This window comes from Mesorhizobium sp. USDA 3734, assembly GCF_056279665.1.
Window position 1 is genome coordinate 6,914,707 of sequence record NZ_JBWCCW010000001.1, and the last position, 224,933, is coordinate 7,139,639.

At 63.8% G+C, this 224,933-nt stretch carries 218 protein-coding genes, 1 tRNA gene and 8 pseudogenes (2 of these 227 only partly in view); 130 read left to right on the forward strand and 97 right to left on the reverse strand.

Annotated elements, in window-relative coordinates; genetic code table 11:
- Positions 1-216 carry the end of a low molecular weight protein-tyrosine-phosphatase gene (locus ACZ89F_RS33095; protein WP_476097447.1) on the forward strand. It extends 303 nt beyond the left edge of the window, so 216 of the gene's 519 nt are visible here — the last part of the coding sequence; its start codon lies beyond the left edge, outside the window; the stop codon is at positions 214-216.
- Here ACZ89F_RS33095 and thpR read toward each other — a convergent pair.
- Together thpR and ACZ89F_RS33105 are read right to left on the reverse strand one after the other, a co-directional pair.
- On the reverse strand, positions 120-716 hold the full coding sequence (thpR, locus tag ACZ89F_RS33100) for an RNA 2',3'-cyclic phosphodiesterase (protein WP_476096428.1): 597 nt from the start codon (positions 714-716) through the stop codon (positions 120-122). The two genes, ACZ89F_RS33095 and thpR, sit on opposite strands and share 97 nt — an antisense overlap.
- A 128-nt stretch (positions 717-844) precedes the next feature.
- Positions 845-1,489 (reverse strand): arylesterase, encoded by a 645-nt coding sequence (locus tag ACZ89F_RS33105; RefSeq protein WP_476096430.1) that lies wholly within the window; start codon positions 1,487-1,489, stop codon positions 845-847.
- 85 nt (positions 1,490-1,574) lie between these two features.
- On the opposite strand from ACZ89F_RS33105, the gene ACZ89F_RS33110 reads away from it, so the two are divergent.
- The 4 genes from ACZ89F_RS33110 (at position 1,575) to ACZ89F_RS33125 (ending at position 6,511) form a co-directional block, all read left to right on the forward strand.
- Positions 1,575-2,270, forward strand: coding sequence for an ABC transporter ATP-binding protein (locus ACZ89F_RS33110; protein WP_476096431.1), 696 nt, complete (start codon positions 1,575-1,577; stop codon positions 2,268-2,270).
- On the forward strand, positions 2,270-4,819 hold the full coding sequence (locus tag ACZ89F_RS33115; protein ID WP_476096433.1) for an ABC transporter permease: 2,550 nt from the start codon (positions 2,270-2,272) through the stop codon (positions 4,817-4,819). The genes ACZ89F_RS33110 and ACZ89F_RS33115 overlap by 1 nt, the downstream gene beginning before the upstream one ends.
- A 239-nt stretch (positions 4,820-5,058) precedes the next feature.
- Complete coding sequence (locus ACZ89F_RS33120; RefSeq protein WP_476096435.1) at positions 5,059-5,838, forward strand: Bax inhibitor-1/YccA family protein; 780 nt, start codon at positions 5,059-5,061, stop codon at positions 5,836-5,838.
- Between the two features lie 106 nt (positions 5,839-5,944).
- Entirely contained in the window at positions 5,945-6,511 is a 567-nt protein-coding gene (locus ACZ89F_RS33125; RefSeq protein ID WP_476096437.1) for an N-acetyltransferase family protein, read from the forward strand.
- Positions 6,512-6,633: 122 nt separating this feature from the next.
- On the opposite strand, the gene ACZ89F_RS33130 is transcribed toward ACZ89F_RS33125, so the two are convergent.
- The 3 genes from ACZ89F_RS33130 to ACZ89F_RS33140 all read right to left on the reverse strand — a co-directional run bounded on the left by ACZ89F_RS33130 (position 6,634) and on the right by ACZ89F_RS33140 (position 8,655).
- A complete protein-coding gene (locus tag ACZ89F_RS33130; RefSeq protein ID WP_476096439.1) occupies positions 6,634-7,020 on the reverse strand; it encodes a DUF2794 domain-containing protein in 387 nt (128 codons plus the stop codon).
- A 609-nt stretch (positions 7,021-7,629) separates the two neighbouring features.
- Positions 7,630-8,394, reverse strand: coding sequence for a DUF1223 domain-containing protein (locus tag ACZ89F_RS33135; protein WP_476096440.1), 765 nt, complete (start codon positions 8,392-8,394; stop codon positions 7,630-7,632).
- A gap of 63 nt (positions 8,395-8,457) precedes the next feature.
- Complete coding sequence (locus tag ACZ89F_RS33140; protein ID WP_476096441.1) at positions 8,458-8,655, reverse strand: hypothetical protein; 198 nt, start codon at positions 8,653-8,655, stop codon at positions 8,458-8,460.
- Between the two features lie 5 nt (positions 8,656-8,660).
- On the opposite strand from ACZ89F_RS33140, the gene ACZ89F_RS33145 reads away from it, so the two are divergent.
- Positions 8,661-9,332 (forward strand): ceramidase domain-containing protein, encoded by a 672-nt coding sequence (locus ACZ89F_RS33145; protein WP_476096442.1) that lies wholly within the window; start codon positions 8,661-8,663, stop codon positions 9,330-9,332.
- 64 nt (positions 9,333-9,396) lie between these two features.
- Here the strand turns inward: ACZ89F_RS33145 and acnA are convergent, their stop codons facing one another.
- Complete coding sequence (gene acnA / locus ACZ89F_RS33150) at positions 9,397-12,087, reverse strand: aconitate hydratase AcnA (protein ID WP_476096444.1); 2,691 nt, start codon at positions 12,085-12,087, stop codon at positions 9,397-9,399.
- Positions 12,088-12,368: 281 nt separating this feature from the next.
- Between acnA and ccmA the strand changes: the two genes are divergently transcribed.
- The 4 genes from ccmA to ACZ89F_RS33170 all read left to right on the forward strand — a co-directional run bounded on the left by ccmA (position 12,369) and on the right by ACZ89F_RS33170 (position 14,577).
- Positions 12,369-12,998: a heme ABC exporter ATP-binding protein CcmA gene (gene ccmA, locus ACZ89F_RS33155; RefSeq protein WP_476096446.1), complete on the forward strand. Its 630-nt coding sequence runs from the start codon at positions 12,369-12,371 to the stop codon at positions 12,996-12,998.
- Positions 12,998-13,663, forward strand: coding sequence for a heme exporter protein CcmB (gene ccmB / locus ACZ89F_RS33160; protein ID WP_476096448.1), 666 nt, complete (start codon positions 12,998-13,000; stop codon positions 13,661-13,663). Before ccmA ends, ccmB begins: the two co-directional genes overlap by 1 nt.
- 171 nt (positions 13,664-13,834) lie before the next feature.
- Positions 13,835-14,002 (forward strand): heme exporter protein CcmD, encoded by a 168-nt coding sequence (ccmD, locus tag ACZ89F_RS33165; protein WP_476096450.1) that lies wholly within the window; start codon positions 13,835-13,837, stop codon positions 14,000-14,002.
- Positions 13,999-14,577 carry a DsbE family thiol:disulfide interchange protein gene (locus tag ACZ89F_RS33170; RefSeq protein ID WP_476096451.1) on the forward strand — a complete coding sequence of 193 codons (579 nt, stop codon included), beginning with the start codon at positions 13,999-14,001 and terminating at the stop codon, positions 14,575-14,577. Before ccmD ends, ACZ89F_RS33170 begins: the two co-directional genes overlap by 4 nt.
- 258 nt (positions 14,578-14,835) lie before the next feature.
- Here ACZ89F_RS33170 and ACZ89F_RS33175 read toward each other — a convergent pair whose 3' ends face one another.
- Positions 14,836-15,003: a hypothetical protein gene (locus ACZ89F_RS33175; RefSeq protein WP_081738754.1), complete on the reverse strand. Its 168-nt coding sequence runs from the start codon at positions 15,001-15,003 to the stop codon at positions 14,836-14,838.
- A 277-nt stretch (positions 15,004-15,280) separates the two neighbouring features.
- Between ACZ89F_RS33175 and ACZ89F_RS33180 the strand changes: the two genes are divergently transcribed.
- Both ACZ89F_RS33180 and ACZ89F_RS33185 read left to right on the forward strand, forming a co-directional pair.
- Complete coding sequence (locus ACZ89F_RS33180) at positions 15,281-16,201, forward strand: SMP-30/gluconolactonase/LRE family protein (protein ID WP_476096452.1); 921 nt, start codon at positions 15,281-15,283, stop codon at positions 16,199-16,201.
- A gap of 75 nt (positions 16,202-16,276) precedes the next feature.
- Positions 16,277-16,483 (forward strand): tautomerase family protein, encoded by a 207-nt coding sequence (locus ACZ89F_RS33185; protein WP_476096454.1) that lies wholly within the window; start codon positions 16,277-16,279, stop codon positions 16,481-16,483.
- 24 nt (positions 16,484-16,507) lie between these two features.
- On the opposite strand, the gene ACZ89F_RS33190 is transcribed toward ACZ89F_RS33185, so the two are convergent.
- The 9 genes from ACZ89F_RS33190 to ACZ89F_RS33230 form a co-directional block, all read right to left on the reverse strand.
- Positions 16,508-17,038 carry an NADPH-dependent FMN reductase gene (locus ACZ89F_RS33190; protein ID WP_476096456.1) on the reverse strand — a complete coding sequence of 177 codons (531 nt, stop codon included), beginning with the start codon at positions 17,036-17,038 and terminating at the stop codon, positions 16,508-16,510.
- 39 nt (positions 17,039-17,077) lie between these two features.
- Positions 17,078-17,698, reverse strand: coding sequence for a pyridoxamine 5'-phosphate oxidase family protein (locus ACZ89F_RS33195; RefSeq protein ID WP_476096458.1), 621 nt, complete (start codon positions 17,696-17,698; stop codon positions 17,078-17,080).
- Positions 17,699-17,791: 93 nt separating this feature from the next.
- Positions 17,792-18,466, reverse strand: a complete 675-nt coding sequence (locus tag ACZ89F_RS33200; protein ID WP_476096459.1) for a septation protein A — start codon at positions 18,464-18,466, stop codon at positions 17,792-17,794.
- A 61-nt stretch (positions 18,467-18,527) separates the two neighbouring features.
- The gene (gene ftsY / locus ACZ89F_RS33205; protein WP_476096461.1) at positions 18,528-20,450 is read right to left on the reverse strand and encodes a signal recognition particle-docking protein FtsY; all 1,923 of its coding nucleotides are present in this window, start codon (positions 20,448-20,450) and stop codon (positions 18,528-18,530) included.
- A gap of 12 nt (positions 20,451-20,462) precedes the next feature.
- Positions 20,463-21,776: a tRNA (N(6)-L-threonylcarbamoyladenosine(37)-C(2))-methylthiotransferase MtaB gene (gene mtaB, locus ACZ89F_RS33210; RefSeq protein ID WP_476096463.1), complete on the reverse strand. Its 1,314-nt coding sequence runs from the start codon at positions 21,774-21,776 to the stop codon at positions 20,463-20,465.
- On the reverse strand, positions 21,776-22,660 hold the full coding sequence (gene dapF, locus ACZ89F_RS33215) for a diaminopimelate epimerase (RefSeq protein WP_476096465.1): 885 nt from the start codon (positions 22,658-22,660) through the stop codon (positions 21,776-21,778). The genes mtaB and dapF overlap by 1 nt, the downstream gene beginning before the upstream one ends.
- Positions 22,661-22,755: 95 nt before the next feature.
- Complete coding sequence (locus tag ACZ89F_RS33220) at positions 22,756-22,917, reverse strand: DUF1328 family protein (protein WP_082525393.1); 162 nt, start codon at positions 22,915-22,917, stop codon at positions 22,756-22,758.
- A 98-nt stretch (positions 22,918-23,015) separates the two neighbouring features.
- Positions 23,016-23,582: a hypothetical protein gene (locus ACZ89F_RS33225; protein ID WP_476096467.1), complete on the reverse strand. Its 567-nt coding sequence runs from the start codon at positions 23,580-23,582 to the stop codon at positions 23,016-23,018.
- 71 nt (positions 23,583-23,653) lie between these two features.
- Complete coding sequence (locus ACZ89F_RS33230) at positions 23,654-24,673, reverse strand: MBL fold metallo-hydrolase (protein ID WP_476096469.1); 1,020 nt, start codon at positions 24,671-24,673, stop codon at positions 23,654-23,656.
- A gap of 281 nt (positions 24,674-24,954) precedes the next feature.
- On the opposite strand from ACZ89F_RS33230, the gene ACZ89F_RS33235 reads away from it, so the two are divergent.
- The 12 genes from ACZ89F_RS33235 (at position 24,955) to lpdA (ending at position 38,652) form a co-directional block, all read left to right on the forward strand.
- On the forward strand, positions 24,955-25,494 hold the full coding sequence (locus ACZ89F_RS33235; RefSeq protein ID WP_476096471.1) for a protease inhibitor Inh/omp19 family protein: 540 nt from the start codon (positions 24,955-24,957) through the stop codon (positions 25,492-25,494).
- Between the two features lie 81 nt (positions 25,495-25,575).
- Entirely contained in the window at positions 25,576-26,775 is a 1,200-nt protein-coding gene (zapE, locus tag ACZ89F_RS33240) for a cell division protein ZapE (RefSeq protein WP_476096473.1), read from the forward strand.
- A 478-nt stretch (positions 26,776-27,253) separates the two neighbouring features.
- Positions 27,254-28,222, forward strand: coding sequence for a malate dehydrogenase (mdh, locus tag ACZ89F_RS33245; protein WP_476096475.1), 969 nt, complete (start codon positions 27,254-27,256; stop codon positions 28,220-28,222).
- Positions 28,223-28,238: 16 nt separating this feature from the next.
- The gene (sucC, locus tag ACZ89F_RS33250; RefSeq protein ID WP_476096477.1) at positions 28,239-29,432 is read left to right on the forward strand and encodes an ADP-forming succinate--CoA ligase subunit beta; all 1,194 of its coding nucleotides are present in this window, start codon (positions 28,239-28,241) and stop codon (positions 29,430-29,432) included.
- Between the two features lie 4 nt (positions 29,433-29,436).
- Entirely contained in the window at positions 29,437-29,808 is a 372-nt protein-coding gene (locus ACZ89F_RS33255; RefSeq protein ID WP_057145194.1) for a cupin domain-containing protein, read from the forward strand.
- Between the two features lie 50 nt (positions 29,809-29,858).
- Positions 29,859-30,761, forward strand: a complete 903-nt coding sequence (gene sucD, locus ACZ89F_RS33260; RefSeq protein ID WP_476096479.1) for a succinate--CoA ligase subunit alpha — start codon at positions 29,859-29,861, stop codon at positions 30,759-30,761.
- A 143-nt stretch (positions 30,762-30,904) separates the two neighbouring features.
- Positions 30,905-33,892, forward strand: coding sequence for a 2-oxoglutarate dehydrogenase E1 component (locus ACZ89F_RS33265; RefSeq protein ID WP_476096480.1), 2,988 nt, complete (start codon positions 30,905-30,907; stop codon positions 33,890-33,892).
- A 49-nt stretch (positions 33,893-33,941) separates the two neighbouring features.
- Positions 33,942-35,222, forward strand: coding sequence for a 2-oxoglutarate dehydrogenase complex dihydrolipoyllysine-residue succinyltransferase (gene odhB, locus ACZ89F_RS33270; RefSeq protein WP_476096481.1), 1,281 nt, complete (start codon positions 33,942-33,944; stop codon positions 35,220-35,222).
- A 16-nt stretch (positions 35,223-35,238) separates the two neighbouring features.
- The gene (locus ACZ89F_RS33275; RefSeq protein ID WP_476096483.1) at positions 35,239-35,961 is read left to right on the forward strand and encodes a DUF4241 domain-containing protein; all 723 of its coding nucleotides are present in this window, start codon (positions 35,239-35,241) and stop codon (positions 35,959-35,961) included.
- A gap of 20 nt (positions 35,962-35,981) precedes the next feature.
- Positions 35,982-36,470 carry a hypothetical protein gene (locus ACZ89F_RS33280; RefSeq protein ID WP_476096485.1) on the forward strand — a complete coding sequence of 163 codons (489 nt, stop codon included), beginning with the start codon at positions 35,982-35,984 and terminating at the stop codon, positions 36,468-36,470.
- A complete protein-coding gene (locus tag ACZ89F_RS33285; protein ID WP_476096487.1) occupies positions 36,467-37,222 on the forward strand; it encodes an SDR family oxidoreductase in 756 nt (251 codons plus the stop codon). Before ACZ89F_RS33280 ends, ACZ89F_RS33285 begins: the two co-directional genes overlap by 4 nt.
- Positions 37,223-37,245: 23 nt before the next feature.
- Positions 37,246-38,652 (forward strand): dihydrolipoyl dehydrogenase, encoded by a 1,407-nt coding sequence (gene lpdA, locus ACZ89F_RS33290; protein ID WP_476096489.1) that lies wholly within the window; start codon positions 37,246-37,248, stop codon positions 38,650-38,652.
- Between the two features lie 6 nt (positions 38,653-38,658).
- Here lpdA and ACZ89F_RS33295 read toward each other — a convergent pair.
- Together ACZ89F_RS33295 and ACZ89F_RS33300 are read right to left on the reverse strand one after the other, a co-directional pair.
- Positions 38,659-39,607, reverse strand: a protein-coding gene (locus ACZ89F_RS33295; RefSeq protein WP_476090555.1) for an IS630 family transposase whose coding sequence is annotated in 2 segments (ribosomal slippage) — positions 38,659-39,270 and positions 39,272-39,607 — 948 coding nt in all. Because the reading frame shifts where the segments join, the coding sequence is not laid out codon by codon here.
- A gap of 445 nt (positions 39,608-40,052) precedes the next feature.
- On the reverse strand, positions 40,053-40,394 hold the full coding sequence (locus ACZ89F_RS33300; RefSeq protein ID WP_476096491.1) for a hypothetical protein: 342 nt from the start codon (positions 40,392-40,394) through the stop codon (positions 40,053-40,055).
- 194 nt (positions 40,395-40,588) lie between these two features.
- Here ACZ89F_RS33300 and ACZ89F_RS33305 point away from each other — a divergent pair, with 194 nt between their 5' ends.
- The gene (locus tag ACZ89F_RS33305) at positions 40,589-41,065 is read left to right on the forward strand and encodes a DUF2867 domain-containing protein (protein ID WP_476096493.1); all 477 of its coding nucleotides are present in this window, start codon (positions 40,589-40,591) and stop codon (positions 41,063-41,065) included.
- An 11-nt stretch (positions 41,066-41,076) separates the two neighbouring features.
- On the opposite strand, the pseudogene ACZ89F_RS33310 reads toward ACZ89F_RS33305, so the two are convergent.
- Positions 41,077-42,148 (reverse strand): annotated as a pseudogene (locus ACZ89F_RS33310) (TraB/GumN family protein).
- 62 nt (positions 42,149-42,210) lie between these two features.
- Positions 42,211-43,149: a tyrosine recombinase XerC gene (locus ACZ89F_RS33315; RefSeq protein ID WP_476096495.1), complete on the reverse strand. Its 939-nt coding sequence runs from the start codon at positions 43,147-43,149 to the stop codon at positions 42,211-42,213.
- A gap of 129 nt (positions 43,150-43,278) precedes the next feature.
- Between ACZ89F_RS33315 and rimM the strand changes: the two genes are divergently transcribed.
- Positions 43,279-43,878: a ribosome maturation factor RimM gene (gene rimM / locus ACZ89F_RS33320; RefSeq protein WP_056585762.1), complete on the forward strand. Its 600-nt coding sequence runs from the start codon at positions 43,279-43,281 to the stop codon at positions 43,876-43,878.
- Positions 43,875-44,576, forward strand: coding sequence for a tRNA (guanosine(37)-N1)-methyltransferase TrmD (trmD, locus tag ACZ89F_RS33325; RefSeq protein WP_476096497.1), 702 nt, complete (start codon positions 43,875-43,877; stop codon positions 44,574-44,576). Before rimM ends, trmD begins: the two co-directional genes overlap by 4 nt.
- Here trmD and ACZ89F_RS33330 read toward each other — a convergent pair.
- Positions 44,558-45,310 (reverse strand): sulfite exporter TauE/SafE family protein, encoded by a 753-nt coding sequence (locus ACZ89F_RS33330; protein ID WP_476096499.1) that lies wholly within the window; start codon positions 45,308-45,310, stop codon positions 44,558-44,560. The two genes, trmD and ACZ89F_RS33330, sit on opposite strands and share 19 nt — an antisense overlap.
- Positions 45,311-45,639: 329 nt before the next feature.
- On the opposite strand from ACZ89F_RS33330, the gene rplS reads away from it, so the two are divergent.
- From rplS to ACZ89F_RS33380, 10 genes are all read left to right on the forward strand, one after another.
- The gene (rplS, locus tag ACZ89F_RS33335) at positions 45,640-46,188 is read left to right on the forward strand and encodes a 50S ribosomal protein L19 (protein WP_109663826.1); all 549 of its coding nucleotides are present in this window, start codon (positions 45,640-45,642) and stop codon (positions 46,186-46,188) included.
- A 140-nt stretch (positions 46,189-46,328) separates the two neighbouring features.
- Entirely contained in the window at positions 46,329-46,763 is a 435-nt protein-coding gene (locus ACZ89F_RS33340) for an organic hydroperoxide resistance protein (protein ID WP_476096500.1), read from the forward strand.
- A complete protein-coding gene (locus tag ACZ89F_RS33345) occupies positions 46,760-47,257 on the forward strand; it encodes a MarR family winged helix-turn-helix transcriptional regulator (RefSeq protein ID WP_476096501.1) in 498 nt (165 codons plus the stop codon). Before ACZ89F_RS33340 ends, ACZ89F_RS33345 begins: the two co-directional genes overlap by 4 nt.
- A gap of 175 nt (positions 47,258-47,432) precedes the next feature.
- The gene (locus ACZ89F_RS33350; RefSeq protein ID WP_476096502.1) at positions 47,433-48,230 is read left to right on the forward strand and encodes a transporter substrate-binding domain-containing protein; all 798 of its coding nucleotides are present in this window, start codon (positions 47,433-47,435) and stop codon (positions 48,228-48,230) included.
- Positions 48,231-48,331: 101 nt separating this feature from the next.
- Positions 48,332-49,144 carry an amino acid ABC transporter permease gene (locus ACZ89F_RS33355; RefSeq protein ID WP_476096503.1) on the forward strand — a complete coding sequence of 271 codons (813 nt, stop codon included), beginning with the start codon at positions 48,332-48,334 and terminating at the stop codon, positions 49,142-49,144.
- A gap of 53 nt (positions 49,145-49,197) precedes the next feature.
- On the forward strand, positions 49,198-49,833 hold the full coding sequence (locus tag ACZ89F_RS33360) for a class I SAM-dependent DNA methyltransferase (protein ID WP_476096504.1): 636 nt from the start codon (positions 49,198-49,200) through the stop codon (positions 49,831-49,833).
- A gap of 68 nt (positions 49,834-49,901) precedes the next feature.
- The gene (locus ACZ89F_RS33365; RefSeq protein ID WP_476097488.1) at positions 49,902-50,081 is read left to right on the forward strand and encodes a hypothetical protein; all 180 of its coding nucleotides are present in this window, start codon (positions 49,902-49,904) and stop codon (positions 50,079-50,081) included.
- An 80-nt stretch (positions 50,082-50,161) separates the two neighbouring features.
- Positions 50,162-51,571, forward strand: coding sequence for a 3-isopropylmalate dehydratase large subunit (leuC, locus tag ACZ89F_RS33370; protein WP_476096505.1), 1,410 nt, complete (start codon positions 50,162-50,164; stop codon positions 51,569-51,571).
- Between the two features lie 161 nt (positions 51,572-51,732).
- Positions 51,733-52,929, forward strand: a complete 1,197-nt coding sequence (locus ACZ89F_RS33375) for a GGDEF domain-containing protein (protein ID WP_476096506.1) — start codon at positions 51,733-51,735, stop codon at positions 52,927-52,929.
- A gap of 76 nt (positions 52,930-53,005) precedes the next feature.
- Positions 53,006-54,223 (forward strand): GGDEF domain-containing protein, encoded by a 1,218-nt coding sequence (locus tag ACZ89F_RS33380; RefSeq protein WP_476096507.1) that lies wholly within the window; start codon positions 53,006-53,008, stop codon positions 54,221-54,223.
- Positions 54,224-54,285: 62 nt separating this feature from the next.
- On the opposite strand, the gene ACZ89F_RS33385 is transcribed toward ACZ89F_RS33380, so the two are convergent.
- Positions 54,286-54,648: a hypothetical protein gene (locus ACZ89F_RS33385; RefSeq protein WP_476096508.1), complete on the reverse strand. Its 363-nt coding sequence runs from the start codon at positions 54,646-54,648 to the stop codon at positions 54,286-54,288.
- A 262-nt stretch (positions 54,649-54,910) separates the two neighbouring features.
- On the opposite strand from ACZ89F_RS33385, the gene ACZ89F_RS33390 reads away from it, so the two are divergent.
- From ACZ89F_RS33390 to ACZ89F_RS33420, 7 genes and pseudogenes are all read left to right on the forward strand, one after another.
- Entirely contained in the window at positions 54,911-55,336 is a 426-nt protein-coding gene (locus tag ACZ89F_RS33390; protein WP_476096509.1) for a hypothetical protein, read from the forward strand.
- A 259-nt stretch (positions 55,337-55,595) separates the two neighbouring features.
- Positions 55,596-56,016 (forward strand): annotated as a pseudogene (gene sdhC / locus ACZ89F_RS33395) (succinate dehydrogenase, cytochrome b556 subunit).
- A 2-nt stretch (positions 56,017-56,018) separates the two neighbouring features.
- Entirely contained in the window at positions 56,019-56,414 is a 396-nt protein-coding gene (gene sdhD, locus ACZ89F_RS33400) for a succinate dehydrogenase, hydrophobic membrane anchor protein (RefSeq protein ID WP_476096510.1), read from the forward strand.
- A 1-nt stretch (position 56,415) separates the two neighbouring features.
- Positions 56,416-58,251 (forward strand): succinate dehydrogenase flavoprotein subunit, encoded by a 1,836-nt coding sequence (sdhA, locus tag ACZ89F_RS33405; RefSeq protein ID WP_476096511.1) that lies wholly within the window; start codon positions 56,416-56,418, stop codon positions 58,249-58,251.
- A 2-nt stretch (positions 58,252-58,253) separates the two neighbouring features.
- Positions 58,254-58,694, forward strand: a complete 441-nt coding sequence (locus ACZ89F_RS33410; RefSeq protein ID WP_476096512.1) for a DUF3052 family protein — start codon at positions 58,254-58,256, stop codon at positions 58,692-58,694.
- Entirely contained in the window at positions 58,694-59,473 is a 780-nt protein-coding gene (locus ACZ89F_RS33415) for a succinate dehydrogenase iron-sulfur subunit (protein WP_109663877.1), read from the forward strand. The genes ACZ89F_RS33410 and ACZ89F_RS33415 overlap by 1 nt, the downstream gene beginning before the upstream one ends.
- A 285-nt stretch (positions 59,474-59,758) precedes the next feature.
- Entirely contained in the window at positions 59,759-60,388 is a 630-nt protein-coding gene (locus ACZ89F_RS33420) for a YceH family protein (RefSeq protein WP_476096513.1), read from the forward strand.
- A 55-nt stretch (positions 60,389-60,443) separates the two neighbouring features.
- Here ACZ89F_RS33420 and ACZ89F_RS33425 read toward each other — a convergent pair whose 3' ends face one another.
- A complete protein-coding gene (locus ACZ89F_RS33425; protein WP_183447204.1) occupies positions 60,444-60,869 on the reverse strand; it encodes an OsmC family protein in 426 nt (141 codons plus the stop codon).
- Between the two features lie 155 nt (positions 60,870-61,024).
- Between ACZ89F_RS33425 and ACZ89F_RS33430 the strand changes: the two genes are divergently transcribed.
- The 3 genes from ACZ89F_RS33430 (at position 61,025) to ACZ89F_RS33440 (ending at position 62,339) form a co-directional block, all read left to right on the forward strand.
- Positions 61,025-61,300 (forward strand): hypothetical protein, encoded by a 276-nt coding sequence (locus ACZ89F_RS33430; RefSeq protein WP_476096514.1) that lies wholly within the window; start codon positions 61,025-61,027, stop codon positions 61,298-61,300.
- 3 nt (positions 61,301-61,303) lie between these two features.
- Positions 61,304-61,660 (forward strand): YciI family protein, encoded by a 357-nt coding sequence (locus tag ACZ89F_RS33435; protein ID WP_476096515.1) that lies wholly within the window; start codon positions 61,304-61,306, stop codon positions 61,658-61,660.
- Positions 61,661-61,811: 151 nt separating this feature from the next.
- The gene (locus ACZ89F_RS33440; protein WP_476096516.1) at positions 61,812-62,339 is read left to right on the forward strand and encodes a hypothetical protein; all 528 of its coding nucleotides are present in this window, start codon (positions 61,812-61,814) and stop codon (positions 62,337-62,339) included.
- Between the two features lie 10 nt (positions 62,340-62,349).
- Here the strand turns inward: ACZ89F_RS33440 and ACZ89F_RS33445 are convergent, their stop codons facing one another.
- On the reverse strand, positions 62,350-63,609 hold the full coding sequence (locus ACZ89F_RS33445; RefSeq protein WP_476097448.1) for a ubiquinone biosynthesis hydroxylase: 1,260 nt from the start codon (positions 63,607-63,609) through the stop codon (positions 62,350-62,352).
- A gap of 99 nt (positions 63,610-63,708) precedes the next feature.
- Here ACZ89F_RS33445 and tesB point away from each other — a divergent pair, with 99 nt between their 5' ends.
- From tesB to ACZ89F_RS33465, 4 genes and pseudogenes are all read left to right on the forward strand, one after another.
- Complete coding sequence (tesB, locus tag ACZ89F_RS33450) at positions 63,709-64,584, forward strand: acyl-CoA thioesterase II (protein ID WP_476096517.1); 876 nt, start codon at positions 63,709-63,711, stop codon at positions 64,582-64,584.
- 217 nt (positions 64,585-64,801) lie between these two features.
- Positions 64,802-65,140: a P-II family nitrogen regulator gene (locus tag ACZ89F_RS33455; RefSeq protein ID WP_013528889.1), complete on the forward strand. Its 339-nt coding sequence runs from the start codon at positions 64,802-64,804 to the stop codon at positions 65,138-65,140.
- Between the two features lie 31 nt (positions 65,141-65,171).
- Positions 65,172-66,528, forward strand: a pseudogene (locus tag ACZ89F_RS33460) (ammonium transporter).
- A gap of 329 nt (positions 66,529-66,857) precedes the next feature.
- The gene (locus ACZ89F_RS33465) at positions 66,858-67,133 is read left to right on the forward strand and encodes a hypothetical protein (RefSeq protein WP_476096518.1); all 276 of its coding nucleotides are present in this window, start codon (positions 66,858-66,860) and stop codon (positions 67,131-67,133) included.
- A 90-nt stretch (positions 67,134-67,223) separates the two neighbouring features.
- On the opposite strand, the gene ACZ89F_RS33470 is transcribed toward ACZ89F_RS33465, so the two are convergent.
- Entirely contained in the window at positions 67,224-67,595 is a 372-nt protein-coding gene (locus tag ACZ89F_RS33470; protein WP_476096519.1) for a hypothetical protein, read from the reverse strand.
- 201 nt (positions 67,596-67,796) lie between these two features.
- Here ACZ89F_RS33470 and ACZ89F_RS33475 point away from each other — a divergent pair, with 201 nt between their 5' ends.
- From ACZ89F_RS33475 to ACZ89F_RS33485, 3 genes are all read left to right on the forward strand, one after another.
- Complete coding sequence (locus tag ACZ89F_RS33475) at positions 67,797-70,460, forward strand: DNA translocase FtsK (protein ID WP_476096520.1); 2,664 nt, start codon at positions 67,797-67,799, stop codon at positions 70,458-70,460.
- A gap of 152 nt (positions 70,461-70,612) precedes the next feature.
- On the forward strand, positions 70,613-71,296 hold the full coding sequence (locus tag ACZ89F_RS33480; RefSeq protein ID WP_136618089.1) for an outer-membrane lipoprotein carrier protein LolA: 684 nt from the start codon (positions 70,613-70,615) through the stop codon (positions 71,294-71,296).
- A gap of 168 nt (positions 71,297-71,464) precedes the next feature.
- Positions 71,465-72,271 (forward strand): exodeoxyribonuclease III, encoded by an 807-nt coding sequence (locus ACZ89F_RS33485; protein ID WP_476096521.1) that lies wholly within the window; start codon positions 71,465-71,467, stop codon positions 72,269-72,271.
- 56 nt (positions 72,272-72,327) lie between these two features.
- On the opposite strand, the gene ACZ89F_RS33490 is transcribed toward ACZ89F_RS33485, so the two are convergent.
- The 4 genes from ACZ89F_RS33490 to ACZ89F_RS33505 all read right to left on the reverse strand — a co-directional run bounded on the left by ACZ89F_RS33490 (position 72,328) and on the right by ACZ89F_RS33505 (position 75,298).
- A complete protein-coding gene (locus ACZ89F_RS33490) occupies positions 72,328-73,458 on the reverse strand; it encodes a glycosyltransferase family 9 protein (protein ID WP_476096522.1) in 1,131 nt (376 codons plus the stop codon).
- Between the two features lie 61 nt (positions 73,459-73,519).
- Positions 73,520-74,032: a GNAT family N-acetyltransferase gene (locus ACZ89F_RS33495; RefSeq protein WP_476096523.1), complete on the reverse strand. Its 513-nt coding sequence runs from the start codon at positions 74,030-74,032 to the stop codon at positions 73,520-73,522.
- 7 nt (positions 74,033-74,039) lie between these two features.
- Positions 74,040-74,495 carry a Crp/Fnr family transcriptional regulator gene (locus ACZ89F_RS33500; RefSeq protein ID WP_476096524.1) on the reverse strand — a complete coding sequence of 152 codons (456 nt, stop codon included), beginning with the start codon at positions 74,493-74,495 and terminating at the stop codon, positions 74,040-74,042.
- A 119-nt stretch (positions 74,496-74,614) separates the two neighbouring features.
- Entirely contained in the window at positions 74,615-75,298 is a 684-nt protein-coding gene (locus tag ACZ89F_RS33505; protein WP_013528898.1) for a response regulator transcription factor, read from the reverse strand.
- Between the two features lie 144 nt (positions 75,299-75,442).
- Between ACZ89F_RS33505 and ACZ89F_RS33510 the strand changes: the two genes are divergently transcribed.
- Positions 75,443-75,979: a L,D-transpeptidase family protein gene (locus ACZ89F_RS33510; protein ID WP_476097449.1), complete on the forward strand. Its 537-nt coding sequence runs from the start codon at positions 75,443-75,445 to the stop codon at positions 75,977-75,979.
- A gap of 190 nt (positions 75,980-76,169) precedes the next feature.
- Here the strand turns inward: ACZ89F_RS33510 and ACZ89F_RS33515 are convergent, their stop codons facing one another.
- Positions 76,170-76,427, reverse strand: coding sequence for a hypothetical protein (locus ACZ89F_RS33515; RefSeq protein ID WP_476096525.1), 258 nt, complete (start codon positions 76,425-76,427; stop codon positions 76,170-76,172).
- A gap of 130 nt (positions 76,428-76,557) precedes the next feature.
- Here ACZ89F_RS33515 and gcvA point away from each other — a divergent pair, with 130 nt between their 5' ends.
- Positions 76,558-77,493 (forward strand): transcriptional regulator GcvA, encoded by a 936-nt coding sequence (gcvA, locus tag ACZ89F_RS33520; RefSeq protein ID WP_476096526.1) that lies wholly within the window; start codon positions 76,558-76,560, stop codon positions 77,491-77,493.
- Positions 77,494-77,671: 178 nt separating this feature from the next.
- Here the strand turns inward: gcvA and ACZ89F_RS33525 are convergent, their stop codons facing one another.
- Genes ACZ89F_RS33525 through tsaD form a run of 6 tightly spaced genes read right to left on the reverse strand, consistent with a single transcriptional unit; the run spans position 77,672 to position 81,699 of the window.
- Positions 77,672-78,088, reverse strand: a complete 417-nt coding sequence (locus ACZ89F_RS33525; protein ID WP_476096527.1) for a DUF1761 domain-containing protein — start codon at positions 78,086-78,088, stop codon at positions 77,672-77,674.
- Positions 78,089-78,137: 49 nt separating this feature from the next.
- Complete coding sequence (locus ACZ89F_RS33530) at positions 78,138-78,836, reverse strand: class I SAM-dependent methyltransferase (RefSeq protein WP_476096528.1); 699 nt, start codon at positions 78,834-78,836, stop codon at positions 78,138-78,140.
- Complete coding sequence (locus ACZ89F_RS33535) at positions 78,791-79,216, reverse strand: EVE domain-containing protein (RefSeq protein WP_476096529.1); 426 nt, start codon at positions 79,214-79,216, stop codon at positions 78,791-78,793. The genes ACZ89F_RS33530 and ACZ89F_RS33535 overlap by 46 nt, the downstream gene beginning before the upstream one ends.
- Positions 79,217-79,257: 41 nt before the next feature.
- Complete coding sequence (locus ACZ89F_RS33540) at positions 79,258-79,554, reverse strand: YciI-like protein (RefSeq protein ID WP_476096530.1); 297 nt, start codon at positions 79,552-79,554, stop codon at positions 79,258-79,260.
- A 46-nt stretch (positions 79,555-79,600) separates the two neighbouring features.
- Entirely contained in the window at positions 79,601-80,617 is a 1,017-nt protein-coding gene (locus ACZ89F_RS33545) for an NAD(P)H-dependent glycerol-3-phosphate dehydrogenase (RefSeq protein WP_476096531.1), read from the reverse strand.
- Positions 80,614-81,699, reverse strand: coding sequence for a tRNA (adenosine(37)-N6)-threonylcarbamoyltransferase complex transferase subunit TsaD (gene tsaD / locus ACZ89F_RS33550; protein WP_476097450.1), 1,086 nt, complete (start codon positions 81,697-81,699; stop codon positions 80,614-80,616). The genes ACZ89F_RS33545 and tsaD overlap by 4 nt, the downstream gene beginning before the upstream one ends.
- 157 nt (positions 81,700-81,856) lie before the next feature.
- On the opposite strand from tsaD, the gene hemC reads away from it, so the two are divergent.
- The 6 genes from hemC to ACZ89F_RS33580 all read left to right on the forward strand — a co-directional run bounded on the left by hemC (position 81,857) and on the right by ACZ89F_RS33580 (position 87,959).
- The gene (hemC, locus tag ACZ89F_RS33555; RefSeq protein WP_476096532.1) at positions 81,857-82,783 is read left to right on the forward strand and encodes a hydroxymethylbilane synthase; all 927 of its coding nucleotides are present in this window, start codon (positions 81,857-81,859) and stop codon (positions 82,781-82,783) included.
- A gap of 1 nt (position 82,784) precedes the next feature.
- Positions 82,785-83,501 (forward strand): uroporphyrinogen-III synthase, encoded by a 717-nt coding sequence (locus ACZ89F_RS33560; RefSeq protein WP_476096533.1) that lies wholly within the window; start codon positions 82,785-82,787, stop codon positions 83,499-83,501.
- A 110-nt stretch (positions 83,502-83,611) separates the two neighbouring features.
- The gene (locus tag ACZ89F_RS33565; protein ID WP_476096534.1) at positions 83,612-85,096 is read left to right on the forward strand and encodes a COG4223 family protein; all 1,485 of its coding nucleotides are present in this window, start codon (positions 83,612-83,614) and stop codon (positions 85,094-85,096) included.
- Between the two features lie 10 nt (positions 85,097-85,106).
- Positions 85,107-86,708: a heme biosynthesis HemY N-terminal domain-containing protein gene (locus ACZ89F_RS33570; RefSeq protein ID WP_476096535.1), complete on the forward strand. Its 1,602-nt coding sequence runs from the start codon at positions 85,107-85,109 to the stop codon at positions 86,706-86,708.
- Between the two features lie 36 nt (positions 86,709-86,744).
- Complete coding sequence (locus ACZ89F_RS33575; RefSeq protein WP_476096536.1) at positions 86,745-87,224, forward strand: tellurite resistance TerB family protein; 480 nt, start codon at positions 86,745-86,747, stop codon at positions 87,222-87,224.
- An 18-nt stretch (positions 87,225-87,242) separates the two neighbouring features.
- Positions 87,243-87,959: a glutamine amidotransferase gene (locus ACZ89F_RS33580; RefSeq protein ID WP_476096537.1), complete on the forward strand. Its 717-nt coding sequence runs from the start codon at positions 87,243-87,245 to the stop codon at positions 87,957-87,959.
- On the opposite strand, the gene ACZ89F_RS33585 is transcribed toward ACZ89F_RS33580, so the two are convergent.
- The 8 genes from ACZ89F_RS33585 to ACZ89F_RS33620 all read right to left on the reverse strand — a co-directional run bounded on the left by ACZ89F_RS33585 (position 87,956) and on the right by ACZ89F_RS33620 (position 97,219).
- The gene (locus tag ACZ89F_RS33585; protein WP_476096538.1) at positions 87,956-88,264 is read right to left on the reverse strand and encodes an NIPSNAP family protein; all 309 of its coding nucleotides are present in this window, start codon (positions 88,262-88,264) and stop codon (positions 87,956-87,958) included. The two genes, ACZ89F_RS33580 and ACZ89F_RS33585, sit on opposite strands and share 4 nt — an antisense overlap.
- A 47-nt stretch (positions 88,265-88,311) precedes the next feature.
- Complete coding sequence (locus ACZ89F_RS33590; RefSeq protein ID WP_476096539.1) at positions 88,312-89,550, reverse strand: MFS transporter; 1,239 nt, start codon at positions 89,548-89,550, stop codon at positions 88,312-88,314.
- Between the two features lie 162 nt (positions 89,551-89,712).
- A complete protein-coding gene (locus ACZ89F_RS33595; protein ID WP_476096540.1) occupies positions 89,713-90,813 on the reverse strand; it encodes an aminotransferase class I/II-fold pyridoxal phosphate-dependent enzyme in 1,101 nt (366 codons plus the stop codon).
- 113 nt (positions 90,814-90,926) lie between these two features.
- The gene (locus ACZ89F_RS33600) at positions 90,927-91,388 is read right to left on the reverse strand and encodes a Ros/MucR family transcriptional regulator (protein WP_476096541.1); all 462 of its coding nucleotides are present in this window, start codon (positions 91,386-91,388) and stop codon (positions 90,927-90,929) included.
- Between the two features lie 216 nt (positions 91,389-91,604).
- A complete protein-coding gene (locus tag ACZ89F_RS33605) occupies positions 91,605-92,324 on the reverse strand; it encodes an ROK family protein (protein ID WP_476097451.1) in 720 nt (239 codons plus the stop codon).
- Positions 92,325-92,335: 11 nt separating this feature from the next.
- Positions 92,336-93,712 (reverse strand): glucose-6-phosphate dehydrogenase, encoded by a 1,377-nt coding sequence (gene zwf, locus ACZ89F_RS33610; protein WP_476096542.1) that lies wholly within the window; start codon positions 93,710-93,712, stop codon positions 92,336-92,338.
- A 22-nt stretch (positions 93,713-93,734) separates the two neighbouring features.
- Entirely contained in the window at positions 93,735-94,748 is a 1,014-nt protein-coding gene (gene gnd, locus ACZ89F_RS33615; protein WP_476096543.1) for a phosphogluconate dehydrogenase (NAD(+)-dependent, decarboxylating), read from the reverse strand.
- Between the two features lie 35 nt (positions 94,749-94,783).
- Positions 94,784-97,219, reverse strand: coding sequence for a glucan 1,4-alpha-glucosidase (locus ACZ89F_RS33620; protein WP_476096544.1), 2,436 nt, complete (start codon positions 97,217-97,219; stop codon positions 94,784-94,786).
- A 155-nt stretch (positions 97,220-97,374) separates the two neighbouring features.
- On the opposite strand from ACZ89F_RS33620, the gene ACZ89F_RS33625 reads away from it, so the two are divergent.
- From ACZ89F_RS33625 to ACZ89F_RS33660, 8 genes and pseudogenes are all read left to right on the forward strand, one after another.
- Positions 97,375-98,661 (forward strand): sensor histidine kinase, encoded by a 1,287-nt coding sequence (locus ACZ89F_RS33625; RefSeq protein WP_476096545.1) that lies wholly within the window; start codon positions 97,375-97,377, stop codon positions 98,659-98,661.
- Positions 98,661-99,395: a response regulator gene (locus ACZ89F_RS33630; RefSeq protein WP_476096546.1), complete on the forward strand. Its 735-nt coding sequence runs from the start codon at positions 98,661-98,663 to the stop codon at positions 99,393-99,395. The genes ACZ89F_RS33625 and ACZ89F_RS33630 overlap by 1 nt, the downstream gene beginning before the upstream one ends.
- A 161-nt stretch (positions 99,396-99,556) precedes the next feature.
- Positions 99,557-100,447 (forward strand): SMP-30/gluconolactonase/LRE family protein, encoded by an 891-nt coding sequence (locus ACZ89F_RS33635; protein ID WP_476096547.1) that lies wholly within the window; start codon positions 99,557-99,559, stop codon positions 100,445-100,447.
- 94 nt (positions 100,448-100,541) lie between these two features.
- Positions 100,542-101,555, forward strand: coding sequence for an ABC transporter substrate-binding protein (locus ACZ89F_RS33640; RefSeq protein ID WP_136618037.1), 1,014 nt, complete (start codon positions 100,542-100,544; stop codon positions 101,553-101,555).
- Positions 101,556-101,604: 49 nt separating this feature from the next.
- Positions 101,605-103,074, forward strand: coding sequence for an ATP-binding cassette domain-containing protein (locus tag ACZ89F_RS33645; protein ID WP_476096548.1), 1,470 nt, complete (start codon positions 101,605-101,607; stop codon positions 103,072-103,074).
- A 1-nt stretch (position 103,075) separates the two neighbouring features.
- Positions 103,076-104,056, forward strand: a complete 981-nt coding sequence (locus tag ACZ89F_RS33650; protein ID WP_476096549.1) for an ABC transporter permease — start codon at positions 103,076-103,078, stop codon at positions 104,054-104,056.
- A gap of 3 nt (positions 104,057-104,059) precedes the next feature.
- A pseudogene (locus ACZ89F_RS33655) lies at positions 104,060-105,008 on the forward strand (ABC transporter permease).
- A 136-nt stretch (positions 105,009-105,144) separates the two neighbouring features.
- Positions 105,145-107,211, forward strand: coding sequence for a 3-hydroxyacyl-CoA dehydrogenase NAD-binding domain-containing protein (locus tag ACZ89F_RS33660; protein ID WP_476096550.1), 2,067 nt, complete (start codon positions 105,145-105,147; stop codon positions 107,209-107,211).
- Positions 107,212-107,214: 3 nt separating this feature from the next.
- On the opposite strand, the gene ACZ89F_RS33665 is transcribed toward ACZ89F_RS33660, so the two are convergent.
- Complete coding sequence (locus tag ACZ89F_RS33665) at positions 107,215-107,328, reverse strand: LuxR C-terminal-related transcriptional regulator (protein WP_476096551.1); 114 nt, start codon at positions 107,326-107,328, stop codon at positions 107,215-107,217.
- A 25-nt stretch (positions 107,329-107,353) separates the two neighbouring features.
- Between ACZ89F_RS33665 and ACZ89F_RS33670 the strand changes: the two are divergent.
- Positions 107,354-107,458, forward strand: a pseudogene (locus ACZ89F_RS33670) (SDR family oxidoreductase); the annotation flags it as partial.
- Positions 107,459-107,741: 283 nt separating this feature from the next.
- On the forward strand, positions 107,742-108,473 hold the full coding sequence (locus ACZ89F_RS33675) for a hypothetical protein (protein WP_476096552.1): 732 nt from the start codon (positions 107,742-107,744) through the stop codon (positions 108,471-108,473).
- 70 nt (positions 108,474-108,543) lie between these two features.
- Here ACZ89F_RS33675 and ACZ89F_RS33680 read toward each other — a convergent pair whose 3' ends face one another.
- On the reverse strand, positions 108,544-109,440 hold the full coding sequence (locus ACZ89F_RS33680; RefSeq protein ID WP_476096553.1) for a LysR family transcriptional regulator: 897 nt from the start codon (positions 109,438-109,440) through the stop codon (positions 108,544-108,546).
- A 104-nt stretch (positions 109,441-109,544) separates the two neighbouring features.
- Here ACZ89F_RS33680 and bla point away from each other — a divergent pair, with 104 nt between their 5' ends.
- A complete protein-coding gene (bla, locus tag ACZ89F_RS33685) occupies positions 109,545-110,438 on the forward strand; it encodes a class A beta-lactamase (protein ID WP_476096554.1) in 894 nt (297 codons plus the stop codon).
- Positions 110,439-110,472: 34 nt separating this feature from the next.
- On the opposite strand, the gene ACZ89F_RS33690 is transcribed toward bla, so the two are convergent.
- The 9 genes and pseudogenes from ACZ89F_RS33690 to ACZ89F_RS33730 form a co-directional block, all read right to left on the reverse strand.
- Positions 110,473-111,981, reverse strand: coding sequence for an aldehyde dehydrogenase family protein (locus ACZ89F_RS33690; protein WP_476096555.1), 1,509 nt, complete (start codon positions 111,979-111,981; stop codon positions 110,473-110,475).
- A 20-nt stretch (positions 111,982-112,001) separates the two neighbouring features.
- Positions 112,002-112,348, reverse strand: a pseudogene (locus tag ACZ89F_RS33695) (cupin domain-containing protein).
- A gap of 22 nt (positions 112,349-112,370) precedes the next feature.
- Positions 112,371-112,712, reverse strand: a complete 342-nt coding sequence (locus ACZ89F_RS33700; protein ID WP_476096556.1) for a cupin domain-containing protein — start codon at positions 112,710-112,712, stop codon at positions 112,371-112,373.
- A gap of 75 nt (positions 112,713-112,787) precedes the next feature.
- Entirely contained in the window at positions 112,788-113,138 is a 351-nt protein-coding gene (locus tag ACZ89F_RS33705) for a cupin domain-containing protein (protein ID WP_476096557.1), read from the reverse strand.
- A 223-nt stretch (positions 113,139-113,361) separates the two neighbouring features.
- Complete coding sequence (locus ACZ89F_RS33710; RefSeq protein ID WP_476096558.1) at positions 113,362-114,636, reverse strand: glycosyltransferase; 1,275 nt, start codon at positions 114,634-114,636, stop codon at positions 113,362-113,364.
- Positions 114,637-114,649: 13 nt separating this feature from the next.
- Positions 114,650-115,723, reverse strand: coding sequence for an ABC transporter ATP-binding protein (locus ACZ89F_RS33715; protein ID WP_476096559.1), 1,074 nt, complete (start codon positions 115,721-115,723; stop codon positions 114,650-114,652).
- The gene (locus ACZ89F_RS33720) at positions 115,720-116,514 is read right to left on the reverse strand and encodes an ABC transporter permease (RefSeq protein ID WP_476096560.1); all 795 of its coding nucleotides are present in this window, start codon (positions 116,512-116,514) and stop codon (positions 115,720-115,722) included. The genes ACZ89F_RS33715 and ACZ89F_RS33720 overlap by 4 nt, the downstream gene beginning before the upstream one ends.
- A complete protein-coding gene (locus ACZ89F_RS33725; protein WP_476097452.1) occupies positions 116,507-117,349 on the reverse strand; it encodes an ABC transporter permease in 843 nt (280 codons plus the stop codon). The genes ACZ89F_RS33720 and ACZ89F_RS33725 overlap by 8 nt, the downstream gene beginning before the upstream one ends.
- A 98-nt stretch (positions 117,350-117,447) precedes the next feature.
- On the reverse strand, positions 117,448-118,512 hold the full coding sequence (locus tag ACZ89F_RS33730) for a polyamine ABC transporter substrate-binding protein (protein WP_476096561.1): 1,065 nt from the start codon (positions 118,510-118,512) through the stop codon (positions 117,448-117,450).
- Between the two features lie 241 nt (positions 118,513-118,753).
- On the opposite strand from ACZ89F_RS33730, the gene ACZ89F_RS33735 reads away from it, so the two are divergent.
- Genes ACZ89F_RS33735 through ACZ89F_RS33750 form a run of 4 tightly spaced genes read left to right on the forward strand, consistent with a single transcriptional unit; the run spans position 118,754 to position 123,678 of the window.
- Positions 118,754-119,692, forward strand: coding sequence for a GntR family transcriptional regulator (locus ACZ89F_RS33735; protein ID WP_476096562.1), 939 nt, complete (start codon positions 118,754-118,756; stop codon positions 119,690-119,692).
- A gap of 10 nt (positions 119,693-119,702) precedes the next feature.
- On the forward strand, positions 119,703-120,986 hold the full coding sequence (locus ACZ89F_RS33740; protein ID WP_476096563.1) for a nucleotide disphospho-sugar-binding domain-containing protein: 1,284 nt from the start codon (positions 119,703-119,705) through the stop codon (positions 120,984-120,986).
- A gap of 5 nt (positions 120,987-120,991) precedes the next feature.
- The gene (locus ACZ89F_RS33745; RefSeq protein WP_476096564.1) at positions 120,992-122,374 is read left to right on the forward strand and encodes a glutamine synthetase family protein; all 1,383 of its coding nucleotides are present in this window, start codon (positions 120,992-120,994) and stop codon (positions 122,372-122,374) included.
- A 2-nt stretch (positions 122,375-122,376) separates the two neighbouring features.
- Complete coding sequence (locus ACZ89F_RS33750) at positions 122,377-123,678, forward strand: NAD(P)/FAD-dependent oxidoreductase (protein ID WP_476096565.1); 1,302 nt, start codon at positions 122,377-122,379, stop codon at positions 123,676-123,678.
- 250 nt (positions 123,679-123,928) lie between these two features.
- Here ACZ89F_RS33750 and ACZ89F_RS33755 read toward each other — a convergent pair whose 3' ends face one another.
- On the reverse strand, positions 123,929-124,699 hold the full coding sequence (locus tag ACZ89F_RS33755) for an IclR family transcriptional regulator domain-containing protein (RefSeq protein WP_476096566.1): 771 nt from the start codon (positions 124,697-124,699) through the stop codon (positions 123,929-123,931).
- Between the two features lie 121 nt (positions 124,700-124,820).
- On the opposite strand from ACZ89F_RS33755, the gene ACZ89F_RS33760 reads away from it, so the two are divergent.
- The 7 genes from ACZ89F_RS33760 to ACZ89F_RS33790 all read left to right on the forward strand — a co-directional run bounded on the left by ACZ89F_RS33760 (position 124,821) and on the right by ACZ89F_RS33790 (position 132,649).
- Entirely contained in the window at positions 124,821-125,678 is an 858-nt protein-coding gene (locus ACZ89F_RS33760; RefSeq protein ID WP_476096567.1) for a CoA transferase subunit A, read from the forward strand.
- Positions 125,675-126,472, forward strand: a complete 798-nt coding sequence (locus tag ACZ89F_RS33765) for a CoA-transferase subunit beta (RefSeq protein ID WP_476096568.1) — start codon at positions 125,675-125,677, stop codon at positions 126,470-126,472. The genes ACZ89F_RS33760 and ACZ89F_RS33765 overlap by 4 nt, the downstream gene beginning before the upstream one ends.
- A gap of 1 nt (position 126,473) precedes the next feature.
- Positions 126,474-127,679 (forward strand): 3-oxoadipyl-CoA thiolase, encoded by a 1,206-nt coding sequence (gene pcaF / locus ACZ89F_RS33770; RefSeq protein ID WP_476096569.1) that lies wholly within the window; start codon positions 126,474-126,476, stop codon positions 127,677-127,679.
- A gap of 250 nt (positions 127,680-127,929) precedes the next feature.
- Positions 127,930-128,961: a BMP family protein gene (locus tag ACZ89F_RS33775; RefSeq protein WP_476096570.1), complete on the forward strand. Its 1,032-nt coding sequence runs from the start codon at positions 127,930-127,932 to the stop codon at positions 128,959-128,961.
- Between the two features lie 180 nt (positions 128,962-129,141).
- On the forward strand, positions 129,142-130,653 hold the full coding sequence (locus ACZ89F_RS33780; protein WP_476097453.1) for an ABC transporter ATP-binding protein: 1,512 nt from the start codon (positions 129,142-129,144) through the stop codon (positions 130,651-130,653).
- Positions 130,653-131,708, forward strand: coding sequence for an ABC transporter permease (locus ACZ89F_RS33785; RefSeq protein ID WP_476096571.1), 1,056 nt, complete (start codon positions 130,653-130,655; stop codon positions 131,706-131,708). Before ACZ89F_RS33780 ends, ACZ89F_RS33785 begins: the two co-directional genes overlap by 1 nt.
- Positions 131,705-132,649 carry an ABC transporter permease gene (locus ACZ89F_RS33790; protein WP_476096572.1) on the forward strand — a complete coding sequence of 315 codons (945 nt, stop codon included), beginning with the start codon at positions 131,705-131,707 and terminating at the stop codon, positions 132,647-132,649. Before ACZ89F_RS33785 ends, ACZ89F_RS33790 begins: the two co-directional genes overlap by 4 nt.
- Before the next feature lie 100 nt (positions 132,650-132,749).
- Here ACZ89F_RS33790 and ACZ89F_RS33795 read toward each other — a convergent pair whose 3' ends face one another.
- Entirely contained in the window at positions 132,750-133,517 is a 768-nt protein-coding gene (locus ACZ89F_RS33795) for an SDR family NAD(P)-dependent oxidoreductase (protein WP_476096573.1), read from the reverse strand.
- A gap of 288 nt (positions 133,518-133,805) precedes the next feature.
- Here ACZ89F_RS33795 and ACZ89F_RS33800 point away from each other — a divergent pair, with 288 nt between their 5' ends.
- Together ACZ89F_RS33800 and ACZ89F_RS33805 are read left to right on the forward strand one after the other, a co-directional pair.
- On the forward strand, positions 133,806-133,961 hold the full coding sequence (locus tag ACZ89F_RS33800; RefSeq protein WP_111548454.1) for a hypothetical protein: 156 nt from the start codon (positions 133,806-133,808) through the stop codon (positions 133,959-133,961).
- 110 nt (positions 133,962-134,071) lie between these two features.
- Complete coding sequence (locus ACZ89F_RS33805) at positions 134,072-135,013, forward strand: LLM class flavin-dependent oxidoreductase (protein WP_476096574.1); 942 nt, start codon at positions 134,072-134,074, stop codon at positions 135,011-135,013.
- A gap of 7 nt (positions 135,014-135,020) precedes the next feature.
- Here the strand turns inward: ACZ89F_RS33805 and ACZ89F_RS33810 are convergent, their stop codons facing one another.
- Positions 135,021-135,707: a cysteine hydrolase family protein gene (locus tag ACZ89F_RS33810; RefSeq protein WP_476096575.1), complete on the reverse strand. Its 687-nt coding sequence runs from the start codon at positions 135,705-135,707 to the stop codon at positions 135,021-135,023.
- Between the two features lie 343 nt (positions 135,708-136,050).
- On the opposite strand from ACZ89F_RS33810, the gene ACZ89F_RS33815 reads away from it, so the two are divergent.
- From ACZ89F_RS33815 to ACZ89F_RS33830, 4 genes are all read left to right on the forward strand, one after another.
- On the forward strand, positions 136,051-136,848 hold the full coding sequence (locus tag ACZ89F_RS33815; RefSeq protein ID WP_476096576.1) for an ATP-binding cassette domain-containing protein: 798 nt from the start codon (positions 136,051-136,053) through the stop codon (positions 136,846-136,848).
- A 152-nt stretch (positions 136,849-137,000) separates the two neighbouring features.
- Positions 137,001-137,951 carry a tonB-system energizer ExbB gene (gene exbB / locus ACZ89F_RS33820; RefSeq protein ID WP_476096577.1) on the forward strand — a complete coding sequence of 317 codons (951 nt, stop codon included), beginning with the start codon at positions 137,001-137,003 and terminating at the stop codon, positions 137,949-137,951.
- Between the two features lie 4 nt (positions 137,952-137,955).
- The gene (gene exbD / locus ACZ89F_RS33825; protein WP_476096578.1) at positions 137,956-138,423 is read left to right on the forward strand and encodes a TonB system transport protein ExbD; all 468 of its coding nucleotides are present in this window, start codon (positions 137,956-137,958) and stop codon (positions 138,421-138,423) included.
- Positions 138,420-139,364 (forward strand): TonB family protein, encoded by a 945-nt coding sequence (locus tag ACZ89F_RS33830; protein WP_476096579.1) that lies wholly within the window; start codon positions 138,420-138,422, stop codon positions 139,362-139,364. Before exbD ends, ACZ89F_RS33830 begins: the two co-directional genes overlap by 4 nt.
- 58 nt (positions 139,365-139,422) lie before the next feature.
- Here the strand turns inward: ACZ89F_RS33830 and ACZ89F_RS33835 are convergent, their stop codons facing one another.
- The 6 genes from ACZ89F_RS33835 to ACZ89F_RS33860 all read right to left on the reverse strand — a co-directional run bounded on the left by ACZ89F_RS33835 (position 139,423) and on the right by ACZ89F_RS33860 (position 143,072).
- Positions 139,423-139,743: a hypothetical protein gene (locus ACZ89F_RS33835; RefSeq protein ID WP_476096580.1), complete on the reverse strand. Its 321-nt coding sequence runs from the start codon at positions 139,741-139,743 to the stop codon at positions 139,423-139,425.
- A 98-nt stretch (positions 139,744-139,841) separates the two neighbouring features.
- Entirely contained in the window at positions 139,842-140,102 is a 261-nt protein-coding gene (locus ACZ89F_RS33840; RefSeq protein WP_476096581.1) for a hypothetical protein, read from the reverse strand.
- A gap of 4 nt (positions 140,103-140,106) precedes the next feature.
- Positions 140,107-140,361, reverse strand: a complete 255-nt coding sequence (locus ACZ89F_RS33845; RefSeq protein WP_476096582.1) for a hypothetical protein — start codon at positions 140,359-140,361, stop codon at positions 140,107-140,109.
- Between the two features lie 57 nt (positions 140,362-140,418).
- Positions 140,419-141,477 carry a SagB/ThcOx family dehydrogenase gene (locus ACZ89F_RS33850; RefSeq protein WP_476096583.1) on the reverse strand — a complete coding sequence of 353 codons (1,059 nt, stop codon included), beginning with the start codon at positions 141,475-141,477 and terminating at the stop codon, positions 140,419-140,421.
- A 433-nt stretch (positions 141,478-141,910) separates the two neighbouring features.
- Positions 141,911-142,660, reverse strand: coding sequence for an XRE family transcriptional regulator (locus ACZ89F_RS33855; RefSeq protein ID WP_476096584.1), 750 nt, complete (start codon positions 142,658-142,660; stop codon positions 141,911-141,913).
- A gap of 336 nt (positions 142,661-142,996) precedes the next feature.
- A tRNA-Ala gene (locus tag ACZ89F_RS33860) sits at positions 142,997-143,072 on the reverse strand.
- Between the two features lie 160 nt (positions 143,073-143,232).
- Between ACZ89F_RS33860 and ACZ89F_RS33865 the strand changes: the two genes are divergently transcribed.
- Together ACZ89F_RS33865 and ACZ89F_RS33870 are read left to right on the forward strand one after the other, a co-directional pair.
- Positions 143,233-143,523: a YggT family protein gene (locus ACZ89F_RS33865; RefSeq protein WP_476096585.1), complete on the forward strand. Its 291-nt coding sequence runs from the start codon at positions 143,233-143,235 to the stop codon at positions 143,521-143,523.
- A 12-nt stretch (positions 143,524-143,535) separates the two neighbouring features.
- The gene (locus tag ACZ89F_RS33870) at positions 143,536-143,853 is read left to right on the forward strand and encodes a DUF167 family protein (RefSeq protein ID WP_476096586.1); all 318 of its coding nucleotides are present in this window, start codon (positions 143,536-143,538) and stop codon (positions 143,851-143,853) included.
- A gap of 18 nt (positions 143,854-143,871) precedes the next feature.
- On the opposite strand, the gene ACZ89F_RS33875 is transcribed toward ACZ89F_RS33870, so the two are convergent.
- From ACZ89F_RS33875 to ACZ89F_RS33885, 3 genes are read right to left on the reverse strand one after another with little or no spacing between them, the layout of a single operon-like run.
- Positions 143,872-144,753 (reverse strand): MurR/RpiR family transcriptional regulator, encoded by an 882-nt coding sequence (locus ACZ89F_RS33875; RefSeq protein WP_476096587.1) that lies wholly within the window; start codon positions 144,751-144,753, stop codon positions 143,872-143,874.
- 10 nt (positions 144,754-144,763) lie between these two features.
- Positions 144,764-145,831, reverse strand: coding sequence for an ABC transporter ATP-binding protein (locus ACZ89F_RS33880; RefSeq protein ID WP_476096588.1), 1,068 nt, complete (start codon positions 145,829-145,831; stop codon positions 144,764-144,766).
- 2 nt (positions 145,832-145,833) lie between these two features.
- Entirely contained in the window at positions 145,834-146,622 is a 789-nt protein-coding gene (locus tag ACZ89F_RS33885) for an SDR family oxidoreductase (protein ID WP_476096589.1), read from the reverse strand.
- Between the two features lie 181 nt (positions 146,623-146,803).
- Between ACZ89F_RS33885 and ACZ89F_RS33890 the strand changes: the two genes are divergently transcribed.
- The 4 genes from ACZ89F_RS33890 (at position 146,804) to ACZ89F_RS33905 (ending at position 151,850) form a co-directional block, all read left to right on the forward strand.
- The gene (locus ACZ89F_RS33890; protein WP_476096590.1) at positions 146,804-148,036 is read left to right on the forward strand and encodes an ABC transporter substrate-binding protein; all 1,233 of its coding nucleotides are present in this window, start codon (positions 146,804-146,806) and stop codon (positions 148,034-148,036) included.
- A 496-nt stretch (positions 148,037-148,532) separates the two neighbouring features.
- Positions 148,533-149,402 carry a carbohydrate ABC transporter permease gene (locus ACZ89F_RS33895; RefSeq protein WP_352555517.1) on the forward strand — a complete coding sequence of 290 codons (870 nt, stop codon included), beginning with the start codon at positions 148,533-148,535 and terminating at the stop codon, positions 149,400-149,402.
- Positions 149,399-150,223, forward strand: coding sequence for a carbohydrate ABC transporter permease (locus ACZ89F_RS33900; RefSeq protein WP_013528984.1), 825 nt, complete (start codon positions 149,399-149,401; stop codon positions 150,221-150,223). The genes ACZ89F_RS33895 and ACZ89F_RS33900 overlap by 4 nt, the downstream gene beginning before the upstream one ends.
- A gap of 154 nt (positions 150,224-150,377) precedes the next feature.
- Positions 150,378-151,850, forward strand: coding sequence for a M81 family metallopeptidase (locus ACZ89F_RS33905; RefSeq protein WP_476096591.1), 1,473 nt, complete (start codon positions 150,378-150,380; stop codon positions 151,848-151,850).
- Between the two features lie 162 nt (positions 151,851-152,012).
- Here ACZ89F_RS33905 and ACZ89F_RS33910 read toward each other — a convergent pair whose 3' ends face one another.
- From ACZ89F_RS33910 to ACZ89F_RS33935, 6 genes are all read right to left on the reverse strand, one after another.
- Complete coding sequence (locus tag ACZ89F_RS33910) at positions 152,013-154,067, reverse strand: M3 family metallopeptidase (protein WP_476096592.1); 2,055 nt, start codon at positions 154,065-154,067, stop codon at positions 152,013-152,015.
- A gap of 94 nt (positions 154,068-154,161) precedes the next feature.
- Positions 154,162-154,596 (reverse strand): nuclear transport factor 2 family protein, encoded by a 435-nt coding sequence (locus ACZ89F_RS33915; protein ID WP_476096593.1) that lies wholly within the window; start codon positions 154,594-154,596, stop codon positions 154,162-154,164.
- A complete protein-coding gene (locus ACZ89F_RS33920) occupies positions 154,593-155,237 on the reverse strand; it encodes a carbonic anhydrase (protein ID WP_476096594.1) in 645 nt (214 codons plus the stop codon). The genes ACZ89F_RS33915 and ACZ89F_RS33920 overlap by 4 nt, the downstream gene beginning before the upstream one ends.
- Before the next feature lie 148 nt (positions 155,238-155,385).
- Positions 155,386-156,156, reverse strand: a complete 771-nt coding sequence (locus ACZ89F_RS33925) for a DUF429 domain-containing protein (protein ID WP_476096595.1) — start codon at positions 156,154-156,156, stop codon at positions 155,386-155,388.
- Complete coding sequence (pdxY, locus tag ACZ89F_RS33930; protein ID WP_476096596.1) at positions 156,153-157,037, reverse strand: pyridoxal kinase PdxY; 885 nt, start codon at positions 157,035-157,037, stop codon at positions 156,153-156,155. Before pdxY ends, ACZ89F_RS33925 begins: the two co-directional genes overlap by 4 nt.
- Positions 157,038-157,050: 13 nt before the next feature.
- Complete coding sequence (locus ACZ89F_RS33935) at positions 157,051-157,302, reverse strand: hypothetical protein (protein WP_109665384.1); 252 nt, start codon at positions 157,300-157,302, stop codon at positions 157,051-157,053.
- A gap of 162 nt (positions 157,303-157,464) precedes the next feature.
- Between ACZ89F_RS33935 and ACZ89F_RS33940 the strand changes: the two genes are divergently transcribed.
- The 6 genes from ACZ89F_RS33940 to ppa all read left to right on the forward strand — a co-directional run bounded on the left by ACZ89F_RS33940 (position 157,465) and on the right by ppa (position 161,755).
- Entirely contained in the window at positions 157,465-158,103 is a 639-nt protein-coding gene (locus tag ACZ89F_RS33940; RefSeq protein ID WP_476096597.1) for a LemA family protein, read from the forward strand.
- Between the two features lie 51 nt (positions 158,104-158,154).
- A complete protein-coding gene (locus ACZ89F_RS33945) occupies positions 158,155-158,952 on the forward strand; it encodes a TPM domain-containing protein (RefSeq protein ID WP_476097454.1) in 798 nt (265 codons plus the stop codon).
- Between the two features lie 4 nt (positions 158,953-158,956).
- Positions 158,957-159,838, forward strand: coding sequence for a TPM domain-containing protein (locus ACZ89F_RS33950; protein WP_476096598.1), 882 nt, complete (start codon positions 158,957-158,959; stop codon positions 159,836-159,838).
- A gap of 8 nt (positions 159,839-159,846) precedes the next feature.
- Entirely contained in the window at positions 159,847-160,485 is a 639-nt protein-coding gene (locus ACZ89F_RS33955; protein ID WP_476096599.1) for a TPM domain-containing protein, read from the forward strand.
- A gap of 118 nt (positions 160,486-160,603) precedes the next feature.
- Positions 160,604-161,110, forward strand: a complete 507-nt coding sequence (locus tag ACZ89F_RS33960) for a GNAT family N-acetyltransferase (protein ID WP_056586049.1) — start codon at positions 160,604-160,606, stop codon at positions 161,108-161,110.
- A gap of 111 nt (positions 161,111-161,221) precedes the next feature.
- A complete protein-coding gene (ppa, locus tag ACZ89F_RS33965) occupies positions 161,222-161,755 on the forward strand; it encodes an inorganic diphosphatase (protein ID WP_195177685.1) in 534 nt (177 codons plus the stop codon).
- Positions 161,756-161,764: 9 nt separating this feature from the next.
- Here ppa and ACZ89F_RS33970 read toward each other — a convergent pair whose 3' ends face one another.
- Together ACZ89F_RS33970 and ACZ89F_RS33975 are read right to left on the reverse strand one after the other, a co-directional pair.
- Positions 161,765-162,358 (reverse strand): hypothetical protein, encoded by a 594-nt coding sequence (locus ACZ89F_RS33970; protein ID WP_476096600.1) that lies wholly within the window; start codon positions 162,356-162,358, stop codon positions 161,765-161,767.
- A gap of 43 nt (positions 162,359-162,401) precedes the next feature.
- Positions 162,402-163,019: a TetR/AcrR family transcriptional regulator gene (locus tag ACZ89F_RS33975; RefSeq protein WP_476096601.1), complete on the reverse strand. Its 618-nt coding sequence runs from the start codon at positions 163,017-163,019 to the stop codon at positions 162,402-162,404.
- A gap of 73 nt (positions 163,020-163,092) precedes the next feature.
- On the opposite strand from ACZ89F_RS33975, the gene ACZ89F_RS33980 reads away from it, so the two are divergent.
- A complete protein-coding gene (locus ACZ89F_RS33980; RefSeq protein ID WP_476096602.1) occupies positions 163,093-164,376 on the forward strand; it encodes an MFS transporter in 1,284 nt (427 codons plus the stop codon).
- A 97-nt stretch (positions 164,377-164,473) separates the two neighbouring features.
- Positions 164,474-166,048: an alkaline phosphatase D family protein gene (locus ACZ89F_RS33985; protein WP_476096603.1), complete on the forward strand. Its 1,575-nt coding sequence runs from the start codon at positions 164,474-164,476 to the stop codon at positions 166,046-166,048.
- 90 nt (positions 166,049-166,138) lie between these two features.
- Here ACZ89F_RS33985 and ACZ89F_RS33990 read toward each other — a convergent pair whose 3' ends face one another.
- Both ACZ89F_RS33990 and ACZ89F_RS33995 read right to left on the reverse strand, forming a co-directional pair.
- On the reverse strand, positions 166,139-166,420 hold the full coding sequence (locus ACZ89F_RS33990) for a hypothetical protein (RefSeq protein ID WP_476096604.1): 282 nt from the start codon (positions 166,418-166,420) through the stop codon (positions 166,139-166,141).
- Between the two features lie 50 nt (positions 166,421-166,470).
- Positions 166,471-166,695: a hypothetical protein gene (locus ACZ89F_RS33995; protein ID WP_476097489.1), complete on the reverse strand. Its 225-nt coding sequence runs from the start codon at positions 166,693-166,695 to the stop codon at positions 166,471-166,473.
- On the opposite strand from ACZ89F_RS33995, the gene typA reads away from it, so the two are divergent.
- The gene (gene typA / locus ACZ89F_RS34000; RefSeq protein ID WP_476096605.1) at positions 166,618-168,447 is read left to right on the forward strand and encodes a translational GTPase TypA; all 1,830 of its coding nucleotides are present in this window, start codon (positions 166,618-166,620) and stop codon (positions 168,445-168,447) included. The genes ACZ89F_RS33995 and typA overlap by 78 nt on opposite strands.
- A 60-nt stretch (positions 168,448-168,507) precedes the next feature.
- On the opposite strand, the gene ACZ89F_RS34005 is transcribed toward typA, so the two are convergent.
- Entirely contained in the window at positions 168,508-169,134 is a 627-nt protein-coding gene (locus tag ACZ89F_RS34005; RefSeq protein WP_476096606.1) for a DUF1062 domain-containing protein, read from the reverse strand.
- A 408-nt stretch (positions 169,135-169,542) separates the two neighbouring features.
- Between ACZ89F_RS34005 and ACZ89F_RS34010 the strand changes: the two genes are divergently transcribed.
- Positions 169,543-170,157 carry a LysE family translocator gene (locus tag ACZ89F_RS34010; protein WP_476096607.1) on the forward strand — a complete coding sequence of 205 codons (615 nt, stop codon included), beginning with the start codon at positions 169,543-169,545 and terminating at the stop codon, positions 170,155-170,157.
- A 9-nt stretch (positions 170,158-170,166) separates the two neighbouring features.
- Here ACZ89F_RS34010 and ACZ89F_RS34015 read toward each other — a convergent pair whose 3' ends face one another.
- Together ACZ89F_RS34015 and ACZ89F_RS34020 are read right to left on the reverse strand one after the other, a co-directional pair.
- A complete protein-coding gene (locus ACZ89F_RS34015) occupies positions 170,167-170,493 on the reverse strand; it encodes a YciI family protein (RefSeq protein WP_476096608.1) in 327 nt (108 codons plus the stop codon).
- 137 nt (positions 170,494-170,630) lie between these two features.
- Positions 170,631-171,194, reverse strand: a complete 564-nt coding sequence (locus ACZ89F_RS34020; RefSeq protein WP_476096609.1) for a peroxidase-related enzyme — start codon at positions 171,192-171,194, stop codon at positions 170,631-170,633.
- Positions 171,195-171,330: 136 nt separating this feature from the next.
- Here ACZ89F_RS34020 and ACZ89F_RS34025 point away from each other — a divergent pair, with 136 nt between their 5' ends.
- A complete protein-coding gene (locus tag ACZ89F_RS34025) occupies positions 171,331-176,145 on the forward strand; it encodes an NAD-glutamate dehydrogenase (RefSeq protein ID WP_476096610.1) in 4,815 nt (1,604 codons plus the stop codon).
- A 141-nt stretch (positions 176,146-176,286) separates the two neighbouring features.
- Here the strand turns inward: ACZ89F_RS34025 and ACZ89F_RS34030 are convergent, their stop codons facing one another.
- Entirely contained in the window at positions 176,287-178,431 is a 2,145-nt protein-coding gene (locus ACZ89F_RS34030) for a TonB-dependent siderophore receptor (protein ID WP_476096611.1), read from the reverse strand.
- Positions 178,432-178,774: 343 nt separating this feature from the next.
- Here ACZ89F_RS34030 and ACZ89F_RS34035 point away from each other — a divergent pair, with 343 nt between their 5' ends.
- On the forward strand, positions 178,775-180,151 hold the full coding sequence (locus ACZ89F_RS34035) for an MFS transporter (RefSeq protein WP_476096612.1): 1,377 nt from the start codon (positions 178,775-178,777) through the stop codon (positions 180,149-180,151).
- A gap of 163 nt (positions 180,152-180,314) precedes the next feature.
- Here the strand turns inward: ACZ89F_RS34035 and purH are convergent, their stop codons facing one another.
- The 4 genes from purH to htpX all read right to left on the reverse strand — a co-directional run bounded on the left by purH (position 180,315) and on the right by htpX (position 186,486).
- Positions 180,315-181,931 (reverse strand): bifunctional phosphoribosylaminoimidazolecarboxamide formyltransferase/IMP cyclohydrolase, encoded by a 1,617-nt coding sequence (purH, locus tag ACZ89F_RS34040; RefSeq protein ID WP_476096613.1) that lies wholly within the window; start codon positions 181,929-181,931, stop codon positions 180,315-180,317.
- Positions 181,932-182,119: 188 nt separating this feature from the next.
- Entirely contained in the window at positions 182,120-183,844 is a 1,725-nt protein-coding gene (locus ACZ89F_RS34045) for a heparinase II/III family protein (RefSeq protein WP_476096614.1), read from the reverse strand.
- 246 nt (positions 183,845-184,090) lie between these two features.
- Positions 184,091-185,473 (reverse strand): RsmB/NOP family class I SAM-dependent RNA methyltransferase, encoded by a 1,383-nt coding sequence (locus tag ACZ89F_RS34050; RefSeq protein WP_476096615.1) that lies wholly within the window; start codon positions 185,471-185,473, stop codon positions 184,091-184,093.
- Positions 185,470-186,486 (reverse strand): zinc metalloprotease HtpX, encoded by a 1,017-nt coding sequence (gene htpX, locus ACZ89F_RS34055; RefSeq protein WP_476096616.1) that lies wholly within the window; start codon positions 186,484-186,486, stop codon positions 185,470-185,472. The genes ACZ89F_RS34050 and htpX overlap by 4 nt, the downstream gene beginning before the upstream one ends.
- A gap of 105 nt (positions 186,487-186,591) precedes the next feature.
- Here htpX and ACZ89F_RS34060 point away from each other — a divergent pair, with 105 nt between their 5' ends.
- Positions 186,592-186,813, forward strand: coding sequence for a DUF1674 domain-containing protein (locus ACZ89F_RS34060; protein WP_476096617.1), 222 nt, complete (start codon positions 186,592-186,594; stop codon positions 186,811-186,813).
- Positions 186,814-186,967: 154 nt separating this feature from the next.
- Here the strand turns inward: ACZ89F_RS34060 and ACZ89F_RS34065 are convergent, their stop codons facing one another.
- Positions 186,968-187,633, reverse strand: coding sequence for an HAD-IA family hydrolase (locus ACZ89F_RS34065; RefSeq protein WP_476096618.1), 666 nt, complete (start codon positions 187,631-187,633; stop codon positions 186,968-186,970).
- A 166-nt stretch (positions 187,634-187,799) separates the two neighbouring features.
- On the opposite strand from ACZ89F_RS34065, the gene ACZ89F_RS34070 reads away from it, so the two are divergent.
- The 3 genes from ACZ89F_RS34070 (at position 187,800) to ACZ89F_RS34080 (ending at position 192,078) form a co-directional block, all read left to right on the forward strand.
- A complete protein-coding gene (locus tag ACZ89F_RS34070; protein WP_476096619.1) occupies positions 187,800-188,669 on the forward strand; it encodes a transglutaminase-like domain-containing protein in 870 nt (289 codons plus the stop codon).
- Positions 188,670-188,962: 293 nt separating this feature from the next.
- On the forward strand, positions 188,963-190,441 hold the full coding sequence (locus ACZ89F_RS34075) for a TadE/TadG family type IV pilus assembly protein (protein ID WP_476096620.1): 1,479 nt from the start codon (positions 188,963-188,965) through the stop codon (positions 190,439-190,441).
- A 368-nt stretch (positions 190,442-190,809) separates the two neighbouring features.
- Positions 190,810-192,078 (forward strand): class I SAM-dependent methyltransferase, encoded by a 1,269-nt coding sequence (locus tag ACZ89F_RS34080; protein ID WP_476096621.1) that lies wholly within the window; start codon positions 190,810-190,812, stop codon positions 192,076-192,078.
- Here ACZ89F_RS34080 and ACZ89F_RS34085 read toward each other — a convergent pair whose 3' ends face one another.
- Positions 192,079-192,828: an MOSC domain-containing protein gene (locus ACZ89F_RS34085; protein ID WP_476096622.1), complete on the reverse strand. Its 750-nt coding sequence runs from the start codon at positions 192,826-192,828 to the stop codon at positions 192,079-192,081.
- Complete coding sequence (gene acs, locus ACZ89F_RS34090) at positions 192,828-194,783, reverse strand: acetate--CoA ligase (protein ID WP_476096623.1); 1,956 nt, start codon at positions 194,781-194,783, stop codon at positions 192,828-192,830. The genes ACZ89F_RS34085 and acs overlap by 1 nt, the downstream gene beginning before the upstream one ends.
- 317 nt (positions 194,784-195,100) lie before the next feature.
- Here acs and ACZ89F_RS34095 point away from each other — a divergent pair, with 317 nt between their 5' ends.
- Entirely contained in the window at positions 195,101-195,373 is a 273-nt protein-coding gene (locus tag ACZ89F_RS34095) for an usg protein (protein WP_109664371.1), read from the forward strand.
- 304 nt (positions 195,374-195,677) lie between these two features.
- Here the strand turns inward: ACZ89F_RS34095 and ACZ89F_RS34100 are convergent, their stop codons facing one another.
- Together ACZ89F_RS34100 and ACZ89F_RS34105 are read right to left on the reverse strand one after the other, a co-directional pair.
- Positions 195,678-196,712, reverse strand: coding sequence for an aldo/keto reductase (locus ACZ89F_RS34100; RefSeq protein WP_476096624.1), 1,035 nt, complete (start codon positions 196,710-196,712; stop codon positions 195,678-195,680).
- A gap of 57 nt (positions 196,713-196,769) precedes the next feature.
- The gene (locus ACZ89F_RS34105; RefSeq protein WP_476096625.1) at positions 196,770-197,951 is read right to left on the reverse strand and encodes an MFS transporter; all 1,182 of its coding nucleotides are present in this window, start codon (positions 197,949-197,951) and stop codon (positions 196,770-196,772) included.
- Between the two features lie 119 nt (positions 197,952-198,070).
- Here ACZ89F_RS34105 and ACZ89F_RS34110 point away from each other — a divergent pair, with 119 nt between their 5' ends.
- The gene (locus tag ACZ89F_RS34110; protein ID WP_476096626.1) at positions 198,071-198,979 is read left to right on the forward strand and encodes a LysR family transcriptional regulator; all 909 of its coding nucleotides are present in this window, start codon (positions 198,071-198,073) and stop codon (positions 198,977-198,979) included.
- 44 nt (positions 198,980-199,023) lie between these two features.
- Here ACZ89F_RS34110 and ACZ89F_RS34115 read toward each other — a convergent pair whose 3' ends face one another.
- Both ACZ89F_RS34115 and ACZ89F_RS34120 read right to left on the reverse strand, forming a co-directional pair.
- Positions 199,024-200,073, reverse strand: coding sequence for an aldo/keto reductase (locus ACZ89F_RS34115; RefSeq protein ID WP_476096627.1), 1,050 nt, complete (start codon positions 200,071-200,073; stop codon positions 199,024-199,026).
- 111 nt (positions 200,074-200,184) lie between these two features.
- Positions 200,185-200,847, reverse strand: a complete 663-nt coding sequence (locus tag ACZ89F_RS34120) for a YggS family pyridoxal phosphate-dependent enzyme (RefSeq protein ID WP_476096628.1) — start codon at positions 200,845-200,847, stop codon at positions 200,185-200,187.
- 155 nt (positions 200,848-201,002) lie between these two features.
- Between ACZ89F_RS34120 and leuS the strand changes: the two genes are divergently transcribed.
- The 3 genes from leuS to ACZ89F_RS34135 all read left to right on the forward strand — a co-directional run bounded on the left by leuS (position 201,003) and on the right by ACZ89F_RS34135 (position 207,199).
- A complete protein-coding gene (leuS, locus tag ACZ89F_RS34125) occupies positions 201,003-203,642 on the forward strand; it encodes a leucine--tRNA ligase (protein ID WP_476096629.1) in 2,640 nt (879 codons plus the stop codon).
- Positions 203,629-204,210 carry an LPS assembly lipoprotein LptE gene (locus ACZ89F_RS34130; protein ID WP_476096630.1) on the forward strand — a complete coding sequence of 194 codons (582 nt, stop codon included), beginning with the start codon at positions 203,629-203,631 and terminating at the stop codon, positions 204,208-204,210. Before leuS ends, ACZ89F_RS34130 begins: the two co-directional genes overlap by 14 nt.
- A gap of 289 nt (positions 204,211-204,499) precedes the next feature.
- The gene (locus ACZ89F_RS34135; protein ID WP_476096631.1) at positions 204,500-207,199 is read left to right on the forward strand and encodes a DNA translocase FtsK; all 2,700 of its coding nucleotides are present in this window, start codon (positions 204,500-204,502) and stop codon (positions 207,197-207,199) included.
- 90 nt (positions 207,200-207,289) lie between these two features.
- Here ACZ89F_RS34135 and fsa read toward each other — a convergent pair whose 3' ends face one another.
- Entirely contained in the window at positions 207,290-207,946 is a 657-nt protein-coding gene (gene fsa / locus ACZ89F_RS34140; RefSeq protein ID WP_476096632.1) for a fructose-6-phosphate aldolase, read from the reverse strand.
- A 90-nt stretch (positions 207,947-208,036) separates the two neighbouring features.
- Here fsa and ACZ89F_RS34145 point away from each other — a divergent pair, with 90 nt between their 5' ends.
- Positions 208,037-210,220 carry a primosomal protein N' gene (locus ACZ89F_RS34145; protein WP_476096633.1) on the forward strand — a complete coding sequence of 728 codons (2,184 nt, stop codon included), beginning with the start codon at positions 208,037-208,039 and terminating at the stop codon, positions 210,218-210,220.
- A gap of 48 nt (positions 210,221-210,268) precedes the next feature.
- On the opposite strand, the gene ACZ89F_RS34150 is transcribed toward ACZ89F_RS34145, so the two are convergent.
- Positions 210,269-210,514: a type II toxin-antitoxin system Phd/YefM family antitoxin gene (locus ACZ89F_RS34150; RefSeq protein ID WP_476096634.1), complete on the reverse strand. Its 246-nt coding sequence runs from the start codon at positions 210,512-210,514 to the stop codon at positions 210,269-210,271.
- Positions 210,515-210,581: 67 nt separating this feature from the next.
- Here ACZ89F_RS34150 and ACZ89F_RS34155 point away from each other — a divergent pair, with 67 nt between their 5' ends.
- From ACZ89F_RS34155 to ACZ89F_RS34185, 7 genes are all read left to right on the forward strand, one after another.
- The gene (locus ACZ89F_RS34155; protein WP_476096635.1) at positions 210,582-211,277 is read left to right on the forward strand and encodes an aspartate/glutamate racemase family protein; all 696 of its coding nucleotides are present in this window, start codon (positions 210,582-210,584) and stop codon (positions 211,275-211,277) included.
- Between the two features lie 95 nt (positions 211,278-211,372).
- On the forward strand, positions 211,373-211,768 hold the full coding sequence (locus ACZ89F_RS34160) for an AGROH133_08824 family phage infection protein (RefSeq protein WP_109664413.1): 396 nt from the start codon (positions 211,373-211,375) through the stop codon (positions 211,766-211,768).
- A 246-nt stretch (positions 211,769-212,014) separates the two neighbouring features.
- A complete protein-coding gene (locus ACZ89F_RS34165) occupies positions 212,015-212,575 on the forward strand; it encodes a F0F1 ATP synthase subunit delta (RefSeq protein WP_056586145.1) in 561 nt (186 codons plus the stop codon).
- A complete protein-coding gene (gene atpA, locus ACZ89F_RS34170; protein ID WP_023811756.1) occupies positions 212,575-214,104 on the forward strand; it encodes a F0F1 ATP synthase subunit alpha in 1,530 nt (509 codons plus the stop codon). The genes ACZ89F_RS34165 and atpA overlap by 1 nt, the downstream gene beginning before the upstream one ends.
- 31 nt (positions 214,105-214,135) lie before the next feature.
- The gene (locus tag ACZ89F_RS34175) at positions 214,136-215,020 is read left to right on the forward strand and encodes a F0F1 ATP synthase subunit gamma (RefSeq protein WP_476096636.1); all 885 of its coding nucleotides are present in this window, start codon (positions 214,136-214,138) and stop codon (positions 215,018-215,020) included.
- A 70-nt stretch (positions 215,021-215,090) separates the two neighbouring features.
- The gene (atpD, locus tag ACZ89F_RS34180) at positions 215,091-216,683 is read left to right on the forward strand and encodes a F0F1 ATP synthase subunit beta (protein ID WP_476096637.1); all 1,593 of its coding nucleotides are present in this window, start codon (positions 215,091-215,093) and stop codon (positions 216,681-216,683) included.
- A gap of 101 nt (positions 216,684-216,784) precedes the next feature.
- Positions 216,785-217,192 carry a F0F1 ATP synthase subunit epsilon gene (locus ACZ89F_RS34185; protein WP_476096638.1) on the forward strand — a complete coding sequence of 136 codons (408 nt, stop codon included), beginning with the start codon at positions 216,785-216,787 and terminating at the stop codon, positions 217,190-217,192.
- Between the two features lie 60 nt (positions 217,193-217,252).
- Here ACZ89F_RS34185 and ACZ89F_RS34190 read toward each other — a convergent pair whose 3' ends face one another.
- A complete protein-coding gene (locus ACZ89F_RS34190; RefSeq protein ID WP_476096639.1) occupies positions 217,253-218,746 on the reverse strand; it encodes a mannitol dehydrogenase family protein in 1,494 nt (497 codons plus the stop codon).
- Positions 218,747-218,914: 168 nt separating this feature from the next.
- Here ACZ89F_RS34190 and uxaC point away from each other — a divergent pair, with 168 nt between their 5' ends.
- Positions 218,915-220,324 carry a glucuronate isomerase gene (gene uxaC, locus ACZ89F_RS34195; protein WP_476096640.1) on the forward strand — a complete coding sequence of 470 codons (1,410 nt, stop codon included), beginning with the start codon at positions 218,915-218,917 and terminating at the stop codon, positions 220,322-220,324.
- Positions 220,325-220,376: 52 nt separating this feature from the next.
- Complete coding sequence (locus ACZ89F_RS34200) at positions 220,377-220,712, forward strand: cupin domain-containing protein (protein ID WP_476096641.1); 336 nt, start codon at positions 220,377-220,379, stop codon at positions 220,710-220,712.
- Positions 220,713-220,918: 206 nt separating this feature from the next.
- On the opposite strand, the gene ACZ89F_RS34205 is transcribed toward ACZ89F_RS34200, so the two are convergent.
- Complete coding sequence (locus tag ACZ89F_RS34205; RefSeq protein ID WP_476096642.1) at positions 220,919-221,371, reverse strand: cupin domain-containing protein; 453 nt, start codon at positions 221,369-221,371, stop codon at positions 220,919-220,921.
- 143 nt (positions 221,372-221,514) lie between these two features.
- Here ACZ89F_RS34205 and ACZ89F_RS34210 point away from each other — a divergent pair, with 143 nt between their 5' ends.
- Together ACZ89F_RS34210 and ACZ89F_RS34215 are read left to right on the forward strand one after the other, a co-directional pair.
- The gene (locus ACZ89F_RS34210; protein WP_476096643.1) at positions 221,515-222,576 is read left to right on the forward strand and encodes an AraC family transcriptional regulator; all 1,062 of its coding nucleotides are present in this window, start codon (positions 221,515-221,517) and stop codon (positions 222,574-222,576) included.
- Positions 222,555-222,716, forward strand: a pseudogene (locus tag ACZ89F_RS34215) (cupin domain-containing protein); the annotation flags it as partial. The gene ACZ89F_RS34210 and the pseudogene ACZ89F_RS34215, both read left to right, overlap by 22 nt.
- Positions 222,717-222,886: 170 nt before the next feature.
- On the opposite strand, the pseudogene ACZ89F_RS34220 reads toward ACZ89F_RS34215, so the two are convergent.
- A pseudogene (locus ACZ89F_RS34220) lies at positions 222,887-224,309 on the reverse strand (coniferyl aldehyde dehydrogenase).
- Between the two features lie 219 nt (positions 224,310-224,528).
- On the opposite strand from ACZ89F_RS34220, the gene recQ reads away from it, so the two are divergent.
- Positions 224,529-224,933, forward strand: the beginning of a protein-coding gene (gene recQ, locus ACZ89F_RS34225; protein WP_476096644.1) for a DNA helicase RecQ. Its footprint extends 1,434 nt past the window's final position; only the first 405 of its 1,839 coding nucleotides appear in the window; the start codon lies at positions 224,529-224,531; its stop codon lies off the right edge, out of view.

Genomic DNA, 224,933 nt, shown 5'->3' on the forward strand with positions numbered 1-224,933 from the left:
AAAGCGCTGGCGCCAGCAGCCATGCGTGACCGGGTGCACCTGTTCCTGGAATTCGCGCACGGCAAGGCAGATGACGTGCCGGACCCCTATTATGACGGAGCGGAAGCCTTCGCTTCGGTCTACCGCATGATCCGCGAGGCGTCGGAGGCGCTGGCGACAAGGCTGGAGGCACGGGCGTCCGTGCCCGACAGCGGCCAGGCTTCCTCGACGATGTAGGGGCCGCCGCCGACCGAATCGCGCGACGACATCAACACGAAACGGCCGATGCGAAACGGCAGCGTCGAGAAATTGCCACGTGCCGACAGATATTGGGCGACGTCCAGCGGGGTCGAATTGCGTAGCCTTGCAAGTGTGACATGCGGCATGAACTTGCGCGGGTCGGCGGGGATGCCGAGCCGCTGGCAGATGCGGTCGATCTCGCCCTGAAGGGCGGCAAGATCTGATGAGGCGGAAGCGCCTGCCCATACGGCGTGCGGCTTCTTCTGGCCGAAAGCACCGACGCCGGACAGCGCCAGCGAGAAGGAGGGGCGATGGACCCGGTCGAGTGCGTTGGCGATCTCGTCGGCGACATGGCCCGGGACGTCGCCGATGAAACGCAGCGTCAGATGATAGTTTTCGACGTCGATCCAGCGGGCGCCTGGCAGGCCGCCCCGCAGCAGGGACAGCGAAAGGGCGGCGTCACGCGGTATTTCGAGGGCGGTGAAAAGACGCGGCATGAAGAGCCTCCCTTCCTCGAATCGAACTGTACCCATAGCGAATCATCGATAATCAAACGGGGCAAGAGGTTTGTTGGTCACAGTCCTTGTTAAAAAGCTTCCCCAACGGAAACAGCTCCAGTCCCGCCTTAAGAACCGCCCGGCACCGCCGCGATGGCCTTCTCGACGGTGGGCAGGATGCGTTCGACCATCTGGTCGACGCCCTGCGGGCTCGGATGCAGGCCGTCCTCGAGCTGCATGCCGGGCTGGCCGGCGACGCCGTCGAGAAAGAACGGGTAGAGCGCAACGCCATATTTGCCGGCCAGGTCCGGAAAGATGGCGTCGAAGGCGCCCTGGTAGTCGGCGCCGAGATTGGGCGCGGCGCGCATGCCGGCCAAAAGCACGGCAATCTTGCGCTCCTTCAGTCTGCCCAGCATCTCGTCGAGGTTCTTTTTGGTGATGTCGGGCGAGACGCCGCGCAGCATGTCGTTGGCGCCGAGCTCGAGGATGACCAGTTGCGTGCCGTCCGGCACCGACCAGTCGAGCCGCGCCAGACCGCCGCTCGTCGTGTCGCCGGAAACACCGGCATTGGCGACCGTCACATCATGGCCTTTGGCGCGAAGGGCGGCCTGCAACCTGTCGGTAAAGCCCTGGTCCGGCCCAAGGCCATAGCCCGCCGTCAGGCTGTCGCCGAAGCCGACGATCTTGAACGGCTCGGCACCCGCCGACGACATGGCGCCGCAAGTGGCGAGGAAAACCATGAAGCCTGCGGCAATCAGGCGTTTGAAAGACATGCGGCAGGCCCCATATACCCCGAGGAATTCATCCGACGGCATCCGGCAAGCAGAGCCCTCATCCTTCATATAGGACGCTTTCATTTTGACAGAAGCCGTCATTGCGCTGAAAGACGTATCCCTGACCCTCGGCGAAGGAGCTTCCTCCGTCCATGTGCTGAAGAGCGTCAGCCTCGATGTGGCGGCTGGCGAGGCGACCGGCATCGTCGGGCCCTCGGGCTCCGGCAAGTCGACATTGCTTATGGTCCTGGCAGGGCTGGAAAGGGTCGATTCGGGTACGGTCCGAATCGCCGGCGAGCTGCTAAACGGCAAAAGCGAAGACCAGATTGCCTCGTTTCGGGGCCGAAACATTGGCATCGTGTTCCAGTCCTTTCATCTCATCCCCAACATGACGGCGCTCGAAAATGTCGCGGTGCCGCTGGAGCTGGCCGGCCACGCAGATCCGTTTTCGGTGGCGGCGCGCGAGCTGGCGGCGGTTGGCCTCAGCGACCGCGTCACCCACTATCCCGGCGAATTGTCGGGCGGCGAACAGCAGCGCGTGGCGATCGCCCGGGCGCTGGCGCCGTCGCCGCGCATTCTGATCGCCGACGAGCCGACCGGCAATCTCGACCAGGCGACCGGGCGGCAGGTCGCCGACCTTTTGTTTGCCAAGGCGGCCGAGCGCGGCATGACGCTGGTGCTGGTCACCCATGATCCGGCCCTTGCGGCACGCTGTTCGCGCCAGGTTTCGATGCGGTCGGGACGGATCGAAGCGCCGGCGCCCGTCAAGGTGACGGCCTGATGCCATTGTCGCAGACGCTGAAGCTTGCGGTCCGCTTTTCGCTGCGCGAGATGCGCGGCGGCTTGTCCGGCTTCCTCATCTTCCTCGCCTGCATCGCGCTCGGCGTCGCGGCCATCGGCGGCGTCAACTCGGTGGCGCGTTCGATCACCGCCGGTGTCGCCAATCAGGGCCAGACGCTGCTTGGCGGCGATCTTCGCTTCCAGATCAACCAGCGTGACGCCAGCCAGGCCGAAAGGGGTTTCTTTGATGGGCTGGGCGAGATTTCCAGAACCGCCAGCATGCGTTCGATGGCGCGTCTCGCCGACGGAACCGACCAGGCGCTGGTCGAGGCCAAGGCGGTCGACCATGTCTATCCGCTCTATGGCGCGCTGGAGACCGAGCCGGCACTGTCGAAGCAGGAACTGTTTGGCGAAGAGTTCGGCGTCTTCGGTGCGGCAGCGCCCGATCTGCTGTTCGAGCGGCTGCATCTCAAGCTCGGCGACCGGCTGAAGCTCGGCACCGCCACCTTCGAACTGCGCGCCAGGCTGATGACCGAACCGGACGCCGTGTCCGACGGTTTCGGCTTCGCGCCAAGGCTGATGATCTCGACCGAAGGGTTGGCGGCCACCGGGCTGGTCCAGCCGGGCAGCCTGGTCGAAAATGCCTACAAGATCCGGCTGCCGGCAGACGCCGACGAGGCGCGGCTCAAGGCCATCCAGGATCAGGCGGCCAAGGATTTTCCCGAGGCCGGCTGGTCGATCCGCACGCGCAGCAATGCGGCTCCGGCGCTGTCGTCCAACATCGAACGCTTCTCGCAGTTCCTGACCCTGGTCGGGCTGACGGCGCTGGTGGTCGGCGGCGTCGGCGTCGCCAATGCGGTGCGCGCCTATCTCGACGGCAAGCGCGGCGTCATCGCCACCTTCAAGAGCCTGGGCGCTTCGGGCGGCTTCGTCTTTGCCGTCTATCTCGTACAGATCCTGATCATTGCCGCCCTCGGCATCGTGCTTGGCCTGGTGATGGGCGCGCTGATGCCGTTCGCTGCGAGTGCCGCACTTCAGTCCGTTATTCCGGTGCCGGCGGCAGGCGGTTTCTATCCCGGCGCGCTCGGCATGGCGGCGCTGTTCGGCCTGCTGGTGACGCTGGCCTTCGCGCTGCTGCCGCTCGGCCGCGCCCGTGACGTACCGGCCACCGCGCTGTTTCGCGAGATGGGGCTGGAAGGCCGCGGCTTCCCGCGTCCCGTCTATGTCGCGGCGGCTGTCGGCATCGCGCTCCTGCTGGCGGCGCTGGCCATTCTGTTCTCGGGCGACCAGCGCATCGCCTCGATCTTCGTCGGCGCCACCATCTTCGCCTTCCTGGTGCTGCGCCTGGTCGGCGCGCTGGTGCAATGGGTGGCCAGGAAGAGCCCGCGTGTGCGCTTCGTGGCGCTGCGGCTCGCTGTCGGCAACATCCATCGGCCAGGCGCGCTGACGCCATCGGTGGTGTTGTCGCTGGGGCTCGGGCTGACGCTGCTGGTGACGCTGGCGCTGATCGACGGCAATCTGCGACGCCAGATCTCCGGCAGCCTGCCGGAGCGGGCGCCGAACTTCTTCTTCGTCGACATCCAGAGCAGCGATGTCGCTCCCTTCTCGGCGCTGATCGGCAAGGAGGCACCGCAGGGAGCGCTGGTCAAGGTGCCGATGCTGCGCGGCCGGGTGATGGCGCTGAACGGGGTCGATGTCGACAAGGTGAAGGTGCCGGCGGAAGGCGCCTGGGTGCTGAAGGGCGATCGCGGCCTGACCTATGACGCCAGGCAGCCGGAGAACGCGACGCTGACCGAGGGCAACTGGTGGCCGGAGAAATATAGCGGCGAGCCGCTGGTCTCGTTTTCGGCGCAAGAAGGCAAGGAGATCGGGCTGAAGCTCGGCGACACCATCACCGTCAATGTGCTCGGCCGCAATGTCACGGCCAGGATCGCCAATTTCCGTCAGGTCGAATGGGAGACGATGGGCATCAATTTCGTCATGGTGTTCTCGCCCAACACATTCGCAGGCGCCCCGCATGGCTGGATGGCGACGCTGACCGAAAAGAATGCCTCGACGGCGGACGATGCCCGCATCCTCAACGCCGTCACCCGTGCCTTCCCGGCGGTGACGTCGGTCCGGGTCAAGGATGCGCTCGATGTGGTCAACCGGCTGGTCGGGCAGCTCGGCACGGCGATCCGGGGGGCGGCCGGCGTGGCGCTGATCGCTTCTGTGCTGGTGCTGGCCGGCGCGCTTGCCGCCGGCAACCGGGCACGGATCCATGATGCGGTGGTGCTGAAGACGCTTGGCGCGACGCGCAGGACGCTGATCGCGGCCTTCTCGCTCGAATACATGCTGATCGGGCTCGCCACCGCGATCTTCGCGCTGGCGGCAGGCAGTGCCGCTGCCTGGTTCGTCGTCGCGCGCATCATGACATTGCCGTCGCATTTCATGCCCGAGGTGGCGGTGGCGACCATTCTGTTCTCACTGGTGATCACGGTCGGCATTGGTCTCGCCGGCACCTGGCGGGTGCTCGGCCAGAAGGCGGCACCCGTGCTGCGCAACCTGTAATCTCAGGTCCGCAACGGTCGTCCCGGATCTTGGCTCGGATTAAATCTTGGTAAGAATGCCGTCGGGAAAGCCGAGGAATCGGCACTTCGTTGTCTCACGAACCGTTACATCCGGTTACGGTCTTGTTCTTGACGCGAATAACCATCATATTTCGCCACAGGCATGCTGGAGCCCTGCCAGCGGCGCCTGGGTCCGGAAAGACCTGACACCGGACGGGGCAGAAGCAATAGAGGACTACAATGGCTGATCCCATTCGCAACTACCAGACGCGCGCCGTGCCCGGCGTCAGCGTCGGTGCTGACATCGATCAGGGCCTGCGCGCCTACATGATCAAGGTTTACAATCTGATGGGGCTTGGCCTCCTCATCACCGGTCTTGCCGCTGTCGGCACGATCATGCTGGCCACCACCACCGATCCGGCTTCGGCTGTCGCGACGCTGCCAAGCGGCGAGATGCTGACCTCCTTCGGCTACGCGATCTTCGGCTCGCCGCTGCGCTGGGTGGTGATGCTGGCGCCGCTGGCCGCCGTGTTCTTCCTGTCGTTCAGGATTCAGTCGATGAGCGTCGCTGCCGCGCAGACCACGTTCTGGGTCTACGCCGGTCTCGTCGGCCTGTCGCTGTCGTCGATCTTCCTGGTCTACACCACGGCAAGCATCTCGCAGACCTTCTTTGCCACCGCTGCCGCTTTCGGCGCGCTGTCGCTGTTCGGTTACACAACCAAGCGCGACCTGACGGCGATGGGTTCGTTCCTGATCATGGGCGTGTTCGGCATCATCATCGCGTCGGTGATCAACATCTTCCTGCAGTCGTCGGCGCTGTCTTTCGCAGTCTCGGCGATCGGTGTGCTGGTCTTCGCCGGCCTTACCGCCTATGACACGCAGAAGATCAAGGAGATGTATTTCGATGGCGACGCTTCGGATGTCGCCGGCCGCAAGGCGATCATGGGTGCCCTGAGGCTCTATCTCGACTTCATCAACCTGTTCATGTTCCTGCTGCAGTTCATGGGCGACCGTCGCTAAGGCGGCATTGGACCATCAACTTCCGAAAGGGCGGCCCAACGGCCGCCCTTTCCTTTTGTGCCGGGCTTTGCTGTTATTGCATGCAAGGAAATGGCATGCATAAATTATGAGCAATCTTACAATTCGACCCGCGACAGCGGCCGACCTCGACCGGATCACGGACATCTATGCCGACGCGGTGGTCCAAGGCACGGCGAGCTACGAACTGGACCCGCCCAGCCGCGCGGAGATGGGCGTCCGTTTCGACAGTTTGATGGCCGGCGGATTTCCTTATCTGGTGGCGCAGAAGGATGGCGCCGTCCTCGGCTACGCCTATGCCGGTGCCTTCCGGCCGCGCCCGGCCTACCGCTTCATCGTCGAGGATTCGGTCTATGTCGCGCCCTTGGCCAAGGGCCAGGGCGTTGGCTTGTTGCTGATGCAGCAGCTGATCGAGGCGTTGCGGGCCGCGGGTTTCCGCCAGGTCATCGCGGTGATCGGCGATGGCCGTCCCGATAGCGCCTCGGTGCGATTGCACGAAAAGCTCGGCTTTCGCCATTCAGGCCGCCTGGAAGGCTCCGGCTACAAGCACGGGCGCTGGCTGGACACGGTGTTCATGCAGCTGTCGCTGAATGGCGGGGCATCGGCGCCGCCCGATCCGGCCTCTCTGCCGGAGCGGAGATTTCGCGGGACCTAAGAGGAATTGGGGAAATGAGGAATTGAAGAACTGACGGCTACACTAGGCGCGGAGCCGTTTTCTTCAACTCTTCAATTCCTCAACTCTCCATTTCTTCAATTCCCCAATTCCAATTTTCCCGCTCAGGCCTCGACCAGCTTCAACTTGCTGTCGAAGATCCCAAGCACGCGGCCAAGTTCCTGGCCGCGCTTCAAGATGCGGCCGCCGGCGGCAATGACGGCAAAGGCGCCCTGCTTGCGGGCCAGTTTCGGATCCTTGACGATCTGGAACAGCGGCACTTCGCTGGCCCGGCGGAACACGGAAAACACAGCGCGGTCCGTGAGATGATCGATGGCGTAGTCGCGCCATTCATTGGCGGCGACCATGCGTCCGTAGAGCCTGAGGATCTGATCCAGCTCGCGCCGGTCGAATCGCACCGGCTGATCAAGGCGCTCGCGTCGCGCCTCGTGCAGCGGGATCAATATTGCGGATGCGTCCCCATCCCCCATCCCGCCGCTGTCATCGGTCATGCCTCGATCCTTCAAAATGAATCTTTGCCAACCAAAGTTGGCGTGTTCGCGGCTGAATTGCAAGACCCGGCGAAGCACGGCGGCGCCGCGCTGTTTCCGCCACGTCCAGTCACTTTTATGAAACGCCGTGTTGGAATTGGTGATGCTTCGCCACATTTCTGCCTTTTTTTATCCGCGCTCATGCCCCAATGTCCGACGAATTTACCGGCGTTGCCTGAGACGGTTCGGTCCGGCACCGGCTCGTAAACCCCAAGCCCCCCGCCCACGGGTCTGCGTCGGATCGAACCAACCTCGGCTCTTCCTTGGAAGAACCGGGTGCGACGATCCCAAAACCTAAATGACCGACGTCAGAAGCAAGCTGACGTCGGTTTTTTCATGTCTGGTGAGTCGAGTGCGGTTTTTTAGCGAGCGTCGCGTCCCCCTCACCCGGATTGCCAACCGAATTGCGAAGGGGCAATTCGGGACAATCCGACCTCTCCCCGAGGGGAGAGGAGATCGCGGCGGCGCCTTACCTCTTCTCCCCTCGGGGAGAAGGTGGCCGCGAAGCGGCCGGATGAGGGGCCTCTCCCATCCGCGGTCCTAGCGAAGATGGGGGGACGCTGACGCCCGTTACGGCTTGTGAATGAACGCGGCGCCCAGAATGGGACCTGGCATGCCGTCCTTGCCGACCGACTGCAGCAGCACGGCGCAGCCGCCCTTCTTGGCAATCTCGCTCATCGGCAGTTCGTAGCGCTGCGCCTTGCCGTGCCACATGCCGGCGGTCTGGATGCCGGTGACCGCATTCCAGTAGGTCATCTTGCGGCCGGTATTCTCGCCCTCACCGATCTTGACCGTCTGCGGTGGGTCGAAATAGACGATGACGACATGGGCGTCACTGGGACCGCTACCGGCATCGCCGGCGTCGATCATCACCCGGTCGCTGGTGCGGCTGACCTTGATGGCGACGCGCATGCCTTCGCCATTCTTGGCCATGCGGGCGAGCGCGCCATCGACCTCGCCGCGGCTGGCGCCGTTGACGTGGACGCGGCCGTTGATGACGGCCTGCGGCGTATAGACGGAGCGGCTGCCGAAGGCGCGCATATAGTCATATTGCCGCTCGGTGTTCTCCTTGCGGCTCAGCGTGTCCTGCCAGCCGAGATAGTCCCAGTAGTCGACATGGTAGGCGAGCGCGACGATGTCTTCCTTGGCGACAAGTTCGGCGAACAACGCATCGGCCGGCGGACAGGAATTGCAGCCCTGGCTGGTGAACAGCTCGACCACGCCCAATGGTCTTTCGAGCTGGGGCTTGTCGGACTCGCCGGCGGCGCCGGCAGACGCCGAGAAGGCCAGCGCACAGGCTGCTAGCCACAATGATTTACGCGAGGCCATGGCCATTCCGATTCCCGCCGGTGGTGCCGGCTTTATCTTGATTGCTAAAATATGTGGCAGAAGCGGAAGTCAACGGGAAGTCACGTTGCGGTGAAATTTTGCCAGTGCAGCCGACAGCAACGGCGCGATAGGGCGGTTCACCATTTCACCGAAACGCTCTATCTCGTTGGCTTGACGCAATTGCCAAGGGAAAGCGCTATGCGCTTTTCCTGGAATTGCTCTAGGAGAAGGCTTGCGCTTCAGGATAGAAACCGATTCGGGCAGCAATCACGATGTGGCAAACTCTTTTGGCGCCGGTCGACCTCTATTGCGAGCGGACCGGGCCGGAATTCTGGTCCGAGCCGGTCAACGCCCTGACGAACCTCGCCTTCATCGCCGCCGGCCTGTGGGGCGTGCGCGAGGTGCGAAGGCTGGGCACCGGCACCTTCGCCGAAGTGCTGGCCTGGTGGGTGGTGGCGATCGGCGTCGGCTCGACGCTCTTCCACACGTTTGCCACCAAGGGCACGGTCTGGGCCGACGTGCTGCCGATCGCCGGCTTCACGCTGGCCTACACGCTGTTCAACCTGCGCCGCTTTCTCGGCATGCCATGGGGCAAGTCCATCGCCGTCTTCCTTGCCTTCTATGTGATTGCCGGAGCGATAACCCTGGCCGTGCCGGACTGGCTGCGCCAGGCGTCGAACGGCACGACGGGTTATCTGCCGCCGTTCCTGGCGCTTGCCTTCTTCGGCGCGCTGGTGGCGGCCAGCGGCAATCGCGCCGGCTGGTACAATCTGGCGGGATCGGCGATCTTCGTCGTCTCCGTCATCTGCCGGATGATCGATCCGCTGGTCTGCGGCAGCTTTCCGCTCGGCACGCACTTCCTCTGGCACATCTTCAACGGCCTGATGCTCGGCGTGCTTCTGGCGGCAGCGGCGCGGTATGGAGCGCCGAAGACAGGGCAGTAGGGCAGTAGGGCAGTAGGGCAGTAGGGTGCTCTATTCCCTACTCCCTTACTGCCTTATTCCCTTACTACGCAGCCAGATCGCGCAGCACGTATTGCAGGATGCCGCCGTTCTTGAAGTAGTCGAGCTCGTCCAGCGTATCGATGCGGCAGATGATCGGCACGTTCTTCACCGTGCCGTCGCCATAGGTGACCTTGGCGATCATCGTCTGGCGCGGCTTGATGGTGCTCAGTCCGTCGATCTCGACCAGCTCGTCGCCCTTGAGATTGAGCGAGGCCCAGGAGGTGCCGTCCTCGAAGACGAAGGGGATGACGCCCATGCCGACCAGGTTCGAGCGGTGGATGCGCTCGAAGGACTGGGCGATGACCGCGCGGACTCCAAGCAGGTTGGTTCCCTTGGCCGCCCAGTCGCGCGACGAGCCGTTGCCGTATTCGACACCGGCGAAGATGACCAGCGGCACGCCTTCCTTCTTGTATTCCATCGCGGCGTCGTAGATCGATTCCTCTTCCTTCGACGGGTAGTGGATGGTGTAGCCACCCTCGCGGCCGTTCTCGCCCAGCATGTGGTTGCGGATGCGGATGTTGGCGAAGGTGCCGCGCATCATGACCTCGTGATTGCCGCGCCGCGTGCCGTACTGGTTGAAGTCGGCGACGCCGACGCCGTGGTCGGTGAGGTATTTTCCGGCCGGTGAGGCCGCCTTGATCGATCCCGCCGGCGAGATGTGGTCGGTGGTGATCTTGTCGCCGAACAGGCCAAGCACGCGGGCGCCCTTGATATCGCCGATCTTGCCGAAACCAGCGGTCATGCCGGCGAAATAGGGCGGGTTCTGCACATAGGTCGAATTGTCGTCCCAGGCATAGGTCTGGCCTTCCGGTGCCTGGACCTTCTGCCAGTGTTCGTCACCCTTGAAGACGTCGGCATATTTGCGGGCGAACAGCTCGCGGGTGACGTTCTTCTCGATGAACTCCTGGATCTCGGCCGAGCTTGGCCAGATATCCTTGAGGTAGACCGGATTGCCGTTCTTGTCCTCGCCGAGCGGCTCTGTCGTGAGGTCCTTGGTGACGGTGCCGGCCAGCGCATGCGCAACGACCAGCGGCGGCGAGGCCAGATAGTTCGCCTGCACGTCGGGCGAGACGCGGCCTTCGAAGTTGCGGTTGCCGGAGAGCACCGCGGCAGCGATCAGGCCCTTGTCGTTGATGGTCTTGGAGATCGGCGCCGGCAGCGGGCCGGAATTGCCGATGCAGGTGGTGCAGCCGAAGCCGACCAGGTTGAAGCCGATCTGGTCGAGTTCCTTCTGCAGGCCGGATTTTTCGAGATATTCGGCCACCACCTGGCTGCCCGGTGCCAGCGAGGTCTTCACCCATGGCTTCTGCTTCAAACCGAGGCGGTTGGCGTTGCGGGCCAGGAGGCCGGCGCCGATCAGCACGCTCGGGTTCGAGGTGTTGGTGCAGGAGGTGATGGCGGCAATGACGACATCGCCATGACCGAGATCATGGTCGGTGCCTTCGACGGGGTAGCGCTTGTGGATCTCGGCGGCCTTCTTGTATTCGGTCTCCATCGCCTTGGCGAAGCCTTCCGGAATGCCTTCGAGCGCAACGCGGCCTTCGGGCCGCTTGGGGCCGGCCATCGACGGCACGACGGAGCCAAGTTCCAGCTCGAGCAGGTCGGTGAAGACAGGGTCGGCCGAGCCGGTGTCGCGCCACAGGCCTTGCGCCTTGGCATAGGCCTCGACCAGTGCGATGCGGTCCTCGCTGCGACCGGACATTGTGAGGTAGCGGATGGTTTCGTTGTCGACCGGGAAGAAGCCGCAGGTGGCGCCATATTCGGGCGCCATGTTGCCGATGGTGGCGCGGTCGGCCAGCGTCATGTTGGAGAGACCCGGCCCGAAGAACTCGACGAACTTGCCGACGACGCCCTTCTTGCGCAGCATCTGGGTGACGGTGAGCACGAGGTCGGTGGCGGTGACGCCTTCCTTGAGCTTGCCGGTCAGGCGGAAGCCTATGACTTCCGGCAAAAGCATGGAGACGGGCTGGCCGAGCATGGCCGCCTCGGCCTCGATGCCGCCGACGCCCCAGCCGAGCACGCCAAGGCCGTTGATCATGGTGGTGTGCGAATCGGTGCCGACGCAGGTGTCGGGATAGGCGGTGGTTTCGCCGTCCTCTGTGTTGGTCCACACCACCTGGCCGAGATATTCGAGGTTGACCTGGTGGCAGATGCCGGTGCCGGGCGGCACGACGCGGAAATTGCGGAACGCCTGCTGGCCCCATTTCAGGAATTTGTAGCGTTCCTCATTGCGCTCATATTCGAGCTCGACATTGCGGGCGAAGGCCATCGGCGTGCCGAATTCATCGACGATGACGGAATGGTCGATGACGAGGTCGACCGGCACCAGCGGGTTGATCTTCTGCGGATCGCCACCGAGCGAGGCCATGGCGTCGCGCATGGCGGCAAGGTCGACCACGGCCGGAACGCCGGTGAAATCCTGCATCAGTACGCGGGCCGGGCGATACGCGATCTCGACGCCGGCGGTGCCCTTGTCGGTCAGCCAGCCGGCCACCGCCTGGATCGATTCCTTGGTGACGGAGCGGCCGTCCTCGTTGCGCAGCAGGTTCTCCAGCAGCACCTTCATCGAATAGGGCAGCTGGGCGATGCCGGTCAGGCCGTTCTTCTCGGCCTCGATGAGGTCGAAATAGACATACTCGGTGCCGCTTGCGGTCAGCGTGCGGCGGCAATTGAAACTGTCGAGGGATTTTGACACGTGCGATCCTTGTCTGTTCAGCCTGAAAGGGAACGGACGCCGATGGCATGCAATCACGCGCAAAGGTGCGGGTACGGCCATTTCCGCTGTCCGTTCCCAAGCAACCCGAGCCGTTCAAGGCGGCGCGTGCGCTGGTTCGGCGCTAATTCTGTTCCCGTGCCGACCGCTGGCACGGATGCACCGCATATAGAGAATTTTCTGGAATAGTTCTAGACAGTTGGAAAGCAAATTTGTGCGATGCGGCAGCTGCCGCGACACATGGTTTTCAGGGCAGGCTAGGGATGCGGCTGATCGCCGAAAATCTGGGCGGCGAACGCGGCGGCGACACGGTGTTTTCCGGCATCGGTTTTGCCCTGGAAGACGGTCAGGCGCTTGTCGTCACCGGGCCGAACGGATCAGGCAAGTCGACTTTGCTGCGGGTCATCGCCGGGCTGTTGCCGGTGGCGGAAGGCCGCGTGAGGATCGAAGGTGGCGGCGAAGCGTTTCCGTCTGTTGCCTCGGCCTGTCATTACCTTGGCCACCAGAACGCAATGAAGCCGGCGCTCAGCGTGGCGGAGAACCTGCGCTTCTGGCGCGACTTCAACGGCGATGGGCAGCTCGGCCTCGAAGAGGCGCTGGAGACGGTCGGACTGGGCGGCATCGGCCACCTGCCGTTCGGCTATCTGTCGACCGGGCAGCGGCGGCGGTCAGCGATCGCCAAGCTTTTGGTCAGCCACCGGCCATTGTGGCTGCTCGACGAGCCGACGGCGGGGCTGGACAAGGCTTCGGAAGGGCGGTTCGCGGGGTTGATGACGAGACATTGCGCGGATGGCGGGATGATCGTTGCGGCGACGCATCTGCCGCTTGGGTTGGACGGCGCTGCGGAATTGGTGATGGGGGAACTCCTGCCTCAACAAGGGACCGCATCCTAATGTGGGCGCTCTTCCTGCGCGACATCCGCCTCAACATCCGTGCCGGCGGCGGCGCGCTGACCGGCGTTATTTTCTTCCTCGCCGTCATCGCCACCATCCCGTTCGGGGTCGGGCCGGATCTCAAGCTGCTTGCCCGCATCGGGCCGGCGATCCTGTGGATCGGTGCGCTGCTGGCCTGCCTGCTCGGGCTCGACCGGTTGTTCCAGGCCGACCGCGAGGACGGCTCTCTCGATCTGCTGGTGCTCGGCAATGACCGCCATATGCTGGCGCTGACGGTGCTGACGAAATGCCTGGCGCATTGGGCGGGCAGCGTGCTGCCGCTGGTCATCGCGGCTCCCTTGCTCGGCCTGTTCATGAACATGGAGCCGCTCGGCATCGGCGCCACGGCGCTGACCCTTCTGGTCGGCACGCCGGCCATCACCTTCATCGGTGCCGCCGGTGCCGCGGTGGCGGTGGCGTTGCCGCGTGGCGGGCTGCTGATCTCGGTGCTGGTGCTGCCGCTGACCATCCCGGTGCTGATCTTCGGCGTTTCGGCGAGCTATGGCGCGACGGCCAATCCCGATCCGTTTCTGCAGCCCTTCCTCATTCTTGCCGCGCTGACCTTGTTTCTTAGCGTGCTGGGTCCGGTCTCGGCGGCGCTGGCGCTGCGCCATGGCACGGATTGAGTCAGGCGTGGTTTGCGCGACATCAAGGGCGGCAGCGCCGCGACCGCATAAGTTCGGAAGCCGCGGCGCGGCAGCCGATTGCGAAGCCGCCAGCACGCCGTTAAGGGAAAGCATGATCGAGCGAGGCGGAAGGATCCGGTTGGGAAGAAGGATGTCGATGGAGCGGCAGGCATGAGCGCGCATGCACTTTACGTCACCGCCGCCTATGGCATCACCGCCGTGGTGCTGATCGGGCTGATCGGCTGGATTCTGATAGACCAGCGGGCGCGCAAGCGCGAACTCGCCGAACTGGAGGCAGCCGGCGTGCGGCGTCGATCCGACAAGGCCACCAAGCCATGAGCACCGAAACGGAAACGCCGACGCCACGTCGCCGCCTGATCGTACTTTTGCCCCTGTTGATCTTCCTCGGCCTGGCCGGACTGTTCCTGTCGCAGCTGTTGTCGGGGCGCGATGTTTCGGAAGTGCCGTCGGCCCTGATCGGCCTGCCGGCGCCGCAGACCAACCTGCCGGCGCTGGAGGGCATCAATCTGCCCGGGCTCGATTCGAAATCCTTTACCGGCAAGGTCACGCTGGTCAACGTCTTCGCATCGTGGTGCGCGCCATGCCGCGAAGAGCACCCGGTGCTTTTGGCGCTGTCGCAGGACAAGCGCTTCGCCATGGCGGCGCTGAATTACAAGGACCGGCCGGAAAATGCCCGCCGGTTCCTCGGCGATCTCGGCAATCCGTTCCAGGCGATAGGCGTCGACGAAGCTGGCCGCACGGCGATCGACTGGGGCGTCTACGGCGTGCCGGAAACCTTCGTCATCGGCAAGGACGGCAGGATCGCCTATAAGCACGTCGGTCCGCTGACGCCCGAGATGGCGAGGGATCTCTTACTGCCACAGATAGACAAGGCGCTGGCGGTGCCGGGTTAGGCGGTCACTCGCTTTCGTAATCCTAGGGCGAAGTAAGGAGCGGAGCGACGCGGCGAAGACCTAGGATCCATGCCGCGACATTCACCAGGAAATGCGGCGGTCCGAAACGCGCGCTTGTTCGCGCGAAATCCCGGATCATCGCAAAACAAATTCTGCACCGCCGTGGTGCTCGAAAATCACGGCATGGATCCTTGGGTCTTCGCTCCGCTTCGCGTCGCTACGCCCAAGGATGACGAACGTGATGGGCTGACCGAATGCTCAGCCGTAGATCTGCTTGTGGACCTGGTAGAGCATTTCCGAGCGGTCGGCGCGCATGTCGGCCAGATCGCGGCTGGAAAAGCTGTCGATTTCGGCGACAAGGCGGTTGTAGTGCTTGCGCTTGGCAATGCTGTTGCGAGCGCGGGTCATGAGACTGTCGAGGATCATAGCAAGGTTCCTTTTTGGCGCCGCATTTCGGCGGCCGTTTCTTCCTCCCTTGATCGATACGAAGCATGACATAGTAATGGTGCGTTGCAAAAAGAAGATGTTGCAATGCACCATTGCGCCCAGCGCATAGCCGGTTAATGCGGCGTTGACGTCATGCGCAGAGCTGGCAAGCGATCTGTCTTGGCCGCGCTTTTTGTATGACACTGTGCGTACGCACATTGCCTTCTGTCCCGCGGGCTGGCTTGATCCGCTGTCACGTGATGCCGGGAGGAAAAGCATGGCGGCCGCAGACTATTATGAAATTCTCGATCCACGCTTCGCGCGCCTGTTCAACGGCAACGCGCAGGTCGAGAAGCTGTTCACCGGATGCCAGTGGGCGGAAGGACCGGCCTGGTTTGCCGCCGGCCGCTATGTCGTCTGGTCCGATATCCCCAACAACCGCATGCTGCGCTACGACGAGACCGACGGCAATGTCAGCGTCTTCCGTCAGCCATCCGGCAACTCGAACGGCAACACTGTCGACCGGCAGGGCCGACTGATCACCTGCGAGCATTCCGGCCGCCGCGTCAGCCGCACCGAATTCGACGGCTCGGTCACCACCATCGCCGCCAAATGGAAGGGCAAGCGGCTGAACTCACCCAACGACGCGGTGGTGAAGTCGGATGGCTCGATCTGGTTCACCGATCCGAGCTACGGCATCGATACCGACTATGAAGGCGACAAGGCCGAGAGCGAGATCGGCGCCTGCCATGTCTATCGGGTCGATCCCGGCACCGGCGAGGTCGAAGCTGTCATTACCGACATGGTCAGGCCCAACGGGCTCGCCTTCTCGCTCGACGAGAGCAAGCTCTATGTCGTCGACACTGGCCGCACGCATGGCGCGCAGAATCCGGCGCATATGCGGGTGTTCAATGTCGGCAAGGGCGGCAAGAAGGTTTCTGGCGAAAAAATCTTCGCCGAGTGCACGGCGGGCCTGTTCGACGGCTTCCGGCTCGACGAGGACGGACGCATCTGGACCAGTGCGGCCGACGGCATCCATTGCTACGATCCGGACGGCACGCTGATCGGCAAGGTCAAGGTGCCGGAAGTCACCGCCAATTGCGTGTTCGGCGGCAACAAGCTGAATTGCCTCTACATCGCCGGCACCACGTCGCTCTACATGGTGCGGCTGATGGTCAACGGCGCCAAGACTTATTGAGACCAGTGCATTGGCGGTTGCTTCGACAGTTTCGTCGAAGCGGGTCGCGAGCACGAACATCCCCGGGAGGACATCATGCCATTCGTCAACATCCGCATCGTCAAGGAAGTGATATCAGCCGATCCGGCGGGCAAGAAGGCGGATATCGCCAAAAAGGTCACGGCGGCCATCATGGACGCCACCGGCCTCGGCAATGACGATGTCTGGGTGGTCTTCGAGGAGGTCAACGCCCGCGACTGGTATGTCGGCAAGACCGATGTCGAGACGCTGCGCAAGGGGTAGGGCGGAGGCGTGGCGGACCGCCGCTCAACGCGAACAGATGAAATCGGTGAAGGCCGAGAGGGCGTTGCGTATCGCCAGCACGTTCACCGCCTCCGCCAGGATGCGTTCCACCTCCGGCGGCTTCTTGCCGAGCAGGGCAATCTCCAGCACATCGTCGCAAAGCGCGAACGACATCGTCCGCATGATCTCGGCCAGAGCGGCGCGGGCAAACAGCGAGCGCGGCGAGGCGTGCACCAGCATGGCGGGCTTCTCGACAGCGGCGTCGCGTGAGACCAGCCAGTCGAGGGCGTTCTTCAGCCCGCCCGGCACGCCATGGGCATATTCCGGACAGGAGATGACAACGCCGTCGGCTTGAGTGACGGCATCGATCAATTCGAACGCTGCTCGCGGCGTCCGCTCGCCCTCGTCGTCGGGATTGAAGATCGGCAGACGGCCGAGCCCGTCATAGACGGTGACGCGGCAGCCGGGCGGCGCGTTGCGCGCCAGTGCGGCGACCAGCGCCGAATTGGTGGAGGCCGCGCGCAGGCTGCCGGAAATGGCAAGAATGTTCAGCAAGGTGTGGAACCGGTCAGGGCGAATCGTGGTCCCGAAAGCCTACCACATCGTCTGCTTGTAGCTGTCGTCCAGCCAGCGGTCGGTCGCCTCGGCCGAATCGGCCAGCGCCAGCTGGTCACGCAGGATCTGGCCGAGCGTCGGCAACGTCGCGCGGTCGTACCAGGTTTCCGGCTTCCACAGATCCGAACGCATGAAGGCCTTGGCGCAATGCATGTAGGTGGCCTTGACGGTGACCACGATAACGCTTTGCGGTTCCTTGCCGTCGACGGCAAGCCGTTCGCGCAAGGCGGCGTCGACGGTGATGCGGGCCTCGCCGTTGACGCGCAGCGTCTCGTTCATGCCTGGAATGAGGAAGAGCAGTCCGACCGAGGGATTGACGAGGATGTTCTCCAGCGTGTCGAGCCGGTTGTTTCCGGGCCGGTCGGGGATGGCGATGGTGGTGTCGTCGAGCACGGCGGCGAAGCCCGGTTTGTCGCCCTTCGGCGTCACGTCGGCATTGCCGGCGCCATCGGACGAGCCGATCAGCACGAACGGGCTCTTGCCGATGAAGGAGCGGCAATGGCCGTCGAGCACCTTCAATTCCTTGCGGATCGAGCCGTCGGTCGGCCGTGGCGTCTTGTAGATCGTCCTCAGCTCGTCGCGCGTGGTGACGAATTCCATGGCCCTCTCCCTCTTTGTTTTGACGCAATTCCCTAGGGAAAGCGCTACGCGCTTTTCCCGGGGAAACCGCTTCACACTTTTCCTGGAATTGCTCTATTTACCGGCCTTCTCTTCTTTCGCGGTCTTGTCCTCGAGAGAATGACGCAGGATCAGCGGCATCTGGCTGAAGGTGAACAGAAGCGTGATCGGCATGATGCCCCAGACCTTGAAGGTAACCCAGGCGTCGGTGGAAAAATTCCGCCACACCACTTCATTGGCAAGGGCCAGGAGCAGGAAGAACAGGCCCCAGCGGAAGGTCAGCTTGCGCCAGCCCTCGGCGTCGAGGCTGAAGGCTGAATCGAAGACATAGCCAAGCAGCGACTTGCCGAAGTAGAGGCCGCCGAGCAGCACGCCGCCAAACAGCGTGTTGACGATGGTCGGCTTCATCTTGATGAAGATGTCGTCCTGCAGATAGAGCGTCAGCGCGCCGAAGATGAAGACGACGACGCCGGACACCATCGGCATGATCGGCAAGGTGCGCATCAAAAGCCATGAGGCGATCAGCGCGATGGCTGTGGCGGCCATGAACAGGCCGGTGGCGACGAAGATCGGGCCGCCGAATTCGGCCAAAGCAGGGAATTTCCGCACCAGCCATTCGCCGCGCGCATTGGCGAAGAAGAACACCATCAACGGCCCCAGCTCCAGCACCAGCTTGAGCAGCGGATTGACGCCTTCCTTCTTCTGTTTTTGCGGGTCCGACGGATCGCGTTCGAGAATGGGTGGGTTCATGGAATCTCTTTCTTGCGCATGATCCGATCCAAAAAGTCTGCAGCTTTTTGGGACATGCTTGTTAAGCCACTCCAGCGATCGCCCTGGCGAATTCGCTTGCCGAGAAGGGTTCGAGGTCGTCGACCTGTTCGCCGACGCCGATGAAATAGACCGGCAGTTTGTGCTTTGCCGCGATCGCCACCAGAATACCGCCGCGTGCCGTGCCGTCCAGCTTGGTCATCACCAGGCCGTTGACGCCGGCAATGTTGCGGAAGATTTCGACCTGGTTGAGCGCGTTCTGGCCGGTGGTGGCATCGACCGTCTGCAGCACGGTATGCGGCGCTTCCGGGTCGAGCTTGCCGAGCACGCGGACGATCTTTTCGAGCTCGGCCATCAGTTCGGTCTTGTTTTGCAGGCGGCCGGCGGTGTCGATGATCAGCACGTCCGAGCCGGCTTCCCTGGCCTTCTCGAAGGCATCGTAGGCCAGCCCTGCGGCATCGGCGCCGATCTTGGAGGCGATGACCGGCGATTTCGTCCGCTCGCCCCAGATCTTCAACTGCTCGATCGCGGCAGCGCGGAACGTGTCGCCGGCGGCGAGCATCACCGACAGGCCGCCATCGGTTAGCTTGGCTGCCAGCTTGCCGATGGTCGTGGTCTTGCCGGTGCCATTGACGCCGACCACCAGGATGACATGCGGCTTGTGCGAGAGATCGAGCTCCAGCGGCATGGCGACGTGGGTCAGCACCTTTTCCACCTCGGCCGCCATGATGGCGCGAACCTCGGTGTCCGAGACATCCTTGCCGTAGCGGCTGGCGGCCAGCGCATCGGTGACGCGCAAGGCGGTTTCCATGCCGAGATCGGCACGGATCAGCACATCCTCCAGATCCTGCAGCGTCTCTTCGTCCAGCTTGCGCTTGGTGAAGACGCCGGCAATGTTGCCGGTCAGTTCCTTGGACGAGCGGGCAAGCCCATCCTTCATGCGCTGGAACCATGAACGCCTCGGCGCCGGCTCCGGCGCCTTCTGCGGCTCGGCCTTCTGCTCGACCTTCTTGGTGACGGTCACCTTGCCGGGCGCTGGAACAGGTTTTGGAGCAGGTTGCGGAATGGCCTGCGGTTCGGGCGCGATTTCGGCAATGACCGGCTGTGCTTCAACAGGCGACGACTGGCGAATGGGCACCTGGATTTCGGCAGGCGGGGCTTCGGGCGACGTGCGCTCTACCTCCCCCTCGATGGGGGAGGTCCCGAGCGTAGCTCGGGGGTGGGGGTGACTGGCGCCGGCGCTGTCACCCCACCCCGCCGCTTCGCGTCGACCCTCCCCATCGAGGGGAGGGTGGGGCGTCGGCGCTGAAACTTCTTCCTTCTCCCCGTCACTATACGGGGAGAAGGTGCCGGCAGGCGGATGAGGGGCGGCGTCGACCTCTGAAGACGGCTGAAGAGGGGACGGCGCCGGTGTCGGCACCTCGATCGGCGCTGGTGTTTCTACCGGAACCTCGGCAGGCGTCGGCACTTCGACCGGTGCCGGCTCCGGCTGCTTTTCCGGGCGTGACGGGACGATCTCCGGCTCGGCCGGTACGGGTGGTGGTACCTCTTGCGGTTGCGGCTCAGGAACAGCGGGAGGTGTTGGGATCTCCCCGGGCACCGGCGGCTCAGCAGGCGTCTCGGGTGCCGGTTCCTCTTTCGGCGCAGGCTCCGGTAGCGGTTCCGGTTCCGACGGAACAGTCGGCTCAGGCGTTGGCGGAATTGTCGGAGCCGGCTCGGGCTCCGGTTTCTCGACAGGCGCCGGTTGAGGCGCAGGAACCACCTCCGGCTCGACCGTCGGCGTCGTTTCCGCCTCGGGCCGCGGCTCGTCGCGCTTCAAGAACTCCGGAACGACCTGCTCGGCCGCCGGCTTCAGCGCATCGAGTGCCTCCCATTTGATCGGCGGGAGCGGGGCGGTCTCGTCGACCCGCTCCTCGACCACCTCTTTCTTGCCGAACGAAAATATCTTCTTGAAAAAACCAGCCATGCTTTGCGTTTCTCAGGCGGCGCGGACGGCGAGCGGCGCCGCGATCAGCCGGGCGCCGTCATGGCCGGTGATGTCAGCCTGGACGATCTCGCCCGGTGCGCCCGTGCCGAGTGCGGCAAGCGTAAAACCCTCGGTGCGGCCAAGGCCGTCGCGTTCGATCAGGATCGACTGACGCGTACCAGTGAGCGACGACAGATGCCTGATATACGCAGCCTCGCCGGCGACGCGCAGCCGGGCGGCGCGTTGCTTGACCACCTCGCGGCGCAGCTGCGGCATGCGCGCGGCGGGTGTGCCTTCGCGGGGGCTGAACGGGAAGACGTGGAGATGGGTCAGGCCACACTCCTCGACGATTTTCTCCGAGTTCTCGAACATCTCGTCGGTTTCGGTCGGGAAGCCGGCGATGATATCGGCGCCGAAGACGATGCCGGGGCGCAGCTTGCGCACATCCTCGCAGAAGCGGATTGACTGGTCGCGCAGATGGCGGCGCTTCATCCGCTTCAGGATCATGTCGTCGCCCGACTGCAGCGACAGATGCAGATGCGGCATCAGCCGCGGCTCGGTGGCAATCGTGTCGAGCAGATCGTCGTCGGCCTCGATCGAATCGATGGAGGACAGCCGCAGGCGCTTCACATCGGGCACTTGCTTGAGGATGGTCTTCACCAGCTTGCCGAGTTTCGGGGCGCCCGGCAGGTCGGCGCCGAAACTGGTCATGTCGACGCCGGTCAGCACGATCTCGGCATAGCCGTTTCCGGCGAGCCGCTTGACCTGCTCGACGACGGCGCCCATCGGCACCGAACGCGAATTGCCGCGGCCGTAAGGAATGATGCAGAAGGTGCAGCGGTGGTCGCAGCCATTTTGCACCTGGACGAAGGCGCGTGCCCGGCCCTCGATGGCGTCGACCATGTGGCCTGCGGTTTCGCGCACCGAAAAGATGTCGTTGACGCGCGCCTTCTCGGTGTCGTTGATGCCGAAATCCGGCAGCGCGCGATAGGAATTGGCCTTGAGCTTCTCCTCATTGCCAAGCACGAGATCGACCTCGTCCATGGCGGCGAATTTTTCGGGCTCGGTCTGCGCGGCGCAGCCGGTGACGATGATGCGCGCCTGTGGGTTGTCCCGGCGCGCCTTGCGGATCGCCTGTTTGGCCTGGCGCACCGCCTCGCCGGTGACAGCGCAGGTGTTGAAGATCACGGCGCCGCCTTCCAGCTCGCCGAGACCGGCGGTTTCAGCCTCGCGCCGCATCACCTCGGACTCATAGGTGTTCAGCCGGCAGCCGAAGGTCACCACATCGATGCCCCTGGACACCGGGCTCTTGGACAGAGCGGACATCAGGCCGCGCTTTCGGTGTCGCGGGCCCATGTTCCGGTCGACGGATCGAAGCTGCCGGAAAATTCCCATTCGGCGGCACCGGTGAGGATGACGTGGTCGTCGTCGCGCCATTCGACATGCAGCGTGCCGCCGCCTGGGGTCAGCAGATTGACGCTGCGGCCGGTCCGGTTGGTGCGGGCCGCGGCAACAACGGCGGCGCAGGAGGCCGAGCCGCACGCCTTGGTCAGGCCGGCGCCGCGCTCCCAGGTGCGGATGACCATGGTCTGCGGCGAGGTGACCTGAGCGATAGTTATGTTGGCGCGCTCGGGGAACATCGGGTGGTTCTCGAGCAGCGGGCCGAAGCGGTCGAGCTCATAGGACCAGACGTCGTTGTCGACCCAGAAGATGGCGTGCGGATTGCCCATCGAGACGACGGAGGGCGAGTGCAGCACCGGTGCGTCGATCGGGCCGATCTGCAGCTCGATCATGCGGGTGTCGCGGAATTCCTCGGCCAGCGGAATGTCCTGCCAGCCGAAACGCGGCGTGCCCATGTCGACCGAGATCGACCCGTCGGCATGTTCGCGCGCGTTGAGGATGCCGGCAACGGTCTCGAAGGTGAAGGTCTTCTGGCCGGTCTCGGCGGCGAGCGCCTGGACGACACAGCGCATGCCGTTGCCGCAGGCCTGCGCGCCGGTTCCGTCGGAATTCAAGATGTCGATGAAAAAGGCGGTGCCCGGCGTCCTGGCGTCGTGGATCGCCATGATCTGATCGAAGCGGGTCGCGGCATCGGCGTTCAGCGCAATGGCGGCGGCAGCGGTCACCCGATCGGCACGGCTGCGCATGTCGGCAACGATGATCTCGTTGCCGATGCCGTTCATCTTGGCGAAAGGGGCAGTGCTGGCCATTGCTCCGAAAATTCCGTGTCCGTTTGGCGCTATATGGCGGAAACGGGCAGGAATTACCAGTGCGCAGCCGCTTGGTCACGGCGAAGGCGCCGGACTTACGTGACGGCGAAGATGCCAAGCACCACCAGCAGGAAGATGACCAGAACAATGCCGATGAGGATGCGCGCGCCGGTGGCGGCGGCACCGGCCAGCGCCGGCATGCCCAGCAGGCTCGCCGCGGCGGCGACGATCAGGAGAATGATGATCCATTTGAGCATGGAATGCCTCGCAAACCGACCGATTTTCAAACCGCATGAAAACGCGTCGGCCGCGTTTGGGTTCCGTCGGCCGCGAGGTCGATGCTCGTCGCCAGGATCTAGCCGGCGATCTCGATATCGGTGGTGAAGGGCGCCGTCTTGTTCGAATTCTCGTCATGCATGAGGAAGTCGCAGCGGTATTTGCCGGGCGGCAAGCCGTCGAGGGAGAGATCCAGCTTGAAGAACAGTTCGCGGTTGTGCGAGCGGGAGGCGACCTGAACACGGCCGACCTTCTCGCTCGTGCCGAGCGTCTCGCCGGCCGCGGAAACCACCGTGATGTCGACGGAAAGCGCGATCATGCTGTTGCCGAGGCCGTCCGAGCCGTAGCCATAGCCAATGGGTTCCATGTACAGCACGATCTTCTCGCCGGGCTTGTAGATGTGATTGGCACGCTCGCTGTAGATGCCGAAACCGCTTGCGGTATCGACCTGTTTGACGTTCTGGACGGCCAGCGGCATCGCTTGCCAAAAGGCTTCCTCGGCGCTGCGGAATTTGTCCAGCGCGCCGGCGCCGTCACCCGATTGCAGCAGCTTTTCGGCTTCCGCGGCGCGGTCGCTGATTTCGCCTGCTAAAGCGCACGGCGTCGAAATCGCCAACGCCATCAGAACTGCCATGATCGATTTCATCTGAATTCCCCTTTTCCTGTCGGGCGGACCATCTGCGAAAATGACCGGGCCGTAAATGGCCGATGCAGACGTCAGCCGCGCCCGATCTCGGGCACGGTCCAGACCTCGCCGGGCCGCAAGGCGCGAAAGCGCTCGCGCGGGACACCTTGATCCTCGAGCACCTCGGTCAATTTCCGCGCCGGCTCGTCGATCGGTTCGTCGGTGAGCTGGAAGGTGCCCCAGTGGCAGCCCGCGGCGAAAGCGGCGTTGCACAGCGTCATGCCTTGCACGGCTTCCCCAGGGTTTTGGTGCTGCGGCGCCATGAACCAGCGCGGTTCATAGGCGCCGATCGGCAGGATGGCGAAGCGGAAACCGCCATGTTTTTCGGCCATCAGTCGGTAGTTGATGCCATCGTGGAAGCCGGTGTCACCGGCGAAATAGAGCTTGCTATCAGGCGTTTCGATGACGAAGCCAGCCCACAGCGCCATGCGCCGGTCGCGGGCACCACGCGCCGACCAGTGATGCACCGGCTCGACATGGAGGGCGACTCCATTGCCGACTTCGACCCTGTCGCCCCAGTCATGCGCCGACAGCCGCATGCCGGGCGCGGCGGCTTCGATGATGGCGTCGTTGCCAAGCGGGGTGAGCACCAGCGGATCGTGGCCGGCCTTCAGCCGCTTCAGCGTGGCGAGGTCGAGATGGTCGTAGTGGTTGTGGTTGACCAGCACGAGGTCGATCGGCGGCAGGTCGGCGAAGGCGATGCCTGGTGGATTGATGCGTCTTGGCCCCGTGAAGGAAAGCGGCGACGCGCGCAGCGACCACACTGGGTCGGTGAGGATGTTCAGACCGGCCGTCTGGATCAGCAAGGTGGAATGGCCGACCATGGTCACTTCCAGCGCGGCGCCTTCGATCTTCGCGGCCGGCTTTGCCTGCGGAAAGGGGCTTGGATTGGTCGCCGGCCATTTCGAGCGCTTGCCATTCAACTGCCATTTCAGCAGGTCGGCGAAACTGCCGGGCGGCTGGCCGTCGGGATTGAAGAACAATGTGCCGTCGAAATGGTCGCTGGGCGGGCCGCTGTAGTAGCGATTGGCGGCTCTCTTTCTCGCGGCCAATTTTGCGGCTCCAGCAGGGTTTCGTCTCCCTGACATAGGGGCTGCGCCGGCGCACACAAGCTTCTGACCGCCGAATGCCAGGGCAGCAATCGTGCCGACTGGGGTCGAGGACGACGCGCGACGAGCGGCCCATGCCATCGCCATTGCGATAAATTTGCAACAAATCTTGCCGCAAACCGTATTTTAACCATATCGGGTTGAAATTTCGCCACCTTCTCCATCTTGGTGGAGGTGAGATTGTGCGGACGGCTTCCCCCCAGCCGGATCCGACGGAGGTTGGAATGACTTTTTCGAAAACCGGTCTGGTGGCCGTATCGCTGGCCGCGCTCGTTGCGAGCGGCTGTTCGACCTCACGTTTCTCGTCGATGGATGATCAGCAGCCTGCACCGCTGGAGGCCGCGCCCGCCGGTAAGGTGACCGGCAACCAGCTGCCGCCGCCGGCCTCGCCCGGCACCACCGACCCGTCGCAATTCCCAACCGCTCCGGCGAACACGCAGGTCGCCTCGCTGCCGCCGGACGGCGCGGCGCCGGCCGGTGCGTCGGACGTGACCGCCGCCAGCGTCGCCGGTGTCTGGAACGTCAGCGTCGCCGGCCAGAGCTGCAAGGTGGCGACGCCGCAGACCAAATTCGGCGCCGGCTTCCGCGCCGGGCCGCTGCATTGCCCGGCCCCGATCGACGGCATCAAGTCGTGGAATGTCGCCGGCAAGCAGTTGACGCTCTATGACGAGAGTGGCGGCGCGCTGGCGCGGCTCTATTCCTCGGGCGGCTCGAAATTCGACGGCCAGACTTCCAACGGCCAGCCGATTTCGCTTACAAGGTAGGCTAGTCCTTCCGAATGCACGTCGCGCAGAAGTGGCCCCGGTTTCGGGAAGCGGCATGCATGAAAACAAATGACGTGACCGATGCATCTGCGTGACGGCCTCCAGACCCATGCGACCGTCAGGCAGCGCTACGACCATCTGGTGGAAACCGGTGCGATCGAACGCGATCCGGCACAGGAGCAGATCGCGGCTGCGCTCGATCGGCTGATCGATGAGATCTCGGCCAAGCGGCTGGCGCACAAGTCGAGTGCGCTGGGCTGGCTGTTTGCCCGCAAGCGCGAGAGGCATGAGGCCGTCAAGGGCCTTTACATCCATGGCGGCGTCGGCCGTGGCAAGACCATGTTGATGGACATGTTCTTCGACTTGCTGCCGGTGCGGCGCAAGCGCCGCGTCCACTTCAACGACTTCATGGCCGATGTGCAGGACCGTATCCAGAAGCACCGGCTGGCGCGCAAGAATGGCGACGTCAGGGAAGACGATCCGATCCCGCCGGTGGCCAAGGCGCTTGGTGAGCAGGCCTGGGTGCTGTGCTTCGACGAATTCTCGGTCACCGACATTGCCGACGCGATGATCCTGTCCAGATTGTTTTCGGCGCTGTTTGCCAGCGGCGTGGTGCTGGTCGCCACCTCGAACGTGGCGCCGGAAAATCTTTACAGCGACGGGCTGAACCGCCAGCTTTTCCTGCCGTTCATCGGCATTCTGGAGCGGCATGCACAGGTGTTGGCGCTCGATGCCGACAAGGACTACCGGTTGGAAAAGCTCGCCCGGACACCGGTCTATCTCACGCCGGCCGATGCGGCGGCCGACCGGGTGCTCGACGAGGCCTGGCAAGCCATGACGCGCGGGACGCCACAGGCGCAGACGTCGCTGGCGCTCAAAGGCCGGCAGGTGGTCGTGCCGCGTGCGGCGGGCGATGCGGCGCGGTTCTCCTTTGCCGATCTCTGCGAAAAGCCGCTCGGCGCCCGCGATTTCCTGGCGATCGCCGGGCGCTTTTCGACCGTCTTCATCGACCACGTCCCGGTGCTTGGCGAAGGCAAGCGCAACGAGGCCAAGCGCTTTATCCTTCTGATCGACACGCTCTACGACCATCATGTGCGGCTGGTGATGAGTGCCGAAGCGCCGCCACCGCAGCTTTATGTGGCCAAGCGCGGCGTCGAGGTCTTCGAGTTCGAGCGCACGGCATCGCGGCTGATCGAGATGCAAAGCCGCGACTGGCTGGAGGATTGGACGGAGCGGCAGAAGGTGAAGGCGGCGCCGGAAGCCCAGCAGGCGCAGGCTTAGGCTCGGAGACGTAGGTTCCCCTCTTGCATCGTTGACGGTTGGCGAAACCGGCGCGACGATCGATCTCCCCCCTCGAGGGGGAGATGGCCGGCAGGCCAGAGGGGGTTGGTTCGACCGGGCGCGGCACAGATGGCGCCAGCGCTTCACGCGCGGCGACCCCCTCTGTCGCCTTTGGCGACATCTCCCCCTCAAGGGGGGAGATTTGGTGCGGCATCACAAGGGCGTCATCACCCGGGTCTAGCCTTACGATCTCCATCCTCATTGTGTAGATTCCCGCAAGTCGGCTTACAAACTTTGACGTTTACGTAAATCCCAATCACTCTAACCGATTGAAAATGCTGGCCCGGAAATAATCGTTTGAATTTATCCCGCACCAAGGCTATTGGGTGCGGCGAAAATTCGCGGTTTCCCCGCAGCATTCCGGCCTCTTCCTCGACGCCGCATGGCGCCGTTACTGACAAAGGGAAAACATCCTCACATGGCACGCAACAAGATAGCGCTCATCGGCTCTGGCATGATCGGCGGCACGCTCGCCCACATGATCGGCCTCAAGGATCTCGGCGACGTGGTGCTGTTCGATATTGCCGAGGGCATCCCGCAGGGCAAGGGGCTCGATATCGCGCAGTCGTCACCGGTCGATGGCTTCGACTCCAGGCTCACCGGCATCAACGACTATGCCGGCATCGAGGGTGCCGATGTCTGCATCGTCACCGCCGGCGTGCCGCGCAAGCCGGGCATGAGCCGCGACGATCTCTTGGGCATCAACCTCAAGGTCATGGAACAGGTCGGCGCCGGCCTGAAGAAATACGCGCCGAAGGCCTTCGTCATCTGCATCACCAACCCGCTCGACGCCATGGTGTGGGCGCTGCAGAAGTTTTCCGGCCTGCCCAAGAGCCATGTCGTCGGCATGGCCGGGGTGCTCGACAGCGCGCGCTTCCGCTATTTCCTGGCCGAGGAATTCAAGGTCTCGGTCGAGGACGTCACCGCCTTCGTGCTCGGCGGCCACGGCGATTCCATGGTGCCGATGATCCGCTATTCGACGGTGTCAGGCATTCCGCTGCCCGACCTCATCAAGATGGGCTGGACCTCGAAGGAGAAGCTCGACCAGATCGTGCAGCGCACTCGCGACGGCGGCGCCGAGATCGTAGGCCTGCTCAAGACCGGCTCGGCCTACTATGCGCCGGCCGCCTCGGCGATCTCGATGGCCGAAGCCTATCTCAAGGACAAGAAGCGCGTGCTGCCGTGCGCGGCGTATCTCTCCGGCCAGTATGGCGTCAAGAACACCTATGTCGGCGTTCCCGTGGTGATCGGCGCCGGCGGCGTCGAGCGCATCATCGAGATCGACCTCAACAAGAGCGAGCAGAAGATGTTCGACAGTTCGGTGGCGACGGTGCAGGGCCTGACCGAGGCCTGCGTCAAGATCGCGCCGCAACTCGCCTCGAAGTGAACCGGAGCAAATCCAGATGAACATCCATGAGTATCAGGGCAAGGCGCTGCTGAAGTCTTTCGGCGCGCCGGTGGCCGAAGGTGTGCCGGTGTTCAAGGCTGATGAGGCGGAAGCCGCTGCCAAGGCGCTGCCGGGTCCGCTCTATGTGGTGAAGAGCCAGATCCATGCCGGCGGCCGCGGCAAGGGCAAATTCAAGGAGCTTGGCCCGGACGCCAAGGGCGGCGTGCGGCTGGCCAAGTCGGTGGCCGATGTCGTCGCCAACGCCAACGAGATGCTGGGCAACACGCTGGTGACCAAGCAGACCGGCCCGGCCGGCAAGCAGGTCAACCGCCTCTACATCGAGGACGGCGCCGACATCGAACGTGAGCTCTATCTGTCGATCCTGGTCGACCGTTCGGTCGGCCGCATCGCCTTCGTCGTCTCGACCGAGGGTGGCATGGACATCGAGGCGGTCGCTCATGACACGCCGGAAAAGATCGTCACTGTCGCCATCGACCCGGAAAAAGGCGTCACGGCAGCCGATCTGAAGGCGCTCAACGGCGCGCTGAAGCTCGACGGCGACGCGGCCAAGGATGGCAATACGCTGTTTCCGATCCTCTACAAGGCCTTCGTCGAGAAGGACATGAGCCTGCTCGAGGTCAACCCGCTGATCGTCATGAAGAACGGCCGGCTGCGCGTGCTCGACGCAAAAGTGTCGTTCGACAACAACGCGCTGTTCCGTCACCCCGATGTGCTCGAACTGCGCGACACCACGGAAGAGGACGAGAAGGAGATCGAGGCGTCGAAATACGATCTCGCCTATGTCGCCCTCGACGGCAATATCGGCTGCATGGTCAATGGCGCCGGCCTTGCCATGGCGACGATGGACATCATCAAGCTCTATGGCGCCGAGCCCGCCAACTTCCTCGATGTCGGCGGCGGTGCATCCAAGGAGAAGGTGACGGCAGCGTTCAAGATCATCACCAGGGATCCAGCCGTCAAAGGCATCCTGATCAACATCTTCGGCGGCATCATGAAGTGCGACATCATCGCCGAGGGCGTCATTGCCGCGGTCAAGGAAGTCGGGCTGGAAGTGCCGCTGGTGGTGCGTCTGGAAGGCACCAATGCTGAGCTCGGCAAGAAGATCATCAACGACAGCGGGTTGAACGTCGTGTCGGCCGATGATCTCGACGACGCGGCCAAGAAGATCGTGGCGGCGGTGAAGGGCTGATCTGGTGCCTCCGCACAAGATAAACCTGGTCGAGGCGGCGGATCAAAAGATCAAGAAGGTCTTCGATCCGCACATTGCCGGCGACGTCAACGAGTCTCAGGTCAAGATCGCCAAATTCGGCGACGTCTTCGACTGGCACGCGCATGATAATGAGGACGAAGCCTTCCTCGTGCTGCGCGGCCGTATCGCCATCGATTTTCGCGACGGCACGGTGGAGCTCTCCAGCGGCGAGTTCATCGTCGTGCCGCGCGCCGTCGAGCATCGCCCGCGCTCGCTCAGCGAAGAACCTGTCGTGCTGATGTTCGAGCCGGCGACGACGCTCAACACCGGCAACGCCAAGAGCGACCTCACGGTCGCCGATCTGAAGCGGCTCTGACCGTGACCGCGCAGCCTTCCTCGATCAACAGTTTTTAGAAAAGGGCTCCCATGTCCATTCTCGTCGACAAGAACACCAAGGTGCTGGTGCAGGGCCTGACCGGCAAGACCGGCACGTTCCATACCGAGCAGGCGCTGGCCTATCACGGCACGAAAATGGTCGGCGGCATCCATCCCAAGAAGGGTGGTGAGACGTGGACCGGCTCGAAGGGCGAGAACCTGCCGATCTTCGCCACGGTCGCCGAGGGCAAGGAAAAGACCGGCGCCAACGCGTCCGTCGTCTATGTGCCGCCGGCGGGCGCCGCCGAAGCCATCCTCGAAGCGATCGAGGCCGAGATCCCGCTGATCATCTGCATCACCGAAGGCATACCGGTGATGGACATGATCAAGGTCAAGGCCAGGCTCGACCGCTCGACCTCGCGGCTGATCGGGCCGAACTGCCCGGGCGTGCTTACCCCCAATGAATGCAAGATCGGCATCATGCCCGGAAACATCTTCCGCAAGGGCTCGGTCGGCGTTGTTTCGCGCTCGGGAACACTTACCTATGAGGCTGTGTTCCAGACCACCAATGTCGGCCTCGGCCAGACCACCGCCGTCGGCATTGGCGGCGATCCCGTCAAGGGCACCGAGTTCATCGACGTGCTCGAGATGTTCCTTGCCGACGACGAGACCAAGTCGATCATCATGATCGGCGAGATCGGCGGTTCGGCCGAAGAAGACGCCGCGCAGTTCCTCAAGGACGAAGCCAAGCGTGGCCGCAAGAAGCCGATGGCCGGCTTCATCGCCGGGCGCACGGCGCCGGCCGGCCGCACCATGGGTCATGCGGGCGCGGTCATCTCCGGCGGCAAGGGCGGCGCCGAAGACAAGATCGCGGCGATGGAATCGGCCGGTATCAAGGTATCGCCCTCGCCGGCAAGGCTGGGCACGACCCTGGTCGAGGCGATCAAGGGTTAAGGCAGTAAGGGAATAAGGCAGTATGGCAGTAGGGGAATAGGAAGAACGGGACGAGCGGCGCCAACCGGCTGCTTTCCCTACTGCCTTACTCCCCTACTGCCCTACTCCAAAACAGGAGACGGAGCCGGGCTCCGCGGACAAAAATGGCAAGACAAGATCAGGCCAACGACCAGTTTTCACTCACCTCTTTCCTCTATGGCGGCAATGCCGATTACATCGACGCGCTCTACGCCGCCTATGAGGACGATCCTGCCTCGGTCAATCCCGAATGGCAGGAGTTCTTCGCCGGGCTGAAGGACGATGCCGGCGATGTGCGCAAGAACGCCAAGGGCGCCTCATGGGCAAAGCCCTCCTGGCCGCTGCAGGCCAATGGCGAACTGGTGTCGGCGCTCGACGGCAATTGGGGCATCGTCGAGAAGCATCTGGAAAAGAAGGTCAAGGACAAGGCGGTCACCAACGGCATCGTCCTTTCCGACGCCGACGTGCATCAGGCGACGCGCGATTCCGTGCGCGCCATCATGATGATCCGCGCCTATCGCATGCGCGGCCATCTGCATGCCAATCTCGACCCGCTCGGCATCGCCAAGCCGCTCGAGGACTACAACGAGCTGTCGCCGGAGAACTACGGCTTCACCGAAGCCGATTACGACCGTCCGATCTTCCTCGACAATGTGCTCGGGCTCGAATTCGGCAGCATCCGGCAGATGCTGGAAATCCTGACGCGCACCTATTGCTCGACGCTCGGCGTCGAGTTCATGCATATTTCCGATCCCGAGGAAAAGGCCTGGATCCAGGCGCGCATCGAGGGCGCCGACAAGGAGATCACCTTCACCGCCACCGGCAAGAAGGCGATCCTGCAGAAGCTGGTCGAGGCCGAAGGCTTCGAGCAGTTCATCGACGTCAAGTACAAGGGCACCAAGCGCTTCGGCCTCGATGGCAGTGAAGCGCTGATCCCGGCGCTGGAGCAGATCGTCAAGCGCGGCGGCCAGCTCGGCATGAAGGAGATCGTGCTCGGCATGGCGCATCGCGGCCGGCTGAACGTGCTCTCCCAGGTGATGGCCAAGCCGCACCGCGCCATCTTCCACGAGTTCAAGGGCGGCTCGGCGGCACCCGACGAGGTCGAGGGCTCGGGCGACGTCAAGTACCATCTCGGCGCTTCGTCGGACCGCGAGTTCGACGGCAACAAGGTGCATCTGTCGCTGACCGCCAATCCCTCGCATCTGGAGATCGTCGATCCGGTGGTGATGGGCAAGGCGCGCGCCAAGCAGGATTATCTGTTCGGCCGCAGCCGCGAGGAAATCGTGCCGCTGGAAGAGCGCGCCAAGGTGTTGCCGCTGCTCTTGCATGGCGACGCCGCCTTCGCCGGCCAGGGCGTGATTGCCGAAATCCTCGGCCTGTCCGGCCTGCGCGGCCACCGCGTCGCCGGCACGCTGCATTTCATCATCAACAACCAGATCGGCTTCACCACCAATCCGCGCTTCTCGCGCTCGTCGCCCTATCCGTCCGACGTCGCCAAGATGATCGAAGCGCCGATCTTCCACGTCAATGGCGACGACCCGGAAGCCGTGGTGCACGCCACCAAGGTGGCGATCGAATTCCGCATGAAGTTCCACAAGCCGGTTGTGGTCGACATGTTCTGCTACCGCCGCTTCGGCCACAATGAGGGCGACGAACCGGCCTTCACCCAGCCGATCATGTATCGCAACATCCGCACCCACAAGACGACGGTGCAGATCTATGCCGACCGCCTGATTGCCGAGGGGCACATCACCCAGGCCGAGTTCGACAAGCTCAAGGCCGACTGGCGGGCGCATCTGGAATCCGAGTGGGAGGTCGGCCAGCACTACAAGCCCAACAAGGCCGATTGGCTCGACGGCGCTTGGTCGGGCCTGCGCACGGCCGACAACCAGGACGAACAGCGGCGCGGCAAGACCGCCGTGCCGGTCAAGACGCTGAAGGAAATCGGCAAGAAGCTGACCGAGGTGCCGAAGGATTTCGAGGCGCACAAGACGATCATCCGCTTCCTCGAGAACCGCCGCCAGGCGATCGAGTCCGGCGAAGGCATCGACTGGTCGACGGCCGAGGCGCTGGCCTTCGGTGCCATCCTGCTCGACGGCAATCCGATCCGCCTGTCGGGGCAGGATTCCGAACGCGGCACCTTCTCGCAGCGCCATTCCGTGCTCTACGACCAGCGCGACGAGACCCGCTACATCCCGCTCAACAATCTGTCTGCCGCTCAAGCGGGCTACGAAGTCATCAACTCGATGCTGTCGGAAGAGGCGGTGCTCGGTTTCGAATATGGCTACAGTCTTGCCGAGCCGAAGGCGCTGACGCTGTGGGAAGCGCAGTTCGGCGACTTCGCCAACGGCGCCCAAGTGGTGTTCGACCAGTTCATCTCTAGCGGCGAACGCAAGTGGCTCAGAATGTCGGGCCTCGTGTGTCTGTTGCCGCATGGCTATGAAGGCCAGGGTCCGGAACATTCCTCGGCCCGGCTCGAACGCTTCCTGCAGCTTTGCGCCGAAGACAACATGCAAGTGGCCAACTGCACGACGCCGGCAAACTACTTCCACATCCTGCGCCGGCAGCTGAAGCGCGACTTCCGCAAGCCGCTGATCCTGATGACGCCGAAGTCGCTGCTGCGCCACAAGCGGGCGGTGTCGACGCTGCCGGAAATTTCGGGCGAAAGCTCGTTCCACCGGCTGCTTTGGGACGACGCGCAACTGCTCTCCGGCCAGGCGATCAAGCTCACCAAGGATTCGAAGATCCGCCGCGTCGTGCTGTGTTCGGGCAAGGTCTATTATGACCTCTATGAGGAGCGCGAGAAGCGCGGCATCAATGACATCTATCTGCTGCGCGTCGAACAGCTCTATCCGTTCCCGGCCAAGGCGCTGATCACCGAGCTGTCGCGTTTCCGCAATGCCGAGATGGTCTGGTGCCAGGAGGAGCCCAAGAACATGGGCGCCTGGTCGTTCATCGACCCCTATCTGGAATGGGTGCTGGCGCATATCGACGCCAAGCATCAACGGGTGCGCTACACCGGCCGTCCGGCTGCCGCTTCGCCGGCGACCGGACTGATGTCCAAACACCTTGCCCAGCTCGCCGCCTTGCTCGAAGACGCGCTCGGCGAATAGAACAGATCCGGACTGACAAAACAGAACCGAAAGAAAACGGACAGGCACAATGGCTACCGAAATCCGCGTTCCCACTCTCGGCGAATCCGTCACCGAAGCGACCATCGGCAAATGGTTCAAGAAGGTTGGCGACGCGATCGCCGTCGACGAGCCGCTGGTCGAACTCGAGACCGACAAGGTGACGGTGGAAGTGCCCGCCGCCGCCGCCGGGACGCTGAGCGAAATCACCGTCAAGGAAGGCGAGACTGTCGGCGTCGGCGCTTTGCTGGGGTCGATTTCGGCAGCTGGCGCGGCCGCCGCTCCCGCGACCAAGCCGCAAGCGGTATCGCAGGCTTCGTCGCCGGATGCGGCATCGACTGGCAAGCAGGCCGCGGCCGAGACCGCCAAGATCGCCGGCGATGCCGGCGCGGTCGAGCCGCGCAGCATGCCGCCGGCGCCTGCCGCCGCCAAACTGATCGCCGAAAACAATCTCTCGGTCGACCAGCTCTCGGGTTCCGGCAAGCGTGGCCAGGTGCTGAAGGGCGACGTGCTCGACGCCATCTCCAAGGGCGCGCCGTCGCAGCCGGCCGAGACGCCCAAGGCCGCACCGGCCCCGATCACTGTCCGTGCGCCATCCTCGGGCGACGATGCCTCGCGCGAAGAGCGCGTGCGCATGACCAAATTGCGCCAGACCATCGCGCGCCGCCTCAAGGAAGCGCAGTCGACCGCAGCCATGCTGACCACCTTCAACGAGGTCGACATGTCAGCGGTGATGGCGCTCAGGACCAAGTACAAGGACGTGTTCGAGAAGAAGCACGGCGTGAAGCTCGGCTTCATGGGCTTCTTCACCAAGGCCGTCACCCACGCCTTGAAGGAAATCCCCTCGGTCAACGCCGAGATCGACGCCACCGACATCATCTTCAAGAACTACGCCCATATCGGCGTCGCCGTCGGCACCGAAAAGGGCCTCGTCGTGCCGGTCGTGCGCAATGCCGACCAGATGTCGATCGCCGAGATCGAGAAGGACATCGGCCGGCTGGGCATCGCCGCGCGCGACGGCAAGCTGTCGGTTGCCGACATGCAAGGCGGCACGTTCACGATTTCCAACGGCGGCGTTTACGGGTCGCTGATGTCGACGCCGATCCTCAACGCGCCGCAGTCGGGCATCCTGGGCATGCACAAGATCCAGGACCGGCCTGTCGTGGTCGGCGGCCAGATCGTGATCCGGCCGATGATGTATCTGGCGCTCAGCTACGATCACCGCATCGTCGACGGCAAGGAAGCGGTGACTTTCCTGGTGCGCGTCAAGGAAAGCCTGGAGGATCCGGAACGGCTGGTGCTCGATTTGTGATCGGAGCTGATCCGCAATGAGCGGCTGGCTGGAACGGTTTGAGTTCAGGCTGGGCCGCCTGCTGCGGGTTTTTCGGCGAGCGGCCTCGACTGCTATTGCTTCGCCGGCGACATCGACTGAATGGGATTCGGCGCCGGCGAGCAGCAATCTCGGTGTATTCGCCCTCAGCGAAGCCGAGATGGCGGAACGGAAAATCATCGTCACCGCGATTGGTGAACTTGAGCTCCCGACTGGCGAAATTGTCGCTTGCGATCCACTGATTACCGGGCTGGAACGGCCTGTGTTTATCCGGAAGGTCAGGCCGGGACGTTACCCGATCACGCTGTTTGAGGCGCAAGGCCGTGTTGCAGCAGCGGTGTTGCGGTTTGGCCCTGGCTTGCCGGTGCGGTGGGAATTGGCCGCCTTCGCCCGCGACAGCGGTACGTCGTCCTGGAAGTCTGGATTTATTGTCGATGACGCTGTTGCTTCGTTCATGGACAAGTCGGTTCTCACTCTGATGTCCGATCAGGAGGAGCTCGACGGCTATCTTGCTGACGTTGCATGCTCGTTCGACAGGTTCCGCATCGATAATCCGCTTGATGGAAATCCGCTTAATATAGCCATGTTCGACACTGGCTTGGGTGATGGGATTTATTATTCCTTCTGGGGACTGGACGCGGCCGGCGAGCCGCTGGTCTTGATGACCGATTTCGAGGTGCTCGAGAACGCCGATGGCCGAGAAGGTGATCGGGCTAACTGATGACAAATGTCGCTTCTCCCATGATCGGATTTATCGCTGGGTCGATGTTTTTTCTCGTAGCGGGTTCGGTCGCGAGAGCCGCATGTCCGATCGAGCTAGCCGTGTATGGCGACGCCCAGAGCGGCGCCGAGATCGATTTTACCCCGACCGGCACCTCGGCGACCGTCACCAACACCTTCCGCATGATCCTCGACAACAATGTGGTGCTCAACGGCATCGTCATGTGGAACGAGGGCGTGTCGCGGCCGAACGGCGCGCTGATGCACAAATGCCCGGAGGGCGACGTCACCGGCGAGGAGCTTGCCGCCTGTACGCCCTGGCATGGCGTCATCTACACGGCGGATGACAAGGGCAGCATCGGACTGCTGCCGGCCGAAGGCGTCGAAGCGCCGAAGACGCTGATCCTGCCGGACCTTGGGCCGTCGCTGCGGCAGTCCAGCGCCTATGGCGGCAGCGGGTTTTCGAAAGTGCCGTGGGATGTGTTTGCGTTGAAGGGATGCCAGGAATGAGCGCGACGCAAAAGGTGCTGCTGGTCACCGGTGGCAGCCGCGGCATCGGCGCCGCGATCTGTCGGCTCGGCTCGAAGGCCGGCTACCGACTGGGGATCAACTACGCTGCGAATCAGGACGCCGCCAACGCGCTGGTCGACGAGATCAAGGCTGCCGGCGGCGAGGCTTTTGCCGTCAAGGGCGATGTCGGCAGCGAGGCCGAAATCGTGGCCATGTTCGAGGCTGTCGACCGCGCCTATGGCCGGCTCGATGCCTTCGTCAACAATGCCGGCATCGTCGACGTCAAGGCGCGCGTCGACGAGATGGATGTCGCGCGGCTGGAGCGCATGATGCGCGTCAATGTCGTCGGCTCGTTCCTCTGCGCCCGCGAGGCGGTCAAGCGCATGTCGACCCGTCATGGCGGGTCGGGCGGATCCATCGTCAACATCTCGTCGGCGGCAGCGACACTGGGCTCGCCAGGCGAATATGTCGACTATGCCGCCTCCAAGGGCGCCATCGACACCTTCACCATCGGGCTCGCCCGCGAAGTGGCGCTGGAGGGCATCCGCGTCAATGCGGTGCGGCCGGGCCTCATCGACACCGAAATTCATGCCTCCGGCGGGCAACCAGACAGGATAGAGCGGTTCCGCGACATACTGCCGATGAAAAGAGCCGGCACGGCTGATGAAGTCGCGGGCGCGGTTCTCTATCTTCTATCCGACGCCGCGTCCTATACGACAGGCGCGATCCTGAATGTAAGCGGCGGCCGCTGAGCGCCAAGCAAAGGGAAACAAACATGGCTTATGACGTCGTTATCATCGGATCGGGGCCGGGCGGCTATGTCTGCGCCATCAAGGCGGCGCAGCTCGGGCTCAAGGTTGCGGTGGTCGAGAAGGACGCGACCTTCGGCGGCACCTGCCTCAACATCGGCTGTATTCCGTCCAAGGCGCTGCTCCATGCCTCCGAAATGTTCGCCGAGGCCGGCCATTCCTTCGATACGCTCGGCGTTGAGATACCGGCGCCGAAGCTGAACCTGAAGAAGATGATGGCGCACAAGGATGCAACGGTGTCGTCGAACGTCAACGGCGTCGCCTTCCTGTTCAAGAAGAACAAGATCGACGCGTTCCGCGGCACCGGCAAGGTGATCGCCGCCGGCAAGGTCTCGGTCACCTCTGAGGACGGCAAGGTCGAGGAGATCGAGACCAGGAACATCGTCATCGCCACCGGCTCGGATGTCGCCGGCATTCCCGGCGTCAAGGTCGATATCGACGAGAAGGTGATCGTGTCGTCGACCGGCGCATTGTCGCTGGACAAGGTACCTGGCCATCTGGTGGTGGTCGGCGGCGGTGTCATCGGGCTCGAGCTCGGCTCGGTGTGGGCGCGGCTCGGCGCCAAGGTCACCGTGGTCGAATTCCTTGACACCATCCTCGGCGGCATGGACGGCGAGGTCTCCAAGCAGTTCCAGCGGCTTTTGTCGAAACAGGGTTTCGAGTTCAAGCTCGGTGCCAAGGTCACCGGCGTCGCCAAGGCGAAGAAGGGTGCGACAGTCACCTTCGAGCCGGTCAAGGGCGGCGCCGCCGAGACCATCGAGGCCGATGCCGTGCTGATCGCCACCGGCCGCCGCGCCTATGCGGACAGTCTTGGCCTGAAGGAAGCCGGCGTAGAGGTCGACGAGCGCGGCCGCGTCAAGACCGATGGCCATCTCAGGACCAATGTCCCCGGCATCTACGCCATCGGTGATGTCATCGCCGGGCCGATGCTGGCGCACAAGGCCGAGGACGAGGGCGTGGCGGTGGCGGAAACCATTGCCGGCCAGGCCGGCCATGTGAATTACGAGGTCATTCCCAGCGTCGTCTACACCAGCCCGGAAATCGCCTCGGTCGGCAAGACCGAGGAAGAGCTGAAGAAGGCCGGCATCGACTACAAGGTCGGGAAATTCCCGTTCAGCGCCAATGGCCGGGCGCGCGCCATGCTGCACACGGACGGTTTCGTGAAGATCCTCGCCGACAAGACGAGCGACCGTGTGCTCGGCGTGCATATCGTCGGCTTCGGCGCCGGCGAGATGATCCACGAGGCAGCGGTGCTGATGGAGTTCGGCGGCTCGTCCGAGGACCTCGCCCGCACCTGCCACGCGCATCCGACGATGTCGGAAGCGGTGAAGGAGGCGGCGCTGGCCACGTTCTTCAAGCCGATCCACATTTAGAGCGTTTCACGTTTTGACGGAAGCGTATCCCGCATTTACGAAGTAGTTCTTGCATTCGGCTGCCTCGATGGTTTCGACGAGGTGGCCGATGTGGCGCCAAGTTTCCTCGACAGTGCGTTTCTGAGCCTGGCGCATCCAGTGTTTGATCTTGGCGAAGGCCTGCTCAATCGGATTGAGGTCCGGAGAGTAAGGCGGCAGGTACCAAAGCCTGGCGCCGGCAGCCTTGATCATCTGCCTGATGGCGGCCGACTTATGGCTTCCCAGATTGTCCATGACGACGATATCGCCGGGCTTCAGCACGGTGATGAGCTGTTGCTCGACATAGGCCCGGAAGCATTGGCCGTTGATCGGTCCGTCGAAGACGCAAGGTGCCGCGAGCCGATCCCAGCGCAGCGCGCCAAGGAAGGTCAACGTGCGCCAATGGCCGTGCGGAGCCAATCCGCGCAGCCGCTTGCCCTTCGGCCCCCAACCGCGCAGCGGAGCCATGTTGGTCTTGATCCAGGTCTCATCGATGAAGACCAGGCACTGTGGATCGAGACCCGCCTGCCAGGACCGCCATCGCTGACGCCTGCGGGCAATATCAGCGCGGGCCTGCTCAAGGCCGAACAGTGTTTTTTTTGAAGCTCAGGCCCTCGCGGCGCAGGAACATCCAGATCGTATTGTGCGAGACCTTGACCCCGCGCGCTTCCAACTCGTCTTTCAGCCTATGCAAACTCAGCTCAGAGGTCTGATTGATCCGCTCCACGATGAAGGCCCGATGCGGCTCAAGAATGCGCTTGCGATGTCCGCCCATCTTGCCCGGCGCCACCGAGCCGGTCGCTCGATAACGCTGCGACCACTTCACGACAGAGGAAACTGCAACGCCAAAGCGCGATGCCACGGTACGGCAATTCTCGCCTGCGCCAACTGCTTCAACAACACGCTCACGAAGATCGTTTGAAAGCGCTCGCGTCATTAGATGCTGGCCTCCAACCCAGCCTGCATCTTGAATCACAAACAGCCTGATTTGGGAATCCTACGATTCTCTCAAAGTAGGAAACGCTCTAGAGGCGCTCATCGGGTCGACGCTTCGCTCGCTCCTGTTCCGTCACGCGAAGAATACCTCCAGCGTCGCGCTGCCCCTCATTGCCCTGCCGGGCATTTCTCCCCGTACAGAGACGGGAGAAAGAAGCTCGCATCGAGGCTTTGCCAGTTGCCCAGCGTAGCAGAAAGAGCGCCGAGGTTGCGGCCAGCCCCCTTCTCCCCGCGTTCTACGGGGAGAAGATGCCGGCAGGCAGATGAGGGGCGGCGCCAGCGTCGACAGTGCGGCGCTCGCAACATCGGCACCTGGTCAAGGATCATCGCCCAAAAACAAAACGGCCCGCTTTTCAGCGGGCCGTTCGTATTTGATATCGAGCCGATCAGTTGGCCGGTGCAGGTGCTGGCGCAGGCGCTGGGGCCGGTGCAGGTGCAGGTGCCGGGGCCGGCGCCGGTTCTGCAGGTGCCGGAGCAGGTGCAGGCGCTGGTTCGGCCGGCTTCATCGGTTCTGCCGGTGCGGGCGCGGGGGCCGGTGTGCTGGCCGCCGGCGGCTCGGCTGGTGCCGGATGCTCACCACTTCTTCCGAAAACATAATACGCGACAACCGCCAGAATAACGACGACCAGCGCAATCAGCCAGCCACTACCGCCACCGCCGCTCTGCTTGATGGTGGTGTTGGTGGTGTTGGGATTGAACGGATCGTTTGGATTCGGTGCGTTCGCCATAAAAGTGTCCTCCGTGGATGAAAAATATCAATCAACACCATTCAACGCGCAATCATTGAACTGGTTTCACGCTAGGGTTGGAAAACGCCAAAAACAAGGAAAATCCTGCCTTTCCGCAGCTTGAATGGCGTCGTTTCGCCACGCAGCGCGCCAGGCACGCGCCTGCTATGGTCGATTCAGAGGATTTTGCCGTGATGAACTCCACAGCGCAGATTGTCCCTAACCCTCACGACGCTCTTGCCGGCGCCCAGTTCGCCGACCGCTATGTGCTGGTCACCGAAGGTCTTTCATTGACCGCTCTCGGCGCCGCCGAACGGGCTTTGGGGCAAACGCCGCGCTGGGTCGGCAGGCTCATGGCGCTGCGCAATCTTGCCGTCAGGCCGTTCCGGCTGAAGACGGGCCTGGAACCTGCCGTGTTGCCGGCTGGACGGATCGGGATATTTCCGCTCATCAGCCAGTTTCCCGGCAAGGTCGTGCTTGGCCTGGACGACCGGCATCTCGATTTCCGGCTCCTGGTCGAAGTCAGGGATCTCGGCATGGGCCGGCAGGAAGTGGCCGCGTCGACGATCGTCAAGACGCACAATTGGCTCGGGCGCGCCTATCTCGCGATCATCATGCCCTTTCACCGGATCGTCGTTCCGGCGATGCTGGCTCAGATCCTGGCGAAGTAAAGCTAGTAAAGCTAAAGTCCGACAGGCGTGACGGTATAGCCGGCCTTGCGGAAATCCTCGACCAGGCCTTCGGGGCCGGGAAGGTGGAGGGCGCCCGACCGCCATGAAGGCATTGCCCCTGGCAAGGATCGGCCCGGCATGCTCGACCATCACCTTGTTGCGGCTGGTGATCATGGTTTCCTCGAACGCCGCATAGCCCGCGGGGTCGTCCTGCTGGTCAGGCATCGCCGCACGAAACAGCGGCCAGAACATGCCGGTGTCGCCGCGCTGGTAGAGCACGATCATGGTTTCGTTGATGTCGTTGATCTTGTCGCCGAGCTTCAGCGTGTCGACGAGACCCTTCATGTGAAAGGCAAGCGGCAGCGAGGCCATGGCGCGCAGCTGGCTTTCAGCCGTCTCCAATCCCTCCACCGGCTTGCCGGCAGCCTTCGCACCCTCCGCCAGCTTGACGTCGAGCACCGGTGCGCCGCCGGACTGGCGGGCGAGTTCGCAGGCCGGCAATGCCATCATGGCCGACAGCATCCACGGCTTCATCTTGGCAACGGTTGCCGGCGGAATGCCGCGTGCGTCGAGCGCGGTGTTCATGGCCGCCGCATCGTCCGGCGACAGCAACGACGCCAGCGTCGTGCTATCGGTGAACATCATCAGGTCCGGCTCCTTGAGCATCGCGACCATCATCTTCTGCTTGTCGAGCACGTCGGTGGTTTCGATGACAATGGTGCCGGCGGCGTCATAGGCCTTCTGCGCGTCCGGTGGCAGCGTGGTGACGCGCGGGTCGGTCATGTGCATGGTGCCGAACAGGAAGGATGGCTTTTCGCCTGGCTTTTCCAGCTTCCACAACAGGCCCTTGCCGTTAGGCGTCGCGGCGGCTTCCGCTTCGATCTTGCGATAGGCGGCCGGGTCGTCCTTCTGCAAGGCCGACAGCATATCGGCACCGGTGCAGGTCGGGATTTCGGCATGCGCCCTGCCGGCCGCGAACAGCAAGACGGCGAGGAACGACAGGAAAAACAGGACGTTGAGCGCAACAAGCAGCTTCAGCGATATGGACGCTGCGCGGTCGGCGATGGCTATGACGCGTTTCATGGTCCCATTTCTAGAACCGAAAAGCGGCAAAACGGTTAATTGGTGCTGCGAAATTGAAGGCTTCATGCCCGTGGATGGGCTGATTCGTAGATTTCGAGCAGCCTCGCTGTGTCGACGCCGGTGTAGATCTGCGTCGTCGACAGGCTGGCATGGCCGAGCAGCTCCTGGATGGTGCGTAGGTCGCCACCGCGGCCGAGCAGATGCGTGGCGAAGGAATGGCGCAGCGCATGCGGCGTTGCGGTATCGGGCAGATTGAGCGCCGAGCGCAGCTTGGCCATGTCGCGTTGGACGATGGCCGGGTTGAGCGGGCCGCCGCGCGCGCCGCGAAACAACAGGCCCTTGGGGTCGAGATGATAGGGGCAGAGCCGACGATATTCGGCAATCGCCCGCAGCGCCACCGGCAGCACCGGCACCAGCCGCGTCTTGCCGCCCTTGCCGGTGACGCGCAGCACGGTATCGGCCGCCGACACCAGATCGGCACCCGCCAGACCAAGTGCTTCGGAAATGCGCAGGCCGGAGCCGTAGAGCAGCGTCAGCACGGCGGCGTTGCGGGCCGCGATCCAGGGTTCTTCCGCCAACTGGCCCTCGATGGAAACGACGTGCTTGGCATCGCTTGCCGTCAGCGGCTTGGGCAGCGATTTGGGCTGGCGCGGCGCGCGCAGTGCTGCCGCACCCGCCGCATTGGCAAGGCCGCGCCGCTCGAGGAAACGCAGCAGCGATCGGATGCCGGCCAGGCCGCGGCCGAGCGTGCGGGCACCGGCACCGGCGTTGCGACGAGCGGCGAGGAAGCCGCGCAGATCGGCCGGGCGCAGATTGGCGATGTCCGAAATGCCGGGCGAGCCGCCGCAATGGCCGGTGAGGAAATGCAGGAACTGGCGGGTGTCGCGCTCATAGGCTTCCACCGTCGCAGGTGACAGCCGACGTTCTCGCGCGAGCATCTTCAGCCAGCTTTCGCGCGCCGCCTGGAGATCGGGTTTGGCCGGGATGAGGAATTCCTGCATGGCGTGCTTCCCATCTTCGTTTCATGCATGCCCGGCCATTTTCCGGCAGCCGGGTTAGGAAGCGGTGAAGAGCGCGTCATTGAAATGACAATCGGGGAGCGTTAGAGCAAAGCCAAAGGATGTCGCGCCATGAGCAAGCCCCAGAACCCTGTCCAGATGGCCGTGATCGGCGCCGCTCACGGCATCAAGGGCGAACTCAGGGTGAAGACCTTCACCGGTGAACCGCTGGCGTTGGCCGATTATGGGCCGCTCTACGCCAGGGACGGCCGCGCCTTCCAGATCATCGACATCAGGCCCGCCAACACCGTGGTCGTGGTCCGCTTCAAGGGCGTTGCCGACCGCAACGCCGCCGAGGCGCTGGCCGGCACGGAACTGTTCGTCGACCGTTCGATGCTGCCGGACGATGGCGAAGAGGATGAATTCTATCATGCCGACCTCGTCGGCCTCGAAGTCCGGGACGACACGGGTGCCGCGCTCGGCAAGGTCGTCGCGGTGCACAATTTCGGCGGCGGCGACATTCTCGATGTGACGCTGGGCGGGCGCAAGGGCGTGCTGATCCCGTTCACGCAGGCCGCGGTGCCACAAGTGTCGATCGCCGAGGGTTTCGTCCGCGTCGATCCGGCTGCCGCCGGGCTGGTCGAGGACGAGGATGGCGATGGCCCGCGCGAGGAAGACTTCGATCCGAAGGGCAGGCCGCGCGGACCGAGCGATGCCGGGGGCAACCGGTGAGTTTTTCCGCCTCGGTGCTGACGCTTTACCCGGAGATGTTTCCCGGTGCGCTCGGCCTGTCGTTGGCCGGGCGGGCGCTTGAGGCCGGCACGTGGTCGCTGGAGGCGATCCAGATTCGCGACTTCGCCACCGACCGCCATCGCACCGTCGACGACACGCCGGCCGGCGGCGGCGCCGGCATGGTGATGCGGGCCGACGTGCTGGCGAAAGCCATCGACCATGCTTCGCCGGAAGGCGATACAAGGCCACGTCTGCTGATGAGCCCGCGCGGCAAGCCGCTGACCCAGGCCCGCGTGCGCGAACTGGCCGCCGGGCCGGGCGCCGTTATCGTCTGCGGCCGCTTCGAGGGCGTCGACCAGCGGGTGATCGAGGCGCGGGGATTAGAGGAAGTCTCCATCGGCGATTTCATCCTCTCAGGTGGAGAGCCGGCGGCACTTGTGCTGCTCGATGCGGTGGTGCGGCTGTTGCCCGGCGTGATGGGCAACGCTGTGTCGGGCGAAGAGGAGAGTTTCGAGAACGGCCTGCTCGAACATCCGCACTATACAAGGCCGCAGGAGTTTGAAGGTCGAGAGATTCCCGAAGTGCTGATTTCCGGCAATCACAAGAAGATCGCCGCCTGGCGGCGGGCGGAGTCAGAAAGACTGACAGCCGAGAGGCGTCCGGACCTGCTTGCCGCTGCTCAGCCCTTGGCAAAATAGTAGAAGGCGAGGAACAGGCCGACGGCAACGACGAAGCCGCGCACCGCGTTCTGCGGCACGCGCTTGGCGATCCAGACGCCGGCATAGCCGCCGAGCGCACCGCCTGGGATCATGATGATCGCCTGCGGCCAGGCGACGACGCCGCCTGAGACGAAGACGACGATCGCGACAGCGGCGATGACCATGGCCAGCATGTTCTTCAGTGCATTCAGCCGGTGATAGTCGCCGGCTTGCGTCAAGCCGAGCGTCGCCAGCATCATCACGCCCATGCCGGCCCCGAAGAAGCCGCCATAGATGGCGGTGATGAACTGCGCCAGCGAGCCGGCGAGTGAGCCCACCGCCGCTTCATGGCCGGGTTTTGGCGCCGGCTTCAGCCAGGGGCCGGCGGCAAACAGGGCCGTCGCGGCCAGCAGCAGCCACGGCACCAGGGCGCGAAACGACGGATTGTCGAGCGCCAGCAGGATCAGCGCGCCGGCCAGCGCACCGATGGCGGAGATCAGGCAGAGCACCAGCGCGCCGCGCCAGAAATGCCTGATGTCGGCCGAGTAGGCGAGCGTCGAGGTGATGTAGCCTGGAAATTGCGTCACCGAGGAGGTGGCGTTGGCGACGATCGGCGGCAGGCCGACCAGTGTCATGGCGCCGAAGGTGATGAAGGTGCCGCCACCGGCGACCGCATTGGCGGCGCCTGACAGAAAGCCCGCCAGAAACAGCAGGATGGCGTCGAAGACAGACATGGAATGCGGCCGCTCAAAACTGTGTTATTTCAGGCTTAGGAAGCCTGAAGGACCGGCGCAACCCGGCACGGCAAGATTACGATGGTGCCATGCAAGCAGAAAATGCGCGGCCAAGGCGTGACAAAGCGGCGAAATAGCTGTATGTGCCCGCCCGTACCGGCCAGAAAGAATCTGCCGGACCCGTCAACAATGACGGTGTAGTCGCCCCTGCCCGATGTTTCAAAGACAAATGTCTCGGAGACAAAGGGCATAGCCGAGCGGTCATTGGAACTGCAAGGCGAGTGTCGGACGCTCTGACTGTCGGAAGAACAAGAAGTGGACTTTTTGAGATGGATATCCTCCGTCAGCTCGAGGCCGAACAGGCCGCCAAGATCGAAGCCAAGCGCAAGCTTCCCGAATTCCAGCCCGGCGACACCGTGCGCGTCCTGGTCCGCGTGACCGAAGGCACCCGCACCCGCGTCCAGGCTTATGAAGGCGTCGTCATCGCCCGCGCCGGCGCCGGCTTCCAGGAGAACTTCACCGTTCGCAAGATTTCCTACGGCGAAGGCGTCGAGCGCGTGTTCCCGGTCTACTCGCCGATGGTCGAAGGCGTCGAGATCGTTCGCCGCGGCAAGGTGCGTCGCGCCAAGCTCTATTACCTGCGCGATCGTCGCGGCAAGTCGGCCCGTATCTCGGAAAACACCGGTGTGCGCGCTCGCAAGCTGAACGACGAGGAGCGCGATGCGCTGAACGCCGAGAAGGCCCGCATCGAGGCCGAGAAGGTGGCAGCCGCCGAGGCTCTGGCCGTCGAGAAGGCGGCCCAGGACGCCGCCGAGAAGAAGGCCGCCGCAGAGGCAGCTGAAGCCGCCAAGGCAGCGGAAGCAGCCACAGCCGAATAAGGTTTTTCGACAAGCATGTTCAAAAGGCGGCTTCGGCCGCCTTTTTTCGTTTCCGGAGAAGGGTGGGGCAGGGAATCCGCAATTGACTCCAATTACATCGTGTACTAAACAATCGTGTACTATTTAAATGGAGAAGCGAAATGCCTGCATTGTATTCCACCCAAGCCCGCGCCGTGGGCGGCCGCGCCGGCCATGTCCAGAGCGACGATGGCCTGCTCAGCCTCGACCTTGCCATGCCCAAGGAGCTTGGCGGCAAAGGCGGCGCCACCAATCCGGAGCAGCTGTTCGCCGCCGGCTATGCCGCCTGCTTCGAAAGCGCCATGCGTTTCATCGCCGGCAAGCAGAAACTGCCGCTCCAGGATGCTTCGGTGACGGCCAATGTCAGCCTGCACAGCAATGCGCAGGGCGGATTTGTGCTTGGCGTTTCGCTTTCGGCGGAAACGAAAGGTCTTGATCAGGCGGCGGCGGAAGCGCTTGTATCGGCAGCGCACCAGGTTTGCCCTTATTCCAACGCCATCAAGGGCAATATCGAAGTGGCGCTTTCGGCAAAGGCGCTTCCGGCAATGGCAGCATGACCACGAAGCAGACAAGCGATGTCATCGACGTCCCGGCGGCTGATTTCGCCGGGATACCGAAGCTCGACCAGCATCTGTGCTTCGCGCTCTATTCGGCAAGCGGGCTGATGACGCGGCTCTACCGGCCGCTGCTCGAGCCGCTCGGCCTGACCTATCCGCAATATCTGACCATGCTGGCACTGTGGGAGCATGCACCGCGCACCGTCGGCGACCTCGGCGATGCGCTGGGGCTCGATTCGGCAACGCTGACGCCGTTGCTCAAGCGCCTGGAAGGCAATGGCCTGGTCACGCGCCGGCGCGATGCCGCCGACGAACGCCGGGTGCTGGTCGAACCGACTCAGCAGGGATGGGCGCTGCGCGAGGGCGCCAAGGCGGTGTCGGCCGCGATGCGGTGCCATTCGCCGCTCGATGGCGACGAGTTGAAATCCCTGCATCACACCTTGACCCGACTGATCGACGGTCTGCGTGAAGCCGGCGTTGCGGGCCGCGATTGACGGCGGATCGCAAGGATCGTCCTGGAATCCGGGAATTGAAGGCACCGGAATCCGTTTTCGCGTGCGCTGACGCAGCGGACCGTCTTGCATGACGCTTGCGGAAAGCTAAAGTCGGCGCCGGATTTTCCTGCAAGCCCGGCCATGCCCGGGTCCTTTTATTTCCGGGGAGTGTGTCATGACCAAATCGAAACTGCTGCTGGCCGGCTTGCTTGCCCTCATCCTGGCGCCCGTCGCCGCCTTCGCGCAGGCGCTTCCCGACCTCGGCGGCAAGAAGGTGGTGGTGGTGACCGAAAACGCCTATCCGCCGCTGCAGTTCATCGACGCCAAGACCGGCAAGCAGATCGGCTGGGAATATGACGCGATGAACGAGATCGCCAAGCGGCTCAATTTCAAGGTCGAGTACCAGAACACATCCTGGGACGCGATGATCCAGGCGGTTTCCGACAACCAGTACAACATCGGCATGACCGGCATCACCATCAAGGACGACCGCAAGGAGAAGGTCGATTTCTCCGACCCCTATATGCGCTCCGAACAGTTCATGCTGGTGCGTGGCGACGAAAGCCGCTTCACCGACGCCAAGACCTTCGGTGCCTTCGAGGACGGGCTGATCGGCGCGCAGGCCGGCACCACACCCTTCTACACCGCCGTCTACAGCGTGCTCGACGGCAATGAGCAGAACCCGCGCATCAAGCTGTTCGAGACGTTCGGCGCGACGGTGCAGGCACTGAAGTCCGGCGACGTCGATGTCGTGCTGACCGACGGCACCGCCGGCAAGGGCTATGTCGACGCCTCCGAGGGCAAGCTGAAGCTGATCGGCGGGCCACTCGGCACCGAGGATTTTGGCTTTATCTTCCCGAAGGGTTCGGACCTGGTGAAGCCGGTCAACGCGGCGATCGCCGCGCTCAAGGTGGATGGGACGCTCGATGCGCTCAACAAGAAGTGGTTTCTTGACTACAAGATGGGGCAGTAATTCGCCTTGTCGCGAGGCTTGCGTGACGGACAGGAATTCGCGCTGACTCTCCGCTTGAACGCCTTGGCACGCCCCGACGTCTGCTTTGCCGGCTTCGCTTGATGGCAACGCCGTCCTCTTCCTCAAAAGCCGACTTCCCCTGGTGGCTCGTCGTGGCAGTGACCATCGCTATCGCGGTGGCGGTCTTCGTCGCCACCAGCAACCTCTATGCCCAAGTGTTCGCCACCGTCGCCAAGGGCATCAGCATCACCATCTTCGTCACCGTGATCGCCTTCGTGCTGGCGTCAGCCATTGGGCTCGGCATCGCTCTGATGGGAATGTCCGGCTCGCGCTGGCTACGCCAGATCGCCCGCTTCTATGTCGAGATCATTCGCGGCGTGCCGATCCTGGTGCTGTTGTTCTGGATCGCCTTTGCCGGTGCGCCGGCCTTCGTCGCTGCCTGGAACGCGCTGACCGCGCCGCTACAAAGCGCCGGCCTGTTCGGCGAGTTGCTGGTGCGCGACGTGTCGCTGCTGTGGCGCGCCATCATGGCGCTGACCATCGGCTATTCGGCCTTCATCTCGGAGGTTTTCCGCGCCGGCATCCAGGCGGTGGAGAAAGGCCAGATCGAAGCGGCGAAGGCACTCGGGCTGAGCCGGGCGCAACGCTTCCGGCTGATCGTGTTCCCACAGGCGATCCGCACCATCCTACCGCCGCTCGGTAATGATTTCGTCGCTCTGGTCAAGGATTCCTCGCTGGTCTCGGTGCTCGGCGTCGCCGACATCACCCAGATGGGCAAGGTCTATGCCGCCGGTTCGTTCCGCTTCTTCGAGACCTATTCGATAACAGCCTATATCTATCTCATCTTGACTGTCGGCCTGTCGCTGGCGCTGCGGGCGCTGGAACGGCGGCTGCGCCGTCAGCACGAGGAATAGTCTTTCGGCGAAGACAGCGTTACGATCCCTGGGTATTCTCGTGAGGAGGTCCCATGATCGTCGACAAAGCCAATGCGGCGCTGGATTCCGTCTATACGGCCGACACGCCGGAAGCGCTTGAAGAGGCCTATGCCGCATGGGCCGCGACCTATGACAGCGAGACCGCCTCGCTCGGTTATCTCCTGCCTTTCCTGATCACCGCCTGGGTGGCGCGCCACGTGCCGGCGGGCGATGGACCCTTGCTCGATGCCGGCTGCGGCACCGGTCTGTCGGGGCCGTCGCTAAAGGCGCTGGGCTACCTCGACATTGCCGGGCTCGACCTTTCCGACGACATGCTGAAGCTCGCCGGCAGCCGCAATGCCTACAGCGAGCTGAAACAGGCGATGCTGGGCGGTCCGCTGCCATGGCCGGACGGTCATTTCCGCGCCTTCTTCTCGACCGGCGTGTTCACCATCAGCCATGCGCCGGCCTCCGGCCTGCACGAGCTGGTGCGCATCACCCGCAAGGGCGGCCACGCCATTTTCACCGTGCGCGACCAAGTGCTCGAAAGCGGCGGCTTTCAGGCCGTATTCGACGAGCTGGCGCGGGCTGGGAAATGGCGGCCGGTCGAGGAGAGCCCCTGGTTCCGCTGCTATGCGATCGCGGAGCCGGATGCGCTGGTGAAGACCTTCGTGTTCGAGGTGCTGTGAGCGGCGCGTTCCCCGACCTTGGCTCCCTTCCTCTCCCCCGATCGACGGGGTAGAGGAAAGGCGCGAGCTTGCCGACCTTGGCGCGCCCTTCGCAATTGCCGAAAACCCAAAACATTGGTATGAGCCACGCCATGGAAGAGCTTTTTGGCGATCCGGCCTACAAGGGGTTCGTGCTGCAGGACAGGAAACGCCTGCCGTCGCGCTTCTCCGCGCGCGTGTCCGGGGCGCTGACCAGCCGACTACCCTAGGCCGACCTGTCCAGGTCGTTTCGCCGGGCCGAAAGTCAGGCGTCTGCTCTTCCTATTCTCATATCGACGGATTTACGCACATGAGCGCACCGCGCACCCTCTACGACAAGATTTTCGACGACCATGTCGTCGACCGCCAGGACGACGGCACCTGCCTGCTCTACATCGACCGCCACCTCGTCCATGAAGTGACCAGCCCGCAGGCCTTCGAAGGCCTGCGCATGACCGGCAGAAAAGTCCGGCATCCGGAAAAGACGCTGGCCGTGGTCGATCACAATGTCTCGACCTCGCCCGAGCGCAAGTTCGGCATCAAGAACGAGGAAAGCCGCATCCAGGTCGAGGCGTTGGCCAAGAACGCCAAGGATTTCGGCGTCGAATATTATTCCGAGAACGATATCCGCCAGGGCATCGTTCACATCATCGGTCCGGAGCAGGGCTTTACCCTGCCCGGCATGACCATCGTCTGCGGCGACAGCCACACCTCGACCCACGGCGCCTTCGGCGCGCTGGCGCATGGCATCGGCACGTCGGAGGTCGAGCATGTGCTGGCGACGCAGACGCTGATCCAGCGCAAGGCCAAGAACATGCTGGTGCGCGTCGACGGCAAGTTGCCGGAAGGCGTCACCGCCAAGGACATCATCCTGGCCATCATCGGCGAGATCGGCACCGCCGGCGGCACCGGCTATGTCATCGAATATGCCGGCGAGGCGATCCGTGCGCTGTCGATGGAAGGCCGCATGACGATCTGCAACATGTCGATCGAAGGCGGCGCGCGCGCCGGCCTGATCGCCGCCGACGAGACCACCTTCGCTTACGTCAAGGACAAGCCGCGCGCCCCGAAGGGCGCGGCCTGGGATGCGGCACTCGAATACTGGAAGACGCTGCAGTCCGACGAGGGCGCGCATTTCGACAAGGTGATCGTGCTCGACGCGGCCAAGCTGCCTCCGATCGTCTCCTGGGGCTCCTCGCCCGAGGACGTCGTGTCGGTGCAAGGCATTGTGCCGAACCCGGACGATATCACTGACGAAAACAAGCGTACCTCGAAGCAGCGCGCGCTCGACTATATGGGGCTGACGCCGGGCACCAAGATCACCGACATCACGCTCGACCGCGTCTTCATCGGTTCCTGCACCAATGGCCGTATCGAGGATCTGCGCGCCGTCGCCAAGGTGGTCGAAGGCAAGACGGTCAGCCCCCATGTCGATGCGATGATCGTGCCGGGCTCCGGCCTGGTCAAGGAACAGGCGGAAGCCGAAGGCCTCGACAAGATTTTTGTCGCCGCCGGCTTCGACTGGCGCGAGCCGGGCTGCTCGATGTGCCTTGCCATGAACGACGACCGGCTCAAGCCGCATGAGCGCTGCGCCTCGACCTCGAACCGTAATTTCGAGGGTCGGCAAGGGTTCAAGGGCCGCACCCATCTGGTGTCGCCGGCGATGGCGGCGGCGGCGGCTATCGCCGGCCACTTCGTCGACATCCGCGAGTGGAAGTAACTCCGGAGCGCCCAGCTTCGAACACCTACCAGGCCCCGGACCGCTTTGCGGCTCCGGGGCCTTTTTCATCCGGTTCGTTGACATGTTCGCTTTCGCTTAACCGCTTGTTTGGGCTTGCGCTCTAAGGTCTTCCCCGGCGTAAGCGGGGAAATTACAGTCGTTTGGACACGGGTCTGCTCATAGCGCTGCTCAACCCGACAATCGCGTTGGCGCTCGGCGCCGCGTTCCTCGTGCTATGGTCCTATCAACGCCACCGCCCCTATCTGGTCGTGCTGGCGATCAGCTACAGCCTCTCGGCGGTCGGCTTCCTGCTGCAGTATTTCACCTTGCCGATCGGCATGCCGCTGACCAAGCTGGCGTCGAACATCTGCTTCACCATCGCCGGCTGCTGCCTGTCCAGCGCCATCGTCCACCGCTATGGCCGCAAGGTGCCCTATGTGGGCATCGGCGTGCTGGCGGGCGGCGGCCTGGCGTCGTTGTGCTGGTTCCTGTTCGTCGCGCCGGATCTCACCTGGCGCATCCTGGCGATGAATTTCGCTTTCGGCGGGATCAGTCTTCTGGTCGCCGCCGAACTGCGCCCGGTGCGCCGCAACGGCCCGACCGAAAACATACTGTTCGTGCTGTCGCTGCTGTCGGGCGTCAACTTCTTCGTGCGCACCCTTGTCGTCGTCATCGCGCACGGGCCCTTCACCAGCTATGACGGCTTCTATGGCTCGTCCTACTGGACGACGGCGCTGCTGTCGCACGCGCTGCTGTCGCTGCTCATTGCGCTGTGCCTGTTCTCGGCCGCGGCACTCGATGTGATGAAAGCGCTCAAGACCGAGACCTATACCGACCCGCTGTCGGGTCTGCTCAACCGGCGTGGTTTCGAGGAGCGAGGTATGGTTCTCCTGCGGCACTGCGCCTCGGCCCGGTTCCCGGTCGCGCTGGTGCTGGCCGACCTCGATCATTTCAAGGCGCTCAACGATGTGCACGGGCATGCGGCGGGCGATCGCGTGATCGCCGACTTCGCCGCCAAGCTTCGGTCGGCGGCGGGCGCGCGCGGTGTTGCCGGGCGTATCGGCGGAGAGGAATTCGCCGTGCTGCTGCCACTCAGCGATCTCGCCGCCGCGCGGCTGTTCGCCGAGGCGGTGCGAACGCTCTATTCGGCCGGCCAAGTCGACGGGCTTCCCGCCGGGACGAAGGTGACAGCCAGCTTCGGCGTGGCGGCCCGCAGCGGTGACGAGGCTTTGGAGCCGCTGATGCGCCGTGCCGACGACGCACTCTACAAGGCCAAGAAGAACGGCCGCGACAGCGTGCGCCTGTCCTATGAGCGGCCGGAAACGGCGTTCGTGCCGGAGCCGTTCAAGACCGGCTGATCCTGTCCGGCCGGGCCGGCGTTAACGTCTTCTTCGCCCGTCGATGTTTAGCTGTCGGTGCGGGTGCGGGTAGAACATGAGCGGCGCCAACTTCATCCTGTTGATCAATTTGTCGGTAGCCGGGCTGCTGGCGGCATCCTTCATGGCGGTCGCCTTCCACGATGTCGGCCGCGCGCCGGCGCGCTGGCTGGCGTCAGGCTATCTGCTGGGCATGGCCTATTCGGCCATCGAATTCAGCATTCCCGCTTTCACCGACGCGCGGCTCCCGGTCGTTGCCGCCTTCGCGGTCTTCCTTGGCGCCACCATTGCGTTCAATGGCGGACTTGCCCGCAAATACGGCGTGGCGCCGCCTTGGCTGCCGATGCTGTTGTTCCTGGTCGCCACCACCATAGCTGTGTATTTCGTGCAGGACCTGCCGCGCCAGTCGCTGGTCCGCATGATGGCCTATCAGCTTCCCTATGCGGTCATGCAATTCATCGGGCTGGCCATCGTCTGGTCATCGAGGCAAAGGCCCGCCCGTCTCGATCGCATATTGATGGCCGTGCTGGCGGCGAGCGGCCTGCAGTTTGCCTCCAAGCCGTTCATCGCGCATGCGCTTGGCGGCTGGGGCGCCAATCCGCAGGCCTATCTGCAAAGCAACTACGCGCTGGTGTCGCAGTCGCTCGGCACTGTCTTTGCGCTGGCGCTGGCACTGCTGATGCTGGCCATCCTGGTTCGCGACGTGCTCGCCGAGGTGACGTCGAAGTCGGAGACGGACACGCTTTCGCGCCTGCTCAACCGCGGCGGCTTCACCCGCCATGCCGAACTGGCGGTGCTTGGCGCGATGCGGCAAGGCGTGCCGGTCGCGCTGGTGATAGCCGATCTCGATCATTTCAAGAGCGTCAACGACAGTTTTGGCCATGCGTCCGGCGACCGGGTGATCGAGACTTTTGCAAGCTTCCTGCGCGAAGCCGCCGCCGGGCATCATGTTGCCGGCCGTATTGGTGGCGAGGAGTTCGCCATCATCCTGCCGGGAACCAACCTTGCCGCCGCCCGGCTGTTTGCCGAGGGCACGCGCAGCGCCTTCGGCGCGCTGCCCATCGACGGATTGCCGGCGGACAACCGCTGCACCGCGAGCTTCGGCGTCGCCGAACTTCATCCGAGCGAAGACTTTGCCGACCTGATGCGGCGCGCCGACCAGGCGCTCTACCAGGCGAAGAATGCCGGACGCGATTGCGTGCGCGTCTCCGCCGGGCCGGCCGGCAACTGGTCGTCAGCCGGAATGGAAGCCAGAGCAATTCCAGGAAAAGTGTGAAACGGTTTTCCCGGGAAAAGCGCATAGCGCTTTCCCTTGGGAATTGCGTCCAAACAAAGAGTCTAGCGGCAGGGGCTGAGTTCTGGCATTTCGCCGTCGGAGAGACCGTACATATAGGAGCGGCCCTTCACCAGCACCGGCGGCCGGTAGCAATCGCCGTAGCCTGATATCTCGTCGGCCTCGTTCTCGTAGATCACCTTGGGTTGGCCGGCGCTGGTGTAGTCGGACAGTTGCTTGGCCAGCCTGCCTTCGCCGACGAGGATGCGCTTGTAGCCGGCGGCGCTATCGATGACGAGATTGCCGAAGGAATCGGCATAGACGCGATCCTGATGCCGCGCGCCAGCGAGCGCTGGCGCTGCCAGGCCAACGACCGAGGCCGCCACTATGAGCGCCGCAAGGCGCGATCTGCCCGAATTCGAACGCATGGCGTCCTCCGTGTCTTGAGGAAAGCCTCCTCGAATCAGAAATTAACGTTTTCTTAACCTTTGTTAAGAGGCTGACGCGTTTCGCGGCGATGTCTCGGTAAACATGGTTAATATCCGTTAATATCCGACTGGATGGAAAACCCGGTGGCCATCATTCGGCCATGCTTGGCCGCACCATCGCGGCCGGTGTCCGTCTCGGCGTCGGGATGACCTCGATCTTGGCAAAGCATCGCGGCTGGTTTGCCGCGCGGGAGGACGGCATATGGCGCTACGCGGGACGTTTCGGGTGTCTGTTTTCCCGTTGCTCGTTATCGTCGCTGCCTGTGTGCCACAGGGCAGCGCGCCGAAGGCCGCCAATACCGTCGTCTCGCCTGCGCCGGCTCAGCAATCCATCGCAGCGGCGGCGCCCCCGGCAGCTGCAACCAAGATCATCACCGACCTTACTGCGCCGCGATCCGGCATAGGCACGGCCACCTACAGATGCGGCAACAACGGTATGATTACCATCCAAAATCTCGGTACGTCGTTGCGTGTGGTCGGGTCCGACGGCGCGACCGAGGAGTTTGCGGCGTCGCCTGCCAACCAGAGCAGCCGCTACCAGGCGGCCACGCATGACGCAATCGTGATCGACGGACGCGAGGCGCTGGTGATGAAGAAGGGGTCGACGCCGCAGACCTGCAAACGCTAACGCGAATCTCAACACGGCCAAGCCCCAAGAGCCAGACATGTTGCACTGCAGCGATATCGAGCCGGCCTCGGGCCCCAGCCCCTAATCGATTGAAGCCCGAGGCTGCCTTTTAGTCAGACTAAATTACGTTTTCGAAACGGTTTTCTGGCTTTGACGCGGTGCAAAAAGAGCATTAGAAACCGGCTGTCCGAAGTCGCAACCGGAAGCGGCAATGCCGCATTTCCACCTGCGGCTCCAGAGACGCCGAACTGGGGGAGCCATGAGCAAATCACCAGCCACCCGCGAATTCGCCAGACGTGAACGGCCGATTTCGCCGCATCTGACGCGTGTACCGGCCGCCGATCACCATGACGATGTCGATTATCCATCGCATCACCGGCGGTGCGCTGTATTTCGGCACGCTGCTGGTCGCCCTGTGGCTGATGGCGGCGGCAAGCTCGCAGGCGACGTTCGACTGGGTCAACTGGGCCTTCGGCACCTGGCTCGGCCGGTTGATCCTGTTCGGCTACACCTGGGCGCTGATGCATCACATGCTGGGTGGCGTGCGCCATCTGGTCTGGGATACTGGCGCCGGTCTCGAAAAGCACACGGCCTCGAAGATTGCCTGGGCGACGCTGGCCGGCTCGATCCTGCTCACGCTGCTGATCTGGATCGCCGGCTATATGGCGCGGGGAGCCTGATCATGAGCGGCAACAACTCCGACATGCGCACACCGCTGGCGAAGGTTCGCGGCCTGGGTTCCGCCCGCGAGGGCACCGGACATTTCTGGCGCCAGCGCCTGACCGCGATCGCCAACATCCCGCTGACGCTGTTCTTCGTCGGTTTCCTGATCGCGCTCAACGGCGCCGGCTATGAGCATGTGCGGGCAGCGCTTGCCAATCCGTTCGTGGCGCTGGTGTTGGCCCTGGTGCTCATCTCCGGGCTCACCCATATGCGGCTCGGCATGCAGGTGATCATCGAGGATTACGTGCATGGCGAAGGCATGAAGTTGGCGCTGATCGCGCTCAACACATTTTTCACCATAGCGGTTGGCGTCGCCTCGATCTTCGCCCTGTTCAAGCTGACATTCGGAGGCTGAGTTGGCCAAGGACGCAAAACAAGCCAACACGGCGGGCTACACCTTTGTCGACCACAAGTTCGACGTGGTGGTCGTCGGCGCCGGCGGCGCCGGCCTGCGCGCCACGCTCGGCATGGCCGAACAGGGCTTGCGCACCGCCTGCATCACCAAGGTGTTCCCGACACGCTCGCACACCGTGGCGGCGCAAGGCGGCATTGCCGCCTCGCTTGCCAATATGGGTCCCGACAATTGGCAATGGCATCTCTTCGACACCGTCAAGGGTTCGGACTGGCTGGGCGACATCGACGCGCAGGAATACATGGTCCAGCAGGCACCCGCCGCTGTCTATGAACTCGAACATTACGGCGTGCCGTTCTCGCGCACCGAAGAGGGCAAGATCTATCAACGGCCGTTCGGCGGCATGATGATGAATTTCGGTGAAGGCCCGCCCGTGCAGCGCACATGCGCCGCCGCCGACCGCACCGGCCATGCCATGCTGCACACGCTCTACGGCCAGTCGCTGAAGCATAATGCGCAGTTCTTCATCGAGTATTTCGCGCTTGACCTGATCATGGAGCCAGACGGCACCTGCACCGGCGTCGTCGCCTGGAATCTCGACGACGGCACCATCCACCGCTTCTCGGCCAAGATGGTGGTGCTGGCGACGGGCGGCTACGGCCGCACCTATTTCTCGGCCACCTCGGCGCATACCTGCACCGGCGATGGCGGCGGCATGGCCGCGCGCGCCGGCTTCCCGCTTCAAGACATGGAATTCGTGCAGTTCCATCCGACCGGCATCTATGGCGCCGGCTGCCTGATCACCGAGGGCGCGCGCGGCGAGGGTGGCTATCTCGTCAATTCGGAGGGTGAGCGCTTCATGGAGCGCTACGCGCCGTCGGCCAAGGACCTTGCCTCGCGCGACGTCGTCTCGCGTTGCATGACGCTGGAAATCCGCGAGGGCCGCGGCGTCGGCCCGAAGAAGGACCACATCTTCCTGCATCTCGACCACCTCGATCCGGCCGTGCTGCATGAGCGGCTGCCGGGCATTTCGGAATCGGCCAAGATCTTTGCCGGCGTCGACCTGACCAAGGAGCCGATCCCGGTGCTGCCGACGGTGCACTACAATATGGGCGGCGTGCCGACCAACTACTGGGGCGAGGTGCTCAACCCGACGGCGCAAAGCCCGGACAGGGTATCGCCCGGACTGATGGCGGTCGGCGAAGCCGGCTGCGCTTCGGTGCATGGCGCCAACCGGCTCGGCTCGAATTCGCTGATCGATCTGGTGGTGTTCGGCCGCGCGGCGGCGATCCGGGCCGGCCAGGTGATCGACCGTAATTCGGCGATCCCTTCGCCCAACGAGGCCTCGGTCGAAAAGATCATGGACCGTTTCGACCGGCTGCGCCACGCCAATGGCTCGACGCCGACAGCGGTGCTGCGCGAGAAGATGCAGAAGGCGATGCAGGAAGACGCGGCGGTGTTTCGCACGCAGGAATCGCTGGACAACGGCTGCAAGCGCATTTCGCAGATCTGGGGCGAACTCAAGGATATCAAGGTTTCCGACCGCTCGATGATCTGGAATTCGGACCTGGTCGAAACGCTGGAACTGGAAAACCTGATGGCCAATGCCATCACCACGGTCTATGGCGCCGCGGCGCGCAAGGAAAGCCGTGGCGCGCATGCGCGGGAGGACTTTTCGGCGCGCGACGACAAGGTCTGGCGCAAGCACACGCTGGCCAAGGTGAGCGAAGACGGCAAGGTGACTCTCAGCTACCGGCCGGTGCACACCGAACTGCAGCTCAAGGAAGAAGACGGCGGTATCAACCCGGCCAAGATCGCGCCGAAGGCCAGGGTGTACTGACGATGGCGCCGACGACGGCAGCGGGATATTCCGGCACGCCTCTTCCGGCCAAGCTAGGCCTGAAGGACGGCATGACCGCCGCCTTCATCGCGCTGCCCGATGACCTCAGCGATCTCACTGATGCCGTCGACTTCGCCCAAGTCGACCGGTTGGCCGACTGGTCTGACATCTCGGCAACGACCCTGAAATATGACGCCGTCCATGCCTTCACCCGGCAGCGCGCCGAAATCGAGGATCGCCTCGGCGATGTCGAGGCGGCGATCAAGCGCGACGGCATGGTCTGGGTGTCATGGCCGAAGAAGGCATCGAACGTGCCGACCGACGTCACCGAGGGTGTCGTACGCGCCGAGGCGCTGAAGCGCGACCTTGTCGACGTCAAGGTCGCCGCCGTCAATGAAATCTGGTCCGGGCTGAAGCTCGTCATCCGAAAGGACCGCAGGTAATGGTCGAACTGACGCTTCCCAAGAACTCGAAGATCCAGCAGGGCAAGACCTGGCCCAAGCCGGAGGGCGCCACCAATCTGCGGGAATACCGGATCTACCGCTGGTCGCCGGACGATGACGAGAACCCGCGCATCGACACCTACTTCGTCGACATGGACGATTGTGGGCCGATGGTGCTCGACGCGCTTCTCTGGATCAAGAACAAGATCGACCCGACGCTGACCTTGAGGCGCTCCTGCCGCGAAGGCATTTGCGGCTCCTGCGCCATGAACATCGACGGCTCCAACACGCTGGCCTGCACCAAGGGCTGCGACGACATTTCCGGCGCCGTCAAGGTCTACCCGCTGCCGCATATGCAGGTGGTCAAGGACCTGGTTCCGGACCTCACCAATTTCTACGCCCAGCATGCGTCGATCCAGCCCTGGTTGAAGACGGTGTCGCCGGAGCCGGCCAAGGAATGGCTGCAAAGCCATGAGGACCGCGAGAAGCTCGATGGGCTCTACGAGTGCATATTGTGCGCGTGCTGCTCGACCTCGTGCCCAAGCTACTGGTGGAACGGCGACCGCTATCTCGGCCCGGCAACGCTTTTGCAGGCCTATCGCTGGCTGATCGATAGCCGCGACGAGGCCAAGGGCGAGCGGCTCGACAATCTCGAAGATCCGTTCCGGCTCTATCGCTGCCACACCATCATGAACTGCGCGCAGACCTGCCCCAAGGGCCTCAACCCGGCCAAGGCGATCGCCGAGATCAAGAAGATGATGGTGGAGAGAAGGGTTTAGCTTCTGCGGCTCATTCGCGGCAGTTTTCAACGCAGCGATCCTTCGCGCCCCCCCCTCTGTCCTGCGGGACGTTCGTCGCTCGAAAAGCCAAGCGATTGGCTTTTCGAGCGCTGCGGACCGTTCCTCAACCCCCACGGGTGGGGAGATTGGCCATCATCGCGGCTTTCGCCAATCTCCAAGGTTGAAGGATGACGCGCTCTCGGCGAAGCTCCCGATCTCCCGGGAGATGTCCGGCAGGCCAAAGGGGGGCGCTGTCCCGTCACCTTCAGAAAGGATTGCAATCCTATGAGCGATGACCTTCCCATCCTTTCCCCTATCGAAGCGCGCATACTCGGCTGCCTGATCGAGAAGAAGGAGCTGACGCCGGATATCTATCCGCTGACGCTCAATGCAGCACTTGCCGCCGCCAACCAGAAGACGGCGCGCGAGCCGGTGATGGCGCTGGAACAGGTCGAGGTGCACCGGGGGCTTAAGCTGCTCGAACAGAAGGGGCTGGTGCGGCAGATGTTCGGCTCGCGCGTCGAGCGCTACGAGCACCAGATGGCGCAGCGCTTCTCGCTGACCACGCCGCAGACCGCTTTGATCGGCCTGCTGTTGCTGCGCGGGCCGCAGACGGCACATGAACTGCTGGCGCGGGGCGAGCGCATGGCGCGGTTCCCGTCGATCGAGGATCTGCGCGCCGAACTCGATATGCTGATCGGTCGCCGACCGCCACTCATCCAGGAAATCCCGCGCGGACCAGGCCAGCGCGAGGACCGCTACGTGCATCTCCTCAGCGGCCCGGTGGACGTTGCAGCCCTTTCGGCGCAGCGGAGTGCTTCGGCCCTGCCTGCTTCCGACCTGGAGGTACGGTTGGAGGCGCTGGAGCAGGAAGTCGCTTCACTTCGCGCCCGGCTAGACGCGCTGGGCGCGTAGGTCCCGGCGCGCGCCTGAGCGTTCGCGCCGGGTTTTCACACCGGGTGCAGCGTTCTCAGCCGAGCCTGGCGTCGAGCGATACGTTTATGGCGCCGAGCGCCTTCGAGACCGGGCATCCGGCCTTGGCTTTTTCGGCGAGCTCGCCAAATTTCGCGGCATCGATGCCCGGCACCTTGCCGACCACGGTGAGTGCGCTGCCGGTGATCCCCGTGCCTGGAACCAGCGTCACCACGGCCTTGGCGTCGAGTTCGGTGGCAGGCGTGCCGTTCTCGGCCAGGAAATGCGAGAACTGCATGGCAAAGCAGCCGGCGTGCGCGGCGGCGATCAGCTCTTCCGGATTGGTCCCCGATTTGCCGCTCTCGTCCTCGAAGCGCGCCTTGAACGAATAGGGCGTGCCCTTCAGGGTTCCGCTCTGGGTGTCGAGCGTGCCCTTGCCCTCTTTCAGATTGCCTTTCCAGACGGCGTTTGCGGTGCGGTCCATGAATTCCTCCTTGGTTGTCGTGACTCGGTGTCGGGGCTGAGCCCGCGTCCGGTCAACTATAGCGCGCGCGGGCGCGAAGGCCACTGCGCACTTTGAACCACGGCACGGTGTCGGCGCTGGTGGCGAAATCTTTTTGAAGAAATGCAGATGCAAAAATGTCGACTCCGACGGACCTCGCCCGTCCTGCGGGCGGCCACGCAAGTGATGGCCGGATGGAGGTTCACATGAATATGCTGTTTTGCGCGCAGTGGAAAAACACCGGCCGAAATGTCGGCGGGCAGGAGGCCGACTGGATGCACCAGCCCATCTCCTGCTTCGGCCGGTTTCTGGCGGCGGTTGCCATCATCGGGATTGCGGTGTGCATTCTCGATCATGCAGCCGTGGGCAAGGGCCGGACCGACGGCCTGATCGCCTCATCCCAAAGGAGCTAGAAGATGAAATATGTTTGCCTGGTCTACGGTGAGGAAAAAGATCTCCATGCCATGACGACAGAGCGTCTGGCCAAGCTCGATGCCGACTCGCTGGCTCATGACCGGTCATTGGACCAACGCGGGATACTGATCATCGCGCAGGCGCTGCAATCGGTGAAGACGTCGAAAACCCTTCGCAGACGCAAGGGCAAGAGCCTGGTCACCGACGGCCCGTTCGCCGAAACCAAGGAGCAGTTGCTCGGCTTCGTCATGATCGAAGCTGATGATCTCGACGAGGCGCTGGAGATCGCCAGCGAGATTCCGCTGGCCGAAATCGGCACTATCGAGGTGCGCGCGATCTACAATGTGCCGGGATCGTAGATGCGATTTCTTTGCGGTCCGCCGTCTGGGGCGGCGGCGCCGTGGGGAGCGCCTGACGGAGAGGCCGAGGTTTCTTCGCCGGGCGCAACTTTTGCGTGTTGAAGCACCGCGCGAGTTCTCTTATCGTCGCAGCGGCTTAGGGGATGTCGGCATGCCGTTCTTGATTGCTATCCTTGGCGTGTTGGGCGCGGCGGCATTCTGGTGGTACCGGATGAAGGCGATGAACGACGCGGCTCGTGAGGTTGCGGACGTCGTCGGGCGCGTGCAAGGCAACATCCGCCGCAAGAAGCTGCGCAAGCAGGCGGCCCTGTCGCCGCTGACGGTGATCGATGATCCGGTCGTGGCTGCGGCAACGCTCATCACCGCCATCGTCTCCGAGAACGGGCCCATCCTGCCGCAGCGCGAGGCCGTCATTCGCGCGGTGATTTCCGAGATCGCCGACAAGAAGAAAACGGACGAAGCGGTGGTCTACGCCAAATGGGCGGCGTCACAGATCGACGACACCACAATCGTCATCGACAAGCTGGCGCCGTTCCTACGCGAACGCCTCGATGTCGCCGAGCGCAACGATCTGCTGCAGATGGTCAACCGTGCCGCCCAAGGCGGCGAGAAACGCCTCGAGATATCCGACCAGAGGATATTGCGGCTGCGGCAGAAGCTCGGCTTCGAAGTCAATTGAGCGACAGCGCTCAGATCGCCTCGCCCTTCAACAGTCTTGGTGTGCCGGCGGACAACCCCGACGCCTGCCGGATAAAAAACTCCTTGAGGCGCGGCATGCGTTCGACGAGGCCGAGGCCGATGTCGCGGATGGTGCGCAGCGGGCCGATGTCGTTGGAAAACAGCCGGTTCAGCACGTCCGTGGTGACGCCCATCTGCACCGTGTCGAAGCGGCGCCACTGCTGGTAGCGTTCGAGCACGTCGAGCGCGCCGATGTCCTGGCCGAGCCGGTCGGCCTCGACGATCACCTCGGCCAAGGCTGCGACATCCTTGAAGCCGAGATTGAGGCCCTGGCCGGCGATCGGGTGGATGCCGTGGGCGGCATCGCCGGCGAGCGCGACCCGCGGCGCTACGAAGGCACGCGCGATGGTCAGGCCGAGCGGCCAGGCGCGCGGCGCATCAGCGACGCGGATCTCGCCAAGCTTCAGGCCAAAACGCTGTTCGAGTTCGTGTTCGAAGACGAGATCGTCACCGGCGACCAGCTTCTCGGCATCCTGCGAGCGCTCGACCCAGACGATCGACGAGCGGTTGGTGCCGTCCTCGCCGGGCTTGAGCGGCAGCGTGGCGAAAGGCCCCGCCGGCAGGAAATGCTCTTCGGCGCGGCCATTATGCGGGCGTTCATGCGCCACGGTGCAGACGATGCCGGACTGGCCATATTCCCACTTCACCGTCTTGATGCCGGCCATGTCGCGCAGCTTGGAGTTGACGCCGTCGGCGGCGACCAGCAGCCGGGCCTTCAGCGTCGCACCGTCGGCGAGGTGCACGGTGATGCCGGCGCCGTTGGTCTCGAAGCCCTGTACGGCCACGCCTTCGATGATGTCGATGCCGAGCCTTTCCGCACTGGCCCGCAAGGCGCCGTTCAGCACCCTGTTGGCGACCATATGCGCAAACGGCTCGCCCGGCGCCACTTCGCCGTCGAAGGTCAGGAACACCGGACGCACCGGGTCGGAGGTGCGCGAATCGGTGATGATCATCTCGGTGATCGCCTGCGCCTGCGGCGCGATCTCGGCCCACACGCCGAGCTGGTCGAGCATGCGGCAGGCGGCGGCGGCAATGGCCGAAGCGCGGCCATCCCTTTGCCAGACGCCAGCGGGCGCGGCATCGACGAGAGCGATGGCGAGACCCGGGCGTGCCTGCTTCAGCGACACGGCCGCGGCCAAGCCGACATAGCCGGCGCCAGCGACCAGAACATCGAGCCCAGACTTTGTTTTCGCGTCCGCCTTGCGTTCCATCATCTTCGCTCCTTGCGCGCCGGCCGGGCCTTGCGCCCTTGACTGCCTGTCCGTCCTGTCGGAAACCGCCATAACACTTCCGATGCGAGGGCGCGTAATATGACGGTAGCCATGGACGAGCTTCTCGGCATTCTCGACCTCGAGAAGCTGGAACACAATCTGTATCGTGGTCGCAGCCCCCTGCTCGACTGGCAGCGCGTCTTCGGCGGCCAGACCATCGCCCAGGCGCTGGTCGCGGCGCAGCGGACCGTCGATCCCGATCGCCATGTGCATTCGCTGCACGGCTATTTCATGCGGCCCGGCGACACCAAGGTGCCGATCGTCTACGAGGTCGACCGCATCCGCGACGGCGGCTCCTTCACCACGCGGCGCGTGGTGGCGATCCAGCACGGCCAGGCGATCTTTTCGCTGGAGGCCTCGTTCCAGCAGGATGAGGTCGGCCTGGAGCACCAGGTGCCGATGCCGCAGGACGTTCCGGGGCCGGACACCTTGCTGTCGCAGCGCGAATTGCTGGGCAAGTTCGGTGAAGCCGTGCCCGAAGGCATCAAACGCTACTGGGAGCGCGACCGGCCGATCGAGATGAAGCCGGTGATGCTCAAGCACTACACAAGCCGCGAAAAGCTGGAGCCGAAGCAGAACATCTGGATACGCACCACCGGTCCGGTGCCGGCGGACCGCGCCATCCAGGCGGCGGTGCTTGCCTATCTGTCGGACATGACGCTGCTCGACACCTCGACCTTCGCGCATGGCCGCGCCATTTTCGACCGCGATATCCAGGCGGCGAGCCTCGACCACGCCATGTGGTTCCATCGCAGCCATGCGCTCGACGACTGGATGCTCTACACGCAGGACAGCCCGTCGACGCAGGGGTCTCGCGGCTTCACGCGCGGCTCGCTGTTTGCCCGCGACGGCACGCTGATCGCCTCGGTTGCGCAGGAAGGGCTGATCCGGCTCAAGCGATCGCCTGCAGAGTAGGCATTTTGCGAAAATTGCCTACTTTTTAAGCATATGCGTCGCCGCAGCTGTGAGCAGGTTGCGTCGGAAAGCTCCTCAATCTCTTTGTTTACAACGGGTTAACACCCTGCTTCGGCACTTGGCACGGAGCTTGAATCCTCGTGGGCACTCTCCGGCTCTTTGGGATCGGTGAAGGTGTGCAAACGCGGGGGACCGCAACAGCAAAGGGTGAAACCTTATGAAAATCGTGATGGCAATCATCAAGCCGTTCAAGCTCGACGAGGTACGCGAAGCGCTTACCGCCGTCGGCATCCAGGGCCTGACCGTCACCGAAGTCAAAGGCTACGGGCGTCAGAAAGGGCATACGGAAATCTATCGCGGGGCGGAATACGCGGTCAGCTTCCTGCCGAAGATCAAGATCGAAGTCGCGGTCAGTGCCGACATGGTCGACAAGGCCGTCGAAGCCATCACCGCCGCCGCCAAGACCGGCCAGATCGGCGACGGCAAGATCTTCGTTTTCGGCATCGATCAGGCGGTGCGCATCCGCACCGGCGAAACAGACACCGACGCGCTCTGAGCGGCGATCACGTATTCCAATGGAGAGTTCAATGAATATTCCTTCCACCTTGAAGACGACGGGACGAGCCGCCCTTTTGGGTTCGCTCGTTCTCGCAGCATTGGGCACGGTCGCCGCCTTCGCGCAGGAAGCGGCTCCTGCCGCAGCCGCGGCCGCGCCGGCTGCGGCCCCGACCCCGGTGCTCGACACCGGCAACACCGCCTGGATGCTGACCTCGACGGCGCTCGTGCTGATGATGACCATTCCGGGCCTGGCGCTGTTCTATGGCGGCATGGTGCGCAAGAAGAACGTGCTCGCCACCATCATGCAGAGCTTTGCCATCACCTGCCTGGTGACGGTGCTGTGGTTCATGTTCGGCTATTCACTGGCCTTCTCGGACGGCGGCGGCGTGAACAGCTATATCGGCGGCACCTCGAAATTCTTCCATCACGGCATCACCACTGCCTCGCTGTGGCTGCCGGGCGTCGCGAACATTCCTGAATTCGTCTTCTCGATGTTCCAGATGACCTTCGCCATCATCAACCCCGGCGCTGATTGCCGGCGCCTTCGCCGAGCGCTTCAAATTCTCGGCGCTGCTGATCTTCATGGCGCTGTGGCTGCTCGTCGTCTACGTGCCGATCGCGCATTGGGTCTGGGGCGGCGGCTTCCTCGGTACGGCTGGCGTGCTCGACTTTGCCGGCGGCACGGTTGTCCACATCAACGCCGGTGTCGCCGGTCTGGTCTGCGCCCTGGTTCTCGGCAAGCGCGAAGGCTACGGCACCACCAACATGGCGCCGCACAACCTGGTCTATTCGGTCATCGGCGCTTCGCTGCTGTGGGTCGGCTGGTTCGGCTTCAACGCCGGTTCGGAACTCGCAGCCGACGGCCTTGCCGGCGCTGCCATGCTCAACACCCAGGTTGCCACCGCCGCGGCGGCTCTGGCCTGGATGTTCGCCGAATGGATCGTCGCCAAGAAGCCTTCGGTGCTCGGCATCATCTCTGGTGCGGTTGCCGGCCTGGTCGCGGTGACGCCTGCTTCCGGCTTCGTAAACCCGACCGGCGCCTTCATCGTCGGCATCGTTGCCGGCGTCCTCTGCTACCTCTCGGCGGTCAAGGTCAAGCACATGTTCGGCTATGACGACTCGCTCGATGCCTTCGGCGTGCACGGCGTCGGCGGCATCATCGGCGCTCTTCTGACCGGCGTGCTCGCCGACCCGGCGATCAACAGCCTCGGTGCGGGTGCTTCGCTCGGCAAGCAGATCTACGGCGTTGCCGTCACCATCGTGTGGACGGCGATTGCCACCTTCGTGATCCTCTACATCGTCAAGGCGCTGGTCGGCCTGCGTCCGACGACCCAGGAAGAGGTCGAAGGCCTCGACATCTCCCAGCATGGCGAAGTGGTGCCGTAAGGCCAGCTTAGCCACGGGGCCGGCGGAACCCTCCTCCCGCCGGCCTCTTATCTGGCCACGCAATTCCGAACAGAAAGCGCTGCACGGTTTTCCTGGAATTGCTTTGAAGAGATCCCGTCGTGACGCTCCCGAAAGGAGTTCACGCATTGAGGCCCGGATCACGTCCGGGCCTCTTTTTTTGGTACAATCGCCCTGCCAATGCCGGGATACGGGCAATCACGTTCGTGTGATCAAGATTTTCGAGGAAACATCGACCGCTCTGGTCCCGAACTGTGGGGACGATCGTCGTTCTGACGCTCGTGCCAAACAACAGGGAAGGAAACCATCTCATGAACCTCAAGAACATCTGCCTCGGAGCGCTCGCTCTTGCCATGGTCAGCGGCACGGCATTTGCCGGCGCTCTCGATGAACCGGACAACATGGCGCCGTTCTTCACCGATTCCGGCATGAAAACCATGAAGCCCAAGGCCGATTTCAAGGCCGCCTGGGATTCGATGGCGAAGGACAAGCAGGACGCGATGATGAAGGAATGCCAGGACGCGGCGATGAGCAAGCCGCATGCGGAGTTCTGCGCGAACCTGCAGGCGCTTGGCGGCGCCAACTGATTTGCCGCGATCGGGCCGAGGCCCGATCTTTTGTTGCCACCGACCGATGGCGGGCTCGCAGGCCCGCCATCGTTTCGGCAGGCGGCAGCTTTATCCGCCGGCGCCGTCGTCCATCATGGTGCCTGTCAGCGCCTCGTAGGCGCTGCTACATGCCCGGGACTGGGGGCAATTCCTGACAATCAGCACGGGCGCCACCGTCAGCGCCGCGGCGATCAAAATCCGCAGGCCGAGACCCGGCATTCCAAATCCCTTGCCGAAAAGACCTCTGCACAGAAAATACAGGCCTTGTGCCAGGCAGGCTGTGGCGAGGATGTGCAGGAGCGGGCCGGTCGCTCTGGCAAAGGGCGTCACGTAGCCGTCCGGGAAGCCCACCATGCCCAGTTCGACAAACCAGTGCAGGGCGAGCAGGAGACTGAGCCCCGCCCAGGCCAGAGCCGCCACGCGAAGGAAGACGGATTGCATGCCTCTCCCCAAATTGGTGACCCCTGCGGCCCGCTCTCGGCTATACCTCGGGCAGCAAGCGGCTCAACCGGCGGTAACGAGGTTTGATCATCTCAACCTCTTATAGTTAATGCGCCCTTAACCTTCCCGCCGATAGTCTGACACCCGAATCTGCCGAAGTGCGCCACGCACCCGGCGAGTCCATGACAGACGGGGAAGAGCATGCGTTCAGGGGCTTCAGCACCGCTTGCGCTGGCCGATACGGGGCACGGCATCCAGGCGTTCGCGCGGCGTCAGGTCGGGCGGCTTGTCGGTGCCGGGCTGTTCTTGGCTGTCGCCTTTGGCGTGGCCAGCCTCGCCACCTGGAACGTCGCCGATCCGAGCTTCTCCCACGCGACGAACAACACCGTCACCAACGCCATGGGCTATGCAGGTGCGGTGTTCTCCGACCTCGCCATGCAGTTCTTCGGCCTCGCCGCCGTCGCGGCGCTGGTTCCAGCCGTCATCTGGGGCTTCCTGCTGTTTTCCGCGCGCGGCGTCGACAGGCTGCCCAAACGCGGGCTGTCCTGGTTCGGCTTTGCGCTGCTGGCCGCTGCAATGGCCGGCTGCGTCGTGCCGCCCAAGACCTGGCCGCTGCCCACCGGCCTCGGCGGCGTGTTCGGCGACATGGTGCTGAAGATCCCCAGCGTCGTCATCGGCGGCTATCCGACAGGGCTGATCGCCAGCATCATCGCTATCCTGCTGGCCGCACCCGCGCTGTGGCTCTTTGCCCTTGGCTCGGCGCTGATCGGACGCAAGAACGGCTTCGCCGTCATGGAGGACGAGCCTGCCGCCGATCCGCGCGAGGACGAGCTTTTGTTCGACAATGACGAGGACGAAGGCGACGAGGGCATCCTGGCACTCGGGGCAATTACGCATTGGTGGCTCTCGTTCCGCGCGTGGATGCACCGCCGCGCCGTGCGCCGCAGGCAGGAGCGGGACGAGTACGAGCCGGAGATGGAGCAGCGCTCCACCGCCTGGCGACGCGCCGCCGAACGGGTCGAATCGGCCGAGTTCGCCGAGCAGCGGATGAGTCAGGATGGCCGCGCCCGCGTCGAGCCCGAATTCTTCGCCGCCATGGTCAATGACCGCAGCGCCTCGCTCGACCCCGACGATGCCGATATCTTCGAAGCCGACGACGACATGGATTTCGAACAGGACGAGCCCGCCATCCAGCGGCGCGCGGCGCCGACCGCCAAGGTCCAGCCATTCCGCTCCGATGCCGCCACCCGTGTCGAGGCGCCGGCGGCGCGCCCCGTGCCCGGCGCCCGCGTCCAGCGCGAGGCGCAGACATCGCTGATCGGCTCCGAAAATTTCGAAATGCCGTCGCTGCATTTCCTGTCCGAGCCGAAGAACGTGGTGCGCGACGCCAGCCTGTCCAAGGATGCGCTGGAACAGAATGCCCGCCTGCTCGAAGGCGTTCTGGAGGATTTCGGCGTCAAGGGCGAGATCATCGCCGTCCGTCCGGGCCCGGTCGTCACCCTCTATGAGCTCGAACCGGCGCCCGGCATCAAATCGTCGCGGGTCATCGGCCTGTCCGACGACATAGCGCGCTCGATGAGCGCCATTGCCTGCCGTGTCGCCGTGGTGCCCGGCCGCAACGCCATCGGCATCGAACTGCCCAACGCCAAGCGCGAAACCGTCTATCTCAGGGAGATTCTGGCCAGCCGCGATTTCGAGACGACGAAGGCCAAGCTGGCGCTGGCGCTGGGCAAGACCATCAACGGCGAGGCGGTCATCGTCGACATCGCCAAGATGCCGCACGTATTGGTCGCCGGCACCACCGGTTCGGGCAAATCGGTCGCCATCAACACCATGATCCTGTCGCTGCTCTACCGGCTGAAGCCGGAAGAATGCCGGCTGATCATGATCGATCCGAAGATGCTGGAACTCTCGGTCTATGACGGCATCCCGCATCTGCTCACGCCCGTCGTCACCGATCCGAAGAAGGCGGTGGTGGCGCTGAAATGGACCGTGCGCGAGATGGAGGACCGCTACCGCAAGATGTCCAAGGTCGGCGTGCGCAACATCGACGGTTTCAATGCCCGCGTCAGCCAGGCGGACAAGAAGGGCGAAAAGATCTCGCGCACCGTGCAGACGGGCTTCGACCGCCAGACCGGCGAGGCGATCTACGAGACCGAGAACCTCGATCTCGAGCCGATGCCCTATATCGTCGTCATCATCGACGAGATGGCCGACCTGATGATGGTCGCCGGCAAGGACATCGAGGGCGCCGTGCAACGCCTGGCGCAGATGGCGCGCGCGGCCGGCATCCATGTCATCATGGCCACGCAGCGCCCGTCGGTCGACGTCATCACCGGCACCATCAAGGCCAATTTCCCGACCCGCATCTCCTTCCAGGTGACGTCGAAGATCGACAGCCGCACCATTCTGGGTGAGCAGGGCGCCGAGCAGCTGCTCGGCATGGGCGACATGCTCTACATGGCCGGCGGCGGCCGTATCCAGCGCGTGCACGGCCCGTTCGTTGCCGATGAAGAGGTCGAGAAGATCGTCGCGCATCTGAAGCTGCAGGGCGTGCCGGAATATCTCGATGCCATCACCGAGGATGACGGCGAGGACGACGACGAGCCGTCAGGCAAGGGCGGAGCCAGTGGCGGTGGTGGCAACAGCAATTTCGAGGATTCCGACGATCCTTACGATCAGGCGGTTTCCGTGGTGCTGCGCGACGGGAAGGCCTCGACCAGCTATATCCAGCGCCGGCTGGGCATCGGCTACAACCGCGCTGCCTCGATCATCGAGAAAATGGAGAAGGAAGGTATCGTCGGCCCGGCCAACCATGCCGGCAAGCGCGAGATCCTGGTGCCGACCGAAGACGACAAGTTCTGACCAGAAGGCCTGACCCTTGTGACATCCCGGTCTCGCAACCTTGAACCTTTCAAGACGTTGAAGCGACTGAGGGACGCCTGACCCGCCAAATTTCAGCCTAACTGGGGGTCCAAGCACCAGAACAACTCAGGAATCAGATGAGAGTGACCGACATGAAAAATGATCCTTCAGCGCTCAGCAAATTTGCTCCCTCCCGGCGTCAGTTGCTGGGCCTCGGCCTGGCGTTTGCAGGGGCGGCAGCCTTCAACGCGGTGCCCGGCTTCCAGGTGCTGGCTTCGGCGCAGGCGGCCGTGCCGGCCGCGGCACAGAAGATCGCCGACCATTTTTCCTCGGTCAAATCGATGAGCGGCGAATTCGTGCAGTTCGGCCCCAAGGGCGAGCAGACCGGCGGCAAGTTCTTCCTCGAACGGCCGGGCAAGATCCGCTTCAACTATGACGGCTCTTCGAACTTCCGGGTGATTTCAGACGGAAAGTCGGTGGTCATCCTGAACAAGAAGCTCAACACGTCGGATCTCTATCCGCTGTCGAAGACGCCCCTGAAGCTGCTGCTCGACACCAGGATCGACCTCTCCGGCGACCGCGTCAAAAGCGTCAAGCAGGAGGATGACCTCACCACCATCCAGCTCGCCGACAAATCGGTGTTCGGCAATTCGAAGATCACGATGATGTTCGATCCGAAAACCTTTGATTTGCGCCAGTGGACGATCACCGACGCGCAGGGCAAGGACACAACGGTGATGATCTTCAACACCAAGGAAGGCGTCAGCTTCGCCCCCGATACTTTCGCCATCGACTACACGGCGAATCGCGAGCTCAACACCAACAAGTCGCGCTAGCCCTCTCGTTATAGCTGTGGAAAGCACCGGGCCGCGCCTCGTCGGGCGTTGGCCGGCTTGTCTTTGCGGCTTGCGGCTGGCAGTTTCCCGGACTGACTCCGTCAAAAGGCGTCTTCCCCGTCAGGGCCCATCGGTTCTGGCCGGCCGTACGCTGTCCTGGATTGCCAAATGCCCTTCTCCATCGCCACCTGGAACATCAACTCCGTTCGCCTGCGCATGCCGATCGTCGAGCGCCTGCTTGTCGAGCATGCGCCTGACGTGCTCTGCCTGCAGGAAACCAAGGTTCCAGACGAACTGTTTCCCGAAAAGGCCTTCCGCAAGCTCGGCTACGAGCACATCGCCTTCCATGGCCAGAAGGGCTACCACGGCGTCGCGACGGTGGCGCGGCGGCCGATCGAAGTGGTCGAGAAGCGACGCTTCTGCGAGATCGAGGACAGCCGGCACCTGTCGGTGACGGTGCGGGCCGGCGGCACGGCGATCCTGCTGCACAATTTCTACGTTCCGGCGGGCGGCGACGAACCGGATCCCGTCATCAACAGGAAGTTCAAGCACAAGCTCGATTTCGTCGCCGAGATGAATGCCATCCGGGCCGAACATGACGAGGTGTCCGGCTCGGTGCTGGTCGGCGACCTCAACATCGCCCCGCTCGAACACGACGTCTGGTCGCACAAGCAATTGCTCAACGTGGTCAGCCATACGCCGGTCGAGACGGAAAATTTCGAGGCCATGCGCCTCGCCGGCAACTGGGTCGACCTGATGCGGCTCAACGTGCCGCATGAGCAGAAGCTCTACACCTGGTGGAGCTATCGCGCGCAGGATTGGGAAGCCTCGAACCGCGGCCGGCGGCTAGACCATGTCTGGTCGTCGCCGAATCTGGTGCCCAGCTTTTCCGGCTACGAGATCCTGCGCCTGGCGCGCGGCTGGGAGCGCCCGTCGGACCATGTGCCTGTCATCGCTCGGTTCGATCTGGATTAGGTGCGTCGATATTCAGGTGAGGCTGGCCTGCAAACGCGGCTTCCAGCGCTCCAAATTCAAATGGCGTGCTTCAAGTCCTTGTTGGCCGTGTCGTTGTCCCAGGCCTGCTGCGCTGACAGGCCTGCCGCGTGATCCAGCAGATGGGGATGATCGCGGTGGCGCGTCGCCAGCATGCGCTGGGCCGCTTCGATGATGATCGGCGCCGGGACATTGGCGACCAGGCCGGTTGGACTTGCATGGCGGGATTCGATCACGTCCACGCAGCTCGAAAGCGGCCGCCAACGGGCCATGCTGGCACCGCCACTGACGATGATCATCGGTGTCATCACCGTAGCCATCAGATGCGCCGTACCGCCTTCGGCACCAATGTAGAGATCGGCAAACTCTCCGAGCGCCAGCAGAACGTCGCTGACATTGACGCCCTCGACCGTAGTGGAATCGACAAGCAGCAATTTCGGCACGCGTTGGGCCAGTTCAGCCATATCGGGGCCGTCACCCGGTGTTTTCACATAGATGAGGTTTGCCCCGTCGGCGATCATGCTGGCGGATACCGCGACAACCTGATCCGCGGTCAATCGCTTGCCGCCGTCACCATGCGCCGCGATGATGATCAATGGAGCATGCTTGCCGCCCGCCAGGGTCCTGGCTGTCGCCCGCGCGGCCGGGATGGGCTCCAGCCGGTGATCGAAAGGCAACCGTCTGCCAGCGAGACGCTCGATGAGGCGGTGGTAGCGCCATGCGTTGCGCTCGGGTCGTGCTTCGGGTTTTTGGCCAGGGCGCCAGGAAAGGGCGAAGCCCGGGAAGTTCGCTTCATAGGCAATGCCGCGGCCGAGCAGCGAGCCCCAGGTCTGAATCAGCCAACGCCCCGAGATGCGGAAATCGACAACGGCCAATCGCCCCTTGCCCTTGCGGTGGCTGGCCACCAGCTGCATCAGGGGCGTCCGGACATTGATCGCATCGACGAGGTGGTCGACATGGCGATTGAGGACATGGTCAAGGGTCGATGACCCGGTGGTTCCGTAGACGATAAAGCTGTCGGGAAATGCGGTTCTGGCGGCGCGTAAAGCCGGAATCCGGACCAGCCCGTCGCCGAACGCGTCATTGCGGGAATACAAGATAATCGTCTCGTACCGAGCTGGCAGCATGCCTCGCTCCCCCCAGGAGCCTGGTGGTGGCGGTGCCTGCAACGCCGCCCGCCTTCGGGGTTCTGTAGGATTTCACCTCTTGCCTGTCAACGGAACCTCGCCCTCAGGTCCGGGCATCCGGACGGTCACCCCGCCGGCGATCCTCCCATTCCGGCCGCAGTTGCGCCATGACCAGCTCGTCGCGGTGCACGCCCTTGAAGAACGCGCTGCCGCGCGCAATGCCCTCAGCCGTGAAGCCGACGGCTTCGTAGGCGCGCCGGGCGCGATGATTGTCCGGGAAAAGGCCAATGCAGAGCCGGTAAGCATCGGTCTCGACGAAAACCCGCTCGACCGCTGCCGCCAACAGCATTCTGCCGTAGCCTTGCCCTGGTGCGACGACGGCGATGCGCTTGACCAGCGTCACGCGCTCGGCCGAGGCCCAGTGGCGAAGGATCACGAAGCCGATCGGCGCTGAACCGCCGACACCGACAAAATAGGCATGACTGTCGTCGAAAAGGGCCTCGCGATGACGCGCTTCGTCCCAGCGCCCGACAAAGGCGTCATAGCCCTCACGCCGTTCGGTCGCCATGATGAAGGGCAGGTCATTTTCGGCAGCGCGCACGAGTTGGAAGTTCATCTGTGCCTTAGCCCGAGAAGCGTGGTGCCAGTTCCTCGATGCGGCGGATCATCGCCTGGAATTCCTCGGAGATGCGCTGGTGGAGCTTGACCGCGACCTCGGGGTACTCCTCCAGGATGCGGCGGAACATCTTGCGGCTGAGCCGTATCACTTCCGAATCGATCTCGGCCGATGCGCTGGTCAGCCGGTTGGTGTCGGCGATCAATGCCAGTTCGCTCAGGATCGTGCCGGGGCCGGCCGTGCCTATCGGGATGCGTTCGCCATCGTGCTCCCGGTAGAGCACGATGCGGCCGCTGACCACGATATAGGCCGAATCGGCCTCGTCCTCCTCGCGGTAAAGCTTGTGGTTGGCGCTCAGCCTGGTGTTCTCGGCACCAAAGGCGAGCAGGCGCAACTGTTCCTGCGTGAAGCCCTCGAAGAGCCTCACGGCGGACAGGATGCGGATGTCGTCATCCAGCGCCATCTAGCTGTGTCCCCGAACGGTCAGTCCAATCCCTCCTCTGCGGGTCGATCCAAACCCCCTCCAACTGGATCGTACCCGAAAGCGGCCCCGCCCCGGCCGCTCATTGGATAATGAAATGTTTAAGGAACCAGCTTGTAGCCACCGCTTTCTGTCACAAGAATTTCCGCATTGGAAGGATCGCGCTCGATCTTCTGACGCAGCCGGTAGACATGGGTTTCCAGCGTGTGCGTGGTGACGCCGGAATTGTAGCCCCACACCTCCTCGAGCAGCACATCGCGCGTCACCACCTTCTGGTCGGCGCGGTAGAGATATTTGATGATCGAGGCCTCTTTCTCCGTCAGCCGTACCTTGCCGCCGCGCGGGTCGAGCAGCAGTTTCTGGCTGGGCTTGAAGGTGTAGGGCCCGACCGAGAAGGTGGCGTCCTCGCTCTGCTCATGCTGGCGCAATTGCGCCCGAATGCGCGCAAGCAGCACGGCGAAGCGGAACGGCTTCGTGACATAGTCGTTGGCGCCGGCCTCGAGACCCAGAATCGTATCCGAATCGGTGTCGTGGCCGGTGAGCATGATAATGGGCGCCTTGTAGCCGCCCTTGCGCAGGATCTTCACCGCTTCGCGGCCATCCATGTCGGGCAGCCCGACATCCATGATGAGCAGATCGATGAGGCCGCCGCGCGCGGCGGCGACACCTTTTGCCGCAGTCGATTCCTGCAGCACGTCGAATTCCTCGTAGAGGGACAATTGCTCGACCAGTGTGCCGCGCAGGTCGTCATCGTCGTCGACGATCAGAATGGTACGTGAAGTCATGGATCAATCCGTTGTTTTGAAAAGAAAATTCAGTTGACCGCTGCCTGTTTATGCGGAAGCTGACCGGCACAACAGCCGATCACAGTGATTTGTTCCGTGGCACGATCATACAAGAAAAAACACGATCGCAATGCAGCCGGCGCAATTTTGCGAAAAGGGCTGCGCGTGCTGACCGTGCGGGCCAGGCCCGGTCATCCAAGCCAGGGCCTGCTGCAGGCCGGCAAAACGGTGTTTGCCTGTGCGCTGGGGCGCGGCGGCATCTCGGCCGACAAGCGCGAAGGCGACGGCGCCACGCCGCTGGCCTCGATGCGGATCCTGTCAGGATATTTCCGGGGGGATCAGTTCTCCAGCGGCCGCAGGACTCGTCTGGCGATGACGCCGATCGGGCCTGATCTGGGCTGGTGCGAAGTGCCCGACGACCGCAATTACAACAGGCCGGTCAAGATTCCCTATGGCGCCAGCCACGAACGCATGCGGCGCGACGACCGGCTCTACGACGCCTGCCTCGTGCTCGACTGGAACCTGGCGCCGCGCCGGCGCGGGCGCGGCAGCGCCATCTTCTTCCATCTGGCGCGCCCCGGCTTCACGCCGACGCAAGGCTGCGTGGCTGTCACGGCACAAACAATGGCGCGGCTGCTGCCGCTGCTGTCGGACCGGACGGTGGTGAGGGTGGTGAGGTAGGCAGTAGGGCAGTAGGGCAGTAGGGCAGTAGGGCAGTAGGGCAGTAGGGCAGTAGGGCAGTAGGGCAGTAGGGCAGTAGGGCAGTAGGGCAGTAGGGATAGGCGTCGGTGCCGCCTTAGCTTTCCTATATTCCTATACTGCCATACTGCCCTACTCCCCTACTCCCCTACTCCCCTACTCCCCTACTCCCCTACTCCCCTATTCCCTTACGGCTACGGGCCGGCTGCTGCCAGCCGATGTCGAGAAGGCCGAGGCGGCCCGTCTCGCGGTCCATGGCGCGTGCGATGTCCTTGCGCCTGGCGCCGACGTCGCGCAGTTGCCGGTCCGACAGGTCTTCGACATTCTGGTGCGGGAGATTGATCGCGACCCGGGCGTGACGGAGCCAGTCGAGGGTCTCGGCCAGCCAGTTCGGACGGGGTTTCGATGAATTCAAAGCGATGATGGACATGGTGTGATCCGTGCTCTCCGGATATCAAATCCGGCTTGATGATGTTTCGATGAGTGGATTATGCCGGATTGAAATCCCTGCGAGAAACGAGTAGTTTTCTCTGAATCATCAAGTTTTATTTGAGGATAGCGTGGCCCGCCTTCTGCCAGGAACTCGCGCCTTGAGGACGCTGGAAGCAGCGGCCCGGCACCTCAATTTCACCCGTGCGGCCGACGAGCTGGGCCTGACGCCCGCTGCCGTCAGCCACCAGATCAAGGAAATCGAGGATCAGCTCGGACTGGTGCTGTTTACGCGCACCAGCCGCACCATCCGACTGACCGAGGCGGGAACGGTGCTGTTCGAGGCCTCGACCGACGCGCTCGACCTGCTTGGCCGGGCCGTTTCGCGGGCGCAAAAGCTGACGCGCGGCACCGCGCTGCTGAAAGTGACGCTGGATGCACAGTTCGCGTCAAAATGGCTGATGCGGCGCGTCGACGATTTTCGCAAGCATCACCCCAATATCGAGCTGCGATTCGACATCGCCTACGAAGTGCGGGATTTCGAACTCGATGATGTCGATGTCGGTATCCGGTTCGGCGCCGGCAAATATCCGGGCCTGCGCGCCCACCGGCTGTTCGACAACATCCTCATTCCGGTGTGCAGCCCCAGCCTCTTGACCTCCGGTCCGCCGCTGCGCGAGCCGCGCGATCTTTTCAATCACACGCTTGCCCATATCGAATGGTCGCGACAAGGCGTGACATGGCCGAACTGGCGGATGTGGATGGCGGCAGCCGGCGTCAACGATTTCGACGACAGCCGGACCGTCGTGTTCGGAAACTCCACGGATGCCGTCCAGGCAGCGCTCGACGGCAATGCCGTCGCGCTCGCCGATTTCGCCATGGTGGCAAACGACCTTTCGCAAGGCAGGCTGGTGCAGCCTTTTGAACTCGGCCTGCGGATAGCTCCCGAGTTCGCCTATTTCCTGGTCTATCCCGAGAGCGCGGCCGACGATCCGCGTATCGTCGCCTTTCGCGAATGGATTCTCGAGGAAGTCGCCAAGACGCGGACCACGGACAAGGGGCAGTAAGGCAGTAAGGCAGTAAGGCAGTAAGGCAGTAAGGCAGTAAGGCAGTAAGGCAGTAAGGCAGTAAGGCAGTAAGGCAGTAAGGCAGTAAGGCAGTAAGGCAGTAAGGCAGTAAGGGATAGGCGTCGGTGCCGTCTGGCCCCCTATTCCCCTACTGCCTTACTGCCCTACTGCCTTTTGATCAGCTTGCCGCGGGGCCGAACCAGCCGATCACGGCGCCGATGATCAGCAGCACGCCAAGCCAGTGGCCGCCGTCGATGAGGGTCAGGTCCCAGCCGAAATTCTCGTAGCGATGGTTGACCGAGAGCGTCGTGGCGACGAAGCCCAGCCAAAGCACGAAGCCGAAGACCAGGCCGGCAAGCAGTGTCGGCTCGCCGCCGGTCATCGCGCCGACGACCAGGGCCATGATGGTGGCCATGACCAGTTCGGCGATGAAGCTGATGACGAAGGGCAGCGGCGATTTCTTCATCGTGGCCGGGTCAAGCCTGGCGGCCTTCAGCCAGGGCTTGCTCAGGCCCATGTACCAGGCGGCGCCGAACAGCCATGCCACGATTGCGGCGGCGATCACCGCCAGCCAGTTTACTGCCGAAAAATCCATGAGTGTCCCCTCCGATGCGGATTGATGGAACGCTTGTTCGGCGTTGGCGTCAAGCGAACCGCCAGACGGTCGTGCGCTTGACCAGGGAATCCTCCAGTGCCCGCGTGACGGCCACTTCATAGACCGCAAGCGGCTCCAGCCCTGCCTTCGGCATATACGACCGGCCGGGATCGCCGACGAGGATTTCGGCGCCCCGCGTCTTCAGCGTTGCGAACCACGGCATCAGCCGGTCGGCGAAGGATTTGTCATAGAAAACGTCGCCGGCCAGGATCACGTCCCACCCCGCATCGGTGCCGATACAATCCGTGCCGAGGAATTCGATCGCGACATCGTTGGCCTCGCTGTTGAGGCGGATCGCGGTCGCGCAGAACGGGTCGATATCGGTGGCGATCACCTTTGCCGCACCGGTCCTGGCGGCGGCGATGGCGACGAGGCCGGAGCCGGAGGCGAAGTCGAGCACGCGCTTTCCCCGCACCGTGCCGGGATTGTCCAGGACGTAGCGGGCAAGGCCCTGGCCACCGGCCCAGGCAAAGGCCCAGAAGGGCGGCGGCAGGCCGATTTCGACCAGCTCGTCCTCTGTCCGCTGCCACAGATCATGCGCCTCGTCGGCGAGGCGCAGAAAAATCTCCGGCACGTGCGGCGGCGCGATCAGCGCCGTGTTGTCGAGGATGAATTGCTTCGCGCTGTTGGGCGTCAGCGCCGTCACGGAGCGGGCGTCAGGCCGCCCATGCGGCAGACTTCCTTCCATTCGGCCGGCGTCACCGGCTGCACGGAAAGCCGTCCGAGCCGCACCAGCGCCATGTCGGCAAGCTTTGGATTGGCCTTGACCTCTTCCAGCGTCGGCGGGTTGGGCACATCCTGGACGGCGCGGATGTCGACGCATTCCCAGCGCGGGTCATCCGAAGTGGTATCGGGATGGGCCAGCGCGCAGACTTCGGCGATGCCGACCACGTTCAGCCCCTCGTTGGAATGATAGAAGAAGCCGAGGTCGCCAATCTGCATCGCCTTCATGTTGTTGCGCGCGGCGTAGTTGCGCACGCCGTCCCATTGCGTGCCGGCCTTGCCCTTGGCCTTCAGCATCTCGAAGGAGAACTTGAATGGCTCCGATTTGAACAGCCAGTAGTTCATGTCTTTGCTCCTCCTTGGGGTTGCGCGCCAGCGACCGGAATTTAACTAGCCGCAGGCTTGTTGAACGTCCAGTTCCACGGGCGGATTTCGACGCTTTCGAACAGGCCGGCCTTGGCGTAGGGGTCGGCTGCCGACAACGCCTGTGCACCCGCCATGTCGGGTGCCTCGACGACGACGAGGCTGCCATTGGGCTTGCCTTCGGCGTCAAGGAACGGACCGGCGAAGGCCAGCTTCTTGTCGCCGTTCAACCCTTCGAGAAAGGCAATATGCTCCGGCCGCGTATCGAGGCGCACCTGCAGGCTTCCGGGCTTATCCTTGCAGATCACAGCAAACAGCATGGTCTTTCTCCTGGTCTTGGGTTCTTGGGGATCAAAGTCGTGGGGATCAATCGTTGGTTTCGGTCTTCAGCGGCCGGGTCATCAGAGCCGTCACAGCCTGCCGGATGGTGATGGTGCCGTCCAGTATGGCAGCGACGGCAGCAATGATCGGCGCGTCGATGTTGCGCTCGGTGGCGATGCGGGCAGCGATCGCGGCCGTCGGCACGCCCTCGGCCAGCGGCAATCCGGCAAGCGGCTTGCCTTGCCCGAGCGCCAACCCATAGGCGAAATTGCGCGACTGGGTCGACGAGCAGGTCAGCAGCAGGTCGCCAAGGCCGGAAAGCCCCATCAAGGTCTCGGGCCTGGCGCCGAAGGCAGCGCCGATGCGGCGCAGTTCGACAAAGCCGCGCGTCACCATGGCGGCCTGGGCACTGGCGCCGAGACCGGCGCCAGTGACGGCACCTGCGGCAATGGCGAAGACGTTCTTCAGCGCGCCGCCGATTTCGACGCCGATCAGGTCGTCGCTCGAATAGCAGCGCAGGTTCTCGGCGGAAAAGCGGGCAGCGAGATCGGCAGCCAATGCCTCGTCGCGAGCGGCGACCACAACGGCCGTCGGCAGGCCGCGGGCGACATCGGTGGCGAAGCTTGGACCCGACAGAGCGGCGACCGGATTCTGCGGCAGGATCTCTTCGACGATTGCCGACAGCAAGGCGCCCGTGTCGCGCTCGATGCCCTTGGCGCAGAGAACAAGCGGGATGCCGGCCGGCATATGGGCTTTGGCGACCGCCAGCGTGGCCCGCAGCGCTTGCGCCGGGGTCACCGCCAGCACGCAATCGGCGCCGGTAAGGGCCACCTCGATGTCGCTCGTCGCCTCGATACCGGGCGCGATGGCAATGCCGGGCAGATAGCGCGGGTTCTCGCCCCGCCCGATCGAGGCGACGGTGTCCGGATCGCGCGCGAACAGCCGCACCGCATGACCGGCGCGCAGCATGGCCAGCGCCAGCGCGGTGCCCCAGGCGCCGCCGCCAAGCACGGTGACACACCAGCGGCTCTTGTCCAGACTGTTCATATCCTGGTCAGTCATGCCTTGGCTCCGCGCCGGCCGGAACCGACCATCGGTGTCGAGATGCTGTCCAGCGGCCAGCGCGAGCGCGGCACGAAATCGAAGCCGTTCTCCTGCGCCATGCCTTCGCGCAGCCGCTCGATGCCGGCCCAGGCGATCATCGCCGCATTGTCGGTGCAAAGCTTTAGCGGCGGCGCAATGAAGGTGAAGCCGGCCTCGGCACAGAGCCGCTCCAGCATCGCCTTGATCGTGCGGTTGGCGGCAACACCGCCGGCCACGACGAGTGCCGGGTTCCTGGTGGCGGGAAATGTCTGCCGAAAGCGCGTCAGCGCGCGGGAAACGCGGTCGGCCAGCGCATCGGCGACCGCCGCCTGGAAGGAGGCGCAGATGTCGGCGACGTCCTGTTCGCTCAAGGGTGCAATGGCGGTCGCCGCCTGACGCACAGCGGTCTTGAGGCCGGAGAAGGAGAAGTCGGGCTGGGCCGAGCCCTTCATCGGGCGCGGAAAGGCAAAGCGCGAGGCGTTGCCGGCCTGTGCCGCCTTCTCGACATTCGGTCCGCCGGGATAGGGCAGGCCGAGCATCTTGGCCGTCTTGTCGAAGGCTTCACCGAGCGCGTCATCGATGGTGGTTGCCCAGCGCTGATAGTCGCCGACGCCGCGCACGGCGAGGATCTGCGTATGACCGCCGGAAACCAGCAGAAGCAGATAGGGAAAATCCAGGCCGTCGGTCAGCCTTGCGGTCAAGGCATGGCCTTCGAGATGGTTGATGGCGATCAGCGGCTTGTTTGCCGCAGCGGCAATCGCCTTGGCCGTCATCAGCCCGACGATCAGCCCGCCGACCAGGCCGGGACCGGCGGTGGCGGCAATCGCGTCGATGTCGGCGAGCGCCACGCCCGAATCGGCAAGCGCCGCCTCGATGATGCCGTCCAGCGCCTCGACATGGGCGCGCGCCGCGATCTCCGGCACGACGCCGCCGAATGCGGCATGTTCCTCGATCTGGCTGAGCACGATGTTGGACAGGATTCTTGGCGCGGCGTCGCCGTCCTGCGCCACGACGCTGGCGGCGGTCTCGTCACAACTCGTCTCTATGCCCAGCACGCGGATCAATTCGTCGCTATCCCAAGAGATTGTCTGTCAGGCCATTCCCCGTTAGGAGAAAGCCCGGAAAGGCCTCGGTTATTTCAGCCGCATTTCTGCGACGCCAAGTGGTTCCACTTGGCTGCAAAATGCTCAGGCCGGGGGTTATCACGGACCGCGCGCCATGCAAACAATCTTGAGAATCGGAACACGCGGCAGCCCGCTGGCGCTGGCACAGGCGCAGGAAACGCAGGCGCGGCTGATGGCCGCGCATGGCATGCCGGCGGAGGCCTTCGAGATCGTCGTCATCTCGACCAGCGGCGACCGCATCCAGGACCGGCCGCTGTCGGAAGCCGGCGGCAAGGGCCTGTTCACCAAGGAGATCGAAGAGGCGCTGCTGGCGGGCCGGATCGACATCGCCGTGCATTCGTCGAAGGACATGCCGACGCAACTGCCCGACGGTCTCGAACTCTCGGCCTTCCTGCCGCGCGAGGACGCGCGCGATGCTTTTGTCGGCAAGGCAGCGAAGGCGATTGCCGATCTGCCGCACGGGGCGAAAATCGGCTCGTCGTCGCTGCGGCGGCAGGCGCTGATCCGCCGCATGCGGCCGGATCTCGACGTGGTGATGTTCCGCGGCAATGTGCAGACACGGCTGCGCAAGCTCGACGAAGGTGTCGCTGACGGCACGATCCTCGCCTATGCCGGGCTGAAGCGGCTCGGGCTCGAACATGTCGTCACCGACCTGATACCGCTCGACATCTTCCCGCCTGCGCCGGGGCAAGGCGCGATCGGCATCGAAACGCGCATCGGCGACCGCGATGTCGAAAAGATGCTGGCGGCAATCCATGATGTTGCGACCGGTCAGGCGCTGGCCTGCGAGCGCGCCTTCCTGGCGGCGCTCGACGGTTCCTGTCGCACGCCGATCGCCGGTTATGCGGCGATCGAGGCCGGGAAACTGTCGTTCGCAGGGCTGATCATATCGCCCGACGGCACGCTGTCGCACACAGTCCAGCTGCAGGGACCGGCGCAAGACGCCGCCCGTATCGGCGCCGAAGCAGCCAGGACGGTGAGGGACAAAGCCGGCGAAAAGTTCTTCGACGGCTGGCTCTGAAATGCTTCGCGTCCTGGTGACGAGACCGGAACCGGGTGCTTCGCGCACAGCGCGGCAGCTTCGAGAGGTAGGGTTTCAGCCGATTCTTCTGCCTCTGACCGAAACGGCGGCGCTGCCGGTCGATGGCGGATTGGTCCCGGACGCTGCCGTCGCCGTTGCCATCACCAGCGCCAATGCCGTGCGCCATGCGCCGGAAGAAGTCATCGCGGCGCTCGCCGCCTTGCCTTGCCATGCCGTCGGCAAAAGGACGGCGGAAGCCGCGCGCAAAGCGGGGTTCTTGTCGGTCAGCGAAGGCCCAGGTGATGCGGAGGCGCTGGCCGACAGCATCGCTGCCGCACTCTCCGCCAAGGCCATCGTTTATCTCTGTGGGCGGGTGCGCTTTCCGGCGTTCGAACAGAGGCTCAAGACGGCGGGCGTTCAGGTCCACGCCGTCGAGACATATGACACGCTCCAGGTAGGTTATTCAGACGAAGCCATCCTCGAGCGTCTGTCCGGCCAATCCGCAGATGCGGTGCTGCTTTATTCGGCCAAGGCGGCGGGCGCGATGCAGGTGCTGGCCAGGCGGCCTGGTCTGCAAGGGCTCTTTGAAAAAGCATGGTTTTTCGCGCTTTCCACGCGCATCGCGGCAGCCCTCGACGATGCCGCCGGCAAGGGGATCCGCATCGCCGCGCAGCCTGACGAGGAAGCGCTGCTGGCGCTTTTGCGAGGTGTGAGCTGAGCCGCGTCATCACACCGCCCCTTTTCACCGCTTGGTGATGTGCTAGACCCTTTCTGAACCATCACGCGCCGCAAGGCGTTGAGACGAAGCGAATTGTGCGGAGCCCAGGCATGGTCAAGACGCCGAAGATGCGACACTCGAAAAGCCGCCGCGAGCCGGTGACCATCGATCTGGAGCCGGGCGCCGTCTCACGCATCGCCGACGAGGATGCCGCCAAGACGCCGTCCAGCGTCGAAGAAGCGCCAGTGGAGGCCACGGAAACCTCTCAATCCGAAGTTCCCGACGAGCCGGTGCATGCCGACCAGACCGATCTCGAGCCCTGGGAGCATGCCGATGCCGCCGCAGGGTCAGCGGAGACGCAAGCGCCGGCAGATGCCGGAGCCAAAGCCGCCGAACCAGAGCTCCCTTATCCCGGTTCGGATGCGCCGCCCAACCGCGCCAAAGCCTTCGACTACAGTTTCGAGGATGCGTCGGCAAACCGCACCCAGACCGACAACAGCAAGGCCAAGACCGAGACACGGGACGACACAATGGCGCCGGCACCTCCCCCAGAAAAGCGTGGCGGCCGCAACGGTATCGCTGCCGGCATCATCGGCGGTGTCATCGCGCTGGTTGGCGCCGGCGGGCTGCAGTTTGCCGGCCTGCTCGGAACGCCGGGCTCGGGCGCCAGTGTCTCGCTCGATGGCGTCAACGGCGACATCGCTTCGCTGAAGACCGAAATCGCCGGCTTGAAGGACTCGGGCGGCAACAGCGATGCAGCTGCCAAGGTGGTCGGGCTGTCTTCGGGCCTGGAGCAGGTCAAGGCCGATGTCGCGGCGCTGAAATCAGCGATCGAGAAAGGTGGAGCAGGCGACACTGCCGGGCTCGCCGCACTGGGCGACAAGGTCGCGCAGATCGAAACGGCGGTCGCCGCGCTGGGCAAGGCCGGCAGCACGGCCCCGGTCGATCTCGGCCCGCTCAACGAAAAACTGGCTGGTCTCGACGCGCAGGTGAAGTCGGCCGGCGAGGCGGCGACGGCTCAGGATGGCCGGCTCACTAAGCTGGAGCAATCGGTGTCGCAGCTTTCCGGCAAGGTCGAGGCGGCGGCCGGACAGCCGAAGATCGCGCTCGCTATCGCTGCCTCGGCATTGAAGGCGGCGCTTGAGCGCGGTGCGCCGTTCTCTGCCGAACTCGAAACCTTCGCCGCGATTTCGCCGGACGCGCCGCAGCTTGCGACCTTGCGCACCTATGCCGAAAAGGGCGTTCCGGCCCGCGCCGAGATCGCCTTGCAAGCGGATGCCGCAGCCAATGCCATGGTCACTGCGGCGACGCCTGTCGATGAGAATGCCGGCTTCCTGCAGAACCTTTTGTCGAGTGCCGAATCGCTGGTCAAGGTCAGGCCGATTGGCGCCGTCGAGGGCGCCGGTGCGCCGGAAACCGTCGCGCGCATGGAGGCGGCGGTCAACCAGGGCGACTACGCCAAGGCGCTCAGTGAATACGACACGCTTCCCGAAGCCGCCAAGGCTGCCGGCGCCGACTTTGCCGGCAAACTGAAGGCACGCATCGAGGTCGAAACCCAGGTCGACGCGCTGATCTCCGGCGCGATGAAGGCATGAGGGCAACACAATGATCCGGCTGCTCGCCTTCCTCATCGTCGTCTTCGCACTCGGGCTGGGCTTTGCCTGGCTGGCCGACCGGCCGGGCGACATGGTCGTCACCTTCAGCGGCTATCAATACCAGGTCAGCCTGATGGTGGCGGCGGTTGCTGTCGTCGCCGTGGTCGCCGCGGTGATGATCCTGTGGTGGCTGCTCAAGTCGTTGTGGAACAGTCCCTACACCATCTCGCGCTATTTCCGTGTCCGCCGTCGCGACCGCGGCTATCAGGCGCTGTCGACCGGCATGATCGCCGCCGGCGCCGGTGACGGCGCGCTGGCCCGCAAGAAGACCAAGGAAGCCGCCAAGCTTATCCGCTCCGACCAGGAGCCACTGATCCATCTGCTCGAGGCGCAGGCGTCGCTGCTCGAAGGCGATCATGAAGGCGCGCGGCAGAAATTCGAAAGCATGCTCGACGATCCCGAAATGCGGTTGCTCGGCCTGCGCGGGCTCTATCTCGAAGCCGAACGGCTCGGCGACCGCAACGCCGCCAGGCACTATGCCGGCCGTGCTGCCGCTGTGGCGCCGCAGCTGGCCTGGGCGGCCGAATCGACGCTGGAAGAGCTGACGGCACGCGGCGATTGGGACGGCGCCTTGAAACTGGTCGACGCGCAGAAGTCGACACGGCAGATCGAACGCGATGCCGCCACCCGCCGCCGCGCCGTGCTGCTGACCGCCAAGGCGCAGGCGCTTGCCGACAGCGATCCCGCCGCTGCCAGAACCGCGGCGATCGAGGCCAACCGGCTGCGGCCGGACTTCGCGCCCGCCGCCGTTGCCGCCGCCGCGGCACTGTTCAAGCAGAACGATGTGCGCAAGGGCTCAAAGATCCTCGAGGCGGCGTGGAAGGCCGAGCCGCATCCGGAGGTCGCCGAACTCTATACCCATGCCAGGCCGGGCGACGCCGTGCTCGACCGCCTCAACCGGGCGAAGAAGCTGCAGGAGATGAAGAAGAACCACGCCGAATCGTCGATGACGGTGGCGCGCGCGGCGCTCGATGCGCAGGATTATTCGACCGCCCGCCGCGAGGCCGAGGCCGCGATCCGGATGGATCGCCGCGAGGGCGCCTATCTGCTGCTCGCCGATATCGAGGAGGCCGAGACCGGCGACCAGGGCAAGGTGCGGCAGCTTTTGTCGAGGGCGGTGCGGGCGCCGCGCGATCCGGCCTGGGTCGCCGACGGCGTGGTGTCCGAACGCTGGGCGCCGGTGTCACCGATTACCGGCCGGCTCGACGCCTTCGAATGGCGCGCGCCGATGGAGCGACTCGGTCAGTTGATCGACAGCCATGAGGATGCATCAGCCAGCGCGGCGCCGGCCATTGAGGCACTGGCAAAGCCGACGAGCGAAAAAAAGCCGGCCGAGGTGATCGATGACGCCGGTCAGGGCGAGGCGGCGGGCAAGGACGCCGAGCGCCACGAGGATCATGTCAGGCCGATCACGGCGGCGGCCTTCGCCGCGGTGCCGACCGATGCCGAGGCCGTCGATCCGGCCGAGGAGCTTGCGCGGCTGCCGGACGATCCCGGCGTCGATCCGGACGAGGAAGCGGAAAAGTCGCCGCGCCGGTTTCGGCTGTTTTGAACTGGGCCGGCCGTTGGGCCGTTGGGGAATGGGTCTATGTTTGAACGCGTTCTGTCGTTTCTCAGGGATTTGCCGGCCGCCGCCGGCACGCATGCCAGCACGGACGATCCGCGCATCGCGGCCTCGGCGCTCCTTTACCATGTGATGAATGCCGATGGCGTGCGCCAGGATGTCGAGTGGGAACGGTTCAAGGCGGTGCTGTCGGAGAGCTACTCGATCAGCGGCGCCGAACTCGAAGCGCTCGCCGCCGCCGGCGAGCGGGCCGACAATGAGGCGATCGATCTCTATGCCTTCACCAGCGTCTTGAAGCGCCATCTCGATGCCGATGCGCGCAAGGCTTTCATCGGCCTGATGTGGGAGATCGTCTATGCCGATGGCGAGCTGCACGAGCTGGAGGACAACACCGTCTGGCGCGTCGCCGAGCTGATCGGCGTCGACCGCCGCGACCGCGTCGAGGCGCGCCGCAAGGCGGCGGCGCACGCGCCTGGCGCCACCGGAACATCGAGCGACGAATAGACGGGATTTCGCCTGCCCATGCCGCGCCAAACGAGTTCGAAGCCCAAAATCCTGATCGTGCTGCATCAGGAGAATTCGAGCCCCGGACGCGTCGGCCACATGCTGCTGGAGGAGGGTTTCGAGCTCGACATCCGCCGGCCGCCGCTGGGCGACAGCTTGCCGGAAACGCTGGATGGCCATGCTGGCACGGTGGTGTTCGGTGGGCCGATGAGCGCCAATGACGAGGACGAGTTCGTCCGCCGCGAGACCAACTGGCTGGAAATACCGCTCAAGGAGAACCGGCCGTTCCTCGGCATCTGCCTTGGCGCGCAGATGCTGGCCAATCATCTCGGCGGCAAGGTCGAGGGTCATGGCGAAGGGCTGGTCGAGATCGGCTGGTACAAGCTGAAAGCGACCGAAGCCGGCAAGCAGCTGATGCACTGGCCTGAGATGGTCTACCAGTTCCACCGCGAGGGCTTTTCGCTGCCCAGGGACGCGACGCTGCTGGCGACGGCCGAGACCTATCCCAACCAGGCCTTCCGCTATGGCGACAATGCCTGGGGCATCCAATTCCATGGCGAGCTGACCAGGGTGATGATGCAGCGCTGGGTGGTGCGCGGCGCGCATCGCTTCGAGTTGCCCGGCGCGCAGCCCGGCCGCGATCATCTCGGCGGCCGGTTGATCTGGGACATGCACCTCAAGCGCTGGCTGGACGAGTTTTTGCGGGTGATTTTCGGCAAGCCAAGCAATGGCTAAGGTTCGAGCACCGGCCGCAGGAAGCTGCGCTCATAGCTGAGAATGCTGCGATTGCGCTTTTCCATTTCAAACACGTCCTGGCATTCCTGGTCGGCAGCCATGCGCTTGCGATAGTCCTCGTAGTCGGCGAGGCTCGGGAAGCTGAACATGGCATAAGCGATATTGTTCGCTCCTTCGCTCGGAAGGAAATAGCCATGATGGTTTCCGCCGAGGCGATTGACCAGACCTATCCAGCGACGGCCATAGTCTTCAAACTCGGCAAGCTTGTACGGGTCGATGACGTATTTCAGATAACAGGTGATCATGGGAGTTCCTGTGACGGGTGATGTATCTTGCTGACCGTGAGCGAACGTCAATTCCGCCCGTTGAGATGGCGCACCTTGCGCAATTGCGGGAACAGATAGGCCCACAGGCCCACAACCGCGATGGCGCCGATGCCGCCGACCACCACCGCCGGCACCGTGCCGATGAGCGCCGCCATCGTGCCCGCACGGAATTCGCCGAGCTCGTTGGAGGCGCCGACGAAGACCTGGTTGACGGCGTTGACGCGGCCGCGCACCGCGTCCGGCGTCCACAACTGGATCAGCGTTTCCCTGATATAGACGCTGAACATGTCGGTGGCGCCCAGCAGCGCCAATGCGACGATCGACAGCCAGGTGATGGTCGACAGGCCGAACAGCACGGTGAAGGCACCGAACGACGCGGCGGCGCCGAGCATGACCAGTCCCGCGTGGTTGCGGATCGGATGGCCGGCCAGCCAGATGGCGACCCAGATGGAGCCGGCAGCAGGCGCCGAGCGCAGCAGGCCAAGTCCCCACGGGCCGAGATGGAGAATATCGCGCGCGTAGACCGGCAGCAGCGCCGAGGCGCCGGACAGGAGCACGGCGAACAGATCGAGCGAGATGGCGCCCAGCACGATCTTCTCGCTCCAGATATAGCTGAACCCGCCGAACAGGTGCTCCATCGTCGGTTTTTCCGTCTCGGTGCGCTGCGACGGCTTCGGGATGGTGAAGATCAGCAGCCCGGACACAAGCATCAGGACAGCGGCGGTGCCGTAGGCCACTTCCGGCGACACGCCGTAGAGCAGGCCGCCGGCGACCGGACCGACGATGGTCGCCGTCTGCCAGGCCGATGAATTCCAGGCGATGGCGTTGGCGAAATCCTCCGATGGCACCAGATTGGCGAACAGCGAGGCGGAGGCCGGGCCGAAGAAGGCGCGGGCGACGCCGAAGATGGCGAGCACGGCGAAGATCGGCAGCGGCCCGCTGATGCCGCGCAGCGTCAGGAGCAGCAGCGCCAGCGCGCAGATCGCTTCCAGCACCACCGCCAGCGCCATGATCAGGCGGCGGCCGAAGCGGTCGGCGACGACGCCGGTAACCAGCACCAGCAGCAGCGACGGCAGGAACTGGACGATGCCGACCAGGCCGAGATCGAGCGGATCGCGGGTCAGGTCGTACATCTGCCAGCCGACCGCGACGGACACGATCATGGTGGCGAATGTGGTGAGGAAGCGCGCCGCCCAATAGCTCAGGAAGGAGCGGTGGCGGAACGCGGCATAGCGCTGGTCCGGCGATATCTGTTCGGCTGTCATGAATTTAAGGGCCCCGTTGCGATGGCATCAGCTGGCGGGGCACTTCCACGATGGGCGCTGGTCCGGCTGGCGGAACTTTTAGCTCAGTTCGCCGCGGATATGCGTCAAAATCAGTGCTGGATCAAGGAATTTTGAACCTGCTCCATCGACCGCACGGGGTAGTTACTGCCGCAACGCGGCCGAGATGGCGTCGAGGCCGCCGCTCAATTCGGCTTCCGTCGGCCAGCCAAAACCGACGCGGAAGAAGCGCTTCTCCATTTCGAACCAGTGGCCGGGTCCGACATAGGTGCCGTGGCTCTCCAGCAGGTTCACATAGAACCGGTCGAGGTCGAAGCCGGGATCGACATTCAGGCGGGGGAACCCGACGACGCCGCCTTCGGGCCGCACCCAGTCGACCAGTGGCTCGCGGTCGATCCAGGCCTGGACGATGTCGCGGCGCTTGGCCATTTCGGGCAGCAGCGCCGCCAGGAAGGCGTCCCGGCGCTCAAGCATGCCGCGCGCGATGCCTTCGTCGATGACGCTGCCGCAGATGCCGATCTGCTCCTTGGCGGCGAGGAATTTCTCCTGAAGTTCCGCATCCCTGGTGATCAGCCAGCCGATGCGGATGCCGGGAATGCCGAAGGCCTTGGACAGCGACGAGACGCTGATCGCCTTCGGGCTGAGCGATGCCGCCGACGGCAGGCGACGGCCGTAGGAGAGGTCGCGGTAGGTCTCGTCGACCAGCAGATGGCAGTTGGTGCTTTCCGCGAGCGCCACCAGCGCATCGAGCTCGGTTCGGCTCATCATCGTGCCGGTCGGGTTGTGCGGGCAGGTGACGCTGATCAGTTTCGTGTTCGGCTGTATCGCCGCCTTGACGCGTTCGACATCGACGGCGAAGCCTTCCTCGAAGGCCAGGTCGACAAAGCTGATGGCGCAGCCGATCGCCCTTGGGGTTTCGATGTTGGTGGCGTAGTTGGGCCGGATAACGACGAGATGGTCGTTCGCCGACAAGAGCGAGGTCGAGATGATGAACAACGCGCCGGCGGCACCGGCGGTGACCAGGACATCATCTGACGAAATGCCGGCATCCTGCGCCGATATCAGCGCGCGCAACGCCTTGTCGCCGCGATGCTCGCCGTAGAATAGCGTGAGATCAGGCAGTGACAGGCCGATGTCGGAGAGTTTTTGGTCGGCGATCGAACTTTCGGAGAGATTGTAGCGGATACGGTCGTAGCCGTACTCCTCCGGTGCCTCTTTCTCGATCACCATCCTGGTGTAGTTCATGGCTTCCCCCTAGAGACCTTGTCGGACCCATCCAAGCCATAAAAACATGAAGCCTGCCAAGGCGGATTCGCCGGCAGGCTCCAATCAATTTATTGGCTCAGGGCCGAATTGCTTCAGGCCGAAACCTTGGCCTTCCTGCCCTTGGCAGGTGCCTTCACGGGGGCGGCCTTGCGGCCGAGACCGATCGACTTCGCCAGCAGCGAACGCGAGGCCGCGTAGTTGGGGGCGACCATCGGATAGTCCGACGGCAAGCCCCACTTGGTGCGATAGGCGTCCGGCGTCAGGTTGAAATGCACGCCGATGTGACGCTTCAGCGATTTGAACTTCTTGCCGTCCTCGAGGCAGATGATGAAATCGGGCGTCACCGACTTCTTGGGATTGACCGCCGGGACCAGGGGGGCAGCCACCGGAACCACCGGCTTGCCGAGCCCGCTTATCGAGGCGCTGACGCTGGCGATAAGATCGGCCAGGCCGGAGGCGGGCAAGCGGTTCTTCTCGACGTAAGCGGATACGATGTGAGCGGTCAGCTCAAGCAGGTCGATGTCTTTATGGGCACTGTTGCTATCGTCGGTCACTCTATTTCTCCGTCTACAGCGAATGACCTGAAAATCGGATTCGACTTCCGGAAAGGATCATGCGCGAAATCAAAAATGCTATGGCGTCCTTCGTGCATCCACGGGACGAATGGCGTTGTTCTGGCGCGGAATTCCTAGTCGGCAAATCTGCCTAATGCAATGACTTGGTGTCATATCACACGTTATTTTGAACAACTATATTAAACAATAACAGTATCAAACTATCAGCGCCTTGTCGCGCCACAAACGAAATCCGCCTTCGAAGGCGCGTGTGTTGTCGCCGCGCCTGGAGTCGGCGGGCAATTCATCGAGCTTGTCGACATTGCCGCCGCCAATGACGACATAGTCAGGCCGCAGGGCGGCGCGAAGCCGGTCGACAACGTCGAAAACATATTTGCGCCATTTCTTCTTGCCGCGCTTTTCGAGGCCGCGCTCGCCGACATAATCCTCGAAGCTCTTGCCCTTCTTGTAGGGCAGGTGCGCAAGTTCCATTGGCTGGGCGACGTTGTCGGCAATCATCGCCGCACCGAGACCAGTGCCGAGCCCGAGGAAAAGCATGCGCCCGCCCTCATAGCTGCCGATGGCCTGCATCAGCGCGTCATTGACCACCTTCACCGGTTTGCCGAACGCACCCGCGAAGTCGAATCCAGCCCAACCCTTGCCGAGATTGGCGGGGTCGGTCAGTGGCCTGTTGTGGTTGACAGGGCCAGGATAGCCCATCGAGACGACATCGTAGGACAGGCCCTCGGCGAGCTTCTTCACCGCATCGATCATCTGCTGCGGCGTCAGGCCCGGTCCGGAGTCGGTGCGGCGCTCCTCGCCGCCGGCGCTGGTGAGGATCTTGACATGCGAGCCGCCAATATCGATCGAAAGCACGATCTTCTCAGGTCCCGATTTCTCAGAGCCCGATGCCGGTTGTTTCACCGCCTTGGCCATCGTGTCCCCTCTCATTTCACCGGATCAATCCAGCCATTGGGCGGTCCGAATCCGGCCATGACATCAGCAGGCCCCCATGTTCCCGGCTCGTAGAGGTGCGGCGGCGTGGTGTCGCCAAGCACCGGGCCGACGATGCGCCAGGCCAGTTCGCTGGCGTCCTGGCGGGTGAACAGCTGGCCGTTGCCGTTCATGGCATCGCCGATCAGCCGCTCATAGGGCGGCATGTCGCCCTTGCTGTCGTCGAGCGCCGTCAGCTCGACCTGCTCGCCGATCATGTCGTCGCCCGGCGCCTTGCGCTGGGCGCCGATGGCGATCACCACCTGTGGGTCGATGCGGAAGCGGACGTAGTTCTGGTCGGCGGGCTTGATCGGGTCGAAGACGTCGAGCGGCGGCCGCTTCAGCCGCACCACCACCTCGGTGACATGCACCGGCATGTTCTTGCCGGCGCGGATGAAGAATGGCACGTCCTGCCAGCGCCAGGTGTCGACGAAGAAACGCACCGCCGCGAAGGTCTCGACCGGCGAGTTCGGGGCCACGCCAGGTTCGGCGAGATAGCCGGTGAACTGGCCACGCACGACATCATTCCTGGTCAGCGTTCTGATCGCGCGCAGCACCTGGACCTTCTCGTCGATCAGGTCGTCGGCGGAACGGCCGACAGGTGGCTCCATGGCAAGCAGCAGCAGGATGTTGAGCAGATGGTTTTCGATGACGTCGCGGATGCAGCCGACGTCGTCATAGAAGCGGCCTCGCCCCTCGACGCCGAAATCCTCGGCCATGGTGATCTGCACGCTCTCGACGAAATTGCGGTTCCAGATCGGCTCGAGGAAGGAGTTGGCGAAGCGGAAATAGAGCAGGTTCTGGATCGCTTCCTTGCCGAGATAGTGGTCGATGCGGAAGATCGACTGTTCGTCGAACACCAGGTGCAAGACCCGGTTGAGCCAGCGCGCGGATTGCAGGTCGTGGCCGAAGGGCTTTTCCACCATCAGGCGTGCGCCATGCGCGGTGCCCGACTGCTCCAGCCCCTGGACGACGGTCTCGAACATGGTCGGCGGCACCGCCATGTAGTGCAGCGGCCGCTGCGCGGTGCCGAGCGCGCTTTTCAGTTTCTCGAACGTCGCTCCGTCGCGGTAGTCGCCGCTGACATAGCGCAGCAGCGAGGCGAACTTGGCGAACACCTTTTCGTCGATCTTGCCCAGCGCATTGACGATGCCGTCGCGGGCGCGTGCCTGCAATTGCTTGAGGTCCCAGGCGTCGAAGGCGACGCCGATCACCGGTTCGGTGAGCGTGCCCTTGGCGACCATCTGGTAAAGCGCTGGAAATATCTTCTTGTGGGCGAGGTCGCCGGTCGCCCCGAAGAGCACCAGCGTGTCGGACCGTTCCGGGCTCATCAGCGTGTCTCCCCTGTCGCCGTCACTTGCCTGCCTTCGGCTTTTCGACATGGCCGCCGAAGGCATAGCGCATGGCGGACAGCAGCTTGTCGGCGAATTCGGATTCGCCTTGCGAGGAGAAGCGGTCGAACAGAGCCGAGGACAGAACCGGGGCCGGCACGCCGGTGTCGATCGCCGCCTTCAGCGTCCAGCGTCCTTCGCCGGAATCCGAGACGCGGCCGCCGAAATTGGCCAGGCCGGGATCGCTTTTCAATGCGCCGGCGGTCAGGTCGAGCAGCCAGGAGCCGATGACGCTGCCATGCCGCCAGACCTCGGCCACCTGGGGAAGGTCGATATCGAACTGGTAGTATTGTGGGTTTTCCAGCGGGCTGGTCTCGGCGTCCGCCGTCCGTTGCCGCTTGCCGGCATTGGCTGATTTCAGGATGTTCATGCCTTCGGCATAGGCGGCCATGACGCCATATTCGATGCCGTTGTGCACCATCTTGACGAAGTGGCCGGCGCCGCTCGGCCCGCAATGCAGATAGCCAAAGGGCGCGGTCCCGGCATCCTTGGGCGGATTGGAGCCGGCGTCGGCGCCCGGCGCCAGCGTGGCGAAGATCGAATCGAGGTGTTGCACCGCCACGTCGGGACCGCCGATCATCAGGCAGTAGCCACGCTCCAGGCCCCAGACACCGCCGCTGGTGCCGACATCGACAAGATGGATACCTTTGCCGGCCAGTTTCGCGGCCTGGTCGACGGCGTCGTGGTAGTAGGAATTGCCGCCGTCGATGACGATGTCGCCGGGCTCCATCAGGGCCGTCACCTGATCGATGATCCTGCCAGTGATGGCTGCCGGCAGCATCAGCCACACACAACGCGGCTTGGCGAGCTTGCCGACGAATTCTTCCATTGAAGCCGTCCCTAGCGCGCCGTCAGTCACCAAGGCCGCGACGCTGGCGGGATTGATGTCGTAGACGACGCATTCGTGGCCGTCGCGCATCAGGCGCCGGACCATGTTGGCGCCCATCCGGCCCAGTCCCATCATTCCGATTTGCATGGTTTCGTCCCTGTTTCCTGAAAGATTTACGGGGTTTATCGAGAAAGGATCAGCTGGCTATCCTGCTCGCCTGACATGACGGAGAAGTCGACATTCTCCCAATCGCCGGTTGCGGGCCAGAAAAAAGTGAAGATCAGAGTGCTTCCCTTGGGGAGGCCAGCGACGGGCAGATCGGCAAGATGGATGCCGAGAGCGTTCTCTGCTGTCTGGCTGTCGTGGGCGCTCGCCCAGTTGTCGGTGCTCCAGTGAACAATTGCCGGGTCCAACAGCTCGATGCGAAGCGTTTTGCCCGCCGGCATGGTGCGGATCTTGTTGTTGAACCGCCATGTCCTGAACGGCGATACGGTCTTGTCCTCGATATAGCGCTTGACGCCTTGCGGCGGCATGTCGAAGACCGCACCACCGTCGCGCAGCGAGCGCAACAGCTTGATATGCTCCGAATGCGCCCAGACCAAAGGCATGGCGCTGCCCGAGGGGCGGCCATGCAGCAGTTCGCGCTCAGTCAGGTCGGCGCCGTCCCAGACCTGCTCCGGCAACAGGCCGCCCGGTCCAGCGGACCTTTCAAGCGTCGCCAACAGGCTGGTCGCCTCGTCCTTGCGCCCTGCCGCCAGTTCATAGTGAGCGCGTTCGCCAGCCAGCAACGGCCAGGGGCGGCCCTGGCCGGTTCCATCGAAGGGTGCGCCGTCTTCATGCTCGCCATAGCCGTCGCCATTGTAGCGGTACCAGAGCGGCCCTTGCGGCAACGCGCAACGCAATTGCGCATCGATGACCCTGACGGTGTCGACGATGCGCGGGTCATCGGCCGCCCGCAGGCCAAAGCGCACCAGCGCCAGTGCGTCCGGGCTGACGATTTCCTCGGCGGGCCGGTCGCTGTCGCCGGGCGGCCGGTTCTTGATCGGGACATAGCCGTCCTTTGGCGAACCGGCCTCGGCGCTGTCGGGCGGCGCAATGCGCACGTAATAGCCGTCAACGTCAGCTTGCCTGCAGATCGCCGTGCCGGTGACATAGGTCCAGCGCTCGACCTGGTCGTTCCAGCCATCGGCGGTTTCGCGCAGATAGGTCGCGGCATCGTCCTTGCCGCAGGCGTCGAGCAGGTCTGCCGCGGCAAGCAGTGCCGCGATCTCGACCGCAAGCGTGAACGGGCTGTAGCCGGCATCCTCTTCCCAGCGGTCTTCGCCGGTGACCGGTCCGTTACGCACGACATAGCCGGCGGCGCGCTCGATCATCGGCAGGAAGGCTGCGAGCTTTGAGCGCGACAGATGTCCCGCGCGGTGCAAGGCGTCGGCCAGCAGCAGCGGAAAGGCGCATTCGTCCATCTGGATGCCGGGCCAATAGGCCGATCCGTCGAGCCAGGCGTTCTGCGGCCAGTGACCGTCCGGCTGCTGGATGGAGCTGAGATAGCCGAGGATTTGCAATGCCGAGGCGGCGTCGCCGGCAGCGAGAAAGCCGCCAGCCGTCTCGACCAGATCGCGCGGCCAGACCAGATGGTAGCCGCCGAGGTCGTCGTCACCCTTGTTGAAGCCCCACGGAATGGACAGGCTGGCGACCGCCGCGCCCGGCACGATGATCGACCGGTGCGTCGCCAGAACCGCGGTCGAGACGCGATAGAAGTTGATCCCGGATACGCCATCGCGGTCCAGCGGCAGCAGGGCCCTTTGCCACTTGCGCCACTTCTGGAGGTAGGATTTCGCAGCGGGTTCAAAGCCTCGTTTCAGACTGGCGATGGCATTTTCAGCCGCCTCGTCGGGCGTTGCGCCAAACCCCAGCGCCAGCACGGCCTTGGTCTTTGCGGCGGAAAAGCCGATCTCGCCTGTCAGCGCGACATTGCCGTCCGCGGCCCATTGGGAAGAGGGATCGAGTTCGCCGGTGCTGTGCAATTGCTGCCAGCCGTCGGAAAAGCCGACATAGCCGGCCGAGCTGGTTTTCCAGGGCAGCGACGAGGCCAGCGCCAGGCAGGTGCCGCGCCCCGAGGCAAACAGCACGGGCTTTCCCTTGTGGTCGCCGACCCAGGCGGTGTTGCCCATGCCGGCATTGACCAGATGCGGCGCCAGAAGCGCATAGACGCGGTAGTCGCTGGCAGCGCCCTTCAGTGCCGTGAAGGTGATCTCCTGCAGCAGGGTGGGGCGGGCCGGATCGGCAAGGATGCGCTTTTCGATCCGCCAGGCGCCGTCGCTCGCCGTGTTGACCAGCCTGTAGGCAGGTACGCCGTCCTCGAACGGTTCGATGGCGTGCGCGGCATCGCGCTTCTCTTCCGAAAAATAGCCGTCGGGGCCGGTGACGATCAGGCCGAGGTCGCGCGTGCAGGCGCTGTCGACGCGCGGATAGTAGATTTCGTTGAGGATGCCGTGGCTGATCGTGAACCAGATCTGGCCGGCTGGCGAAAGCGACGTTCCGACGCCGCTCTTGGCGCTCGACGTCCAGCGGGCCGGAATTCCCGGGGCGCCCGGAGCAACGGTTGGCGTCACTGGCATTGAGTTTCGGTCTCCTGGCCCCCTCCCTAGACCAGGACGCGAAGCCTTTTCAATCATTGCACCGCAAGTTGATCGGACACCGCCATTGGCGCGTCGTTGACAGCGGCGCTGGCATGCGTCCACTATTTCCCGGCACGGGAGGATCGTGAAAGCCAATGCCGGAAGTGTCCCTGGTCCTGATCGACCGGCTGCTGGCGATCTCGCGGGCGCTTGCCGGCCATATCGATCCCGGCACGGCGTTCCGCGCGACAGCCATCGAGATCGGCTCGCTCATTCCGCACGACCACATGGATCTGGCGGTGCTGTCGCATGATGGCCGCCGGCACGCCTGTTATGAAGCCGGCTTTCACACCAGCTGGAGCGAGCTTGCCCAGCATCCGCTGCCGACCGAAGTCAGCCCGATCCGCTCGGTGCTGTGGGGCGAAGTACCCTATCTGCTCGCCGACGACGCGTTGAGCGACGAGCGCTTCCATTTCGCCACCGCCATCGACGGGCCGATCTTCGCCGCCCGACTGCGCAGCCGCATTGTCGTGCCGCTCAGGGCACGCGGCGGCATCATCGGCGCTCTCAACATCAGCCGGCACGAGGTCGACTGTTACACGCTTGCCGATGTCGCGGTCGCCCAGCAATGCGCCGATCTGATCGCACCCTACATCTTCGCGCTGATCCAGACCGAGGAGGCGCGCCGCGCCATGCTGGCCGAGAGCGAGGCGCGCAATCGCGTCGAACTGCTGCGGGTCGGCGCCTCGCAACTGACCGAAGGCATGGAGCGCGAACGCCGGCGCATGGCCATGGACCTGCACGACCAGACGCTTGCCGATCTCGCCCGCATTGCGCGCCAGCTTTCGGCCCTGCGCGGCCAGGGCGTGGCGCGGGCGGCGCAGCTTGCCGATCTCGAGCAGGAGGTCGCCGGTTGCCTGACGGAACTGCGCCATATCGTCGACGACATGCGTCCGAGCGTGCTCGAACTGTTCGGCCTGCGCGACGCCGTCGAGGCGCATCTCAACCGCAGCGTTGCCAGAGCCAAGCCGCCGATCGCCGTGCGCATCGCCGACACCAGCGACGGCGGTGCCGACAGCCTGTCCGAGCCAGTGCGGACCGCCCTCTACCGGATCGTGCAGGAAGCCATCAACAATGCCGTTCGCCACGCCGCGCCGCGCAGCATCGACGTGCTGCTGGCGTCGACCGCAAGCGTGCTGCGGGTGATCGTCACCGATGACGGCCAGGGATGCGGCGCTGTCGACCCGGCGGCGCATGGCGGCATTGGCCATATGCACACGCGCGCCGCCCTTATCGGCGCGCGGTTGCGCATCGGCCCGGCCGGACGCAAGAGCGGCGGCACCCGTGTTGTCGTCGAGATCGACCGCCAGCCGTCGCGGGAATTGCCGGCTGCGGCGGCTGCAACAGCGGCCGGCGAGTTCGCCGTATCGGAGGCCATGTGATGCTTGTGATGATCGCCGAGAACGATGGGTTGCACCGCACCTTCGCGCGCCGGACCGTAGAGCAATTGTGGCCCGGCGACGTCGAGGTGATCGAAGCAAGCGACGGCGAGGACGCCATCAACCTGGCGGCCGAGCGGGAGCCGCCGCATGTGGTGCTTGACCTGCAGATGCCGAAGGCGACCGGGATCGAGGTTGCCAGGGCGATCTGGAACCGCCGCGCCGGCACTCACATCCTGTTCTGGTCGAACTTCGCCGACGAGGCCTATGTGCGCGGCGTGGCACGCATCGTGCCGCCCGGTTCGGTCTATGGCTATGTGCTCAAATCGGCGACGGAGGAGGGCATGCGGTCCGCTCTGCGCGGCGTTTTCCGCGACGGCCACTGCATCATCGACCGCGAGATACGCGGCATCCAGCACCGCGTGCAGGACAAGTTCGAGGGCATCACCGACGGCGAATATGAAAGCCTGATCGACATCGCGCTCGGCCTGACCGACCGGGCGATCGCGGCACGCCGCGGCCTGTCGATCCGTGGCGCGCAGAGCCGCATCAAGCATGTCTACGACAAGCTCGGCATCGTGCCGGCGGAGGACGGCGCCAGCGATGCGTCCGTGTTCAACTCGCGGACGCGGGCGATCTATCTCGCCATGGCGCGCGGCCTGATCAACATCGACGCGCTGCGCCGCGAGCAGGACCGGCTCGATGCCTGGCTGGCACAGGCGCCGCCGGGCCACTGATTGCCGCCGCTTGCGACTGTGCAAACGCACAGTCGGCCTTGCGCTTTGACCCGTATCGCCTCGGCGGCGCCGCAACTACGCTCGACCCCAACAAGAAGATATATCGGGGAAGCGTTCATGCCATTCGCCACCATGCGGATTCGCGCCGCCGGGAGCCGGTGATGTCGGCGTCGGCGCGCGCCCGCCATTCCGGCCTGGACGACGTCGTCGGCGATGCGACCATCGAGACGCTGGCGAGCGGCTTCAGCTTCCTCGAAGGGCCGGTCTGGCACCCCTATGAGAAGTGGCTGGTTTTCTCCGACATTCCGGAAAGCCGCATGTATCGCCGCAATGCCGATGGCGAGATCGAGCTGTTCCGCGAGCCGAGCCACAAGGCCAATGGCAACACGCTGGACCGCCACGGGCGGCTGGTCACCTGCGAGCACGCGACGAGCCGGGTGACCCGCGCCGAGCCCAATGGCGGCGTGACGGTGCTTGCGACGCACCATCAGGGCAAGCAGCTCAACAGCCCGAATGATATCGTCATTGCCACCGGCGGATCGATCTACTTCACCGATCCCGGCTATGGTCGGGTGGAATTCTATGGCGTGCCACGGCCACAGGAATTGCCGTTCCAGGGCGTCTACCGCATTGATGGCAACGGCGCCCGGCTGACTTTGCTGGCCGACGATTTCGTCCAGCCGAACGGGCTTTGCTTTTCGCTGGACGAGTCGCGGCTGTTCATCAACGATACCGAACGCGGACACATCAGGGTGTTCGGCGTGGAAGCGAATGGCGACCTCAATGGCGGCGCCGTCTGGGCTGTGACCGAGGGCGAGGGGCCGGGAGCGCCTGACGGCATGAAGATCGACAGCCGCGGCAATCTTTATTGCACCGGCCCCGGCGGCATCCATGTCTTCGATGCGTCAGGCGCCATCCTTGGCGTCATCCCGACACCGGAAAATTGCGCGAATTTCACCTTCGGCGACGACGACCTCCAGAGCCTCTACATCGCGGCGTCGACGTCGCTGTACCGGCTCCGGGTGCGCGTGCCGGGATTGAGACTGTTTTGAGCCCGCGACGATCCGTGCTCAAATCAGATTGGGAGTGAGGCCGGGGTCAAAGCCGGCGGGAAGTGCAGCAGTCAACATCTGGGAGGATTACGACATGAAGAAACTGTTCGTCTTGGGCGCCCTGGCGGCGATGCTCGCCTCGGGCACGGCGCTTGCCGACACCAGTGGCAAGAAGATCGCCTTTTCCAACAACTATGCCGGCAATTCATGGCGGCAGGCGATGCTCGACAGCTATGGCATCGTCACCAAGAAGGCGGTCGCCGACAAGATCGTCGGCGCGGCCGACATCTTCACCACCGCCGACAAGGAGGTGCCGACGCAGGCGGCGCAGGTGCAGAACCTGATCCTGCAGGGCTATGACGCGATCGTCATCAACGCCGCCTCGCCGGACGCGCTGAACGGCGCCATCAAGCAGGCCTGCGACGCCGGCATCACCGTCGTCTCCTTCGACGGCACGGTGACCGAACCCTGCGCCTACCGCGTCGTCGTCGACTTCAAGGACATGGGTAAGCAGGAAGTCGAGCAGATGGCCAAATTCCAGCCCAAGGGCGGCAATCTACTTGAAATCCGTGGCCTTGCCGGCACCTCGATCGACGACGCCATCCACGCCGGCATCCTCGAAGGTGTGGCCGCCCATCCCGAGTTCAAGATCGTCGGTTCGGTGACCGGCGACTGGGACCAGACGACGGCACAAAAGGCGGTGGCGACCATCCTGCCGTCGCTGCCCGATATCGTCGGCATCGTCGACCAGGGCGGTGACGGCTATGGCGCGGCACAGGCCTTCGCCGCCGCCGGCAAACCACGCCCGACCATCATCATGGGCAACCGCCAGGACGAGTTGCAGTGGTGGAAGGAACAGAAGGACAAGGACGGCTACCAGACCTGGTCGGCCTCGATCGCGCCTGGCGTGTCGTCGCTCGCCTTCTGGGTGGCGCAGCAGGTGCTCGACGGCCGCACCGACATTCCGCACGATCTGTTGGTGCCGTATCTGGCCTTCACCCAGGACGATTTCGAGGCCGAGCTGCCGAAGATCGTCAAGGGCGGCGTCGCCAGCCACGAATACACGCAGGAAGACGCGATCGCGGCCATCAAAGCCAACATCAAGTGAGCATCACGGCAGCGTTGCCGTCCGTATCGCCGAGCGGATATCGTTGAGCATGCCTGAAGGGAACGCTGACATCATCAGACTGAGCGGCGCCGAAAAGCATTTCGGCGCCGTTCGCGCACTGGGCGGCGTGGATTTTCATGTCGGGCGCGGCGAATGCGTCGGTCTCGTCGGCCACAACGGCGCCGGCAAGTCAACGCTGATGCATATGGTGGCGGGCACCTTGACGCCCGACAGCGGCACGATCGGCGTGCATGGCAGCATCGAGGACAACTACTCGGTATCGCGGGCGCAGCAGCTCGGCATACGTTGCGTGTTCCAGGAATTGTCGCTGTGCCCCAATCTCAGCGTTGCCGAGAACACGCGCATCAACCACGCTTCGCTGCGCGGCTTAGGCTGGCGGCGCAAGGCGGGCGATCTGATCGCCGCCAAGCTCGACGAGATCTTTCCGGGTCACAGCATCTCGGCGTCGGACATTGTCGGCGACCTGTCGATCGGCCGGCGCCAGATGGTGGAAGTGGCACGCGCCTTCACCGTCACCCAGGATCGTCTCGACCTCGTCATCCTCGACGAGCCGACATCGTCGCTGGACGCGCACACGGCCGGCCAGCTGCTGGCCTTCGTGCGCCGCTTCGTTGCCGGCGGCAAAAGCTGCATCCTGATCTCGCATGTGCTGGGCGAGGTGCTGCGGAACGCCGACCGGATCGTGGTGATGCGCGACGGCAAGGTGGTCGTCGCCGACGCCGCTGCTGCCTTCGACCGCGACCGGCTGGTAACGGCGATGGGCGGCGCGGAAGCGCGCCGGAAGATCGCCGCTGAAATCGCTGCCGCCAAGCCAGGCGCCAGTCCGCTGCGGGTTCGGGCGCAGCCCGCGGCGCAGAAGGACGGCACCGATCTCGTCGCCTGCGCCGGCGAGATCATCGGCCTTGCCGGGCTGGCGGGCCATGGCCAGACCGACCTGCTGCTGGCGATCTTTGCCGCGGCATCGCGCGCCCGGACGGGTATCGAGGTGACCGCGCCGGTGGCGCTGGTCGCGGGTGACCGTCAGTCGGACGGCATTTTTCCGCAATGGTCGATCGCGCAGAATATCGGCATCCGCTCGCTGGCGCGCCTGCGCAACGGGCTGTTGATCTCGCAGCAGCGCGAGGCCGAGCTTGCTGCATTTTGGCAGAAGAAGATCGGCATCCGCACGCCTGACATGAACAACAACATCTTTTCGCTGTCGGGCGGCAACCAGCAGAAGGCGCTGTTTGCGCGTGCGCTCGGCTCGGACGCGCAGATCGTGCTGATGGACGACCCGATGCGCGGCGTCGATATCGGCACCAAGCTGGAGGTCTATGACCTGGTGCGCGAAGAGGCCGGCCGCGGCCGCACCTTCCTCTGGTACACCACGGAAACCGAAGAACTCGACAATTGCGACCACATCTATGTCTTCAAGAACGGCCGCATCGTCGCCAATCTGCGCCGCGACGAGTTGACCGAAGAGAAGATCATCCAGTCTTCGTTCGGCGATGCGGCCTGAGATGACGGCCGCCAGCCTCGACACCGCTGCCAGGACTTCCGCCGAGCGTGGCGCGCTGGCCCGTGCCCGTCTGTTGCGCGGGCTGCTGCCGGCGCTGTCGCTGGCGCTGGTGCTGCTCGCCATCGCCTGGCTCAATCCGCGCGCCATCAGCTATTTCGGTTTCAGCCTGATGCTCAATTTGGCGATTCCGATCGCGCTGGCGACGATCGCGCAGATGTTCGTCATCGCTGGCAACGAGCTCGACCTGTCGATAGGAACTTTCGTCGGCTTCGTTGGCTGTGTCACCGCGACCTGGCTGAAGGATGCGCCGCTCATCGGCGTTGTCATCCTGCTCGGGTCGATCGGCATCTATGCGCTGCTCGGCGCGCTGATCTATCTTCGAAATTTGCCATCGATCGTGGTGACGCTCGGCATGAGCTTCGTCTGGCAAGGGCTCGCGATTCTCGTCTTGCCCAAACCCGGTGGCAAGGCGCCGGACTGGCTGCTTGGGTTGATGGCGTTCAAGCCGCCTTTCATTCCGTTCCCGATCATCGCCGCGCTGCTGATCGGCCTCATCGTCCACTTCGGCCTGATGCGCACCTCCTATGGGGTGATCCTGCGCGGCTCCGGTGGCAATCCGGCGGCACTCGGCCGCGCCGGCTGGTCGCTGCTCAAGACCAAGATCGTACTGTTTGCGCTTGCCGGCCTGTTCGGCGTGCTGTCCGGCATGGCGCTGATCGGCATCACCACCTCGGCAGACGCCAATATCGGCAATGGCTATACGCTGCTGGCGATCGCCGGCGTCATCCTCGGCGGCGGCGAGTTCGTCGGCGGCCGGGTGTCGCCGATCGGCGCGGTGATCGGTGCGCTGACGCTGGCGCTCGCCGCCTCGCCGCTGCTCACCTTCATGCACATTCCACCCGACTGGCAGGTGGCCGCCAACGGCGCCATCCTGATCATCGTGCTGGCGGCGCGGGTGTTGATCAGCCGCAAGGAGAGGTGAGCGATGACATCGGTGAAATCGCTGCTGGCCAAACCCTGGATCTGGTCGTTTCTCGGCGCCCTGCTGGTCTGGCTGGCGACGATCGCCTTCACCGGCGGCTATGGCGCCGGCGGCATGGTGACCGCCGCCCTGTCGCTGGCGGTGTTCACGGTCATTGTCGGCGTCGGCCAGATGTTCGTCATCACGCTCGGGCCGGGCAATGTCGACCTGTCGCTGCCGGCCAATATCGGCCTTGCCAGCGCCGTCGCGATGAAGGTGATGGACGGCAACGATTCGATGATCGCGGTCGGGTTGCTGGCGGCGCTCGCCTGCGGTGCGGCGATCGGCGCCGCCAACTATTTGCTGATCTGGGCGCTGCGCATTCCACCGATCATCGCCACGCTTTCGGCCAGCTTCATCATCCAGTCGATCGACATCAGCTATGGCCGCGGACTGCAGATCAAGCCGCCGCCGGGCTTCGCCGATTTCGCCAACTGGCAGGTCCTGGGCATTCCTGTGCTGGCGATCCTTACAGTGCTGTTCACCATCGGCGCGGCCATCGCCCTGCAGCGCATGATCTATGGCCGCTCGGTGCTGGCGATCGGCCAGAATATCCGCGCGGCGTGGGCTCGCCGGCGTCAATGTCGGCCGCATCCGCTTCCTCACCTACACGCTGTCGGGCGCGCTCGGCGGCATCGACGGCGCGCTGCTCGCCGGTTATTTCCGCGGCGCCAATGTCGATATCGGCAATGAGTATCTGCTCGCCTCGATCGCCGTCGTCGTTATCGGCGGCACGTCGGTGGCCGGCGGCAAGGCCAATGTGCCCGGCGTGTGGGGTGCGGCGCTGTTCCTGGTGCTGCTTTTGACCATGCTCAACACGTTCGGCGTCAGTGCCGGCGTGCGGTTGCTGCTGACGGGGCTGATCATCGTCGGGGTGATCACGGCGGCGGGCGGGCAGAAGGCGCTGCGCTAGCCCCCATCTTCGTCATCCCAGGCACTTTCAAGGCCTGTAATTGTTGTGCTAGGTCGGCATCCGGTTCCCATCGGCGTCATGGCGCTGTAAATCCCGTTCGCGCGGCACGGCCGCTGAATAGTGCTGGGAGGTTTGCGTGTCCGATTTCCTCAGGATCCACCGCGACGACGACGTCGCCATCGTCACCATCGACAATCCGCCGGTCAACGCGCTGAGCTTTCATGTCCGCGAACCGCTGATGCAGGCGCTGGTTGAGCTGCGGGATGATGCGTCGGTCGCGGCCATCGTCATTGCTTGCGCGGGCCGGACCTTTGTTGCCGGCGCCGACATCACCGAATTCGGCAAGCCGCTGCAGCAGCCCGAGCTGCGCGCCATCGTGGCGACACTGGAAACCATCGCCAAGCCAACGGTGGCCGCCATCCACGGTACCGCGCTCGGGGGCGGGCTGGAGCTGGCGCTGGGTTGCCATTTCCGCGTTGCCGACGCCGGCGCCAAGCTCGGCCTGCCGGAGGTGAAGCTCGGCCTGTTGCCGGGCGGCGGTGGCACGGTGCGGTTGCCGCGCCTTGTCGGCGCGGTGAAGGCTTTGAAGATGATCGTTTCGGGTGGGCCGATCGCGGCGACCGAGGCGCATGAAGCCGGTCTGGTCGATGCCGTCTTCGAAGGCGATCTGACCACGCATGCCGTGAACTTCGCCAGGGAAATAGCCCGCAAGGGTGGTCCCTTCACGCCGGTGCGTGATCGCAATGAAGGGCTCAAGGAGACCGACCTCGCGGCCTTCGACGCCGAGGCAGCGGACCTGGCCAGGAAAGCGCGCGACCTCGAAGCGCCGATCGCCTGTGCGCAATCGGTGCGCAATGCCGTGACGCTGCCGTTTGACGAGGCGCTGGCGGCGGAGCGCGCGCTGTTCGTCAAGCTCGTTGCCAGCGACCAGTCGCGGGCGCAACGTCACCTGTTCTTCGCCGAACGTGAGGCGGCAAAGATTCCGGGAAAGGATATCGTCAAGCGCAGGATCGCCCGCGTCGGCGTCATCGGCGCCGGCACGATGGGCGGCGGCATCGCCATGGCCTTCGCCAATGGCGGCTATCCCGTGACCTTGCTGGAAACCAGCCATGAGGCATTGCAGCGCGGGCTGGCGACCATCGACAAGAACTACTCGGTGTCCGTCACGCGCGGTTCGCTAAGCGAAGACGCCAAGCGCGAGCGCCTCGCCCAGTTCAAAGGCTCCACCGACTTTGCCGATCTCGCCGATTGCGACCTGATCGTCGAGGCGGTGTTCGAGGACATGGCGGTCAAGAAGGAGGTTTTCGGCAAGCTCGAAGCGGTGGCCAAGCCGGGTGCGATCCTGGCCACCAACACCTCCTATCTCGACATCAACGAGATCGCCGCCTCGACCTCACGGCCGCAGGATGTGCTCGGCCTGCATTTCTTCTCACCGGCCAATGTCATGAAGCTGCTGGAGATCGTGCGGGCCGACAAGACCGCGCCCGATGCGCTGGCGACTGTTGTCGACCTGGCGCGGCGGATCGGCAAGGTGGCCGTTGTCGTCGGCGTCTGCCATGGCTTCGTCGGCAACCGCATGCTGGCCGCGCGCGGCTCGGAATCGGAAGCGCTTCTGCTGGAAGGCGCCACCCCGCGCCAGATCGACCAGGCCTTCACCGATTTCGGCTGGCCGATGGGGCCGTTCCAGATGGGCGATCTCGCCGGTCTCGACATTGGCTGGCGCAACCGCAAGGCACGCGGCCAGACAGCCGTGATCGCCGACACGCTGTGCGAGCAAGGACGTTTCGGCCAGAAGACCGGCCGGGGTTTCTATCTCTACGAGGCTGGCGCGCGCACACCGGTGCCGGATCCCGAGGTTGAAGCGCTGATCCGCGACAAGGCCGCCGAGAAGGGCATCGCACCGCGTGCGATCAGCGCGGAAGAAATCATCGAGCGCACGCTCTATCCCCTGGTCAACGAGGGCGCGAAGATCCTGGAGGAAGGGATAGCGGCCCGTGCGTCCGACATCGATGTCGTCTGGGTCAACGGCTACGGCTTTCCCGTGGGCAAGGGCGGGCCGATGTTCTGGGCTGGCCTCGAAGGTCCGGCCAAGATCATCGAGCGGCTCGACCACTGGCATCAACGCACGGGCAAGGGTGTGTTCGAGCCGGCACCATTGCTGAAGCGGATGGCCGAAACCGGGTCGTGGGAAGCCGGGCGTTAGGACTTACCGGATCCGCGCGTCGATGATCTCGACGAAGCGTGCGAACAGACCGGCCTGCGACTTGATCTTGAGCTTGCGGTAGATGTTGCGGCGATGGACCTTCACGGTTCCCGGCACGATGCGCATCGCCCTGGCGATCGACTCCGTGGAAGAGATCGCCGAAGCGATCCTGTTCCTCGTCTCCGACCGCTCATCCTTCATGACCGGCCAGGCGCTGGTGATCGATGGGGGCGAAAGCATCGGCTGAGGCAGCGTCGGCCGTCGAGGCCTTTCCGATACACTATTCTACGGCCGTCAACATGCCGCTGGTCGGCAGGCAGGACCATGGTCTGACCGACATGGGACTTCAGTGCCACGACCGTTCACGAGCGTCGATTTGTATTTGATATCAGATGGTTATGGCCCTGCTGGTTGCCAGCTCGGGTAGTGAGACGGCATTTGTCTAAAGTTTACTCTGTACAATTAGCGATTTCTCATACGACGGTCGCCTAGCGGTCGGGCGAGGGTGGCGATTCCCCGAGGAGGTTACCATGACGAACCGAAAAACTCTGTTCGCGGCGCTTGCCGCATTGGCGCTTCTGGCGTCTCCGGCGCTCGCCGGGGCTGGCGGCAACGGGCACGGCGGCGGCAACGGGCACGGCAATGGCGGTGGCAATGCGGGCGGCAACGGCGGCGGCAATGGGCATGGAGGCGGCAATGGGAAGAGCAGCGCTTCGCATGGCAAGTCGTCGTCGGCCCCGGGGCGGGCGGCCAAGGCCAAAGCGGACGACACCACGGTTGACACGACCACAAAGGTCTCGGCCGTGCCCAAGGAGAAAAACATCCACGCCAAGCTTGGCCGGCTGAACTCGCTGCAGCGCAACATCAACGCCTACATGAACTCGAAGAGCAAGAAGTTCGCCGCCATCCAGGCATTCGTGACGCAGTCCGCGAAAGCCAAGGTCGCCCAGGACCAACTGGATGCACTGACCGCGCAGTTGGGCGCGCTGAAGGCGCTGACGCCTGACGAGATTGCGGCGATGTCGCCCGAAGATCAGGCGGCCCTGCCCGGGAAGATAGCGGATCTGGAGGCCGAGATCACCACCCAGACCGATGCGGCTGCCGCGGCAGCGGAGGGCACCGATGATGCATCGCTCAACGCAGCGCTGACGGACATGGCCAACAAGCCGGTCGACGCGGAGGTCACGGCCTGGGCCCAGGGCGTCCTTGCCGACAAGATCGACCAGACGGCCGCCACGATGCAGACGGAAACGACGCCGTAACGAATCGCCGCCGAAACGGCAGTGACCAGTCAAGAAGATGCCGCCGGGTCTTGCCCGGCGGCATTGCTGTTTAACGGCCTTGGTCGGGCTGGCTTTGTAGAGCGGCCGTCTCGGTCGTCAGCCAGTCTGCAAAGGTCGTCATCGCCTGCGAGTTCTGCCGCCTGCGTCGCGCTGAGAGCCAGTAGCGGCCGACATCGACAGTGACGTTGAAAGGCTGCACCAACTCCGCGGAACGAAGCTCACGGCTGAACATCGAAACCGGCAGCAGCGCCACGCCGGCACCCTGGACCGCGGCGTTGGCCATGGTGACGGACGAGTCGAAAACGATGCCCTTGATGGGTGGGCAATGGCGCCCCGCCGCCTCGAACCAGCGCAACCATTCGTCTTCCCGGTAAGAGCATAACAGGGTTTCACGCGCGAGATCCGACGGGTCGCGCAGGCGCGCCGCGATGTCGGGGGTGCAGGCCGGCGAGAACGAGCCGGGCATCAGCGGTGTGTTGTCGGTTCCCTGCCAGGAGCCGTCGCCGAAGCGGATGGCGAAGTCGAGGCCGTCGGCGGCGAGATTGACGCGGTTGTTGTTGGTCGAGATGCGCAGCTCGATGTCCGGATAGGCCTGGTGGAACAGCGGCAATCTGGGGATCAGCCAGCCCGAGGCGAAGGTGCCGACGACACCGACGGTGACGATGTCGTGGAAGCGGCCGCCCTCGAAGCGGTCGAGCGTGACGCCGATCCTGTTGAAGGCGTCGCTCAACACCGGCAGCAGCGCCTCGCCCTCCTCGCTCAGAGCGAGCCCATGCGGCAGCCGGCGGAACAGCCTGATGCCAAGCAGCTCTTCAAGCCCCTTGACCTGATGGCTGACGGCAGCCTGGGTGACGCGCAGTTCGAGGCCGGCACTGGTGAAGCTAAGGTGCCGCGCGGCGGCCTCGAAGGCGCGCAAGCCGTTCAGCGGAAGGTGCGATCGCTTCATGGGTCCAGCCCTAGTTTTTCTTGTGGTGGGGGCGATGTTAACTCGTTTGCGGCGGCGTCGGATCCGGTCCAGTTCTGCGGCGCGGGGCAACAGAGAGTGTGGACATGACAAGCAGACGCAGTTTCATCAGTGGTCTCGCGGTGGTTTTGGCTTCCCCCGTCACCCTTGGCGCGATCACGAAGGCGGCAACGAGCCCGACAAAATTTGATGGGGTCTTGCCGAAAATAAGGCGGATCGAGGCGAAAAGCGGCGGCCGGCTTGGCGTGGCCTGCCGGATCGCCGGAACGAGCGCGCAATTCGGCTATCGCGAAGATGAGCTGTTTCCGATGTGCAGCACCTTCAAGACGCTGGCGGCGGCGCTCATCCTGCATCGGGTCGATGGCGGCATCGAGCAGCTCGAGCGCAGCATCAAGATCCCGCACAACGCCGTCATCGCCAACTCGCCGACGACCAAGAAGTTTGAGGGCGGCGAGATGACGGTGGCGCAGCTTTGCGAGGCCGCGGTGACGGTCAGCGACAATGGCGCGGCCAATCTGCTGCTGGAGTCCTTTGGCGGCCCGCCGCAGCTGACGGCCTATCTGCGTTCGATCGGCGACAGTGTGAGCAGGCTGGACAGGATCGAGCCGGAGCTGAACGAGTCGCTGCCGGGCGACGAGCGCGACACGACCTCGCCGCTGGCGATGGCTGAAGATTACGAGCGTCTCGCGCTCGGCAACAGCCTGTCCGACAAGAGCCGGGCGCAGTTGGTCGATTGGCTGGTGGCCAACAAGACCGGTGATGAACGCATCCGGGCCGGACTGCCGAAGGGCTGGACATGCGGCGACAAGACCGGCACCGGCGAGCGCGGCAGCACCAATGACGCGGCGGTCATCTGGCCGCCCTCCGGCAATCCGATCTTGATGTCGGTTTACCTGACGGGCACGAAACAGAGCCTGGCCAAACGCAACGCCGTCATTGCCTCCGTCTCGCGGACTTTGGTGGAAGCGATCGAGGCTTAAAGCGTGTCGGCGCGGCGTTGCCGCGCCGCCGCCCTCAGACATGCTTGCGGCCGCCGGTCTCGCGAAACCAGCTGTCTGGGTAGGGGTACCACCAGTCCTGGATCATCGGTTTGTGGTCGATGATCACCATCTTCGAGCGGCGGAAGGCATCCAGCCCCTGGCGACCGAGTTCGCGGCCGAGGCCCGAGGCTTTCCACCCGCCGAAGGGCAGGGCGTCGTTATCGATCAGCGGATTGTTGACCCAGACCATGCCGGCCTCCAGCCGTTCGGCCGCCTCATGCGCTTCGGCCAGATCGGTGGTGAAGACGGAGGCGCCGAGCCCGAACGGACTGTCATTGGCAAGCCGGATCGCCTCGTCGAAATCCTTGACCCGGCAGATGGCGGCGACCGGTCCAAAGCATTCTTCACGTACGATCGCCATGTCTGATGTGACGCCGGTCAGGATCGTCGGTTCGTAGAACCAACCGGTGTTGTGTGCCGGCGGGATGCGTCCGCCGGTGACTGCCTTGGCGCCGTGCGCGATGGCATCGTCAACGAGACGCATGACCTTGGTCCGCGCGGCTTCGTTGACCAGCGGCCCGATCTCGGTCTTGTCCATGCCGTTGCCGATGCGCAGCGCCCGCGTCCTTTCGGCGAACAGCTCGACGAAGCGGTCATGCACCGAGTCGACGACGAAGAAGCGCTCGGCCGAGGTGCAGACCTGGCCGGTGAGGTGGAAGGCGGCGGTGACACTGCCGGCCGCCGCGATGTCGAGCGGGGCGTGTTCGCTGACGATCAGCGGATCGCTGCCGCCGGCCTCGATGACGCACGGTTTCATGCGTTCGGCGCAGGCCACCGCCACCGCCTTGCCGGCGGCGACCGAGCCGGTGAAGGCGACGGCGTGGGTGCGATCGGAGGCGATCAGCGCCTGCGCGGTAGCAGCACCGCCCGGCAGGCAGGAGACCAGCCCTTCCGGCAGCGAGCGGAACACGGTCATGTAGTCCAGCGTCGACAGCGTCGTCGCCTCGGCCGGCTTGATGATGCAGGCATTGCCGGCGGCGAGCGATGCGGCGACCGTCCAGCACATCAGCAGGATCGGGAAATTGTAGGGCATGATGTGCACGGAGACGCCGTAGGGTTCGTAGCGGGCGTACTGGAACGAACCGGCCTGCGTCGTGCCGGCGATCTTGCCGGCGTCGTCACGCGCCATCTCGGCATAGTAGCGGAAGATCGGCGCGCAATTGGCGATCTCGCCGATCGCTTCGGGATAGGGCTTGCCCATCTCGCGCACCATCAGCTCGGCGCAGCGGGTGAAGTCGGCCGCTTCGATGGCGTTGGCGACGGCATGCAGGTGCTTTGCCCGGCTCTTGGCGTCGAGTTTTTTCCAGGCGGTCTGCGCCTTGGTCGCGGCGGCGAGCGCGGCGTCGATCTCGCCGGCGGTGGCGGCCGATATAGTGCCGACGGTTTCGAGCGTCGCCGGATCGATCACCGGTTTGTTCGCGCCAGTCATCGGCCGGTAATCCGGATTGACGAAGAAAACGGGCCGGTCAGCTGAGAAATCCATGGGCGTCCTTTCGGATCCGCTCAGCGGATCATGTAGACCTTCTTGATCGTCTCATGGACGGTGCAGACGCCCTTCCAGTCCTGCGGGAAGAAGGCCGCCGTGTCGGGCTCGATCTCGATCACCTCGCCGGATTCATGCACATAGGTGCAGCGTCCTTCGAGGAAGTGGCAGAACTCGTCGCGCGGGTGACGTGGCAGTGCCATTTGCCTGGGGTGCAAACCCAAAGTCCGCATTCGGAGCGGCCTTCCGGGCCTTTGTAGAGCAGCTTGCCCGAGGTGCGGGATTCGCCCTCGATCATTGTCGGGATGACACCCCAGTCGACGAGGTCGGTAATAGCGAGCGGGGATTTCATGATGGGTGTGGTCATTATCGATTTCCTTGAAAAGTGCTCATCGGCACATGAAGGCCTTGGTCAGCGTTTGCGTGATGATGGAGATGCCGGTCCAGCCGGCGGGAAAGAACACGATCGTGCCGGCCTCGACCGGGATCTGTTCGCCGTTGTCGTGGATGTAGCTGCCGCGACCCGACAGGAAGTGACAGAACTCGTCCGCGGCAAAGGTGACTTTTCGCGTGCCCGGCGTGCACGACCACAGGCCGCATTCACTGGATCCGTCACGGTTCTGCGACAGGATCTTGCCCGAGGCACGTGGTGAGCCGGCGAGCGTGTTGCTGCCCGCGCCCCAGTCCTCCAGTTCCACGCTCGAGGCCTTCGGCCAATGCGGTGTCGGCATGTCATCGAACTCCGAATACCTTGCTTGAGCATGATCTTGTCCGAAAACCGGTTCCCACTTTTCGGGATCATGCTTTCAGGCCAGCATGTAGACGTTGCGCATGGTTTCCTGCACCGTGCATTCGCCTGTCCAGCCGGCGGGGAACATGACCACGGTCCCGGCGGAGATTTCTATCACCTCACCGACATCCGACCGGTAGGTCGCGCGGCCGGCGACGAAATGGCACAATTCGTCGCGCGGAATGCTAAGGCGCCAGCGGCCCGGCGTGCACACCCAGATGCCGGATTCCGGCTGGTTGTTTGGTCCCTTGTGTACGAGCCTGCCGGTGGAATGCGCGGCGCCTTCCAATGCGTCGGGCTGGGCGCCCCAGTCGACGAGGTCGGCGCGGGTGGACGCTTGGTGGAGGTGCGGGGCGGAGGAGGTCATGCGGATGGTCCGGTGTTGCGATGCCTAATGACATGTCGAGCCTGAGCACCCCCCTCTGGCCTGCCGGCCATCTCCCCCGCAAGGGGGGAGATCAGATGTCGCCTCGGCTTTCGCCAATCACCAAGATTGCTGAGTGAGAACCAGCGGCGAAGCTGCCAATCTCCCCCCTTGCGGGGGAGATGGCCGGCAGGCCAGAGGGGGGTGCTCAGGCTCGACATCTCAATCACAGCAACGCCTCCAACAAACCCGCAGCCTTCTCCGGCCCATTCTGTGCGCGCATCTGTGCCGATGTCTTCGCCAGCTTCGCTTTCATCTTAGGATCGGTCAGGCAGGTCTCGATCTTGGCGACCAGTTCGGCATCATTCCAGTCGTAGCGCGGCATGCCGAAGCCGTGGCCGGTTTCCTCGACGCGGGTGGCGTTGTCGTGGCCGTCCCAGACATAGGGCATGATGATCGCCGGCTTGCCGAAATAGAGGCACTCGGTGAACGAGTTGTTGCCGCCATGGTGGATGACAGCGTCGACCTGCGGGATCACCGAAGGCTGCGGGAACCAGCTCTCGACAATCACATTGCCGGGCACGTCGGTGTACTGGTCCTTGTAGCCGCCGACATTGACCAGCGCGCGGTAGCGCGTCTTGCCGAGTGTCGCGATGATGCGCTTCAACAGCTCGACATCGCCGGCGCCCAGGCTGCCGAAGGAGACATAGAGCAGCGGCCCGTCATTGTTTTTCGCGAAGGTCGGTACAGCGTAAGGTTTCTCCTGCCGCACGCAGCCTTCGAGATACTGAAACCTGGCCGGGTCGAGCGGGTGGCGGCGCTTGAACTTTGCCGCTTCGGGGTAGAGCAGCAGGTTCAAATAGGGCGAAGCCTCAAAGAACTGGCCGATCGGATAGGGCGCCTCGCCGTTGGCGGTGAGAAAGCCGTTGAAGTCGTCATGGATCGGCTTGATGACGGCGTTGAAGTGGTCGCGGTAGCGCTGGTGTCCGGCATGGTCGTTCTCGCCGCAGCCGGAGAGATGCGGCGGGATGTCCTCGTCCTCGATCTCGTTTTCCGAGCAGGAGATGACGCGCACCCACGGCTTGCCGAACTGCTTGATGGCGGGGAAGAGGATGACATTGTCGACGCAGATGACGTCGGGCTCGATGGCGGCCAGGACGCGCGGCAAATCCTTCTGCGCCCATTTGGCGCTGTCGACGATCGCCGTCCAGCAATCCTTCACATAATTGTCGACCTGGTCGTAGGGCGATTTGCGGAAGTTCGGGATGTGGCCGTTGATGAAATCCTCCCAGAATTTCGCCATCTGCTCGGGCGGCATCGGCTCGGAGAGGTTCACCGGATGCGCCTCGAAACCGTAGCCCCTGTAGACCTCGACGAAGCCGGGGTCTGACAGGAACACCGCTTTGTGGCCGCGCGCCTCGACCGCCTGGGCGATGCCGACGGAATTGAGCGCCGGGCCGTAGGCGGCTTCGGGAAAAAACGCGATCGTCTTCTGAGCCATCAGGCTTCTCCTGTCATTCTGCGAAAATTCTGACATCGGCGGCATCCCAGCCGAGTTCGACCTGGTCGCCCGACGCGACCGGCCGGCGGTCGGCGGCATCAGCGGTGACGCGCACCAGGAACGGCTTTGGCGACAGGGGCGTGCGCACATGCAGTTGCAGGTCAAGCCCGTGATAGGCCAGTGCCTCGACCGTGCCGTTGGTGCGGTTGGCGGTCTCGGCTGAAGGGAACAGCTGGATGCGCTCGGGCCGCACCGACGCGACAGCGGAAGCACCGGGCGAAAGCGCTGCGGGAACCTTGCCGGCAATGCGCGTGCCGTTGGCCGCTATCACGCCATCGGCTGACGCCTTACCCGGGACGAAATTCATCACGCCGATGAAGTCGGCGACGAAGCGGTCGGCGGGGTGCTCGTAGATCGCATGCGGCGTGTCGCACTGCAGCAACTTGCCGTCTTTCAGCACTGCCATGCGGTCGGCCATGACGAGCGACTCTTCCTGGTCATGGGTGACGATGACGAAGGTGATGCCGACCTCGTGCTGCAGGCGCTTCAATTCCAGCTGCATGGCGCCGCGCAGCTTCTTGTCGAGGGCACCAAGCGGCTCGTCGAGCAGCAGAAGCCGGGGCCGCTTGACCAGCGCCCGGGCGAGCGCGACGCGCTGCTTCTGGCCGCCCGACAATTGTTCCGGCTTGCGGTCGGCGAGGGGGACGAGTTCGGTGGTTGCCAGGATGGCATCGACACGGGAGCGGATTTCTGACGCCGGCAAACGTTCCATCTCCAGGCCATAGGACACGTTGGCCCTGACGGTCATATGCGGAAACAGCGCGTAGGACTGGAACATCAGGTTGACCGGCCGCTTGTTGGGCGGCGTTTTGGCAATATCGCGTCCGTCGAGCAGGATGCGCCCGTCATTCGGCGTCTCGAAACCGGCCAGCATGCGCAGCAGCGTGGTCTTGCCGCAGCCGGACGGTCCGAGCAGCGCGAAGAACTCGTTCTCCCTTATGTCGAGCGAGACGCCGTCGACAGCCGTCACCCGGCCGAATGTCTTCGACACATGATCGATGGCCAGCAGCGTGCGCGGTTCGCTCATTGGCCTATGATCCCACGGTTGAGCCGCTGCGACAGGGTCAACGCGGTGATCGAGACCGCCATGACGATGGTCGCCAGCGCATTGATCTCCGGCGTGATGCCGAAGCGGATCATGGCGTAGATCTGCATCGGCAGCGTGGTCGAGGCGCGGCCGGCACCGGCGGTGAAGAATGCGATGATGAACTCGTCGACCGAGAGCGTGAAGGCAAGCAGCGCGCCGGCGATGACCGCCGGCGCGATGACCGGCAATGTCACCCGCCGGAAGGTGGTGACGGCGGAAGCACCAAGATCGGCCGACGCCTCGACGATCGACCAGTCGAAGCTCTTCAGCCGGGCACGCACCACCGAGCAGACGAAGGCGAGATTGAAGACGACATGGGCAAGGATGATGGTGTGCAGCCCCATGGTCAGGTTGAGCATGGAGAAGAACGAGAGCAGCGCGATCGCCAGCACGATGTCGGGAATGATCATCGGCGCGAAGATCAGCGCTTCGAGGCCCTTGCCATATTGCCGGCGCATCTCGACGCCGATCGCCAGCAGCGTGCCGAGCAAGGTCGCGATGGCCGTCGAGACCAGCGCCACGATCAGCGTGTTGAGGGCCGCGGAGAGAATGGCGCTGTTCGAGGCCAGAGAGACATACCATTTCAGCGAAAAGCCGGACCATGCCGTGGGCAGCCCGCCTTCGTTGAAGGACAGTGCCACCAGCACGGCGATCGGGATGTAGAGGAAGGCGAAGACCAGGCTGAGCACGACCCAGAGCGTGCGGCGCGTTGCGGGGGAGCGCTCAGCCATCGCTGTCTCCGCCGGCTTGCGCGGTGGGGCCCGAGGCGCGACTGGCGGCCAGCGCCTGCGCCATCAGCACCAGAAGCATGATGGCGATCAGCGCCATGGCGAGTGCCGCCCCGAAAGGCCAGTCATTGGCGGTGAGGAACTGGTCGTAGACGAGGTTGCCGATCATCTGGAAACGGCCGCCGCCGAGCAGGGCCGGCGTGACGAAATTGCCTATCGACAGCACGAAGACAAACACCGCGCCGGCAGCGATGCCGGGCACGGTCAGCGGCAGGATGACACGGCGAAAGGTGGTCGTTGCCGAGGCGCCGAGGTCACGCGAGGCCTCCGCAAGTTCCGGGTTGAGGCGCGACAATGGCGCGTAGCAGGCGAGGATGACGAAGGGCAGGTAGTTGTAGACGAGGCCGGCGATGACGGCGCCTTCCGTGTAGAGCATCGACGGCGGCTCGCCGGTATAGCCGAACCAGCGCAGCAGCTGGGTGATCAGGCCTTCGCGGTTGAGCAGCACGATCCAGGCATAGGTGCGGATCAGATAGTTGGACCAGAAGGGCAGCACGGCGAAGAACAGGAACACCGGCTGCCATCGGCGCGGTGCCGCCGCGATGGCATAGGCGGCAGCATAGCCGATCACCACCGCGATCAGGGTGGCGGTGCCGGCGATGCGCGCCGAGTTGAGGAAGATGCCGGCATAGAGCGGGTCGAAGGCGAGGCCGAAATTCTCCAGCGTGAAGGTGTAGTCGATGCCGCCATAGATGCCGCGCCGGAAGAAGGCGAGCGCCAGCACCAGCGCGCACGGCACCACCATCAACGCAGTCAGCCAGACCAGCGCCGGGGCCATCAGCAGGGAGGAACGAAGTCGGGTCTGGGACAATTTTCGGATACCGCTCAGGGCCGGCGGCAGAAGCGCCACCGGCCGTGATCTCAGATTGACGCCGCCTACTGCGCGGCCTTGATCTCGCTGACGATCTTCGAATAGTCGCGCTGGGCGTCGCCGACGTCACGCAGCTGCTCGAACTTGACAAGGTCGGCCACCGGCATCGCCATGTTGGGGAATTTTGCCAGGAAATCGGCGGGCAGACTTTCCATCGCCGGCTTGTTCGGCACCTTGTAGTCGATGTTCTGCGCCGCCCAGGCATGGTTCTTGGCGTCGAGCATGAAGTTGATGAACTGGAAGGCGGCGTCCTTGTTGGCGGAGGCCTTCATCACCACCATCGTGTCGACCCACAGGTCCGAGCCTTCCTTGGGAATGACGTACTTGATCTCTGGCTTGTCGGCGATGCCGTAATTGCACCAGCCGTCCCAGGCCTGCACCATCAGCGCCTCGCCCGACACCAGCTTCGAATAGAAGGTGGTGTCGTCATAGGCGAGCAAGGTTTTCTTGGCCGAGATCAGCAGGTCCTTGACCTCGGCCATCTTGGCCGGGTCGGTTTCGTTGACCGAATAGCCCTTGTCGAGCTGGCCGGCGGCCAGCAGCCAGCGGTCGGTCGCCAGCATGGTGGTCTTGCCCTTGAGCTCGTCGGAGGGGCTGAGCAGATCGCTCCAACTGGTCGGCGCTGTCTTGACCAGGTCCGAGCGATAGCAGAGGCCGGTGGTGCCCCAGGTGTAAGGCACCGAAAAAGCGTTGCCGACATCGTGCGGCAGCTTGGTTGCCTCGGGATAGAGGTTGGCAAGGTTCGGGATCTTGGTGTGGTCGATCTGCTCGGTCAGGCCGAGCTTGTTCAGCACTTCGGCGAAGGGCGAGGAGACGAAGACCACGTCATAGCCCTTGCCGCCGGCGGCGATGAGCTTGCCCATGATTTCTTCATTGGTGGCGTGCACCACCACTTCGCCCGAAACGCCGGTTGCGGTCTTGAAGGCGGCCATGGCGTCTGATGCCATGTAACCGTCCCAGTTGGAAATGACGAGGTCGGCAGCCATCGCCGGCGCGGACAGCGCCAGGGCCAGGCCAAGTGCGATCGAAGATGTTTTCAGCGCACGGCGCCGCAGGCTGGTAGCGGTCATGACAGACTCCCATTCCGGTTGATCGTCGAATTTCATTCGCCGGACCAACGCCTGCGACCTTGCCGCTGCCTCGATCCTGTTCCCTCGGTCTTTTTCTCGCCGATTGTCCGGACAGTACTATTGCAGAAAAAAGTACGTCAATCCATAATTTGTCAGGCGACCGTGGAATCTGGCCGATTGCGTCCGTGCGGGCGATCGGTCAAATCAAGGCGGTCATGTCGTTTTCCACGAGACCAGTCATATGCAAGCCGTAGCCCGACGACCTCGCACCAACCATCTCGATCTGGCGCAGCGCATCCTGGATGTGGCGCGGCAGCGCGGTTTTGAGCCCGGCGCACGCTTGCCGGAGCAGCAGATCGCCTCGCTATGCAACGTCTCACGCACCCCGGTGCGGGCGGCGCTCGGCCTGCTCGCGGAGCGGGGCGTTGTACGCTGGGAGGCGGATTCCGGTTATCATTTGGCAATCGACCTCACCGCGCAGGCTTCGGTCGCGACAGAATTGCCCGCTGCCGAGGAGGACGAACTGGCCGAAGCGATCCTGCGCGACCGGTCGGCGCGGCGGCTGGACCAGACAGTGACGGTTGCAGGGCTGATGCGGCGCTACAGTGCCGAGCGCAAGACGGTACTAAAAGCGCTCAACAAACTGACCGAAGAGAATTTACTGGACCGTGCGCCTGGCCAGTCCTGGCTGTTTCGGCGCACGCCCGATGATCCGGAGGCGCAAGGCGACAGCTACGAGTTCCGCTTGCTGCTGGAGCCCGCGGCCATCCTGACGCCGGGCTTCCGGCTGGACGGCGCACGGGCGGCGACATTGCGCCAGGGCATGGAAGCGCTTGTGGCGCTGCCGGACGCCGCGTTCGACACACGCGAGTTCCAGCGGCTGGACATCGATTTTCACGGCATGCTCGCCGAAGGCTGCGCCAACCGCTTCGTTGCCGACGCACTGGCCGATCACCTCAGGCTGCGCCGATTGCCCGGCATCTATGCCGGCGTCAACGTCTTCCGGCTGCGGCAATCGCTGCGCGAACACCTTGTTATACTCGACCATCTTGAAAGCCGGCAGTATGAGGTGGCGGCCGATCTGCTTCGCATCCACCTGCGGCTCTCCCGCAACCAGCGACCGCAAGCGGCCAGTCGCGGGGCGCCCGCCCTGTTCGGCATGATCAGCCGGCCGGAATGACGAGGAATAATTGACGCGTAAAGCCAGCCCGACCATCGCGCTGTTCCCCGAAGCCAGTTTCGGCGCGGCGTTGAATTGCGTCGGCATCGCGCAGGCGCTGCGTGCCAAGGGCGCCCGGCCTGTCTTCATCTGCCATGCCGGCTTCTCCGGCGTCTTTGCCGACTATGGTTTCCAGGAATACCAGTTGCCGACCGACGAGCCGCTGAGCGACAGCGAACGCCAGAGCTACTGGCAGGCCTTCGTGCGCCGGCACCTGCCGCATTTCAGGCTGAGCCCGATCGACCAGCTGGAAACCTATGTCGCGCCGACCTGGCAGGCGATCGTCGACACAGCCGTCAATGCCGAGGCGCCGCTGCGCCAATTGCTGGGGCGGCTGAAGCCGGACGCGGTGGTGCTCGACAATGTCATCATGTTCCCGGCGATCGCCGCCGCCGGCTGCCCTTGGGTGCGCGTCGTCTCCTGTGCCGAGACCGAGCTGCCGGACGCCAACGTGCCACCCTATCTGTCGGGGCTTGGCGTCGGCGACCCGCAACGCGCGGCGTTCGAGGCCCGCTATCTCAGCGCCTCGGCGCCGGCGCATGACCGCTTCAACCGCTTCCGGATGGATGCCGGTCTTGCGCCGCTGCCGAAGGGCCTGTTCCTGGAGACGTCGCCCGACCTCAATTTGCTGTTGACGCCTTCGATCGTGCGCCGCGAGCGCGCCGAGCCGCTCGACCCCGATCGCTTCGTCTATCTCGAAGGCTGCGTGCGTTCGGAAGGGCCATTCGAGGTGCCGGTGTTTCCGCGCAATGGCGGGCCGCTGGTCTATGTCAGCTTCGGCAGCCTGGGCGCCATGGATGTCGGGCTGATCGAACGCATGCTGGCGGTGTTCGACAAGCTTCCGGCCCGCTTCATCGTCAATGCCGGCGGCCTGCGCGACGCCTATCGCGCGGTGCCTGACAATGTCTATCTCGACGCCTGGTTTCCGCAGCCGTCGGTGGTGGCGAAATCCGACCTGTTCATCCATCACGGCGGCAACAACAGCTTTTGCGAGGCGCTGCGCTTCGGCGTGCCGTCGCTGATCATGCCCTATTGCTGGGACGGACACGACAATGCGCGCCGCGCCGGAGAGACCGGCGTCGGTGGCCATATCGGCCGTGACGCCTGGACCGAAGGAGTATTGGAGAGAGCCATTCTCGGCCTGCTGGCCGACGATGCCATGCGCGCACGCCTGAAGGGGAATGCAGCCCAGATGGCGCTGAAACCCGGAACGGATGTGGCCGCGCAAGCCATACTCTCTCTGATACGGACATGAACGAAATGCCTGACAAAAACACGACGAATACCTCGCTCTCCAGCAGCAACGATCCCAAGAGCTGGCTGGCCCAGAACGGCATCAACGAGGTCGAGTGCCTGGTGCCCGACATGAACGGCGTCCTGCGCGGCAAGGCTTTGCCGACGGCCAAATTCCTTCAAGCGCTGGAAGACCGCGCGCTCTATCTGCCGAGCAGCGCTTTCCTGGTCAGCATCGACGGCCGCTACTCCGGCTCGATCGACGAGGGTTTTGCCTATTCGGACCCGGACATGCGCATGGTGCCCGACGTTTCGACGCTCTGCCTGGCGCCCGGCGCCGCTGCTGATAAGGCCTATGTCTTTGCCGATGCCTTCCATATGGATGGTCGGCCATGGATGGCCTCGCCGCGCCATGTGCTGCGGGCTGTGCTCGATCTCTATGCCAAGCGCGGCTGGCGGGCAGTGGTGGCACCCGAGGTGGAATTCTATCTGACCGCGCCCAATCCCGATCCCGACCGGCCGCTGACCGCGCCGGTCGGCGCCAATGGCCGAACCGAGACCGTGCAGCATCCCTATGACATGGCCGCGCTGGAGGAATTCGAGCCGGTGATCCGCCGCATCTATGACTATGCGGCGGCGGCCGGATTGCCGCTCGACACGCTGATCCACGAATCGGGTACGGCACAGCTGGAGATCAACTTCCTGCACGGCGACGCGTTGCCGCTGGCCGACAAGGTGCTGCTGTTCAAGCGTTTGACGCGCCAGGCCGCGCAGCAGAGCGGCATGCATGCCACCTTCATGGCCAAGCCGATTGCCGCCCAGGCGGGAAGCTCGATGCATCTGCACATGTCCATCATCGACGAGGCTGGCAAGACGCTGTTTGCCGGCAGCGACGATGCCGACACCGAAATGTTCGGCCATTTCATCGGCGGCCTGCAAAAATATGTCCCCGAAATCATGCCGCTGTTTGCGCCCAACGTGAATTCGTTTCGCCGCATAAGGCCGAACCACAGCGCGCCGGCCAACATCGAATGGTCGCATGACAACCGTTCCTGTGGCTTGCGCGTGCCGGCCGGTGGCCGCGCCGCTCGGCGGGTGGAGAACCGGCTTCCGGGTGCGGATTCCAATCCCTATCTGGCAATCGCCGGCTCGCTGCTTGCCGGCTATCTCGGCGTCGAACAGAAACTCGCGCGGTCGCCCGAGGCCTCGGGCAATGCCTACAAGATCAAGAGCACGCTGCCGAAAACCATGGAGGAGGCGCTTGACCGTTTCGAGGCTTGCGGCCCGGTGCGGGAACTGCTCGGCGAGGATTTCTTCCAGACCTATCTGCGCGTCAAGAGCATCGAACTCGACCTGTTCCAGGGCGTGGTGACGAGCTGGGAACGCGACCACCTGCTGCTGAAGGTGTGATCATGGCTTCCAGTTCAACGGGTTTCAATTCGGGCCTCGATATCGGCAAATCCTATTATGTTGCGACGGCCAATCCGGCGCCGGACCATCCGGCGCTGGTCGGCGATGTCGACGCCGACCTGGTGGTCGTCGGCGGCGGTTGCACGGGGTTGTCCGCCGCCCTTCACGCCGCCGAGCGCGGCCTGAAGGTGGTGCTGCTCGAAGGCGGCAAGATCGGTTGGGGCGCATCGGGCCGCAATGGCGGCCAGATGATCCCCGGCCTGCGCAAGGGCGCCAAGGGCCTGGTCAAGCTCTATGGGCCCGAACGGGCAAAAGCGCTGTTCGACCTCGCCTTCGAGGCGCGTGGGCTGGTGCTCGACATCATCGAGCGCCACGCCATCGATTGCGATCTCAGGCTGACCGGCCACCTGGTCGGCGCGGTCAACGGCTCCGATCTTAGGGATCTCGAGGAAGAGGCCGAGTGCCTGGCCACGGTGATGAAGTTCCCGCACGCCGAAATCCTCTCGGCGGCTGAAGCCCGAGCCAAGGTCGACACATCATATCATGGCGCGATGTACGAGCCGCTCGGCGGCCACATGCACCCGCTCAACTACACGCTCGGCCTTGCCCGCGCCGCGATAGCTGCCGGCGTCACCATCCACGAGAACTCGGTGGCCGTGCGCCTGGAGCGCGAGCCTTCGATCCGGGTCTCGACGTCAAAGGGTTCGGTGCGCGCCAAGCATGTCGTGCTGGCGGGCGATGCGCTGCTCAATGGGCTGGAGCCGCGCGTCAACAGCCGCATCATGCCGGTCGGCAACTACATCGTCGCCACCGAGCCGCTTGAGGGCAAGCGCAATGTCATCCCGGCCAATGTCGCGGTGTCCGACACCCGATTCGTCGTCAACTACTACCGCATGTCGGCGGATGGACGCCTGCTGTTCGGCGGCGGCGAGCGCTACACGCCGTCACCGCCGGCCGATATCGCCGGCTTCGTGCGGCCGCATATGGAGAAGACCTTTCCGCAACTGCAGGGCTGCCGTATCGATCACGCCTGGGGCGGGCTGGTGTCGGTGACGACGTCGCGGCTGCCGCATGTCGGGCACTATGGCGAGGTCTATTTCGCGCATGGCTATTCCGGCAAGGGCGTCATCCTGTCGACGCTGTCTGGCAAGCTCCTGGCCGAAGCGATCACCGGCGACGCCTCGCGGCTCGATTTGTTCTCGACGCTGACCCCGATGCCGTTCCCCGGCGGCACGGCGCTGCGCGGCCCGCTCTATGTGCTCGGCATGCTGTGGTACGCCATGCGTGACCGGATCAGGCATTGAGGGGGCATTGCCGCAGCGGCACAGAATAGTACCGTAGCGATCCTTCACACCCCCCTCTGTCCTGCCGGACATCTCCCCCGCAAGGGGGGAGATCGGCTGTCATCCCGGCTTTCGCTAACCTCCAGCGTTGCAAGAGTGAGCGGAGCGCTGAAACTGCCAATCTCCCCCCTTGCGGGGGAGATGTCCGGCAGGACAGAGAGGGGTGCTGTCCCTCCGCGTCAACGTTCTTTTGCTGCTGAGACCTCGGTTTCTAAACCACAAAGAAGTCTTCAATCCGTTGCTTGGCTCCAAGCAGCGCCGGGAGGATTTCCCGTTCCATCTCCGCGACCGAAAGCCGGGCCGACTGGGTCGAGACATTGATTGCCGCGACCGTGCTTCCGGTGCGGTCGCGGATCGGCACGGCGATCGAGCGCAGGCCGAGTTCCAGTTCCTCGTCGACAATGGCAAAACCATCGACCTTCGCTTTGGTGATGGCCTTGGCCAGTAAAGGCCTTTCGGTGATCGTCTTCGGCGTCCGCCGCTCGATCGTCGCCTGGCCGAGGAATGCGTCCAATTCCGGAGGCGTCAAGCCAGCAAGCAAGATGCGCCCCATCGAGGTGCAATGGGCCGGCAGTCTGGTGCCAACATCGAGCGACACGCTGAGGATGCGGCGGCCGGGAATGCGGGCGACATAGACGACATCCTGGCCAGATAGGATGGCCGCCGAGCAGGCCTCGTTCAGTTGCGCTGCGACGGCGCGCATGATGGGTGCGGCGAAGCTCCATAGCGATGCGCCACCGAGCCAGGTGCGGGCAACCGTCAGCAGGCGCGGCGACAGCGAGAACACACGGCCGGCCTGGGTGGCGTAGCCGGTGGCGGTGAGCGTCAGCAGGAAGCGGCGGGCGCCGGCGCGGGTCAGGCCTGCTTCCTCGGCCATTTCGGTCAGCGTCATTCCCGAGGGGTGCCGGGCCAGGATCTCCATGACGGCAAGGCCGCGTTCGAGCGAGCCGACATGATCACGGGAAACAGCCTCTTCGTCCATCTTGTCTCCGCGGAACGGCATTGGCGTCAGGATTGACTCCACGCCCTCGCTCAGCGTAGAAAGTATCACATATAAAACATATGTTCGCAATGCGAACTTTATCGAATCCGGAGCCGATGCGATGGTCAAGTTCCTGCCGCTCAAACAGGCTGTTGCGGAGAATTTGAACAGTGGTGACTCTGTCGCCTTCGAGGGCTTCACCCATCTGATCCCGACGGCGGCGGCGCATGAGGCGATCCGCCAGGGGTTTCGCGACCTGACCCTGATCCGCATGACGCCGGACCTGATCTACGACCAGATGATCGGCATGGGCATGGCGAAGAAGATCGTCTTCTCCTATGTCGGCAATCCCGGCGTCGGCCTGCTGCGGCGCGCCCGCGACGCCATCGAGAACGGCTTTCCGCGCTCACTCGAAATCGAGGAACACAGCCATGCCGGCATGGCCAATGCCTATGAGGCGGGTGCTGCCGGTCTGCCTTGCGCCGTGTTTCGCGGCTATCGCGGCGCGGGCCTCGCGGCGGTCAATCCGAACATCAAGTCCGTCACCTGTCCGTTCACCGGCGAGGTGCTGGCCGCCGTCCCCTCGATCCGGCCCGATGTCACCTTCATCCATGCGCAGAAGGCCGACCGGAAAGGCAATGTGCTGGTCGAAGGCATCATCGGCATCCAGAAGGAAGCCGTGCTGGCTGCCAAACGTGCCGTGGTGACGGTCGAGGAAGTGGTCGACAATTTCGACGATCTGCACCCCAATTTGACTGTGCTGCCGCGCTGGACGATCGCGGCGATATCGGTCGTGCCCGGCGGTTCGCATCCGTCCTACGCGCATGGCTATTATGCGCGTGACAATACCGCCTATCTGGAATGGGACGAGATCGCCGCCGACCGCGAGAAATTCCAGGTCTGGATGCAGGCCAACGTCATCGACAAGAGCGCCGACGATTTCGCGGCCCGGGTCGAGCATCTGAGGAAAGCGGCATGAGCGACAATCAGGACTTTACCCCTAGCGAGATGATGACCATCGCCGCCAGCCGCGCGCTGCGGAATGACGATGTCTGCTTCGTCGGCATCGGCGCGCCATCCGCAGCCTGCAATGTGGCACGGCTGACGCATGCGCCTGACATCACCTTGATCTACGAGAGCGGCACGATCGGCACCGCGCCTGACGTGTTGCCGCTGTCGATCGGCGACGGCGAATTGTGCGAGACTGCGGTCACCACGGTCGCGGTGCCGGAGATGTTCCGCTACTGGCTGCAGGGCGGCCGCATTTCCATCGGCTTCCTCGGTGCTGCGCAGCTCGACAAGTTCGGCAACATCAACACCACCGTCATCGGCGACTATTTCCATCCCAAGACCAGGCTGCCCGGCGGCGGCGGCGCGCCGGAGATCGCGACATCGTCGAAGGAGATCTACATCACCATGGCGCAGACCAAGCGCGGCATGGTCGAGAAGATCGACTTCTTCACCTCCTTCGGCCATGGCGAGGGCGGCGATCATCGCAAGCGGCTTGGTATCGACACATCAGGCCCGACCTTGCTGATCACCGACCTCGCCATCTGGAAGCCGGATCCGGTGAGCAAGGAATTCACCGTGGTGTCGCTGCATCCCGGCGTCACCCGTGAGCAGGTGCAGGAGAGCTGTGGCTGGGTGGTTAAGTTCACTGATACGCTTGACGAAACGCCGGCGCCAAGCGAACTCGAACTCAAGACATTGCGCGACCTGCAGGCCCGCACCAAGGCGGCGCATGAGGGAACCGGAAAAGCAAAGGCTGCATGACATGGCCGAGGCCTATATCTGCGACTACATCCGCACACCGATCGGCCGATTCGGCGGTTCGCTGTCTTCGGTGCGAACCGACGACCTCGGCGCCGTCCCACTGAAGGCGCTTGTCGAGCGCAATCCCGGCATCGACTGGCAGGCTGTCGACGATATCGTCTATGGCTGCGCCAACCAGGCCGGCGAAGACAACCGCAACGTGGCACGCATGGCGCTGCTGCTGGCCGGTCTGCCGAAGGAAATTCCGGGCTCGACCGTCAACCGCCTGTGCGGCTCCGGCATGGATGCGCTGACCATTGCCGCGCGCGCCATCAAGGCCGGCGAGGCGGAGCTGATGATCGCTGGCGGCGTCGAATCGATGAGCCGTGCGCCCTTCGTCATGCCCAAGGCCGACACGGCGTTCTCGCGCAATGCCGAGATTTACGACACCACCATCGGCTGGCGCTTCGTCAACCCGCTGATGAAGAAGCAGTATGGCGTCGATTCGATGCCGGAGACCGGCGAGAATGTGGCAGAAGAGTTCGCCATCTCCCGCGCGGCCCAGGATGCCTTTGCCGTGCGCAGTCAGGACAAGGCGGTCGCCGCACAAGCCAATGGACGACTGGCCAAGGAAATCACGGCGGTGACCATCCCGCAGCGCAAGGGCGATCCGGTTGTCGTCTCGAAGGATGAGCATCCGCGCGCCGGCTCAACGGTCGAGGCGCTGGCCAAGCTGCCGACGCCGTTCCGGCAGGGCGGCACGGTGACGGCCGGCAATGCGTCGGGCGTCAATGACGGGGCGGCGGCGCTGATCGTTGCATCCGAGGCAGCGGTGAAAAAATATGGCCTGACGCCGATCGCGCGAATCCTCGGCGGTGCTGCAGCGGGCGTGGCGCCGCGCATCATGGGCATCGGCCCGGCGCCGGCGACGCAAAAACTCTGCGCGCGGCTTGGGCTGACGCCAAAACAGTTCGATGTCATCGAGCTCAACGAAGCCTTTGCCTCGCAAGGCATCGCCGTGCTGCGCCAGCTTGGCATCGCCGAGGATGCGGAACACGTCAACCCGAATGGCGGTGCCATCGCGCTCGGCCATCCCTTGGGCATGTCGGGCGCCCGCATATCCGGCACGGCAGCGCTGGAGCTGCGCGAGCGTGGCGGCCGCTACGGCCTGGCAACCATGTGCATCGGCGTCGGCCAGGGCATCGCGATCGCGCTCGAGCGGGTTTGATCGGCAGTCCTTCTTGGTCGGCTAAGGTCAAGAATCCGGTGCGTGGGCAAATTTGACCACGTGGACAAAAGTCTGGACCCGTTCCATAGTTCACAGCGCATGACCCCGAAAATCGAAGTCGATTTTCGGGGTCATGCGCAGAACTAAGATTCTACAGCGTCCTTTGCGCGTCCGAAGGACGCGCGGCGCTGTAGGCTGATATTTTCACGAACAGCCGGCTCGACACGGCTGTCGAACAGAGGGGAATGCAATGGAAAACCGGAAGAACAGATTCCAGATAAAACGCGAAGGGCTTTCGCGGCGCAATGTGCTGGAGCTCGGCGCGCTTGGCCTCGCCGCGGCGATGCTGCCGGGCGTTGCCTTCGGCAAGGACAAGAAGCTGAAGGTGGCGGCGATCTTCGCCACGCCGATCGAAGAGCCATGGGACAACCAGATCCATGTCGCCCTGCAGAAGGCCGAGAAGGAACTCGGCATCGAATACAAATGGTCCGAGAAGGTGCAGACCGCCGATTTCAGCCGTGTCATGCGCGAATACGCACAAGGCGGCTATCAGTTGGTGCTGGGCGATGCCTTCGCCGCCGAGCGTGAATCGCGTCGCACCGCCAAGCAGTTCCCGAAGACCGCCTTCCTGTTCGGCTCCGGTGCCGGCCCGGCGGAACCGAACTTCGGCGTCTTCGACAACTGGATCCACGAGCCGGCCTATCTCTCCGGCATGATCGCCGGCAAGATGTCGAAGTCGGGCACGATCGGCGCCGTCGCGGCGATGGGCATTCCCGAAGTCAACCGCCTGGTCAACGCATTCTTCGCCGGCGCCAAGGAGGTCAATCCCAACATCAAGAAGAAGGTCGCCTTCATCGGTTCCTTCTTCGATCCGCCAAAGGCCAAGGAAGCCGCGGTCGCGCAGATCGACGCCGGTGTCGACGTCATCTACGCCGAGCGCTTCGGTGTCATCGAAGCGGCGGTGGACAAGAAGATCCTTGCCATCTCCAACATGTCCGACCAGTCGAACCTCGGCCCCGACACGGTGATCACCGGCCCGGTCTGGGACATGTATCCGACGGTCGAACAGGCGATCAAGCTGGTCAAGGCCGGCGTCTTCACCGCGCAGGACTATGGCGATTTCTCGCGCATGGCCAAGGGCGGCTCGCATCTGGCGCCCTACCACAAGTTCGACAAGACGCTGCCGGCGGACGTCAAGGAGCTGGTCGAGAAGAAGAAGGCCGAGATCCTCGAAGGCAATTTCCGCGTCGACGTGGATGAGAACACGCCGGTTTCGGATTAGTGCAGATATCCCTCCCCCCTGGGGGAGGGTGGCCCGTAGGGCCGGGTGGGGACCGACGCGACGCGCGCCGGCTTCAATCAACGTCGAGGCGGTTGAGGCGACCCCACCCGCCTCGCTTTGCTCGGCACCCTCCCCTCGAGGGGGAGGGGGAACCGCGCCAACCAGGATTCCGCTTTGCAACTGCCCGCCCCACTCATCGAAATGCGCGGCATCACCAAGAGCTTCGGCGCCGTCAAGGCGAACGAGGCCGTCGATCTCAGCGTCGCGCCCGGCGAGATTCTCGGACTGCTGGGCGAGAACGGCGCCGGCAAGACGACGCTGATGAATGTGCTGTTCGGCGCCTATGCGCCGGACGCCGGTGAAATCCTGATCCAGGGCCAACCGGTCAGGATCACCAGTTCGGCCGATGCGCTGGCCGCCGGCATCGGCATGGTGCACCAGCATTTTCACCTCGCGCCGCGGCTCACGGTGCTGGAAAACCTTTTGATCGGCATTCCCGGAAAGGCAGGCCGGATCGACCGCGCTGGCGGGCTGGCGCGGCTGGCCGAGATCGGCCGGCAGCATGGGCTGACGCTTGACCCCGATCTTCCGGTCTCGGCGCTGTCGGTCGGCGAGCAGCAGCGGCTCGAGATCGTCAAGGCGCTGTTTCGTGGCGCCAGGCTGCTGATCCTCGACGAGCCGACGGCGGTGCTGGCGCCGAGCGAGGTCGACGGGCTGTTTTCGGCGTTGCGCTCGATGGCGGCGCAGGGGCTCGGCATCATCTTCATCTCGCACAAGCTCAACGAGGTGCGGGCGCTGACGCATCGCTGCACGGTGCTGCGGCATGGCCGCGTTGCCGGGCGCGTCGATGACCCGGCCAACACGACATCCTCGGAGATGGCAACACTGATGTGCGGCCATGAGATCGTGCCGCCGGCGCGAGGCCCATCGACGCCCGATGCGGCGGTTCTGTCGCTCGATGGTATTTCCACCTCGCGACATTCCGGCACGGCGCTGCGCGATGTTTCGCTTGCCGTCCGTGCCGGCGAAATCCTCGGCATTGCCGGCGTGTCGGGCAATGGCCAGCGCGCGCTGGCGGAGGTGATCTCCGGGACACGTGCGCCCGATGCCGGCCAGATGACGATTGCCGGCCAAAACGTCTCGCGGTTTTCGCCGCGCGAGGTGCAGGCGCTCGGTCTCGGCCGCATCCCGGAAGACCGCATGACGACCGGACTGGTCACCAATTTGCCGCTGGCCGATTCGATGGTGCTGCCGCGCATCGGCACCGCAGCGTTCAGCAGCAAGGGCTTGCTCAAGCCGGATGCGATCCGCGCTTTCACTGAGGCGCAGATCAAGGCCTATGATATCAGGTGCCCTGGGCCCATGACCCGCGCCGGGGCGCTGTCCGGCGGCAATCTGCAGAAGGCGCTCTTGGCGCGCGAACTCGCCTTCGACCCGAAGGTTCTGATCGTCTCGCAGCCGACGCGCGGCCTCGACATCGGCGCTGCCCGTTTCATCCATGAAAAGTTCCTCGACATGCGGGCCAAGGGCTGCGGCATCATCGTCATTGGCGAGGATCTCGAAGAACTGCTGGTGCTCTGCGACCGCATCGCGGTGATGTATGAGGGCCGCATCGTCGGCACGCTCGACAGCGCCGATGCGACGATCGCGCGGCTTGGCCTGATGATGACCGGGGCGGAGGGCCACAGCTGATGTTTCGCCTGGAAGTCCGCACGTCAACGCCCGCCTGGTTCAATCTGGCTTTGCCGCTGCTGGCGATCGCGGCGACGCTTGTCCTGTGCAGCGGCCTCATCGCGCTGGCCGGCGCCAGCGTGCTCGAAGCCTATGGCGTGATGTTCACGGCCTCGCTGGGTGAGAGCTATGCGATCACCGAAACGATGGTGCGCGCCACGCCGATGATCTTCACCGGGCTGGCGGTGGCTGTCGCCTTCCGCGCCAAATTCTGGAACATCGGCGCCGAAGGACAGTTGCTTGCCGGCGCGGTGGCCAGCTGCTTTGTCGGCGCCATCCCGATGCCGGGGCCGCTCGCCATGGTCTTGATGGCGGTGGCCGGCGCTGCGGCCGGAGCCGCAGTCGCGCTGGTGCCGGCCACGCTCAGAGTAAAATTCAAGGTCGACGATGTCGTCAGTTCGCTGCTGCTCAACTCGGTCATCTATTATGCGCTTATGGCGCTGATCGAAGGGCCGTGGAAGGATAGTTTCAGCGGCTATCCGATCTCGCCGCCGATCGAGGATTCGGCCAATTTCCCGGTGCTGCTCGAAGGCACGCGGCTGCATCTCGGCGTCGTCGCGGCTCTGATCGCCGCACCGCTGATCTGGTTCCTGATCGTGCGTACGACGCTCGGCTTCAGGATCAGGGTCACCGGCGAAAACCCGGAAGCCGCCCGCTATGGCGGCATCCATGTCGAGCGCGTGCTGATCTCGACGGCGCTGCTGTCCGGCGCGCTGGCCGGGCTCGCCGGCGTCGGCGAGGTCGGCGGCGTGCATTTCCAGGTGATGAGCGACATCTCGCCGGGCTACGGCTATTCCGGCATCGTCGTCGCCATGCTGGCGCGGCTCAACCCGCTTGGCGTCGTGCCGGCGGCGATCTTCCTTGCTGCCGTGATGACCGGCGCCGAGGCGATGTCGCGTGCGACCGGCGTGCCGGCCTCCCTCAGCGACGTCATCCAGGGCACCGCATTGCTTGCCATGCTGGTGGCGCTGCTGTTCACCGCCTATCGCATCCGTCGCGTCGGAGCCGCCCGATGAGCGCGGTGTTCGAACAGATCTTTCAGGTCGGCTTCCTGGCCGCGATCATCCGCATCGCCACGCCGCTGGCTTTCGCGACGCTCGGCGAAATGTTCTCCGAGCGGGCCGGCGTGCTCAATCTCGGCATCGAAGGCATCATGCTGTTGGCGGCGATGACCGGCTTCAGCGCCGCCAGCCTCAGCGGCAGCCTGTGGCTCGGCGTGCTGGCGGCTGTGCTGACCGGCATGCTGATGGGCGCGCTGCATGCGCTGTTCACGGTGGTGCTCGGCCTCAGCCAGCATGTCTGCGGCATCGGCGTGACGCTGTTCTCGTCGGGCCTCGCCTATTTCCTCTACCGGCTGATCTTCGGCCAGCAGTCGGTGCCGCCGAACATCAAAGGTTTTCAGACACTGCCGATCCCGGTCCTCTCCGACATTCCGGTACTCGGGCCGGCGGTGTTCAACCAGTTTGCGCTGGTCTACATGGCCATTCTCGCCATCCCGCTTGCGGCTTTCATACTCTACCGCACGCCATGGGGCCTGTCGGTGCGCATGGTCGGCGAAAACCCGCGCGCCGCCGATTCGGCCGGTGTCAGCGTCATTGCCACGCGCTTCCAGGCGGTTGTCCTCGGCGGCGCTCTGATGGGGCTGGCCGGCGCCTTCCTGTCGATGGCGCAGTTCAACGCCTTCACCTTCGGCGTCGTGTCGGGGCGCGGCTGGGTGGCGATTGCCCTGGTCGTGTTCGGCCGCTGGGATCCATGGCGCTCGGCGGGTGCAGCACTTCTGTTCGCCTTCGTCGATGCCTTGCAACTGCGCATGCAGGCCAGCGGGCTCGGGCACATTCCCTACGAGGCGTTCCTGATGCTGCCTTTCATCTTCACCATCGTCGCCATGGCGGTGATGTCACGCAACGCGGTGGCGCCTTCGGCGCTGCTCAAGCCATTTCGCAGGGAAGAGCGGTAGGGAGTAGGACTTGGTGTCCTTCTTCTCTCCCCCCGATCGACGGGGGAGAGGAAGGGCGCCAAGCTGTCCCTGGGACGAAGAACCTGGACCTTGGAAAGCCTCACATCGCGGTAAAGCCGTTGTCGACGAACAGATGCGTGCCGTTGACGAAGCTCGACTCGTCGCTGGCCAGATACAGCGCGGCCCTTGCCACCTCTTCCGGCTCGCCGATGCGGCCTTGCTGCGCGGCCAGCGCTGCGTCTGAGACGTCGACGCCGAGCCGGCCGAGATCGGCGACCTCGCGCAGGCCATGCGGCGTGCGGATGAAGCCGGGGCAGACCGCGTTGCAGCGGATGTTGCGGTCGCGGAACTCGACGGCGATGGCGCGCGCGAACATGTGGCAGGCCCCCTTGGTAGTGTCGTAGAGCACTTCGTTGGGAGTCGCCGCCACCGCCGAGATCGACGAGGTGCAGACGATGGAGCCGCCGCCCGCAGCAATCATGCCGGGCAGCACGGCGCGCGTCATCAGGAACATAGAGCGCACATTGACGGCGTGCAGCCAGTCCCATTCCTGCACCGTCGTCTCCAGGAACGGCTTTATCACTATGGTGCCGGCGTGGTTGAACAGCACGGTGACCGGGCCGAGCTTTTCAGTCGCCCCTTTCACCGCCGCTTCGACCTGGGCCTCGTCGGCGACGTCGGCGACAAAATGCTCGGCGACGTGGCCGCGCGCCCTGATTGTCGCCGCGGTTGCGGCGGCCGCCTCGCTATTGCGGTCGATGATCGCCACCTTGGCGCCTTCCGCGGCGAACAGCTCCGAGGCCGCCCCACCCATTCCCGTCGCGCCGCCCGAAATGATGGCGACCTTGCCGGCCAGTCTTGTGCCCATTTTCCTGCCCCTGTTCGATGATCTCGCTCTGCTGGTCAGGCGATGCTACCGCGCCCGCGCCGGGCGGCCAATCCACGAATTGGGTGCAGCGAGGGCAAGGCCATGGGTCCATTCAGACGCAGAAACGAAACGGACGTGCCATGTCGATCGATCGTTCGGATGCGTCTTCTCAGCAAGTGACTGCCAATTTTGAGCCGCAAAGGAGAAAATTATTCTGCCCAAGGCCGAAAAATAGCAATCGACAAAGTCTACAAGTTTTATAGATTAACAGACGAGACGGAGGCCGATATGTCCTATATCCAGAACGCCCAGACGGATCGCAGCGGCCAGAGGCTGGCCAATGCCCAGGCCTTTCGCCCGGCCTATGCCGGTGCCTTCGCCTATCTCGTCTTTGCCCTTGCGTTTGTGTTCACCGGGGCCGTTGTTCTGGGTCTTATTCCCTGAGTCGTCAGATCGACCGGGGTTAGCTGCCCCACCGTTTCCAGGCAATCGGAGTTGAATGAACCGAATCCTCGGTGCGCTTTCGCGCGCCCGACACAATGGAGGAGATGGCAATGCCGATCGAGTTCACGCATGTTCCCGGCAAGACGGCCGACGCCGCAGTTCCCTTTTTCTACGACTTTGCCGAGACCGCGACCAAGCTCGGGCTGATCGAGGATGGCGGCTTCCGCAAGATCGTCGTCGACGATTCGGCCGGGCTGCTGACCAACATGGATCTTGCCACCCAGGTGCTGGACCGCACCTCGTCGCTGGAGGTCGTCCTTACCCACTGGGCGGGCGTGATCGAGCCGACAGTGGCGGCGCGGCAGCTGGCTGCCATCGATGCCAAGAGCGGCGGGCGGCTGGCGCTGAGGATGCTCAGCGAGCCGCTGAGCGACGACGATGCCGAAACACGCCCGGTCGGGCATACCGTCATATGGCAGCGCATCGACGAATATCTGGTGCTGCTCAAGCGGCTGTGGTCGAATGATCGGCCCTTCGACCATGAAGGCGCGTTCTACAGCATCAAGGGCGGCTATGTGCCGCGCAAGGGACCGCACGGCGCCGACCTGATCATCCGCATGGGCGGGCAATCCGGAACGGCGCTCAAGGTGGCCGGCCGGCATGCCGATGTCTTCGAACTGGCGCCGGGCTCGATCGACGAGGTTCGGCAGTTGATGGAGCGGGTGCGCGGTGCCGCTGCCGAGCACGGCCGCGCCGGCAAGCTGCGCTTTGCGCTTCCGGTCAGGATTCACCAGGGCGCTTCCGCCATCGGCCACAAGGCGGTCGACCTTTCCGGGCCACCGGCACAGGCCGCCCTGTCGCTGCTTGCCTATGCGGCTCTCGGGATCGATGAATTCATGATCGTCGGCGTCGACACGCCGCGCGAGATCGCAACGGTCGGCCGGGAAACGATCGCCCTATTGCGCAACTCGCTGGCGCGTCGCGAGACCGACGCATTCCAGCCTGGGGCGTATCTTTCTCGTGCAGGACTGGAGACGCGCGCAACGGGCTGAGGGTCCTTCAGTCTTTTGTTGTTCCCTGCCTGTTGCCGAGCCGCGACAGGCCTTCGATGACGGCGACTGAATCCGTCAGAGCGCCGAAGACGCCGTCCTCGACCGTCACCATGTGAAGCGCTGCCTCGTGCGCTTGTCTGTCGCCGCTGGCGCAGGCGTCCGAGATCGTCAAGCATTGGAAATTGCGGTCGCAGGCCTCGCGCAGCGTGGTGTGGACGCAGACATCCGTGGTGCATCCGGAAAACAGCAGATGCGTGATGCCTTGCGCGCGCAGGACGAGCTCCAAATCCGTATAGGTGAAGGCGCTGTTGCAGGTCTTGTCGATGATGATGTCATGCGGCGCGACGTCGATCTCCGGAACGATCTGGAACCCCGGGCCCGAGCGCAGCAGGATTTCGGTGCCTTCGAGGCCGGCGCGCTTGCGGCGCCATGTCTCGTAGGGCGTCATGTCGGCCATGTCAGCCCTATAGCCCTGCCTGGTGTGGATGATCCTGACGTCGGCTTTGCGGGCGGCTGATATCAGCCGGTTCACGGCGGGCAGGATCGCCCTGAGCGGCGAGGGGTCGTAGCCCTGCCTGGCGAAATAGCCTGATGTCGACAGGAAATCCTGCTGCAGGTCGATGACGATCAGCGCGGTGTTTTCGGCCACCAGCCGGCCGTCATAGGGGAAGTCGAAGGGCGTTGCCTTGATCATCCGGGGCTCTCCTCACCGATTGTGAGGTCCATCCTGACCGGCGAAGCAGCAGCCGTCCACCCGGGGGCGGTGGCCCCAACGCGAAGCGGCAAAGCGCCGGGCGTCGTGCAGCCGCGGATAGGGACTGCCGGCGCGGATCAGTTCGCTGTGAAACTCGGTTCGACAACGATGCGGGTGCCACCTTGGTCCGGGTGGGAGCTGTTTGCGGCACGACGCGACGTTTTGTTGATCGTTGCGGTCATCTTCAATGTTGACTAGTAAGGTCATGTTTTATAGTCAACCGGGCATCGGCCTGCCGAAAGCCGGAATCTGGAATTGCGGGCGGCCGCACTGGAGAAAAGCCATGACAGTGGCTGGAATTGATGCCCAGACTGCCTTCCATATCGACGCGGTGCGGTTCGCCGTCGGCGAGCGGACGCTGCTCGGTCCGGTTTCGCTCGAACTGCAGCGCTCGCGCGTCTACGGGCTGATCGGTCACAATGGTTCGGGCAAGTCGACGCTGATCAAGCTCATGGCGCGCCAGCAGCCGGCAAGCTCAGGCGCCATCACCTTCGCCAAGCGTCCGCTGCCGCAGTGGGGCGCCCGCGAGTTTGCCCGCGCACTTGCCTATCTGCCGCAGACGACGCCGGCGGCGACCGGTCTCACCGTGCGCGAGCTAGCGACGCTCGGACGCTATCCCTGGCATGGTGCGCTTGGCCGTTTCCGTGCGGAAGACAGGCGGCATGTCGACGAGGCGCTGGCCCTGACCGACATGGACGGTTTTGCCGATCGGCTGGTGGACGAATTGTCCGGCGGCGAACGCCAGCGCGCCTGGCTGGCCATGCTGGTGGCGCAGAACGCCGGCGTCATGCTGCTCGACGAGCCGATCTCGGCGCTCGACATCGCCCACCAGGTCGAGGTGCTCGGGCTGGTCAAGGACCTCAGCCGCAAACGCGACCTCTGCGTCGTCGTCGTGCTGCACGATCCCAATATGGCGGCGCGCTACTGCGACGAGCTGATCGCGCTGAGGGACGGCAAGCTGCTGACGCGCGGCACGCCCGGCGAAATCATGCGCAGCGATGTGCTGAAGGGCATTTTCGGCGTGGAGATGGGCGTGTTCGCGCACCCCGTTACCGGCCAGCCTGTCGGCTATGTGCAGTGACGAAATTTGATGCGGCGGCGGGAACCAGAGCATGATCCCCGAAAAGTGGATACCGGTTTTCTCGGACAAACGGAAAACCGTTTTTTCCAGAGATCATGCTCCAACACCGAGATGGAAAGCGGCCGGCCGCTGTGAGAACAAGGAAGAAGCTGTTGTCGAGACATAGTTTGCTGGCGGCGTTGGTCGCATCCGTCATCCTGTCGGTCGGTAGCGCGACCGCCCAGCAGCAACCGGCTGGTGCCGCCCCCGTGATCGAGGCGCCCACCCCGCCGGCACCCGCAGCCCCGGCACCCGTTGCACCGGCAGTCGCCCCGCCGGCCTCGATGGCGCCCGCACAGCCAACCAGCCAGCCGACCGTACCGGCCGGGGCCGGGCCTTCGACGGCGATGGAACTGACCTTGCCGCATGACCTGTCGCCATGGGGCATGTTCATGGCGGCCGATATCATCGTCAAGGCGGTGATGATCGGGCTGGCCTTCGCCTCCCTCGTCACCTGGACGATATGGCTGGCCAAATCGCTGGAGATTTTTGGCGGCAAGCTGCGCATCCGTCGCGCCGTGCGAGCGATCGGTGATGCCGCCACATTGAAGCAAGCCAGCCGTGCGCTTGACCGCAGCGGCGGCCCCGGCGCGCTGCTGGTGCGGGCGGCCGAGGAGGAGACCGCGCTTTCGGCTGGCGCGCTCGATCATGTCTCCGGTGACGGCCTCAAGGAACGGGTCACGTCGCGGCTGTCTCGCATCGAGGCGGCGGCATCGCGGCGCATGTCGCGCGGCACCGGCGTGCTGGCGACGATCGGCTCGACCGCGCCCTTTGTCGGCCTGTTCGGCACCGTCTGGGGCATCATGAACGCCTTCATCGGCATCTCGCAGGCGCAGACCACCAATCTCGCCGTGGTCGCGCCGGGTATCGCCGAAGCGCTGCTGGCCACCGCGATGGGCCTCGTCGCGGCGATACCGGCCGTCGTTATCTACAACGTCTTTGCCCGCTCGATAGCTGGCTACCGGCAGATCCTGGCCGATGCCTCGGCGGGCGTTGAACGGCTGGTCAGCCGCGACCTCGACTTCCGCACCGTCGCGCCGGCAGCGGCGCTGGCGGCGGAGTAGCGCCATGGCAAGCAGAATCCGACAGACCATGGATGACGATCTCGAGGAAAGCCACGAGATCAACGTCACTCCCTTCATTGATGTCATCCTGGTGCTGCTGATCATCTTCATGGTCGCGGCGCCGCTGGCGACGGTGGATGTCAATGTCGACTTGCCGGGCTCGACCGCAACGCCCGCGCCGCGGCCCGAAACGCCGCTGTTCCTGACGCTGAAGGACGATCTGACGCTGGCGATCGGCAACGATAGCGTGCCGCGCCCGGCTTTCGCCGCGACGCTGGACAGCAGGACAAAAGGCGACAAGCAGACGCGCATCTTCCTGCGCGCCGACAAGGCGGTCGCCTATGGCGACCTGATGGAGGCGATGAACCTGCTGCGCGGAGCCGGCTATCTGAAGATCGCGCTGGTCGGCTTGGAGACGGCGCCCACAGCCGAAGGCCCAGCGCCCGCAGCCACTGGTGCGGCGGCGCCATGATGCAGGCGGCCGCCTTGCCCTCGGTCCATTTATCGCGTTTCGGCTGGCGCGACCTTGGCTTGTGGGCCGGTGCGGCCGCGCTGGTCCTTGGAGCGCATGTCGCGGTCGCCTATGCCCTGCAGAACTTCACGATGGTCAACGAAACAGATGGCGGTCCGCCACCGGCCCAGGTGATCGAGATGGCGCCGATGGTGGTGATGCCGGCGGTGGAGGAACAGGTTGCCGCGCTGGACGCGGTGACGCCAGATCAGAGCGAGCCGACACCGACGGCCGAGCCGACGCCTGAAGAGCAGGTCGAGAAGGCGGAGCCGGTCGTCGAAAAGCCGGAGGCCGTTCCCCCCGACGAGACCGAGCCTACCCAGACCGAAATGGCTGAACAGGTCGACCAGCCGCCGCCGGACGAGGTCGTCCCGGATGTTGTCGAGGCTGTTGCCCCCGAGGTCGTCATTCCCTTGCCGCGGCCGAAACCGATCGAGGTGGTCAAGGACAATAAACCGGTCGAGGCGAAGGCGAAAAAGCCTGTCGACAAGCCCAAGCCGCGGCCGAAGAAGGAAAAAGCGGCACCGCCGAAGACGGTGGCCGCCGCCAGCGCCGATGCACGGCCTGCGGCCAGGACTGCCGCGCCGAAGTCGGCACAATCCGCGTCGAGATCCGGCGACTCCAGCAAGTGGGATTCAAGGCTGCGCTCGTGGATCAACCGACATACGCGCTATCCGAGCGCGGCCAGGGCCCAACGCGCCGAGGGCAGTGCCTATGTAACGTTTACGGTCGACTCGTCCGGTCGGGTCCTCTCCGCCAGGCTGACCCGCTCCTCCGGCAATGCCGCCTTGGACCGAGCGGCACTTTCCGTGCTTCAGGGAGCTACCGTGCCGGCACCACCGCCAGAACTTGGTGGTCGCCAAAGCCGCACGGCGCCATTCGTCTTCAACCTGCGCAATTAAAGTCGGCCTCGATCCGATCGAACGGGTGCCATCGGCCGTTCGCGCGAACTGCAGTCGGTCAGTAGCTCTGCGACAGGCACAGGGCCTGGACCTGCTCCAGATAGAAGCGGCATTTCGTGCGCAGAAGCCTGAGGCTCGGGTCGTCGGCACCGTTGATCCCGATGGTTTGCATCATGAAATCGAAATGAGCGTGGAAGGCGTCCACCGCGCCCCAGAGACTGTCGGCCTGGCAGCTCTCGGCAATTGCCATCGAGACGAGTTGGCGGGCCTCGACCCGCGCGGCGTCAGGCGATGGCGGTTGCCTTGCGATCAGGGCGTCGAGCCGGCTGAAAATGCTTTCCTTGACGTCGACGCTTCTGATGTTGGCAATCATGTTCATGTGAAGGTCCCCCTTGGCAATTCCAGCCACGCAACGGCTTCCCGTCTGGAATTGCTTGAAAGCAAATGATTAGAGCGGGCTCCATGGTGCTGAACCGGCTAGGCTTGAGCGACCGGGTGCCGGTTCTGCGGGCAGGATGCGATCAAGGCCGGGATGGCGGCCGCATCGGAGGGATGGCCCCTGATGATGTTGGCGACCTCGGCATCGGCCTGTTCGAACCAATAGACCATGTCGGCGCGGTCCAGATCCGTGGCGGCTTTTTTCAGCAGCGGCAGCAGGTTTTGCAACGCGCATAGCGTCTCCCAGCGGTTTGGCCGGCAGGTCGAGCCTGCCCCCGCGCATGCGGCGGACGATTGCATGCCGCTACGCTCTCCGCGGCTGGGCAACACGATTGTCTTTTGCCTGCGCCTTGGGGTGCAGAGGGTTGCCGCTGAGCTGCGCATGCCTGGCCGGCCGTGCGCCGCGAAGCACGTCGAAAGCTTCTGCATAGGCCATGCCCAGCAGATAGGAGATCATGGGAAAACGGCTTGCTTCGGCCATCCGCACAAGCTCATTGGTCATCGACGAAATATATTGAAGACTATCGATTTCCGACTGACGTAGGGATTGATTTGGCACGTGCTGCTCCTGTCTCTGTTGAACCTAGGGAACGCGTTACTGAACATAGTGAGCCGACTAATTGATAGATTGCCCCACCGAAGGCGGGCCTGGTTCAGGGGCCGAGAGGGTCAAGGCATAGATGGGCGCGTCGGTGAGGCGATCGAGGCCGAGCAGACGCTTGATCGCCAAATGACTGAGCGCCGCCGTCGGGCATGCCGACAGGCCATGATTTGTCGCCGCCAGCATGATGTTCTGGCCGATATGGCCGGCCTCGATCAGCACGACACGATAGGCGTTGGCGTCCTCGTATTTCCACATCGTGCGATCGAGCTTCGCGCAAAGCAGGACAAGGCACGGCATGGTATCAGCCCATTCCTGCCCGCCGACCAGTTCGGAGATCTTGGGCAGATGGTTTGCGGAAATCCTGCCAAGGTCGTGATCGGTGGCGGAATAGTGGTAGACGCCGGGCTCGAGGCCGTCGACGCCGAGCGCGACGACATAGGCCTCATAGGGATTTCTCGCGCCGCCGGATGGGGTCATGCCAAGCGGCAGGGCGCCAACGCAGTTGGCGGTCTCGCCGGTGATGCCGAGCCCTGCGAACAGGCAATCGGAAAGTTGTTTGGCTGTGATTGTGGGCCGAGCCGCCGTGCGGTTGGTGCGGCGGCGCGCCATCAGGGCGAGAAGTTCATTGTCTTCCAGTGCGTTCGGCAGCTGAATTGCGCCGGCGGAGTTCTTCAGCACCAGGTCCGGCTGCGGCGTGTGGCCGGCGCGTTCGATCTGCCGTTCTTCCGCTTGCTCGATGGTCATGTATGCGCTGTCCTGGACGCAGAAATGCATCAACGCGGTCGGAAGGCCCCAGCTCCATTGTCCGGAAAACTGCTCCTCCTGCTCGGCGAGCGGCGATCCGGCGGTCACCAGGGCGGAAAAATCGAGCAATTGGGGAACGACAGCCTTCAGCTCGGACTTCGACCACCCATGGGCACGGGCGATATCCGCCGTCGACGCCCATTTGTCCCACGATGCAAGAAGGCCGACCATCTCCGGGCTGCATTCAAACACGCTTCGGGTCAGGAAGTTGCAGGCCGTGACCTTGTTCGATCCGGGGTAGAAAACAAGCGTTTTTGAAGAGCGCATTTTCATGATGCTGAATGCCATGTGCGGAGCCGGAGCGCCGACAAGCGAACCGCTCGCCGGCGCAGAACGGCTTCAGCGCTTGTTGTAGTGCATGCCCTGCGAAAAGAAGACGGTCTGCGTGCCGGCGGCAATCGTCAGCTTCGGAGCGGTGGTCACTTTCTTGGCCATTTTCATCCCTTTCCTGACCCCCATCGGGATCCGTTGAAAGACCCCCCAAACGGGATCCACGGCAAGAAAGGTAAGGTCGAAAGAGTTAATGGTATGTTAAAATTGTAGTAAATCCGCACGCCAAAGACGGGTGGATGAATTATCTTTCCTGACACTAAAGTGTAAAATATCGATTTTATTCAGATACAGAGTAGACAATCGTTAGCATACGCTTTTTCGGTATATGCTTATTCTTATTTAGCGTAAGCCCCGGCGATCGAAGGGATTAGCCCAGCCCGTCCCGGGTGAGGCTGACCACCAGTTGATCGACGCTCGGATCGTCGAGCCGGATGACATGCGCCATGCTGATGGCGTCCCTTGGGCGAATGTTGGCCATGTCGCGCCGCATGATGACGGACACGAATGCCGGCCCGGCCTCCGTCAGAAGCATGGCCTTGCCTGTCAGCACCGGTTCGGAGATGGGCGCCCATTGCACGGAAATCAGCGAAGGCTCGCCGGTCTGGCGACGATTGATGCCGCTGAAATAGATCCAGTTCAGGCGCGAGATCGCCACCCCATAGTGGTTGCCGCGCGCCCGCGCCCATGTCGATCCCCGGCGTTCCGACCATCCGGTGACCCTTCTGAAGGTGACCAGCTCGGCTTCTCGCCGCACGAAGGTTACCGATCGCATCAAGAGGTCGGGCCGGGCCGGAATCGAAAAATAGGTGAAATAGGTGCCCCCCGCGATCGATGGACTGGGCGGGCGAATCATCTGGTTGAACAAACTCTCGGACACTGGCGGCAGGCCGCGCACCCTGGGTTCGGGGACACCGGGATCCCGGTACAGTTCAGCTTCGTCGATCCGGAAGTAGGCGCATATCAGCTTGGCGGTGGCCTTGTTCGGAACCGTCTGTGCTTGCAGGTAGCGTTCGAACTGCGTGCGGTTGATCCCGAGTTCGCGGCATACCGCGCTTACGGAGGCATGGTCCTTGCAGAGTCGTCTGAGGTTTGCAGCGAGATTCTCGCGAATTGACACGTCTTTGCTTCCGCAGGCGGATTTTTCATTTCGACTCAAAAACTATATAGCGTCTTCGGTCGCCCCCGCCGAAACGCCCTTGTCACAACGCACAGAAAAAACTGATTTGGTAGCGCCAATCTAATGGGGCGGCTTTCAAAAAGAACGCAAACAATCCGTGAGCAGCTTCCGCGTAAGTCCAATTGACAACAGTTTCGTCAGATATCGCGAGACGGAGGCGCAGTATCGCGTGCGGCTTTCGAGGGCGCCTTGGCACAACAAATATCGCCGCAGGTATGCCAGGACGAGGGTCGTGCTTTTCTCTTGTCGTGGAGAGTAGAAGATCGATTATTCCGCTGGTGGAGCTGAGGAGGATCGAACTCCTGACCTCGTCATTGCGAACGACGCGCTCTCCCAGCTGAGCTACAGCCCCGTCCAGCGGATGGGCGCATTTATCGGGCGCCGCGGTTTCCTGTCAAGGCGGCGTTTTGCCGAAATCCGCTGCCGCTGCGTGTCAGTCCAGCGTGGAAGGAAGGCGGCCCTTGCCGGTTTCGCGTGCAATGGCTACATGTCGGCAACAATTGGAGACCGGCATGCTCGCCCTCATTCAGACAATCGTCATGGCGCTTGACCTCTACTGGTGGATCATCATCGCATCGGCGATCTTCTCCTGGCTGTACGCCTTCAACGTCGTCAATTCGAAAAACCAGTTTGTCGGCAGTATCGGCAACATGCTCTACCGGCTGACCGAGCCGGCGCTGCGGCCGATCCGCCGCTTCATGCCGGACCTTGGCGGCATCGACATCTCGCCCATCATCCTGCTTCTGATCCTGTTCTTCCTGCGGCAGTTCCTGCTCACCACGGTTGCACCTCTGGTCCTGTGAGAAGGATACAGTATGAGCACGCCGTTTCGCCTGCGCGAGAACGGCGCCGACCTGTTTGTCCGGCTGACGCCAAAGGCTGCGCTGGACAGGCTCGAAGGCGTTGAGACGACAGCGGACGGGCGAAGCCACCTCAAGGCCCGCGTCCGCGCCGTGCCGGAAAACGGCGCCGCCAATCATGCCCTCGAAAAGCTGATCGCCAAGGCGCTGGGTGTGCCGGGGTCTGCCGTCTCGGTTGTCGCCGGCGGCACCGCCCGGCTGAAGACCGTGCGCATTTCAGGCGATCCGGCGATGTTGGCGAGAAGCATCGAGGGGCTCGGCCACCAGTCCTGACGGCCTTCGGTATGAGGTTCAATCCCCCAGCGGCAGACGGGGATCGTCGACTTTCAACGTGTTCACGCTCTGCTTGATGCGGCGCAGATTTTCCAGAACCCTTGGTCCGCGCGTCTCGGCGACCGAGGTGACGATCATGTCGACGATCGACAGCAGCGCATAGCGCGACGATGTCGGCTTGTAGATGTTGCCGTCTTCCAGCGACTGGAAATGGATAACCGTGTCGGCGACCTTGGCGAGTGCCGAGTCCGGCGGGGTGATGGCGATTGTGGTGGCGCCATATTGCTGGGCGACCTGGACCGCATCGATGACCGATCGCGCATAGCCGGAGACAGAGAAAGCGATCAGCGTGGTATCGGGCGTGGCGACGGCGGCGTACATGCGCTGCAGTTGTCCGTCGATCTGCGCCAGCACCGACACGCCCAGCCTGAACAGCCGGTTCTGCATTTCGGTCGCCATCATCGAGGAAATGCCGCCGGAACCGATGCACAGCACATTGCCCGAGACGGCGATGCGCGCGGCGACGGCGACCAGCGTCGTCATGTCGAGGTTTTCGCTGGCGCGCTGGATGGCCGATACCGCCGCTTCGGTGATGGCGGAAGCGATGCGCTGTTCGCGGGCATCGCGGCTCAACGGCTCCGGCGACAGATACTGGCCACCGATGGCGATGGCCTGCGCCAGGTAGAATTTGAAGTCGCGCAGGCCTTCGCAACCGAGGTTGCGGCAGAACCGCGTCACCGTCGGTTCGCTGACACCGACGCGCGCGGCTATTTCCGAAATCGCCGCCTTGGAGACGAAGTCGAGGTCGGCCAGGACGAAGCCGGCCAGCTTGCGATCCGACTTCGTTCCGTCCTGCAGTATCAGCTGCAGGCGCGTGATGATGTCGGCCGGCGTCTTCATGCTGATATTTTCATAGCGGCAGGCCCGTCGCCTTGTCGAACAGATGGATGTTGCGGGGGTCGACGGTCACCGGAAGAAGGTCGCCCGGCCTGACCGGCACCCTGTCGCGGAACACGGCGCGCACCGTATCGGTGCCGATGGCGCCATAGACATGCGTTTCGGAGCCGGTCGGCTCGACGACATCCACCTTGATCGCCATCGCATCGACAGCCTCGCCGATGACAAAGTGCTCGGGCCGGATGCCGGCCTCCACCACGCTGCCGGCCGGCACCTGTTTGCCGGCAAGCGCAAGTCGGCCGCCACCGCCCGACTCGAACCAGCTTTTCTCAGCTGTCGTCTTGAGAGAACCCGACACAAAGCTCATCGACGGGGAGCCGAGGAAGGAGGCGACGAACTTGTTGGCCGGCCTGTCATAGAGTTCCAGCGGTGCCCCGACCTGCTGGATCCTGCCTCGGTCCATCACCACGATGCGGTCGGCCATGGTCATGGCTTCGATCTGGTCGTGGGTGACATAGACGATCGTCGATTTCAGCCGCTGGTGCAGCGCCTTGATCTCGACGCGCATCTGCACGCGCAATTGCGCGTCGAGGTTGGACAGTGGCTCGTCGAACAGGAACACCGATGGCTCGCGCACGATGGCGCGGCCCATGGCGACGCGCTGGCGCTGGCCGCCGGACAGCTGGCGGGGGTAGCGGTCGAGATAGGAGAAGAGATTGAGGACGCCGGACGCCTTCTTGACCTTCGCGTCCACCGCCTCGCGCGCCTCGCCGCGTATCTTCGGGCCAAAGCCGATATTGTCCGCTGCCTTCAGATGCGGAAACAGCGCATAGGACTGGAACACCATGGCAATGTTGCGCTGCTGCGGCGGCAGCGCGTTGGCGCGCACGCCGCCGATCAGCAGGTCGCCGGAGGTGATCGTCTCCAGCCCGGCCAGCATGCGCAGCAAAGTCGACTTGCCGCAGCCGGACGGGCCGACCAGAACGACGAACTCGCCGCTCTTGATATCGAGGCTGATGTTCTCGAGGATCTTGTGCTGCCCGAAGGATTTCGACAGGTCGCGAAACTCGACGTCGGTCATGCTCACGCTCCCAGAATGTCGTCGATGAAGGGCAGGCAACCGGCGGTCAGCCCCGCGTCCACCGGCATCACCACGCCTGTTATTCCAGATGCGCGATCGGACGCAAGGAAGGCGACGGCTTCCGCCACTTCCGAAGCGTTGACGATACGGCCGAGCGGATAGAGCCGCTGCAGCTTGCCGAGGATTTCGGGATCCTTGGCAAGGCGGTGGTCCCAGGCGGCGGTACGGATCGATCCGGGGCAGACGACATTGGCGCGCAGGCCGCTGCGGCCGAGTTCGACGGCGATCGCCTTGGCATAGGCGTTGATGCCGGCCTTGGCCGCGGCATAGGCGGGATTGCCGAAATGCGCGATGGCGTTGACCGACGAGATGAAGACGACGCTGCCGGAGCCTCGGCCGGCCATCGCCTTGACCAGCGGATCGGCGAAATTCATCACGCCGGTCAGGTTGAGGTCGAGTTCTTGCTCTATTGTGTCGGGACTGAGCGCCGAAATCGTCTCGGCGCGCGTCCAGCCGGCATTGTTGATGAGAATGTCGGGCACGCCATCCCGGTCGAGGATCGCGGCGATCGCCGCCGCTATCGCCGCCTTGTCGAGAAGGTCGAAGACGTGGCGGGAGGCAAGGTGCGGGCTCTTCAACGCTTCGCTTGACTGGTCGCAGCCGATGACCCTGGCGCCCCTTTGCGCCATCAGCGCCACGATGGCCGTGCCGAGGCCGCCGCCGGCGCCCGTCACCACGACCGTCTTGCCTTCGAATTCGGCCCTGCCTTCGAACTTGGCTTGCGAAACCACCGTGCGTCATCCTCCGGAAGTCTGACAGATCGTGTAACGCCTAGGGCAGTAAATGTAATTAAGCAACAGAATAATCTGCTTGCAAGCCTTCAAATCATCGATAATGTAGGAAAGTCACATAAATCTTCTGCTCCGGCAACGAAGAGGCGCGCAGGCGCAAAATCAAAATGGGAGAGATCAAATGAGCCTTGCAAAATGGACTGTCGGCCTGATGGCCGGAATGAGCATGCTGGCAATCGCGGCGCAGGCGGATGCTGGCGAGGTGCGCGTCACCGTCGCCGAATACAGTGCCAAGACTGCTCCCTATTTCGCCGACGTCAAGAAGGAATTCGAGGCCGCCAACCCCGGCATCACCGTCAAGTTCGAAGTGGTGCCGTGGGATGTGCTGCTGCAGAAGCTGACCACCGACATCACCGCCGGCACCAATGCCGATCTGTCGATCATCGGCACGCGCTGGTTGATCGACTTTGTCCAGCAGGATGTCGCCGAGCCGCTCGACAGCTACATCAAGCCCGACTTCAAGGACCGCTTCATCGACACCTTCCTGTCGCCCTCGATCATGGACGGCAAGACCTACGGCCTGCCGATCGCGGCCTCGGCGCGCGCCATGTACTACAACAAGGAGCTGTTCGAGAAGGCCGGCATCGCCAAGCCGCCGGAAACCTGGACCGAGCTGCAGGAAGATGCACGCAAGATCAAGGCACTGGGGTCCGGCACGTTCGGTTTCGGCCTGCAGGGCAAGGAGATCGAGACCGACGTCTACTACTACTATGCGATGTGGTCCCAGGGCACCGAAATCCTCAACAAGGATGGCACCTCCGGCCTTGGCACGCCCGGCGCGCTCGAAGCCGCCAAGCTCTACAAGTCGATGATCGATGAAGGCCTCACCGAGCCGGGCGTCACGTCCAACAATCGCGAGGATGTGCAGAACCTGTTCAAGCAGGGCAAGGTCGGCATGATGATCACGGCACCCTTCCTGTCCAACCAGATCAAGGACGAGGCGCCGAAGCTGAAATACGGCGTGGCGGCCATTCCCGCCGGACCGACCGGCGCGCGCGGCACTTATGGCGTGACCGATTCCATCATCATGTTCAAGAACTCCAAGAACAAGGACGAGGCCTGGAAGCTGCTCGACTTCCTGTTCACCACGGAACAGCGCGCCAAGTTCACGCAGGGCGAAGGCTTCCTGCCGGTGAACAAGGAAGAAGCCAAGATGGATTACTACGTCAACAATGCCGATCTGGCCGCGTTCACCGCGCTGCTGCCCGACGCCCGCTTCGCGCCGGTCATCCCCGGCTGGGAGGAGGTCGCCCAGATCACGTCGGATGCCATGCAGAAGATCTATCTCGGCGGCGATCCCGAGGCAGGCTTGAAAGACGCAGCCGCCAAGGCCAACGCGGTGCTGAAGAAATAGGGCGGTGCTCAAGAAATAGGGCGTATCTCCCTGCGCCCGTGGCGCGCCCCAGACTCAGGCGGGGCGCGCCACATCTTTCCGACTTGAGCAGAAAGATAGTTCGTCGATGTCAGCGCCACCCCAGCCAGGCTCCTTTCCTCTCCCTCCGGAGGGGGGAGAGGTGGCTCGGCGAAGCTGAGACGGAGTGGGGGAACCACCTGGCAACCGCCGCGAACGGACATAGGAGGGGCACTAGGCGCAAGCATCGCCTCGCCTTGCGCCCAAGGGTCGACCCCCACTCCGTCGAGCTTCGCTCGACACCTCTCCCCCGATCGACGGGGGAGAGGAAGGGCCCCCTTCCACAACTGCTGCGGAGGACGGGCAGCAGGTGGGGGGCAGCGCCGACTGTTGCAAGGAATCCTGAAGCGGTGCCTTGAGAAGAACGAGGCGGGATCAAGTCAATCTGTTAAGCCAGTGCAATCCAATCTCCACCCGCAACACGGTACAAAGCCAGCCGATGCAAAATCGTTTCTTGCCCTATCTCCTGACCTTGCCCAGCCTGTTCCTGGCGGCGGTCGTCATCTTCTGGCCGGTTTGGGACCTGATCCAGATCTCGACGCATGACGTCAGCCGCTTCGGCCAGCTTCGCGACTTCAACGACTTTGCCAATTTTGGGGCACTTGCTGCCGATCCCGATTTCATGGCCGCGCTCTGGCGCACCGGCCAGTGGACCGTGATGGTCGTCGGCGGCGCACTACTTTTGTCTGTCCCGGTCGCGATGATCCTCAACACCGATTTCTATGGCCGGGGTATTGCCCGCGTCATCATCATGCTGCCCTGGGCGGTGTCGCTGACCATGACCGCGGTGGTCTGGCGCTGGGCGCTGAGCGGCGAAAGCGGCATGCTGAACTCGGCGCTGATCGGCCTCGGTCTCATCGACCACAACATCCAGTGGCTGGCGAGCGCCGAGACCGCCTTCCCGATGCAGGTGCTGATCGGCATCCTGGTGACGGTGCCGTTCACGACGACGATCTTCCTTGGCGGGCTGTCGTCGATCCCCGACGACCTCTACGAGGCGGCGGCGCTCGAGGGGGCGACGCCGCTGCAGCAGTTCCGTGAAATCACCTTTCCGCTGCTAAAGCCGTTCATCAACATCGCCATCGTGCTCAACACCATCTACGTCTTCAATTCCTTCCCGATCATCTGGGTGATGACGCAAGGCGGGCCTGCCAACTCGACCGATATCCTGGTCACCCATCTCTACAAGCTGGCCTTCCGCATCGGCAAACTCGGCGAAGCATCGGCGGTGTCGCTGGTGATGTTCGCCATATTGCTGGTCTTCACCATGATCTATGTGCGGCTGGCGATGCGGGAGCAACGCGCATGACGAGCAAGCTCAAGCGTTCGATCATTGCCTGGCTTTTGCTGGCGCCGCTGATCGTGGTGACGCTCTTTCCCTTCGCCGTGATGTTCCTGACCGCGGTCAAGCCGAGGCAGGAAGTGCTGTCGCCGACCTGGTGGCCGAGCGAATTCCGCTGGTCGAATTTTTCCGACATGTGGGTGGCGACCGGCTTCGGCCAGGCGCTGCTCAACTCGCTCTACGTGTCTGTGATCGCCACTGTCGGCGCCATCCTGATCTCGGTTCCGGCGGCCTATGCGATGTCGCGCTTCCGCTTTGCCGGCTACGGCGCCTTGCGCCAGTTCCTGCTGATCTCGCAGATGATCTCGCCGATCGTGCTGGTGCTCGGCCTGTTCCGGCTGATGGCCGCCTGGGGCCTGGTCGAAAGCACCACGGCGCTGGGCTTCATCTACATGGCCTTCAACGTCGCCTTCACGGTGTGGATGCTGCAGAGCTATTTCGACACCATTCCGCGCGATCTCGAGGAGGCGGCCTGGATGGAAGGCGCCGGTCGCTGGCTGACCTTGCGCAAGGTGTTCCTGCCGCTCTGCCTGCCGGCGATCGCGGTGACCGCGATCTTCACCTTCATCAACGCCTGGAACGAATTCGTCGTGGCGCTCACCATGCTGCGCAGCCAGGAAAGCTACACGCTGCCGATCCAGGTGTTCTCGCTGGTCGCCGGCCGCTACACCATCGAATGGCATCACGTCATGGCGGCGACGCTGCTGGCGACCTTGCCGGTGGCCATCCTGTTCATCTGGCTGCAGCGCTATCTCGTCAGAGGCCTGGCGTTGGGAGCCGTCAAATAACAGCGGCCAATGCGCCGCCAAGAACAACAAGGATAGGGAGGCTTCCAATGTCGCGCACTGCCGTATCGTCGCTTGTGCCGCAATCGCCACGGCCGGGCATTTCGTCTAAATGGCTTGCCGAAACGGCCAGATACTGACGAAGCGGATTCAAGACATGCGTATTTTCACCGCCTCGCTGGCGACGGAAACCAACACCTTCTCGCCGGTGCCGACCGACCGGGCCTCGTTCGAGATGGCGTTCTATGCCGGGCCGGGCAAGCATCCGGAAACACCGACGCTGTGCTCCTCGCCGATGGTTGCCTTGCGCCGGCGGGCAGTGGCCGAAGGCCTCGATGTCATCGAGGGCACCGCCACCTGGGCGGAGCCCGGCGGTCTGGTGCAACGGCAGACCTATGAGGCGCTGCGCGACGAGATTCTCGGCCAGCTCAAGGCAGCGCTGCCAGTCGATGCTGTCATCCTCGGCCTGCATGGCGCGATGGTGGCGCAAGGCTATGACGATTGCGAAGGCGACCTGCTCGAACGCGTTCGCGCAATGGTCGGGCCGGAGGTGGTGATCGCGGTGGAACTCGATCCGCACAGCCATCTGACACCGAAGCGCGTGGCGGCCTCTGACATCCTCGCCTACTTTCTCGAATTTCCGCACACCGATTTCTACGAGCGCGGCGAGCATGTCGTCGCGCTTGGCCTCGCCGCGGCGCGTGGTGAGATCAAGCCGGTCATCTCGACCTTCGATTGCCGCATGATCCAGGTGCTGCCGACCAGCCGCGAACCGATGCGATCCTTCGTCGATCGCATCAAGGCGTTGCACGGCAAGGACGGCGTGCTGTCGGTCTCGGTCATTCATGGCTTCATGGCGGCCGACGTGCCCGAGATGGGCACGCGTATCCTGGTCGTAACCGACAATGACAAGGCCAAGGGCGATGCGCTGGCGGAACGGCTGGGGCGGGAACTCTACGCGCTGCGCGAAAAGACGGCGATGACGATGCTGAGCGCCGCCGACGGCATCGACCGCGCCTTGGCCGTGCGCGCCAAGAATCCGGGCAAGCCGGTGGTCATCGCCGACATCTGGGACAATCCCGGCGGCGGTGTCCCCGGCGACGGCACCTTCGTGCTGCGCCAGATGCTGGCGCGTGGCCTGGACAAATTCGGCGTGGCGACGATCTGGGATCCGATCGCCGTCACCTTCTGCCTGGCGGCGGGCGAGGGCGCGGTCATCGACCTGCGCTTCGGCGGCAAGGCCGGGCCGCAGGCCGGCGAGCCGATCGACGCGCGCGTGCGCGTGCTGAAGGCGGTCCCTGAGGGTTGGCAAAGTTTCGGGCCAAGCCGGGTGACGCTTGGGCCGACGGCGCTGGTCCGTCTCGAAGGCACCGAGGTCGACATCATCCTCAACACCAATCGCACGCAGACCTTCGAGCCGGATATCTTCTCCAACATCGGCGTCGATCCGCTGGCCAAGGACATGCTGCTGATCAAGTCGACCAATCATTTCTACGCCGGCTTCGAGCCGATCGCCGCCGAGATCATCTATGTCTCGGCGCCGAGTTCGTATCCCAGCAATCCGGCGGTGACCAACTACACCAAGCTGACGCGGCCGGTGTGGCCAAGGGTGGCGGATCCCTGGAAGTGATAATCTCCCCCCTCGAGGGGGAGATGTCGCCGAAGGCGACAGAGGGGGTCCTCTCGCGTGGAGCGCCAACTTCCTTCTGCCGCAGGAGGTCGAGTCCGGTCGGACCGACCCCCTCTGGCCGCTTTGCGGCCATCTCCCCCTCGAGGGGGGAGATTGTCAGCGCTACACCAGCCCGCGCTTGGCCATCATCGCTTCGGGCGACGGCATCTTGCCACGAAACGCCGTGTAGAGTTCTTCCGGGTCTTTCGAGCCGCCGGCGGCATAGATGTTCTTCCTCAGCCGCTCGGCGAGCGCCGGGTTGAAGGGGTCGCCGGTTTCCTCGAAAGCGGCGAAGGCATCGGCGTCGAGCACTTCCGACCACATGTAGGAATAATAGCCGGCCGAATAGCCGTCGCCGGAAAAGACATGGCCGAAATGCGGGGTGCGGTGGCGCATGGCGATGGTGTCTGGCATGTGCAGCTTCGCAAGCGTTTCGGCCTCGAAACGAAGCGGCGCTTCCGGTGCGTCCGGCCGGGCATGGTAGGCCATGTCGATCAAGGCAGAGGCGGTGAATTCTACCGTTGCAAAGCCAGCGCCAAAAGTCCGCGCGGCCAGCATCTTGTCGAGCAGCGCCTTAGGCATCGGCTTGCCGGTCTTCACATGCAAAGCGTGCTTTTCCAGCACCGCCGGCACGGTCAGCCAATGCTCGTAGAGCTGCGAGGGCAGTTCGACGAAATCGCGGCTGACCGAGGTGCCCGCTACCGACGGCCAGGTGACGTCGGTCAGCATGCCGTGCAGCGCATGGCCGAACTCGTGGAACAGCGTCTTCGCTTCGTCGACCGACAGCAGAGCCGGCTCGCCCACCGGCGGCTTGGCGAAGTTCATGATGTTGTAGATCACCGGTTTCGAGCCGTGGCCGAGCCTATAGCCGGATTGCAGCGCGCTCATCCAGGCGCCCGAGCGCTTTGACGGCCGCGCGAAATAGTCGGAAAGGAATAGCCCGCGTTCGCTGCCGTCGGCATTCTTCACCACGAAGACGCGCGCGTCTGGGTGCCAGGCGGCAATGCCCTTTTTCTCCTCGAAGGTGACGCCGAACAGCCGTGTCGCCACATCGAAGCAGGCGTCGATGATCCGGTCGAGTTGCAAATAGGGTTTCAGTTCGGCTTCGTCGAAGGCGAACTTTTCCGCGCGCAGTTTCTCCTGGTAGAAGCGCCAGTCCCAGGCGGCGAACTTTTCATTGCTGCCCGCTTCCGTCGCCAGCCGCTGCAGGTCGGCCTGGTCGGAGGCTGCCTTCTCCAGCGCCTTCTCCCAGACCGGATCAAGCAGCGCGTGCACCGCCTTCGGTGTCTTGGCCATGGTGTCGTCGAGCTTCAGCGCGGCGAAGGAGGCGTAGCCGAGAAGTTTGGCCTTCTCGGCGCGCAGGCGCAGCATATCGCGCACCACGGATGTGTTGTCGGTGGCGCCGCCATTCTGGCCGCGCATGGTGAAGGCGCGGAAGGCGACCTCGCGCAGGTCGCGGCGTTCGGAGAAGGTCGAGAACGGCTCATAGATCGAGCGCGACAGGGTCACGGCATAGCGGCCTTTCTGGCCGCGTATCTCGGCGGCTTCGGCCATTGAGCTTTTCAGGAAATCGGGCAGACCGGCAAGGTCGGCCTCGTCGAGGAACAGCGCCCAGTCGCTCTCGTCGGCCAGCACATTCTGGCCAAAGCTGGTGCCGAGCGAAGACAATTCCTCGCTGATATTGGCCAGCCGCTTCTTGCCGTTGGCGTCGAGTTTGGCGCCGGATCGGACAAAGCCCTTCCAGGTCTTTTCCAGCACCCGCAGGGTCTCGGCGTCGAGCTTCAGGCTCTCACGGCGCTGGTAGAGATCGTCGATGCGGGCAAACAGCCTCTCATTCATCGAAATCGCCGAGAAATGCCTGGACATTTTCGGCGAGATGTCGCGCTCCAGCGCCTGGATCGTGTCATTGGTGTAGGCGCCGGCGCGGCACCAGAAGATCGACGAGACACGATCGAGTGCTTCGCCGCCGAGTTCCAGCGCGGCAAGCGTGTTCTCGATGGTCGGTGTGTCCTTGTTGCCGGCGATCGCCTCGATCTCGGCCTCATGCGCCTTCAGCGCCGCGTCGAAGACCGGGGAGAAGTCGCCGTCGCCAATGCTGGCAAAATCGGGTAGGCCGAGCGGCCCTTGCCACGCGGTCAGCGGATGGGCGGCGAGGTCGACGGCTTTTGTGGAAGGCATGGACAGTCTTTCGCTGGAGAAGGCAGGGGTGGGTCGCTACCGATGTAGGGCGCGGCCGGCGGACCCGCAATATCGCAGTTGGCCGATATCCGCCTCAGAACCCGTCGCAATTCTCGGCGATCGCTGCTTGCGAACTGGCGGTGATGTGGTTGTCGGATACTGCGAAGGTTTCCTGCATCAGCATGTCGTTGTTGGGGAAATCGTAACAGGCGACCACCGTGGTGACGCCGCCTTCGCTCTTCTCGATCCGGTGCCGGATTGCCGCACCGGCAACCGCCCCCTTCCATTCGTCGATCGAAGCGATGAATTCCTGCTTGCTTTGCACAATGCCGAGGTCGTCCAGCTTGATGCGGACATCATCGGAGAGCAGGTCGGACAGTTCGGTGCGGTCGGCGACCAGCAGCGCCGAATACCAGCGGCTGATGAGGGCGCGGTCATCGGCGCGGGCGGCAATGATCGCTATCAGCAGCACGGCAGCCGTAAAAACGATCGACCGGATACTCACCACCTTGCGCGCCGCCGCGTTCATCCCAGCTCCGGCCGTTCGAAATCGCCAGTCTCCTTGTTCATCGTCCAGAGTTCCCCGGTCGAAATGTCGAACCAGGCGCCGTGCAGCGACAGCCGCCCCTTGCCTTCGAGGATCGAGACGCAGGGAAAGGTCCGGAGGTTGGCGATGGAATAGCGGATCGAGATGCGCTCCAGCGCGGTCTGCCGCTCCGTCGCCGTCATGAAGGTGCTGGAGGACACGGTTTCGGCCGCTGGCGCGATCAGGCTCATCCACTTGCCGATGAAGTCGCCGGGCGACAGCGGTGCGGAATTGGTGTCGAGCGCGGCGCGGATGCCGCCACAGCGGCCATGGCCCATGACGACGATGTTCTTGACCTTAAGGCTCTGCACGGCGAATTCAAGCGCCGCCGAGGTCGAATGGAACTCGCCGTCAGGTGCATAAGGCGGCACCAGATTGCCGACATTGCGCAGCACGAAGAGTTCGCCCGGTCCTGCATCGAAGATCGCCTCGGGCGCCGAACGGGAATCGCAGCAGGCGACGATCATCGTCTCCGGCGCCTGACCTTCGCGGGCAAGCTCGCGATAACGTCCGCTCTCGGTGAGATAGCGGCCGTTCATGAAATTGCGGTAGCCGGCGAGAAGGTGGTCTGGGAGATGGGACATGGGCGGCGTCTGGAGCCTTTCCGGGTTGGAGGCGGCAGCTCGTTGCGGTCAAAAGAGGCTCTAACTGTAAAAGCCCGTCGCGAGCAATGCAGAATTATGGGGGCTGGCTATAAATGCTATGCACCAGGCGCAGCCTTGGCCAAAACGGTTACGCCCAGATGGCAATGGGAATGCCAAAACCGTCGCGACCCGGCGGGTCGGGTAACGGCCGTGCCTCGCCGCTGGCGATGCGGCCGGCGATCAGCATCATTGCGGCTGCGTCAAGGAAATCATCGGCGGCGGCACCGCGCGGCGGCGGCTGGTCGAGAAAGGCCTTCTCGTAGCCATGCCGGCGGAGCAGTGCCTTGCGTTCCGCCATGCCGGCCGGATTGATGCTGCCCTTGATCTTCTTCGGCAATTGCATGGCGTGGTCGCCGTTCAGCCGGCAGAAGGCGACCTCCGGATGCGATTCGAACACACGGCCGCGCAGATCGGGTCGCGCGATCAGCAGTGCGTCGATCTCGCGGATCTTGGCAAAAATGCCGAACGCCTGGATCGAAACGCCACGCGGCGGGTCGGATGTCGTTTTGGCCACTTCGCTTGCCCTGATGTGCGCGGCATACCAGGCTTCGACGGTGGTGAAGTCGTTGGTGTCGGCATAGAGCGCGGCGCGGGACGGGATCGAAAAGACGCTGGACTGGCGTACCCCAAGCAAAGGTCGCACCAGCGCTTCCGGGCCGCGCCCGCCTTTGCTCGAAAACTCGGGCAGGCCGATCGGCATGTCGACGGCAACAACTGCGTCATCGGGGAGTGCCGCAAGCAGGGCGGCGAAGCTGGCAAAGACAGCAACGGAGGGTGTCGAACCGGAAGCGCGCCGCACGGCAATCCAGCCGGCCTTGCAGCCGTCGACGCCGACAAGCACGATCTCAGCCGATGTCACGCCCGGCGGTCCCGCCCCGGATGCGTGAGGTGGCGCAGCTGGACCATCGCCATCGGGTGCGACAGGCTCGGCGCATCGGTTTCGAGCTGCAATTCGTCACCACCGCGCTTGGCGGTGCGCGCCAGGATCTCGTAGACCGCCGCCGTGGTCGACTGCAGCGCCTTGATTGCTGGCTGGCCCGACAGGATGCGTGCCAGGTAGACGGCCGCCGTCAGGTCGCCCAGGCCATTCGGCGGCTTGTCGATCAGGCGGTGCTCGGCAAGCAGCGCCTGGCTGCCGTCGAGCAGGAGATTGCCGGTGCCGCCTGATATCATCGACGGCGCCGAGGTGACCAGCATGGTCGATGGCCCGGCATGGAGTGCGGCCGCGATCACCGATTTCAGGTCGGGCAAGGGAGCGCCGGCCATCCACTCCAGTTCGTAGCGGTTGGGGGTGGCGATGTCGGCGATCGGCATCAACCGGTCGCGCATGGCGATGGCGGTCGGTTCGGGCACATAGAGGCCGCCCGAATCACCCATCACCGGATCGCAGATATAGACCGCATCAGGCGTCCTTGCCTTCACCGCGGCGACCAGCGAGGCGACGGCCTCGGCCTGGCCGGCCTCGCCGAGATAGCCGGACAGCACGGCGCCGACCTCACCCAGCCATGGCGCGCGCTCGAGATCGGCCATCAGTGCCTTGAACTGGTCGAGCGGCGGCACGATGCGCGTCGCGCGCCCATGGCCGGGATGCCAGGGCAGGATGACCGTCGGCACCGCCCAGACCGGAAAGCCCAGCGTCTCCAGCGCAAAGACGGCGGCACGGTTGCCGACCGAGCCGCGTGCGACATGGCTGGAAATGACGATGACCGCACGCGGCGCGTCGGTTTGTTCGGCGCTCATTGTTGCTTGATTCCTAACTGCCCCGGATGACGTAAAGCACGAGCCAGACCATCAGGCCCAGCGCCAGCAGCAGGCCGAGTGTCCGGCCAATGCGGGTGCCCCAGACTTCGATCGGATCGGCACGATCGGCATCGGCCGCGGTGACGTGATCGTGCAGGCCTTTCGTGGCCCGCGCCACGAACGAGTTGCCGGCCGGATCCGTCTCGCGCGCAACGCGCTCGAGGATACGGCGCGATTCCTTGTCGCTGTCCTGGCGCTCCGCCATGATGATGTCCCGTTTAGATCGAACCTTATCGCGTTCGCTCAGCCAATCACAGGGCCTTGCAAGGGCATCCAGCGTGCCAGGCAACGGCTGCCGGTCGGGCGGTTTTCTTGCGCGCTGATTGTGGTAATGCTTCGCATGCAACTTCTACCGAGGGACCCCATCATGTTTGCCGAGCGCCTTGCCTCACCGTCCATGTTCCGCACGCTGCCTGCCTTCCTGATGATGGCGATCATGCTGCCGCTGCTGGCCGGCTGCGGCTACAACACCATTCCGACGGCGGAGGAAAACGCCAAGGCGGCATGGAGCGAGGTGCTGAACCAGTATCAGCGCCGCGCCGACCTCATTCCCAACCTGGTCGAGACGGTGAAGGGCTATGCCTCGCACGAAAAGGACACGCTCGACGCGGTGGTCGAAGCCCGTGCCAAGGCCACCCAGATCACGGTGACGCCGGAAACGCTGAAGGATCCTGAAGCCCTCAAGAAGTTCCAGGATGCCCAGGCAGGGTTGACCAGCGCGCTGTCGCGGCTGATCGCGGTCTCGGAAGCCTATCCCGACCTCAAGGCCAACCAGAATTTCCTGGCGCTGCAGGCGCAGCTCGAAGGCACCGAGAACCGCATCGCGGTGGCGCGGCGCGACTACATCCAGGCGGTCAGGGACTACAATCTGACGCTTAAGACGTTCCCGTCGGTGCTGTGGGCGACATTCTGGTTCCGCAGCAACGAGCCCTTCGCCAATTTCACCGTCGATGAAGACAAGATGCAGCCGCCGAAGGTCGATTTCGGCACCAAGCAGGGCGGGTGATCGTCGGAGCCAAACGTCGTGATCTTGCAGGCCGATGAGGGGCGACGCGTCATTCGTCTTGTTGCCGTCGTACTCCTCATCCTTGTGCTGCCGTTCTCGGCCTTCGCCGCCGATCTTCCGGCGCTGACCGGCCGTGTCGTCGACAATGCCGGCATCATCGATGCGGCGACCAAGGCGGCGCTGACGCAGAAGCTTGCCGATTTCGAGACAAAAGGCTCCGACCAGATCGTCGTCGCGACGATCCCCAGCCTCGATGGCGAGGAGATCGAGCCTTATGCCAACCGCCTGTTCCGCTTCTGGAAGCTCGGCCAGGCGAAGGAAAACAACGGCGTCCTGCTGCTGGTGGCCCCGAACGACCGCAAGATGCGCATCGAGGTCGGTTACGGGCTTGAGGGCACGCTGACCGACCTGCACACCAAGCTGATCATCGAAAACGACATGGTGCCAGCCTTCCGCGCCGGCGATTTCTCCGGCGGCATCAGCAAGGCCGTCGACGATATGATCATGGTGCTGGAAGGCAATCCGGAGGAACTGGAGGCGCGCGGCGAGCGCAACCAGCAGGCGCCGTTCAATTCCGACGACCTGTTCTTCGCCGTCTTCATCAGCATCTGGGCGATCATCTTCTTCGGCAGCATCGCGGTCTCCGTCCTGCCGCCGATCTTCGGCCAGAAGCTCGGTCCCGGCCGCTATCGCTGGCTCGGCATGACCTTCGAGCCAAGCCGCCGATCCTCCGGTGGCGGCTGGTCGTCGGGAAGCTCCGGCGGCGGATGGTCTTCGGGGGGCGGTGGTGGCGGCTTTTCCGGCGGCGGCGGTTCGTCCGGCGGCGGCGGCTCTTCGGGAAGCTGGTGACGGCATGACGATCAGCACCATCAACCTGTCGAGACCCGGCCGCTTCGCCTCGGTTGTGCTGACGGCTGTGGCCGTGCTGTTCTCCTGCTTCTCGGCTTTTGCCGCCGACCTGCCGGCGCTGACGGGCCGTGTCGTCGACAATGCCGGCATCATCGACGCGGCGACCAAAGCGGCGCTGACGCAGAAGCTTGCCGACTTCGAGACGAAAGGCTCCGACCAGATCGTCGTCGCGACGATTCCCAGCCTCGATGGCGAAGAGATCGAGCCCTACGCCAACCGGCTGTTCCGCTTCTGGAAGCTCGGCCAGGCCGGCGAAAACAACGGCGTGCTTCTGCTTGTGGCGAAGAACGACCGCAAGATGCGCATCGAGGTCGGCTACGGTCTGGAAGGCACGCTGACCGACCTGCACACCAAGCTGATCATTGAAAACGACATGGTGCCGGCCTTCCGCGCCGGGGACTTTTCCGGCGGCATCAGCAAGGCCGTCGACGACATGGTCATGGTGCTGGAGGGCAATCCGGAAGAACTGGAAGCGCGGGGCAAGCGCAATCCCGCCGATGACAGCACGTCCATCGACCCAATCGTCGCCGTGTTCCTGATCCTGTGGGCGACGATGTTCTTCGGCGGGATGGCGATGGCATTCCTGCCGCCGATGTTCGGCACAAAGCTGTCGCCGGGCGTGTACAAATGGCTGGGCATGACATTTCGCTACGGCCGCGGGCCGAGCAGGTCAGGCAGCAGTGGCTGGACAACGGGTTCGTCGTCAGGCAGCGGCTGGTCGTCGGGAAGCTCCGGTGGCGGCTGGTCTTCGGGGTCAAGCAGCGGTGGCGGGTTTTCCGGTGGCGGTGGCTCATCGGGTGGTGGCGGTTCTTCAGGAAGCTGGTGAGACAGATCATGGCAACACGACCAATCAGCCCGCAGGATCATGAGCGCATCGCCACCGCGATCCGCGCCGCCGAGGAGAAAACCGACGGCGAGATCTACTGCGTCGTGGCGCATGCCAGCGACGGTTATTTCTTCCCGGCCGCCTTCATGGCGACCGTGGGCATGCTGATCGTCAGCCTGGCCGTCGGCTATGGGCTGGAGGCCTGGTGGCTGTCGATCCGTCTGCCGCATTTCGTCCTCGCCCAGCTGCTGGCGCTGGCCTGCGTGCTGGTGTTGCTGTGGGTGCTGCCCGGCCTGCGCATCCATCTGGTGCCAAGGCGGCTGTGCTATCAGGCGGCGCACGCCAATGCGATCAAGCAGTTCCTCGCCCGCAACGTCCATCGCACCACGGTGCGCACCGGTGTGCTGGTCTTCGTCTCGATTGCCGAGCACTATGCCGAAGTGGTCGCCGACTCGGGCATTGATGCCAAGGTCGGCCAGCATGTCTGGGATGGTGTCGTGCGCGATCTGACCGCCCATGCCGGCGACGATCGGCTCGCCGACGGCTTCGTCAAGGCGATCGAGCAGGTGGGCGCGGTGCTGGCCGAGCATTTCCCGGTCACGGCTGGCGACAGCAACGAACTCGACGATCATCTCGTAGAGATTTGAGCCTTTCCGCAGAGGCGTCGAAGGCCTCTCACCGAGGCTGTGATCGCCTGTGATAAAGCGGCCGGCGGGCCGCCCGGACTCTTGCAATCGGCCGATGCGGGTTTATGGTTAACAAATCATGAATACGCTGACGATCGACATCCGGAAAGCCGACCCGCGCGATGCCAGTGCCATCGCGGAGGTGCACCTGGAGGCCTGGCGCGGCGCCTATTCCGGCATCATTCCGCACCGTACGCTGACATCGATGATCAACCGTCGCGGCGCCGACTGGTGGGCGAACGCGATTCGCCGCGCCGCCACCGTTCTGGTGGTCGAAATCGGCGGCAAGATCGCCGGCTATGCGACGATCGGCAAGAACCGCGCCCGCGAACTGCGCCAGCAAGGCGAAATCTACGAATTGTACCTGCGCCCGGAATATCAGGGCATCGGGCTCGGCAGCCGGCTGTTCGCGGCAGCCAGGGCGCGTCTGGCCGATCACGGGCTGAAAGGCATGGTGGTCTGGGCGCTTGAAGACAACCAGAACGCGCTTGCCTTCTACGCCGGCGCCGGCGGCCGCGATGTCGCCGAGGGCGTCGAGATCTTCGAGCAAAAGGCGCTTAAGAAGGTCGCTTTCGTCTGGGAATGACGGCCCGGCCTTTCGGTCACCCGCGTCTTTCGATCGTACCCAGCACCATTCGCCGCATTGCACCATGGCGCGCCGCCCGCTATCGATCTCCCATCAAAGAGGGACAAAGCCATGCGCATCGAAGCCATAGCCATCGGAAAGAATCCGCCTGAGGACATCAACGTCATCATCGAGGTGCCGATCGGCGGCGAGCCGATCAAGTACGAGATGGACAAGGAGGCCGGCACGCTGTTCGTCGACCGCTTCCTGCACACCTCGATGCGCTACCCCGGCAATTACGGCTTCGTGCCGCACACGCTGTCGGGTGACGGCGATCCGATCGACGTGCTGGTCTGCAACACGCGCGCGCTGGTGCCCGGCTGCGTCATCAATGTCAGGCCGATCGGCGTGCTTGTGATGGAAGACAATGCCGGCCAGGACGAGAAGGTGATCGCCGTGCCGTCACCGAAGCTGACGCTGCGCTACGAAAACGTCACCGAATACACCCAGCTGCCCGACATCACCCGCCAGCAGGTGCAGCACTTCTTCGAGCACTACAAGGATCTCGAACCCGGCAAATGGGTCAAGATCGAAGGCTGGCACGATTCCAAATATGCCAAGAAGATGATCGTCGACGCGATCGCGCGGGCCAAGGCGAGCAAGTAGCCGGACCGGTCAGTTATCGACCCGGCCGAAAGCCGGCACGTTGCCGATGACGGTGTGCCTGTCCTTGCCGCAGGCGAAGGTTCGTGCCTTGTCGTCGGCAAGCTTGCGCGCCTGATCGTTGGCGGCGGGATTGCCGGTGGCCAGCACCAGGCCGACCGTGCAGCCGTCGCGCGCATCCATCTGGCCGACCTTGGCGACCAGCAGCACCTCGGTCGGTTTTTTTTCGTCGTCCGGGTTGCTGATCGAGCGGCGATGGATGGCGGCAAACGGCACGGCCTTGTCGCCTTTGGTCTCGATGCGCCATTCGATCTTGGCTCCGGACGAATTGAAGCCGGAAAAGCTCTCCCAGACCGTCGTCATGTCACCGCCGGGCGGAAAACCGTAGAACAGCGATTCACGAGCGTCGTCATAGGCGATCAGCACGGGGTAACCGCGATAGCCCGAACAGGCGAGCTCGGCCCAGTCGCCGTCGCCTTCCTCGGCCTGCGCATAGGTCACGCAGTCCTTCTTCGAGTCGAGATCGGTGTAGGCGCTGGCAATGCCATCGGCATGTGCAGCCTGGCAGAAGCCGGCGAGGGTGAGCGGAATCAGCAGGCTGCGCATCGCGGGCATCTCCGTTGCAGGCATCGCAGCGTAGCGGCAAATGCTATTTCTTCAAACTGGCTTCGATCAGCAGATCGGCGTTGCGGGCGACCGCTTGCGCCGGACCGCCAAGCCCGAACAACTGGCCGCTGATATAGGCGCCTTCGATCAGGAGCAGCAGGCCGTCGCCGAGCGTGTCGGGGTCTTGCGCGCCCATCGCAACCGCCATGGCGCGCAGCCGGCGGCGCAGTTCCTGCTTGTTGGCCTCGCTGACCACGCGGGCCGGATGGCTGTGGTCGGGATATTCGACCGCCGCATTGGTCATGCCGCAGCCGCGATAGTCGGTCACTTGCGTGCGCTTGCCGATGCGGGTCAGGAACGCCTTGATCTGCGCGCGCGGGTCGCCGGGATGAGCGGCGACCGCCTCGTCGAAACGCTCCCAGTATTCAAGATCGTATTGCCTGAGATAGGAGGCGGCCAGTTCATCCTTGGACGGAAAGCTGCGATAGAGGCTGGGCTTGGTGACGCCAGCGCGTTTGACGATCTCGTCGACGCCGATCGCCCGGATGCCGCGCCGGTAGAACAGGTCATAGGCCACATTGAGGATCTTCTTGGCGGCCTTCGGCGGTGCCGACTCATGTCCGTCGCTGATGGTCAGTTCAATATTTTTGTCCGTTGGCATCGCGTGACTCGATTGACAATGTTACCGATCGGTACGTATACATGCTGCACCCTGCAACGTACCGGTCAGTAACATGATAGCTCAATCCCGCCCATTTGGCCAGCGCTATGCCTTCGTCGTGGTTGGCGTGATCTTCCTCTGCCTGCTGGTCGCGGCCGGCTTGCGCTCGGCGCCCGCCGTCATGATGCTGCCGTTGGAGAATAGTTTTGGCTGGCGGCGCGACGTCATCTCGCTGGCCGCCGGTGTCGGCATCCTGCTCTACGGTCTCACGGGGCCATTTGCCGCAGCCTTAATGGAGCGCATCGGGCTGCGCCGCACGCTGCTGGCCTCGCTGGTGGTGATGTCGGGCTCGACCGCGCTCAGCCTGGTGATGACCAAGCCCTGGCATCTGTTCATCACCTGGGGCGTGTTCTCGGGCATCGGTTCCGGCGCTGTCGCCAGCGTGCTCGGCGCCACCATCGTCAACCGCTGGTTCAAGACCAATCGCGGCCTTGTCATGGGATTGATGTCGGCCTCCAGCGCCTCCGGCATGCTGGTGTTCCTGCCGCTGATCGCCGCGTTGGCGCAGTCGGGTGGCTGGCAGCCGGTGGTCATTGCGGTCGCGATCGCCACCGCGGCCCTGATACCGCTGGTGTGGCTGCTGGTGCCGGAGCGGCCGGCTTCGATCGGCATGGTGCGCTACGGCGCCGAGGCCGACGACGTGCCGCCGACATCGCCCGCGTCACAAGGCAATTTCCTCGCGCATACGCTCAACACGCTGCGCCGTGCCGCCGGCACAAGGGTGTTCTGGTACCTGTTCGCCACCTTCTTCGTCTGCGGCTTCACCACCAACGGGCTGGTCGGCACGCACCTGATCGCATTTTGCGGCGACATGGGTATCGGCGAGGTGCAGGCCGCCGGCCTGCTGTCGATGATGGGCATCTTCGACCTGATAGGCACGACATTGTCGGGCTGGCTCACCGACCGCTACGACCCGCGCAAGCTGCTCGGCGTCTATTACGGCATCCGTGGCCTGTCGCTGATCTATCTGCCCTATTCCGGCTTCTCGGCAACCAGCCTGATCATCTTCGCCGTGCTGTACGGCCTCGACTGGATCGCCACCGTGCCGCCGACGCTGAGGCTTGCCAATGAGGCGTTCGGCGATCGCAGCGGACCGATCGTGTTCGGCTGGATCGTCGCCGGCCACCAGATCGGTGCGGCCACCGCCGCCGCCTTCGGCGGCACCATGCGCGAGCTGCAGGGAAATTATGAGCTGGCCTTCCTGATCGCCGGCATGACGGCGATTGCCGCCGCCTGTATCTCGCTGCTGATCAACACCAGCAAACCGGCCTTCGAGCCGGAGCCGCAGGCGGCCTAGCCGGTGGGTTGTCAGAAAAACTTCATGGTTTCGAGATGCGCCTGAAACATTGACGCTGGACCTTGGTGGCACCGTTCAAGCCATCCAGGAGACAGCCATGAACAAGCTCTCGATGACCCGCCGCGCTTTCGTCACATCCGCCAGCGCCGTTGGGCTGGCCGGCGTTTCAAGCCTGGCACTGCCCTACTATTCGCGCGCCAATCAGCGGCCGGCCTTCACCCATGGCGTCCAGTCAGGCGATGTCGACGCAACCAGCGGCATGGTGTGGACGCGCACCGACCGTCCGTCGCGCGTCATGTTCGAGGTGTCGTCGACAGAGAATTTCGCCAATGCGACACGCCTGGCGCCGCTCGATACCTCGCCGGCCAGCGACTATACGGTCAAGCGGCTGCTCACCGACCTCGCTTCCGATCAGGACATCTTCTACCGCATGACATCAGCCGATCTCGCCGACATCAACGCCGTTTCCGAGCCGATCACCGGCCGCTTCAGGACGGCGCCGGCATCGAAGCGCGACATCCGTTTTGCCTGGTCGGGCGACACAGCCGGCCAGGGCTGGGGCATCGACGAGACCGGCATGAAAACCTACGCCACGATCGGCAGGCACACGCCCGACTTCTTCCTGCATTCGGGCGACACCATCTATGCCGATGGCGCCATGAAGGACGAGGTCGACCTGCCCGGCGGCGGCAAGTGGAAGAACGTCGTGCTGATCGACGGCAAGCGCAAGGTCGCCGAGACGCTGGACGAATACCGGGACCAGTGGAAATACAACATGATGGACAGGAATGTGCTCGGCCTGAGCGCCATCTGCCCGACCTTCTACCAGTGGGACGACCACGAAGTGCTGAACAACTGGTCGGACTCGAAGGATCTCAGCGCCGACAATCGCTACACGGAGAAATTCATCCACGTGCTGGCGGCCCGTGCGGCACGCGCCTTCCATGAAATGACGACGATCCGCTACGAACCGTCCGAGCCCGGTCGCGTCTATCGCAAGATCGCCTACGGGCCTCTGCTCGACGTGTTCTTCCTCGATATGCGGTCCTATCGCGGCCCCAACGGTCCGGACATGCAAGATGAGATGACGCCGCAATCGCGCATGCTTGGCGAACAGCAGACGAAATGGCTGAAGCGCGAGCTGGCCAACTCCAAGGCGACCTGGAAAATCATCGCCGCCGACATGCCGCTCGGCCTGGTCGTCTGGGACGATGGCACCAAGAAGGTCGGCGCCGAAGCGGTCAGCAATGGCGACAATGGCCTGCCAAAAGGGCGCGAGCTCGAGATCGCCGACCTGCTGCGCTTCATCAAGAATGCCGGCATCAGCAACACCGTCTGGCTGACCGCCGATGTGCATTACACGGCCGCGCACTACTACAACCCGGACAAGGCGCAGTTCCAGGAGTTCAATCCGTTCTGGGAATTCGTCTCGGGTCCGATCCACGCCGGCACGTTCGGTCCCAACGATTTCGACATGACGTTCGGCCCGGAGCTGAAGTTCATCAAGGCGCCGAGCGCCGAGCAAGGCCAGAACCTGCCGCCATCGGCCGGCCTGCAATTCTTCGGGCTGGTCGACATCAACGGCGCCAGCGAACAGATGACCGTGCGGCTGATGGATCGCGACGACAACGAGCTCTACAAGGTGACGCTCGACCCGGTGCGGTCGGCGTAAGCGCACTTTTCACCCTCCCCCTTGTGGGGAGGGTCCGCGCGGCGGCTTCGCAAAGCGAAGCTGGCGAGAGGGGCGTGGTGAAGCGCCGACTTAATCGGGATAGCAAACCATCGGGATGTTAGGCCACACGGCACTGTCGCAGTTGGCGGCGTCCTGCCGCTGCTTGAAGGCGGCGCTGACCGGGCCGGTCACCATCGGGTCGACGCCGTCTGGCGCGTCGGCGAAGACCTGCTCGGCGGTCTGCGTGTCGGACTGCACAACTGCGCGCGCGCCCTTCTGCGTCGCGGCCGACTGCGCGGCGTTGGCCGCCAGCAAGACGGCAAAGGCCACAGACGCGATGAGCGGCCAGAATCGGTTGAGTTTATCGGTCATGACGTTCGAACTGCTCGGGCCCCGAAAGGTTCCCGCCTTGGTTAACAAAATCATCTCACACGCAGATGCTTAAGATTTGATGAGTATTTGGTGTCGCGCCTCCTCTTTCGCAACTGCGAAAAACCCTGTATGAGCCGCGCAACCGAAAGAGGCAGCGCCTTTTGGCCTGCTGCCTGCAACGCTTCCGAGACCAGAACATGAAAATCCGTAATATCGCGATCATCGCGCACGTCGACCATGGAAAAACCACCCTTGTCGACCAATTGCTCCGGCAATCCGGCTCCTTTCGCGACAATCAGCGCGTCGCAGAGCGCGCCATGGATTCCAACGACCTCGAAAAGGAACGCGGCATCACCATCCTTGCCAAGGCGACCTCGGTCGACTGGAAGGATACCCGCATCAACATCGTCGACACCCCCGGCCACGCCGATTTCGGTGGCGAGGTCGAACGCATCCTGTCGATGGTCGATTCGGCCATCGTGCTGGTCGACGCCGCCGAAGGGCCGATGCCGCAGACCAAATTCGTCGTCGGCAAGGCGCTCAAGGTCGGCCTGAAGCCGATCGTCGTCATCAACAAGATCGACCGCCCGGACGCCCGCCATGTCGAGGTGGTCAACGAAGTGTTCGACCTGTTTGCGGCGCTCGACGCCACCGACGACCAGCTCGACTTCCCGATCCTGTACGGTTCAGGCCGTGACGGCTGGGTTTCGGAAAATCCGGAAGGCCCCAAGGATCAGGGCCTGGCGCCGCTGTTCGACCTCGTCATCAAGCATGTGCCGGCGCCGACCGTGCATCCCGGCCCGTTCCGCATGATCGGCACCATCCTGGAGGCCAATCCGTTCCTCGGCCGCATCATCACCGGCCGCATCGAGAGCGGCACGTTGAAGTCCAACCAGCCGGTCAAGGTGCTGCACCATGACGGCACGCTGGTCGAAACCGGCCGTATCTCCAAGATCCTCGCTTTCCGCGGCCTCGAACGCCAGCCGATCGAAGAAGCCCAGGCGGGCGACATCGTCGCCATTGCCGGCCTCTCGAAAGGCACCGTCGCCGACACGTTCTGCGATCCGGCGGTGAGCGAGCCGCTGCATGCGCAGCCGATCGATCCGCCGACCGTGACCATGTCGTTCCTGGTCAACGATTCGCCGCTGGCCGGCACCGAGGGCGACAAGGTGACCAGCCGCGTCATTCGTGACCGCCTCCTGCGCGAGGCCGAAGGCAATGTCGCGCTGAAGATCGAGGAATCACCGGACAAGGATTCGTTCTTCGTCTCCGGCCGCGGCGAATTGCAGCTGGCCGTGCTGATCGAGACGATGCGCCGCGAAGGCTTCGAGATCGCCGTGTCGCGTCCGCGCGTCGTCATGCAGAAGGGCGAAAACGGCGAATTGCTCGAGCCGGTCGAAGAAGTCGTCATCGACGTCGACGAGGAGCATGCCGGCATCGTCGTGCAGAAGATGTCGGAGCGCAAGGCCGAGATGGTCGAGCTGCGTCCGTCCGGCGGCAACCGCCAGCGCATCGTCTTCCACGCGCCGACGCGCGGCCTGATCGGCTACCAGTCGGAACTGTTGACCGACACGCGCGGCACCGCCGTGATGAACCGGCTGTTCCATGCCTATGAGCCCTACAAGGGCGAATTGCCGGGCCGCACCAATGGCGTGCTGATCTCCAATGAACAGGGCGAGGCGGTGGCCTACGCCATGTGGAACCTGGAAGACCGTGGTCCGATGGTCATCGATCCCGGCGTCAAGGTCTATCAGGGCATGATCATCGGTATCCATTCCAGAGACAACGATCTCGAAGTGAACGTGCTCAAGGGCAAGAAGCTGACCAACATCCGCGCCGCCGGCAAGGACGAGGCAGTCAAGCTCACCCCGCCCATCCGCATGACGCTGGAGAAGGCCTTGGCCTGGATCCAGGACGACGAGCTGGTCGAGGTAACGCCGAAGACGATCCGTCTGCGCAAGCTCTATCTCGATCCGAACGAGCGCAAGCGCTTCGAGAAGTCGGCCAAGGCTGTCGGCGCGGCGTAAGCTTTCAATTTTTCCGACAACCGAAAAGGGGCGGAGCAAAAATGCTCCGCCCCTTTTCGTTCATCCACCGGCGGCCGAGATGATGGTCCGCCGATCGGCCTCGCCGACGAGATCGATGCGGATCGTCATGCCCTCGCGGGCCGGCTTGCGAAGGGCCTTCGCCCCGTCCCGACCAAGGATCAGCAATCGCTTCTCTTCCAGCGCCTGAAGCCGGGATCGCGAGATGCCGAGTTCGCCGGCGAGCAGCCGGTCGAGCCGCAGCGATGTCGGCATTTCGAGCCCGAGCTGGAGTTCCAACACGGTCGCGGCTTCCCTGGTGTCGCCGAGCCTGCGCTTGTGAACGGCGACATCGGGAAACTCCTCGATGCGCCCGATCCGGTTTCGCAGCGTGACCACATCGAAGGCATGGCGCCGGGCCAGCGCCGGATCGTTGCTTTCGAGCGCCTGCAACAGCGCCGGCTCGATGTCGCGGCGGTTGCAGCGCTCGAAAACGCCGAAATTCCAGGAATTATCGCAGTCGATGCAGCGGTAGATCAGCCAGACGTCAATGCGTTTGCCGTTGGCGTTGACGCGGAACTTCCCGCTGCTGCAATAGGCCTTCACTGTGCCGCAGCGATTGCAGTTGATGAGTGGTCGAGGTGCGGTTTTAGGCGTGATCGCCCAGCGGATACGCAGCAGTCCAGACATGCCGATAAGCCCTTCCCATCGGGAAGTTCATCAGACCGGCGATGTCGAGATGCCCATACGGGCACGGCGTGGCGAGAAACTGCGGCAGTGGAAAAATCAGGCGTCACGGCGGAAAGCGCGCGACAGCGGTTCAGCAGTGCCAAACCGGTCTCGAACCGCCGCCCAGAGGAACACATGAAATGAAAACAGGCATCGCGAATGCGGCGCCATGCAGTGTGTCGGGGGAGTTGACGAGACCGGCGGTTACGTAGGCAAAGTGAAGCTCAAAATTGTTTGCGCGGCGGCTTTTCTAGCCGCGACCGATGGGAACGGCAAGGGGCGGCGCCAACGTCAGTGATTATCTTGCCTTTGCCAGCCCCACACCTGTCAGGTTAGTGTGGCGGAACCTCTTAATCTGAGACCCTGGCCATGCACCTCACATCGCTGCTTATATTCGCCGCCGCTTTGTTCGTTGCCGCCGGCTCGCCCGGTCCGTCGATCGCGGCGCTCGTCGCGCGTGTCATCTCGAAAGGCTTTCGCGACGTGTTCCCGTTCCTGCTTGCCATGTGGATCGGCGAGGGCATCTGGCTGTCGCTGGCGGTGTTCGGGCTGGCCGTGGTGGCGCAGACCTTCCATTTCGCCTTCGTCGTCGTGAAATGGGTCGGGGTTGCCTATCTCGCCTACCTCGCCTGGAAGATGTGGACCGCCCCTGTCGATGCGAAAGAGGGCGAGATGCCGCGCGAGGATTCTCCGGCAAGGCTGTTCTTCGCCGGCATGGCGGTGACGCTCGGCAATCCCAAGATCATGATGTTCTATCTGGCGCTGCTGCCAACCATCATCGACCTCGCTTCGGTCAGCCTTGTCGGCTGGGTCGAGCTGACGGCGACCATGGCCGTGGTGCTGGTCGCCATCGATCTCGCCTGGGTGCTCGCTGCATCACAGGCGCGCAAGCTCCTGAAGAGCAAGCGCGCCATGAAGATCGCCAACCGCATCAGCGCAACGACGATGGCCGGCGCCGCGGCGGCCATCGCGGCGCGATCCTGAGCCGAAGCGTCAACCCATCATATTGATGATCGGCGCGATCTCGACGTTGCAGTTCGGCTCCGCCAGGATCGGACAGTCCCTGGCCTTGCTGGCGGCGTCATCGATGTCCTTTGCCTCGATGATCGAGTAGCCGCCGGTCGGGTTGCTGCCGCCATTGTTCTCGATCTTGCCCCCGGGCAAGACGCTCTTCGACATGCCAACAGGATTACCGCGGTCGACCACGGCCGAACCAAGCTTTCCGAACCAGCCTGTCCAGGCGTCCATCATCGCCTTACGCTCGACCTCGGTCGTCGGCATCTTGCCCGAGCCGTGATAGACGTAGAGAAACTTCGCCATGTTCTCCTCCCTTGATGAGCGGCATCGAACCGGCATGCGGTCATGCCGCCTGCCGATCATCGGACCAAACCGGCGAACAAGCAACGAGAATGCGAAGCTGCTTATATAAGGCCTGGCTGGGTTCCAGCTGCCGAGCCTCACCGCGCCATGGCGTGGTATTCGTCGTTCGGCCGCATATCGATTGCGGCCGCCACCCGGTTCGACATGTTGAAGAAGGCGGCGGTCGAGGCGATGTCCCAGATGTCGCGGTCGGTGAAGCCGGCTTGGCGCAGTGTCGCCCGGTCGGCCTCGACGATCTTTGCCGGTTCTTCCGTCAGCTTGACGGCAAATTCGAGCATTGCGGTCTGCCTGGGCGAAAGATCGGCGGCGCGGAAGTTCATCACCATCATTTCGCCGAGTGCCGGGTCGCCGGACAACTGACGTACGGCCGCGCCATGCGCGGTCAGGCAATAATAGCAATGGTTGATCGAGGAGACGGCGACCGCGATCATCTCGCGCTCCAGCTTCGACAGGCCGGAATCACCCAGCATCAGATCGTTGTACATATCGGTGAAAGCGCGCAGCTTCTTGTCGTCGAAGGCGTAGGCGCGCAGCACGTTGGGAACGAGGCCAAGCTTCTCCTCGCATTTGGCGAAATAGGTTTTCGTCGCCTCGCTCAGCTCTCCCTGGCCAAGGTCAAGTGCGGTGATTTTGGCGATCATGGGTCATTTCTCCTCCTTGCGCGGCATCTTGTCGCCAAATTCCGATAATTCGTGGCAAGCCGTCAAACCTTTGTCGCCAAACAGCGGTCATCTGCTACGATAGTCGTAAAAGCATTCGACGGGAGGGAAGTGCGTCATGGCCAGCGTGAAATCCGCGAGCAAGCCGAAGAAAAAAGCCACGGCAGCGACAAAAGCGGAGGAAAGGCCAGCCAGGCTTGCCGACTATCTGCTCGCCCGCGCGCCGGCTGAAGACATCGCCACCTATGAGGTAGCCGACCTCGAACGCGCCGCCGATCTCGCCGGCAAGGCGATTGCCGTTCACAAAAAAGGCGAGTGCGTCGTCGCCGTCGATGCCGATTCCGGCGTTGTGCGAGACGGCCGCCCAGTGACCGTTATCACGGTCGTCAACGACAACATGCCGTTCCTGTTCGATTCCATCCTCGGCGAGATCACCGAGACATCAGGCGAACCGACACTGGTCACCCATCCGGTCATCGTGGTGCGTCACGGCAAAAGCGGTGTGGAAGAAATCCTCGGCGACGGCAATTTCGCCAAGGACGACGGCAGCCACGACCGGCTGAGCGTCATCCATGTCCATATCCCGAGGCTGACCGTGGAGCAGGCGAGCGGATTGACCGAGCGGCTGCGCAAGATGCTCGGCCAGGTTCACGCCGCCGTCCACGACTGGAAGCCGATGCTGGCCCGCCTCGATCAGGCGATCTCGGAGTTCCGCTATTCGGCCGTGCCGCTCGACAAGAAGAGCGTTGCCGAGGCCATCGCCTTCCTCGAGTGGCTGCGCGACGACAATTTCACCTTCCTTGGCATGCGCGAATTCAAATACACCGGCGGCGAGGAAAGCGGCACGCTGGAGCGTGCCGACAAGCCCGGTCTCGGCATCCTGTCCGATCCCGATGTGCTGGTGCTGAGGCGCGGCACCGAAGCGGTGACGACGACGCCCGAAATCCGCGCCTTCCTGCATGGGCCGGAGCCGCTGATCGTCACCAAGGCCAATGCCAAGTCTTCCGTGCACCGCCGCATCTATCTCGATTACATCGGCGTCAAGACCTACACCGCCAAGGGCGCGCTTGCCGGCGAATTGCGCATGGTCGGCTTGTTCACCTCGACCGCCTACACGCGCTCGGTGATGAAGATCCCGTATCTCCGGTCAAAGGCGGAAACCATCATCGCCAAGTCCGGCTTCGACCGGCACGATCACTCCGGCAAGGCGCTGATCAACGTCTTGGAGAGCTATCCGCGCGACGAATTGTTCCAGGTGCCGGTGCCGATCCTGAGGAAGCACGCTGCAGCCATTCTCGGCCTGGTCGAGCGTCCGCGCGTGCGAGCACTGGTACGCGCCGACCAGTTCGACCGCTTCGTCTCGATCCTCGTCTTCGTGCCGCGCGACCGTTACGACAGCGTCGTGCGCGAGAAAATCGGCAGCTATCTGAAGACCGTGTTCGAAGGCCGGCTGTCGGCCTATTACCCGGCCTTCCCCGAAGGCGGGCTGGCGCGCGTGCATTTCATCATCGGCCGTTCCGGCGGCAAGACGCCGAAGGTCGAGCAGGCGACGATCGAGGCGGCGATCCGCGACATCGTACGCACCTGGGAGGACGCTCTTTCCGATGCGGCGGAGGCCAGTGGCGGCGACCAGGCGTTGAAGGCGATCGCCGCGCGGCTGCCGGAAAGCTATCGCGATTCGTTCAGCGCGGCGGTGGCGCTGACTGACGCCGGGCGCATTGCCAAAATCAGCGCCAGCAATCCGATCGCCATCGACTATTACCGCCATGCCGAGCAGAAGCCGCATCAGGCATCGCTGAAGATCTATCACCACGGCAGCCCGGTGGCGCTGTCGCGTCGGGTGCCGGTGCTGGAAAACATCGGCTTCCGCGTCATCAGCGAGCGCACTTTCGAGGTCGGCGACGACCAGTCCGGTATGATCAATAGTGATCAGCCCGGCATGGTCTTCATCCACGACATGGAGCTGGAGAACAGCTACGGCAAGCCGATCGACCTTGCCGATGGCGGTGCGCTGTTCGAGGACGCATTCCTGTCCGTCTGGCGCGGCGACGTCGACAATGACGGCTATAACGGCCTCGCCCAGACCGCCGGGCTGTGGTCGGGCGAGATCACCATCCTGCGCGCCTATGGCCGCTATCTGCAGCAGGTTGGCATTCCGCAAAGCCAGGACTTTATCGCCGCCGTGCTCAACCGCTATCCCGACATCGCGCGCGGCCTGCATGCGCTGTTCATCGCCCGGCTTGGCCCGACAGCCGAGACCGAAGGCGTGGTGGCGGCAAAACACCTCAAGGCTAAGATCAAGGACGCGCTGGAGGATGTGCCGAATATCGACGACGACACCATCATCCGGCGCTATCTCAATTTGATCGAAGCCTCGCTGCGCACCAATCATTTCGTTGCCGATACGAAGGCGAAAGGCCAGTCGCTGGCGATCAAGCTCGATTCGCATGCGGTCGAGGGATTGCCGGCGCCGCGGCCGTGGCGGGAGATCTTCGTCTACGGCTCCGAGGTCGAGGGCGTGCATCTGCGTTTTGGCCCGGTGGCGCGTGGCGGCCTGCGCTGGTCGGACCGTGCCCAGGACTACCGCACCGAGGTGCTCGGCCTGGTCAAGGCGCAGCAAGTCAAGAACGCCGTCATCGTGCCGGTCGGCGCCAAGGGCGGCTTCTATCCGAAGCAGCTGCCGATAAGCGCCGGCCGTGACGCCATCTTCGAGGCTGGCACGTCGGCCTACAAGAACTTCGTCTCCAGCCTGCTGTCGATCACCGACAATATCGGCCTCGACGGTGTCATCCCGCCAGCCGGTGTCATCAGACGCGACCCGGACGATCCGTATTTCGTCGTTGCCGCCGACAAGGGCACGGCGACCTTCTCCGACACCGCCAATGCGATCTCGGAGAAGCACGGCTTCTGGCTCGACGACGCCTTCGCCAGCGGTGGCTCGGCCGGTTACGACCACAAGAAGATGGGCATCACCGCCAAGGGCGCCTGGGAGGCGGTCAAGCGGCATTTCCGCGAGATCAACCGCGACATCCAGACGTCGTCCTTCACCGTCGTCGGTGTCGGCGACATGTCGGGCGACGTGTTCGGCAACGGCATGCTTTTGTCGCCAAAGACCAGGCTGATCGCCGCCTTCGACCATCGCGACATCTTCATCGATCCCGATCCCGACATGGCGGCGTCGATGGCCGAGCGCGAGCGCATGTTCGCCCTGCCGCGTTCGAGCTGGCAGGACTATGACAAGACGAAACTGTCGGAAGGCGGCATCATCGTCTCGCGCAACCAGAAGTCGATCACCTTGCCGGCGGCCGCTGCGGCGGCGATCGGCCTGGCCAAGACCACCGCCACGCCGGTCGAGATCATGACCGCCATCCTCAAGGCGCCGGTCGACCTGTTGTGGTTCGGCGGCATCGGCACGTATTTGCGGGCATCGACCGAGACCAACGCCGAGGTCGGCGATCGCGCCAACGATGCCATCCGCGTCACCGCGCTCGACGTGCGCGCCAAGGTCATTGGCGAGGGCGCCAATCTCGGCGTCACGCAGCGGGCACGGATCGAGTTCGGCCTGAATGGCGGCCGTTGCAACTCCGACGCCATCGACAATTCGGGCGGCGTCAACTGCTCCGACGTCGAGGTCAACATCAAGATCGCGCTGGCGTCCGCCATGCGCAAGGGATCGTTGACGCGCCCGGCACGCAACAAGCTGCTGGCCGAGATGACCGAGGAGGTCGGCTCGCTGGTGCTCTCCAACAACTACCAGCAGACGCTGGCGCTTTCGATCGCGCGCAAGCGCGGCCTCGCCGACATCGCGCATCAAAGCCGTTTCATGACGGCGCTGGAGGCGCGCGGCCTGCTCGACCGTGCCGTGGAGACGCTACCGTCGCCGGCAGCACTTGCCGAGCGCGAAGCGCGCGGCGAACCGCTGACCAGGGCCGAGCTCGGCGTGTTGCTCGCCTATGCCAAGATCGTGCTGTTTTCCGACATCGTCGCCAGCGACGTGCCGGACGATGCCCATTTCGATCGCGACCTGATGGGCTATTTTCCGGACCGGATGGCGAAGAAATACGCCACTGAGATCCATGGCCACCGGCTGCGCCGCGAGATCATCACGCGGGTCGTCGCCAACGATCTGGTCAATCGCGGCGGCCCGTCCTTCGTCAACCGGCTGCAGGAAGCCACGGGGCGCACCGCCGCCGACGTGGTGCGCACCTTCGCCGTGGTGCGCGACGGTTTTGCGCTGCCGGCGCTCTATCGCGAGATCGACGCGCTCGACAACCAGATCGACGGCCAGGTGCAGCTCGATCTCTATCAGATGGTCAGCCGGCTGATCTATGTGACCAGCGGCTGGTATCTGAAGAACGATGCCGGCACGGCACCGCTTGGCCAGCGCATTACTGAGCTGCAGGAAGCCCGCAAGGCGCTCGAGCCCAAGCTCGTTTCGCTGCTGCCGGCTTTCTCACGCGAGCGGATCGAGGAGAAGCGGCACGGGCTGTTCAAGGCCGGCGCGCCGGAAAAGCTGGCCGAGCAGCTGGCGCTGAGCGAGGTGGCGGAACTTATCCCCGATATCGCGCTGACGGCGCGCACCGCCGGCGCCGACATCGTCGCCGCGGCCAAGGCGTTCTTCGCGGTCAGCGATGCCTTCCGCATTCCGCGTGTCGAGGACGCGGCGCGCTCGATCACGCCGTCCGATTATTACGACCAGCTCGCTCTGTCTCGCGCCACCGATACGATCGGTGCCGCGCGACGCGGCATCGCGGTGGCGGCACTCACCGGTCACGCCAAGACGGCCGATCCGGTGGCGGCCTGGCTGGAAGCCGGCGGCGAGCGTGTGGCGCGCATCCGCGAGCGGTTGCAGGCGCTGACCGAGGGCGGCGAAATCACCGTGTCGCGGCTGTCGGTGGCGTCGGGGCTGATGAGCGATCTGACGGGAATGTGAACCAGCTCGACTCACAGGATTGGCGCCCCTGATCCGGTCGCTGACGCAAACGCAATGGAACGAAGCAACGATCACCACACGCATTGTCGGATGCGTGTGGCGCCATTTTCCAATGGTATCAGCGCCTGGCGTTCAACAAGCTCACCAGGAATATTTGAGCGTGCTGACGACCTTGAGCCGGTCGCCGTAAAATTCGGTCCCGTAATAGCTGGTCGTCAGATACTTTCGGTCGAACAGGTTCGTTGCGTTTACGGCCAACGTCACGTCCTTCCTCACTTTGTAGCTGATTGCCGCATCCACAACTGCATAGCCGCCAACCGAAACCGTGTTCGCGTCGTCCCCGTAGGTCTGTCCGATATAACGCAGCCCACCGCCGATGGTCAGGTCGCCACGCGGTCCTTCCCCCGGAAGCGTATAGTCAAGCCAAGCCGACGCCAGGTGGCGAGGAACACGCTGCGGCCGATTGCCGACATTCCCACCAATGCCGTCTTCCAGGATTTCGGCATCCCAGTAGGAATAGGCAAGTGTCAGGTTTAGATCGTCTGTAATAGCAGCCTTGCCCTCAAGTTCGACGCCGCGGACGCCAACCTTACCGATCTGCTGCTGGATGAGAGGGGTGACATAGGTCGGAACATTGGTCTGGGTAAGATCGAAGACCGCAGCCGTGAACAGACCATCGAAGCCGTCGGGCTTGTACTTGATGCCCGCCTCATACTGTTTGCCTTCTTGGGGCTTCAGCGAACCCGAGACCGCATATCCGTTGGCGCTTGGCGACACGAGCGGCTGGAAGCTTTCCGAATAGTTGGCGTAGACCGCGAGATTCGGCGTAAATTTGTAGGTCAGGCCGGCACGCTTGGTGAAGGCGGACGCCGTGTCGTCGTCCTGCGTTCCCGAGTCGAGATAGTCCGCCGTCGTATGGACACGGTCCCAACGCCCGCCAAGAGTGACGATCCAGCGGTCGTCAAACGTCAATTGCTCCTGGGCATAGACACCAACAGCCTGCTGCTTGACCCGCCAGTTCACGTAAGGGCCGAGATTGATGCAGGAAAGACCGCAATAGGTCGGATTGTTGATGTCGATGGGGCCAGCGGTGCCGAAGAGGATCTTTTCACGGGTGTTGTCGTTGGTGTAGTCGACGCCAACGAGCGTCTTGCTGTCGATCCCGTTCCAGCCCGTATCATATTGCAACTGATTGTCGGCGGCAAAGCGGTTGGACAGGCCGTCGACTGAAAATGCCGTGCGGTCCGCGGTGGGATCAAGCGACGCGCCGTAGACCTCGGCATAGTCGAGGCTCAAATGCGTGTAGCGGGCATTGGAGCGGAAGGTGAGGTTCTCGTTGACCTCATGCTCGAACTGGTAGCCGAGATCGACCTGCTCGGTGTTGAAGCGGTTGAAATCCGGCTCGCCCAGGAATGTGTTGATGTCGATATTGGCACCGGTCGGGAAGCCGCGTGCGCCTGTGCCGTCTCGCTTGTAATAGTCAGTCAGGATGGTGAGCGACGTACCTTCCTCGGGTTTGATGGTCAACGCAGGCGCAATGTAAAGCCGATCATCGTTGGAATAATCCCATCCGTCATCTCCATCCTTGGCCAGCCCGGTGAGCCGATAGGTCCACACACCATCGGGATCGATCGGCCCGCCAAAATCAACGCCCACCTCTTTGGTGCCGTCACCATAGGATGTGTAGATCTCCCCATGCTTCTCATCCAGCGGCCGCTTGGTGATTGCATTGACCAGCCCGCCAGGGCCGTTGAGGCCAAAAAGCGTCGATGTCGATCCCTTCAGGACCTCCACGCGCTGAAGCCCGTAGGGTTCGAGACGGCTGGCCGTGAACCAAGCGGGAATGCGCGCCGCCAGCCCGTCGCGATAGGTACCGAGCGATGTCTGGTCGAAACCACGGATACGAATATAGTCATATCGGTCATCGCTGCCGAACTCGTCGGTGAGGACGCTGGATGTGTAGGCTACGGCCTGCTGGAGGCTTTCGACATGGCGCGCCTCCAGTTCCTTCTGGGTTACAACTGAAACCGAGGCGGGAACGTCGACAATTGGCGTATTGGTCTTGGTGCCGGCCGCCGTATCCTTGGCGACGATCGTGGGATCTGGTCCGACAATGCGATCCGACTTGCCGTTGACGACGATCGTTTGCAGTTGAGTTGCGTCGTCTGATGAACTGTCCTGGGCCCAGCCGACCCCAGTCATTCCACAGGACACCGTTATCAATGCACTGCTCGCAATCAATCGCCTTGCCTGAGTGCGCAACAATGCCTGTCGGCCAATCGTCATCTCTCATTCCCTGTCAGACCAATATCGAGCAGTTCGACCGGTCACCCTTTCCGGCTCTGCGCGAGCGCAATTAGTCAAACCGGATAAAAATAGTCAACTTAATAATCGAGAATTTGTGATGGAGAGGGTCGCAGCAAAGCAGGGCACCGGACCCTACCCGGACCCTTCGGTCCGATCTCCCGCAAGGGGGAGCAGGGCCTGATCCGCGCTGCGGACGAAAAGGCTTTTCGAACAACGAGCGCCCGGCAGGCGCAAGGGGCGGCGCCAAGCTTCGTTCATTGCATGAGCGCATGAAACATGCAGACATGGCGCCCGACACGGGAACCGGTGCCGGGGGATCATCATGACGGTAGAGACAGTGCAGCGTGCGTCCGGGCGCGGCATCTGGGGATGGATGCTGTTCGACTGGGCGGCGCAGCCGTTCTTCACGGTCGTCACCACCTTCATCTTCGGGCCCTACTTTGTCTCGCGCATGGCGAGCAATCCTGAAACCGGCCAGGCGGCCTGGGGCTACGGCATCGCCGCGGCCGGCCTTGTCATCGCCGTGCTGTCGCCGATCCTCGGCTCGATCGCCGACCAGACCGGGCCGCGCAAGCCGTGGATCGCGTTCTTCGCCGCTGTCAAGATCACCTGCCTTTGCCTGCTGTGGTTCGCGGCCCCCGGCTCGAACCTTTTCCTGGTCGTGCTGTTCTTCTCGCTGGCGTCGGTCGCGGCCGAGTTTTCGACGGTGTTCAACGATTCGATGATGCCGCGCCTGGTGCCGAAGAGCGAGATCGGCCGGGTTTCCAACATGGCCTGGGGCCTTGGTTATCTCGGCGGCATGATTGCGCTGATCTTCGTCGTCGCCTGCATGGCCGGTTCGCCGGAGACCGGCAAGACGATCATCGGTATCGATCCTCTCTTCTCGCTGGACCCGAAGCTCGGCGAGGACGCACGCGCCACCGGGCCACTGTCTGCCGGCTGGTACTTCCTGTTCATCCTGCCGATGTTCTTCTTCACCCCCGATGCCATCAAGGGCCTGCCGATCGGTCCGGCGGTTCGCGAGGGGTTGGCGGAGCTGAAAGTAACACTGGGTGAGGTGCGCAAGCGCAGCGGCATCTTCCGCTTCCTTGTCGCCCGCATGATCTACCAGGACGGCGTCAATGCGCTGCTGGCGCTGGGTGGTACCTTTGCGGCGGCAATGTTCCATTGGTCGATCACCGAGATCGGTATTTTCGGCATCATTCTCAACGTCGTCGCCATCTTCGGCTGCCTGGTTGCGGCCCGTCTCGACACGGCGCTGGGCTCAAAAGCCATCGTGATGATCTCGCTGGTCCTGCTCAGCATCGCCACGATCGGCATCGTCTCGACCGGACCGGGCTACACTTTGTTCGGCCTCTGGATGATGCCTGGACCGGACAGTGGCGGCCTGTTCGGTACGGCGGCGGAAAAGGCCTACATTTTCTTCGGCCTGCTGATCGGCGTGGCTTTCGGGCCGGTGCAGGCGTCGTCGCGGTCCTACATGGCGCGCAGCGTCACGGCGGCAGAATCCGGCCGCTATTTCGGCATTTACGCGCTGGCCGGGCGGGCGACCAGTTTCCTGGCGCCGTTCATGGTCGCATCCGTCACCCTCGCCAGCGGCTCGGCGCGGCTCGGCATGGCGGTGATCGTGCTGTTCCTTGGGATCGGCATGGCGATCCTGATCAAGACGCCCTATCCGGCCGATCGGCCGGTGGAATGAGCAGCCTTTTCCTTCTCCCCTTGTGGGAGAAGGTGGCCGAGCGAAGCTCGGTCGGATGAGGGTGTTCCAGCTTGGCGGCGACGGCGATCCGTCACGCACCCCTCAACCGTCTCGGCGCTACGCGCCGATCCACCTTCTCCCACAAGGGGAGAAGGAAAGGGCGCTAGTGCCTGAAATGCCTCACGCCGGTAAACACCATGGCGATGCCGTGCTCGTCGGCGGCGGCGATGACGTCCTTGTCGTTCATCGAGCCGCCGGGCTGGATGACGGCGGTGGCGCCGGCGGCGATCGCCGACAGCAATCCATCGGCGAAGGGGAAGAAAGCGTCGGAGGCGACGACCGAGCCTTTGGTCAGCGGTTCGGCAAGGCCCGCGGCCTCGGCTGCGTCGAGCGCCTTGCGGGCGGCGATGCGTGAGGAATCGACCCGGCTCATCTGGCCGGCGCCGATGCCGACGGTGGCGCCGTCCTTGACGTAGACGATGGCGTTCGATTTGACGTGCTTGGCGATGCGAAAGGCGAATTTGAGGTCGGCCATTTCGGCCGGCGTCGGCGCGCGCTTCGTCACCACCTTCAGCTCGAGATCGTCGACGACGGCATTGTCCCGGCTCTGGACGAGCATGCCGCCGGCGACGGATTTGACCGTAGTGCCAGGCGTGCGCGGGTCCGGCAGGGCGCCGGCGACCAGCAGGCGCAGGTTCTTCTTCGCCGCGACGATTGCCGCTGCCGCGTCGGTCGCGCCGGGCGCGATGATCACCTCGGTGAAGGTTTTCACGATCTCTTCGGCCGCCTCGGCGTCGAGGGTGCGATTCAGAGCGACGATGCCGCCAAAGGCCGAGACCGGGTCGCAGGCGAGCGCCTTGGCGTAGGCCGCCTTCAGCGAGGGGCCTTCGGCAACGCCGCACGGGTTGGCGTGCTTGATGATGGCGACGGCGGCGGAACGGTCGGGATCGAATTCACCGACCAGTTCGAAGGCGGCGTCGGTGTCATTGATGTTGTTGTAGGACAGCTGCTTGCCCTGCAGCTGGCGGGCCGTGGCGACGCCCGGCCGCTTGTCGCCATTGACATAGAAGCCGGCGCTCTGATGCGGGTTCTCGCCGTAGCGCATTACCTCGACCAGCCTGCCGCCAAAGGTGCGCCATGTCGGATGCTCGATCTCGAGCGCTTCGGCGAACCAGCCGGAGATCGCCGCGTCATAGCTGGCGGTGCGGGCAAAGGCCTTGGCCGCCAGCTTCTTGCGGAAATCCAGCGACAGCGAGCCGATGTTCATCTCCAGCGCATTCAGCACCGAGGCGTAGTCGCCGGGATCGGTGACGATGGCGACATAGGCATGGTTCTTGGCCGAGGCGCGGATCATCGCCGGCCCGCCAATATCGATGTTCTCGACGATCGATGCGTAGTCGGCGCCGGAGCGCCGAACCTCCTCGAACGGATAGAGATTGGAGACGACGAGATCGATAGGCTCGATGCCGTATTTGCGCATTGCCGCGGAATGTTCCGGATCGTCGCGCACGCCAAGCAGCGCGCCATGCACGCTGGGATGCAAGGTCTTGACGCGGCCATCCATGATCTCGGGAAAACCGGTGAGTTCGGAGACGTCGCGCACCGCCAGGCCCGCCTCGGTGATCGCCTTTGCCGTGCCGCCGGTCGAGACCAGTTCGACACCGGCCGCTGCCAGCGCCTTGGCGAAATCGATGAGGCCGGTCTTGTCGAAGACTGAGAGCAGGGCGCGCCGCACGGGAACGAGGTCAGGTGCGGGAATGTTCTTGGCGGCGACGGCCATGGGCTGGCGGCCTTTCACGGCTAAGCATGATGCCGAAAAGTTGCGGACTTTTCGGATAAACATCATGCGACAAAACAAAAAGCCAGAGAGGAATTCGCGTTTCAACTTGAACGCATTCCGCTCTGGTGTGGTGATGCCCGCGCCCCTAGCACATGCGGCCCGGAAATCAAACCGGCGCTTACGCAAGCTCAGTTGTTTTCCGGGTAACCGGCGATGCTGGTGCGCGTCAGCTGCCAGTGGACTTCGGCGACTTCCGAGGCCTTGAAGGCAAGCACGATCTGGCGGCTGCGGCGCGGGCCGCCAAGACCGGCGAAATAGATCGATTCCTCGACCTCCGGCACCACTTCGCCAGAGGTGAACACCCAGGTGTCGGCCTGATCGGCGGCCAGCACCAGGCGATCATGCTCGTCTTGCAGCAGGTTGATGTCGGGGTGGACGTGGAAGCGGATGGTGACGAAGTCGCGGCCATTGTTGCGGATCGCAGCATTGCCGGGCCGCTGGAAGCGGTCCCTGCCGGTCAGCACATTGCCGTTCGCCGACAGCTTCAGCTCGCGCTCATGCAGGAAGCCGAAGCGCGGGACATAGCCGTCATGGCGGGCGATGAACCCCTGAACGCCCTTCTGGTCGGTGCGCTTGCACTGCACATGCTGCGGACCGCCGATCAGCGGCGAACCGAGCAGGTCGTTGACGCGCAGTGAATGGCTGAAGCGTGCCGACGAGGTGTCGTTGATGGTGGCGGTCGAGTGCGCCGCGGTGGCGCGCGCCAGCGGTCGGAATTCGGCCGCGCCATAGGTGTCGATGCCGGCATTGACTATGTAGTGCTGGCGGCCGGACGACAGTTCGAAGGCGAGGCAGCTGGCGTGTGCCGCGTTGGACACGTCGACCGGCGGCGGCAGGCCGGTATCGGCGATGACCGTGGTGCCGCCCATCGACAGGCGCTCATAGCCGGAATGCGGCGCATGCAGCAGTGGCGCGCCGGCGGTATCGTCATGGCGCAGGATGGTGGCGATGCGGTCGTGGATGGTGGCGCCCATGCCGTTGAAGCGGGCGAGGCTGCCATCCTGATGGCGGAAGAAGCGCAGCGCCGGCAGCATGCGGTCGATGGCGCCGATCAGCGCCTGCGGCGGCGTTTCCGCCTGGTTGGCATAGGTCTGGCGCAGCGGCAGAAGGTCGGCGAGGATTTCCAGGACGACCATCGGATTGCGCGAGATGTGCCCGCCGTCGGCGAGGATCTGGCGGTCGAGTTCCTCGGCCAGGTTGCGGGTCGCACCACGCAGCGCCGATGCCGGCGCCGGCAGGGACAAAGCGGCGAAGGCGAGCGCGATGCGGGCACGCAGCCTGTCCTTGCCGTCGGGCATTTCACGCGCCATCGACCGGAGGTAGCGGATCTGGACGGCAACCGACTTCAGGAAGGCGCGGTAGAAGGGGAACTCGGCGCCCTGCAGCACGACGGAGGAGTGCTGCAGCCAGGCGATGATGCGCTTGGCCGTCGTGCCGGGCTCCCAGGCGACGCCGGAAATATGGCTGCCATGCATGGCGATCCAGTCGGAGACCAGGGCGCGGGCATTGGCGGCGGCAAGCTCGGTGCCGGCGGCGCGCATATGGCGCAGCCAGCGAAAGCCGTGCAGCGTCTTCTGCCAGCCGTGATTGGGCACGTTGATCTGGAAGGGCGACTTGCCGCCGGTCTCGACCAGATGCCCCGACAGGGGATAGCGGCCGTAATAAATCTCGAGTGCGATCTGCGGGTCGGCGAGGCGCAGGTCCGGCGGTGCGATCAGCACACGTTCCGGCGTGCGGCCGGAATAGCGCCAGCGATAGACCGGCCCGGCACGCAGGCGCCGGCGCGTTTTGCGCCAGAACTCCTTCGCGACAAGCGTCCACAGACGCGTCGTGCTGCTGGCAGCAAGTGCCAAAACCCCTCCTGATCGTCCTCTACCCCGGCGTCGAGTTTACATGATTGAGCGACTCGTGCGAAGGCGAATTCCATGGACGGCGCCGGTTCACCCGGCTTTGCCCGCGACCCTCCCTAAAAAAGTCAGTAAATCCGGGTAGTTAAATCAAAGCGCGCCGCGCCCGACCGGTCGAATACAACGCGCTTTGGTGTTCTGTTCATGCATGTCGTTGTCCCAAAACCGCTGCGCACTTTTGGGCGACATACATTAGCCGGCTCGGCGCATGCGAGCGGCGAAGAAGCCGTCCAGGCCCGAGCGCTCCGGCGTGCCGAGGTCCAGGTCGGCGGGCGTGGTGCGCAGCGTGCCATGCGGCGTCAGGAACGGATCGATGCCGGCGATCTCGCCTTGCCGCAGCGGATCGTTGGCGATTTCAGCCGTGCCGGCCAGAAAGGCACGATAGAGGTCCTCGCCTTCGAGCGGATCGAGCGAGCAGTTGGAAAAGACGATCCTGCCGCCGGGTTTCACCAGCGTGACAGCGCGGGCGAGCAGCCTGCGTTGCAGGTCGGCGAGCTTTTCGACATCGGCCGCCGTCTTGGTCCATGGCACGTCGGGATGCCGCCGCACCGTGCCGGTCGACGAGCAGGGCGCGTCGAGGAGAACGGCGTCGAACAACTCTTCCGGCTGGTATTTGAGCAGGTCGGCCTGGACGATCTCGGCGGACAGGCTGAGGCGGTCGAGATTCTGCGTCAGCCGCACCAGCCGGTTCTTCGAGGTGTCGACGGCGGTGACCTTGGCACCGGCGAGAATGAGCTGCGCGGTCTTGCCGCCGGGGGCGGCGCAGAGATCGGCGACGCGAAGCCCCCTGACATCGCCGAACAGTCGGGCCGGAAGACTGGCCGCCGCGTCCTGGACCCACCAGGCGCCCTCGGCAAAGCCGGGCAGTTCGGTGACAGGCCCAACGAGATTCTCCACCCGGACCGTGCCGGTCGGCAGGACGATGCCGCCGAGCTTTTCGGCCCAAAGCTCGGGATCGGCCTTGACCGAGAAATCGACCGGCGCCTCAACGCGGTGGGCTTCCAGGATCTGCCTTGCCTTATCGGTGCCATAGGTGGCCTTCAGCCGATCGGAAAACCATTTTGGCGCCTCGTCGGTGGCGGCAAGGGCGGCAGGCAGTTCCGTTTCCTTGGCGCGCGCCAAGGTGCGCAGCACGCCATTGACCAGGCCGGAGAAACGCACCGTGCGCGGATCGGACTTGGCATGGGTCACCGCAATGTCGACGGCGGCGCTGTCGGGAATGTCGAGGAACAGGATCTGGGCCGCCGCCACATGCAATATGTGCGACAGCGCGGTGGCGTTGGGCGGCAGCGGCTTTTCCAGGCGGCGCGCCAGCAGCCCTGATATGGTCATGCGATAGCGCAGCGCGGTGACCAGAATGGCCCGCACCAGGCCGCGATCACGCAAATCGAGCGCCCTGTATTGCGGATGGCCGTTCTCATGGTCGGTCAGCCCGTCGAGCGGCGTCCTGGCGTCGATGACGGCGGCAAGCAGCCGCGCCGCCGCCTTGCGGGCGGCAAGGCCGGCAACGAAGTCGCCGCCGTGTTCCTGATCACCTGAAACCGTACGTCGAGGTTCTCTGTCCGCCACGCTCACGACCACCGGCCCTTGGGTCCGGTCGGGTTGCGGCCCCATGGGTTGGATTTCGGCCTGGCGGGCTCCGCTGGTTGCTCAGGCTGCGCTGCCTGGCCCCACGGGCCTGATGGCCGTTGTTCGTCCGCCTGTTGTGGTGCCTGGGCCCGGCGCGGAGCTTGGGTCTCGCTCCCTCCCATCTGCCGCGCCATCGCCTGCAAGGCGGCAATGCGGTTGTCGGTGCTCGGGTGGGTGGAAAACAGACTGTCCATGCGCTCGCCGGAGAGAGGGTTGATGATGAAGAGATGCGCGGTTGCCGGATTGCGCTCGGCATCGGGGTTGCGGATGCGTTCGGCGCCGCGGGCGATCTTGTCAAGGGCCGATGCCAACCAGAGCGGGTGTCCACAGATTTCGGCGCCGCGCCGGTCGGCCTCGTATTCGCGGGTGCGGCTGACCGCCATCTGCACGACCATCGCGGCAAAGGGCGCCACGATCATCGCCGCCAGCACGCCGACGAAGCCGAACGGGTTGTTGTCGCGATTGCCGCCAAGGAAGAAAGCGAAATTGCCGAGCATCGAGATGGCGCCGGCAAAGGTGGCGACGATCGTCATGGTCAGCGTGTCGCGGTGCTGCACATGGGCGAGTTCGTGCGCCATCACGGCTGCGACCTCTTCAGGCGTCAGTGCCTGCAACAAGCCGGTGGAGGCAGCCACCGCCGCGTTCTGCGGGTTGCGGCCGGTGGCAAAGGCGTTCGGCTGCGGGTTGTCGATCAGATAGGTCTTCGGCATCGGCAGGCCTGCCTGTTTGGCCATTGCCTGGACGATGGCGTAATATTCGGGCGCGTTCCGTTCGTCGACCTCGACGGCGCGGTTCATCGACAGCACCATCTTGTCGGCGTTCCAGTAGCTGAACAGATTGGTGCCGGCGGCGATGACCAGCGCGATCATCATGCCGCCCGATCCGCCGATCAAGAAGCCGACGCCCATGAACAGCGCGGTCATCGCGGCAAGAAGCATGGCGGTGCGGATGGTGTTCATCGTCTGCTCCCGTCCAGATGATAGCGAAAGGGGGTCGATAGTCGTGCGTTCATCGCTATATGATGGGAAACGCCAGTTCCTGTTTCAATCCGCTGGACATATCGCATGAACGACGAAACCAGTAAAATCGATGCCAACCTTGGCCATGATTCCTCGCCAAAGGCGCTGACGCCGGCAGCCAGACGGGCGCTCGCGGAGGCCGAAGCAAGGCGCGTAAAATATCTGGAAAAGGAAGCGGCAGCGCCGAAGGAAATCGGCGGCCGTGGCGGCAAGGAGCCCGGCCGCTATGGCGACTGGGAGGTGAAGGGCCTGACCAGCGATTTCTAAGGTATGTTGATATTCAGGTGATGCTGGCCTGCAAGCGTTGGTTTCCGGTGCTCACGTACTTTAGTGCGCTCCGCTCCGGTTCTCGGAAACCATCGCTTTCGACTCAGCCTGACCTGAATCTCAACACACTTTTAAACGGCGTTGCGCTACATCTTCAGGCGGCGCTGCGTTGCGGCTCAAGCGCGATCCAGCCACGCTCGTCGACGGTGATGCTGACAGTTTCATAACCAGTGATCGCAGCATGTTGCGTTGGCATCGGATGCTTGTGCGTGGCGTTGATGACCATGACCGAAGCACCCGCCGCCTCGGCTGCGGTGATACCAGCCGGAGCATCCTCGAACACGAGGCAATCGCGCGCGTCGAAGCCGAGCCGTTCCGCGCCAAGCCGGAAGCAATCGGGCGCCGGCTTGCCGCGCGAAACATCTTCGGCCGCGACGAGGACGCCCGGGACAGGGATGCCGGCAGCCTTCATGCGCAACAGCGCCAGTTCGCGCGGCGCGGAGGTGACGATCGCCCAGCGCTCGGGGGGCAGCGAATCGAGAAATGCGGCTGCGCCGGCGATCTGGAGAATGCCATCCAGATCGGCTGCCTCGGCCTTCAGCAGCAGATCAGCCTCGTACGCCGGGTCTACGCCCGGGAGTGCCAGGCCGGTGATGGTCTCGATCGCCCGCACGCCGTGGATCGTCGGCAGGAAGGCGGCGACGTCGAGGCCCTGGCGGCGTGCCCAATCGCTCCACACCCGTTCCGCCGAGGCGATGGAATTGATGAGCGTGCCGTCCATATCGAAGAGGAAGGCCGCGAATTTTCTGCCTGAATACATGATTTTCCTTGAGTCCGGGGGAGCGCTTGTGGCGTTCCCGAACCTAACGTCTCGGCGACGGCAGGGGAAGACATGGGCCGGGCTTTTCGATCGGCCCCGGGAACCATAGCCAGTCTTTTCGCGTTTGAGCAAAACTGTTTTCCACGACGATCGAAGGGGGAACGCGATGCTGATCCGGCTCGGCTATGAAATCGCCATTGAATGCAGCGAGGCCACCCCGGTGATTTCGCTGCTCGAGATTCACAAGGACCGCCAGGCCGACATCAAGCGGCAGACCCGCGTCCTGACCTCGCCTTCGGTGCCGACGAAGCTCTACCACGATCTGCATGGCAATGCCTGCCGCCGCTTCACCGCGCCCGCCGGTGGTTTTCGCATCCTGTATGACGCGGTCGTCGAGGACAGCGGCGAGACGGACGAGGTCAATACGCTGGCCAGGGAAGTGCCGGTGGCGGACCTGCCCGACGAGGTGCTCTTCTATCTCCTGGGCAGCCGCTATTGCGAGACGGATCATCTGAGCGGCTTGGCTTGGCAGCTCTTCGGCCATCTCCCGCCGGGCTGGGCGCGCGTGCAGGCGATCGTCGACTATGTCCACAACCGGCTGTCCTTCGGCTATGGCTATGCCCGCTCAACCCGCACCGCGGCTCAGGCGCATGAGGAGCGGGTCGGCGTCTGCCGCGACTTTGCCCATCTGGCGATCACGCTTTGCCGCTGCATGAACATTCCGGCGCGCTATGTGAACGGCTATCTCGGTGATATCGGCGTGCCGGTCGATCCGGCGCCGATGGATTTCTCGGCCTGGCTGGAAGTGTTTCTCGACGGCAAATGGTACACGTTCGATGCCCGCCACAACACGCCCAGGACCGGCCGTGTCGTCATCGCGCGCGGCCGCGACGCCACCGACGTGCCGCTGCTGCACAGCTTCGGCCCGCACCGGCTCAGCCTGTTCAAGGTGTGGACCTACGAACAGGAAGGCAATCTGTTCAACCCGCCCTATCACGGCATCGACAGGACGGTCAGCGCGCAGATGCTGGCATAGAGCTGTTCGCAGCCGGGATTCTGATCCGCTTCGAGACACTGCATCCCTTGAGCCTCTGTGCCGGATCGGGACCCGGATCGACATGCCGTCGATCATGGTAAGCGCTTCGTAAACGAAGTCGCTTCCTTGGATTTCCGTTTACCCATTGTTTACCTTACATCCTTCGCAACCCAAGCAAAAACAACAGCTTGATTGCCTGATCCTGGGCTGCGCGGAGGCGACCGCGCAATCCGGCCGGATTCCTGCACTGGCCTTTCCACGGCGACGAGGCCGAGGCGAGCGGAGGCTGCAGGATGCGGAATTACGGGGGGTTTGTTCATGCGATCGGCGGGTTTGCCGGGGATCGCAGTGGAAATTTCGCAGTCCTGTTCGGCCTTGCTGCCTCGGTCTTGGCGCTGGGCGTTGGCTTTTCCGTCAACGTCTCTCAGCTGTACAATGCCAGATCGAGCCTGCAGGGCGTGGTCGACGCCGCCGTGACATCGACCGCACGCGACCTGACGACCGGCGCCATCAAGGAGGCCGATGCCAACAAATCGATTCAGGCCTTTCTCGATGCCAACAGCACGGCAGGCGTCCTGCAGGTCGACCAGATCGTGCTCGACAGACTGACGGTCAACAGTACCGCCAAGACGGTCCAAGCCGACGCCCATGTCGATGTCGCGCTGTATTTCCCGATTTTTGGCACGGGTGACATGAAACGCGTCACCGCTTCCACAACGGCGCTCTATTCGGACAAGACCGTCGAAGTGGCGATGATGCTCGACATAACAGGATCGATGGCGAAGCGGGGCAAGGTCGACAAGATCGGCGATCTGAAAGCAGCTGCAAGAAACGCCGTTCAGACGATGCTGCAGAACCAGGATCCGAAGAACCCCCGCATCCGCGTCGCGATTGTGCCCTACGCATCTGGCGTGAACGCCGGCAAGCTGGCGGAAAACGTCTATGCCGAGAACCAAGGGAGCTCTGAGCTGCCACCGGTCGCCGGCAGTTCGCTTCTCGTCGCCAAGACGGGCAAGGATCTGCTGCCATCCTACAACGATTACATCTCCATTGTTGGCGCGGCGATGCCACACCCCGATAATTGCACGACGGAGCGCAAGGACAAAAACGGCGATGCGGATTTGAGCGCCGACGGGCCAGAGACGGTTCGCACGGACAGGACCGGCAAGAAATATTATGCCCTGGTCAACCGGGATGATCATCTCAGTGGTGGGGGAATGAACAGGTGCCCTGATGCGGAAGTGATCCCGCTGACCGCGGATTCCGATGCATTGCTGGATTCGATCGACGACTTCCAGGCCGGTGGTTATACGGCCGGCGCGATCGCCATTCAGTGGACCTACTACATGCTGTCGCCGCAATGGCGCGCCGCGATCGAGAATGCCGGTCTCGGCAAAGGCGCCTCGGATCCCAATGCGAAGAAGATTGCCAAGGTCGCGATCCTGATGACCGATGGCCAGTTCAACACCGCCTTCGCCGGTGCGGGGGGCAGCTACAACAGCCAGGGCAACCTGGCGCGCGGCAACGCCGAAACGCTGTGCGGCAACATGAAAAATGACGGCATCGAGATTTTCACCATCGGCTTCGATCTGAACGACAAGGACATGTCGGCGACCGAGCGAGACCAGGCAAAGGCGGTGCTGAAGGACTGTTCGTCGAAAGACACCTCCGCCGCCGCGAGACATTATTTCGAGGTGTCCACCGGGGTGGAATTGAACGACGCCTTTCAGGAAATCATCCGCAACACTGAAAAGGTCGTCCTGACCCAGTGATCCGCAAAAAGGAAAAGGCCGCCGCTTCTTGCGAAGCCGGCGGCCTTCCGTGTTTCCGTCCGTGGCGCGGCCCTATGGCGGCGACCCCAAGAGGTCACCCGCCGCGCATCTCGCGCCTTAACGGGAAGACTGCTTCCCGAAAGTGCAATCCGCTGAGGCCACGTTCTGGAAAACGAAATCACTCGACATCGGATCACCTCCTTTCGATTTGTTGAACACACAGAGATGATGGGGTCTCATTTGGGAAATGGCAAGGTGCCACCCTCAAAAAGGCGGGTGTGTGTCTTTCCAGACAGGCTGGCCAGACGGGCGGCTTGCAGTCCAGGGGCAAACAGACAACATTGGTGGTCTGGCTTCTGGGAGGAAGCATGGACCCCACCGACAAGGCCGCGCGGATCGTTCGAACGGTTGTTGAAACGCTGAAACCGGGCTTTGCTGTCAAGCTGTGGACCGGGGAACGGATCGGTCCCACCACCGGCCCTGTGCTCACCGTCAACGACCCGGACATTGTGTGGCAGATGGTTCGCCGTCCCACCTTCTCGACGCTGATCGAGATCTGGACTTCCAAGGCGGTCGACATCGAAGACGGATCGCTGTTTGATTTCTACGCCCTACCTTCGCAAGGCAAACTCAGGACGAAACTCAAGACATTGCCGAAGCTGGCGATCCTGCGTGATCTGCCAGCCGTGCTGTTTTCAAGGAAACAGATGACGGCGCGGACTGATCTTTCGGGGCGCAATCCCTTCGTCAGCGGTTCGAGCCAGGAAGCGATCCGGCATCACTATGACATCTCGAATGCCTTCTATCGGCTCTTCCTCGACGAACGCATGGTCTACAGCTGCGGTTACTTCAAGGATTTCGCCAACAGCATCGATGAGGCGCAGGTCGACAAGCTCGACCATATCTGTCGCAAGCTGCGGCTGAAGCCCGGCGAAAGACTGCTCGACATAGGCTGTGGCTGGGGAGCGATGTTGATCCATGCCGCGAAAAATTACGGCATCACCGGCCACGGCGTCTCGCTGTCGGAAGCCCAGACGAAACTCGCCCGTGAGCGCATTCGCGCCGAGGGACTGGAGGACAGGATCACGATCGAGATAAAATCCTACGCCGAACTTACTGGTACCTTCGACAAGATATCGTCGATCGGCATGTTCGAGCATCTGGGGCTCGCCAACCACGCCGCCTACTTCTCCACCGTCCATCGGCTGCTGAAGCCGGGCGGCATCTATCTGCATCACGCCATCACCAGGCGCAGCAAGGGCGACATCAAGAGAACCCTGCGCAAGGGACCAGAATACAAGGCGCTGATCAAATATATCTTCCCCGGTGGTGAACTCGACACCATCGGCATGACGCTCGGCAATCTCGAGGCGCATGGTTTTCTGGTCCACGATGTCGAGAACCTGCGCGAGCACTATGCCCGCACTTGCAGGCTGTGGGCCGAGCGCCTGCATGCACGCTTCGGTGAGGCAATCGTCGAGGTGGGCGAAGCCAAGGCGCGGCTGTGGCTGCTTTACCTGACTGGCTGTTCGATCACCTTCGAACGCGCCTCGGCACAGATTTTCCAGACCGTCGTCACCAAGCGCGCGCGTGGCCCGAGCGGGCTGCCGCCGACGCGGGCGGATCTGTACCAATGATCAGATGAAGCGCATCGTGTCGCCGACCTCGACGCTGGCCGGCTGATCGACCGTGCAATAGACGCCGAGATTGTGTGCGTTGTGGCGGACCAGATTGCGCAGGATGCCGGGATCATTGTCGAAGCCATCCTGGGCGATGATGGTGAAACCGCAGCGGCGGCAAGGTTCCGAGATGGTCAGCAACAGGTCGCCGATCGCCAGCTTGCGGCCGATCCATTCCGTCTCCGGAAACGACCCTTCGATTGCCGCCATGTCGACGACGACGTTGGGACGAAAACGGCGCGGGTCGGGGCTGCCTTCCGGATGCAATGCCTTCAGGCGCGCCAGCGAAGCCGTGGTCAACAGATGGATCGGCGCCTTGCGGTAGCGCTCCGTGGTCAGCGGGCCGGAATAGCCAGGCGCGGCATTCTCTTGGCGAAACGGTCGGATCGAGGCTTCGAAGCCGAGATAGGCCGACACCGCGCGGTCGCTCTCGATACCCGGCGCAGCCAGCCAGCCGCCGTCCGGGACGGCGATCTCGAGTTCGCGGGCAGGCGACAGCCGAGTGCGGATGCGCGGCACCTTGTGCCATTTCGCGTCGCGGTCCGGCCGGGCGATTTCATTGTCGGACACGTCGACAAGGCCGAACAGGCGGTCGCCGTCGATGCTCTCGACGTCGACCGAGATTGTTTCCAAGCGCTCACCGGCAAGCGAACTCGCCGGATAGCGCCAGAGCTCACTGACGGTGCCCAGTGCGGCCTCGTGCTGCATCAAGCCTTCTTGTTCTGCCGGTTGGCAATCAGGTCTTCGACGACGGCCGGGTCGGCCAGCGTCGAGGTGTCGCCGAGGGCTGAAAAATCGTCCTCGGCGATTTTGCGCAGGATGCGGCGCATGATCTTGCCCGAGCGCGTCTTCGGCAGGCCGGGCGCGAACTGGATCTTGTCGGGCGAAGCGATGGCGCCGATCTCCTTGCGGACATGGGCGATCAGTTCCTTGCGCAACTCCTCGGTCGGCTGCTCGCCGCCCATCAGCGTGACGTAGCAGTAGATGCCCTGGCCCTTGATGTCGTGCGGATAGCCGACGACGGCGGCTTCCGAAACCTTGTCGTGGCTGACCAGTGCGGATTCGACTTCTGCCGTGCCCATGCGGTGCCCGGAGACGTTGATGACGTCGTCGACGCGGCCGGTGATCCAGTAATAGCCGTCGGCGTCGCGGCGGCAGCCGTCGCCGGTGAAGTACTTGCCCTTGTATGTGGAAAAATAGGTCTGGATGAAGCGGTCATGATCGCCATAGACGGTGCGCATCTGACCGGGCCAGGAATCGGTGATGCACAGATTGCCGTCGGCCGCTCCCTCCAGCACCTTGCCCTCGCCGTCGACCAGCTGCGGCTTGACGCCGAAGAACGGCCGCGTCGCCGAACCTGCCTTGAGGTCGGTGGCGCCGGGCAGCGGCGTGATCAGGATGCCGCCGGTCTCGGTCTGCCACCAGGTGTCGACGATCGGCACCTTGCCGTTGCCGACGATGTTGAAATACCACTCCCAGGCTTCCGGATTGATCGGCTCGCCGACCGAACCCAGCACGCGCAGCGACTTGCGCGATGTCTTCTTCACATGGGAGTCGCCGGCGCCCATCAGCGCGCGCAGCGCCGTCGGCGCGGTGTAGAAGATGTTGACCTTGTGCTTGTCGATGACGTCCCAGAAGCGCGATTGCGACGGATAGTTCGGCACGCCTTCGAACATCAGCGTGGTGGCGCCGTTGGCGAGCGGCCCGTAGACGATGTAGCTGTGGCCGGTGACCCAGCCGACATCGGCGGTGCACCAGTAGATGTCGCCGTCATGGTAGTCGAAGACATATTGGTGCGTCATCGAGACGTAGACGAGATAGCCGGCGGTGGTGTGCAGCACACCCTTCGGCTTGCCGGTCGAGCCCGAGGTGTAGAGGATGAACAGCGGATCCTCGGCCTTCATCTTTTCGGGCTTGCATTCGGCCTTCACCGTGGCGATCTCGTCGTGGTACCAGACGTCGCGTCCCGGTGCCCAGCCGACCTTGCCGCCGGTGCGGCGCACGACGACGACGTTCTTGACCATGACGAAATTCTTGGCGGCGATGTCGATCGCCTTGTCGGTGTTCTCCTTCAGCGGAATGGCCTTGCCGCCGCGCAGGCCTTCGTCGGCAGTGATGACGAAGGTCGATTCGCAATCGACGATGCGGCCGGCCAACGCGTCCGGCGAAAAGCCGCCGAAGACGATCGAGTGGATGGCGCCGATGCGCGTGCAGGCCAGCATCGCATAGGCCGCTTCCGGGATCATCGGCATGTAGATGGTGACGCGGTCACCCTTCTTGACGCCGTGTTTCTTCATCACATTGGCGAGCCGGCAGACATGCTCGTAAAGCTCGTTGTAGGTGATCTTCTTGTCGTCGTAGGGATTGTCGCCTTCCCAGATGATGGCGGTCTGGTCGCCGCGCTTCTTCAGGTGCCGGTCGATGCAGTTGACCGAGACGTTGGTCAGCCCGTCCTCGAACCATTTGATCGAGACCTTGCCGTCGAAGGAGGTATTCTTGACCTTGCTGAAGGGCTTGAACCAGTCGATGCGCTTGCCGTGCTTGCCCCAGAACTTGTCCGGGTTCTTGACGCTGTCGGCATACCATTTCAGGTAGGTGTCATTGTCGATCAGCGCGTTTTTCTTCCACGCCGGCTGGACGCGATGGACATGAACCTCGGACATTTCTTCACTTCCTCCCAAACCAATCCGCCGGCTTGAAACGCCGGCGGGATCGCGACAAAGCTGCCGCGAATTCGGCGGCATTATTACCAGTTCGTCCGTCATCGCAATATTAGACGTTGGATTCGCGCGGCGGGATGCCGCAGGTGGCTTCTCCAGGGGCTGTCAGCACTCGGACAAGCTCGCTGCTAACTGCATGTTTTCGCGCGGAAAACCTGTTTTCGATCAGGAAAAATCAATAGACAGTTAAGCAACGGCGCGCACACTCTGACGTTGGGAGGAAAGGAGACTCAACCACGGACCGCCCAAGGGGGACTGTCATGCGCGACCATTCCGAAATGGACCTGATGCTCAAAGGCTATGGCCTGACTACGGCCAAGATTCTCTATCATTTCCCCGACCATCCCCATCTGCTGCAGAGCTTCATCTGGCAGGACTACGACCTGGCGCCGCAATTTCCGGTGCTGATCAAATTCATCGAATTCTGGAAGGCCAAGCTGGACGGGCCGCTGCATTCGATCAGCTATACGCATCAGAAGCTGATCGCGCCGAATGAATGGCGCAAGGTCGATGGCGAGTTCGTGCTGCACTGAGATCGGTAGGCAGGCATTTTATCGACCACTAGTGGTTGGCGCAAACGCCCATCACGTCGTCATCCACGGGCGAAGCAAGGAGCGAAGCGACGCGGCGCAGACCCGAGGATCCATGCTGGGACTCCGAAACGTCACAACGGTGCAGAATTCTGCTCCGCTGCACTTTACGGCCAAGGTCGCGGCATGGGTCCTCGGGTCTTCGCGACGCCGCTTCGCGGCTGCTCCGCCCGTGGATGACGAAGTTGAGGGGCTACGGCTACCTCCAATGTCTATGGCGGTTCCGGAACGCAGGACTGCGACTTAATCAAACCGCCGGCGGATTGAGCCGGGCGAAACCTTCCTGGCGGTGATAGGGGAAATACGGGTAGGGCGCTGTGACTTCGCTTGCCGCGTCGAGTGTCCTGATCTGCTCCGGCGTCAAATTCCAGCCAACGGCGCCGAGATTCTGGCGCAGCTGTTCTTCGTTGCGGGCGCCGATGATAACGGAGGAAACGGTCGGGCGCTGCAGCAGCCAGTTGATCGCGATCTGTGGCACGGTCTTGCCGGTTTCCTGCGCCACCGCGTCGAGCGCATCCATGACCCGGTAGAGATGCTCGTCCTCGACCGGCGGCCCGAAGCTCGCCGTTTCGTGCAGCCGGCTCTTTTCCGGCAAAGGCTGGCCACGGCGGATCTTGCCGGTCAGGCGGCCCCAGCCGAGCGGGCTCCACACCAGCGCGCCGACGCCCTGGTCGAGGCCGAGCGGCATCAACTCCCACTCATAGTCGCGGCCGACCAGCGAATAATAGACCTGATGCGCGACATAGCGCGGATAGCCTTGGCTGTCGGCTTGCGCCAACGACTTCATCACTTGCCAGCCGGAGAAATTGGAGACGCCGACATAGCGCAGCTTGCCGGTGCGCATGAGCTCGTCCAGCGTCGACAGAACCTCCTCGATCGGTGTGCCGGCATCGAAGGCATGCAGCTGCAAAAGGTCGATGTAATCGGTGCCGAGACGTTTCAACGCGGCGTCGACGGATCTGATCAACCGCGAACGGGACGAGCCGTAGTCGGCCGGCCCATCGCCCATCGGCAGCGAGGTCTTGGTCGAGATCAGCACGGCGTCGCGGCGGCCTTTTATGGCTTCGCCAAGCACCTCTTCCGAAGCGCCGTTCGAATAGACGTCGGCCGTGTCGAACAAGTTGACGCCGGCCTCCAGGCAGATGTCGATCAGCCGCCGCGCTTCCCTGGCGTCGCTGTTGCCCCAGGCGCCGAATAGCGGGCCGGAACCGCCAAAGGTCCCCGCGCCGAATGAGAGTGCGGGCACTTTCAAGCCCGATGCACCGAGACGTCGATAGTCCATCTTTTTACTCCTGGTGGTGTGGAATGAGGGTGTCGAAAGCGGGTTTGCCGAGGACGGTCACGACCGGATGGAGGCAGGCTCGCCGAGCGTGGCGGTACGATCGAGACGCAGCGCCAGTCCCGCCACGCCGAGTGCCGCGAGCGGCAGCAGGGCGGCGACCCAGGTGAGGGAACCGAGACCAAGCCCGTGGGCAATGACCGCGCCACCAAGCCAGGCGCCTGCCGCATTGCCGAGATTGAAGGCGGCGATGTTGAAGGACGAGGCGAGGCTCTGGCCCGCACCTTGCGCCTTGTCCAGCACCCACATCTGCAGCGGCGCCACGGTGGCGAAGGCGGCAGCGCCGAGCAGGCCGACATAGATGACGGCCATGACCTGGCTGTGGATGGCGAAGGTCATGGTGGCGAGCACCAGTGCCAGCACCACGAGACTTCCCAGCACGGCCGGCACCAGCCAGCGGTCGGCGATCTTGCCGCCAAGCAAATTGCCGGCGATGAGACCGCCGCCGAAGACGAGCAGGATCGGCGACACGGCTGCTTCCTTGAAGCCGCTTATCTCGGTCAGCAACGGCGCGATATAGGTGAAGACGGCGAAGACACCGGCATAGCCGAGCACGGTGGTGGCAAGACCGAGCAGGACGGGCGTGCGGCGCAGCACGGCGAGATCGGCGCGAAGGTCGCTCTTTTCGGGCGCCGTCGGGCTGCGTGGCACCAGAGCCAGGATGACGGCGAAGGCCGCCAGACCGACCAATGTCACCGCCCAGAAGGTCGCCCGCCAGCCAAAGGCCTGGCCGAGCCAGGTGCCGAAGGGCACGCCGAGGATGTTGGCGATGGTCAGGCCGGTGAACATCAGCGCGATCGCCGAGGCCTTCTTGTTGGGCGCGACCAGGCCGGTGGCGACGACGGAGCCGACGCCGAAGAAGGTGCCGTGGGCAAAGGCGGTGATGATGCGGGCGCCCATCAGCGTCCAGTAGTCGGGTGCCAGCGCACAGGCGAGATTGCCAAGCGTGAAGATCGCCATCAGCGCAAGGAGCACGGTCTTTCGCGGCCAGTTGCCGGTGGCGATGGTCAGCAGGGGCGCGCCGATGACGACGCCAAGCGCATAACCAGAAATGAGCTGGCCGGCGGCCGAGATCGAAACGCCGAGATCCTTGCTGACATCGAGCAGCAGACCCATGATGACGAATTCGGTGACGCCAATGCCGAAGGCACCGGCGGCGAGGGCGTAGAGAGCAAGAGGCATGGCGGTTTCCACTTCGATGACGAAGAGCGCCGTCCCGCGCCCCGACCCGAAAGATCGTGTTGCCCTGCATTGTGAACCAGACTTGCCTTGGGCACATTTTCTGTGAAATAGATTCACAAATGGCCAGGTCCGACATCAATCGCTCCGGCGAGATCGAAGTGTTCGTGCGCGTCGTCGAGGAAGGCAGTTTTTCCTCCGCCGCACGCGCGTTGCACATGACGCCGTCGGCGGTGAGCAAGCTGATTGCGCGGCTGGAGGCCAGGCTTGGCGCGCGGCTGGTCAGCCGCTCGACGCGAAAGCTGCAACTGACGCCGGAAGGCACAGCGTTCTACGAGAGCAGCCTGCGCATCCTCGCCGACATGGCGGCGGCCGAGCAGGAGGCAGCGGCGGGTGCGGCGCCACGCGGACGGCTGCGCGTCAACAGCTACGTGCCCTTCGGGGTGCATCGGCTGATCCCGCTGCTGCCGCGCTTCCTCGAACGCTACCCCGAGATTTCGGTCGATCTGGTGCTGACCGACAGCGTCATCGATCTGATGGCCGAACGCGCCGATGTCGCCATCCGTGCCGGACCGCTGAGCGAGTCACGGCTGGTGGCGCGCAAGCTCGGGCAAAGCCCGGTGGTCGTCGTTGCAGCACCTTCTTACCTCGATACGCACGGCATGCCGCTGACGCCAGCCGATCTCGACAGGCACAACCGCATGGGTTTCGGTTTTGTACGGCATGTCGACGGTTGGCCGTTCCTCGACGCGGAGGGCCGCGCCGTCATGGTTCCGATCACCGGCAACACGCTGGTCAGCGATGGCGAAGCGATGCGGCTGATGGCGCTGGCTGGCGCCGGCATCGCCCGGCTGGCCCGCTGGCATGTGGCGTCCGATATCGCAGCCGGCCGGCTGGTGTCGCTGCTGGAGGCATTCAATCCGGGCGACGAGGAGCCCACCCACGCCGTCTATGTCGGCCAGGGCCGGCACCTGCCGGCGCGGGTGCGCGCCTTTCTCGATTTTCTCGGCGAGAGCGTCCGGCTTACCTGACATCCCCGGAGCCACGGGCTCCCGGGATGTCAGCCTGGGCTGCGTTATGCTTTCGGCGTGAATGGCGCCGGGCGACGGCCCGCTGCCTGACGCTCCAGCATCCAGCCGGGATATTCGGACGGCAGGGCGCTGACCTCGTCGAGACGAACCAGATCGTCGGTGTCGAGCTTCAGTTGGGTCGCGGCAAGGTTCTGCTCCAGCTGCTCCATGCGGCTGGCGCCGATGATGACGCTCATCACGAAGGGCTTGGCCAGGACATAGCCGAGCGCCACCGTGGCGACGCTGACATCATGCTTTTTGGCGATTTCGCGCATGACGGCGACGGCCGCCCAGGCGCGATCCTCGTTTACCGGCGGGAAGTTGAAGCTGGCCCGGCGGCCTTCGCCATTGCCCGGTGCGCCGGGGCCGTATTTGCCGGACAGCAGGCCGCCGGCCATCGGCGACCACACCATCAGGCCGAGCTTCTCCTCGTTGAGCAACGGCACGATCTCGCGCTCGAGGTCGCGGCCGGCGATCGAATAATAGGACTGGACGGTCTCGAAACGGGCGAAGCCCTTGCGCTCGGCGATGCCGAGCGCCTTGGCGATGCGCCATGCCGCCCAGTTGGAGACGCCGACATAGCGGACCTTGCCGCTGGCGACCAGATCGTCCAGTGCCCGCAGCGTCTCGTCGATCGGCGTCACGGTGTCGGTGCCGTGCAGCTGGTAGAGATCGATATGGTCGAGTTGCAGCCGCTCGAGGCTGGCGTCGACCGAGTCCATGATGTGGCCGCGTGACGAGCCGCGCTGGTTGGGGCCTTCGCCCATGGCGCCATGCGCCTTGGTGGCGATGACCACGTTCTGCCTGTTGACGCCGAGATCCCTGAGCGACTGACCCAGCAGGCGCTCGGATTGGCCGAAGGAGTAGACGTCGGCCGTGTCGAAGAAATTGACGCCGGCGGCGAGCGAATGGGCAACAATCTCATTGACGCCCTTCTGGTCGAGGCTGGCGATCAGGCCCCATTGGGCATTTTCACCGGCAGCACCGAAGGTCATGGTGCCGAGGCAGAGTTCGGAGACGAACATCCCCGTATTTCCAAGCTGGTTATAACGCATGGTGGAGGCTCCAGAGAGTTTGTGATGGCACAAAGCAAATAGGAACGGTACGTTTCGTTTCCAGTCTTGGAGCAACGAGCTTGCCAAAATTGGTCTAAAGGCCTTGGCGTGTTACCGGCTGCCGAAGATCGCCGAACCGACCCGGACGCTGGTGGCGCCGAAGGCGATTGCCGTTTCGTAGTCGCCGGACATGCCCATCGACAGTTTGGCGACGCCAGCTTCCTTGCCGAGCTTCTCCAGCAAGGCGAAGTGCGGCCCGGGATTTTCGTCGGCCGGTGGGATGCACATCAGGCCTTCGATGGCGAGGCCATGCACGTCGCGGCAGCGGACGACGAAAGCGACCGCCTCGCGCGGCTCGATGCCGGCCTTCTGCGGTTCGGAGCCGGTGTTGACCTGGACGTAGAGTCTTGGTGCCCGCCCCTGCTTCGCGATCTCCTTGGCGAGTTCGGCGGCGATCTTCTCGCGATCGACCGTTTCGATGACGTCGAACAGCGCCACCGCTTCCCTGGCCTTGTTCGATTGCAGCGGGCCGATCAGATGCAGCTCGATATCCGGAAATGCATCCTTCAACGCCGGCCATTTGCCTTGCGCCTCTTGCACGCGATTCTCGCCGAAGATGCGCTGGCCGGCCTCGATGACGGGGCTTATCTCGGCGGCGTCAAAGGTCTTGGAAACCGCGACCAGCGTCACCGCGCCAGCCTCGCGACCGGCCTCGCGCTCAGCGGCGGCGATCTTCGCCTTGACCGCGAAAAACTGCTGAACGGCATCGCCCATATGCAAATCCTGCTGTTTTGGCCCGCGTTTTTGTCAGACGCGATACCCATATGGTTGACGGGTTTGCCAAACCATGGTGAACACCCGGACCACATTCCCTGAACTGCCGAGCTGTCGCCCGCGGTTCGCGCATGCTTTTAAGTGAAAAACGTCCCATGGCAACCGAACGATACAATCCGCGCGCGTCAGAACCCAAATGGCAGAAGGCCTGGGACGCCAAGAAGCTGTTCGAGGCGCATAATGACGATCCGCGCCCGAAATACTACGTGCTGGAGATGTTCCCCTATCCGTCGGGGCGCATCCATATCGGCCACACCCGCAACTACACGATGGGTGACGTGGTGGCGCGCTACAAGCGGGCCAAGGGTTTCAACGTGCTGCACCCGATGGGCTGGGACGCCTTCGGCATGCCGGCCGAAAACGCGGCGATGCAAAACAAGGTCCATCCCAAGGAATGGACCTACCAGAACATCGCCACCATGCGCGAGCAGCTCAAGGTCATGGGCCTGTCGCTGGACTGGGCGCGCGAATTCGCCACCTGTGACGTCGACTACTATCACCGCCAGCAGATGCTGTTCCTCGATTTCGTCGAGAAGGGGCTGGTGACGCGCAAATCCTCCAAGGTCAACTGGGATCCGGAGGACATGACCGTGCTCGCCAACGAGCAGGTGATCGACGGGCGCGGCTGGCGTTCGGGCGCGCTGGTCGAACAGCGCGAACTGACGCAGTGGTTCTTCAAGATCACCGACTTTGCGCAGGACCTGCTGGATTCGCTCGACGGTCTCGACGAATGGCCGGAAAAAGTGAAGCTGATGCAGCAGAACTGGATAGGCCGCTCGGAAGGCCTGCTGATCCGCTGGCCGCTGGCTGTTCCAGATGCTGGCAAGATTGGCAACGGCGAGCATGAGCTGGAAGTCTATACGACAAGGCCCGACACCATCTTCGGCGCTTCGTTCATGGCTGTCGCCGCCGATCATCCGTTGGCCAAAAAAGCCGCCGAGAGCAATCCGGCGTTGGCGAAGTTTATCGAGGAGGTCCGTCATATGGGCACCTCGGTGGCGGCGCTGGAGACGGCCGAGAAGAAGGGCTTTGACACCGGTATCCGTGTCGTCCATCCGTTTGACGATTCATGGACGCTGCCTGTCTACGTCGCCAATTTCGTGCTGATGGAATACGGCACCGGCGCCATCTTCGGCTGCCCGTCCGGCGACCAGCGCGACCTCGACTTCGCCAACAAATACGGCCTGCCGGTGATTCCGGTGGTGATGCCGGAAGGCGAGAATCCGGCGAGGTTCCAGATCATCGAAGAGGCCTATGACGGCGACGGCGTGATGATCAATTCGCGCTTCCTCGACGGCATGAAGCCGGACCAGGCTTTCGCCGAGGTGGCGAAGCTGCTGGAGCAGAAGACGATCGGCAACCGGCCGATGGCCGAGCGCAAGGTGAATTTCCGCCTGCGCGACTGGGGCATTTCGCGCCAGCGCTACTGGGGCTGCCCGATCCCGATGATCCATTGCGAGGATTGCGGGGTGGTGCCGGTGCCGAAGGCCGACCTGCCGGTCAAGCTGCCGGACGATGTCGATTTCGACCGGCCGGGCAATCCGCTCGACCGGCATCCGACATGGCGCCATGTGAAGTGCCCGCAATGCGGCAGGGATGCGCGGCGCGAAACCGACACGATGGACACGTTCGTCGATTCGTCCTGGTATTTTGCCCGTTTCACCGCGCCGTGGGCGCATGAACCGACCGATCCCATGGCGGCGAATGAATGGCTGCCGGTCGATCAGTATATTGGCGGCATCGAGCACGCGATCCTCCACCTGCTCTATTCGCGCTTCTTCACCCGCGCCATGCGTGAGACCGGCCATGTCGATCTGGCCGAGCCGTTCAAAGGCCTGTTCACGCAAGGCATGGTGGTGCACGAAACCTATCGCGTCGGCTCGGCATCGAACGGCCGCTGGCTGGCGCCCACCGAGGTCCGGCTGGAGGATGTCGACGGCAAGCGCAGCGCCATCGACATCGCCACCGGCGAGGCCGTCACCATCGGCCCGCTGGAAAAGATGTCGAAGTCGAAGAAGAACACGGTGAGCCCGGAAGACATCACCGATGGCTACGGCGCCGATACGGCGCGCTGGTTCATGCTGTCGGATTCGCCGCCCGAGCGCGATGTCGAATGGACCGACGATGGCGCCGCCGGCGCGCATCGCTTCATCCAGCGCATCTGGCGCCTGGTGTCGACGGCGGCCGAGACGCTGGCCGGCGTCAAGCCCGCGGCGGCCGGCAGCGGCGAGGCCGCGGTGGTTTCCAAGGCCGCGCACAAGATCCTGAAGGCGGTCGGCGAGGATATCGAGAAGCTCGCTTTCAACCGCGCCATCGCCCGCATGTACGAACTGGCCAACGCGCTGACCACGCCGCTCAACGAGGTGGCCGAAGGCAAGGCCGATGCAGCGCTGAAAGGCGCCTGCCGGCAGGCCGTGGAGATTCTCGTGCATCTGATCGCGCCGGTCATGCCGCATCTGGCCGAGGAGTGCTGGGAAACGCTCGGCGGCACCGATCTGGTTGCCGAACGGCCGTGGCCGGTCTTCGATCCGGCGCTGGTCGTCGACAACGAAGTCACCTATCCGGTACAGGTCAACGGCAAGAAGCGGGGGGATTTGACAATTGCCCGCGACGCGGACCAAGGTGCGGTCGAAAAAGCGGTATTGGCTCTCGACTTCGTGCAGAAAGCACTCGAAGGTAAGGCTCCGCGCAAGGTGATCATCGTGCCGCAGAGGATCGTCAATGTCGTTGCCTGAGCCGGAAAAGACAGAGCTGAGCCGTTTGCTGCGCCGCGTCGCGCTCGCCGGCTTGGTCAGCTCGCTTGCGCTTGTCTCGGCCTGCACGGTGCGGCCGCTCTATTCCAGTGCGCCGCTATCGGGATCGCAGGCCAGCGCCAGTGCCGAACTGGCGTCGATCGCCATCAAGCCGGTCGGCTCGCGTTACGGCCAGCAGGTGCGCAACAATTTGATTTTCGGGTTTGGACGAGGCGCCGGCGAGCCAGCCTCACCGGCCTATTCGCTCGCTTTAGGCGTGACCGAAGCCGTCGAGTCCTCGGCACTTGTGCAGGTCGGAACCGACCAGGACGAACCGACCGCCGGTTCCGTGACGCTGACCGGCACCTATACGCTGGCCGACGCAAAGACCGGTGTGGTGATCGCATCCGGCAAGCGTTCGATCACCTCGTCCTTCGACAGGCCGCGTCAGGAGTTCGCCGCATACCGGGCGCAGATCGACGCCGAGAACCGCGCCGCGCGCGAGCTGGCGGAAGCGCTTCAGCTGTCCATCGCCCAGGATCTGGTCAGGCACAGCAAGACGGCAGGCTAGCGCTGCTCATCGGCCTAGCGCACCAAGCATGATGGGATGATCGTGAGATCACGATCATGTTCCCCGAATCGAGATCGTCCGGCATCGCCGCGAAGATACGCCATCAGCCCCCAGCACAGCGAGCGCGCCACCAGCGTTTGCGCTGTAAGTTGACGATCCAGCCGCGTCGCTTGTCGACGCTGTCACGATAATTTTTGCTGCCTCAGGACCGTCGGCGATCCATCCGGGAAGCAACTGTTAACCACTCGCTCCCTATTGCTCGGCAGACATTGCAGAGTGAGTCTTGAGAATGGAAGCCAGGCGTTTTTCCCGGGTCAATTTGTCGAAGGCGGCATCGCCCGATGATCCCGAGGGGAAGTGTTTCGAAGGCATCGGCGTCAGGGGCGATCAGCGAATTTCTTCAGCCGCCACAGGCGCTCTTGATCGTCTGGCGCACAAGGGACTGGATAGCCGGCAGCCCGGCACACACCAGGCCGGCTATTCCGCACCGGTTGTCGATCTCGGCGGCAACAAGCGGCCCTATATGGAGCCCAGGGGTAGCGCGGAGGCGAGCAACACGCCCACGAAAATCGGCGATATCGAAAGTCCTGCCTGGCAGGAATATTTCTTCCTCGCACCCAACGTGCGTTTTACCCGCACGCCAGACTATGAGGCCAAGAAGAATCGTCCGCAGCACGAGCGCGTCGTCGAGCAAGGCAATGCAGACGCGCTCCCAACGCAGCAAGCAGTCGCGCAACCCATGGTCGATGAGGCATCCTCTACGCCCTCGCTCCTGGCGTTGCCGGCATCGGTGAAAAGCTCCGCCTCCCAGCCGCTGGCCGGCCGCGGAGCCGCCACGCACAGGTCGTCACCGCCGGCTGCGACTTTCGTTCCCCCGAGCCGCGCCAGAGAGAAGGCGCCAATCGTTGCGCCAATGACGACCGCAACGGGACGAGCCTCGGCGCGCGCGGTCGCCGCTCCGGGCGCCCAGATCAAACCGGCTGCTCCTGAAAAACTGCGCTGGCCCTATCTTTCGGATCACGCCTTCTTCGAGGCTATGGCGCCCTATCTGGTCGATATTTCATCCCAGGCCCGGCAGGCCAGCCCAACCTCGCCTGCACCGGTCGCCGCAGTGCTTGTCGCCGTTGCGCGGGTCGACATCCGCCCGCCGATAGCGGCCGATGCCACCTCGCTGTTTCGTGTTATCGAGTGCCTTCCGGGCCAGGCCTCGAAACCGTTGCCGGACGTTTTGCCGGCTAACTCTAACGAGGCTCTCGCTCAGCCTGAAGTACCAGCAAGCAACGCATCACTGCAGGCCCAGCCCGCTGCAATCCCCGCCGCAGCGAGCGATGCGGTGCCCGCCGTCGCAAGTGGAGACGCCACTGTCCGGGTCGCAGCCACGCGCCCTTCCTCGCGCCTGCCTCGGACCGGCAAAATCGGGCCATCAAAATCGGGCGATCCCTATGAGCTTCCCCCGGAAGACCTGTTGCAGCAGCCACCGGAGGGACAAGGCTTCTACATGTCGCAGGAGCGGCTTGAGCAGAACGCCGATCTGCTGGAGAGCGTGCTCGAAGATTTCGGCGTGCGCGGCGAGATCATCCATGTTCGCCCCGGCCCGGTCGTCACGCTCTATGAGTTCGAGCCGGCGCCGGGCGTCAAATCCTCCCGTGTCATCGGGCTTGCCGATGATATCGCCCGCTCCATGTCGGCGATTTCGGCGCGCGTCGCCGTCGTGCCTGGCCGCAACGTGATCGGCATCGAGCTTCCGAACGAGACCCGCGAAACCGTCTATTTCCGGGAGCTGATCGAATCGGAGGGCTTCCGCAAGACCAGCTGCAAGCTGGCGCTTTGCTTGGGCAAGACGATCGGGGGCGAGCCTGTTATCGCCGAGCTGGCGAAGATGCCTCATTTGCTCGTGGCCGGAACCACCGGCTCCGGCAAGTCGGTTGCCATCAACACCATGATCCTGTCGTTGCTCTACCGGCTGAAGCCGGAAGAATGCCGGCTGATCATGGTCGATCCCAAGATGCTCGAACTCTCCGTCTATGACGGAATCCCGCATCTCCTGACGCCCGTTGTCACGGATCCCAAGAAAGCCGTCACCGCGCTCAAATGGGCGGTGCGCGAAATGGAGGACCGGTATCGCAAGATGGCGCGGCTCGGTGTGCGCAACATCGACGGCTACAACGAGCGCGCCGCCCAAGCCCGCGACAAGGGCGAGACGGTTGTCATGACCGTGCAGGTAGGCTTCGAAAAGGGCACCGGAGAACCGCTTTTCGAGCAGCAGGAAATCGACCTTGCGCCGATGCCCTACATCGTCGTCATCGTCGACGAGATGGCCGACCTGATGATGGTTGCCGGCAAGGAGATCGAAGGCGCCATCCAGCGTCTGGCGCAGATGGCGCGCGCTGCCGGCATTCACCTGATCATGGCCACGCAGCGGCCCTCGGTCGATGTCATCACGGGCACGATCAAGGCCAATTTCCCGACCCGGATCTCCTTCCAGGTGACATCCAAGATCGACAGCCGCACCATCCTGGGCGAGCAGGGCGCCGAACAGCTGCTTGGCCAGGGCGACATGTTGCACATGATGGGCGGCGGGCGCATTTCCCGCGTGCATGGGCCCTTTGTTTCCGATGCGGAAGTCGAGCATGTCGTGGCGCATCTGAAGGCGCAGGGCCGCCCCGAATATCTGGAAACCGTTACAGCCGACGAGGATGAGGAAGAAATCGAAGACGACCAGGGCGCGGTCTTCGACAAGGGATCCGTTGCAGCCGAAGACAGCGATGCCGTCTACGATGAGGCGGTCAAGGTGGTGGTGCGCGACAAGAAGTGTTCGACGTCCTACATCCAGCGGCGCCTGGGCATCGGCTACAACCGCGCCGCATCCCTGGTCGAGCGCATGGAAAAGGAAGGATTGGTCGGCACACCCAACCATGTCGGCAAACGCGAAATCATCATGGGACGGCGCCAGCAGGCAACCGCGCCTGACGATGACAGCGCGGATTGACCGGCGGGCTCCTTTGGCGACGCGGTTTCGCCTGAAGCGCATTAAAAAAGGCCGGTTGCCCGGCCTTTTTTAATTGAAAGGGGTGCGTCCTCAGCCGATCTTCTGGCCGGTCTTTGCCCAGTCGGCGAGGAACTGTTCCAGGCCCTTGTCGGTCAGCGGGTGCTTGACCAAGGCCTTCAGCGTCGCCGGCGGCGCGGTCACAACATCGGCGCCGATCAGGGCTGCCTGCTTGACATGGTTCACGGTGCGAACCGAAGCCACGAGGATCTCGGTCTGGAAATCGTAATTGTCGTAGATCTGCCGAATCTCCTGGATCAGCTCCATGCCGTCCGCGCCGGTGTCGTCGACGCGGCCGACGAAGGGCGAGATGAAGGAAGCGCCGGCCTTGGCCGCCAGCAGCGCCTGGTTGGCCGAGAAGCACAGCGTGACGTTGACCATACGGTTCATCTCGGTGCGGATCGTCTTGCAGGCCTTCAGGCCGTCGAGCGTCAGCGGCACCTTGATGCAGACATTGGGCGCGATCTTGGCCAATATCTCGGCCTCCGCCATCATGTCCTTGAATTCGGTAGCCACGACCTCCGCCGAGACCGGACCTTTGACGATATCGCAGATCTGCTTGGTGACGTCGGCGATCTTGCCGCCCGATTTCAGGATCAGCGACGGGTTGGTGGTGACGCCGTCGAGCAGTCCCAGATCGTTCAGCTCACGGATATCCTTGATGTCGGCGGTGTCGACAAAAAATTTCATGGCGGGTCTCCTGAAGATTTTCATGTGCATGCCATGCACATTCGGGGTCGGCCTTTGATCTAGACCAAAGTCAGGGCAAGGTCACGCCTCATGATCGAAGATTCGCCCTTTGTCGCAGCCGCACCGGTGCTGGTGCCGATGCCCGCCGAACGCCCCTACACCTATGCCGTGCCCGCCGGCATGCGCGTGGTGCCGGGCTCGATCGTGCGCGTGCCGCTCGGCCCGCGCCAGGTCGCCGGCATTGTCTGGGATGGCGCGGTCGAGAAGATCGACGCGAAGAAGCTGCGACCCATCGAACAGGTCTTCGACTGCCCGCCGATCGACCGCGCCATGCGCCGCTTCGTCGACTGGGTGGCGCAGTACACGCTGTCGCCGCCAGGCATGGTGGCGCGCATGCTGCTTCGGGCGCCGGAGGCTTTCGATCCCGAACCGTGGATCGAGGGGCTGCAGCGCACGCTTCTCGTGCCCGACAGGATGACGAGTGCAAGGGAGCGCGTGCTGGAGACGGCCGAAGGCGGGCTTGCCTGGACGCGATCCGGCCTCGCGCATGCCGCGGGGGTGTCATCGACGGTGATCGACGGTCTGAGGGCGCAAGGCGTGTTCGAGACGGTGATGATCCCGCCCCGCCCGGTGGTGGCTGCGCCCGATTCCAGCTACGCCATACCGGAACTGATGCCGGACCAGAGCGACGCGGCGCTGATGCTGCGCGCCAATGTCGCAGCCGGCGTGTTCAACGTCGCGCTGCTCGACGGCGTCACCGGCTCGGGGAAGACGGAGGTTTATTTCGAGGCGGTGGCGGCCGCGCTCGACCAGGGCAAGCAGGTGCTGATCCTGCTGCCGGAAATCGCGCTGACGCATGCTTTTCTCGAGCGCTTCCAGCAGCGTTTCGGCGCCAAGCCGGGCGAATGGCATTCCGATCTGCCGCCGCGGATGCGCGAAAAAGTCTGGCGGCAAGTGGCGGAGGGCGGCGTGCGGGTCGTCGCCGGCGCGCGGTCGGCGCTGTTCCTGCCGTTCAAAGAGCTCGGCCTGATCGTCGTCGACGAGGAGCACGACCCTGCCTACAAGCAGGAGGACCGCGTCTTCTACAACGCGCGCGATATGGCCGTGGTGCGCGGCCATATCGGCAGCTTTCCGGTGGTGCTGGCGTCGGCGACGCCGTCGGTCGAAAGCCGGGTCAATGCCAGCCAAGGTAAATACAACAGAGCCGTTCTTTCTGCCCGTTTCGCCGAGGCTGCTCTTCCCCATCTGAAGGCGATCGACATGCGGCGCGCACCGCCGGCGCGCGGCGGCTTCCTGTCGCCGGTGCTGCTCGACCAGATGCGCCAGACGCTGGAGAGGAAGGAGCAGTCGCTGCTGTTCCTCAACCGGCGCGGCTATGCGCCGCTGACGCTGTGCCGGGTCTGCGGCCACCGCTTCGGCTGCCCGGTCTGCTCGGCCTGGCTGGTCGAGCACCGTTTTCGCGGCCAGCTCGTCTGCCATCATTGCGGGCACAATGAGCGCCGCCCCGAGGCCTGCCCGGAATGCGGCACGCTCGACCATCTGGTCGCCTGCGGGCCTGGTGTCGAGCGCATCGCGGAGGAGGTCGTCACGCATTTCCCCGACGCGCGCACCATCGTTTTGTCGTCGGACCTTATGGGCGGCGTGCGGCGGCTGCGGCTGGAGCTGGAGGCGATCGCCGATGGCGAGGCCGACATCGTTATCGGCACCCAACTCGTCGCCAAGGGCCACAACTTTCCCAACATGACACTGGTCGGCGTCGTCGACGCCGATCTCGGCCTTGCCAATGGCGATCCGCGCGCCGCCGAGCGCACCTTCCAGTTGCTCAGCCAGGTCACCGGCCGCGCCGGCCGCACCGGCAAGAAGAGCCTTGGCCTGCTGCAGACTTTTCAGCCCGACCACCCGGTGATGCGGGCGATCGTGTCGGGCGACGCCGAGGCTTTTTACGAGCGCGAGATTGCCGAGCGCGAACGGGCGGCGTTGCCGCCCTTCGGCCGGCTGGCAGGCGTCATCGTCAGCGCGGTGACGCGGGCGGAAGCCGAGGGCCATGCACGCGGCCTGCGCCGTGCCGCGCCCGAAGCGACAGATTTGTTCGTGCTGGGGCCGGCGGAGGCGCCGCTGTCCTTGCTCGGCGGCCGCCACCGCTTCCGCCTGCTGATCCAGGGCGAGCGGCGCGCCGACATGCAAGGGTTTATTCGCGCGATGCTGGCCAATGGACCGAAGCAGCGCGGCTCGGTCAGGGTGCAGGTCGACATCGACCCGCAGAGTTTTTTGTGAGTTGAACGCCGCCGGGCCACTCTCGGCGAATGGGTTCATCAATGCCGCTCAAAGTTCGACATCTCGCAATGGCGATTCGTTCCGCTCAAGTTCGATGCCGCCCGGATACCGAAGCAAAAGGTCCGCGAAGTTTTTCTGGCTGTCTTGCGGATAAAGCTTTCGCCCTTCGGCAACCGGGACGACCATGGCAGCCGGCTTGCCGTTTCTCGTAATGATGGTTGGTTCGCCGTTTCCCGCAGCCTCGACGATTGCCGAGAGCCCCACCTTGGCCTGCCGAAGCTCAATTGTTTTCACGACGACCTCCTTATGGTCTCATATGTTCATGATACCGGGGATTACCCAGGAAAAGGAACAGCCAATCATGAAAACCCTTGGCCTTCTGGGCGGCATGAGCTGGGAATCGACCGCCATCTACTATCGCCTGCTCAACGAGATCGTGCGCGAGCGGCTGGGCGGCCTGCATTCGGCGAAACTGCTGCTCTGGTCGTTCGACTTCGCCGAGATCGCCGAGCGGCAGCATCATGGCGACTGGGACGGCGCCGGCGTGCTTCTCGTCGAAGCGGCGCTCAAGCTCGAGGCCGGCGGCGCGGAAGGTCTGCTTTTGTGCACCAACACCATGCACAAACTGGCCGACCAGGTGCAGGAATCGGTGTCGATCCCGCTGATCCACATCGCCGACGCCACCGCGATGGCGGTCAAGCGCGCCGGCATGCAGCGCCCGGCGCTGCTGGCGACCCGCTTCACCATGGAGCAGGATTTCTACAAGGGCCGGCTCGCCGACAAATACGGCCTGCGGCCCGTGGTGCCCAATGCGGCCGGTCGCGACATGGTCCACCGTGTCATCTACGAGGAATTGTGCCAGGGCATCGTCACGGAAGCCTCGAAGGCGGCCTACATCGCCGAAACCGAACGCCTGCGCCGCGACGAGGCTGCCGACAGCGTCATCATGGGCTGCACCGAGATCACCATGCTCATCGGCCAGCAGGATTTCGACATCCCGGTCTTCGACACGACGCGCATCCATGCCGAGGCGGCGGTCGAATTCGCGCTTAGCTGATGCGCTTCTCCTAAAGTGCCTGATGCCATCTGGCGCGAGGGTTTTCCTCCGCTAGAATGCCCGGAATTTCAAAATCGGCATTTCGAGGGGACAAGATGGATTTTGCGCTTCCGTGGCCGACGAGCCAGGGCGAATGGCTGGCCTGGTCGAGCGCCGTCGTCACCGTGCTGCTCGGGCTTTTGTTTTTTCTGGCACCGAGCCTCGCCTTCCGTGCCCTGCGCTTGCAGGTCAAGCCCGAAAAGGCTGCGGCGATCGCCGAGGGGCGCGGCAGGATGTCGGGCTTCTATCTCGGCGTTGGCCTGTGCTGCATCCTGCTTGCGCAGCCGCTGATCTACATGGCGCTCGGCTTCTCCTGGCTGTTCACCGCCTTCGGCCGGCTGCTATCGATGATGTCGGATGGCGCCAACACGCCTTTCAATTGGGTTTCCATTGTGGTGGAATTGGTGCTGGCGGCATTGCCGCTCGCCTTTGCCTTCGGCTTTCTGCCTTGAATCGTTGGGTATTCCGCGATGCAAGACGGGTGACTTTCGCCGGATGCGACAATAGTGCCTGAAAACCATGCGGAACGACGCATTGCGGTCTTAAAATGCCTGTGCTAGACGGCAATCGACTTTCGGCCGGGGATAGCGGAAGCCGCGCCTCCGTGCTCGAAAAAATGCAGTAAGGTCAAAGATTTAGCCAGAGTTTTTGCTCGCGCCAACAATCTGCGGCCTGTCAGACAAGAGAAAAGACGGTCCGTGGCTCAATCGTCATCGCCAATCTCAGGTGTCGCAGAACGCTATGCGGGTTCGCTGTTCGAACTCGCCCTGCAGGCAAATTCCGTGGCCAAGGTCGAAGCCGACCTCAACAGTTTCGAAGCCATGCTCGCGGGCAGCGCTGATCTCACCCGGCTGATCAACAGCCCGGTGTTCTCCAGCGAGGACCAGGCAAAGGCCATCGCGGCGATCGCCGACAAGGCCGGGATCGCCGGCCTCACCGGCAATTTCCTGCGCGTCGTCGCCCGCAACCGCCGTCTGTTTGCCATTCCCGGCATGATCAGGGCATTCCGCCAGATCGCCGCCGAACATCGTGGCGAGACCGCTGCTGAAGTGACGTCGGCGCACGAGCTGACCGCTGCCCAGCAGACCGAACTCAAGGCGGCGCTGAAGAGCGTTGCCGGCAAGGACGTGGCCATCTCCGTCACCGTCGATCCGTCGCTGCTCGGCGGGCTGGTGGTCAAGATGGGCTCGCGCCAGATCGATACGTCGCTCAAAACCAAACTCAATTCGCTCAAGCTTGCACTGAAAGAGGTCGGCTGATGGACATCCGCGCCGCGGAAATTTCCGCAATTCTGAAAGACCAGATCAAGAATTTCGGCAAGGAGGCCGAGGTCTCCGAAGTCGGACAGGTGCTGTCCGTCGGTGACGGTATCGCCCGTGTCTACGGCCTCGACAATGTCCAGGCCGGCGAAATGGTCGAATTCCCCGGCGGCATCCGCGGCATGGCGCTCAACCTTGAAGCCGACAATGTCGGCGTCGTCATCTTCGGCGCTGACCGCGACATCAAGGAAGGCGACATCGTCAAGCGTACCGGCGCCATCGTCGACGTCCCCGTCGGCCCCGGTCTGCTCGGCCGTGTCGTCGACGCGCTTGGCAATCCGATCGACGGCAAGGGTCCGATCAAGGCAGTCGAGCGCAAGCGCGTCGACGTCAAGGCGCCCGGCATCATTCCGCGCAAGTCGGTGAACGAGCCGATGTCGACCGGCCTCAAGGCCATCGATGCGCTGATCCCGGTCGGCCGCGGCCAGCGCGAGCTGGTCATCGGCGATCGCCAGACCGGCAAGACCGCCATCATCCTCGATACGATGCTCAACCAGAAGTCGGTGCACGACAACGGCCCCGAAAAGGAAAAGCTCTACTGCGTCTACGTCGCCGTCGGCCAGAAGCGCTCGACCGTGGCGCAGTTCGTCAAGGTGCTGGAAGAGCGCGGCGCTCTCGAATACTCGATCATCGTCGCCGCCACCGCTTCCGATCCGGCGCCGATGCAGTTCCTGGCGCCGTTCGCCGGTGCCACCATGGGTGAATATTTCCGCGACAATGGCATGCACGCGCTGATCAGCTATGACGATCTGTCGAAGCAGGCCGTCGCCTATCGCCAGATGTCGCTGCTGCTGCGCCGCCCGCCGGGCCGCGAAGCCTATCCGGGCGACGTCTTCTACCTGCACTCGCGCCTGCTTGAGCGCGCCGCCAAGCTCAACGACGATCTGGGCGGTGGTTCGCTGACCGCCCTGCCGATCATCGAGACGCAGGCCAACGACGTGTCGGCCTACATCCCGACCAACGTGATCTCGATCACCGACGGCCAGATCTTCCTCGAAACCAACCTGTTCTTCCAGGGCATCCGTCCCGCGGTGAACGTCGGCCTGTCGGTCAGCCGCGTCGGCTCGGCCGCGCAGATCAAGGCGATGAAGCAGGTTGCCGGCTCGATCAAGGGTGAGCTCGCGCAGTACCGCGAAATGGCGGCCTTCGCGCAGTTCGGCTCGGACCTCGACGCCGCCACGCAGCGCCTGCTCAACCGCGGATCGCGCCTGACCGAACTCCTGAAGCAGCCGCAGTTCTCGCCGCTGAAGACGGAAGAGCAGGTCGCGGTGATCTTCGCCGGCGTCAATGGCTATCTCGACAAGCTGCCGGTCAACCAGGTCGGCAAGTTCGAGCATGGCCTGCTCAGCCACATGCGTTCGGCCGGCAAGGACGTTCTCGACGCCATCCGCAAGGAAAAGGCGCTGTCGGACGATCTGCGCGCCAAGCTGAAGGCCGAGATCGACGCTTTCGCCAAGACCTTCGCCTGAGCGAATTGCAAGACGGGATCAGGTTTGAAGCATGCCTTCATTAAAAGACCTTCGTAACCGTATCGCCTCGGTCAAGGCGACGCAGAAGATCACCAAGGCGATGCAGATGGTCGCCGCGGCGAAGCTGCGCCGTGCGCAAGAGGCTGCGGAGGCGGCGCGCCCCTATTCGGAGCGCATGGGTTCCGTGCTGGCCAACATCACCCAGGCAATCGGCGGCGGCGGCGATGCCCCGGCGCTGATGACCGGCACCGGCAAGGATGACGTGCATCTGCTCGTCGTCTGCACCGCCGAGCGCGGCCTGTGCGGCGGCTTCAATTCGCAGATCGCCCGCCTTGCCCGCGACCATATCCGCAAGCTTTTGGCGGACGGCAAGCAGGTCAAGATCATCTGCGTCGGCAAGAAGGGTTTCGACATCCTGCGCCGGGACTATGCCTCGATGATCATCGACCGCGTCGATCTGCGCGAGGTCAAGACGCTGCGTTTCGTCAATGCCGACGCGATCGCCAAGAAGGTCATCCACCTCTTCAACGAGGGCGGCTTCGACATCTGCACGGTGTTCTATTCACAGTTCAAGTCGGTGATCAGCCAGATCCCGACTGCGCAGCAGATCATTCCGGCCGGCCTGGCTTCGGCTCCGGCCGAGGCGATCGATGGCGGCAATGCCGTCTATGAATACGAACCGGAGCCGGGCGAAATCCTCTCCGATCTCATTCCGCGCAACATCTCCGTGCAGGTTTTCCGGGCGCTGCTCGAAAACGCGGCCGGCGAAATGGGCGCCAAGATGAGCGCCATGGACAATGCGACGCGCAACGCCGGCGAGATGATCAACAAGTTGTCGATCACCTACAACCGCCAGCGGCAGGCGCAGATCACCAAGGAACTGATCGAAATCATTTCGGGCGCCGAGGCGCTCTAGGCGCGGTTCGCGGGTTATCGACCCGCGACCGGACCGCGTGAGAAACAAAGGACGAAAAAGGGTAAAGACGATGGCGAAAGCAGCGACCCCCCAGAAGGCGGCCCCCAAGGCAGCAGCCGCGAAGACCGCAGCCCCCGCGAAGGCGGCGGCCAAGGCTCCAGTAGCGAAGGCGGCTCCGGCAAAGACGGCGGCAGCGCCCGCCAAGGCCGCGGCAGCCAAGACATCGGTTGTCGCCACCAAGGCAACCGGCGTTGTCGGCAAGGTTCGCCAGGTCATCGGCGCCGTCGTCGACGTGCAGTTCGGCGATCACCTGCCGGCGATCCTGAACGCGCTCGAGACCACCAATGTCGGCAATCGCCTGGTGCTCGAAGTTGCCCAGCATCTGGGTGAAAACACCGTGCGCTGCATCGCCATGGACTCGACCGAAGGTCTGGTTCGCGGCCAGGAAGTGCGTGACACCGGCGCGCCGATCACCGTGCCGGTCGGCCCGGGCATGCTCGGCCGCATCATCAACGTCATCGGCGAGCCGGTCGACGAAGAAGGCCCGGTCGACGCGACCGAAATGCGCTCCATCCATCAGCCGGCTCCGACCTATGTCGAGCAGTCGACGGAAGCACAGATCCTGATCACCGGCATCAAGGTGCTCGACCTGCTGGCTCCTTACGCCAAGGGCGGCAAGATCGGCCTGTTCGGCGGCGCCGGCGTCGGCAAGACCGTGCTGATCCAGGAACTGATCAACAACATCGCCAAGGCGCATGGCGGCTATTCGGTGTTCGCCGGCGTCGGCGAGCGCACCCGCGAAGGCAATGATCTCTATCACGAGTTCATCGAATCCGGCGTCAACAAGAAGGGCGGCGGTGAAGGCTCCAAGGCGGCACTCGTCTATGGCCAGATGAACGAGCCGCCGGGCGCGCGTGCCCGCGTCGGCCTGACCGGCCTGACGGTCGCCGAATATTTCCGCGACCAGGGCCAGGACGTGCTGTTCTTCGTCGACAACATCTTCCGCTTCACGCAGGCGGGTTCGGAAGTGTCGGCTCTGCTCGGCCGTATCCCGTCGGCCGTGGGCTATCAGCCGACGCTCGCCACCGACATGGGCGCCTTGCAGGAACGCATCACCACCACCACCAAGGGCTCGATCACGTCCGTGCAGGCCATCTACGTGCCGGCCGACGACTTGACCGATCCGGCGCCGGCGACCTCGTTCGCCCACCTTGACGCGACGACGACGCTCAACCGCGCCATCGCCGAAAAGGGCATCTATCCGGCCGTCGATCCGCTGGATTCGACCTCGCGCATGCTCGACCCGCTGGTCGTCGGCGACGAGCACTACGGTGTCGCGCGCCAGGTGCAGTCGATCCTCCAGCGCTACAAGTCGCTGCAGGACATCATTGCCATCCTGGGCATGGACGAGTTGTCGGAAGAGGACAAGCAGACGGTCGCCCGCGCCCGCAAGATCGAGCGCTTCCTGTCGCAGCCGTTCTTCGTCGCCGAAGTGTTCACCGGCGCCCCGGGCAAGCTGGTCGACCTCGCCGACACCATCAAGGGCTTCAAGGGCCTCTGCAACGGCGACTACGATCACCTTCCGGAAGCTGCCTTCTACATGGTCGGCGGCATCGAGGAAGCGGTCGAGAAGGCACAGCGCCTGGCGGCTGAAGCGGCGTAATCAAGCGAATAGCGAATAGGGAGTAGCGAATAGGGAATATGGGCCGGCGAATTCTTCTTCTAACGTTCGCTATTCGCTATTCGCCATTCGCTAAATTGATCATGGCTGAAGCTTTCAAGTTCGAACTGGTCTCGCCGGAGCGCCTGCTTGTTTCCGAGCAGGTCGAATCCGTCGTCATTCCGGGCGCCGAAGGCGAGATGACCGTGATGGCGCATCACGCTCCGGTCATGACCACGATCAAGCCGGGTGTCGTCACGGTGAAGACCGTGGCGGGCGGCGAAGAGCGCTATGTGGTGTTCGGCGGCTTCGCCGACATCGTTCCGGCCGGCTGCACGCTGCTGGCGGAATCGGCTGTCGCGGTGAAGGATGTCGATCGCGCCGATCTCGCGCGCCGCATCCAGGAAGCTAGGGAAGATGCAGCAGACGCCAAGGACGACCAGGCCCGCAGCAAGGCGGAACAGTTCCTTAGCCAGCTCACGACGCTGGAAGGCGCGATCCTACCGGCCTGAAGTCTGCTTCAGATGTTTTGATGAAAAAGCGGGGCCTTGCCTCGCTTTTTTGTTTGTCTGTTAGAGACCCAAGGCAGCGAAGGCAGCAGCCGGTCCGCCCCGGCGCAGCTGTTCAAGATGGGCGGTCGTGAAATCCATCAGCCTTTCGCGCCCCGGCTCCCTCTTGGCGAAGCCAGCCAGATCAAAAACCGACGCGACGGTTTCGGCGGCCGACAGGTGCCGGGTGCCGAGTGCGGCCAGTGCTGAGTCAAGCGGATCGGTGAAATGGCTCTCCGGCAAGGTCTTGCCGCGTGCCTCGCAGGCCGCGATCCAGGCCGCCACAACCAGCGTCAAGTGCTCGGGCAGTGCGCCGGCTTCGATGCGCTCAATGGCGGAGGCGACAATGCGCTGCGGCAGTTTCTGGCTGCCGTCATTGGCGATCTGCGCCGTGCGGTGGGCAAGTGCGGTGTTTGAGAAGCGCTCGGCCAGCTCGGCGGTATAGGCGCTTGTATCGAGCCCGGCGTCGTCCGGCAGCGTCGGGATGGCTTCGGCCCAGAGCGCATCGACAAAGGCTCTTATCGCCGGATCGGCGAAGGCGCGGTCGACGGTGGCGTGACCGCTGAGCAGGCCGAGATAGGCGATGGCCGAATGCGAGCCGTTGAGCAGCCTGAGCTTCATGTCCTCGAACGGCCTGACGTCGTCGACCATGGTGACGCCGAACTGTTCCAAGGCCGGACGGCCGCCTGGGAAATTGTCTTCGACCACCCATTGGCAGAACGGCTCGGTCATGACCGGCCAGGCGTCCTCGACGCCGAGTTCTTCCGCGATCCGCGCCCGGTCGGCATCGGTGGTTGCCGGCACGATGCGGTCGACCATGCTTGAGGGAAAGGCGACTTGATGGGCGATGTGGTCGGCGATTCCGGCGTCGCCCTTCACGCCAAACTTGACGTCGCGCAATTCGGCAAATTCGATCAGCAGCCGGTGCAGCGTCGCGCCGTTGGCGGGAAGATTGTCGCAGCACAGCACGGTGAAGGGCGGTGTGCCGGCGGCGCGTCGCTGGGCAAGCGCTTCGATCAGAAAACCATGCGCCGTCTTCGGCACGTCCCCATTTGCCAGATCATGGAGGATATCGGGATGAGCGGTGTCCAGTCCGCCGCCCGCTGCCCTCAGATAGGCTTTTTCCGTGATGGTCAGCGTGACGATGCGGGTGCGCGGATCGGCCAGCGCGGCCAGCACCGCGCCGGGGTCTTCCGGCGCCACCAGCATCGCGCCGATCGAGCCGATGACGCGAAGCTTCTCCTCGCCGCTGCTCCTGATCGCCAGCGTGTAGAGCCCGTCCTGCGGCGTGAGCGCGTCGCGCGTGTCGGCGCTGCGCAGCGAAACGCCTGTTATGCCCCAGCCTGTCTCGCCAGCCGCCAGGCAATCGTCGACATAGGCTGCCTGATGCGCGCGATGGAAGGCGCCGACACCGAGATGCACGATGCCTGGGACAACCTTGCCGCGATCATATCCGGGGATTGCGACCCCTCCTGGCAGCTGTCGTAACGTGGTGTCGGACAAATGGTTGCTGGTCATCACATCACAGGGGCTGAGGGCTTTGGGCGAAGATGTCCCGGCTCGGCGGACGACAAGCGGCCTAACATCTGTTCCGATCCGCCGCAAGGATGCCTGTTTGTGAGCCCACGTTGACATCGCTTTTGCCCGAACGTACCGATGTTCAACCTGGAAGGAGCCGCCTTTCCCATGGTCGCGCTGATCGATCCGGACCTGCTGTTTCCGCCTGAAGCGCAGTTGCGCTCACTTGCCCGCGACCTCTATGCCGGCGTCAAGGATCTGCCCCTTGTCAGCCCGCATGGTCACACCGATCCGCGCTGGTATGCGCTGAACGAGCCGTTCCCGGATCCGGCGCAACTGCTCATCGTGCCGGATCACTATATTTTCCGCATGCTGTTCAGCCAGGGTGTCCGGCTCGAGGATCTCGGCGTGGCGACACTGGACGGCGCACCGGTGGAGACCGACGGCCGGACGATCTGGCGGCGTTTTGCCGAGAATTACTTTCTGTTCCGCGGCACGCCGACCCGGCTGTGGTTCGATCATGTTCTCGCCCATCTGTTCGGTATCGAAGAGCCATTGAGTGCCAGGACGGCCGATGGCCACTACGATACCATCGCGACGCTGCTGCAGTGGGAGAATTTCCGTCCGCGCGCGCTGTTCGAGCGCTTCAACATCGAGGTCATCGCGACGACGGAAGGCGCGCTCGACGATCTCAGATGGCACCAGATGATCCGCGACAGCGGCTGGCAGGGCCGCGTTGTCACCGCCTACCGCCCGGACGCGGTCGTCGATCCCGATTTCGAAGGGTTTTCAACCAATCTCGACCGGCTCGGCGAGATCACCGGCTGCGACACCGGCAGTTGGGGTGGCTATCTCGATGCGCATCGCCAGCGGCGCGCCTTCTTCAAAAGCTTCGGCGCGACATCGTCCGACCATGGCCATCCGACAGCCGAGACCGCCAATCTTTCGGATGCCGCAGCCGAAGAGCTGTTCAATCGCGTCCGCCGTGGTTCCGACGATGAGCGCGAACGAAAACTGTTTCGCGCCCAGATGCTGACCGAGATGGCCAAGATGAGCCTCGATGACGGTCTGGTCCTGCAAATCCATCCCGGTTCCCAGCGCAATCACTCACGCGCCGTCTTCGAGAAATTCGGCCGTGACAAAGGTTTCGATATTCCGACCAGAACGGACTATGTGACGGCGCTGAAGCCGCTGCTGGACTGCGTCGGGCTGGAGCGCGACCTGACCGTCATCCTGTTCACGCTCGACGAGACCAGTTATGCGCGCGAACTGGCGCCGCTCGCCGGCGTCTATCCGGCGCTCAAACTCGGGCCGGCCTGGTGGTTCCACGACAGCCCGGAAGGCATGCGCCGGTTCCGCGAAATGACGACGGAAACGGCCGGCTTCTACAACACGGTCGGCTTCAATGACGACACGAGAGCCTTCCCCTCGATACCGGCGCGCCACGATGTGGCGCGTCGCGTCGACTGCGCCTTCCTGGCGCGTCTCGTTGCCGAGCACCGGCTGCGCGAAGACGAGGCGCATGAGCTGGCGCGGGAGCTTGCCTATACACTCGCCAAGAAGGCCTATCGGCTCTGAAGCGTGCCGGCGCGATCGACATTGGCCAGACAATTGCGATGAGGAGATGACGATGACCGCAAAGATTTTCGCGCATGCCGGCGAGGGCGCCTGGACGGCGACGCCGGATGGCAACAGGCGGCGCGTTCTCCTGCACACCGATGAGTTGATGCTGGTCGAATTCGGCTTCGACAAGGGTGGCGTCGGTGCCCTGCATTCGCACCCGCATGTCCAGGCAAGCTACGTTGCCGAGGGCCGCTTCGAGGTGACCATCGACGGCCGGACGGAAATCCTCGAGACGGGCGGCAGCTTCATCGTCCCGTCCGGTCTGGTGCATGGCGTCAAGGCGCTGGAAGCAGGGCGGCTGGTCGACAGCTTTACGCCGCACCGGGCCGATTTCCTCGGCTGAGCGAGCGGGATCAATGCACGCCAGAAGAAGCCCGCGCTGCCTTGTTCCAGCACACCTCGCAAACGAAAAAACCCTTGTCTGCGAAGTGGCGCGGGCCTGTTGCCTAAGCCCTTTGGCGCCGCAGTACTCTGACCATCACCGCAGGATGCGCAGTGATTCGTCACTTATATCGACGTCTCTTGGGACATCTTGCGATCAGTGAATTGCTACTTTTTGGTTGGGTCGTCTGCCGGGTTGACGTAGGTAATCGCGAAAGGTCCCTCGCCGTGAACCTGGACAATCGTATCGCTTGTCGTCCACGCGAAGTGATTCATTCCAGTCGGGGCAACGCCGAAGCCGCCAGCCGTCAGTTCGATCCCCTTCGCCTCGTCGAGTTTGTCGCCCATTCCGATATGAAAGTTGCCGGAAATCACGGTCACATATTCCGAAGTGGGGTGGTTGTGCGCTGGAATTTTGTAGCCTGCTGGCATCTTCAGCCGCAGCACATAGATGCCGTCCTTTGAAGGATCGCCTGCAAGAACCGCGATCTGTGCGCCGGCTGGAAGGACAGCAGGAGCGGGACCCCACTTGATTTGGTCGGCATTTATCGGCGCGTCGTGGGCAAATAGGGGCGCTGTTCCAACAAGCAGAAGTGCAAGTGTGCAGACAAGTTTCAACATCCTGGTGTCTCCATTTGGTTCGCAGAAAGGTCGTGTCTTTACCAAAGCTCGAGGGCTGATAAGATCGGGCATCGGGTGATGCGGGATTAATCTGTCGAGCTGCAGCGTTCTGGAGGTGTAGACGCCAGACTTTAGGTTCAGCAATGATTGCAGCATCGGATTTACATGCAGAGACGCCGGACCACGGGCCTCCGGTCGGGCCTGACCTGCTGTCGGAAATGCTGAAAGCCGTAAGGCTGACCGGCTCCGTTTTTTTGAATGCCTGCTTTAGTGCGCCGTTCGGCGTTGTGGCCCCGAAATACTACGACCCGGTCAGCCCCATGGCGTATCTGCGCCACATCAGCATTTTTCATTTCATCGTAGCTGGCAACTGCACTTTCGAGGCAGGAAATGGCGAGCGGCGAGAAGTCACTGCTGGCGATCTGTTGTTCCTGCCATTCGCCAGCCATCACAGGTTTTGGAAGGGTGAGCCGCTGGTGATGGCCGCAGCCGAAGACATCGTTCAGCCCGGTCGGATCGAAGGGATGTGGACTGTCAATTATGGCGGCGGCGGTGACGAACTGCGTATGGTCTGCGGCTTCCTTGAGTCTTCGGAATTCCTGTTCGCGCCGGTGTTTCGCACGCTTCCGGCGCTCATCGTCGAGAAGATGTCGGTGGACAGGGTTGGCGCCCTGATCGCCTCAATTGTGCAGGAAATCGATTTGCACGTCGAGGCTGCGGCGCCGGGTTCACAAGCGATGCTCGGAAGACTCATGGAGCTTTTGTTCGTCGAATTGCTGAGGCGCCATGTCGCCCGGCTTCAACCCGGCTCAAAGGGTTGGTTCGCGGCGCTAAACGATCCGATTGTCGCAAGGACTCTGCAGCTTCTCCACGCCGATCCAGCGCGCCACTGGACCGTCGCCCAGATTGCCGACAAGGTTGGCTCATCGCGCACGATCGTTGCAGAGCGCTTCAACGCGCTGCTCGGTCGCCCGCCAATCGAATACGTGACGAGTTGGAGGATCCAACTCGCTGGGGAGCGTCTGCGTTTCGGCCACGAAAATCTCGCAAGTATCGCTGCCGGCGTGGGCTATCAATCCGAGGCCGCATTCAGTCGCGCCTTCAAACGTGTCACCGGGATCACGCCGGGAAAATGGCGAGAACGGACCGGCTCCCTTGCGGGTTTTGCCATAGGGTCTGCTTCGCCCCAGGCCGCTTCGAGGTGACCATCGACGGCCGGACGGAAATCCTCGAGACGGGCGGCAGCTTCATCGTCCCTTCCGGTCTGGTGCACGGCGTCAAGGCGCTCGAAGCGGGGCGGCTGGTCGACAGCTTTACGCCGCACCGGGCCGATTTCCTCGCCTAGCCAAGGGTGGAGATCGAGCAGGGAAGACCCGCGCCCCAAAGAGGCGCGGGTTGTTGCCTGGGCGCTTGTGGCGCCGCGGTACTCAAGACATGACCGCAGGATGCGAAACCTGCCGCATGATGGTGAACATAGGCTTAACGCGCCGTGATGGCTGGGTGGCCGCGCTTGGTTCAGGTGATATGCCGGAGCAGGCTGAAAAGCCGCTCGAACGTCTTGCCGTAGGGCGGGCGCAACATGGCTCCCGCGCTCAGCCGGGGACTGCTGGAAAACCGGCTTCTCCTTGCTGAAGGTGCGAAAGCCCCATTCGCCGTGATAGGCGCCCATGCCGCTGGCGCCAACGCCGCCGAAGGCCTGGTTCTCCTGCACCAGATGCAGCATGCAATCGTTGATGGTGACGCCGCCGGCGACCGTCTCGCGCAGGATGCGTTGACGGTTGCCGCTGTCGCGGCCGAACCAGTAGAGCGCCAGCGGCCGGTCCGCCCCGTTCACATGGTCGATCGCCTCGTCGATCCCGGCATATTCGACGATCGGCAGTACCGGCCCGAAGATCTCCTCGCGCATCAGCCGCAGGTTGGCGCCGGCATTGCGGACCAGGGTCGGCAGCATTTTCCGGCTTGTGGCGCCAAATTCCTCGCCGGCAGGGTTGATTTCGGTGACATCGGCGCCGGCGTCGCGCGCCTCGGTGATCATGTCGCGCAGGCGCTGGTGGTGCCGGTCGCTGATGATGGCGGTATAATCGCGATTGTCGCGCAGGGTCGGGTAGAGCTGCGCGATCGCCGTTGCGAGCTTGGCGGCGACCGTGCCAGCCTGTCCCTTCGGCACCAGCAGATAATCCGGTGCGATGCAGGTCTGCCCGGCATTCAACAGCTTGCCATAGGCAATGCTGGCTACCGCCGCATCGAGGTCGCATGACGGATCGAAGATTGCCGGCGACTTGCCACCGAGCTCGAGCGTGACAGGGGTCAGGTTGGCGGCTGCCGCGATCGCGACCTGGCGGCCAACCGCAGTCGAACCGGTAAAAAGCAAATGATCGAAAGGCATCGACACGAATGCCTTTCCCATCTCCGCATCGCCGGTGATGACGCTCAACTCATCCGGTGCGAAATGCTCCGCAACGAGTTTGGCCAGCAGCGCCGAAAACGCCGGCGTCAGTTCGGAAGGTTTTATGAGCACGCGATTGCCGGCGGCGAGTGCCGCCGTGACCGGCGCGACAGCGAGCTGGAAAGGATAATTCCAGGGCGACACGATGCCGACGACACCGAGCGGCTGCGGGACGAGGCGATTTCGGCCTGGCAGGAACGGCATGGTGGTGGCGACGCGACGCTCGCGCATCCAGCCCCTGAGATGGGACAGTGCGTGGCGGATGCCGGCGCGCACGACAAACAGTTCCGCAAGGCGCGTCTCATGCGCCGAACGGCCGCCAAAGTCGGCGTCGATCGCCGCGCAGATGTCGGCCTCGTGGCGCTCGGTCAGCGCCAGCAGGCGCTTCAGCCGGTCTTTTCGGACGCCCAGGTCCGGAAAGGGCTGCGTCTCGAAGGCGGCGCGCTGCAATTGGAACCGCTCGCCGAGAATATCCTGTCTGGTCTGCAGCATCGCGCCCTCCCTGGCTTGCCGGGCCGAGCCTACATCGTGGTGCTTGGAGAAATCCAGCGGGGGTTCGGGTGTCCCTGGGGAAGGCGCGGGCTGCGGGCGACCTGTTCCTGTTGTGGTGCGATGACAGCTGCGCTAAGCCAAGGTGCCCATGCAGAGAGTCGTCTTGACCGGTTTCCACATCCTCTCCAATCCACGAAATTCCAGCCCGGTGCCTGCCTGATGCCGGCCCCGGCAGCGAGCGTTCGGGCCGAGGATCCCAAGCGGCGCGTCCTGAAGGACGTGTTCGGCTTCGATGATTTTCGCCCCGGCCAGGCCGATGTCATGGATGCGCTGCTGGCCGGGCGTCATGTGCTGGCCGTCATGCCGACGGGTGCGGGCAAATCGCTTTGCTACCAGGTGCCGGCGCTGGTCCTGGGCGGGCTCACCATTGTCGTTTCGCCGCTGGTGGCGCTGATGCAGGATCAGGTCGCCGCCTTGCGCCTTGCCGGCGTGGCCGCAGATACGATCAATTCCTCGATCGACCGCGAGGCCAATATCGCCGCCTGGCGGCGCGTTGCTTCGGGCCAGACGCGCCTGCTTTACCTCGCGCCGGAGCGGCTGATGACCGAGCGGATGCTCGACGCG

Coding starts and splice junctions, on each gene's coding strand:
- htpX (WP_476096616.1), bottom strand. CDS start 186,486: ATGAACACCATCCGCACCGCCATGCTTCTTGCCGCGATGACCGCGCTG.
- ACZ89F_RS33620 (WP_476096544.1), bottom strand. CDS start 97,219: ATGCCAGTGACGCCAACCGTTGCTCCGGGCGCCCCGGGAATTCCGGCC.
- ACZ89F_RS33345 (WP_476096501.1), top strand. CDS start 46,760: ATGACCACGAAGCAGACAAGCGATGTCATCGACGTCCCGGCGGCTGAT.
- ACZ89F_RS33980 (WP_476096602.1), top strand. CDS start 163,093: ATGATAGCTCAATCCCGCCCATTTGGCCAGCGCTATGCCTTCGTCGTG.
- fsa (WP_476096632.1), bottom strand. CDS start 207,946: ATGAAATTTTTTGTCGACACCGCCGACATCAAGGATATCCGTGAGCTG.
- rimM (WP_056585762.1), top strand. CDS start 43,279: ATGAGCAAGCCCCAGAACCCTGTCCAGATGGCCGTGATCGGCGCCGCT.
- ACZ89F_RS33170 (WP_476096451.1), top strand. CDS start 13,999: ATGAGCACCGAAACGGAAACGCCGACGCCACGTCGCCGCCTGATCGTA.
- ACZ89F_RS33595 (WP_476096540.1), bottom strand. CDS start 90,813: ATGAACTACACCAGGATGGTGATCGAGAAAGAGGCACCGGAGGAGTAC.
- ACZ89F_RS34120 (WP_476096628.1), bottom strand. CDS start 200,847: ATGGGCGATGCCGTTCAGCAGTTTTTCGCGGTCAAGGCGAAGATCGCC.
- ACZ89F_RS33735 (WP_476096562.1), top strand. CDS start 118,754: ATGCAAGCCGTAGCCCGACGACCTCGCACCAACCATCTCGATCTGGCG.
- ACZ89F_RS33840 (WP_476096581.1), bottom strand. CDS start 140,102: ATGCAATCGTCCGCCGCATGCGCGGGGGCAGGCTCGACCTGCCGGCCA.
- ACZ89F_RS34005 (WP_476096606.1), bottom strand. CDS start 169,134: ATGTCTGGACTGCTGCGTATCCGCTGGGCGATCACGCCTAAAACCGCA.
- ACZ89F_RS33315 (WP_476096495.1), bottom strand. CDS start 43,149: ATGCAGGAATTCCTCATCCCGGCCAAACCCGATCTCCAGGCGGCGCGC.
- ACZ89F_RS33635 (WP_476096547.1), top strand. CDS start 99,557: ATGTCGGCGTCGGCGCGCGCCCGCCATTCCGGCCTGGACGACGTCGTC.
- ACZ89F_RS33145 (WP_476096442.1), top strand. CDS start 8,661: ATGTGGCAAACTCTTTTGGCGCCGGTCGACCTCTATTGCGAGCGGACC.
- pcaF (WP_476096569.1), top strand. CDS start 126,474: ATGGCCGAGGCCTATATCTGCGACTACATCCGCACACCGATCGGCCGA.
- ACZ89F_RS33330 (WP_476096499.1), bottom strand. CDS start 45,310: ATGTCTGTCTTCGACGCCATCCTGCTGTTTCTGGCGGGCTTTCTGTCA.
- ACZ89F_RS33300 (WP_476096491.1), bottom strand. CDS start 40,394: ATGGCGAACGCACCGAATCCAAACGATCCGTTCAATCCCAACACCACC.
- ACZ89F_RS34105 (WP_476096625.1), bottom strand. CDS start 197,951: ATGCCTCTTGCTCTCTACGCCCTCGCCGCCGGTGCCTTCGGCATTGGC.
- ACZ89F_RS34060 (WP_476096617.1), top strand. CDS start 186,592: ATGAACGACGAAACCAGTAAAATCGATGCCAACCTTGGCCATGATTCC.
- ACZ89F_RS33125 (WP_476096437.1), top strand. CDS start 5,945: ATGAGCAATCTTACAATTCGACCCGCGACAGCGGCCGACCTCGACCGG.
- ACZ89F_RS33990 (WP_476096604.1), bottom strand. CDS start 166,420: ATGACCGATAAACTCAACCGATTCTGGCCGCTCATCGCGTCTGTGGCC.
- ccmB (WP_476096448.1), top strand. CDS start 12,998: ATGTGGGCGCTCTTCCTGCGCGACATCCGCCTCAACATCCGTGCCGGC.
- ACZ89F_RS33640 (WP_136618037.1), top strand. CDS start 100,542: ATGAAGAAACTGTTCGTCTTGGGCGCCCTGGCGGCGATGCTCGCCTCG.
- ACZ89F_RS33485 (WP_476096521.1), top strand. CDS start 71,465: ATGCCCTTCTCCATCGCCACCTGGAACATCAACTCCGTTCGCCTGCGC.
- acs (WP_476096623.1), bottom strand. CDS start 194,783: ATGTCCGAGGTTCATGTCCATCGCGTCCAGCCGGCGTGGAAGAAAAAC.
- ACZ89F_RS33850 (WP_476096583.1), bottom strand. CDS start 141,477: ATGCGCTCTTCAAAAACGCTTGTTTTCTACCCCGGATCGAACAAGGTC.
- ACZ89F_RS33815 (WP_476096576.1), top strand. CDS start 136,051: ATGACAGTGGCTGGAATTGATGCCCAGACTGCCTTCCATATCGACGCG.
- ACZ89F_RS33915 (WP_476096593.1), bottom strand. CDS start 154,596: ATGAACGCGGCGGCGCGCAAGGTGGTGAGTATCCGGTCGATCGTTTTT.
- sdhD (WP_476096510.1), top strand. CDS start 56,019: ATGAGCGGCAACAACTCCGACATGCGCACACCGCTGGCGAAGGTTCGC.
- ACZ89F_RS34100 (WP_476096624.1), bottom strand. CDS start 196,712: ATGGACTATCGACGTCTCGGTGCATCGGGCTTGAAAGTGCCCGCACTC.
- ACZ89F_RS34095 (WP_109664371.1), top strand. CDS start 195,101: ATGCGCGACCATTCCGAAATGGACCTGATGCTCAAAGGCTATGGCCTG.
- ACZ89F_RS33440 (WP_476096516.1), top strand. CDS start 61,812: ATGCCGTTCTTGATTGCTATCCTTGGCGTGTTGGGCGCGGCGGCATTC.
- ACZ89F_RS33390 (WP_476096509.1), top strand. CDS start 54,911: ATGGCGCTACGCGGGACGTTTCGGGTGTCTGTTTTCCCGTTGCTCGTT.
- ACZ89F_RS34110 (WP_476096626.1), top strand. CDS start 198,071: ATGGCCAGGTCCGACATCAATCGCTCCGGCGAGATCGAAGTGTTCGTG.
- ACZ89F_RS33495 (WP_476096523.1), bottom strand. CDS start 74,032: ATGAACTTCCAACTCGTGCGCGCTGCCGAAAATGACCTGCCCTTCATC.
- ACZ89F_RS33705 (WP_476096557.1), bottom strand. CDS start 113,138: ATGACCTCCTCCGCCCCGCACCTCCACCAAGCGTCCACCCGCGCCGAC.
- thpR (WP_476096428.1), bottom strand. CDS start 716: ATGCCGCGTCTTTTCACCGCCCTCGAAATACCGCGTGACGCCGCCCTT.
- ACZ89F_RS33940 (WP_476096597.1), top strand. CDS start 157,465: ATGTTTGCCGAGCGCCTTGCCTCACCGTCCATGTTCCGCACGCTGCCT.
- ACZ89F_RS33630 (WP_476096546.1), top strand. CDS start 98,661: ATGCTTGTGATGATCGCCGAGAACGATGGGTTGCACCGCACCTTCGCG.
- ACZ89F_RS33540 (WP_476096530.1), bottom strand. CDS start 79,554: ATGCTGTTTGCTGTGATCTGCAAGGATAAGCCCGGAAGCCTGCAGGTG.
- ACZ89F_RS34155 (WP_476096635.1), top strand. CDS start 210,582: ATGAAAACCCTTGGCCTTCTGGGCGGCATGAGCTGGGAATCGACCGCC.
- ACZ89F_RS33430 (WP_476096514.1), top strand. CDS start 61,025: ATGTCGACTCCGACGGACCTCGCCCGTCCTGCGGGCGGCCACGCAAGT.
- ACZ89F_RS34065 (WP_476096618.1), bottom strand. CDS start 187,633: ATGTATTCAGGCAGAAAATTCGCGGCCTTCCTCTTCGATATGGACGGC.
- ACZ89F_RS33810 (WP_476096575.1), bottom strand. CDS start 135,707: ATGATCAAGGCAACGCCCTTCGACTTCCCCTATGACGGCCGGCTGGTG.
- atpD (WP_476096637.1), top strand. CDS start 215,091: ATGGCGAAAGCAGCGACCCCCCAGAAGGCGGCCCCCAAGGCAGCAGCC.
- ACZ89F_RS34210 (WP_476096643.1), top strand. CDS start 221,515: ATGATTGCAGCATCGGATTTACATGCAGAGACGCCGGACCACGGGCCT.
- mtaB (WP_476096463.1), bottom strand. CDS start 21,776: ATGTCCGCTCTGTCCAAGAGCCCGGTGTCCAGGGGCATCGATGTGGTG.
- ACZ89F_RS33895 (WP_352555517.1), top strand. CDS start 148,533: ATGCAAAATCGTTTCTTGCCCTATCTCCTGACCTTGCCCAGCCTGTTC.
- ACZ89F_RS33355 (WP_476096503.1), top strand. CDS start 48,332: ATGGCAACGCCGTCCTCTTCCTCAAAAGCCGACTTCCCCTGGTGGCTC.
- ACZ89F_RS33730 (WP_476096561.1), bottom strand. CDS start 118,512: ATGACCGCTACCAGCCTGCGGCGCCGTGCGCTGAAAACATCTTCGATC.
- ACZ89F_RS33385 (WP_476096508.1), bottom strand. CDS start 54,648: ATGCGTTCGAATTCGGGCAGATCGCGCCTTGCGGCGCTCATAGTGGCG.
- ACZ89F_RS33420 (WP_476096513.1), top strand. CDS start 59,759: ATGAGCGATGACCTTCCCATCCTTTCCCCTATCGAAGCGCGCATACTC.
- ACZ89F_RS33900 (WP_013528984.1), top strand. CDS start 149,399: ATGACGAGCAAGCTCAAGCGTTCGATCATTGCCTGGCTTTTGCTGGCG.
- ACZ89F_RS33985 (WP_476096603.1), top strand. CDS start 164,474: ATGAACAAGCTCTCGATGACCCGCCGCGCTTTCGTCACATCCGCCAGC.
- ACZ89F_RS33525 (WP_476096527.1), bottom strand. CDS start 78,088: ATGGATTTTTCGGCAGTAAACTGGCTGGCGGTGATCGCCGCCGCAATC.
- ACZ89F_RS33135 (WP_476096440.1), bottom strand. CDS start 8,394: ATGGCCATGGCCTCGCGTAAATCATTGTGGCTAGCAGCCTGTGCGCTG.
- ACZ89F_RS34205 (WP_476096642.1), bottom strand. CDS start 221,371: ATGTTGAAACTTGTCTGCACACTTGCACTTCTGCTTGTTGGAACAGCG.
- ACZ89F_RS33465 (WP_476096518.1), top strand. CDS start 66,858: ATGAACCTCAAGAACATCTGCCTCGGAGCGCTCGCTCTTGCCATGGTC.
- ACZ89F_RS33875 (WP_476096587.1), bottom strand. CDS start 144,753: ATGAAGACGCCGGCCGACATCATCACGCGCCTGCAGCTGATACTGCAG.
- ACZ89F_RS34085 (WP_476096622.1), bottom strand. CDS start 192,828: ATGCAGCACGAGGCCGCACTGGGCACCGTCAGTGAGCTCTGGCGCTAT.
- ACZ89F_RS34025 (WP_476096610.1), top strand. CDS start 171,331: ATGGCCAGCGTGAAATCCGCGAGCAAGCCGAAGAAAAAAGCCACGGCA.
- odhB (WP_476096481.1), top strand. CDS start 33,942: ATGGCTACCGAAATCCGCGTTCCCACTCTCGGCGAATCCGTCACCGAA.
- gnd (WP_476096543.1), bottom strand. CDS start 94,748: ATGCAAATCGGAATGATGGGACTGGGCCGGATGGGCGCCAACATGGTC.
- ACZ89F_RS33305 (WP_476096493.1), top strand. CDS start 40,589: ATGAACTCCACAGCGCAGATTGTCCCTAACCCTCACGACGCTCTTGCC.
- ACZ89F_RS33790 (WP_476096572.1), top strand. CDS start 131,705: ATGAGCGCGGTGTTCGAACAGATCTTTCAGGTCGGCTTCCTGGCCGCG.
- ACZ89F_RS33700 (WP_476096556.1), bottom strand. CDS start 112,712: ATGCCGACACCGCATTGGCCGAAGGCCTCGAGCGTGGAACTGGAGGAC.
- leuC (WP_476096505.1), top strand. CDS start 50,162: ATGAGCGCACCGCGCACCCTCTACGACAAGATTTTCGACGACCATGTC.
- ACZ89F_RS33425 (WP_183447204.1), bottom strand. CDS start 60,869: ATGGACCGCACCGCAAACGCCGTCTGGAAAGGCAATCTGAAAGAGGGC.
- ACZ89F_RS33690 (WP_476096555.1), bottom strand. CDS start 111,981: ATGGATTTCTCAGCTGACCGGCCCGTTTTCTTCGTCAATCCGGATTAC.
- ccmA (WP_476096446.1), top strand. CDS start 12,369: ATGCGGCTGATCGCCGAAAATCTGGGCGGCGAACGCGGCGGCGACACG.
- ACZ89F_RS33350 (WP_476096502.1), top strand. CDS start 47,433: ATGACCAAATCGAAACTGCTGCTGGCCGGCTTGCTTGCCCTCATCCTG.
- ACZ89F_RS34130 (WP_476096630.1), top strand. CDS start 203,629: ATGTCGTTGCCTGAGCCGGAAAAGACAGAGCTGAGCCGTTTGCTGCGC.
- ACZ89F_RS33105 (WP_476096430.1), bottom strand. CDS start 1,489: ATGTCTTTCAAACGCCTGATTGCCGCAGGCTTCATGGTTTTCCTCGCC.
- ACZ89F_RS33360 (WP_476096504.1), top strand. CDS start 49,198: ATGATCGTCGACAAAGCCAATGCGGCGCTGGATTCCGTCTATACGGCC.
- ACZ89F_RS33560 (WP_476096533.1), top strand. CDS start 82,785: ATGCTTCGCGTCCTGGTGACGAGACCGGAACCGGGTGCTTCGCGCACA.
- ACZ89F_RS33175 (WP_081738754.1), bottom strand. CDS start 15,003: ATGATCCTCGACAGTCTCATGACCCGCGCTCGCAACAGCATTGCCAAG.
- exbD (WP_476096578.1), top strand. CDS start 137,956: ATGGCAAGCAGAATCCGACAGACCATGGATGACGATCTCGAGGAAAGC.
- ACZ89F_RS33280 (WP_476096485.1), top strand. CDS start 35,982: ATGATCGGATTTATCGCTGGGTCGATGTTTTTTCTCGTAGCGGGTTCG.
- ACZ89F_RS33765 (WP_476096568.1), top strand. CDS start 125,675: ATGAGCGACAATCAGGACTTTACCCCTAGCGAGATGATGACCATCGCC.
- ACZ89F_RS33590 (WP_476096539.1), bottom strand. CDS start 89,550: ATGACAGCCGAACAGATATCGCCGGACCAGCGCTATGCCGCGTTCCGC.
- ACZ89F_RS33585 (WP_476096538.1), bottom strand. CDS start 88,264: ATGATCACCTGTTATCTGAAATACGTCATCGACCCGTACAAGCTTGCC.
- ppa (WP_195177685.1), top strand. CDS start 161,222: ATGCGCATCGAAGCCATAGCCATCGGAAAGAATCCGCCTGAGGACATC.
- ACZ89F_RS33785 (WP_476096571.1), top strand. CDS start 130,653: ATGTTTCGCCTGGAAGTCCGCACGTCAACGCCCGCCTGGTTCAATCTG.
- ACZ89F_RS33130 (WP_476096439.1), bottom strand. CDS start 7,020: ATGACCGATGACAGCGGCGGGATGGGGGATGGGGACGCATCCGCAATA.
- ACZ89F_RS33715 (WP_476096559.1), bottom strand. CDS start 115,723: ATGAGCGAACCGCGCACGCTGCTGGCCATCGATCATGTGTCGAAGACA.
- ACZ89F_RS33625 (WP_476096545.1), top strand. CDS start 97,375: ATGCCGGAAGTGTCCCTGGTCCTGATCGACCGGCTGCTGGCGATCTCG.
- ACZ89F_RS33195 (WP_476096458.1), bottom strand. CDS start 17,698: ATGGAATTCGTCACCACGCGCGACGAGCTGAGGACGATCTACAAGACG.
- ACZ89F_RS33975 (WP_476096601.1), bottom strand. CDS start 163,019: ATGCCAACGGACAAAAATATTGAACTGACCATCAGCGACGGACATGAG.
- ACZ89F_RS33545 (WP_476096531.1), bottom strand. CDS start 80,617: ATGACTGACCAGGATATGAACAGTCTGGACAAGAGCCGCTGGTGTGTC.
- zapE (WP_476096473.1), top strand. CDS start 25,576: ATGCATCTGCGTGACGGCCTCCAGACCCATGCGACCGTCAGGCAGCGC.
- ACZ89F_RS33800 (WP_111548454.1), top strand. CDS start 133,806: ATGTCCTATATCCAGAACGCCCAGACGGATCGCAGCGGCCAGAGGCTG.
- ACZ89F_RS34030 (WP_476096611.1), bottom strand. CDS start 178,431: ATGACGATTGGCCGACAGGCATTGTTGCGCACTCAGGCAAGGCGATTG.
- ACZ89F_RS33575 (WP_476096536.1), top strand. CDS start 86,745: ATGTTTGAACGCGTTCTGTCGTTTCTCAGGGATTTGCCGGCCGCCGCC.
- ACZ89F_RS34015 (WP_476096608.1), bottom strand. CDS start 170,493: ATGGCGAAGTTTCTCTACGTCTATCACGGCTCGGGCAAGATGCCGACG.
- ACZ89F_RS33535 (WP_476096529.1), bottom strand. CDS start 79,216: ATGAACTACTGGCTGTTCAAATCGGAGCCATTCAAGTTCTCCTTCGAG.
- ACZ89F_RS34160 (WP_109664413.1), top strand. CDS start 211,373: ATGGATTTTGCGCTTCCGTGGCCGACGAGCCAGGGCGAATGGCTGGCC.
- ACZ89F_RS33795 (WP_476096573.1), bottom strand. CDS start 133,517: ATGGGCACAAGACTGGCCGGCAAGGTCGCCATCATTTCGGGCGGCGCG.
- atpA (WP_023811756.1), top strand. CDS start 212,575: ATGGACATCCGCGCCGCGGAAATTTCCGCAATTCTGAAAGACCAGATC.
- ACZ89F_RS33675 (WP_476096552.1), top strand. CDS start 107,742: ATGACGAACCGAAAAACTCTGTTCGCGGCGCTTGCCGCATTGGCGCTT.
- ACZ89F_RS33680 (WP_476096553.1), bottom strand. CDS start 109,440: ATGAAGCGATCGCACCTTCCGCTGAACGGCTTGCGCGCCTTCGAGGCC.
- ACZ89F_RS33910 (WP_476096592.1), bottom strand. CDS start 154,067: ATGCCTTCCACAAAAGCCGTCGACCTCGCCGCCCATCCGCTGACCGCG.
- ACZ89F_RS33470 (WP_476096519.1), bottom strand. CDS start 67,595: ATGCAATCCGTCTTCCTTCGCGTGGCGGCTCTGGCCTGGGCGGGGCTC.
- bla (WP_476096554.1), top strand. CDS start 109,545: ATGACAAGCAGACGCAGTTTCATCAGTGGTCTCGCGGTGGTTTTGGCT.
- ACZ89F_RS33415 (WP_109663877.1), top strand. CDS start 58,694: ATGGTCGAACTGACGCTTCCCAAGAACTCGAAGATCCAGCAGGGCAAG.
- ACZ89F_RS33880 (WP_476096588.1), bottom strand. CDS start 145,831: ATGACCGACGTCGAGTTTCGCGACCTGTCGAAATCCTTCGGGCAGCAC.
- hemC (WP_476096532.1), top strand. CDS start 81,857: ATGCAAACAATCTTGAGAATCGGAACACGCGGCAGCCCGCTGGCGCTG.
- ACZ89F_RS33865 (WP_476096585.1), top strand. CDS start 143,233: ATGCTCGCCCTCATTCAGACAATCGTCATGGCGCTTGACCTCTACTGG.
- ACZ89F_RS33775 (WP_476096570.1), top strand. CDS start 127,930: ATGGAAAACCGGAAGAACAGATTCCAGATAAAACGCGAAGGGCTTTCG.
- uxaC (WP_476096640.1), top strand. CDS start 218,915: ATGGTCGCGCTGATCGATCCGGACCTGCTGTTTCCGCCTGAAGCGCAG.
- ACZ89F_RS33235 (WP_476096471.1), top strand. CDS start 24,955: ATGACTTTTTCGAAAACCGGTCTGGTGGCCGTATCGCTGGCCGCGCTC.
- ACZ89F_RS33720 (WP_476096560.1), bottom strand. CDS start 116,514: ATGGCTGAGCGCTCCCCCGCAACGCGCCGCACGCTCTGGGTCGTGCTC.
- ACZ89F_RS34200 (WP_476096641.1), top strand. CDS start 220,377: ATGACCGCAAAGATTTTCGCGCATGCCGGCGAGGGCGCCTGGACGGCG.
- ACZ89F_RS33905 (WP_476096591.1), top strand. CDS start 150,378: ATGCGTATTTTCACCGCCTCGCTGGCGACGGAAACCAACACCTTCTCG.
- ACZ89F_RS33445 (WP_476097448.1), bottom strand. CDS start 63,609: ATGGAACGCAAGGCGGACGCGAAAACAAAGTCTGGGCTCGATGTTCTG.
- tesB (WP_476096517.1), top strand. CDS start 63,709: ATGACGGTAGCCATGGACGAGCTTCTCGGCATTCTCGACCTCGAGAAG.
- ACZ89F_RS34135 (WP_476096631.1), top strand. CDS start 204,500: ATGGAAGCCAGGCGTTTTTCCCGGGTCAATTTGTCGAAGGCGGCATCG.
- ACZ89F_RS34020 (WP_476096609.1), bottom strand. CDS start 171,194: ATGATCGCCAAAATCACCGCACTTGACCTTGGCCAGGGAGAGCTGAGC.
- mdh (WP_476096475.1), top strand. CDS start 27,254: ATGGCACGCAACAAGATAGCGCTCATCGGCTCTGGCATGATCGGCGGC.
- ACZ89F_RS33725 (WP_476097452.1), bottom strand. CDS start 117,349: ATGGCCCCGGCGCTGGTCTGGCTGACTGCGTTGATGGTGGTGCCGTGC.
- ACZ89F_RS33760 (WP_476096567.1), top strand. CDS start 124,821: ATGGTCAAGTTCCTGCCGCTCAAACAGGCTGTTGCGGAGAATTTGAAC.
- ccmD (WP_476096450.1), top strand. CDS start 13,835: ATGAGCGCGCATGCACTTTACGTCACCGCCGCCTATGGCATCACCGCC.
- ACZ89F_RS33180 (WP_476096452.1), top strand. CDS start 15,281: ATGGCGGCCGCAGACTATTATGAAATTCTCGATCCACGCTTCGCGCGC.
- ACZ89F_RS33755 (WP_476096566.1), bottom strand. CDS start 124,699: ATGGACGAAGAGGCTGTTTCCCGTGATCATGTCGGCTCGCTCGAACGC.
- ACZ89F_RS34035 (WP_476096612.1), top strand. CDS start 178,775: ATGACGGTAGAGACAGTGCAGCGTGCGTCCGGGCGCGGCATCTGGGGA.
- ACZ89F_RS33435 (WP_476096515.1), top strand. CDS start 61,304: ATGAAATATGTTTGCCTGGTCTACGGTGAGGAAAAAGATCTCCATGCC.
- dapF (WP_476096465.1), bottom strand. CDS start 22,660: ATGGCCAGCACTGCCCCTTTCGCCAAGATGAACGGCATCGGCAACGAG.
- ACZ89F_RS33890 (WP_476096590.1), top strand. CDS start 146,804: ATGAGCCTTGCAAAATGGACTGTCGGCCTGATGGCCGGAATGAGCATG.
- ACZ89F_RS33710 (WP_476096558.1), bottom strand. CDS start 114,636: ATGGCTCAGAAGACGATCGCGTTTTTTCCCGAAGCCGCCTACGGCCCG.
- ACZ89F_RS33750 (WP_476096565.1), top strand. CDS start 122,377: ATGGCTTCCAGTTCAACGGGTTTCAATTCGGGCCTCGATATCGGCAAA.
- ACZ89F_RS33200 (WP_476096459.1), bottom strand. CDS start 18,466: ATGAACCCACCCATTCTCGAACGCGATCCGTCGGACCCGCAAAAACAG.
- sucC (WP_476096477.1), top strand. CDS start 28,239: ATGAACATCCATGAGTATCAGGGCAAGGCGCTGCTGAAGTCTTTCGGC.
- ACZ89F_RS33920 (WP_476096594.1), bottom strand. CDS start 155,237: ATGTCCCATCTCCCAGACCACCTTCTCGCCGGCTACCGCAATTTCATG.
- ACZ89F_RS34175 (WP_476096636.1), top strand. CDS start 214,136: ATGCCTTCATTAAAAGACCTTCGTAACCGTATCGCCTCGGTCAAGGCG.
- ACZ89F_RS34010 (WP_476096607.1), top strand. CDS start 169,543: ATGCACCTCACATCGCTGCTTATATTCGCCGCCGCTTTGTTCGTTGCC.
- ACZ89F_RS33830 (WP_476096579.1), top strand. CDS start 138,420: ATGATGCAGGCGGCCGCCTTGCCCTCGGTCCATTTATCGCGTTTCGGC.
- ACZ89F_RS34070 (WP_476096619.1), top strand. CDS start 187,800: ATGCTGATCCGGCTCGGCTATGAAATCGCCATTGAATGCAGCGAGGCC.
- ftsY (WP_476096461.1), bottom strand. CDS start 20,450: ATGGCTGGTTTTTTCAAGAAGATATTTTCGTTCGGCAAGAAAGAGGTG.
- ACZ89F_RS33265 (WP_476096480.1), top strand. CDS start 30,905: ATGGCAAGACAAGATCAGGCCAACGACCAGTTTTCACTCACCTCTTTC.
- ACZ89F_RS33530 (WP_476096528.1), bottom strand. CDS start 78,836: ATGGAAGGAAGTCTGCCGCATGGGCGGCCTGACGCCCGCTCCGTGACG.
- ACZ89F_RS33500 (WP_476096524.1), bottom strand. CDS start 74,495: ATGGCGCTGGATGACGACATCCGCATCCTGTCCGCCGTGAGGCTCTTC.
- ACZ89F_RS33935 (WP_109665384.1), bottom strand. CDS start 157,302: ATGGCGGAGCGCCAGGACAGCGACAAGGAATCGCGCCGTATCCTCGAG.
- ACZ89F_RS34080 (WP_476096621.1), top strand. CDS start 190,810: ATGGACCCCACCGACAAGGCCGCGCGGATCGTTCGAACGGTTGTTGAA.
- ACZ89F_RS33950 (WP_476096598.1), top strand. CDS start 158,957: ATGACGATCAGCACCATCAACCTGTCGAGACCCGGCCGCTTCGCCTCG.
- ACZ89F_RS33745 (WP_476096564.1), top strand. CDS start 120,992: ATGCCTGACAAAAACACGACGAATACCTCGCTCTCCAGCAGCAACGAT.
- sucD (WP_476096479.1), top strand. CDS start 29,859: ATGTCCATTCTCGTCGACAAGAACACCAAGGTGCTGGTGCAGGGCCTG.
- leuS (WP_476096629.1), top strand. CDS start 201,003: ATGGCAACCGAACGATACAATCCGCGCGCGTCAGAACCCAAATGGCAG.
- ACZ89F_RS33835 (WP_476096580.1), bottom strand. CDS start 139,743: ATGAACATGATTGCCAACATCAGAAGCGTCGACGTCAAGGAAAGCATT.
- ACZ89F_RS33960 (WP_056586049.1), top strand. CDS start 160,604: ATGAATACGCTGACGATCGACATCCGGAAAGCCGACCCGCGCGATGCC.
- ACZ89F_RS33580 (WP_476096537.1), top strand. CDS start 87,243: ATGCCGCGCCAAACGAGTTCGAAGCCCAAAATCCTGATCGTGCTGCAT.
- ACZ89F_RS33340 (WP_476096500.1), top strand. CDS start 46,329: ATGCCTGCATTGTATTCCACCCAAGCCCGCGCCGTGGGCGGCCGCGCC.
- ACZ89F_RS33455 (WP_013528889.1), top strand. CDS start 64,802: ATGAAAATCGTGATGGCAATCATCAAGCCGTTCAAGCTCGACGAGGTA.
- ACZ89F_RS34075 (WP_476096620.1), top strand. CDS start 188,963: ATGCGGAATTACGGGGGGTTTGTTCATGCGATCGGCGGGTTTGCCGGG.
- ACZ89F_RS33480 (WP_136618089.1), top strand. CDS start 70,613: ATGAAAAATGATCCTTCAGCGCTCAGCAAATTTGCTCCCTCCCGGCGT.
- ACZ89F_RS33475 (WP_476096520.1), top strand. CDS start 67,797: ATGCGTTCAGGGGCTTCAGCACCGCTTGCGCTGGCCGATACGGGGCAC.
- pdxY (WP_476096596.1), bottom strand. CDS start 157,037: ATGAGCGCCGAACAAACCGACGCGCCGCGTGCGGTCATCGTCATTTCC.
- zwf (WP_476096542.1), bottom strand. CDS start 93,712: ATGAGCCCGGAACGGTCCGACACGCTGGTGCTCTTCGGGGCGACCGGC.
- ACZ89F_RS33515 (WP_476096525.1), bottom strand. CDS start 76,427: ATGTCCATCATCGCTTTGAATTCATCGAAACCCCGTCCGAACTGGCTG.
- ACZ89F_RS33410 (WP_476096512.1), top strand. CDS start 58,254: ATGGCGCCGACGACGGCAGCGGGATATTCCGGCACGCCTCTTCCGGCC.
- ACZ89F_RS33115 (WP_476096433.1), top strand. CDS start 2,270: ATGCCATTGTCGCAGACGCTGAAGCTTGCGGTCCGCTTTTCGCTGCGC.
- ACZ89F_RS33645 (WP_476096548.1), top strand. CDS start 101,605: ATGCCTGAAGGGAACGCTGACATCATCAGACTGAGCGGCGCCGAAAAG.
- lpdA (WP_476096489.1), top strand. CDS start 37,246: ATGGCTTATGACGTCGTTATCATCGGATCGGGGCCGGGCGGCTATGTC.
- ACZ89F_RS33955 (WP_476096599.1), top strand. CDS start 159,847: ATGGCAACACGACCAATCAGCCCGCAGGATCATGAGCGCATCGCCACC.
- typA (WP_476096605.1), top strand. CDS start 166,618: ATGAAAATCCGTAATATCGCGATCATCGCGCACGTCGACCATGGAAAA.
- rplS (WP_109663826.1), top strand. CDS start 45,640: ATGGATATCCTCCGTCAGCTCGAGGCCGAACAGGCCGCCAAGATCGAA.
- ACZ89F_RS33565 (WP_476096534.1), top strand. CDS start 83,612: ATGGTCAAGACGCCGAAGATGCGACACTCGAAAAGCCGCCGCGAGCCG.
- ACZ89F_RS34115 (WP_476096627.1), bottom strand. CDS start 200,073: ATGCGTTATAACCAGCTTGGAAATACGGGGATGTTCGTCTCCGAACTC.
- ACZ89F_RS33805 (WP_476096574.1), top strand. CDS start 134,072: ATGCCGATCGAGTTCACGCATGTTCCCGGCAAGACGGCCGACGCCGCA.
- ACZ89F_RS33285 (WP_476096487.1), top strand. CDS start 36,467: ATGAGCGCGACGCAAAAGGTGCTGCTGGTCACCGGTGGCAGCCGCGGC.
- purH (WP_476096613.1), bottom strand. CDS start 181,931: ATGGCCGTCGCCGCCAAGAACATTCCCGCACCTGACCTCGTTCCCGTG.
- ACZ89F_RS33225 (WP_476096467.1), bottom strand. CDS start 23,582: ATGAAATCGATCATGGCAGTTCTGATGGCGTTGGCGATTTCGACGCCG.
- ACZ89F_RS34145 (WP_476096633.1), top strand. CDS start 208,037: ATGATCGAAGATTCGCCCTTTGTCGCAGCCGCACCGGTGCTGGTGCCG.
- ACZ89F_RS33870 (WP_476096586.1), top strand. CDS start 143,536: ATGAGCACGCCGTTTCGCCTGCGCGAGAACGGCGCCGACCTGTTTGTC.
- ACZ89F_RS33650 (WP_476096549.1), top strand. CDS start 103,076: ATGACGGCCGCCAGCCTCGACACCGCTGCCAGGACTTCCGCCGAGCGT.
- ACZ89F_RS33185 (WP_476096454.1), top strand. CDS start 16,277: ATGCCATTCGTCAACATCCGCATCGTCAAGGAAGTGATATCAGCCGAT.
- ACZ89F_RS33380 (WP_476096507.1), top strand. CDS start 53,006: ATGAGCGGCGCCAACTTCATCCTGTTGATCAATTTGTCGGTAGCCGGG.
- ACZ89F_RS33505 (WP_013528898.1), bottom strand. CDS start 75,298: ATGACTTCACGTACCATTCTGATCGTCGACGACGATGACGACCTGCGC.
- ACZ89F_RS33605 (WP_476097451.1), bottom strand. CDS start 92,324: ATGGCCAAGGCGGTGAAACAACCGGCATCGGGCTCTGAGAAATCGGGA.
- ACZ89F_RS33120 (WP_476096435.1), top strand. CDS start 5,059: ATGGCTGATCCCATTCGCAACTACCAGACGCGCGCCGTGCCCGGCGTC.
- ACZ89F_RS33220 (WP_082525393.1), bottom strand. CDS start 22,917: ATGCTCAAATGGATCATCATTCTCCTGATCGTCGCCGCCGCGGCGAGC.
- ACZ89F_RS33970 (WP_476096600.1), bottom strand. CDS start 162,358: ATGCGCAGCCTGCTGATTCCGCTCACCCTCGCCGGCTTCTGCCAGGCT.
- ACZ89F_RS34185 (WP_476096638.1), top strand. CDS start 216,785: ATGGCTGAAGCTTTCAAGTTCGAACTGGTCTCGCCGGAGCGCCTGCTT.
- ACZ89F_RS33570 (WP_476096535.1), top strand. CDS start 85,107: ATGATCCGGCTGCTCGCCTTCCTCATCGTCGTCTTCGCACTCGGGCTG.
- ACZ89F_RS33275 (WP_476096483.1), top strand. CDS start 35,239: ATGAGCGGCTGGCTGGAACGGTTTGAGTTCAGGCTGGGCCGCCTGCTG.
- ACZ89F_RS34190 (WP_476096639.1), bottom strand. CDS start 218,746: ATGACCAGCAACCATTTGTCCGACACCACGTTACGACAGCTGCCAGGA.